The organism is Bartonella sp. WD12.1 (assembly GCF_002022415.1).
Lineage (GTDB): Bacteria > Pseudomonadota > Alphaproteobacteria > Rhizobiales > Rhizobiaceae > Bartonella.
In genome coordinates, this window is sequence record NZ_MUBG01000001.1 from 461,371 (window position 1) to 692,056 (window position 230,686).

Genomic DNA, 230,686 nt, shown 5'->3' on the forward strand with positions numbered 1-230,686 from the left:
AGGCTTCGCATTTAAATTGATAGGACGTAGCAATTCTGTAGATGGTTTTCTTAATGCACGTGCGTTTCAGCGTGTTTTATATAAGATGCAAATATTACCACGTAGATAATATTTTGTATTTAAAATGTGCATTGGAAGAATACAAAGATTAGTTTTTCATTTATAATAGTTTATATATTCGGGTTTTGCAAAGTACTGTTGATACATAAATCAGATGGGGATTTAAAAAATGTGGAGTTTTGTTTCTCAACATAATGACTCTCCGTTATTATCAAAACAACTTAAAGAACCATTGTTCAATGTTCCATTTATTATAATTGTTTTGATAGTATTTTGTTTTTTAGGTTATATTATTCCTCAATATTTCCTTTCTGATCAGTTATATATTAGAAGTCTTATTCTTTTTTCATTTATACCGGTTTTTTTTCAAACTGAACCTTTAATGTTTTGCTACACCATTGTTAGTTACTCATTTATGCATGGCAGTTTTGGACATATTGCTATGAATATGGTTTGGCTCTTAGTTTTTGGATCTCCTTTAGCAAAGCATTTTGGTAATTTACGTTTTTTATTTTTTTGGGCGTTAACAGCAGGTATTTCTGCGTTAACCTATTTTATTTTTCATCAAGATAATATGATACCGCTTGTTGGAGCGTCTGGCGCAATTTCTGGAATGATGGGAGCTATTGCGCGTTATGGTTTTTTTGCTGTTTTTAATTCCAATATGCACAATGAGAGATTTTTAGGTCCTGTCTGGCCTATCAAGAAAGCACTTCGTTCAAAGACTGTTCTTGTTTATATTGGTATGTGGCTTATAATTAATTGTCTCACAGGTATATTTCCATATCTATTTGGAGACAGTGATATTTTAATAGCATGGGAAGCTCATGTTGGTGGACTTATTTCAGGTTTTATATTGATTAGTTTTTTTAATAGCCCACGGAAAAAGTCAAAAATTAATATTTAAGATAATTATGAACCGCATAAAGTGCTATTGCTGCTGCATTCGAGACATTTAATGATTTAATATCTCCAGGTATATTAAGGCGTGCTAATGAATGAACAGTTTCGCGTGTTTTTTGGCGCAAACCTTTGCCTTCTGCACCTAGGATAAGAGCAATTTTTTTACCTGTTAATGCTGTTTCTAAAGGTAGTTCACCTTCTGAATCAAGTCCAAGGCTATTAAAACCGGCTTGATGAATCTCTTTAAGTGCTTCAGCAAGGTTTCGTACGGTGATGTAATCGATAAGCTCTAAAGCTCCAGAAGCTGCTTTGGCAAGCACACCGCTTTCTTGTGGTGAATGACGATAGGTGGTGATAATTGCTCCAGCTTTAAATGCAACTGCAGAACGCATAATAGCGCCAACATTATGTGGATCGGTAATTTGATCCATTACAATGATAAGGTTAGTATTTGTAAGTTCAGATAAATGTCGTGGTTTAAGAGCTTCAGTTTCTAAGACAACACCTTGATGAACTGCGTCTTTTCCAACAAGTGCGTCAAGTTTTTTAGGTGGGTATAGTTTTAAAGGGCAAGGTAAGTCTGATTCGGTTATATTTAATCGTTTTAAGGCATTGGGTGTAGCATAGAGATGATTGAAAACTCTCTTGGGATTTTTAAGTGCTTCTTTAACTGAATGAATACCATAAAGGTAAACTGCACCTCGTATTAATGGAGCAGATCGGTGTTTTAGATGTGTTGAAGGCACACGAGTGACGCTTTTTATATCGCGATATTGGCGACGAAGATGACGAGAATAAGAATTTTTAGAGATTTTTTCTTTCATATTTTTCTTATAGCGTGTTCAAAGTAAATGTAATAGAAAAACATAAAGTTTAAAAATTTAATAGGAAATTTGTACAGAACCATATTTATTTTGTTGACAGATACGCTAGTAATCGTCATAACCGCCCCGCGGCCAGTTTAAATTGAACAAAAGAAAATTGGTTGCTATAATGCCTTATCGCGCAACTTTACCGATGATGGAATGGAGGGGTGCCCGAGTGGTTAAAGGGGGCGGACTGTAAATCCGTTGCGTATGCTACGTTGGTTCGAATCCAACCCCCTCCACCATTCATTGCAGTAAAGTCGGTGCATGGGCGGGTATAGCTCAATGGTAGAGCAGCAGCCTTCCAAGCTGAATATGCGGGTTCGATTCCCGCTACCCGCTCCAAATAGTTGTTAGTGGTTAGGCGAATGACTATGATGGGAGTATGCTTTCATCATAATAAATGAGACGGATATTTTCGTCTTAGAGTTGTAGTAATCGACTTGATATATCAGGTCGATGGGATTCACTTCTAAAGGCCTGTTTTTCAGGTACGGAAAAGACAAGAGAACGACGGCGATGGCAAAGAGCAAATTTGAACGTACGAAGCCGCATGTTAATATAGGAACGATAGGTCACGTTGACCATGGGAAGACGTCATTGACAGCAGCGATTACGAAATATTTTGGTGAATTTAAAGCGTATGATCAAATTGATGCGGCGCCTGAGGAGCGTGCCCGTGGAATTACCATTTCAACAGCGCATGTTGAGTATGAAACAGAGCAACGTCACTATGCGCATGTTGATTGTCCGGGCCACGCAGATTATGTGAAGAACATGATCACAGGTGCAGCGCAAATGGACGGTGCGATTTTGGTTGTTTCAGCAGCTGATGGACCGATGCCTCAGACACGTGAGCATATTTTGCTAGCACGTCAGGTTGGTGTTCCTGCGATTGTAGTTTTTTTGAATAAGGTTGATCAGGTTGATGATGCTGAGCTTTTAGAGCTTGTTGAGCTTGAAGTTCGGGAGCTTCTTTCGAAATATGACTTCCCTGGTGATGATATACCGATAGTTAAGGGTTCTGCATTAGCAGCTCTTGAGGATTCAGATAAAAGTATAGGTGAAGAAGCGGTTCGTCGTTTGATGAGTGAGGTTGATAATTATATCCCAACGCCTGAGCGTCCGGTTGATCAGCCATTTTTGATGCCTATAGAGGATGTTTTTTCGATCTCTGGGCGTGGAACGGTTGTAACGGGTCGTGTTGAGCGTGGAATTATTAAAGTTGGTGAAGAAATCGAGATTATAGGTATTCGTCCGACTTCTAAGACGACGGTTACAGGTGTTGAAATGTTCCGTAAGCTTTTAGATCAAGGTCAGGCAGGTGATAATATTGGTGCATTGCTTCGTGGTATTGATCGTGAAGGGATTGAGCGTGGACAAGTTTTGGCAAAGCCTGGTTCTGTTACGCCGCATACCAAGTTTAAAGCAGAGGCTTATATTTTGACGAAAGATGAGGGGGGTCGTCATACCCCGTTTTTCACGAATTATCGTCCACAGTTTTATTTCCGCACCACGGATGTGACAGGAATTGTTACACTTCCAGAAGGTACGGAAATGGTTATGCCGGGTGATAATGTTGCAATGGATGTTTCTTTAATTGTTCCGATTGCAATGGAAGAAAAGCTTCGTTTCGCTATCCGTGAAGGAGGGCGTACTGTCGGAGCTGGTATCGTTTCTAAGATTATTGAATAATATCAATAAATTGTGAGAAGGCTTTGAAGAAAGGGGCTTCAAAGATTAGGGGTATAGCTCAGTTGGTAGAGCAGCGGTCTCCAAAACCGCAGGTCGCGGGTTCGAATCCTGCTGCCCCTGCCATGTAGTCTATAGTTTTTAATCATATTATTAGTGAAGGAGGTCTTTTTGAACTTCCTTCTTGCTTTTTTTTATACAGGACTTGTTTTTTTGTGTATGAATCGGTATTGAGTAAATAAAATGAGGATAACCGCGTAAAATTGATTATGGCTTTTTAGGTTTTTATTATATGTATTTTGTTGTGTGGTTTACGGTAAGTTTAGAAAGAATGTAGTGTAACTTATGGCATCTAGAACCAATCCCATTACTTTTTTAAAGCAGGTTTTTACGGAAACGGCTAAAGTAAAGTGGCCTACGCGGCGTGAAACAGTAGTCTCTACTGTTATGGTATTGGTGTTAGCGGCATTTGCTTCGATTTTCTTTTTTGTTGTGGATCAGGTTATAAATTTTGGTGTGTGGCAAGGTATTGATCTCCTAAAGTACCTTTTTGGTCGATAGTACAAGGAAGTGTGACTGTGGCTGCTCGTTGGTATATTGTTCAAGCGTATTCAAACTTTGAAAAAAAAGTAGCGGAAGCTATTGAAAAAGAAGCAAAACAAAAAGGGCTTGATCATTTTTTTGAAAAGATTTTTGTTCCAACTGAGCGTGTTGTTGAGGTTCGTCGGGGTCGTAGGGTCGATTCTGAGCGTAAATTTTTTCCGGGTTATGTTTTAGTCTGTGCTGAATTAACAGATGAGGTTTATCACCTCATTAAAAATACTCCTAAAGTAACAGGTTTTTTGGGTTCGGATGCACGGCCTGTTCCTATTTCTGATCGGGAGATTGAGCATATTCTTAAACAGGTGCAAGAAGGTGTTGAGTCTCCTAAGTCTTCCATTTTATTTGAGGTTGGTGAGCAGGTCCGGGTGGCTGATGGGCCTTTTGTTTCGTTTAATGGTATTGTTCAAGAGGTTGAAGAAGAGCGCTCTCGCCTTAAGGTTGAGGTGATAATTTTTGGGCGTCCTACGCCTGTTGATTTAGAATTTAGTCAGGTTGAAAAGCTCTGATTGAACTTAAAGTGATGTTTGGTCGCTTTAAAAATAATAGGTAGAAGGTGATTTTATGGTTTTTGCCGGCTTAATGATCCGAACTATCCAACTGCAGCGGGTATTCTGTGTGATAAATTGCCAGTTTACCAGTTTAAAATAAAGGCAGATTATTATGGCAAAAAAAAATGTAGGGCAGCTAAAATTGCAGGTTCCAGCGGGGGCGGCTAGTCCTTCTCCTCCAATTGGCCCCGCTCTTGGTCAGCGTGGTATCAATATTATGGAATTCTGTAAGGCATTTAATGCGGCTACGCAAGAAATGGAAAAGGGAGCTCCGATTCCAGTAATTATTACTTATTATCAAGATAAGTCTTTTACATTTTCTTTAAAAACTCCTCCTGTATCATTTTTCTTAAAGAAAGAGGCAAATTTGAAATCTGGTTCAAAAGAGCCTGGTAAGGTATCTGCAGGGACTATTTCTCGTGATAAAATTCACTTGATTGCAGAAGCAAAAATGAAAGATCTTAATGCAAATGACATTGAAGCGGCGATGCGTATGGTTGAAGGTTCTGCTCGCTCGATGGGTTTAGAAGTCGTAGGCTAATGTTATGGTAAAAGTAGCAAAGAGAATAAAAAAAATTCGTGAAGGTATTGATTTTGATAAACTCTATGCCTTAACAGACGCTGTTTCAATGGTTAAAGAGCGTGCGGTTGCTAAGTTCGATGAAACAATTGAGATTTCGATGAACTTAGGTGTTGATCCTCGTCATGCGGATCAAATGGTCAGAGGTGTTGCTCATTTACCTAATGGGACAGGAAGAAATATCCGTGTTGCTGTTTTTGCACGTGGTGATAAGGCTGAAGAAGCTAAGGCTGCTGGTGCTGATATTGTAGGCGCTGAAGATTTATTTGAGACTATTAATGCTGGGGTTATTAACTTTAATCGTTGTATTGCAACGCCGGATATGATGCCTCTTGTTGGTCGTCTTGGTAAAGTTCTTGGTCCGCGGAGTTTGATGCCAAATCCAAAGGTTGGTACTGTGACGCTTGATGTTGCTGCTGCTGTTAAAGCTTCTAAAGGCGGTGCTGTTGAGTTTCGTGTTGAAAAAGCTGGTATTGTGCATGCTGGTATTGGTAAGGCTTCTTTTGGGGTTGATCAAATCGTGGAAAATATTAAAGCTTTCGCTGATACAGTTACTAAAGCTAAGCCGCAAGGTGCAAAAGGTGAATATATTAAGCGAGTTGCAGTTTCTTCAACAATGGGGGTTGGAGTTAAGATTGATCCTGCAACAGTTTGTGCAGAGTAGGTTGAACAAACTTATGGTTTTACTGTAAGTAATTATTGCAGTTTTTGGTTGTCGGGTTCATTCGGCATCCAGTTATCTAAGCTTTTTTAAAGCTTAGGTCATACCGGAAGAAATTCCGGGATGTCCTGTCCGAGATTGTGGGTGATACTTTGGGTATCTTAATCGAAAGAAAGCCTGCATGAGACTAGGGTAAAAGCTTTAAGTTAGGAGACTTAAAGGGTTTGAGCCAAGGTTGCCTTTGATCGTTTATGCGTGAAAAGGGGGCAGGATCCTCATCGGTAGCATAGAAGAATGATTTTATGTTATCAAAGGTAACCAACAGGTTTGTTTTAAATAATAGGCCTGTTAAATGGAGAGAAACAGTGAATAGAGCGGAAAAACGCGAATTTGTCACGTGGCTTAACGAGGCTTTTCAAAAGTCTGGTTCTGTCATTGTTGCGCATTATTCTGGTTTAACGGTTTCGCAGATGAACGATCTTCGTTCAAAGATGAGCGAAGCAGGTGGTGCTGTTAAAGTTGCCAAAAACCGCCTTGCCAAAATTGCCCTTCAAGGCACGGATTCTGAATCAATGAGAGATTTGTTTATTGGGCAGACGCTTATTGCTTATTCAGAAGATCCGATTGCAGCACCGAAAGTTGCTGTTGATTTTGCAAAAACAAATGAGCAATTTGTCATCCTTGGTGGTTCAATGGGTGCAACAAGTTTGAGTGTTGATGCTGTGAAATCATTAGCTTCGTTGCCTTCATTGAACGAATTGCGGGCAAAGCTTGTAGGTATGATTTCCACTCCTGCAACTCGTGTTGCTCAGGTTGTCAATGCTCCTGCGAGTCAAGTTGCACGTGTTGTTGGTGCATATGCTCAGGAGGGCCAAGCGGCTTAGTACTGTTTTGTATTTCACAATTGCAGAAAGATTTTAATGCTTTTCTGTTTTTGGAGATAAATTTTAAACAATGATTCAAACCTTTTAATTGAAGGAATTTAAAAATGGCTGATCTAACAAAGATCGTAGAAGATCTTTCTAACCTTACTGTTTTAGAGGCTGCTGAGCTTTCAAAATTACTTGAGGAAAAATGGGGTGTATCCGCTGCTGCTCCTGTGGCGGTTGCTGCTGTTAGTGGTGCAGCTGCTCCAGCTGCTGAAGAAAAGACAGATTTTGATGTTATTCTTGTTGATGGTGGAGCTCAAAAAATTAATGTCATTAAAGAAGTTCGTGCTCTTACTGGTCTTGGTCTTAAGGAAGCAAAGGACTTGGTTGAAGGAGCGCCTAAGCCTATTAAAGAAGGTGTTTCGAAGGACGAGGCAGAAAAAATTAAAACTCAGCTCGAAGCAGCAGGTGCTAAGGTTGAGCTTAAGTAATTTTAATTATGTCGGTGGACGTTTATGTCCATCGACTTCCTCTTTTTAGGGAAAAGGCTTGATTGATATAGCTTTTTTCTGACAGTTTAGTAGCTGTAAGAAGGGTGGGTTTAATCTGTGAGAGCTTTGGTAACAGAACTAAATAAATATTTGGTTATGTATATGAAAGTAAGCGGTGCTCACAAGGTATCAAATAAACTGGTCTGTATATGCAGGCTAATGGTATGGAGCTTTCAAGGTTTAGTCTGCCTTGAATAGTAAAGATCGAGGAACGATGATGGCTCAGACCCTAGCGATGATGTCTCAATTCAATGGTCGTAAGCGCGTACGCAAGTTTTTTGGTAAGATTCCTGAAGTGGCAGAAATGCCGAATCTTATTGAGGTCCAAAAAGCATCATATGATCAATTTCTCATGATTGAGGAGCCAGAAGGTGGACGTCCAGATGAAGGCTTGCAAGCTGTTTTTAAATCAGTATTTCCTATTTCGGATTTTTCTGGTACAGCTATGCTTGAATTTGTTCGTTACGAATTTGATTTGCCAAAATTTGATGTTGAAGAGTGTCGTCAGCGTGATTTGACTTACGCAGCTCCATTAAAGGTAATATTGCGTTTAATTGTATTTGATATTGATGAAGATACAGGTTCGAAAGATATCAAAGATATTAAAGAGCAGGGCGTTTATATGGGCGATATGCCTTTAATGACGAGTAATGGTACTTTTGTCATTAACGGTACAGAGCGTGTTATTGTTTCACAAATGCATCGTTCTCCAGGGGTGTTTTTTGATCATGATAAGGGGAAATCGCATTCATCAGGAAAATTACTTTTTGCGGCTCGTGTAATTCCTTATCGTGGTTCTTGGCTTGATATTGAGTTTGACGCTAAAGATATTATTTATGCCCGTATTGATCGGCGGCGTAAGATTCCGGTTACGAGCCTTTTGATGGCGTTGGGTATGGATGCGTCAGATATTTTATCAACGTTTTATAATAAAATTACTTATGAGCGGGTTGAAAATGGTTGGCGTGTTCCTTATTCAATTGATCGCTTTAAGGGGATGAAGCTGGTTTCTGATCTTGTTGATGCAGATAGTGGTGAGGTGGTTGCTGAAGCGGGTAAAAAGCTTACAGTTCGTACTGCAAAACTTTTGGCAGAAAAAGGTCTGAAAGCGATTAGAGTCAGTGAAGATGATTTGTTAGGATCTTATCTAGCGGAAGATATTGTTAATTATCAAACAGGTGAGATTTATCTTGAAGCTGGTGATGAAATTGACGACAAAGCATTGAAGATTTTGTTTGATATTAATGCTGATCAAATTGATGTTCTTGATATTGATCACATGAATGTTGGTGCGTATATCCGCAATACTTTAAAGGTGGATAAAAATGAAAGTCGGCAAGACGCGCTGTTTGATATTTATCGGGTAATGCGTCCAGGTGAGCCTCCAACGATAGATACGGCAGAAGCTATGTTTCTTTCGTTGTTTTTTGATCCTGAGCGATATGATCTTTCAGCTGTTGGTCGTGTTAAAATGAATTTGCGTATGGGTCTTGATTGCCCTGATACAGTTCGTATCCTGCGTCAGGAGGATATTCTTGGCGTTGTTAAGATGTTAGTTGAATTACGCGATGGTCATGGTGAGATTGATGATATTGATAATCTCGGCAATCGTCGTGTTCGATCAGTTGGGGAGTTAATGGAAAATCAGTATCGGATTGGCTTGCTTCGTATGGAGCGCGCAATAAAAGAGCGTATGTCATCCGTGGAAATTGATACTGTTATGCCGCAGGATTTGATTAACGCAAAGCCAGCAGCAGCAGCGGTTCGTGAATTTTTTGGATCTTCGCAATTATCGCAGTTTATGGATCAAACTAACCCCTTGTCAGAGATTACCCATAAGCGTCGTCTTTCTGCTCTTGGGCCAGGTGGTTTAACACGTGAGCGTGCAGGTTTTGAGGTACGTGACGTGCATCCTACGCATTATGGTCGTATTTGTCCAATTGAAACACCAGAAGGTCCCAATATTGGTCTTATTAATTCTTTAGCAACATTTGCACGAGTTAATAAATATGGCTTTATTGAAAGTCCATATCGCAAAATTATTGACGGTAAAGTAACACCAGAGGTGATTTACCTTTCTGCAATGGAAGAATCAAAACATTATGTAGCTCAGGCTAATTCTTCATTAGATTCAGAAGGACGTTTTACGGAAGAGTTTGTAGTTTGCCGTCATGCAGGTGAAGTTTTGATGGCTCCACGTGATCATGTGGATTTGATGGATGTTTCACCAAAACAGTTAGTTTCAGTAGCTGCTGCTCTTATTCCATTTTTGGAAAATGATGACGCAAACCGTGCGTTGATGGGTTCAAATATGCAGCGTCAAGCGGTTCCGCTTATACGCGCTGAAGCACCATTTGTCGGTACAGGTATGGAATCGATAGTTGCTCGTGATTCTGGTGCTGCTATTGGCGCAAAACGTGGTGGTATTGTTGATCAGGTTGATGCAACGCGTATTGTTATTCGCGCAACAGAGGATTTGGATCCTTCAAAATCTGGTGTTGATATTTATCGTTTGCAAAAATTTCAGCGTTCCAATCAGTCGACTTGTATTAATCAACGTCCTCTCGTACATGTTGGTGATCGGGTAGAAAAAGGTGATATCATTGCTGATGGTCCATCAACTAATCTTGGTGATTTAGCTCTTGGACGAAATGTTCTTGTAGCATTTATGCCTTGGAATGGTTACAATTATGAAGATTCCATTCTGCTTTCTGAACGTATTGTTGCTGATGATGTATTCACGTCGATTCATATTGAAGAATTTGAAGTTGCTGCACGCGATACTAAACTGGGGCCAGAAGAAATTACCCGTGATATTCCTAATGTTGCAGAGGAGGCATTAAGGAATCTTGATGAGGCTGGTATTGTTTATATTGGTGCTGAGGTTCAGCCTGGTGATATTTTAGTTGGTAAAATTACACCAAAAGGTGAAAGTCCAATGACGCCGGAAGAAAAACTTTTGCGTGCGATTTTTGGTGAAAAAGCTTCAGATGTCCGTGATACCTCTATGCGGATGCCTCCGGGGACTTTTGGTACTGTTGTTGAAGTACGTGTTTTTAATCGTCATGGTGTGGAGAAAGATGAGCGTGCAATGGCGATTGAACGTGAGGAGATCGAGCGTTTAGCCAAAGATCGTGATGATGAGCAGTCGATTCTTGATCGAAATGTTTATGCGCGTCTTGCAGATATGTTGAAAGATAAAGTTGCAATAGAAGGTCCGAAAGGGTTTTCAAAAGGCAAGAAGCTTGATAGCGCAATAATGGATTCTTATCCACGATCGCAATGGTGGCAATTTGCTGTTGATGATGAAAAGATTCAAAATGAAATTGAAGCTTTACGTAAGCAGTATGATGAATCAAAAGAAACGTTGCAACGTTGCTTTATGGATAAGGTTGAAAAAGTTCAACGGGGCGACGAGATGCCTCCTGGTGTCATGAAAATGGTAAAGGTTTTTGTGGCTGTAAAGCGCAAAATCCAACCAGGAGATAAAATGGCAGGGCGCCATGGTAATAAAGGTGTTGTATCGCGCATTCTTCCTGTAGAGGATATGCCTTTTCTTGAAGATGGAACGCATGCTGATATCGTGTTAAACCCTCTGGGTGTGCCTAGTCGTATGAATGTTGGTCAAATTCTTGAAACACATCTTGGTTGGGCGTGTGCAGGGATGGGTAAAAAAATTGGTGATTTAGTTGAGCTTTATCAAGGGACGGGGGATATACTTCCTTTACGTCAGTGTATTGAGAATCTCATTCCTGATAATGACCGTAATGAGCCAGTGCGTCAGTATAATAATGAAAGTCTTTTTAAATTAGCGCTTCAGATGAAAGAAGGTGTTTCAATTGCAACGCCTGTTTTTGATGGTGCTCATGAAGCTGATATCAACATGATGTTGGAAGATGCAGGTTTGGATAGTTCAGGACAGGTGACGCTTTACGATGGTCGTACAGGGGAGCCTTTTGATCGTCCGGTGACGGTAGGTTATATTTACATGCTTAAATTGCATCATCTTGTTGATGATAAAATTCATGCACGTTCAATTGGGCCTTATTCGCTTGTTACTCAGCAACCATTAGGTGGTAAAGCACAATTTGGTGGTCAGCGTTTTGGAGAAATGGAAGTGTGGGCTCTTGAAGCTTATGGTGCTGCGTACACTTTACAAGAGATGTTGACAGTTAAATCAGATGATGTGGCTGGTCGAACAAAAGTTTATGAGGCGATTGTTCGTGGTGATGATACATTTGAGGCAGGTATACCTGAAAGCTTTAATGTGTTGGTAAAAGAAATGCGTTCACTTGGTCTTAATGTAGAACTTGATGATGCACGTGGACTTGTAGCGCATCAGGCGTTACCTGATGCAACAGAATGATAAATTGAGAGCGCACAAAAAACAGTGCGCTCTAATTGCCTTGAAAGACTGTAATAAAAAATTCTATTAAGGTAGCAAAAGCTGATTTTAAAAGTAGAAGTAGGTTTTAAATAAGACTGTGATAAAAGAAAAAGCCATCGCAGTGGATTCTAAAAATCTTTGAAGGAGAACAGCATGAGCCACGAGGTCATGAATCTTTTCAATCCTCAGGTACCAACGCAGACATTTGACTCTATTCGTATTTCAATTGCGAGTCCTGAGAAGATTCTGTCCTGGTCATATGGCGAGATCAAAAAGCCAGAGACTATTAATTATCGGACGTTTAAGCCAGAGCGTGATGGTCTTTTTTGTGCGCGTATATTTGGTCCTATTAAAGACTATGAATGTCTATGTGGCAAATATAAACGTATGAAATATAAAGGCATTATCTGTGAAAAGTGTGGTGTAGAAGTTACTCTTTCGCGTGTACGCCGTGAACGCATGGGGCATATTGAACTTGCAGCACCAGTCGCTCATATTTGGTTCCTTAAGTCATTACCAGGTCGTATTTCTACTCTTTTAGACTTAACTTTAAAGGATATCGAAAGAATTCTTTATTTTGAAAATTATATTGTTACCGAACCAGGTCTGACGTCGCTCAAAATGCACCAGCTTCTTTCCGAAGAAGAGTATATGTTGGCTATTGACGAATTTGGAGAGGACCAATTTACTGCTATGATTGGTGCAGAAGCTATTTATGAGCTTCTTGCTGTAATGGAGTTGGATAAAATAGCGAATGATTTACGCGTTGAATTGGCTGAAACAACTTCGGAATTAAAACAAAAAAAACTGATTAAACGGCTCAAGATTGTTGAAAGCTTCCTTGAATCCGGTAATAAACCGGAATGGATGATTATGAAAACGATTCCGGTGATTCCGCCAGATTTACGTCCATTGGTTCCGCTTGATGGTGGTCGTTTTGCAACATCGGATTTAAATGATCTTTATCGACGTGTTATAAATCGTAACAATCGTTTAAAACGACTGATTGAGTTGCGTGCTCCTGGAATTATTGTACGCAATGAAAAACGTATGGTACAAGAAGCGGTTGATGCATTATTTGATAATGGTCGCCGTGGACGCGTGATTACTGGGGCAAATAAACGTCCATTAAAGTCACTTTCAGATATGCTAAAAGGTAAGCAAGGACGTTTCCGTCAAAACTTACTTGGAAAGCGTGTTGATTATTCAGGTCGTTCGGTTATTGTGACAGGACCTGAATTAAAATTGCATCAATGTGGTCTTCCCAAAAAAATGGCTCTCGAATTGTTTAAGCCATTCATTTATGCACGCCTTGATGCAAAGGGCTATTCATCGACTGTAAAACAAGCAAAAAAGCTTGTTGAAAAAGAACATCCGGAAGTTTGGGATATTTTAGATGAAGTTATTCGTGAACATCCTGTTTTGTTAAATCGTGCGCCAACGCTTCATCGTCTAGGGATTCAAGCTTTTGAGCCTGTTTTGATTGAAGGGAAGGCGATACAACTTCATCCATTGGTGTGTACGGCTTTTAACGCGGATTTTGATGGCGATCAAATGGCAGTGCACGTTCCTCTTTCACTTGAAGCTCAGCTTGAAGCTCGTGTTTTAATGATGTCGACTAATAATATTCTACATCCAGCCAATGGTGCGCCAATTATTGTTCCATCACAAGATATGGTTCTTGGTCTTTATTATCTTTCAATTGTTTCTGACAAAGAACCAGGTGAAGGGATGGCATTTGCTGATATGGGTGAGCTGTATCATGCACTGGAAAACAAAGTTGTGACACTTCATACAAAGATTAAAGGCCGTTTTAAAAATATAGATGAAAATGGTAAAGAGGTTGCCAAGCTTTACGAGACAACGCCCGGTCGTTTGATTATTGGCGAGCTTTTACCTAAAAATCCAAATATCTCATTTGATATTGTTAATCAGGAAATGACTAAAAAGAACATTTCTAAAATAATTGATCAAGTTTATAGGTATTGTGGACAAAAAGAAACGGTTATTTTCTGTGATCGTATTATGCAACTTGGTTTTTCTCATGCTTGTCGTGCTGGTATTTCCTTTGGTAAAGATGATATGGTTATCCCTGATAGCAAGTCGCGTTTGGTTGCAGAAACGGAAGCTTTGGCCAAGGAATATGAGCAACAATATAATGATGGTTTGATTACACAGGGTGAAAAATATAACAAAGTTGTAGATGCTTGGGGTAAATGTACTGATCGTATTGCAGATGAAATGATGAAGCGTATTCAGGCTGTTGCATTTGATCCCAAAACAGGTTCTCAGCGGCAGATGAATTCAATCTACATGATGTCGCATTCGGGTGCGCGTGGTTCTGCTAATCAGATGAGGCAATTAGCTGGTATGCGCGGATTAATGGCAAAACCATCCGGTGAAATTATTGAAACACCTATTATTTCTAATTTTAAAGAGGGTTTAACTGTTAACGAGTACTTTAACTCGACCCATGGTGCTCGTAAAGGGCTTGCTGATACTGCATTAAAGACTGCTAACTCTGGTTATCTCACACGGCGTCTTGTTGATGTTGCGCAGGATGCTATTATTTCAGCAGTTGATTGTGGTACTATAAAAGGTCTTACTATGCAGCCAATCGTTGATGCAGGACAGATTGTTGCATCGCTTGGTCAGAGAATCCTTGGTCGTACAGCACTTTTTGATATTTTGCACCCAGTTTCTGGTGAAGTTATTCTTCAGGGAGGTGCGATGATTGAGGAGGCTGATGTTGCTAAAATTGAAGAAGCTGGAATTCAGTCTGTTCAGATTCGTTCTGCTTTGACTTGTGAAACGCGTCTTGGTGTTTGTGCTAAATGTTATGGTCGTGATTTGGCACGTGGAACACCAGTCAATCAAGGTGAAGCAGTTGGTGTGATTGCGGCTCAGTCAATTGGTGAACCAGGAACACAGCTTACCATGCGTACATTCCACTTAGGGGGAACGGCGCAGGTTGTTGATTCATCTTATTTTGAAGCGTCTTATGAAGGTACAGTAGAACTGCGTAATCGTAATGTAGTTCGCAATTCTGAAGGCCATTTGGTGGTTATGGGGCGCAATATGGCTGTTATTGTCAAGGATGAGACTGGTAAAGAGCGTGTTGTGCATCGTATTAGCTATGGTTCACGCATTTTTGTTGATGATGGTGATGTTGTTAAACGTGGACAACGTATAGCAGAGTGGGATCCTTATACACGCCCAATTCTTACTGAAGTTGATGGCTATATAGGTTTCGAAGATATGATTGATGGTTTATCAGTAACTGAAACAGCTGATGAATCTACGGGGATTACGAAGCGTTTGGTGATTGATTGGCGTGCTAATCCACGCAGTGCTGAGCTAAAACCAGCAATTATCATCCACGCAGATAAGAAGGGTGAGCATATTGCTAAATTGCACAAAGGGGGGGAAGCTCGTTACATGATGTCAGTGGATACTATCCTTTCTGTTGAGCTTGGTTCTTACGTTAAGGCGGGTGATGTTATTGCGCGTTTGCCAATGGAAAGTGCTAAGACCAAAGATATTACGGGTGGTTTGCCACGTGTGGCTGAACTTTTCGAAGCGCGGCGTCCGAAAGATCACGCTATCATCGCTGAAGTTAGTGGTACAGTTCGATTTGGTCGTGGTTATAAAAATAAACGCCGTATTATTATTGAACCAAATGATGCAAATCTTGAGCCCGTAGAATATTTAATTCCGAAGGGTAAGCTATTTCATTTACAAGAAGGTGATCAGATTGAAAAAGGTGATTATATTCTTGATGGCAACCCAGCGCCTCATGATATTTTAGCAATTAAGGGTGTTGAAGCTTTGGCGTCTTACCTTGTTAATGAGATTCAAGAAGTTTATCGTTTACAGGGTGTTTTGATTAATGATAAGCACATTGAAGTGATCGTTCGTCAGATGTTGCAAAAAGTTGAAATTACAGAATCTGGAGATTCTGGTTATATTCCAGGTGACAATGTTGATCGTATTGAGTTAGATGAAATCAATGATAATTTAATTGCGGAAGGTAAAAAGCCTGCATCTGGTAATCCTATACTTCTTGGGATTACGAAAGCATCTCTTCAAACACCATCCTTTATTTCAGCGGCGTCATTTCAGGAGACAACTCGGGTACTTACTGAAGCAGCAGTTTCTGGAAAGATTGATACTTTGCAAGGACTGAAGGAGAATGTTATTGTTGGCCGGCTTATTCCTGCAGGTACAGGTGGTACAATCGCTCAAATTCGTCATATTGCCACGATTCGTGATGATTTGATTGTAGATGAACAGCGTAAATCTAGTCATAGTGAAGAAAATAAAGCTATGTTGACGGATATGACGGCTAATGCTGCTGTTGAATAATTTTGATTAATATATACCAAGGAGTAATAGGGAAATGCCTGAATTTTATTCAGGCATTTTTTTGGTTTTGAAATATAGAAATGGCAGATTATTCCTAATAAATATAACTGTAAAATTATAAGCAATTATAGTTTTGTTTTATTTTTACATTTATTGATAATGATTGATATCAGCAATGCTTATTGTTTAGCTGTAAAGTTTTAATTATTGTGCAACCAAATGAAAATTCATATCGACTGATATTTTCTATAAAAAATTATAGAAGGGGTAAAGAGCGACAGATTGTTTCAAATGATCTAAAATGTTGATTTTAGTGGGGTGTTACGGAAGTAATTTGTTAGATCCAATTCTGTATTATCTTTTTCCAAAGAGGTGTTAGGGTTGTATTCTGATGGAAGGGTTAAAAGTTAAAGCCAGCAAAAAAATAAAATGTGCTATTACTGCATAAGAATTTATAGGTTTTTGCGAGTTGATATAGTGGAAAAATATGTGAAACATAACTTAAATCTTAGCTTAGGTAATATTATGCTAATTAAAGTCGTGACGTTTGAGAACTCAAATTTTTGGAAGCGAATGTGTTTTATTTAATTACATTGCATTGTTTTTTCTTATGCCATAGAAATTTTCTCTATTAAACAGCAATGGTATTTCAGTTTATTTTCTTGTAAGGGAAAAGTAAAAACAATGGCTAATTCTACTTTTGATATTTTTCAATCTATTTTATCACGGAAGTCAATTAGAGCTTTTACTAATCAACCTGTTGAGCAGGAAACAATCAAGGAAATTTTAAAGCTCGCAGCGCGAGCACCATCAGGAGCAAATCTTCAGCCTTGGCAAGTAATTGTTATAACAGGGGATATGTTGCAGAAAGTAGGGGAAGAACTTTCACAGCTTGTGCTATCAGGTGTAAAAGGAGAGCGTGAATATCATTATTACCCTCGTCAATGGCGAGAGCCTTATCTTTCACGGCGTCGAAAAGTTGGTTTAGATCTTTATAAAAGTCTTGGAATCCAGAAAGGTGAACAGGAAAAAATGCTTCGCCAACATGCGCGCAATTTTTCATTTTTTGGCGCACCTGTTGGACTCTTGTTTACAATGGATCAAGATATGGAAATTGGTAGTTGGCTTGATTTAGGTATGTTTATGCAGACAATTATGTTAACAGCGCGTGGATTTGGATTAGACACATGTCCTCAAGCGGCTTTTGCTGATTACCATAAGCAAATTTGTACACTTTTATCAGTGTCTTCTGAGCAACGTCTTATATGTGGTATGGCACTTGGTTATCGCGATGCAAATGCTCCAGAAAACAATTTTGAAACTGAACGCGAACCGATTGAAAATTTTGTACGTTTTGTTTAATTTATGCTAATAAAATATTCTTGTGTATTGGATGGTTAATTTTAAAATTTGAGGTATTATAAAGAATATCTCAATGCAATTTATAACCTCCATTTTATTTTAACATTGCATGTTAACATTTGTTTTACTAAACTCATTACGCTAAAATAGCGGTATTTTGGATAACCAATTAATTCCTCAAAGGTTGAAGATGGAAGATAGTATAGAAAAAAATTGTTGGGTGGTAGCAAGACGCGCGACATTGGTATTTATTGCTGTCATTTTTTTAGCTTATCTTACAATTTGATTTTAAATGAGACAAAAATAATAAAAAAACTTATACTCAGAATCTGCATTTTATTCTGGGGTAAGTGATGTTTCTATCTGTTTTTGAACTTTTTAAAATTGGTATTGGCCCTTCTAGTTCTCATACAATGGGGCCTATGACAGCTGCTAATATGTTTTTGCAAGAAATTATTGCAAAGGGTTTAGCTTGTTCATCTCATATGAGAGTTTCTCATATTCGTGTTTATCTTTACGGTTCGTTGGCTTTTACTGGTGTTGGTCACGCTACAGATAAAGCTATTATATTAGGGTTGTTGGGAGAAAAAGTGTCTACTGTTGATCCTAATAGTATGGAGATGCTTGTAGAAAAAGTTAAACATGAAAAAAAGGTGCAACCAATCGGCCACCCTGCTTATCATTTTGATTTGCAGAATGATCTTATTTTTGAGCAAAAAAAAGTTTTATCTGGGCATGCTAATGGTCTTGCATTTGAAGGGCTTGATTCTGATGAAAATATCCTCTTACGGCGGGTTTATTATTCTATCGGTGGCGGTTTTGTGGTAACCGAAGATGAATTAAATGATGCGAATTATAATACAAAATTAGAAACATTTCAGGTGCCGTATCCTTTTGACTCAGCGAGTGAAATGTTGCTAATGGCTGAAAATTCAGGCCTTTCAATTGCTGAAATGAAGCGCAGCAATGAAGAAACAAAAATGGAGCGTGCTGCTTTTGATGCTGCACTCGATAAGATTTGTTCAGCTATGTCAAATTGCATTGATAGAGGGCTTGCACAAGAAGGTGAGTTACCGGGTGGGTTGCGTATTCCAAGACGTGCTAAAAAACTGTATAAAGAGCTTTTGGAAGATCATAAAGAAAATCGTAACCATTCACTTTGGATTAATGATTGGCTTTCTGTATACGCTATAGCAGTAAATGAAGAAAATGCAGCAGGTGGCCGTATTGTCACCGCACCAACGAATGGTGCAGCTGGTGTTGTACCTTCTGTTTTACGTTGTTATCTGCAATTTAATAATAGTTCCAATCGGGAAGGGGTGCATAATTTTTTATTAACGGCAGCAGCTATTGGCGGTATCATTAAACATAATGCTTCTATCTCTGGTGCAGAAGTTGGTTGTCAGGGTGAAGTGGGGACAGCATCTTCAATGGCAGCTGCAGGATTAACAGCAGCATTGGGTGGTACGCCCGCTCAAATTGAAAACGCTGCTGAAATTGCTCTTGAACATCATTTGGGAATGACATGTGATCCAGTTGCGGGCCTTGTACAGGTTCCATGTATTGAACGCAACGCTATGGGTGCTGTTAAGGCTGTAACAGCTTCTTCTCTTGCTTTACATGGTAATGGAGCACATTTTGTTTCTCTTGATGCTTGTATTGAAACAATGCGTCAAACAGGCCATGATATGAGTGAGCGCTATAAAGAGACAAGTAAAGGCGGCCTTGCACGCAATGTTACATCATGTTAAGCTTAAATAAAGATACGTCATTTGATAAAATTATCAGGTTATTTACGCATCAAGAAACGCATTACTTTCTTAAGAGTGCTTTATGTAGTGTAAGAAGGTGGTTTTGATAAGGAAATGTTGTTTAAGTAAAATAAGCAAATGATCGGAAGAATTTCTTTTTAGTAAATCATTAGTATCAATATTCAGTGTTGCTATTATCGTTTCATAGAAATTGCCTTTTTGCTATAACAAAGGTGTAAGCAATATACCGTTTAATGTTAAATTGTGCATTAATATTAATAGTTTTGGCTTTTCGCATTTTTTAAGAACAGTGTTATTTAAACACCATAAATGTAAATAATAAAAATAGAAATTCATGCTGGAAGCTCTATGAATTTAAGATAAAAAACCTACGCTCTTAAACTTCTTTAAAATCTCACATAGTGAATAAATATTTTATTATCAATCAAGTATTTCTTATAAGAAATAACTGAAATTAAGTATTGGTTGCCCCTAAACGGAGTTTGACAGGTATATTTCCTGTGCGGCTTGCAACTCGTAAATGAATACGTACAGGAGGCGTAGCTAAACGACGATTCCGATTTGTTTGACAAATAAGAAGACTAACAAGAGAATGTGTGTTTGGCACCATTGGGGTATGCTTTAAATTGGCAAGTTTAGTTGCAGCATCGTGAAGAGAACGTAATGAGAGGAGAGACGATTGTTTTGACTGCTTTCCCTTTTCAAGAGATGGGGAAATAACATTATGTGTCATGGTACTGTCCTTAATACAGAATTCAAAAACTTTTAATAGATTACAGTATAGCAGTTAAAATTTGCTTTCTTTAATGTAGAACAAGCATCGTGCGCAGCTTTTTTTGATTGAAATCCACCAAATCGAGCACGATAATAACGGTGCCCGCTTTTTTCAAACAGTTGCATGTGTGCAGATGTATGTTTTAAAGCTGGATAAGCTGTATTTTTTGCTTTTGAAAGCAGAGTGTTTGCCTGTTCTTTACTGGGAAGAGAACCAATTTGAATGGCCCATCCACCAGTTGTAGATAAAGAAGCAGTAATGATTTTATCTATTTCCCCAGATGTAGTTTTGTGAGGATTAGGAGTTGGTATAATCACCTGATTTACAGCAGCTATAGCTGTATTTAATTCATTAGGTTGTGCTGCAAGTGCTGTTAGAAGTGCAGAGACATCATCATCTAAATCAGTTAGATTTGTTTTAGCGACAGGTATAGGGGTGGCTACTCCGGTAGGTAAATTATGAGACACTGCAGCTACTAAATATCCATTTGTTTTCTTACGACTTGCTCTTGGCAAATATAGGTTCAACAAATTAGTCATGTGAATATCACGCTCTGTAGATGATTTTCCTCCCATGACTACGGCAACAATAGAGCGTCCTTCAATATGCATTGATGTGGCTAAATTAGAACCTGACATTTGTGTATAGCCTGTTTTAATTCCGTCAACGCCTTTTATTGTTTTTACTAATTTATTATGGTTGTTAATTGTTTTGCCACGAAAAGAGAAACTTGTTGTTTTAAACAGTTTATACTGCTCGGGAAAATGTTTGCGCAAAGCTAATGCCAAAGTAGCCATATCTTTTGCTGTAGAATAATTACGTGCATCTGGAAGACCTGAAGCATTTGCAAAACGAGTATTTGTCATACCAAGTTTACGGGCTTTCACTGTCATCATTCGAGCAAATTTTGGTTCATTACCGCCAAGATATTCACCTACAGCAGTAGCAACATCATTTGCTGATTTAGTAATAAGAGCTTTAGCAGCTTCTTCTACAGAAATTGTTTGACCTGCTTTAAAGCCTATTTTCGTTGGTGGACGTGCAGCTGCGTAAGCTGAGATAGGGATGGGCGTGTTTGGTGTTACGCGACGTACTTCCATAGCTTCAAAGAGCATGTACAACGTCATCATTTTTGTTAAAGAGGCAGGATAACGTTTTAAAGTTGCATTGGCTTGAAATAAGGTCTTTCCTGTGTGTGCATCTATAACAATAGCCGCATATTTATCGGGGTAAGCTTCTTTAGGAGTAGCTTTTGCTGAAGAATAGGAAATAGCTAAAATAATAAAAGCAATTGCTATTCCTTTGTAGAAAGGTGCAATTTTTCGCCAGTTAATGTACACGTGTAATACCTTATTTATGCCAAATAATCGCATCAAGATCTTTCTTGTTACAGTTAGTTTGACACAATTTAGATGAATGGTGTTACTAATTTATTTATAAAATCATTTTGTACGTCTCTCTATTTGACTTAAATTTGATCATAAAAGAAAATTTATTCTTCATATACTCAAATTTTGTAATGGTTATGAGAGGATTTTAAATTAATAAAAAGCATACTACATGGAAAATGATAATGATATTAACTGAAAAAACCACACTTCATACTATGCAAAATGAAAAGTGCAAGGGCTGGAGTGAAGATAAATATGATACTATTATTATACCTCAGATTAAGTCAAAATTTCAAAAGCCTAAATTATACCGTGTTCTTTTGCTAAATGATGATTACACACCTATGGATTTTGTTGTTTTTATTTTGGAGAGTTTTTTTAAAAAAAGTTTTGAGGAAGCAACTCGTATTATGTTAAATGTTCATCAAAATGGGGTAGGTGAATGCGGTATTTATACCTATGAAGTGGCTGAAATGAAAGTTGTGCAAGTTATGGAGTGTGCACGTCAAAATGAACATCCATTACAATGTGTAATGGAATAGAAGAGAGAGGGTTATGCCGTCTTTTACGCCCAGTCTTGAAGAAGTTTTGCATCGTGCATTAACAATTGCTACTCAAGCGCAGCATGAATACGCAACATTAGAGCATCTTTTACTTGCTTTGTTAGATGATGCTGATGCAAGTTCAGTGATTCATGCTTGTCAGGTAGATTTGGAAGAGTTACGGGAGCGTTTGATTAATTATATCCAATCGGAATTGGATGTACAAATTAAAACCGATAAGGATACAAAACCAACAGCATTTTTTCAGCGTGTTATTCAACGTGCAGTAATTCATGCTCAATCAGCAGGAAAAGATGAAGTATCGGGGGCAAATGTTCTTGTTGCGATTTTTTCTGAACGTGAAAGTCATGCAGCATATTTTCTTCAAGAAATGGGAATGACGCGTTATGATGCTGTGCGTTTTATTTCACACGGTATTATGCGTGATAATGAGTTGTCCCTATTACTTGAAGATCTTGAAGAGCAGTTAGATCAACATGTTTTGGAAAACAATGACAAAGTGGCCAGTGCGCTTGCTACTTATTGTGTTAATTTAAATTGTAAAGCACGCAGTGGAAAAATTGATTTGTTAATTGGTCGTGACGTGGAAATTTCACGAATGATGCAAGTTTTATGTCGAAGGTCAAAAAATAATCCACTGTTGGTTGGCGAACCTGGTGTGGGAAAAACGGCTATAGTTGAGGGATTGGCTAAACGCATCGTTGATGAAAAGGTGCCCGAAGTTTTATTAAATGCAACAATATTTTCTCTTGATATGGGGGGGCTTGTTGCTGGAACACGCTATCGTGGTGATTTTGAAGAACGATTAAAGCAAGTTGTTAAAGAATTAGAACAATATCCTGGTGCTATTTTATTTATTGATGAAATTCATACACTGATTGGGGCAGGAGCTACATCTGGGGGGCATATGGATGCAGCAAATCTTTTAAAACCTGCATTATCTTCAGGTATGATTCGATGTATTGGTTCAACAACTTATAAGGAATATAGAAAAATTTTTGAACTTGATCGAGCTTTGACGCGTCGTTTTCAGAAAATTAATGTTAATGAGCCATCTGTCGCTGATGCAATTAAGATTTTGCAAGGATTGAAGCCTTATTTTGAAGAATTTCACCAAATTAAATATACCGATGCAGCAATGATAGCATCAGTAGAATTATCCTCACGTTATATGGCTGACCGCCGATTGCCGGATAAAGCAATTGATGTTATTGATGAAAGTGGTGCTGCGCAGATGCTTTTGCCAAAGAAGCAAAGAAGAAAGAGCGTTGGTGTTAAAGAAATTGAATCTACAATTGCAGCTATGGCAAGGATTCCACCAAAAACAGTTTCTAATAATGATCGCAAAATCCTTGAAAATCTTGAAAAAGAGCTCAAACATGTTGTTTATGGGCAAGATCAGGCGATTGGAATACTTGTATCGTCCATTAAGTTAGCACGAGCGGGATTACGTGAATCAGAAAAGCCGATAGGAAGTTATTTATTTTCAGGACCAACAGGTGTTGGAAAAACTGAAGTTGCAAAACAACTGGCATCTTCTTTGGGAATTGAGTTGTTGCGTTTTGATATGTCAGAATATATGGAACGGCATACAGTAGCACGTTTGATAGGAGCTCCTCCAGGTTATGTAGGGTTTGATCAGGGTGGTCTTCTCACAGATGCTGTTGATCAGAATCCTCATGCGGTTGTGTTGTTAGATGAGATTGAAAAGGCTCATCCAGAATTATTTAATATTTTATTGCAGGTGATGGATTATGGTAAATTAACAGACCATAATGGTAGAAAAATTGATTTCCGCAATATCATTTTAATTATGACAACCAATGCTGGTGCTTCGGATATGGCAAAGTTTGCTGTGGGATTTGGTAAAATACATCGTGATGATGATGATATAGAAGCTATCAATAAATTATTTACACCAGAATTTCGTAATCGGTTAGATGCTATCGTTCCATTTGCACCTTTATCTCGACTAGTAATCAATCAAATTGTGCAGAAGTTTATTTTTCAACTTGAAGCACAATTAATTGATAGAGGAATCGCTTTTGAACTCAGTGAATCTGCAATGGTATGGCTTGCTCATAAAGGGTATGATGCTCAAATGGGAGCACGTCCGTTGAGTCGCGTCATACAAGAACATATTAAAAAGCCATTAGCTGATGAAATTTTATTTGGGAAGTTACGCACTGGTGGCATAGTTCGCGTATTTACGCACAAGTTAAATAATGGTAGAGAAAAACTAGAATTAGAAATTTTATCTTCTGACCTTTCTGTTGGCTCAAATGATAGCAAAGCTCATAAGAGCTTATTGAATTCTGCAAAATATATAAGAAAAAAGAGCTCTACAACTTAAAACCAATTTTTAAAGAACTGATCGGATTTTTTGTGCATGTTCTTTGAGTATTTCTGTAGGCGTTATGACATTATTATGGGGTTTAAGTTCTACTCCTTCCATTCGTGGTATAATATGGAAATGAAGATGGAAAACGGTTTGTTGACTGGCTGCTTCATTAAATTGCATGACTGTTACACCATCCGCTTGAAAGGCTTTTTTAACGGCATTAGCAATTTTTTGAACAACTTTAATGACTGGAAACAATATTTCCATATCTGCATCTAATAAATTTCTACAGCTTTTTCGGGGAATAACCAGTGTGTGCCCTGGAGCTTGGGGCATGATGTCCATAAATGCAATAACATCATTATCTTCGTAGACACGAACGGAAGGAATTTCGTTACGAATCAATTTAGCAAAAATATTGTTATCGTCATATACTTGTTTCATAAAGCATTTTCTTTCAGTAGTATTTATCTAGAAATAGAATTAATTCACACTGTTTTTTAAAGACTAAAAATGTAAACTCTTTGAGAATATAAACTCAAGGCAATTTATAATATTCTATTTTGCGCAGATGTTGACATTTATGAAAGAGCTAGATTTCTATAATAGCTTCTACTTCTACAGGAACATTCATAGGCAGAGCGCAGACCCCGACAGCAGAACGGGCGTGTTTACCTGCGTCACCAAGAATATTAACAAGTAGATCAGAAGCTCCATTAGCAACAAGGGGTATATCGGTAAAATTAGGATCTGCTACAACAAAGACGGTAATTTTTATTACGCGTTTTATTTTACTTAAATCACCAAGCGCTAATTTTATTTGTGCAAGGATATTGAGAGCACATACTTCTGCAGACTTTTTTGCTTGTTCAGCACTGACAGTTGCGCCAACTTTTCCGATTGCTACTGGTTTTCCACAAGACAGTGGTAGCTGGCCAGAAATGAAAAGTTGATTACCAATTTGTGATGTTGTTATGTAATTTGCAATGGGTTGTATTGCTTCAGGAATAACAATACCAAATTTTTTTAAACGACTTTCAATTGAGTTGGTCATATTTTAACTTCCATATTTTCTATGATATAGCGATATAATGTGTCTCATAAACTATTTTCTAGTTTAAAGAAATGTATTGAAATGATTTAAGGGGAGGTTTTTTGTTTTTATATGATTGTGTGCAGAATAAAAAATTGGAAGTCAAAAATAATCAAGCCATTATTTATGATAGGTTTATACAATGTTCTCCTATGTTCCGCAGGAGCTGAAAAACCTATTTTTTTGGTGCCTCATCGAGCTATTTACGATTTTCAACTTGAAAGTATTTCTAATGAAATGTCGATCTTAGGAGTTTCTGGGCGGATGGTTTATGAGCTTACAGGCTCAGCATGTCATGGTTATACCACAAAGTCTCGCTTTGTGAACCGTATTTATATGAAAGATGCACCGATACGTTTAACGGATCAACAAATAACGAGTTATGAAACAGGTAATGGTCATGAATTTCATTTTAATGTTCAAAATAAGATTGGAGAAGACGTTTCAGATAATATCGAAGGGGTAGCTGAGCGCACTAAAGATGGAATTATAGTTAAATTAAAAAAACCAAAGGAGGATGTCTATAAACTTGCAACAGCTGAATTTCCAATTATGCAATTGAAAACTATTATTCAACAGGCAAAAGCAGCTCGTCATTTTTATCACACAGCTGTATTTGATGGAACAGACAATGCAAATGAAGTGATAAAAGAAAGTATAGTTATTGGAGACAAAAAGAAGCTAATATCTGATTCTGAAACAAAAAAATTGGGAAAATTAAGTGAGGAGAGCCATTGGCCTGTTACAATTTCTTATTTTGATGATACAAAAAATAAAGATGGTTTACCTCTTTATCGTACCAGCTTTCTTTTATATGAAAACGCTATTATGCGAGACTTGCTCATAGATTATGGGGATTTTTCGATACGCGCAAAATTGAAAAATTTTGAACTACTCGATCTTGAAAAGAATTCTGATACTTGCAATCATTAAATAAATGATATGCAGAAAATGACTTGAAAAAAAATCAAATATTAGTATGATATTTTTATCCCACACGCGAAATTCGGGTACTTATAGAAAAAGCTATCAAGTGTCCACCGGTAGTAAGTTTTTTTACTTTTTTCGCGGAGGTTAAACCGGAAAGGATAAAATTGTGACATTACCAGACTTTACTATGCGCCAGCTTTTAGAAGCAGGTGTACACTTTGGTCACCAGACACAGCGCTGGAATCCAAAAATGGCTCCCTATATTTACGGTCAGCGTAATAATATTCATATTATTGATCTCGCTCAGACTGTTCCTCTTTTGTATCAAGCGCTTAAACTTGTTTCGGATACGGTTGCGCAGGGGGGGCGTGTTTTATTTGTTGGTACTAAACGACAGGCGTCTGATATTATCGCTGATGCAGCTAGTCGATCGGCTCAATATTATGTTAACGCGCGTTGGCTTGGCGGTATGCTGACAAATTGGAAAACAATTTCTAATTCAATACATCGTTTGCGTAAACTTGATAAAATTCTAACTGCTGAAGCGCAGGGCTTTACTAAAAAGAACGGTTAAATCTTGAGCGTGATCGTGAGAAATTGAATCGTGCACTGGGCGGTATCAAGGATATGGGGTCTGTTCCAGATCTTATGTTTATTATTGATACAAATAAGGAAAATATTGCCATTCAAGAAGCAAAGCGTTTGAATGTTCCTGTAATTGCTATTGTTGATACAAATTGTGATCCTGATGGTATTGATTATCCAATTCCAGGTAATGATGATGCTTCGCGTGCGATTTTTCTTTACTGTGATCTTGTTGCACGTGCGGCTCTTGATGGTATTGCTCGTCAACAAGGTGCAATGAATATTGATGTAGGAGCTCAGGCTGATGTACCTGTGGAGCCTACTTTGGAAGATGCGGTTTCGGTTGTGGAATCATGATTTAAAAACGCCTGTTGAGGTATTTATTTTCTAAGGGAAAGGTTATGAGCGTGCAGAGGGGTTTCGTCTATGCGCGCTTTTGCCTTTATAGGATGAAGAGGCTAAAATGAGCATTACTGCTTTACAAGTAAAAGAACTTCGCGAATTATCAGGGGCTGGTATGATGGATTGCAAAACAGCTCTGGCGGAAACTAATGGTGATATGGAAGCTGCGGTTGATTGGCTTCGTAAAAAGGGGATAGCCAAAGCAGATAAAAAAGCTGGACGTACGGCGGCTGAAGGGTTGATTGGTGCAGTATCGAAAGGTTTAAGTGCTGTTTTGGTTGAAGTAAATTCTGAGACAGATTTTGTCGCGCGCAATGATGCTTTTCAGGAAATTGTGCGTAATGTAGCGGTTGCTGCTTTGGATACACAGGGTAGTGTTGAATCTGTATCTGCGTCTATTTATCCAGGCTCTGAAAAAACTATAGATGCAACAATTAAAGACGCAATCGGTACAATTGGTGAAAATATGACATTGCGTCGTTCGGCTAAATTGTCTGTTAAAGATGGTGTTGTTGCTACTTATATTCATAATAGTGTGGCTGATGGTCTTGGCAAACTTGGGGTTATCGTTGCTATTGAAACTTCTGGAGATAAAGATGCTGCTGTTGCTTTTGGTCGTCAGGTTGCAATGCATATTGCTGCAACCAATCCATTGGCGTTAACTGCAAAGGACGTTGATGCTAGTGCTGTTGAGCGTGAAAAAGCAATTTTTTCAGATCAAGCACGTCAATCTGGAAAGCCTGAAAATATTATCGAAAAAATGGTAGAAGGGCGTATGCGTAAATTTTACGAAGAGGTTGTTTTGCTTTCTCAAGCCTTTGTTATGAATCCTGATGTTACTGTTGAGGCTGCTTTAAAGGATGCTGAAAAATCAATTGGGGCACCAGCAACGATCACTGGTTTTATTCGTTTTGCATTAGGTGATGGTGTGGAAAAAGAAGAAACCGATTTTGCTGCGGAAGTTGCGGCTGCAGCAAAGAGCTAATTGTTTTTTTGTAAAATTGTTGGGCGGAAGCCTAAAATTTATACCATTAATATGAAAAAGTATAGCTAATTTAAAGGGCATCACGTGACAAGGTGGTGCCCTTAGTGTATCGAAAGTAGAAAATAAATGTGCTCTTTAGGAGATCATAGATGACGTTAGCTCTTCGATATAAACGTATTCTATTAAAAGTGTCTGGTGAAGCACTTATGGGGGGGCAAAGTTTTGGAATTGATGTTTCAGTTGCAGATCGTATTGCTTCCGATATTGCTGAAGTACGGGCAATGGATGTGGAAGTCGCTATTGTTATAGGTGGTGGCAATATTTTTCGTGGGGTTGCTGTTGCTTCACGGGGTGGGGATCGTGTAACTGGCGATCATATGGGAATGCTTGCCACAGCTATTAATTCTTTAGCGTTACGAACATCATTAACGAAATTGGGGGTTGAGACGGTTGTACTGTCTGCGGTTGCGATGCCGCAAATTTGTGAAAGTTTTTCGCAGCGTAAAGCAATAAGTTATATGAATCAGGGGAAAGTTGTTATTTTTGCTGGTGGTACAGGTAATCCATTTTTTACGACTGATTCTGCTGCTACTTTGCGTGCGGCAGAAATTGGAGCAGATGTCTTATTGAAAGGAACGCAAGTGGACGGCATTTATTCTGCTGATCCAAAGATAGACCCTACGGCTAAGCGTTTTGATCAATTAACACATGTTGAGATTTTACAATGGGGGTTATCTGTTATGGATACGACAGCGGTAACTTTAGCGCGTGAAAATAATGTACCGATTATTGTTTTTTCTATTCATGAAAAAGGTGGTTTGATTAAGGTATTGAATGGAACGGGTCGATTTACAATAGTATCGGAATAAAATAATTTTCAAGGCGTAATTAAAGGAGACAGAGATATGAATGTTACATCGATGATGGATGATCTGAAACGGCGAATGGATGGTGCAGTTTCAGCTTTTAAACACGAATTGAGTGGTTTGCGAACTGGGCGAGCTTCAGCCAGTTTATTAGAGCCATTAACAGTTGAAGCTTATGGTTCTACTGTACCTATACAACAGGTTGCTAATATTTCTGTTCCAGAGCCGCGTATGCTTTCAGTTTCTGTATGGGATAAAACGATGGTAGGGGCTGTGGAGCGCGCTATTCGCGATTCTGGTCTTGGTTTCAATCCCATTACAGATGGTATGAATTTGCGTATTCCTATACCTGAATTAAATGAAGAACGCCGTAAGGAATTAGTAAAAATTGCACATCAATATGCAGAGCAAGCTCGTGTTGCTACTCGTCATGTTCGTCGTGATGGTATGGATAATTTGAAAAAATTAGAAAAGGAAGGTGAGATTAGCCAAGATGAATCCCGTAATTTATCTGAAAAAGTTCAAAAACTTACAGATGAAACCATTACAGATATCGATAAGATTTTGGGTGTGAAAGAAGCAGATATTATGCAAGTTTAATTTATTTTGTTAAAAAATAATGTCATATCTGCATTATATTGTCATTGTTATGAATGGAAAAGAATTAATAGGCACGTATAACAATTAACTTTGATAACAAGACATCAAAAATAGACGTTCTTTATTTGTTGTATTGTATACTCTGCAAGAAGGGTAGGTTTGAAATGGTTGATAGTTTTTGTGTTTTTATCTGAAAATTAAATAGGATCATTTGTTACTAACTAAATTCTCAATGAGATTATTAAAGATTTTTATTAAGTGTGATCTTATTGATTTGCATAATAAGAAATATTCGTATTTATATTATGGGTAATCGATTAAGTTTTTTATAAGGTATTTTAGCAGTGCTTGTGAATACAGAGTATATAGCGCAATATTAAATGTCTAAATTTTATCGTTACTTTTAAACAGGGAGTACAATAAATAAGTTAAACACTCTGTTATCTCGTCCAGATTAGTTTCTGATGTTTTTTATCTCCTGAGCATATTACAGATGGTTTGGCAGAAAGAAAGATTTGGATACGAAACAGATGTTGGCTCCTGATCTAATTGTTTGCAAAAGTAGTAAATAACAATTTTCTAATTTTTCGTGTCAGGCAGTATGTTCTGAATTGTATTTTTGTTTAATTTTGATGAACAAACTTTTGAGGCGAGTGTAACCTAAGATTATTGGCTTAATGGGCACTATTAATATGCTGAAAGCATTTGTGATCAGTGTCGGTAAAACGTAAAAAATATGAATATATACATATCACATGGGCAGAAATTTTTCTCATGTTAATTTTTGTTTTATACCCTTTTTGGATTATTTGGAGATCGTTTTGTCTAATCTTGTTTCTCGTATTCTGACAGCTTTTGTTTTTGGCACTATTGCTTTGTGCTTGACATGGTTTGGAGGGGTTGTGTTTTTTTTATTTGTATGGGGAATTGGAGGCTTCATCCTTTATGAATGGGTTAATATTACTAAAGAAAAATGGAACACTTTACAAAAAATATTAGCCGGGATTTTTTATTTGGTTTTTGGTTTATTTTTAATTTTAAGTGCACCTGCTTTATTGATTTTTGGTGTTTTAATGGTTTTAGCAGCACTGTTAAGTATTGGATCTCTTAGGAATATTGGTTGGGTTTTTTGTGGTTTTTTGTATGCATCTGTTCCTGTAGTGGCTCTATCCTTTTTACGAGGTCATGAAGTATTGGGATTTTGGGTGGTTATTTTTTTATTTGTGGTCGTATGGGGAACAGATATTGTTGCGTATTTTGGAGGTCGTGCATTTCGTGGTCCAAAATTAGCATCGCGGTTTTCGCCTAATAAAACATGGTCAGGAGCGGTTAGTGGTACACTTGCCGGAATTTTAGGTGGTATATTAGTTGCTTTTTGGGCTTTTGATAAAAGCCCAGCAATTTTTTTTATGCCATTACTTGCTTTAATTTTGTCAATTATTTCACAAATAAGCGATTTAGGGCAATCATGGTTGAAAAGGCGATTTTCTGTTAAAGACTCTAGTTCTTTATTGCCTGGACATGGCGGATTTATGGATCGTATGGATGGTTTAATTGGTGCCGCTTTTCTTCTGTATATCATTGGTTCATTTATGTCTGGTATGAACACACCTTTTAATTTCTTTTGTATGATTTAAATTGGGGGAGGGTATTTTGGAATTTTTTCATCATATATTTAGTGTAGGTGATTTGTTTTTAAGGGGGCTAGGTATTGTTTTCGTTATTATGGTTATCATTTTTGTACATGAAATGGGACATTATCTTATTGGACGATGGTGCGGTATTAGGGTATCAGTTTTTTCACTTGGGTTTGGGCCACAAATATTTAGTTATACAGACAAACACGGCACACAGTGGCGTTTAGCACTTATTCTCTTAGGAGGATATGTGAAATTTGTAGGGGATAAAGATGGGACAAGTATGCTATCATCACAATCGTTTCCACAAGTGTGTGGTTCATTTGCGAGTGCTCATGCTTGGAAAAGAGCAGCAACTGTTTTTGCGGGTCCCTTATTTAATATTCTTTTTAGTATTGTTGTTTTAACATTTTTTTCTTTTCTTATGGACGCGTCGCCATTGAACCTGTTGTTGGCTCATTGGTGGAAAATGCTCCTGCTATTCAAGCAGGTTTGGTATTAGGTGATCGTTTTGTTGAAATGGATGGTCAGCGGGTTGAAAGTTTTGAAGATTTAATAACTTATGTGACTTTTCATAATGAAGATCCCATAGAATTTAAACTAGAACGTATGGGGCAAGTGTTTAAGACAGTTATTACACCAATAATGACTGAGAGAGATGATGGATTTGGCAATCGGGTTCGTGTGGGCATGATCGGTGTGGGAGCACCTGTTGATCCAGTTAATCCTATGCGTTTGGATCAAGCTTATGAGAAACATATTCACTATAATCTTTTAGGAGCAGTAGGAGAGGCATCAAAACGCGCAGCGTTTATCATTACTCAAACAGTTTTTTTTGTTAGTCGTTTAATGGAAGGACGAGGAGATCGTTGCCAGTTAAGTGGCCCTTCTAAAACTGTTAAGATTGCTTGGCAGATTAGTGAGTCAGGATTTATCTCTCTTTTAAATTTTACAGCTTTTCTTTCAATTGGCATTGGTCTTATTAACCTTTTTCCAATTCCTCCGCTTGATGGTGGGCATTTATTATTTTATGTCATTGAGGCTATTGCTGGAAGACAGGTACCAATTAAAATTCAGGAAATCACTTTCTACATAGGTTTCTTTGTTGTGTTCATGTTTATGATTTTTGCACTATTTAATGATTATTTTTGTTGGTTTGGTTATTAAATTATGGAAAATACTTTATAAATTAGATAATGGTGAAAAAAATGGAGATTAAAAGCTGTTTACCATATTCATAGATTTACTATATCTGCAAAATATTATGGCGTTATATGCTATAGTCAGTAAAAAAATAAGTGGATAGAACATGAGAGTCTCGTTGAATAAAAAGTTATTTTATACATATTTTTTGAGACGTCATATTTAAAGAAAAAGATTAAGGTAAAGAAACTAATGACTACGAATTCGAAACTTCTTAACGCAGCATCTATGTTGGTGTTAGCTATGGTTGTAGTTGCTCCAACGGTAGCCGTTACGTCAATTTCGATGGTTGAAAAAGCACAGGCGTCTGTCGTTCATTCTATTGAGGTGCATGGTAATAAATTTGTGGATGCTCAGATAATTCGGGATAACATACAAATTGTAATTGGAAGAAGTTTAGCGAGTGACGATATTGATGCTGCAGTGAAACGTCTTTTTGCATTAGGTTTATTTTATGACATTAAAATAAATCAAGTGGGTAACAAGCTGATTGTTGCAGTTAAAGAATATGAAGTAGTTAATCAGGTATTGTTTCAAGGTAATAAAACACTCAAAGATCCTGATCTTAAACGTTTTATTTCTTTGAAACCAAATGAAACTTTTAGTTCTGCTAAGCTTTCAGCTGATATAAGGGTAATTCGTGAGGCTTATAGTACTGTTGGTCGAAAGAATGTTGTAGTCACAGCTCAGACTGTTGATTTAGGGAAAGGGCGTGTGAATGTAGTTTTCAACGTTGTTGAAGGCCAGAAGACGAAAATTGCCGATATTACGTTTGAAGGAAATAATACATTTCCAACACGCCGCTTGCGCGATGTCATTTCAACAAGACCTTCAGGAATATTCTCATTATTGATGAGAGGTGATGTTTATAATGAAGAGCGTTTAGCCGCAGATGAAGAGGCATTGCGTCGTTTTTATTATAATCGTGGTTATGCAGATTTTCGGATTGTTTCATCTAAAGTAGTTTTTGATGAAAAGAGTAATAGTTACAAAATTAATTTCATTCTTGATGAAGGGGAGCGCTATAAAATTGGCGATGTTCAAGTTGAAAGTGATATTGAGGGGATTAATACCCAATTTATAAAAGAGGCACTTAAAACCCGTCCAGGTATTATTTATAACGCGGCGTATATTGAGAAATCTGTTGCAATTATTAATAATAAGGTTGCTGATTCTGGGTATGCTTTTGCTAAGGTTGATCCACGAGGAAATCGTGATTTTACAAATCGTACAATTTCGATTGTCTATAATATTGAACAAGGCCCTCGAGTTTATGTTCAGCGGATTGAAATACGTGGTAATGAAAAAACTCGAGATTATGTTATTCGTCGTGAAATTGATTTAAATGAGGGGGATGCTTATAATCAAACGTTAGTGCAACGAGCAAAACGTCGACTAGAAAATTTAGGTTTTTTCAAAGCAGTTAATATTTCGATGGTTCCAACTGATGACTCTGATCAGGTTGTATTGGTTGTAGATGTCGTAGAAGTTCCAACAGGAGACCTTTCTTTCTCAGGTGGTTATACAACAGGGGGTAATACTCCAGGTATGTCTCTTGAGGTTTCTGTTACCGAGCGCAATCTTGGTGGGCGTGGTCAATATGTTCGATTGAGTTTGGGTGCTGGACAAGAGAAGTCTCGTAATTATAATTTGTCGTTTGTTGAACCTCATTTTTTGGGTTATCGTTTGTCTGCTGGTGTTGATATTTTCCGTAGTACTTATCGTGCTGATAATGCATATGATGTGCGACAAACAGGGGGATCGCTCCGGTTTGGTGTATCAATTTTTGAGCAATTATCTGCCAATTTAGGTTATTCTTATGTGCAGGAAGAGTATGATTTTGGTAAAGGTTATGATTTAACTAATGATGATGTCATAGCAGAATTATATGGAAAATATTCTGGTGCGATTGTTCAAGCTGCAAAGCATAGCCCTTGGAAGCGTTCATCCATTATTTATGGTCTAACCTATAGTTCTATTGATGATATGAATAATCCGCATGATGGTTTATACATTCGCGCTATGCAGGAATATGCAGGGCTAGGTGGAAATGCTCAATTTTTAAAAACAACTGGTAAGGCAATGATGTACAAGACACTTTCTGATGAAATGGATCTTGTCAGTCTGCTTTCTGTTGGTAGTGGTTATATTCATCCAATAGGTAGAGATGGTGTCCGTATCTTTGATATGTTTAAAAGCGATACTGATATGATCAGGGGGTTCAAATATAACGGAATTGGTCCTCGTCAGGTTTCTAATAATGGTGAAGCATACTTCTTAGGTGGTAAAGCGTATATGAATGCAACTGCTGAATTACAGTTTCCTATACCTGTTGTGCCTGAAAGTTTAGGCTTCCGTGGTGCTATATTTGCAGATGCTGCAACGCTCTATGGCCATGACTATAAACCTGTTCTTGAAAATGAAATGCCGGTTACAGATACAGGAAGTGCATGGCGTACATCTGCGGGTGTTAGTTTGATGTGGGAATCCCCGTTTGGTCCTCTTCGTGTTAATTATGCTTGGCCAATAACTAAGCAAAAAGGTGATCAAGTGCAGAAATTTGAGTTTGGTATTTCTACTAAGTTCTAATTTGAATTTTCTCTGGGAGGAGGGGAAATTTCATTAAGAAATAAATAGGCTAGGAATAGAGTGTTTGTGATGGCGGGTGCATTTTTTTTACGCCCTCTCGGCGGTTGACAGTCGCTGATGTTGCAGAGCTGACAGGTGCAAAACTTCTTAATCCAGAGTTTTCTAATACAGTTATAAATACTCTTTCTTCTATTGAAAGTGCTGAGGAAGGTTCTCTTGTTTTTATAGAGAATCAAAAATTTTCTGATGCTTTATTAAGAAGTTCTGCAGTTGCTGTTTTTTGTACAAATGATATCGCTCTTAAAATTCCTAAATCTATTGCAATTTTGGTGACATCAACACCGCAACGTGATTTTGCTCAGATTGGGCGCATTTTATTTCCTGATTCTGTTAAGCCAATACCTTGGTTTGGTAAAAAAGAAATTTCACCACATGCACATATTCATCCAAGTGCTAAACTTGAAGATGATGTGTGTATTGAAGCTGGGGCTGTTATTGGTAAAAATGTTGAAATTGGTTCAGGTACACTTGTTTCATCAACTGCTATTATTGGAGAAAATTGCCGTATTGGACGTGAATGTTATATTGCTCCTAAAGTTACAGTTCAGTACTCTTTAATAGGTGATAGGGTTTATCTTTATCCTGGTGTTTGTGTTGGGCAGGATGGTTTTGGCTATGTTAATGGTGTTGCTGGAATTGAAAAAATTCCACATCTTGGTCGCGTGATCATTCAAGATGGTGTAGAAATTGGTGCAAATACAACGATTGATCGCGGAACGCTTGAAGATACAATTATTGGTGAGGGAAGCAAAATCGATAATCTAGTACAAATTGCTCATAATGTAAAAATTGGTCGTTATTGCCTTATTGCTGCTCAATGTGGGATTGCTGGAAGTACATCTATAGGTGATATGTCTCGGCTTGGTGGAAGTGTTGGAGTTGCAGATCATATCGCGATAGGTGAATGTGTTCAAATTGCTGCTGGCAGTGGCGTTATGAATGATATTCCAGATGGTGAAAAATGGGGTGGCATTCCAGCACGACCATTTAAACAGTGGTTTCGTGAAGTGGCGGCACTGCGTAGTATTGGTAAAGTCAAAAGGGAGAAACGTTGATATGATCAACACGGGAGAGATCAAAAGTCTAGAAACTGTAGATATTGATAAATTACTGTCAATATTACCGCATCGTTATCCGTTTTTATTGATTGATCGTATCATTGAAATTGATGGCGATCAAAAAGCTATTGGTATTAAAAATGTGACAATTAATGAACCCTATTTTATGGGGCATTTTCCTGAAAAACCAGTTATGCCTGGTGTTTTAATTTTAGAAGCTATGGCGCAAACAGCGGGAGCTATTTCACTTTTAAAATTAGATGATAAAAAAACAGGCTTAGTTTATCTTATGACTGTTGATAATGCAAAATTTCGTAAGCCAGTTGTACCTGGTGATCAATTAAAGCTTCATGTTCAACTGTTAAAAAAGCGATCCGGTGTTAGACGTTTTTCATGTGTTGCAGAAGTAGAGGGTATTCGCGTTTCTGAAGCAGAAGTTTCTGCAATGATTGTCGAATCAGAGCAAACAATGAAATAGGAATTTAAAAATGTCTGGTACAAAAATTCATCCGACTGCCTTTGTAGAGGAGGGGGCACAGCTTGGTGAGCATGTGTCGATTGGACCATTTTGTCATATTGGTCCCAAAGCTGTTATCGGTGATGGATGCAATTTGATGAGTCACGTTGTAGTAATGGGAAAAACAACGTTAGGGGCTAATAGTAAAGTGTTTCCACATGCAATTTTAGGTGCAGATCCACAAAATAATAAACATAAAGGTGGTGATACAACACTTTCTATTGGTAGAAATTGCACGATTCGTGAAGGTGTAACAATGCACAGGGGGTCCGATTCAAGTATAGGTACGACGGTTGTTGGTAATGATTGTCAATTTTTTGCTTATGCGCATGTTGCACATGATTGTCATGTAGGAAATTGTGTAACATTTGCAAATAATGCAATGATCGGTGGTCACGTTACAGTTGGCGATTATGTTATTATCGGTGGTGGTTCTGGTGTTCATCAGTTTGTTCGCATTGGGCATCATGCATTTGTTGGTGGTGTATCTGCATTGGTTGGTGATCTAATTCCCTATGGGATGGCTGTTGGCGTGCAGGCAAAATTTTCGGGATTAAATATTATCGGTATGAAACGCGCTGGTTTTAAACGTAAAGAAATTCACACATTACGTCATGCAGTTAATATGCTTTTTGATCATTATAAACCGCTTAAAGAACGCGTAAATGATGTTTTTTCTTCTTATTCTACATTTCAATCTGTAGTTGATATAGTTAATTTTATTCAAGAAGGAGGAAAACGTTTTTATTGTACACCTCGATTTGAAAGTGATATAATGAGCTCAAATAAGAGTTAAAAATGTCTTTTTCCGGTACCAAAAATTTTCTTTCCGGTAGAGTTGCCATTATAGCGGGGAGTGGTATTTTACCCGTTACTGTTTTTCGGGCACTTGAAGAAAGTGGACAAAAGCCTTTTCTTGTACTTTTGCGTGATGAAGCAGACGCTGCATTATATAACTATGAACATTGCGAACTATCGATTGGAGAGTTAGCGCGGTTGTTTAAGACTTTAAAAGAAGTTGCGATTTGCAATGTTATTTTGGCAGGTGGTGTAAAAAAGCGACCGACTCTTTTACAATTACGACCTGATTGGACAACTTTATTGGCTTTACCTAAGTTGTTAAAGGCATTGGGGAGTGGCGATGATTCATTATTGAAAGCCTGTATACGAGTTATTGAAGCGCATGGTTTTCAAGTTATTGGTGCTCATGAAGTGCTGCCAGATCTATTAGCTCCGATAGAATTTAATTTAACATCGCGGCGTGCTACTCAGAAGGAAAATGTGGATATTCAATTAGCGGCTAAGGCAACAAGGCTTTTAGGTCAATTAGATGTTGGACAAGCAGCTGTAGCTATTAATGGTCGAGTTGTTGCATTAGAGGGTGCAGAAGGAACCGATGGTATGTTACGGCGAGTCCATGAAATGCGAGAAAAAAAGCAAATTCCGTTGAAAGGTGGTGTTCTTGTCAAATCAGCAAAACCACAACAAGATCACCGGGTTGATTTGCCATCAATCGGGCCTACAACAGTAATTAATGTTGCAAAAAGTGGATTGGCTGGCATTGCAGTAGAGGCAAATAGAAGTTTGATATTGTCTTTAAAAGAAACAATAGAAGAAGCTAACAAACATTCGTTGTTTATAGAAACATTTGAAAAGTTTGATGATGAATGATCGTTCTTTTAAAATTGCTATTATTGCAGGCGAAGAATCTGGTGATTTACTCGGAGCAGATTTGATTTCTTCTTTATCTCATAAGATAGGGCGTAATATTCATTTGATTGGTGTGGGAGGGAGGCATTTAAAGGCACTAGGCTTAAAAAGCGTTTTTAATTCTGATGATCTTGCTTTAATAGGTTTGGGGGCAGTATTAAAAAAATTGCCAGTATTACTAATGCATATTCGCAATTTGTCCAAATTTATTGCACAAGAACAACCTGATTGTTTAATTATTATTGATAGCCCTGATTTTACTCATCGTGTTGCAAAAAAGGTGCGCATTTTAGCGCCTTCTATTCCTATTATTAAATATGTTGCACCAACTGTTTGGGCATGGCGACCAGAACGTGCAAAAGCTATACGCAAATTTGTTGATCATATTTTAGCTGTTTTTCCTTTTGAAAAAAAGATTATGAGGGATTTAGAAGGGCCACTTACTACCTATGTTGGGCATCGCCTTTTAACTTATCCACCGCTCTTGACTGTTCAATCAGAAAAGAAACGTTTGCCTTTTGTTGAACAGGCATCACTACCTACAATGATTGTTTTGCCGGGGTCACGCAGTTCGGAAATTCGTCATTTAATGCCTATTTTTGGTAGAACAGTGGAAATTATTAAACAACGTGTCCCTAATTTACGGATTGTTGTATTGACTTTACCACGTTTGATGGATGAAGTTCGTTTTTTAGCGCAAGCTTGGAAAAGCGAAGTTGAGATTGTTGTTGGTGAAGATGCAAAATGGCGTGCTTTTACAGATGCTAGTGTTGCGCTTGCAGCACTTGGGACGGTGTCCCTTGAATTAGCTTTAGCAAGAATTCCAATGGTACTTTGTTATAAACTTGACTATTTATCTAAATTATTCATTTTTCCAAAAATAACATTATGGAGTGCTGCTCTTCCAAATATTATTGCTGATAAACCTGTTGTTCCAGAATATTTCAATGAATTTTTACGACCTGGTATGTTAGCAAGACAGATAGAGCAACTTTTGTATAATCGTTTATTACGACAAGCGCAGTTAGATGCTTTTGATATGATAGAAGAGAAGATGAAAACCGAGTTGCCATCAGGAGTTATCGCGGCTCAAGTGATCACAAACTTTCTCAAGAAAAAATCGGGGCATTTAGAAGTGTAGATAAAATAATGCTAATAATTAATGTTTAATTTTAGCAAGAAATTCACGAGCACGTTGGCTTTTAGGATTAGTAAAAAATATATTAGATGCTGTATCTTCAATAATTTTCCCGTTTTCTAAAAAAAGTATTCTTTCTGAAACTTCACGAGCAAAATTCATTTCATGGGTAACACAGAGCATCGTTATCCTTGTATTTGCTAGTTGAGCCATAACTTCTAAAACTTCTCCAACACTTTCTGGGTCAAGAGCTGACGTTGGCTCATCGAAGAGCATCACTTTAGGTTCCATACAAAGTGCACGTGCAATAGCAACGCGTTGCTGTTGCCCGCCAGATAGTTGTAAAGGGTATTTGTCACAATGTTTTTCAATACCAACGTGCGTAAGGTAACGAATTGCTCGTTCTTTTGCTTGTTTTTTGGAGAGTCCTTGAACTGTCATAGGTGCTAAAATACAATTTTGTATGACAGTCATATGAGGAAACAAGTTAAAGTTCTGAAAGACCATTCCTATTGTACGTAGGACAGCTTTTTGTTGTTGTATGGGAGCAGTATGAATATCAACATTATGAATGCAAATTGAGCCTTCTTGTGCTTTTTCCAATTGATTAATACAGCGAATTAAAGTTGATTTTCCTGATCCAGAAGGGCCACAAATAACAATACGTTCACCGGTTTCTACATGTAAATTGATATCATGTAATACCTGAAAGGTTCCATACCATTTATTCAAATGCTGAATAGAAATAATTGGATTTTTAGCGGTATTTACAGGCTTATTATTTTTATTTTCCAGATTCATTTTGTTGTGTTCTCTTATTGATGAATTAATCAATTCATTTAGCATTTTAGTTGAGTGAAAATTTTGTACCATGTCTCATTAACGTAAATGTCGGGTTAGACGGCGTTCGATAAGAACGGTAAAACCGTGAATGAGCTCAACGATAAAAAGATAAATAATAGCAACCCAAACATAAACTTGAAAATCAAACGTGCGTGCATAAATTAGTTTGGCAATACCCATTAGATCATAAATAGTTACTAATGAAGCTATAGCGCTGGATTTAATTATTAGAATAAACTCATTTCCTAAGGGACGTAATGCTAGAATCATTGCTTGAGGAATGAGAATTCTGAAAAATGTTGTAGAACTACTCAGCCCTAAAGCTTTTGATGCTTCATGTTGTCCAGTTGCTACGGATTGAAAACTTCCTATAAAGATTTTAGCCTGATAGGCAGCTGAATTGAGCGCAAAAATGAAAAGACAGCAATACCATGCGCTTTGAAAAAACCACCATAAACCAATTTTTTGCCAAAAGTCGCTCATTGATCCAAGACCATAATAAAAAAGGAATAGCTGTGCCAATAAAGGAGAACCACGAAAAAAGTAGGTATAAGCACGTGATAAATATTGTAAGAGCTTATTGCTTGATAAATGTGCAAGCGTAATAAGTATCCCAAGAAAAAAGCCGATAAAGCAGGAAATAAAAGTTAGCTCAAGAGTAACAATAAGGCCATCAATAAATCTTGGGCCGTAATGACCTAGAAATTCAGTATTGAAAAGAAAATGGAGCCACCCAGAAATCATCAGATTAGACCTTTTGATAGGTTGTTTGAGTGTATGTTTCTAAATAACGCAGAATTGTAGAAGAAACTGCTGAAAATAATAAATAGAATAAACACGCCACAAGATAAAAAAACATGGGTTTATTGGTTGAAGCAACTGCTAAATTAGTTTGTCGCATTAGGTCGACCAGTGAAATGGTTGAAACAAGAGATGTATCTTTGAGCAAAGTGAGCCAAGTATTGGAAAGCCCTGGTAAAGCATTGCGAGTAAGCTGAGGAAAGACAATCCGAAAAAATGTAGTAGAACACGAAAAACCTAGAGCTTTAGCTGCTTCATATTGACCTTTATCAAAGATTTTGAATGCTCCAAGCCAAACTTCACAAGAAAAAGCTGCAAAAACCATACTAAGTGCAAGAACACCAGCGGTAAAAGCGTTGATGCTAAATGTTGTTTCGATATTAAAATAGCTAAATATAGCTTGGATCAGATTTTGCAATCCGTGGTAAACAAGAAATAAGGTTAAAAGTTCTGGTAATCCACGGAATACTGATGAAAATAGAGTAGCTATAACTTTAAATATCTTGATATTAGATTGAATCATCACTGCATTTAAAAGACCTAAAGGAAGTCCTAAAAGTACACTACATAAAGCTAATGACAGTGTTATTCCTGCACTAGAAAGTATAACCACACCCCACCCCCCATTGCTAAGTGATAGCAATGCCAAATTTTCAATCATTTCCGCACTCCTAATAAAGGTATGGATAATTATTTTCTGGAAGTGTAAATAGCAGATTCAATTTCCAGTTTTTAATAAATATCAACCTCGAAATATTTTTTCTAATTTTGTCATATGTTCCATCCATACGGATTTTCTTTATAGCTTCATTGAACTTATTTTTAAGGTCATCATTGTTCTGACGTATGCCAATAGCAATAGGCAGTTGTGTTCCTTCAATGCTTCCTAAAAGTCGGCAACATTCTTTTCCTTCATTTTCGAGCCAACTTAGTATTTGTAGTTTATCAAGAATAACAATATCAAGGCGATGACTTAAAAGGTCACGATTTACTTCTATTGCTGTAGGGTAGAGTTTAATATTCACTCCTTTAGAGGCATAATTATCTTCCGCATACATAGATTGTGTCGTATTTGATTGTACACCAAGATTTTTGCCTTTAAATGCTTCTGCTGAGATTTCTTTAATCTGTGAATCTTTAGGAACAATTACAGCCAATGCTGTTTTATAGTAAGCATCTGTGAAGTCAATTTTTTGTAATCGCTCTTGAGTAAGAGCTAGGGATGCAATGATAGCATCATATTTTTTTGCAAGAAGACCGGGGATGATTCCGTCAAAATCTTGAAGAATGATTGAGCATTCAACATTCATTTTTTCGCAAAGTGCATAAGATATATCAATATCAAACCCCTGAAGTTTATTGTTTGAATCAATATAACTAAAAGGGGGATAAGAACCTTCAGTTGCAATTTTTAGTGTTTTAGCATTCACCAATTGGGTAAATAGCGTTACACTTATCATAAGAATTATTGCTAATAATTTCATTATGTTCTCCTGTTGAATGCACAGTAAGATGTCAAATCATCAATATTTTTATAATCTGTAAACTCTATTGAGAGCAATGCAAAAATTATTAGTATTTGCTTTGCTATGAGTATAAAATATTTATCATGAAAGTTTTTAATTTTCTCTGTTAAAGATCAGTATGATAAAATACATATTACAATAAATCTACTGTGGTACAAATTGTTGAGCTGAAGTAATTAAACTCTGTTATTTTATGACGTAGAGTAGGTGTTATTTCAACAACGGTATTATACTTTTTCAAAAAGATTTTTAGTTAAAGTTTTTTAGATATTTTAATTTTAATGCTGTTTGAGCAATTATAAAATCTTTAAATATTCAAAAATAAAGCCTCAGTGAATTGAGGCTTTATTGATTAGTTTTTTATTTTTTAAGTTTATCGATCATTTAAAGAAACATATTTACGTGCAGCACGACCTGTATAAAGTTGACGCGGACGACCAATTTTTTGTGCTGGATCTTCGATCATTTCTTTCCATTGTGCAACCCAGCCGACACTACGTGCTAATGCAAAAAGAACAGTAAACATTTCAGTAGGAAAGCCTAAAGCTTTCAATGTAATTCCGGAATAGAAATCAACATTAGGATAAAGCTTTTTTTCAATAAAGTATTCATCGCTTAGAGCAATTTTTTCAAGCTCCATAGCAATATCAAGAAGTGGATCATCTTGAATATTTAATTCTTTTAAAACTTCATGGCAGGTTTTTTGCATAAGTTTAGCACGTGGATCATAATTTTTATAGACTCGGTGACCAAAGCCCATAAGACGGAAAGGATCATTTTTGTCTTTTGCACGTGCAATAAATTCAGGAATTTTTTCAATAGAACCTATTTCTTGTAACATTTTTAGGCATGCTTCATTAGCACCACCATGAGCTGGTCCCCAAAGGCATGCAACACCAGCTGCAATACAAGCAAACGGATTAGCTCCTGATGAACCAGCAAGACGTACAGTTGATGTGGAGGCGTTTTGTTCATGATCTGCATGCAGAGTAAAGATTCGGTCCATAGCTCGCGCAAGAACTGGATTAACTTTGTATTCTTCACAAGGAACAGAGAAGCACATGTGAAGGAAATTTGCAGCATAACCAAGATCGTTACGTGGATAAATGAAAGGTTGTCCAATGCTATATTTGTAAGCCATAGCAGCAAGAGTTGGAACTTTTGCAATAAGACGAATAGAAGCGATCATTCTTTGTTTTGCGTCTGTAATATCAATGGAGTCATGATAAAATGCGGACATAGCTCCAAGACAAGCAACCATAACTGCCATAGGATGAGAATCGCGACGAAATCCATGGAAAAAGCGTGAAAATTGTTCGTGCACCATTGTATGGTGCATAATTCGGCGGTCAAATTCAGTTTTTTCTTGTTTAGTTGGTAATTCACCGTAAAGCAAAAGGTAACATACTTCGAGGAAGTCTCCGTTTTCAGCTAATTGGTCGATAGAATAACCATGGTAAAGTAATACTCCTTCATCACCATCAATATAAGTGATTTTTGATTCACAAGAAGCGGTTGAGGTAAACCCAGGATCGTAGGTAAAACTATCAGTTTCTTTATAAAGAGAAGTAATTTCAATTACATCAGGCCCAATGGTTCCTTTATGCACTGGCAATTCTATTTTTTTATCATTTACGATAATATATGCTTTATTCTCAGACATTAAATATTCCTTTCAGATCCTTCATCTCTTAAAGTTGAGACGCCGCTTTGTCGGATAAGGAGGTATATAGTTAAAGATTTTCCTACTTATATTAAGAATAGATTTACTATAAAAGTTAGTTTATGCAATCTAAAAATATTTTTTATTTTCAGTTTTAATAAATATGTATTTCAATTTTTTAAGTTAAAAACTAAATTCATTTTGTATTAAGACATTTTTACTTTCGATCTTTATTGTGTTCATTATATTTGTATTCATATAATTAACATTCGGATAAAACAATTTGGTCATTAATGCGATTCAAAGATTCATCTCGCCCCAATAAAGCAAGAACATCGAAAACCCCAGGTGATGATGTATATCCTGTGAGAGCTGCTCGCAGTGGTTGGGCAATATCTCCAAATTTAAGCTGTTGTGTTTGTGCATAGTTTCGAAGAATTTCATCTAGTGTTTCTGGATTCCAATTGGAGCACGTTTTTAAGGCAAGATAGACTCCCTTTAAGATGGTTCGACCATTTCCATTTAGGAGTGTTTTAGCTTTTTCATCAAGAGGTAATGGTCGTTGTGTAAAGATAAAGGAGGCACCATTAATGAGCTCAAGCAGTGTTTTCGAACGTTGTTTCAAATTTGGTATTGCAGTTAGAAATTGGGCACATTTTTGTTCATCAAGTTTTTTCATGATGTCTAAACCGCCTTCAATTTCTGGCAAAATACTAAGAACTGCATCGAAAAGGCTTTGATCGTTACTCATACGAATGTAATGCCCATTAACGGCATCTAGTTTTTTGAAATCAAAACGAGCAGCACCTTTGTTAATATCATTAATATCAAACCAAGAAATCATGTCTTCTGTAGAGATAAGTTCATCATTGCCATGACTCCAGCCTAAACGAACAAGATAATTACGTAGAGCATCAGGAAGATATCCCATTGCTCGATAGGCATCGACACCTAATGCACCATGTCTCTTTGATAATTTTGCACCATTTTCACCATGAATAAGTGGGATATGCGCCATAATGGGGATATCCCATCCCATTGCATTGTAGATAATTGTTTGGCGAGCTGCATTCGTGAGATGGTCGTCCCCACGAATGATATGTGTTATTTCCATATCATGATCATCAACAACAACAGCATGCATGTAAGTTGGGGTACCGTCAGAACGTAAAATGATGAAGTCATCCAGATCTTTGTTAGGAAAACGAATTTCCCCTTGAACGCGATCTTGTAAAATTGTTTCACCATCTTGTGGTGCTTTAATGCGAATAACAGGCTTAATCCCTTTGGGAGCTTCAGATGCATCACGGTTACGCCAACGCCCATCATAACGTGGTGGTCGACCTTCTGCACGAGCCATTTCACGCATTTCAGCTAATTCTTCAGGTGAAGCATAACAATAATAAGCTTTGCCATCTTTGACTAATTGTTCAGCAATTTGACGATGGCGTTCTGTTCGTTCAAATTGTGAGATAGGAACTCCATCATAATTGAGTCCCATCCAGTGCAAGCCATCTATAATAGCTTTAACTGCTGCTTCTGTTGAACGTTCTCTATCTGTATCTTCAATACGTAGAAGCATTTTGCCACCGTTATGTTTTGCATAAAGCCAGTTAAACAGAGCAGTGCGGGCGCTACCAATATGAAGGAAACCTGTGGGTGAGGGGGCAAAACGGGTGATAACAGGCACGGATATATCCTTTAATTAAGATGTTATTTTGGGGACTTTATTAAAAGATTATGTTAGCATAGCCAATAGGGTGTGCAATAGCCACATTGCGAGTAAAGTGGGGATTTACGGATGTTAGGTCCAAATAAAGTTAATGATAGTCTATCAAGGAGAAGCTTATCGAAAGAGAAAGATTTGGATCTAATACACCAAGACAATTTTTCTATTCGTAATAGCGCAGATAATATCATTTGTACTAGGCAAAGCATTTATTTACTCACATTTTTAAAAGAAAATATAATTATTTTCTGGAGGTGGTTGACAGATTGCATACAAAAGGAAATTTCTTTTGGACTGCCTTTTTTATTAATTTTAATATTTTTTTCCACAGGTGTTATTTTTTATTTCAATTTGGATCAAGAACCAAGTTGGAAGCAGTTTATTATATTGATTAGTACATTTCTTGGAGTGTTGTATATTTTACGCTGTTATCGAGGAATGTGGCTCATAACTGTTTTTTTATTTTGTATTATATTGGGTGCTTTAGCAGCAAAGATAGAAACCTGGCGTATGTCTACAACAATGTTGGACAGCGATGTTTCCACCACATTAACAGGGAGAATTGTTTCTATAGAACCAATAGAAAAAGGAGGATTCCACTTAAATGTAGATGTCTTAAACACAGAAAAACCAATGTTACGTCATGCACCTAATCGTGTTCGTTTAATAGCAAAACATTTGCCAGATGGATTAGCTTCCGGTGATGGATTATATGGGAAAGTAAGGCTTCGTTCTTTATCTGGACCTGTACGTCCAGGAAGTTATGATTTTAGTTTCCATAATTATTTTAAAAGAATTGGTGCTCATGGAATTTATCTTGGAAAACCAATTAAGATATCAGTTACACAAGCCGATACAATATTAGATAGAGTTTTACAAAAAATTGAAAATTTACGGATGGTAATGACTCAACAAATCAATGCAGCAATTGGCGGAGAGGAAGGACAAATTGCTGCTGCTTTGATAACTGGGCAAAGGGGTGGTATTTCAAAGGATACTAATAAAGCATTGCGTGTAGCTGGGTTAGCTCATATTTTGTCAATATCAGGTTTGCATATGGCTCTGCTTAGCGGTATGGTTCTTATCGTTATTCGTAGTTTTTTAGCCCTTTTTCCTATTTTTTCATCTTATTATTCAGCTAAAAAATTTGCTGCTGTCGTTGCATTAATAATAACAGCTTTTTATTTGGTGTTATCTGGCATGAATATAGCGGCGCAAAGAAGCTTTGTGATGGTTTCTGCTCTATTGATTGCTGTGTTGTGTAATCGTTCTGCTGTGACAATGCGAAATTTTGCTATTGCTGGTTTGGTAACTGTAGCTATTATTCCACATGCAATATTAAGTCCCAGTTTTCAAATGTCATTTTCTGCAACTGCAGCTTTGATTGCTGCTTTTGGTTGGTGGAGTGAAAGACGATCTTCTTATACAGGAAGGACAACACCTTCTTATGTTGGAGGTGGAGTGCTTCGTTTTGTTTTCTCATCACTTGTTTCAATTTGCATATCTTCACTTGTGGCAGGTTCTGCTAGTGGAATTTACGCTGCTTATCACTTTGCACATGTAGCACCACTTGGCATGATCAGTAATATTTTAGCCTTACCTATTGTCTTCATTTTTGTTATGCCATTTGGGTTAATAGCGGCATTTGCAATGCTTGTGGGGCTTGAATGGTTGCCACTACAGATTATGGGTTTTGGCATCTCTCTTGTAGTAAAAATTGCTTATGCTGTAACAGCTATTTCTCCTGCTTTTCATCCTGGATTTATACCATTATCTGCATTGCTTTTATTAAGCTTAGGCTTAGTTGGTCTTACTTTTTTCAAAACACCTATCAGATTCTTTTTTAGTATTTTTATTTTTACAGGTATTTTTGTTTGTATGGTGTCTTCACCTGTGCAACTAGTTATAGCGAATAATATGAGCCTTGTAGGGGTCATTAATGAAAGAAAATTATATATTGATCGTCACTATGCCTCTAAGTTTACACTATCTATATGGGAAAATTCATTCCACGCACAAAATGCTATCAAACCAATAAAAAGTGGTCCATTACTCAACGGACAATTTATTTGTAATGATAATATTTGTATGGCTTTATTAGAAAACAGGTTAAAAGTTGCTGTTTTACATGGAAAAACAGATCAGTGTATAAATGCAGATATCGTAATTGAAACATCTACAATAAGCAACCAAACATGCGACAAGATTGCACCGATAACATTTACACTTCAACAATTACTATCACGAGGAAGTGTGATGATGACTAAAAGCGGAAATATTATTTGGTCTTCTAACGGGTTTCATAGACCTTGGAACATACATAGACAAAATTCTCAAAGACCATGGAGCGATCGTATCAAAAAAATATAACTCTATTTTAGAAACTCTAAAATAGAGTTATATAGAGTTATATTGCAAAAACGTTCTAACGTAACAGCTAGTTTTATGAAAAATACACTAAAGGCAAATTTTATTCTAATTCAGAAAAACTGACACTGAGTTGACTGTATCTTTCTTCTCCAATAGTGTTAAGGAGTTGAATTTGAGTTTCAAGAAAATCAATATGATTCTCTTCATCTTCAAGTAATTCATCAAATAACTTCTTTGAAACATGGTCAGAGAGCTTAGAACAAATCTCGCGCGACTTAAGATAGGATTCCCGAGCATCATACTCACTTTTAAGATCGCATTCTAAAACTTCTCTAAGGTTTTTTCCAACACGCAACGGCGCAGGGAATTCGAGGTTAGGATGCCCTTCAAGAAAAGTTATACGCTTAACAATTCTATCTACATGTTTCATTTCTTCTGTGGCTTCTTTACGTTCTATTTCAGCTAACTTTGTGTAACCCCAACTTTCTGTCAGGCAAGAATGTAACTGATATTGATTAACGGCACTAATCTCAAGAGCAAGGGCTTCATTGAGCTGCTTGATGATTTCTGGATGACCTTTCATGGTATTTAATTTCCCTATATTGATTTCTTTAATGGGTGGACACAACTAAAATAAGAGGGTGATGCATTATTCTGCTTAATTATGTTTACGAGAATAATTTTCTATTACCTTAATAATAATTTCTACAATATTAGAAAAATAACCTCAACATTTCTTACATTACTTCATTAAATTATATAATTTTTTATAAGCTGTAATCAATGACCAACATTCTTTTTTAAAAAGAAAAGGGATGATTTTTCATTATCTAACTGCTTAATTGTTGATAGTTTTGCAGGAATGTATGATCACTATAAATTTTAATCGTAAAGATTAATGCTAAAATTGTTTACTAAATGAAGAAAATATAAACAAACTTCAAAGGAGCTTTAGTTAATCATTGTATTCTATAGAGTGATATGTTTTGTTATAATAAACTGATATTTTAAAACAGAAAATAGCAAATAAGTCTGTGAGAATTGGGAAAACAGAGCACTTTTTTGTTATTAATTCGTAATGAATAAAGATAATCGGTAACAGGAAAAGTGATTCATGGATGCTCAAAAATTAAAAAAGATAGCGGCTACTAAAGCACTTGAGTTTGTTCAAGATGATATGCGCCTTGGTATAGGCGCTGGTTCTACAGTCAATGAATTTATTCGTCTACTTGGTGAACGTGTTGCAAATGGTCTGCGTGTGATTGGTGTTGCTGCCTCTCAGCATTCTGAACAATTATGTCTTAAATACGGAGTGCCTGTCACTACTTTAGAACAAATATCTGAACTTGACCTTGATATTGATGGGGCTGATGAAATTGGTCCTAATATGACCTTAATTAAAGGAGGGGGTGGAGCATTATTGCGTGAAAAAATTGTAGCAGCAGCATCTCGTACAATGCTTGTTATTGCAGATGAAACAAAAGTGGTAAAAACGCTTGGTTCTTTTGCTCTGCCGATTGAAGTTAATCAATTTGGTATAAGCGCTACACGCAAAGCAATTGAAAAAGCAGCTGATGATCTAGGACTTTCGGGGGAAGTTAGGTTACGGATGAATGGCAATATTCCTTTTAAGACAGATGAAGGCCATTTTATTCTTGATGCATTTTGGGGGCGCATTATGCAGCCCAAAATATTATCAGATGCGTTATTTGAAATTCCTGGTGTTGTTGAGCATGGCCTTTTTTTAGGGTTAGCTTCACGTTCAATTATAGCAATGGCAGATGGTACAATAAAAATTTTAGAACCATGTGACTTGTGAATGAGATAAGTTATATGCTGATGTATTGGTTATAATAAAAGGCTATTAAAATTTTAAATAGAAATAATATAATTATGGAGTAATAATTGAATGAGAACTATATTTTCTCTCCAACGCTTTGTGGTATTGCTTGGTATAGTTGCCGTTTTTATTATGAATATTGGGATAGTTTATGCACAAGATGTGAAAGCCCAGCATTTAGATTCAGCAAGAAAAATGATCAAAGCCATTCAAGCAACCGATCAATTTGATAATTTTTTGCCAAGTGCTGCATATAACCTTAAAAATGAGCTAATAAGTGGCGATCCAAATTTAGCAACAACTATTTCTGAAATTGTTGATAAGCAAGCACTTGCTTTGGCTAAACGACGTGCTGATTTGGAAGAAGAAATTGCTCATGTGTACATAAAACATTTTAGTCAGGAAGAACTAGATACAATTGCAGCATTTTATAATTCTGCTGCTGGTAAAAAGTTTTTAACAGAAGTTCCAAATGTTGCGCGTGACTCTTATTCTGTCTTTGATAAGTGGCGTTCTACTGTCATGCAAGATCTTGTACAAAATGTAGAAAAAGAAATGGTTGAGATACTTGGTTTGAATAAACCTATTACTTCAGGGTCTGATTCTTCAACGGATTCAAAATAGTTTTATTGGTAGTATATAGTTATCAATATTTTTACTTACTAAAAGCGGCGGTTTTACCATCGTTTTTAATGAAAATAAGTGCTTTTTAAGTATCGTATCTGTACAAAAATTTTATTAAAGACAAAAAAGACTTTCATTCAGTGATAAAGATTAATAACCTGTACGGTATAAGTGTATGGGAAGGAAGAATTTGTGGCATCTTTTGATTTTGATTTATTTGTTATTGGGAGTGGTTCTGGCGGTGTGCGTGCTGCTCGTCTCGCGGGGGGCTTGGTAAGCGTGTAGCTATAGCAGAAGAATATCGCATAGGGGGTACTTGCGTTATTCGTGGTTGTGTTCCCAAAAAGTTATTTGTTTATGCATCAAAGTACGCACAAGAATTTAGTGATAGCGTTGGTTTTGGTTGGCAATGCGCTGATCCAGTTTTTAACTGGGAAAAATTAGTTACAGCTAAAAACAAAGAAATATTAAGACTAGAAGAGCTTTATCGAAGACAATTAAAAAATAATAATGTTCATATTTATGAAAGCCGTGCTGTTTTTGTTGATGATCATACATTAGAGCTTTCTGCAACAGGTGAACGAGTGACGGCAGAAAAGATTTTAATCGCAACAGGAGCAAAAACTTTATCGAATACTGTAATAGGTAGCGATTTATGTCTTACTTCTAATGAGATTTTTGATCTTAAAGAGCTACCAAAATCAATAATAATCGTTGGTGGGGGATATATTGGTGTTGAATTTGCTAATATTTTTCATGGATTAGGTGTAAAGACAACATTGCTCCATCATGGTGACTTAATTCTTCGTAATTTTGATCATGATTTGCGGCAGTTATTAAGTGATACAATGGTTGAAAAGGGGATTTCTATTGTCTATGGGGCAACAGTCTCTCAAGTTAAAACCAACGGTAATGGCTATGATGCTATTTTGTCAAATGGGCAAACTATTAGTGCTGATCAGATTATGTTTGCTACGGGGCGTGTACCAAATACTGTAGGTTTAGGGCTTCAGCGGGCAGGGGTTAAGTTTAATGAAATTGGTGCAGTTATTGTTGATGAAAAGATGACCACAAATATACCCCATATTTGGGCTGTTGGTGATGTGACTGCCCGTTGTCAATTAACACCTGTGGCTATCCATGAGGCAATGCGTTTTATTAAAACCGCATTTAAGAATACTCCAACTATACCTGATTATGATTTAATTGCGACAGCTGTTTTTTCACAGCCAGAGATTGGGACAGTTGGTCTTTCGGAAGAGGATGCAATACACTATTATAAACGTGTTGAAATTTATCGTACATTGTTTCGTCCTATGCGCAATACTCTTTCCGGTAATCCAGAAAAGATGTTTATGAAACTTGTTGTTGATGGTGAAAGCCGTATCGTTGTTGGTGCTCATATTTTAGGTGAGGGCGCTGGTGAGATGGCACAGCTTATTGGAATTTCTCTCAAAGGAAAACTGACAAAAGATATATTTGATGAAACTATGGCAGTTCATCCAACGGCAGCAGAAGAACTGGTAACGATGTATGAACCAAATTATATATATGAAAATGGAAAGAAGTTAGAAGACTAAACGTTGGGTACTATGGTGAACTAACTTAAGGCTTTTGCACTATAATTTGCATGGAGGGGCTTTAGAGAGAGTTACGATGGTAAAAAAATGGACACCTGGATCTTGGAGAAAAAGGCCAATTAAGCAAGTTCCAACTTATCCAGATCAAGCTCTATTAACAAATATTGAAAATGAGCTGCGCAGATATTCTCCTTTAGTTTTTGCTGGTGAAATTCGTGATTTGAAAGATAAATTAGCAGCAGTTACTAAAGGTCAGGCTTTTTTGTTACAAGGTGGTGATTGTGCAGAGAGCTTTGCAGAATATGAGGCTAATAATATCCGTAATTTTTTTCGTGTGTTTTTGCAAATGGCGATTGTTTTAACTTTTGGCAATTCTAAGCCAGTTGTTAAAATTGGTCGTATTGCTGGTCAATTTGCAAAGCCACGCTCTTGCGATATGGAAAGCAAAGGTAAAGATAAGCTTCCTGCTTATCGGGGTGATATTATTAATAGCATTGAATTTGACAAAGATTCTCGTATTCCTGATCCACGACGAATGTTAATGGTCTATCGTCAATCGGCTGCAACACTTAATTTGTTACGTGTTTTTTCACAAGGTGGCTATGCTAACTTAGAAAATGTTCATAAATGGATGTTGAGTTTTATTTCCAATAGCCCGCAAGGTGAACGTTATGAATTGTTGGCAAAACGTATTTCTGAAATAATAGATTTTATGCGTTCAATAGGAATTACGGCCAAAGTAAATTCTTCATTATACACAACGTCTTTTTATACAAGCCACGAAGCACTTTTGCTTAACTATGAAGAACCTTTAACACGCATTGATTCAAATTCTGGAAATTGGTATGCTACATCTGGCCATATGTTATGGATAGGTGATCGTACACGCCAACTTGATCATGCACATGTTGAATATTGCCGTGGTATTAAAAATCCTATTGGATTAAAATGTGGTCCTTCTATTGATCCTGATGAGCTTTTGAAGTTAGTTGATATTCTTAATCCTAAGAATGAACCAGGTAGACTTACTCTTATTGTACGTTTTGGTTATGATAAGATTGAGAATTATCTTCCTAGGCTAATTCGTGTAGTTGAGCGTGAGAGACGCAATGTTTTATGGTCTTGTGATCCAATGCATGGTAATACAATTATGGCGAATGGTTATAAAACTCGCCCCTTTGATCATATTTTAAAAGAAGTCGAAAGTTTTTTTTCGATACATCAGAAGGAAGGCACTTATCCAGGTGGCATTCATATTGAAATGACTGGTCGTGATGTGACTGAATGTACAGGTGGTGCACATGCTATTTCAGTAGAAAATCTTTCTGATCGCTATCATACTCATTGTGATCCAAGATTGAACGCGAATCAGGCATTAGAATTAGCTTTTCTTGTCGCTGAACTTCTTAAAAAGAATCGTGATGCTAATTCATTAACTGTTGAGTCAAATACGTAAGGCAGAAAGTCACTTAGCATAATTTATAATTAATGCTTTTCTATTTGTGAAATTAAACGCTTTTTAAGAAAAGGAATGCTTTGGTGATTGAAACTGGGTTATAGTCACACTAAATTAATTTAATGACACAACAACTTATAGAAAATGATTTTCGGATTGCAGTTGCCCAATTAAATCCTGTTATTGGTGATGTTGAAGGAAATTTTGCTCTCGCAATAATGGCCCATCAGAAAGCTCAAGAGCAAGGTGCTGACCTTGTATTATTAACCGAGCTTTTTATAAGTGCTTATCCACCGGAAGATCTTGTGCTTAAACCTGCTTTTATAAAGGCATGTGAAAATGCTGTGCAGAAATTAGCCAAAGTGACAGAAAATGGACCAGGTATTGTTATTGGTGTTCCACTAAGACGTGATGATGCTATTTATAACGGTGTTATGCTCCTTAACAATGGGCAAATAGTTGCTGAACGCTTAAAGTTTGATTTGCCTAATTATGCTGAATTTGACGAAAAGCGCGTATTTTCTTCTGATTCGTGTCTTGAGCCTATTGTTTACCGTGGAGTAACACTCGGGATTGTGATCTGTGAAGATATTTGGAGTGATTCTTCTATTTGTGCACAGCTTAGCAATAAAGGAGCTGAGATTATTCTTGTTCCTAATGGATCTCCTTATAAGCGTCATAAAACACTCAAACGTTTAGATATTGTTCAAGCGCAAGCTATCCAATCGGGTGTGCCGATTATTTATGCTAATCAAGTTGGTGGTCAAGATGAGTTAGTTTTTGATGGAGGATCTTTTGCATTGAATGGACAAGGCAAAATGGCATTTCAGATGAAACATTTTGAGGACCATATTGCTTTAAGTCACTGGCAACGACAATCTATCGGATGGCAATGTATTTCTGGTCCTAATGAAGAACTTTTAAGTGGACTAGCTGCTGATTATCAAGCTTGCGTTTTAGGTTTAAGAGATTATGTTAACAAAAACTATTTTCAAGATGTTATTCTTGGTCTTTCAGGGGGTATTGATTCCGCACTTTGCGCAACAATGGCAGTAGATGCTCTTGGAGCAGAAAGAGTTCGCACTGTAATGATGCCTTATCATTATACTTCACAAGAATCGTTGAGAGATGCTGAAAATTGCGCGCGTTTTTTAGGGTGTCATTACGAGGTTATACCAATTATTCAACCTGTTGAGGGCTTTTTAAATGCACTAGCACCTGTTTTTTCACAGTTGAAGCCTGATCTTACAGAAGAAAATCTTCAAAGTCGTACGCGTGGAACTATTTTAATGGCTCTTTCGAATAAATTTGGTTCAATGGTGATTACAACAGGTAATAAGTCAGAAATGGCAGTTGGATATGCGACACTTTACGGTGATATGAACGGTGGTTTTAACCCTATTAAAGATATTTATAAAATGCAGGTCTATGCATTGGCAAAATGGCGTAATAAAAATCACTTGCAAAATTTATTAGGGGCAAAAGGAGCTGTTATCCCATCTAATATTATCATGAAAGCACCTTCCGCGGAGTTACGGGAAAATCAGAAAGATGAAGATTCTCTTCCTCCTTATCCTATTTTAGATGATATTTTACAATCTCTTGTGGAAGATGATATGAGTGTTGGTGAGATTGTTCAATGTGGGCATTTACGAGAAACGGTTGAGAAAGTTGAACACTTGCTTTATTTAGCTGAATATAAAAGGCGACAGTCCGCACCTGGTGTGAAAATCAGTTGTAAAAGCTTCGGACGTGACCGTCGTTATCCTATTATCAATCGTTTTCGCGATAAAAGTTGAGCATTGTTTAATGATAAAAGTTCGTTTTGCCCCATCTCCAACAGGTTATATTCATATTGGCAATGCCCGTATTGCTTTATTTAACTGGCTTTATGCGCAAGCATGTAATGGCACATTTGTTTTACGCTATGACGATACAGATGTTGAACGTTCTAAACAAGAATATATTGATGGTATTATGGTTGATCTTGAGTGGCTTAGTATTAGGCCAGATGAAATTCATTATCAATCTAAACGATTTAATCGATATGATGAGGTTACAGAAACTCTTAAACAACGTGGTCTTCTTTACCCCTGTTATGAAACGGCGGAAGAATTAAATCGGCGCCGAAAAATCCAACTTTCGCGCAAGCTGCCTCCTGTTTATAATCGTGATGCGTTAAAGTTGACCCCAGAAGATAAAAGAAACTTTGAATCTCAAGGTCGTAAACCCCATTGGCGTTTTCTTTTACCCAATTTTGAAAATGATCCATTTCAAACAAAGCGGACAGAAATTCATTGGGATGATCTTGTAAAGGGAAAACAGCTGATTGATTTAGCTTCTATCTCAGATCCCGTTTTAATTCGTGAGGATGGGAGCTATCTTTATACACTGCCTTCTGTAGTGGATGATGTAGATATGGCTATTACACATGTTATTCGTGGTGATGATCATATTACCAATACAGGTGCACAGATTGCTATTTTTAAAGCTCTCGGTGTAAAGCCACCGATTTTAGGGCATATTAATTTGTTGACTACGATTTCAGGAAAAGGGCTTTCAAAACGTAACAATGACCTTTCTGTTCGTTCTTTACGACAAGAAGGGTTTGAATCTATGGCTGTTCAATGCCTTTCTGTTTTGACTGGAACATCACAAAATGTGCAGATTTATCCTAATCAGGCTACTCTTTTAGAGCATTTTGATCTCCAAAACACATCAAAATCAGCCGCAAAATTTGATTCTGTTGATCTCCTTTCTCTAAATAGTCATCTTGTTCATGAGTTGACGTATGAGGATGTCAAAGAACGGCTTGAGAAGCTTTCTATTGATGGAGAAAAGGTAGAAGAGTTTTGGAATGCGATAAGAAACAATATTGATAAAGTGAATGATGCAGCTTTATGGTGGACAATTATTCATGGTGATATGCATGATGGTCAAAATTTCAAGGCGATTTCTTCTGAAGATCACGCATTTGTACGTCAATCCGTTGATTTGTTACCGAAAGGTGTATTAAATGATGCAAGCTGGGAAGTTTGGACAACAGCATTAAAAGAGAAAACAGGCCGTAAAGGGAAAGCTTTATTTATGCCATTGCGTCAGGCGCTTACTGGAATGGAACATGGTCCTGAAATGGGTAAACTTTTGCAGCTTTTAGGGCGTGAAAAAGTCGTAAATAGATTGACTGTTTAAAAAAATCATTCAGTAAAGAACAATTTAAAAATATTTTATCGATCTTATCGTTATTCTCAATAATCAGATTTGTGATTTAAGAGCGGGTTTTTATGAGCATAAATGCTGGGATATCGGTACCAAACCCAAGGGGAGTATGATTTTGATCTTTCTCTGAATGGGATAGCTTGGATGAATTTACTTTATTTTTTGTAGTTTCACTATGAAATGTTTTATCTTCTTTTGATGCTTTTTTAGTGTGATCAGTGTGTTTTTTAGGGGTGGATTTCTTTGAAAGTTTTGCAGATTTTGTTTTTACAATAGAGTCATTTGTCTGATCACTGATAGATAAAGTAGAAAGATCTCCATTGAGCCATTCAATTTTTTCTTTACTTATTTTTTCAATAGCACTGATGTATTTTTGGTCATCGTGTGTAACAATGGTAAAAGCTTTTCCACTACGCTTTGCACGTCCTGTACGGCCAATCCGATGAATATAATCTTCAGCATGTGTTGGTACATCATAGTTGAAAACATGACTGACATCTGGGATATCAAGCCCACGGGCGGCAACGTCAGAAGCAACAAGAAGTGTGAGTTTATTGTCTTTAAAATCAGCTAATGTATTCATGCGTGAGTGCTGATCCATATCACCATGAAGTGCACCTACACTAAAATTGTATTTGGTAAGTGATCTAAAAAGCTCAGAAATATCTTTTTTCCGATTGCAGAAAATAATAGCATTTTTAAGTTCATTACCTTCATTATGAATAAGTTCTCGCAAAACAGCTCTTTTATCCCATGCTTTGCTTCCAGATTTAACAAGACGTTGCGTAATTGTTGTAGCTGTTGATGATGCTTTTGTAACTTCAACACAGATGGGTGAATGTAAAAATTGCTCTGTCAATTTTGTAATTTCTGGTGCCATTGTTGCTGAGAAAAACAAAGTTTGACGGGTAAACGGAGTTAGTTTGCAAATGCGTTCAATATCAGGAATAAAACCCATATCTAACATACGATCGGCTTCATCAATGACAAGAATTTCAGTACCTATCAAAAGCAATTTACCACGTTCAAAATGATCAAGAAGACGTCCTGGTGTTGCTATAAGAACATCAGCACCCTGTTCAAGTTTGCGATTTTGATCTTCAAAAGAAACTCCACCAATTAAAAGAACGACATTTAAACGATGATTCACTCCATATTTATCGAAATTTTCTTGAACTTGAGCTGCAAGCTCTCGCGTTGGCTCTAATATAAGAGTACGGGGCATTCTTGCTCTTGCACGGCCTTTTTCCAGTAATGTAAGCATAGGGAGCACAAATGAGGCTGTTTTCCCAGTGCCTGTCTGAGCGATCCCAAGCACGTCTTTACGTTGAAGCACATAAGGAATTGTTTCACTTTGAATAGGTGTTGGAGTCGTATATCCTGCTGATCTTACAGCTTTAATAACTTTTTCGGAAAGGCCTAAATCGTCAAAACTGTTCAAAGGTAGTGTCATTTTTCTATCGATTGTTCTGCAATTTTAACCTAGTTAGTTAGGTTGGTTCGCATCCCATGTTATTGAAAAGGGGTAAGATGCATTTGCAAAAAAGTCAACTGTAACTACTCTATATGTATAAGAAAACAACGATAAAAATAATTAATAACGAAATTGTTCTGATAAAATACGTTCATCCCATGAATGGTCAGGGTCAAAAAGGATAGAGGCTGTTATTTCTGAAGCTGATGAAATAATAACTGAATGAACAGATTTGACTTCCACATTATCAGCAGCAGCATTTACAGGGCGTTTGTTTGCTTCGAGCATATCAAAACGTACTGTCACCGTATTGGGAAGTAATGCTCCATGCCAGCGCCGAGGGCGAAAAGGGCTAACAGGGGTGAGGGCCATAAGAGGGGCCATGAGAGGCAAAATGGGACCTTGTACTGACAAATTATATGCGGTAGATCCTGCTGGTGTGGCAACAAGGATACCATCACAATTTAATTGTTCCATGCGCACTTTATTATCAATACTGATACGAATCTTAGCAGCTTGATAAGATTGACGAAATAAGGATACTTCATTAATTGCAAGTGCTTCAATATGTTGTTGACATTCAGTATTTGCAATCATGCGTAGGGGATGAATTTCTTTTTTATGCGCAGTAGCAATGCGGATTGGCAATTTCTGCTCATGAAATTCATTCATAAGGAATCCTATTGAACCTCGATTCATGCCATAAATAGGTTTTCCAGTATTCATAACATCTCGTACCGCTCGTAACATTGTTCCATCACCGCCGAGTGCAACAACTACATCACTTTCTTCAAGAGAAGAATGGCCATAAATAGAAATTAATTTATTGGTAGCTTTGATGGTTTCTTCAGTTTCAGCAGAAATGAAATGAAAGCGGCTTGGTAATGACGGCATTGAGAATTGTCCTGATATTTGCGGTCTATTTTTAATGTATTTTTTAGAATTTGGAAGTTTTATATAAGAACCATTTTTGCAAAAAGAAGGAATTTTGTATGAAAAGTTAATCTATTGTGGGACAATATTTTTCTTTTTGCAATTTTTTTCAAAATGGCAATTCATCATTGAAGCTGAGAGCATGATCAGTTAAAAGGCCTCAATTGGTTTTAAAACAGTTTTTTGGCACCCGTAGCTCAGTTGGATAGAGCGCTGCCCTCCGAAGGCAGAGGTCACAGATTCGAATTCTGTCGGGTGCACCAAACTTTTTCAATACTATTTTGAATATCATTTAAATGATATACCGTTAGTTTATGTACTTAAATAAAAATTGAACAGCCGATGCTTAAAAATATAAAGAAATTTTTCTTTATTGTGTGCTTGTTATTTTATTAAAGGCTCAGCAGAGTTTTTATTTATAAAGTTTTGAAGCTTTTGTATCTGCAAAATATCTAAAATATGATACTTCACAGAACTATATTAATAGATAAATTATTCTAATAATATTTTTGTTAAAATTAATATTCATTAGCAAAATAGCAGATTAGTTTAGTGTATTAGAGCACCATTTTACAATTGATGACGCTATTTTATATATTTGCTATCATCAAATTAATTATAAAACTAGCTAAGATATTCTAATCTAATGCAACAGTTCTCGTTACTGTAGTTAGTTTCTAACTTCAAACAATTATCTTTATTTACGCAGCATTTTATAGGCATATTTTATTATTGAGACGTTTAAAAATAATGCTTATAAATTAAGTATATTCACTATAATATTTGATATTAAATTTTAATGACCTAGTATTATTTTTGCTGAAATAAATACAAACTGTATAAAGCTATGGTATTTTTCATAAGCGAGATGCTAATCTTACATTATACTAGATTAATAAGAAAGAAGATTATGACGATTATACTCAAGCCAGGAAAGGTAACACTTAGCGAACTTGAATCTGTTTATTAGGGTGGTAAAATAAGCAAACTTCATAAAGATATCCATCTAGCTATCAAGAAGGGAGCGGCACGCATTGCTGAAATTGCTGCGGGCAATAAACCAGTTTATGGCATTAATACCGGTTTTGGAAAGTTAGCTTCCGTTAAAATTGATGTAGATGATGTGGTCATTTTACAGAGAAATCTTATTTTATCGCATTGTTGTGGTGTAGGGGCTACTTTAGCTGAAAATATTGTACGTTTGATAATGACATTAAAGCTTATTTCGCTTGGGCGAGGGGTTTTTGTTGTTCGTCTGGAATTAGTGCATTTATTAGAAAATATGCTTAAAAAGAGAGTTATTCCCGTCATTCCTGAAAAGGGATCAGTTGGCGCATTGGGTGATCTTGCACTACCTGCTCATGTGGCAGCTGTTATGATAGGTGAGGGAGAAGCGTTCTTTCAGAATATTCGTATGAGTGGAGCAGCTGCTTTAGAAAAAGCAGGGTTATCGCCTATCGTTTTAGAAGCGAAAGAAGGTTTGGCTCTTATCAATGGCACTCAAACGTCAACAGCACTTGCACTTGCAGGTCTTTTTCACGCTTATCGAGCATTGTGTGGAGGGATTCTTTCTAACGCAATGTCTACAGATGCCATTATGGGGTCAACGGCTCCATTTCATCCCGATATCCATATTTACGTGGTCATCATGGGCAAATTGTTATATCGCAAGCATTAGAAAAACTTATAGAAGGCTCAGGAATTCGGGTAAAGCATTTGCATGATGATAAACGTGTCCAAGATCCTTATTGTATACGTTGTCAACCACAAGTTATGGGTGCTTGTTTTGATATTCTTACAGCGGCGGCAAAAACACTGATTATTGAAGCAAATGCAGTAACAGATAATCCATTGATTTTAAGTAACGGTGCGGTTGTATCGGGTGGGAATTTCCATGCTGAACCTGTTGCTTTTGCTGCCGATCAGATTGCGCTTGCTTTATGCGAAATAGGCTCAATTTCTCAAAGGCGCATTGCTCTTATGGTTGATCCTGCAGTTTCTTATGGGCTTCCTGCTTTTTTAGTACAAAATGCGGGTCTTAATTCAGGTTTCATGATCGCTGAAGTAACAGCAGCTGCTTTAATGTCTGAAAATAAACAAATGGCACACCCCGCTTCGGTTGATTCAACACCAACTTCAGCAAATCAAGAAGATCATGTTTCAATGGCTTGTCATGGATCCAGTCGATTATTAGCTATGAGCGAAAATCTTTTTACTATTATTGGTATTGAAACACTTGTTGCAGCGCAGGGAATTGAATGCCGCGCTCCTCTAAAAACAAGTCCTTTATTGCAGTCTGTTATGGAGTATTTACGTAAGAATATCATGACTCTTAAAGCGGACCGTTATATGGCTGTAGATCTTGAAAAGGTGCATATACTTGTAAGTGAGGGGCATTTATTATCTGTTTTACCGGAAACAGTTTTTCCGAAATTGGAGCTGGAATAATATTTATTTTGAGATTAAGCAAAGAAAAAACTCATTATTCTAAGGCTTCTCTTCATATAAGTTTGGTGTTAGATAATATATTTAACCAATTGAGTAAGCAGAGATGATTTATAAATTAAACGAGCATATTCGTTATTTCTGTGATTAGTTTATAATAATGTAATGGCAGTACATTGAAAATATCATAAAAAAGGCATTATTTATTATCAATACTTCCTAAAACTTAAGAAAGCAAAAAGAATACAGTTTTTATTATGAACGGTACAAATTGCATCATATATAGTAATTATGCATTTTAGTCGTCATGATATTATATTTTTTATGAGATGAAAAAATAGAAATTTCAAAATCTTTCAGATCCATTAAAGTTTTTTTTGCATTTCAGTAGGCTTGGGTGCTTGTTAGTCTGAAGACTGCACCTTTATAAAGATTATATAGCGTTTAAAAGAGGAACAAAATGTCCATAAACCAACTTAAACAAGGTATGAATAAACGTCAGGTTATATTTTTAGCTTTCGGATCTGCTATTGGAACAGGCCTTTTTTACGGGTCTGCACAAGCAATTAATCTTGCTGGTTCAAGTGTTCTTCTTGCATATTGTGTTGTGGGGTTAGCTGTTTTTATAGTGATGCGTGCTCTAGGTGAGATGATTATTCATAATCCTCTACCTGGTTCCTTTGCCCGTTATGCTGCAAATCACATATCACCTTTGGCTGGTTTTTTAACAGGGTGGACATATGTTTTTGAGATGATTCTTGCTGGTTTAGCTAATATCACAGTTTTTGCAACTTATATGGGTTTTTGGTATCCTAGTGTTTCTCCTTGGATCTGGACATTGAGCATTACACTTATCATTACTGGTATTAATTTAGCAGCAGTAAAAGTATATGGTGAGTTAGAATTTTGGCTGTCTTCTATCAAAGTAATTGCTATTATTGTTATGATTGTTTTAGGGGTAGCAATTATTGTATTTAATTGGAATATAGGCATGCAACCCACTGTTCATAATTTATGGCAAAATGGTGGTATATTTCCTAATGGGTGGTTTGGTTTTTTAGCTTGCTTTAGTGTCGTTGTTTTTTCTTTTGCTGGGGTAGAGATTGTCGGAGTAGCGGCTATGGAAACGCAAGATCCTAATAACACTATCTCAAAAATAATTAATTCTGTTCTGATTCAGATTTTACTATTTTACGTTATGACTTTAACGGTTTTAATGATACTGTATCCTTGGAATAAAATTGGTCTTATGAATAGTCCTTTTGTTTCAATTTTTGAAAACCTTGGTATTTCTTCAGCAGCTAATATTCTTAACATTGTTGTTGTTACAGCAGCTATTTCAGCTCTTAATAGCCAAATGTATGGTGCTAGTCGCATGATTCATGGGTTATCACAAGAGGGCTATGCATTTAAGAAATTTCAATGTCTGTCAAAAAATGGTGTACCAATTTTTGTTATTTTACTGATATTTATTGTATTTCTTTTTGGTGTTGTTCTTAACTATTTTTATCATGACCGACTTTTCTTTCTTATTGCGGCAATAGCAACATTTGCGATAGTTTTTGTTTGGGTAATGATTTTGCTTTCGCAAATTTTTATGCGGCTTAAAATGTCTAAGGAAGAGCAGCATAATCTAAAATTCCCAGTTCCATTTTGGCCAGTAGGACCAATTTTTTCTATTTTATTTATGATTTTTATTTTCGTTTTGTTATGTTTTTTTAGTGATACACGACCAGTTTTAATCATAGGAGTGGCTTGGATTATTGGGCTTGTAGTTTGCTTTTATATACTTAAATTTTTAAATAAGAAAAATAGAAAAACTATCTGTAAAGATTGAATTTTTACTCATTAATGACAAGGAACTTTTGCTATTTTGATAGATAATCATTGCAAACGCTGTAAATATTATAAGCATATTATCACTGATAAACTGAGTTTTAGTGATTAAGTGAGTAGAAAAATCTACTCTATGAAAATTCTATATTACTAATAGAAATTATCAAATATGGTATATATGAAAGCATTTTTATGTATTAATAATAATCATTTAAGTGAAATTTTTACAAAATATTTTAAATAGCTGAGGAGGGTATAATTATTATTTATAAATTATAACCCTCATATAAATATATCAGACTTCGCATCTTAATTATTTTTGATTTCAAACTAAGATAATTGGGTTAAATAAAAAGGAAAATCATTAATTACTACTTGAATTGTTATATTCAGCATACGTGCTTTCACAAGCTGTTGAAAATATTTTCACCAGTCAGTTCAAGGAAATGTCAAAGACATTCATGTTCACATGTGCAGAACTTGTTTCTTACTATCAGAAGATAAAAGGTGATATGCTTGAAAAGCTTTGGAAATAGTCCAGTTCAGAGGGCTTTTGCGGCAATTATGGTTTTAGCAGCTTGTGTTGGTATTGCGTTTATTGCTCAACGTTTTTGGGAGCAACGGCTGTGATTTGGTGGGGAAAAAAATATTTGTTGATGGCGGCGGCGGCTTTTGCCGCTTTTTTTGTAACTTTAGCTAAGGTTTTTCGGTTTGGAAAGAAAGTTGAGCAACGCAAACGAACTGAGAAAACTTTAAAAATAGCTATAACACGGTTTGAAGTAGAAGATGAAGTTAACAAGAAAAGTGATGTGGATATACGCTCTGATCTTTCTGAGTGGGTGCGTAAAGAATGACTATGTTTCTTGCCTAGGATGGATGCCAATTTATTTGGGTAGGCAAGACTACGATGGAATCAGTTCAAATTTAGCACGAGACATTTTAAAACATAATGAAAACGGAAAACGTTCTTGTGGGTGGAAGCCTATTAACACAAGTTCAAGGTGATTGATAAAGGTAAATTGGAAAATCCTATTCCCTAACCTGATTATTTTATCCCTAACCTTAAAAAATATCAATAAAATCAATGGGTTATAGGGGTAAAAAAGACATATGGTGAGCGTGACAGGGATTGAACCTGTGACCCCTACGATGTCAACGTAGTGCTCTCCCGCTGAGCTACACGCCCATTCAATAATGGTGTATACGCGCATACTGCATATAGAATTATAAACGTCAATGTCTGATTTAATTTTTTATTTGGTTAAATGCAGATAATTTACAGAAAATATTCTGTTAAGCAGCTATAAGTATTTTTTCAACTTCACTAACTAATTCACGCAAATGAAACGGTTTAGAAAGCACTTTAGCATCGGGAATGGTATCATTATTTGAATTTAAAGCAACTGCTGCAAAACCTGTAATGAACATAACCCGTAAATCAGGATCAATTTCAGTAGCACGTCGTGCTAATTCAATTCCATCCATCTCTGGCATCACAATATCAGTGAGTAGAAGAGAAAATGCCTCTTCTTGTAGACGTTTATATGCACTAGCACCATTATCAAAGTCGATGACTTCATAACCTGCACGTTCTAGTGCTTTTGCTAGAAAGCGGCGCATATCATTATCATCTTCCGCGAGCAAAATTCGTTTCATGATTATGTCCAATTGCTCCATTTGTCAGTTTTTCGCTATACTGATGTATACGATATAAAGTATTTATAAAAAAGCGGTAAAATGCTTTATAATTAGAATGAATAGCAAAATGGTTAACTCTTGCATATTTGTCAAGGATACATAATGTTGTTTTTAGTTGAATTCAATTTAAAATATGTATGACCTTAGAAAAGGATCGGGCATTTTTATATTTTGAGTGTTCTTAGTTGCGTGTTTTGTTTTAAAATTTTTCTCATTTTGGGTATATTTAGGTTTAAAGCTTTATAGATATATTGGTTTTAGACGTCGTTAATACAAATAAATCGAAGGGCTAGAGTATTAATTTTCTACTTTAAAATGTCATATATGAAAATAATATTTGGGCTGTTGATATTACCTGTTTTTAGTAATGTGAGTTGTAAGATATGTGAGTTTTATCCTAATATGTTTTTCTCACTGAATTTTGGTTATTCAAAGAGAAAAAGATAGGAGAAAATAGGTAAATTTTTATAAAATTTCTTACTGAGGTTCTTCAATCAATGCAAAAAGCTATATTTTTCTTATCACATAGTGTTAAAACCAAGAAAGCACTTAGTACTAACAAGAAAGAACTTAATACTAAATTGTGATGGTGAGGAAAAAATAAGAAACAGTTATCTTATTTTTGCTCTCTTTTACGAATTAAAATACAAAAGAGTTGAAATGGAAAAGATTGATTACCAAATAAATATCACAATTGCCATGATGGGATTGTTAGTTTGTAAGAAAGTCTGCCATTTGGAGACTTTGTAAATTAATTATAGTCGCTCTAAAGGAGGGCAATTATGCGTCAAGTAGATTTTTCACCATTTTATCGTTCAACTGTAGGTTTTGATCATCTTTTAAACTGGTTTGATTCCAGAACACAACCGGATGATGTTTCTTCTTATCCACCATATAATATTGAGCGTTTAAGTGAGGACTCTTATCGGATTTCTATGGCTGTTGCTGGTTTTTCTTTAAATGAAATCGATATTGAAACGCATTGTAACCAGCTAACCATTAAAGGTGAGAAAATACCTGAAAATGATAATGAAGGGCGAGAGTTTCTTTATCGAGGAATTGCTTCGCGTGCTTTTGAAAGGCGTTTTCATTTAGCTGATCATGTTAAGGTCATAGGAGCAGAATTAAGAGATGGTCTTCTTCATATTCAGCTTAAAAGAGAAATGCCGGCTGAATTAAAACCGAAGAAGATAGTTGTACAACAAGCATCATCATCTATTGCTAAAAGTAGCAATGGTCATAATATGCATAAAGCGAGTTTAGAGGTTGAAACAACGGAATAAATTATAATTTGAGATATTCACAACGCGAGGCGAAAGTCTCGCGTTTTTTTATTTTCTGCTGATGAAAAAGCTATTTAATTAAGAGTTTGTTGCGTAAATAATGATTGTGAATAATAGTATTATTTTCAATTATATAAGATAATAGAGATGGATTAAATGTAACTAAAGGCAGGATAATTTCTGTAGATCAATTAGTAACTGTGAGAAATATTATAACTTACTTCTTAATAGCTATTTATATGAGCAATGATTGATAGTTCAATAGAATGTTGATGAAGCCAGCGAGATATTAGCTTAGGAGTAAGCGTGTTTGTTGTATATACTAAGTAGGTATCAAAACGATTATTCTGATTTTTTAAAAATGTATATTTCTTACTTTTTGAAATAGAGCATAAAAAATGGTCGGAGCGGCGGGATTCGAACCCACGACCCCTTGACCCCCAGTCAAGTGCGCTACCAGGCTGCGCTACGCTCCGAATTGTCCAAAACGACTAAACGACTGTTTCTTTAAAGGCAAGAGAAAAAATAAACAGAATAAAATCTAATGAAACGCTTTTTTTCTGCTTTAAGAAAAAGCTTAAAAAAGTAAAAATGAGATTTGGTACTTCATTATTTTGGAGTGGATTTGAAATAAGCAATCAAAGCTCAAGTTTACAGAAAGAATTAGACATTCCAATTTATGTCTTATTATTTCGTTTTTAATATATCGAAAAATAAAATTATTATAGATAAAGTCGTTGAAAATACTTGTTTAGTAAGGGAAAAATGAACGATGAGTCGTTCGGTAATAAGTTTGACAGAAACCGCAATAGATCGCATTAAAGATATTATGAAAACAAAAAATGCGTGTGGTATTCTTATTGGTATCAAAAAAGGTGGCTGTGCGGGAATGGAATATACAATTACTCTCGCAAAAGAAGAAATACACGATGCTGATGTTGTTGAAATTAATGGTGCTCGCGTTTTTATTGCGCGCGATGCAATATTGTTTTTATTAGGAACACAGGTAGATTATGAAGTAACCACACTTCGTTCTGGTTTTATATTCAACAATCCTAATCAAATTTCAGCATGTGGGTGTGGTGAATCAGTAGAGATTCGTCCTGCTTCACAAAATAAATTGAATGAAATATATGAAACTCACTGAGTTTTGTTAGAGTGTATTTAGTAAAGTAGGGAAGTGTCATTAGTTTTTATTGTTTATTTTAGCTTCATTCCAAAGAGATTCCATTTCTTTTAAAGATACGTCAATCAATTTTTTTGACTGATTTGATAGACTTTCTTCAATATGGGTGAAGCGATTTCTAAATTTTATATTTGTTTTTTTAATGCCTTTTGGGGATCAATATTCAAATGGCGTGCAAGATTAAGTATAGCAAAATAAAGATCGCCAAATTCTTCTTCTATTTCTAAAGCTTTATCAGCCTTAATTGCTTCTTTAAGTTCATTGAGCTCTTCTTTTATTTTTTTAAAGACTTTATCTTTCTTACGCCAATCAAAGCCCACTTTAGCAGCCATGTTTTGTAAAGCAAGCGCTTCTCGATCTGCTGGTTGAGCCGACTTTACTTGTGCAAGATAGCCCGTTGGTGTATCGTCTGGTAAACCTGCCTCTTTGAGCCGTTGTTTCCGTTCAGCTTTTTCTATTTTTTTGATATGTTCCCATGTATCTTCTGGGAAATTTAAGTTTCTTTGTTTTTCATTTCCAAAAACATGAGGATGGCGACGAATTATTTTTGCGGTAATAGCATAAACAACATCATCAAAAGAAAAGCTACCTTCCTCCTTAGCAATTGCAGCATAATAGACTACCTGTAAGAGAAGGTCACCCAGTTCATCGCAAAGATCTATTCGGTTGCCTCGCTCAATGGCATCAATAACTTCATAAACTTCTTCGATCGTATAAGGTATGATGGATTCAAAAGTTTGTTTTATATCCCAAGCACAGCCACTATTACGATTTCGTAATATCGTAATAATTGTAATAAGGTCATTAATCTCTTTTGATGCTAACACTGCTGTCTCTTTTGTGAGGATGATATGGATACATTATTCACCCCAGCGTCTATGAAACCACATCCATTGTCCTGGATATTCACGCACCCAAGTTTCAACAATATCATTTAATTTTTGCACAGCGGCATTTATGTCAATTTCATTTTTGTCATCAAGTGGAAGTTCCATACGCTCATATAGCTCTAAACGATAACGCCCTCCAGCTAATCGGATACAACGTGCTGGATAAATATCACAATTATATTGCCGGGCAAGCTTTATGATTAAGGGGTTAGTTTTAAGCGGTCGATTAAAAAATGTACTAGGAATGCCTCGACGAAATTTTTGATCAACAAGCATACCAACATTTTCATTTTTTGCTAATTTTTCTGCTAATGCCCAAGTTACATACGCTGCAGATGGTATAAGATGTCCCATAAAGTTTTGTCGAGCTTTCAAAACTCGATCTGCAATATAAGGGTTATTGGGTGGTCTAAATAACACTGTAACATTAAGATCAAAGCTTTGTGCACATATAGGAAGAAGCTCAAAGTTTCCGGTATGGGCTGTGAAAAAAATATGAGGCTTTTTTTCATTTTTTAATTGTTGGAATATTTCAGCGCCACTGACTTCAATTAAACCAGGTTGGCTGGCATTGGGATCAAAATCGAAGATTTTATCGAGAAAAATATATTCGACAAGAAGTCGCCCCATGTTTTCCCACATTTCTAGCGCAATTGCATGTAATTCTTGTTCTGTTTTTTCTGGATATGCAGCTCTAAGATTTGCAAGTGCAATTTGATGACGAGATACAAGAGGACCAAATGTTTTTGCTAACCAGGAAATAAAAGAAAATCCAATGTTAATAGGGAGATGTCGTAGAATAGCTAGAAAAGCAATAAGCAAATGTGCCCACAACCAATTTACAGACTTTTTAATAATGATTTTAATGTTGTACATTGAATTTTTGATAAAATACTTTATCATGATTTAATCAATTTTGAGGATAATTTTACCAAAAACATCACGGCTTTCCATTCGTTTTAAAGCTGTATCGATTTTATCAAAGTCAACAATCGTATCAATGATAGGAGACACAATTCCTTGTGCCATTTTCTGCATAGCATTTGCCATATTTTCCATACGACAACCAAATGAACCAAATATTTTAAGTTGTTGCTGAAATAGTTGCATTAAATTCATAGGTGCTGAAACACCAGAAGTTGAACCACACGTTACTAAACGAGCTCCCCGTTTCATACACAATATAGAGCCTGTCCATGTATCGGCACCCACGTGTTCAAAAACAACATCAACGCCTTTTTTTTGAGTTATTTTGCGGACCACACCTTCAAAACGATCTTTACGGTAATTGATCACATAATCCGCTCCAAGGGATTGTGCTTTTGCAATTTTATTGTCTGAACCAACAGTAGTAATGACTGTGCACCCTATAGCTTTTGCAATCTGGATAGCTGCTGAACCAATACCAGAGCCACCAGCTTGTATTAAAATTGTTTCTCCAGCTTGTAGTTTTGCGTTATCAAAAAGCATATGCTCTACAGTACCAAAGGTAATAGGAGCAACAGCTGCTTTTATTGCATCACATTCTGGTGGAGCTGGCACTAATAGACGTGCTGGAAGATTAACAAGTTCACAAGCAAAGCCATCAAGATGAAAACCATACACACCTTTTACATCACTGCAAAGATTATCACGTCCTTCATGGCAGGGTTTGCACAAGCCACAGGTTTGTGCACCATAAATTGAAACAATTTGCCCAAGTTGTAGATTTTCAACGCCATTTCCCAGCTGAACAATCTCACCAGAAGCTTCTGCACCTATAATAAGCGGCATTTTTCTTTTAGCAAAGGCCATACCACGCCATCCCCATACATCAATATGATTAAGGGCAACAGCCTTTATACGGACTGTCACTTCACCAGAGTTTGGTGGAGGAGGAGGGGCAATATTAGTGATTTCAAGTTGACATTCATTGAGTAGTTGCAGTGCACGCATCATTATTCTCTATTATATTATTGCTTAAGATTGGGGTTTACAAAATTTAATCATTGAAGGGATTACCCTTTATATGCCGTAATAACAAGACTAGTATTTTGACCACCAAAGCCAAATGAATTAGATAAAACCGTGTTGACACAAGCTTTACGGCTATAATTAGGAACAACATCCAAAGGGATAGTAGGGTCTGGATCATCATAATTGATTGTAGGGGGAAGTATTCCCGATTGGATAGTTAAAAGTGAAAAGACAGCTTCTATGGTGCCAGCAGCAGTTAAAGTATGTCCAATCATTGATTTATTGGAAGAAACGGGAATATATTCTAAAATATCACCAAATACTGTTGATAATGCTAGGTATTCCATCTTTTCATTTTCAGGTGTGGAAGTTCCATGTGCATTGATATAATCAATTTCATTAATTGTTATTTGTGCATCAGCTAAAGCTTTACGGACTGCTTCAGTTGCTGGAGATGCATCGGGTTTTGAACGAGTACGGTGAAAATCATCTGCTGTTTCTCCACAACCTGCTAAAATCCCTAAAACTTTTGCTTTACGATTTAAAGCACTCTCAAGAGATTCAAGAATAAGAGCACCCGATCCTTCTGCCATAACGAAACCGTTTCGGTCACGGCTAAATGGTTTTGATGCTTTTTCTGCGGGCTCATTATGAGTTGAAAGAGCAGATAATAAGGAAAAACGAATAAGAGATTCCGCTGAAACTGAGCCGTCTGTAGCAATGATGAGTGCGCGATCTGTTTCTCCTCGTCGAATAGATTCAACACCGAGTTGAATTGCTGTTGCACCAGATGCACAAGCGGTTGAAAGTGTAACAGGAAGTCCTTTTGTCCCAAATGCTTTTTGAAGCTTTTCTGCAATTGCCCCAAATTGCGTTGTTTCAAAAAGTGCATGTTGGGGGTTACGACTACAGACTTCAAGAAGATGTGCATAAGAAGGTTCATCATTGGATGTCTCTTCTTGATCAAGGGCAAAACGAGCTTTCCACTCAAGTTCAACAGGGGGAGCTGCTAAGAATAATGGTCCATTAAAATTTGTTTTATCAAGATTGGCTTGCTCTAAAGCTTCTTCTGCTGCAAGATGTGCTAGTTTTTCAGAAAGAGCTGAAGCTCCAATTGTACTTTCTTCAAGAAAATCAACAGTTCCTGCAATAACTGTATTTAACCCTTCAACGGGAAAGCGCGTTATTTTATGAATACCACTAATGCCATTGATTAATTTTTGCCAGTTTTCTTGTTTGCCTTGCCCCAGTGATGTTACAACTCCTGCTCCAGTTATTGCTATAAGTGGACGTCCGAAATGATCGTTATATTCCGTCATAGAAATTCCTTTTAAACAGCAGCTAAGTGCACTATACCTTCAGCTCTTTTTATACCAACTGTAGTGGCTAATGCTTCACGTACTTCTCCAGAAAATGGTTTTTCATGAGCACTTAGTGTTGGAAAGCTAAGCTTTTTTTCAACAGCAATCGCAGCTAATGCGAGCGCTAAAGGAAACTGCGCTTCTCGTAAGTAGCCAAATAATGTTGTCATGCCACGGTAAGGTATATTAGCAAAGTCAAGCGCACTTTGTTCTGCTTTTGTTGCTTCATGAGAACCTGAAGCACCTGAAATTGTAAAAGCAGATTTAGCCTTTACTGTTTTTAACATTGTAGCAATTGTATCTTTGAGTGGAATTTTTGTCCTATTTGTTTGATCTGTGATGATTTGGCTGATTTCAGCATAAATACGGGCATTGCGTTTTTTTGCTTGTTCACCATTTTCAAGCACTAAAAAAACACCTGCAGAACCGGTTATTATTTCACTTCCAAGAGAGTTTTTACGCCCCCAAACTGGCGACCACCCATTGCGTGCTAAAAGGCCTCCAAGCCCATGAGCTAACAACATATCATAGCTTTGAGTATTATAGGAACTACCTACTAAAATATGTGTACTCTGTCCTGCTCGAATTCGGGCAACAGCTACTTGCACAGCAGAAAGCCCGCTACCTTCTTCCCCCATAAATGTGCGAGAAGAACCCGTTACTTTATGAACAATTGAAATATTGCCAGCTAAAAGATTGGATAGCTGCGCTAAAAACAAAGTTGGACGAAGTTCAGTTGAAAGGACAGAATTAAGCATAGAAGCGTGATCATCTGTTGTGCGGGCTTTAGCAAGAATTTGTGTATCAACAGCAATATCGCGTTCGCCTCCACTGGCTGCAACGATCATATCCATTGTTGATGTTAACTGTTCATTGTTTTTTATTCCCGCATCTTCAAGAGCAAGGCCAGCTGCATAGGTACCAAGACGCTGCCATGTTTCCATTTGTCGTTGGTCACTACGTTTTGGTATTTGTAAATTCCAATCGACTTCAGTTAATTTATGGACAGTGTAGGGTGAAAAACTCGTACAATCCAGATTTGGTGTGACTGTAGGATCGTTCAATTTTTCCCAATGGTAATCAACCCCTTCACCTAAGGAGCTGATCAGTCCTATACCGGTAATGAATACAGATTGATTCTGCATGATAAAAGAAATTAATTAGCTTGTTTTAAGGCAATGAGTTCATCAATTTTTGCACAAAGATTTTTAAGAACAAAATATTCTTCGGTTGCAACTGAACCTTCATTAATTTCTTGAGTCCACTGTTCTAATGGAATTTTAATTCCAAAAGCTTTATCAAGAGCAAAAACGATATCAAGAAAATCCAGACTGTCGATGCCTAAGTCATCAATTGTATGACTTTCGGGCGTGATCATGCTGCGATCGATTTCACTGATTTCCGCAATAACATCAGCAACTTTATCAAAAGTAGAGAGCAATTTGTAATTCCTTATTATAGGTTGATAGCTTCTAAAATACTTAAATATAACTCTATCTAGCTTTTTTTACCTAAAAAAAAAGACTTAATCCGAAATGCAACTGTCTTTTCAATATGAAAAGTGAATTTGCAGTGGATTAAGCCCTTCTTTTTGATTGTTTATAAAAAGAAACGCTAAATTTTATCATAAAACGAGGATTACTTATTTTTATTTGCCTTACTATGAGATTTTTTTCTATTTGCGGCAAGCACTGCCAGTGCGGTCATATTGACAACTCCTCGTGAAGTTACTGAAGGTGTGAGGATATGTGCAGGACGTGCTGCCCCAATTAAAATAGGGCCCACATGAAGTGAATCTGTTAGATTTTTGACAATATTAAGTGTGATATTGGCCGCATCAAGTGTTGGAAAAACAAGCAAATTAGCTTCACCTTTAAGACGTGAATCAGGAAAAACACGATCACGAAAAATTTGAGAAAGTGCTGAATCACCATGCATTTCCCCATCTGATTCCAAATCTGGGTATAACTCTGCCAAGATTTCAGCTGCACGGCGCATTTTACGCGCACTTTCTGTATTTTTAGATCCAAAATTTGAATGCGATAATAACGCTACTTTTGGTATTATACCAAAAGCTTCAACTTCTTTTGCTGCCAAAACAGTCATTTCCACTATTTCTTCAGCAGAGGGATTTTCATTAACGTAAGTATCCGTTAAGAAAAGAGTACTATGTGGAGAGATGAGTAAACTGACAGAAGAAAAACGACTGACATTAGAATCAAGTCCAATAATTTGCTCGATTAATTGAAGATTACGTTCAAAACGTCCTTCTAAACCGCAAATCATTGCATCAGCTTCTTCACGCATAACTGCAAGGGCAGCAATAGCTGTTGTTGATGTTCTTACAATTGTTTTTGCAACCTCAGGTGATACACCACATCTACCTGTATAACGAAGCAATAAATTAACATAATCACGAAAACGTGGATCATCCTCTGGATTTGTGAGTTCAAAATCTACGCCGGGACGAATTCTTAAGCCAAAGCGTTCTAATCTAGATTCCACTACATGTGGACGGCCAATGAGAAGAGGAGTTGCAGTTTGTTCTTCAAGGACAATTTGTGCTGCACGAAGTACACGCTCATCTTCACCATTGGCATAAATTACACGTTTGCGTTTTGCTGTTTTTACAGCAGCAAAAACAGGTTTCATTGTTAGACCAGAACGGTACACAAAGCGATTAAGGTTATCATGATAAGCAGCAATATCTTCAATTGGTCGAATTGCTACACCGGTTTCCATTGCTGCTTTAGCAACAGCAGGTGCAATACGCAGTATTAAGCGTGGATCAAAAGGGAAGGGGATAAGATAATCTGGACCAAAATTAGATGTTTCTTTTGAATAAGCACGTGCGGCAATATCTGAAGATTCTTCACGGGCAAGGGCAGCAATAGCATGAACTGCCGCTACTTTCATTTCTTCATTAATTGCAGTGGCACCGACATCTAATGCACCACGGAAAATATAAGGAAAACAAAGGACGTTATTGACTTGATTGGGATAATCAGAACGCCCTGTACAGATCATTGCGTCTGGTCGCACAGCACGTGCTTCTTCTGGCATGATTTCCGGTGTTGGATTAGCGAGTGCTAAAATTAAAGGTTTTGGGGCCATTTTTTTGAGATATTCAGGTTTTAAAACACCACCTGCTGAAACACCTAAAAAAATGTCTGCATTATCAATAATCTCGGATAAAGTTCGTGCATCAGTTTTTTGCGCATACTTTATTTTCCAACGATCCATAAGTGTTTTGCGGCCTTCATAAACAACACCGTCTAAGTCACTAAGCCAAATATTTTCAACTTTTGCTCCAAGATGTACTAAAAGATTAAGACAAGCTAAAGCTGCAGCACCTGCACCTGAGGTAACTATTTTTACGTCTTCAATTTTTTTACCAGCAAGATGTAATCCATTTAATACAGCAGCAGAAACAATAATGGCAGTTCCGTGTTGGTCATCATGGAAGACTGGGATATTCATTTTAGCACGAAGTTGCTCTTCAATTTCAAAGCATTCAGGAGCTTTGATATCTTCAAGATTGATACCACTAAATGTCGGCTCCAATGCAGACACGATTTCTACCATTTGAGTAATATCAGGTGCATCAAGTTCGATATCAAAAACATCAATATTTGCAAACTTTTTGAATAAAACAGCTTTTCCTTCCATGACAGGTTTAGAAGCAAGTGGGCCAATATTTCCTAATCCTAAAACAGCTGTTCCATTTGATATAACAGCCACTAAATTAGAACGAGAAGTATATTGAGCTGCTAGGTTTGGATCTTTATGAATTGCAAGACATGGCGCAGCAACACCTGGAGAATAAGCAAGCGCTAAATCACGTTGATTACCAAGCGGTTTTGTTGCTTGTATTTTTAGTTTTCCAGGCTTTGGATATTGGTGGTAAAAAAGCGCTGCACTATCAAGTTCAGTTTGATGTGAACTGACATTGTTATTTGATTTTGTAGACATTTTTGTGATATCCAAGTTAATATATATTTATAGGGACATTGTCATTTATAATAAGATTAATGCCCGCTAAAAGATTTTGATTTTTCTAAATATAAAAAGGCATAAATGTGCGCAAATTCTTCTGAATTTTCAAACTAATACACCAGATTAATTTATTTGCATTAATTAATAATTTCATTGACATTAACATTATTATTTTTGCCTCCTTAACAAATTTTACAGCAATTGATCAGTTTGAAAAGGTCCTGATAAGATAGCGTTAGTGGTTACATTACAAGTAATTATACTTTTGTAATACTTACAAGAAATGATGCAAGCCTAATGTACGTACTAGAAGAAAGATCTAAATTTATGATTGATGTATAAAGGGATGCGGAGATAATATAAATACGCTTAACTATTTGTAAGATAACATAATTTAACATTACTTTTATAATTCTTATGAGAACAATTGCATTTTGGATGAGGTTTGTCATAAGTTTTTCATATTTAAAATTTTCCAATTCGCAACATGCGGGATTGTCGTTATTAACTAACAAAGATTCAAAGTAAATGTGTTGGAGTGGATATACTTGGTTTGTCTTTTGTCCATATATTTGCAATAGTGTGCGTCATTTCTATATTAAATTAACAATAATTTATGTTGTTATTTTTTAGGTATGTTGTGGCGTTCATTTATAACCAATGTATCTTCTTATTCCAGTGCATGTATACATACTTTTTTTTCCTGCTTAAGCATAAGCGGTGGCTCGTGATTTCTTTAATTCTAATCCCGTGAGGTTGAAGTATATTTCTTTTATAAGCAAGCAACGAGATTTTGAATCAACATTTACACTTTTTACTTACTAAGTATGCTTAAAAAAGAGCATTGGCAAGTTGAATGATGAAAGAACTACTCGCTTATAATTGATGCAATGTAAAAGTTAGATACTTTTACGGTTAGAACTTATTAATATTACTCATAATATTGTAATAAATTCGTCATGATGATGATTAATTAATACAATTGAAAAAAAAGGAAAAAGTTACTCTTTTTCCCTTTTTTATTATTTTATTGAATTCGTCCGCTTGCATGGGCAAGTATAGTATAAACTTTTCCGGTATCTGAAATTAAATATTGTCGTGCTGTATGGGTATTTCCAGAACTACGGGATACATCACGTAATAGTTTTTCAAAATCTGCAATGTATTGATTGACTGAGTCTTTAAAATTAATATCGCTTATATATTTTTGCTTGATTATTTCAAATATCATTTTCCCATTCGAAGTATAAAGCTGCTCAGGTATGATATTTTTTTGTCCACGCCGATAATGATTCCATAACTCAACAATGGCGTTGTGATTAATAGCTTTTAAAATACTCGTTGCTAATGAATTAAGAGATCCATTCGCAGGATGAGATTTTGTTTGTACCGATGAAGAAGTTGGACTGTTATTGGTACTTTCAGGTTGTGTTTTTTCACACGAAGCTCCTGCCAACAGATCTGATACCCATCTGTTTTGATTTGGTTTGCTTTGTTCTTGCGACCAAATAGGCTTTGGTGGCACTATCTTCTTTGTAGTTTCAGCAGAAGTACTATTGACCCTATTTGATGTTAATGATGTAGCAGCAGCTGACATCAATTGCTCTTTTTCGCTATTTTTGTCATCGTTTTGTATAACATTTGCCAAGTCCTTTAACGCTGTAATTTGTTCATTCAGAGTGTAACGGACTGTTTGTATTGTTTCTTTTGTTTGCGCTGGTAGTTTTTGAATATTCTCATTAATATCATTATTAACTTTTAAAAGTTCTAAACGAATTTCATCAGCTGATTTACGTATATCTTCTGCAGCTCCTGAAAAACGTACTGAAACTTCATTAGTAAGTTGATTAAGTGTTTGTTCCAGTAATTGCGTAGAATTACGTGTATTTTCATCAGTGCGTTTAAATGCTAAATTGAGAGCATCTTCATAATGTCTGATAAGTTGATTAATCTCATTAGACTTTGAAACAAGAGTATTGCTCAACGTAGCTAGCGCATTTCGCTTTTCTTCGAGTGTCACACCCAGTGTGTTTTCTGATTGTTCAAGTATATGAATGGTGTCAGAAAGTGTTTGAGCGTGTTCACTGAAATTTGTTGTTATATGACTAATTTTATCAAATGTATTTTGCATAAATCCTTGCAGAGCTTCCATATTATTATGAAGTGTTTGACCTGAAGTTGATAAATGCTCTGCTACTTGGTTAGTGTTTTGGAAGAAGTTATTTGTTGTTTCATTAAACTGAGTATCAATATTTTGGACTGTTGATATCAAAATATTACTATTTTCGTGAATACTATAAATTGATTGATTTAATTGCTCAAGAATCGCCGAGACATTATTGATAAGCTCTTCCTTCATAGTAGCCATGGTTTGAATAGTTTCAGAATTTGTCTGTGCGAAACTATTCATCCATGCTTCATTTTGTGCATAAATTCTTTGTTCAGCATCTTGTGTTGAGAGAGCAAGTTGTTCACTGATGTGCTGCGTTAAATTACCAAATGATTCAGTTGTACTTTGTGCAGTTTGATTTAAATAATCTGTTAATTCTGTTAAGTGTTCAACATATCCTGAAACTTGAGAAGTTGTTTGACTATTTACTTCTTCTAAACGATTACTTACATCAGACAACCGATATCCTAAATTATTTTCAAGCTCTTGCATGGATTGATAAAGAACATTGGAACGTTCATTAAGCAATTGTTCAATGGCTGTTGTTGAAGAATGAATTGCTTCATTAAACAATGTTTGTGCATTATTGCCTGCTATTGTAAAGGCTTCTGCAGTATAAGCTGTCTGCTCTTCTAAAACAGAGAGAATTTTTTCACTGGTATTGTGAATTGTTTGTTCAACGTTTGAGACAATACGATTACCAGATTCAAAAATAATATTTTCCGCTTTTGTAGTAACGTCACTAACAGATGAAACCAATTGGTTACCGGCAGAAAGAATAGAGGTTTCTGATTTTTCTACTTGATCAGCCATTATTAATGCTGCTTGCTGAGAAGCGTTGACAAGCTTTTCTTGTGCTTTATTTGTTTCATTATCTAATGATGAAAACATTTGTTCACTGGTAGAGGCAAGGATATCAGACGCTTCCATAAGCTTGTTATGTAAACTACCTGTAACCGTATTAACGGAATTCTCTAATGTGCCGCGTATATTATCTACGCTTGTTTCCAGTGCGTGTTGGACTGCTTGGGCATGTTCATTATTGAGGGCAATAGATGTTTTTAAGGTGTCAGAGCGTTCCTCAAATACAGATGTTTGTTCCTTAATAGTTTCACATATTTGGCCCATTTTTTCAGATAATGTTTCTTCTAACGTAGTTACACGTTCAAAGATTTGACCTGCTCTATTTTCTAGATTTTCATCGAACGACTCTATACGATTTTCAAAGGTTTCAAATAATGTCTCATTAGATTGGGAGAGAGTATCCTTTAAAGTTTCAGTATGATTTTCAAGGTTTTTGATGTGGTTTTGGACAGCTTCGGTGATTGTTTTATTGTTATTATCAATGACATTTTCAACCAAGTCCATTTGCTGTTTTAAGGCTGTATCAATGTGTATATCACTTTTTGCAATGATATTATGGATTGTTTCCATACGTTGCTCGATCGTGCGGGTTTGATCTGCAAGAACTTCGTTAAGAGAAAAACTATTAGTGGCCAAAGAATCGCGCAAAGCTTCAGCACGTATATCAATATTTTTAGCTTGCATTTCTAAAGCATCTTGAGTTGTTTGACAGCTTTGCGTAATGGTTTCTTGCAGTTTTTCTGTGCAGTGAGCTATAGCGGACAAATGATTTTCTGCGTGCTGATCAATGATTTGAATATTATCAGTTAAAGTTTTTTCAACAGATGAAACATTTTGGGTTAACTCATTAATTTGATTTCTCAATGTATCAGCAATTTTATCCTTTTCGCTGGTGAGCATATTTTCCATTATATCTCTTTGATCAGCGATTTGTAATTTAAAGTCTTGTGAACGTTCCTTTATAATATCAACAATTGCATCATCAACATTTTGAATTTCTTCTCTCAAAAGTTTTTTGCTTTCATCTATTGCAGAAAGAACATTATCGTGACCGTTTGTAAATACATTGGCAATATCAGCAGTTCTTTCTTGAAGATTTGCATTAATTTGCAAGGTGTGAGCTTCTAAAAATCCACCAAGTTTTTCAACATTATCTTCTAAGGTTTGACTACGAGAAATAAAGGATTCAATAATAGAATCGCCATGCTCTTTAAGAGATAAATCCGCATTTGCTAAACGGTTTTCAAAAGCTTCAAGTGCTTGTGCGGTGATATTATCGAATGTAGAAGAGATTTTATAAGCCTGTTCGTCAAGCTGTATGATTTTTTCATCCAAATTCTGCAATGATTGATTATGGCGATCAACAATTACTGTATCGACAGTTTTAAATTTTTCATCAATACTGGAAAGGGTTTGATCTGTTGCAGCTTGTATGTTCTCCACAATTTTAGAGATATGCATTTCAGCTTTAACAGTCGTTTCGTTAAAGGTTTTTTCTAATTGCTTTTCATTATTATCAAAGCGTTCTGAAAAACCATCAAAGTTTTTTCCTAATTCATCGAAAAACTCTGTGTTCTTTTGCTGAATATGTACCGTTGTTTCGTTAAATTTTTCAACAAGCTGTTTTGTTATACCATCTCCTGCATAGGAAAGTTTTGTAACAAGATCTTCACCTTGTTTTTCTAAAGTTTGAGAAAGAGTTTGCGTAAGTTTATCAATATTGGTTGAAATTTTGGACGCAACCAAATCAAATTCATCACTCAGCTGTTCTTGTGTTCCTTTAATTGTTGACTGTACGCGATTGGCATGATTCAAAATTGCCATGCGTTCATTATTTAATTCTTCTATTAATTTGTGAATCCGCGATTCATTTTCTGCATAAGCCTGTTCAAGGTTATGAACTTCACTTTGTATAATAGCTTCAAGTTCAACAGCACGCCCAAGAGTACGCTCAATTCCTTCATTCATTGCAGCTACTTCTTTACGAATGGTCTCTCCTATAGCAATAACTTGCTTTTCAGATATGTGCTGCGGTTCGTTAAGTTGTTGTGCTGCATGTGTTATAAGAACAGCAATATTGCGTAATTCAGTTGAACGTTTTGTTAGCTGAGCAAAACCCCAAGACATGAGAATAGGAATCATAGTTCCTGCAGTTACAACGAGCCCAGTAGGTGATGTAATAAAGGCAGTAATGTTTGCTAAGGAATTTAATCCAGCGGGAGCTAATTTATGGGCAATAAAAGCACCCCCTGTTGCCCACAAAGCACTAAGTGCTGTTGTACTCCAATAAATCCGAGAGATAGAATTTTGCTTTAATGGCCCTAAATTTAAAGGCTCTATTATGTCGTCATTAGCGGGGAGAGGCTTTGTAGCTAATAACGTGTCACGCACAGTTCCACCGGAAAGCTCATCTATAGGTTTTTGTCCAAAAAGTTGTTCAGCAACAGATTCATCAATAACAACGTTATCATGAACATTAGAGGTAAGAGTAGAAGCACTGTTTTCAGAAAGAAGTTCTTCTTCTGCTGTTGCAATTTTTTGAGTCAAATCATCCACATTAGGATTTGAAGGATCATTTAATGATATTGCTTCAATTATCGAATCATCAAGGTTAAAGTCCATTGCTTTTTCGAGAGCTTCTTCAAATTCGACTTCAAATGCTTGTAATTTGGTTCTACGTGCCATACTTGCCTCATACTTTTACAGATGGAAAAGAAATACGCCCCTTTCCAGTTACTTCTAATATATTAGCTGTTAATTATTTAGAAAGGAATATGTATAAGGTAAAAGTTTTACAACTTATCAAGATAGGGTTAACGCGGATTTTGTTGCTTATTCAAAAATGCTGGAAAATTCATAAAAAACAATACAGTATAAAATTATGTCTGAGATAAAATTTGTTGATTGTTCATTTTGATAACCAGTATTATAAGCTTAATATGTTTGATGGAACAATTGAATAAGCATTTCAATTACATATGATGCTTTAAAATTTTTGCATAATATGCCAGTTCTTGTAGGCGTATAACCACTCATGCTTAAATTGACGCAAAATAATCATACTATAACAAAATTTAAACAAAATAATTAATTATATAATAAATAATTGGATATGTGTTTTTTTAGCACCATGCTAAAGTTATTTCATGAATGAGCAGGTAGTGGGCTACGTTGAACGATGAAAACATATATTTTATAATAGAAACAAATAAACAGCCTATAATAGCGATAAGTTAGCTGAATATATTTAAGAAACAGGTGAAAAATTAATGGGATAAATACTAGATCAAAACATTACATTTTTTAGCTGTTTTATCCATTTCAATATAGCATGTGCATAATCTATGTTGAGTTTGTCATGTTATTTGAGGGCATTTTTCCACGCCATTATAGATTTTGTTACTATAATTTTCAAAGTTTGCTAATAGTGACAAAAAGTGAATTTGATGATCTAATTCTCTACAAGAAGGCGCCTCTTTGTTATGCCTTTAAATTATAGTATATTAGTTGATATTCAGTATTTTATATTGAATGGATGTAAAGTCTAGTCAATAGATATATGACGAATACCATTATGTAGAAAATATTATGTATGTTGATGCCTTTTGTACAAAAAAATTGTTTTTAGACATAGTAATCAGTAAAAAACGGAAGTTTTAAAATTTTTATATTTGATTTCTTATCTTATTAAGAGTGCTGTTCATTACTTACACGTAATAGGTTATTTTTCCAATATTAAGCGGAATTTTTCCGGATTTTTGATGCTGATACATTGACAATTTATTATTTTTCAGTCGATATGAGACAGTGGATATTTTTACGATTCGCAGCAAAGGTGTAAAATATGGTAGAACGATCACAACACCTGCAAGATGTATTTTTGAATACAGTTCGTAAGCAAAAAATTTCTCTTACAATTTTTCTTGTGAATGGTGTTAAGTTGACAGGTGTTGTAACGTCATTTGATAATTTTTGTGTTCTTTTGCGGCGAGATGGGCATGCGCAATTGGTTTATAAACACGCTATTTCGACGATTATGCCGGGCCAATCTGTACAAATGTTTGAAGGTGAGGGGTCTGAATAGATAAGGCTGCTATCTTTAAATCTTTTGCTCTGTTTCTTCTATTACCTTGAATTGTTATGATGGATATAAATAAAAGATCTGGGAAATTGATTTCACAGGTTGCAGAGCAGGTACGCGCTGTTGTTTTTTTACCGTTTTTTCCTGTAAACAAGACTGAAAAAGTTTTAAGTGAGCACTCAATAGATTCTCGGATAAAAGAAGCATTAGGGTTAGCGCGCGCTATTGAGTTAGATATTGTCCATTATGAAACCATTAATATTAGCACACCACACCCTTCGACTTTATTTGGGGTAGGTAAAGTGAGTGCATTTGCTGATTATATAAGTGAGCATCATATTGTACTTGCAATTGTGGATCATGTTCTCACACCAGTGCAGCAACGTAATTTGGAAAAATTATGGAGTTGTAAGGTTATTGATAGAACGGCTTTGATTCTTGAAATTTTTGGTCGTTGTGCACGAACAAAAGAAGGAAAATTGCAAGTCGAATTGGCACATTTATCTTATCAAAAAAGCAGGCTTGTCCGAAGTTGGACACACTTGGAAAGACAACGCGGTGGTAGTGGTTTTTTGGGAGGGCCTGGTGAAACTCAAATTGAAGCAGATAGACGCCTTCTGCAAGATAAAATCACTCGTATTCGCCGTGAATTAGAGAATGTTGTTAAAACACGTGCTCTTCATCGAGCTAAAAGAAAAAAGACGTCTCATCCTGTTGTTGCTTTAGTGGGATATACTAATGCGGGCAAATCAACACTTTTTAACCGCTTAAGTGATGCAGGTGTATTAACAAAAGATATGTTGTTTGCAACGCTTGATCCAACTTTACGCAAAGTTATTCTTCCTCATGGGCAAACTATTTTTTTATCTGATACTGTAGGTTTTATTTCTAATTTACCAACGCATTTGATTGCGGCTTTTAGAGCGACTCTCGAGGAGGTAATTGAAGCTGATTTAATTATCCACGTAAAAGATATATCAAATCCTGATCATCGTGCTCAGGCTCAAGATGTATTAGAAATACTTTCAAGTTTAGGTGTTGATATTGGTAATATAGATCACATCGTGGAAGTTTGGAATAAAGCTGATACGTTGGATGAGCATACATTGAATGTTTTGCAAACAAGTGCAAGAACATTGTTAAATCCTGCATTAATGATATCAGCACTCACTGGAGAAGGATTAAATCAATTGTTAGTAACAATTGAAAGGCGGCTTTCTGGAGAAATGCAAAGCGTTAAATTGGTTTTAAAGCCTGATGAAATGCAACTTATTGATTGGTTTTATAAAAATTCTGGTAAGATAGAGCAAGAAAGTCATGATGATGGTTCTATTACTATCCGAGCACTCCTTACTTGTGAAGCAAAGAAACGATTAGATCATATTAAACAAAATATGTATAAACACTTCTTTTGAGCTGTGACTTTAGCAAAACTTCTTTTATCTTTACGTTTTTCTAATCTAAAAATAACATAGCTTTAAATAATATAGCTTTGAGTTAAGAGGATAGTTACTCCTTTCTCTTAAAATAGAGAACGTGAGATATTTATTGTGTTGGTTGAAATAAGATGAATTTTGAGCGTGATAATAGATTGTTAATGCGCATAATATCGCAAAACGCTTTAATTGTTTTTTTCTCAGCAATATTATGCGCATTTTTGATTTGGTTATATTATTTTGTTCAGCTACGCTCCTACCAAGCAACCTTAACATTTACGTTATCTGATTCTGTTGGAATCCCATTACCAAATGATGAGCAAGATAATATTGTTGCATTACTGTTTGCTCAACCTATCTTTTTAAATAATTCAAATACACAAAGATTTTTTCCTTATGATGTGCATAAGAAGAAACTTTATGAAAATATTCGGTTTTCTCGTGATGGTGATCTGATCAAACTTGCTTTTGAAGCAAAAACTGCTGAAGATGCTCAAAAAGGGTTGGAAAGTTGGTTTTCTGCTTTTTCAGATACAGTTATTAAACGAAATCAAAAATTATTGTCGGTAGGAAAGAAAGCTGATCGACAATATGATAATACTGCAATATTAAATATATTACAGACATTTCGCTCATCTACCAATTCTTCCATTCATCATGAAGCAAAACAAGCTGAGCTTAATAACCTTTATACGAAATTAACAGATGCGACTTTAAGGCGTATTCATTTAACAATTTTAAATTCGACCATTAAAATGATGCGTAAAAATGGTCAGTCTTTGTTGTCTTTGTCATTTGTTGCGAACAACTCAGCTGTTGTCGCATTAGAAGCTAAAATTAATCTTTTGGAAACACAAAAAGCTCATATGGCTGCCCAATTAGGTTGGGAACATCCACAAATTAAAGCAATGATTGCGGAATCGAAAGCACTTTCTACTCAGTTAGAGGATAAAATTTTGCAAATTACTAATCAAATTCATTCAGATGAGATTGTCGCAAAGAATTTTGAAATACAACTAAGAGAAAAAATTAGAATTTTTGTAAAGGATCAATCTCAGTCTTTCAATCAAATGTTAAATGAGCTGGAAGATAAAGTAAAAGTAGTGATAGATGGGCAAAATAAAGAAATGAACATTCGTACTCCTTTATTACAAAAGGCAAAGATTCGTATGATTGCTCCAATAACAGTAGCTCCTGTTTCTTTTATGGCTCTTTATGGCAAAAATGTTCTTGTGAGTATATTAGCAAGTTTGACAGCTCTTTTAGTAGGGTTATTATTATTTCAAAGATATTCTGGAACAGAGAAAACTCAATCGGAAGAGGATTTAGAAAGTAGCAGAAGTGCTTTGTTACCTAAGGTGATAGAAAATTCTGAAACTTTTATGACAATAGAAGGATTATCGGTTTTTTTAAAATTACGTTCTTCAATGGTTGTCTCAATAATTGGAGCACAGGCTGCTTGGATGGCGGCAAAATTATCTCTTCATTTGGTAGAAGAGAAAAAAACAGTTTTGCTTGTAGATATTTCTGGTCAACAGATAGAAAAAATAATTGGCCCACACCGAGGGTTGAGTGATGTGTTAACTGGCGATGCGCAGTTACAAGATGTTATTTATCGTGATTACGATACAGGAGTTGATATTCTTCCACAAGGGTTGGCGAGCACTGTTCGTGCTCAGGATTTTTCAAATGATATTCCCCGTCTATTAGAAGAATTTAAAAAAAATTACGATTTGATCATTTTAGAAATAACTAGCGAACCCAAATACGGGTCTGAACAAATTGCGCAATCGACAGATTATTATATTTGTAATGCTACTCTTGATAAACATAATTGGATAGTGCAGATGATATCAAGATTTCCAAAAACTGTTTGCTGCGTGAATTCGTATTGAATATTGGCAAAATAGAAATGGTAATCACTTATTGTAGCAAAAGCACTTTCTTTTTGCATAGCATTACTGAATCTTTATAAAAACAATTGAGAGTTAATTTTTAGATTTAAAAAATATTTGCAGTTGAAGACAAACTAAAGGAAATCCAAAATGGCAATAGAGAAATTGAATGATGTAGCTTTGACATCGCTGCAAAAACAAAATCGAAAACAGATTCAAGTGTGGCTTTATGCCATTTTATTGCTTTGTTTGGCAATTGTTTTAGTGGGAGGAGCTACCCGTTTGACGGGGTCGGGGTTATCAATCACTGAATGGAAGCCAATTCATGGTGTAATTCCACCAATTGGTATAGATGAGTGGCAGGAAGAATTTTTGAAATATCAGCAAATAGCGCAATATAAGTTGCTTAATCGCGATATGACATTAAGTGCATTTAAGGTTATTTTCTGGTGGGAGTGGGGGCACCGTGTTCTTGGTCGTCTTGTTGGTCTTATAGCTTTATTGGGTTTGATTTGGTTTTGGATTACCAAACGTATTGAAAAAGGTATTTTGCTTCAACTTATTATTGTGCCAATTCTTATTGCTATTCAAGGTGTTATTGGTTGGTGGATGGTGGCATCAGGGCTTGGTCAAAGCAATTTGACGAGTGTCAGTCAATATCGTTTGGCAATTCACCTCATGGCGGCGTGCTTTGTTATTATTTTTGTCACTTACTTATCTCAAGGTCTTACAGAATGTACAGAAAAACCAGCAACGCAGGCTGTTCAACGTTTTGCAGGTTGGCTTGTTTTTCTTGTTTTAATTGAGATTTATTTTGGTGCTTTAGTTGCAGGTCTTCATGCAGGTAAAGTCTATAATACATGGCCCTTGATGGATGGTCAGATTATTCCTGATGGCTTACTAAATTATGATCCAATTTGGCTTAATTTATTTGAAAATCCTTTGACAGTTCAATTTGTTCATCGTTGTTTTGCTTATTTTTTATTTATTGTAGCGGTTGTTCACGCTTTCTATGTACGAAAAAACATTCCACATTCAGCTCATGCTCGTCGTGCGTTTTTTTTATGTATTGCCATAGTTGTTCAAGCGCTTTTTGGCATTGTTACCTTATTAAATGAAGTACCCCTAGGTTGGGGGGTTCTTCATCAAGGTGTTGCGTTAGTTATATTGTATTTTTCAGTTGTACATTGGCGAGCAACAAAGGGAGCATCTCGCGTTATTGAATAAAGATCTGCAATCAGAAAAAGGTTAGTTATTTGCAAGCATTAAATCAAGATTTTGAATAGCAGCCGCGGATGCGCCTTTTCCAAGGTTATCTAATATGGCACATAAGTTGAAAATACCTTCACTATCGTTGCCAAAAACAAAAAGTTTCATACCGTCTTTATGTGCTAAACATTCTGGATTTAATTTAGTAAGTGTTTCAGTCTCTTCTTGTGATGCAACTGAGATAATATTTTGACCATTATAATGGGCATTGAGAATTTCACGCAGATTGGAACAGTTAGCTGATTTTGCAAATAGATGACGATGGAGTGGGAGATTTACAATCATTCCTTGAGGAAAACGGCCAACACTTGGTACAAAAATAGGTGTTTGGCTGATTTGCCCATGAAATTTAATCTCTGGTACATGTTTGTGTTTGAGATTAAGACCATAAGTAAAGTAATTTTCTCGCAGAGTATCTTCTCGGAAATGATTTCCCATCTGCGTAATTAATTGTTTACCTCCACCCGTGTAACCAGATATAGCATTAATTGATATTGGGTAATGAGCGTCTAGTAAACCTACTTCACGTAATGGTCGAATTAAACTAATTGCACCGGTTGGGTAACACCCGGGGTTAGCAACATAGCGTGCTTCTTGGATACGCTTTTTTTGTCCTGCTGTCATTTCAGGAAAACCATAGACCCAATCTGGTGCAATACGATGTGCTGTTGAACTATCAATAATTCTAATTTTTTTATTGTTTTTGAGAAGTTTTATTGTTTGGCGTGCAGCATCATCTGGAAGACATAAAATAGCAATGTCTGTTTGGTTAAGATATTCTTGGCGCACATCAATTTTATGCCTATCTGCATAAGGAATAGAGAGCAATTCTAAATCATAGCGCTCTGCTAATCGCTTTTGTATTTGTAATCCAGTTGTTCCATGCTCACCATCAATAAAGATTTTTGTTACCATTGCATTTACCTTGAACTGATGTTTTTTGTCATATTAAGCTTGTAATATCGTATTCAGCTTAAATAATTGAGTACTTTGAGACTATAGTCTGTCTTGCCTTGCATGGAAGATGTTGCAATAAAGGGAATTTTTAAAAAGCCCGATACTTATTTTGCATCATTTATTTTTGTGTGGCTAGAATTTTATTGCTTAAATGACAAAAGAATAAGATAGATATTATAGTGTTTGCAGTTTTTGAATTAAACTGGTTCAAAATATTTGGTCTGTGATACGTACTATGTTACTTTTTATTTTGTTTTAACGTTAGGGCATGCTTTATGACTAAGAAAGCAAGTGATCTACAAAAGTGCTTTTTTAACAATAATTTACAAATGGTTGATTCTACAGTCTTTGATGCAATCAGTGGTGAGCTTAAACGCCAACATCATGAGATTGAGCTGATTGCATCAGAAAATATTGTTTCAAGAGCGGTTCTTGAAGCTCAAGGATCAGTTTTAACCAATAAATATGCAGAAGGCTATCCAGGAAAGCGTTACTATGGTGGTTGTCATTTTGTAGATTTAATTGAAGAATTGGCAATTGAACGAGCGAAAAAGCTTTTTGGTGCTGCTTTTGCAAATGTTCAACCCAACTCTGGTAGCCAAATGAATCAAGCTGTGTTTTTAGCTTTGCTTCAGCCTGGTGACACATTTATGGGATTAGATTTAAATTCTGGTGGTCATCTTACGCATGGTTCTCCTGTTAATATGTCAGGAAGATGGTTTAATGTTGTTTCTTATGGTGTGCGTCAAGAAGATCAGCTTCTTGATATGGAAAATATTGAACGCCTTGCAAAAAAGCATAAACCAAAGCTTATTTTAGCAGGAGGAACGGCTTATTCACGCATATGGAATTGGAAACGGTTCCGTGAAATTGCCGATGAGATTGGGGCTTATTTAATGGTTGATATGGCTCATATTGCAGGTTTAATTGCTGGCGGTGTTCATCCTTCACCTGTACCATATGCTCATGTTGTTACCACTACGACACATAAATCACTGCGTGGCCCACGTGGTGGCATGATATTAACCAATAATGAGACCTTAGCTAAAAAAATTGATTCAGCCGTTTTTCCTGGTTTGCAAGGTGGTCCTTTAATGCATGTGATTGCTGCTAAGACGGTTGCACTGGGAGAGGCTTTACGACCTGCTTTTAAAAACTATGTTACTAATGTAGTTGCTAACGCTAAAAGTTTAGTAAAACGCTTACAGAATAATGGTTTTAATATTGTTTCCGGTGGTACAGACAATCATTTATTGTTGGTTGATTTGCGTTCTAAAAATTTAACAGGGAAATGTGCAGAATTGGCTTTAGCACGTGCTGGTATTATCTGTAATAAAAATAGTATTCCTTTTGATCCCCAAAAACCATTTGTAACCTCAGGTATTCGTTTGGGTACACCTGCAGCAACAACACGTGGTTTTTCAGAAAATGAATTTATCCAAATTGGTGACTTCATTTCAGAAGTTCTTGGTGGTCTTAAAACAGCAGAAAGTGCTGAAGATAACGCTTCTATTGAAAACGCTGTTAAGAAAAAGGTAAGAGATATGACAGATAATTTCCCTCTTTATTCTCACTTGAGCACTTGTTGAGGCACAAAAAGATGCGCTGCCCTTACTGTCAACATGAAGATACACAAGTTAAGGATTCACGTCCTGCAGAAGAGGGTGCAGTGATTCGTCGTCGACGTGTGTGTTCTGTTTGTGGTGGTCGTTTTACGACCTTTGAGCGTATTCAGTTACGTGAATTGTCAGTTTTCAAGAAAAGTGGTCGGCGTGAATCATTTGATCGTGATAAATTAATAAGATCAGTTAATGTGGCGGTGCGTAAGCGTAATATTGATCCTGATCACATTGAACAAGCAATTTCAGGTATTGTGCGCCAGCTTGAAAATTTAGGGGAACCCGAGATTGCTTCAGAAAAAATTGGGCATCTTGTAATGGAATGGTTGAAGAGCATTGATGATATTGCTTATATTCGTTTTGCTTCCGTGTATCGTGATTTTCGTAATGCAACTGATTTTCATGATATTATAAACGAACTTTCAAAAGATGTGGCGGATGTAAAATCTTATTTTGATGAGTAAAGAAGAACAAGATAACCGCTTTATGTCCGCGGCCATTCGTTTAGCAGAACGCCGCATTGGACTTACAGGACAAAACCCATCTGTTGGCGCACTAATTGTCCGAGATGATGATGGAAAGAAATCTATTGTCGGTTATGGTATAACAGCTATCCATGGAAGACCACACGCTGAAGTGCAAGCTTTATTAATGGCAGGCCCATTATCCTATGGCGCTACTGCTTACACTACTTTAGAACCTTGTTCACATTATGGTGAGACTTCACCTTGTGTAAATGCACTTATTGATTCAGGTATTTCTCGGGTTGTTATTGCACTTATTGATCCAGATGAACGGGTTTGTGGTCGTGGTATTGCTCTTTTACGTGCAGCTGGCATTGAAGTCGTTGAGGGAGTTCTGGCTAAGGAGGCTTTTGAAACGTTAAGTGCTTATTTATGCGTAAAAAAACTGCAGCGGTGTGAAGTAACTTTAAAGATGGCAATTTCTGCAGATAATGGTATAGGAAGAAAAAAGAAGGGGAGGGTAGAAATTAGTGGGGCACAAGCTCATACATATACTCATATTCTGCGCGCTCAAAATGATGCTATTATGGTTGGTATTGGCACTATATTAGCAGATAATCCACAATTAAGTTGTCGTTTGCCTGGGCTTGAAATACGCTCTCCTATACGTATTATTTTAGACGCAAATTTACGTATTCCATTTGATGCAAAGGTTATACAAACAGCGACAAAAATTCCTACATGGATTATTTGTAATGCAACTTTTGCAGAAAAAAGTAAAAAAATGGCACTGGAACAGTGTGGTGTATGTGTATTTTCAATAGAAATGAGCGATCATTTGATTCAGCCTTTTGCTATTTTACAGCTGCTTTATCAGCGTGGCATCAATAGTATTTTGCTTGAGGGAGGAGCTAAGACAGGAGAAAGTTTTTTAAATGCTGGTTGTGTGGATCAGTTAATATGTTTTCATGGACCAATTGTTTTAGGTAAAGATCGTATTGATGCTCCTCATTTTGCAACTTATCTTTCAGAATTTAATGAAATTGAGACGAAAATGTTAGGAAATGATCGTTTGTGCAAATGGAGGCACAAAACATTATGTTTACAGGGATTGTAACAGACATTGGTTGTGTTGAAGACATTCAGTCTTTAAAACAAGGAACACGTTTAAGTATTTCTACACATTATGATGTAGAGACTATAGAAATTGGTGCATCAATTGCGTGTTCAGGTATTTGTCTAACTGTTATTGAACGTGAACTAAAACAGGCGAATGTTAATTGCTTTGTTGTAGAAGCATGGAAAGAAACATTGTGTTTGACTAGTCTTTCTCAATGGACAAAAGGAACTCTTGTTAATTTGGAACGTTCATTGCGGCTTGGTGATGAGATAGGTGGGCATTTGGTTTCGGGTCACGTTGATGGTTTGGCTGAGATTGTTGATCAAAAAAATGAAGGTGATGCAATTCGTTTTTATTTAAAAGCTTCAATGCGGTTGGCGCCTTTTATTGCAGAAAAAGGCTCTATTGCGCTTAACGGTACATCTCTAACTGTTAATTGTATTGAAAATAATGTTTTTGATGTTCTTATTATTCGCCATACGCTTGAAATGACAACATGGGGGCAGGCTAAAGTGGGGGACCAAGTGAATTTAGAAATTGATCAGCTTGCTCGTTATGTTGCCAGGCTTTCTAATTTTAAAATGAAAGATAAGTAAACTGAAAAAATTTTTGTATTGTTTTTGAAATTTGATGGTTATGTAATCTTTGAGTCCTTTATTGATTTTAAATGGGGGTTTTGTTGTGACAAAAAAAATACATAAAAAGTTGCACTTATTAATTGTTGAAGCACGCTTTTATGATAAAATCTCAAATGAACTTCTTGTAGGTGCGGTGAATGTTTTACAAAAAGCTGAAGTAAGTTATGATGTTGTAACAGTTCCAGGGGCACTGGAAATACCTGGTGCAATAGCTTTTGCTGAAAAAAACAATAAGGTACCCTATGATGGTTATATAGCGCTTGGTTGTGTTATTCGAGGTGATACATACCATTTTGAAATTGTTGCTGATAATTCTTGTCGAGCATTAATGGATTTAACTCTTCATAGGCAGTTGGCTATTGGAAATGGTATTTTGACTGTTGAGGATGAAGAACAAGCATGGGCACGTGCTAAACAGAGTGAAAAGAATAAAGGTGGTTTTGCTGCTGAAGCTGCTTTATGTATGATTGCTCTAAAAAAAAATTTGGAGATAATCATTAAATATGGCTGATATAAAAAGCAAACATTCTTCGCATTTGGCTAATAAACGCGGAGTAGCAAGGCTTGCTGCAGTGCAGGCGCTATATCAAATGGATATAGTTGGCATTGGTGTTACGGAAATAGCAGCTGAATATAAAGCTTATCGTTTAGGAAAGGATATTGATGGTGATCAATATCTTGATGCTGATTTTCAGTGGTTTCGAGCTGTTATAGCTGGCGTTGTACAAGATCAAAAGAAACTTGATCCTATGCTTCAGCAAAAACTTTCTGAAGAATGGTCACTTTCACGTCTTGATTCGATTTTACGTGCAATTTTGCGTGCAGGTTTATGGGAGCTAATGAATCACAAGGACATACCCACTGCCGTTATTGTAAGTGAATATGTTGATGTAGCAAAAGCATTTTTTGAAGGTGATGAACCAAGGCTTGTCAATGCAATTCTTGATAGAATAGCAAAAGAAATTCGCCTATAAGTATAATAAAATAAAATCCTAGTATTATTAGAGTTTTATAAACGTCAGCTCAGTTAAGACTACAAGTAGGTAATTGATTAACGTGAACTATTGGCAGGACCTTTAACGACTTGGATTAAAAAAGACTGATCACTACCACCTGTTGGTGTTGTTTGAGTGATAAAATCAAATATTTGACCATCTTGTAGACCATAATTAGCTATCCTTGCAACCTGACCATTTCTGTTGAAATAAATAGCCAAGACTTTACGATCAATAATTTTGGTTTTCATAAACCGCATTTTACGATACCGAGTCTGTGAAATATAGTAAAAAACCTCGTTATCATATTTTGTTTTCAGTGAGGGAGTTCCTAGAGCTAAAAGAACTTGCTCCTGACTGGATCCAATAGAAACAGAATCGAGAGCGTTTTGATCAAGAACATAACCTTCCTTATAGGTTTGGCTTGAAGTTAAAGAATGCATTGAACTGCATCCAGCAAACGCTGCCATACTTGCTATAAATAGGCTAATCAATAATTTATGTTTGATTAAATTTATCAAGTGAGGCATCTGAAACAATGACATCTCCATTTACACGTAAGCATAGGTGAAAAAGTGACCCGCGATTTTTCAGCTTTTAGCTTAATTTGGTATAATCTGCAATAGCTTACAGCGAGTTTCCTCTGTTATAAAATCAGTAATTTTATAGAAAACTGCTTAAAAAGTTATAAAATATGTTGATTAAACGAAGTTACAATATACTACACTTTTTTATTTTGGAGTTATCAATGAGTGTTAAAAATGTTTCTCAAATGATGTTTGCTCTGACTTATCCAGTGTCAGTACGCTCATTGTCTGCTAGGGGTATAAAAGTTCGTGTTTGCGCAGATCAACAAGAATGTGCACATTTGGCTAAGAATCATGATTTACTTGAAGTGAAATCTTGCGAGGGAGAATTCCATATTTTACCGTGGAAAAAGCGTGGGGTATATGTAAAAGGTTTACTGCAAGCGCATATAATACAATTATGCGTCATTACACTGGAGCCATTGGAAAATATTCTTCACGAAAATATTGAAATTACGTTTGTTCCTGAAGATTCAAATTTGGTTAAACCAAAAGTGTCAAAGGATACAAGAGAATTGCTTTTAGATGCAGATGGACCAGATATACCAGAGGTTTTTTATGGCGATAAGATTGATATAGGTGCAGTTATGGAAGAATTTTTTGAACTATCAATTAATCATTATCCACGCAAGGAAGATGAAAATATAAGTTTAATTAAAGATTCAGAAGAAATTGAACAAAAAACATCACCATTTTCTATTTTAAAAGAATGGAAGTGATTATAAATATGTAAAAAATACCTGCTATATGGTTAAAGGGACAATATTTCTGTAAACCTATTATAGTGATATTTTTGTGATTTGTTAAATAACAAAAAATTCAGTGTGAATTTAAATATAGGATGTGCAAGTGTGATTAGAATTTCTGTAGATGTCATGGGTGGCGATTATGGCCCAGAAGTTACTATTGAGGGGGCAGCAGTTGCGCAAAAACATTTGCCAGATATTCATTTTTTGTTTTATGGGATAGAAGAGATTGTTAAGCCAATTTTTAAAAAATATCCTCATTTGGTTGCAGCATCGCAATTTTATAACACAGAAAGTTATACACGTATGGATGAGAAGCCAAGCCAAGCGCTTCGCATTGGGCGTGGTAAATCATCAATGTGGCATGCAATTGAAGCTGTAAAAAATGGCGAGGCTGATGCTTGTGTTTCTGCTGGCAATACTGGTGCACTTATGGCAATGTCTCATTTTTGTTTAAAAATGATGGCAGAATCTAACCGTCCTGGAATTGCTGGTATTTGGCCAACTCTTCGTGGAGAGAGTATTGTGCTGGATATTGGTGCAACAATTGGTGCATCTGCTGATCAATTGGTTGATTTAGCGGTTATGGGTGCTGGTATGTTTCGTACTTTATATAATGTTGAAAAACCAAGCGTTGGACTTTTGAATGTAGGTGTTGAAGAGGTAAAAGGCTTGGATGAAATCAAAAAAGCTGGAATAATATTGCGTGAAGTGCAATTAGAAGGGCTAGAGTATAAGGGATTTATTGAAGGTAATGACATTGGAAAAGGGGTAGTCGATGTGGTTGTCACTGAGGGGTTTTCCGGTAATATTGCTTTAAAAGTTGCAGAAGGAACTGCAAGACAAATAGCTGGGCTTTTAAATATTGTTATGCGCCGTTCTATTTTTTCACGCCTTGGATACGTTTTGTCTCGAGGTGCTTTTCGTCAGCTGAAACAGAAAATAGATCCTGATCGGATTAATGGTGGTGTGCTTTTAGGTTTAAATGGTATTGTTATAAAAAGTCATGGTGGTGTTAATGCTGATGGTTTTGCTTCTGCTATCCGCATTGGTTATGAAATGGTAAATAATGGACTTTTGAAAAAAATAGTTGAAGATTTACGATACTTTCATGAAAATAAAATGACACTTTGAAAATGATAAAGGTAGAGCTATCAAATAATACGCAAACAATATGATCGGTATTCGTAGTAGAGATAAAAAATTTTAAGAGAGGGTGAGGACTGTATGATTCGATCAGTTATATGTGGTGTAGGAAGTGCTTTACCAAAAAAAAGTTTATCGAATGATGAGATTACAAAGTTTGTTGAAACATCTGATTCGTGGATTGTTCAACGTACGGGAATTCGCCAACGTTACATTGCTGATACAAGTGAAACGACTGTTTCTTTAGGGGTAGCGGCTGCACAAGCTGCACTTAAAAATTCAGGCATGACAATAGAAGATATTGATTGTATTATTTTAGCGACTTCAACGCCTAACCATACTTTTCCTGCTTCCGCTGTTGAAATTCAACACGCTTTGGGAATGAAGCATGGTTTTGCTTTTGATGTTCAAGCTGTTTGTTCTGGTTTTATTTTTGCATTGACAACAGGAGATGTATATTTACGCTGTGGAGCGGCAAAAAGAATCTTAGTAATTGGATCTGATACATTTTCTCGGATTTTAGATTGGCAAGATCGTACAACATGTGTTTTATTTGGTGATGGTGCAGGCGCAGCTATTTTGGAAGCACAAGAAGTTGAAGGTAATGTTATTGTTGATAGTGGTATATTGTCTGCAAAATTGCGCTCTAATGGTGCGTATGTAGATAAATTGTATGTTGATGGAGGCCCTTCAACAACGCAAACAACAGGTCATCTACGTATGAAAGGACGAGAAGTTTTTAAACATGCAGTTGGTATGATAACAGATGTGATTGATGATTGTTTTTCAGCTGTTAATATGAATTCTTCTGAGTTAGATTGGTTTGTGCCTCATCAGGCTAATAAACGCATTATCGAAACGTCGGCTAAAAAGCTAGGGATCACATTAGATAAAGTTGTGATGACCGTTGATCAACATGGTAACACGTCTGCAGCATCAGTACCATTAGCTTTGACAACTGCTGTTCAAGATGGGAGAATTAAAAAAGGAGATCTCATTATGTTAGAAGCCATGGGGGGTGGGTTTACCTGGGGGGCGGTTCTTGTTCGTTGGTAGATTATAGCGACTTGACCATATTTGAATAAAACGTATAAATCGCTTTGTAACTTTAAATTTTAATAGGTGGTTATGATGACAGGTAAGACAGTAACACGTGCAGATTTGGCTAGTGCGGTTTGTAGGAAAGTAGGCTTGTCATATACTGAATCATCAGCTTTGGTTGAGTTGATTTTGGATGAAATTTGCAATTCACTTGTAAAGGATGAAGTGGTTAAATTGTCTTCTTTTGCGACTTTTCAGGTCCGTAGTAAAAGTGAACGGGTTGGACGCAATCCCAAAACAGGTATTGAAGCACCTATTCCACCACGGCGTGTGGTAACATTTAAAGCTGCGAATATACTTAAAAAAAGAATTTTAGATGCGCATCGTGCAAGGCAGAAGTAAATTCGTGTAAATTAAGTGATATTTTAAATGTCTGAGGTTTGACCAGGAAATTTAATGGGTAATTTTTTTCTATTTAAGTAACAGATTTTGTATTAAAATATAATTGAGGATAAGCCTTATTTTTGATCAATCTTAGCAAGAAATTTGAACTAATTTAGTTATTATAAAATCATTGGTACAATGTTTAAATAAGGTATTACAAAATGGACAAGAGCCCTGATGCTTTTCGGACAATTAGCGAAGTAGCAGAGTTACTGGGGCTACCACAGCATGTGTTAAGATTTTGGGAAACACGTTTTGTTCAGATTAAGCCATTAAAGCGTGGGGGTGGAAGGCGTTACTATCGTCCTGTTGACATTGATTTGCTCAACGGTATTAAACAACTACTTTATGGCAAAGGTTATACTATAAAAGGTGTGCAACGCCTTTTAAAAGAAAATGGCTCTTCTTTTGTTATTGCGCTTGGCAATAGCGATCTTGATGACATGAATGTTATAATAGAAAAAGCATGTGCAGAACAAACATCTGAATCTACCAAAATTAATGAATCCACTAAGACTAAGTCAAAAAAGGCAACGTTTGGACTTTTAGGGTTTATGAAGGGCGAAGAAGAATCTATTGGTGCCGTTAAAAGCCATCAAGACAAGACTGATAAAGCATTATTAGAGGAAACACTCTTCGAATTAATTGAATGTAAACGCATGCTTGATAGAGCACGATAAGCAGTCAACAATTCTAAATTTAGCACAATTGCTTTTCATTATTGAATGTTTATTAAACGGCGTAAATCTGGGGGGGTTGCTTCATTTGAGAGTTGTTTCATCACTTCTTCTACAGATAAAACAGTCTGATCTGTGCTTCCTAAACGGCGCATACTCACACTATTTGTTTCAAATTCACGTTTACCGCATACAAGGATTACAGGGACTTTTTGTAAAGAATGTTCACGTATTTTATAATTAATTTTTTCATTACGAAGATCTGCTATAGTTGAAAGACCAATAGCTTTGAGCTTTCTTGTTATTTTTTCTGCATATTCATTTGCTTCAGATGTGATTGGTGCGACAACAACCTGTTGAGGGGCAAGCCAAAGCGGCATATGTCCAGAAAAATTTTCAATTAATATGCCAAGAAAACGCTCCATTGATCCCAAAATAGCTCTATGGATCATAACAGGTTGACGTTTTTCTGAATCCTTATCAATATAGAATGCCCCAAAACGCTCAGGTAGATTGAAGTCTACTTGTGTTGTTCCACATTGCCATTCACGACCAATAGCATCTTTTAATGTATATTCAAATTTTGGTCCATAAAATGCGCCTTCACCTCGAAGAATGCTGGTTTTAATACGTCCTTCTGATTTTTTCTCAATAGTTTTAAGGACAGATGACATTATGTTTTCACAATGATCCCATAATTCGTCAGAACCGACACGTTTTTCTGGACGTGTTGAAAATTTAAGGCTAATTTCTTCAAAACCAAAATCTGCATAAGTTGATAAAATTAAATCATTAATATTAAGACATTCACCAGCTAATTGTTCATCTGTGCAAAAAATATGCGCATCATCTTGTGTAAAGCTACGAACGCGCATAAGACCATGTAGAGAACCTGAAGGTTCATAACGATGGATAATACCAAACTCAGCAAGTCTAATAGGCAAATCTCTGTAAGACTTTAAACCATGTTTAAAAATTTGCACATGACCAGGGCAATTCATGGGTTTGAGAGCGTAAATACATTGATCATCCCAATCATCAGCGGCTGGGGTTGTTTGAAACATATTTTCCTTATACCATTCCCAATGACCCGATATTTCCCAAAGTGATTTATCAAGAACTTGTGGTGCATTAACTTCATCATATTTATGATCATCAAGGCGGCGGCGCATATAGCTAATTAAATTTTGGAACATTTTCCAACCTTTTGGATGCCAGAAAATCATTCCTGGACTTTCTTCTTGAAAATGAAATAAATCCATTTCACGCCCTAAGCGACGATGATCGCGTTTTTCTGCTTCTTCTAGCGTATGGAGATAGGCTTTTAGGTCATTTTCGTTAGCAAATGCTGTACCATAAATTCTCGTTAACATAGGATTATTGGCATCCCCACGCCAATAGGCTCCTGCAACTTTCATTAGTTTGAAAGCATTGCCAATTTGGCCAGTAGATTGCATATGTGGACCACGACAAAGATCAAACCAATCTCCTTGATAATAAACTTTTACGTCTTGATTTTCAGGGATAGCATCAATAATCTCAACTTTATACAATTCGTTTTTTTCAGAAAAAATTTTCTTAGCTTTTTCATGAGACCAAATTTCTTTTCTGAAAGGTTTGTTTCGTTGGATAATTTCACGCATTTTTTTTTCAATAATAGTGAGATCATCTAATGTGAAAGGTTGTTTACGCGCGAAATCATAATAAAAACCATTTTCAATGACGGGGCCAATTGTAACTTGTGTTTCAGGAAACAGTTCCTGCACTGCTTCAGCTAAAACATGAGCGCAATCATGGCGTATCAATTCAAGTGCACGCGGATCGTCGCGAGTGATAATTTCCACTTGTCCAGATTGTTCTAATGGATCTGAAAGGTCTCGGATGATTCTGTTAAGGCTATAGGCAACTGCTTTTTTTGCGAGTGATTTAGAAATAGACTCAGCCAATTCTAAACCTGTCATTTCAGAGGGGTAATCACGTTTTGAACCATCAGGAAAAGAAAGAGAAATAAGGTCAGACATAAAACACCCCTTTAGTCCAATTCCGCCAACGATTGCGGATGGTTTCGTGAAAATTTAAAATAGTCAGATAGAGCTAGTAGATTGATTTTCTATCAATATGCATTGAAAAAGAAAAGTAATTATTTATCATTTTTATCAGAAATTTTCCAATAGTGCCAAGGTTTATAAGAGTAATTAAGAGAAGTTGGTACTGGATCAAAGCCATATGTTCCAAATGGGCCACAACGTACAATACGAAAAAAACCCATCCATGCACCAGCCCACAGGCCGTAGCGTGCAATCGCTTCATAGGTATATTCTGAACAGGTTGGGATATGACGACATTGATTTCCAATCAAACTGGAAAGTGTTATTTGATAAAGACGTATCAACGTAGTGCCAAGTAATCGTCCAGGCGTTTTCCGCCAAGGACCTGTATAATTGCGAATTTGTATTTTTTTTTGTTTGGGCTGTAATTTAACCATTTGTTTTTTCTTCAATTTGTTCAATACAGTCTACGACTGCATCAAAGGTAAGCATTGTTGAGGCATGGCGTTCTTTATAATCTTTAATGGGTTGCAAACAGGAAAATGCTTCAAATGGAGCAGGGGGAGGAAGGCCATTTTCTGTCAACATGTAAAAGATAGTTTTGCGTAATGCTTTAAGATCTTGCATTTTTTTGCCAATAATATGACGCGCTAAAATAGAAGATGAAGCTTGTCCAAGTGCACATGCATATACCTCATGAGCAAAATCTATAATGATATCGTTGTCTACTTTTAAATCTACAAGAACCGTTGATCCGCAAAGGCGTGCATGCTTTTTTGATGTTGCATCAGGATTATTAAGACGCCCAATTCTACTTATATGAGCAGCATATTCAAGAATTTTATTGCTATAAATGTTGTCCATCACGAGCTGTTGCTTGGAATTTTAAGAGTTTTCAATATTCAAGCTTTTAATTCACTTGCGTAAAGATTATTATAAAATAAATTAATGTATATAAATATTTTATACATAATAAGCTGGAGTTTTTTAAATGCATAGTCCTATGAAAGGAATAGCTAAAGATCTTTCTCTATCTGAGAAAAAGCGTCCTAGTTTTGAAGAAGTGGAAGCAGCGGTTCGTACATTGTTGTTATGGGTAGGGGAAAATCCAGATCGAGAAGGGCTTTTAAATACTCCTAAACGTGTTGCTAAAGTGTATAGTGAACTTTTTTCTGGTTATGATGAATCAGTTGAGGAGATTTTAGGAACAGTTTTTGAAGAGGTTTCAGGTTATAATGAGCCGATAATTATGAAGGATATTGGTTTTTATTCACATTGCGAGCATCATGTCCTTCCAATTGTTGGTAAAGCTCATATCGCCTACCTTCCCGATACAAAAATTGTTGGTCTTTCAAAAATTGCACGTGTCATAGATATTTTTTCTCGTCGTTTGCAAACGCAAGAAGCCATGACAGCTCAAGTAGCTAATGCTTTGGAAACACATTTAAAGCCCCGCGGCGTTGCAGTGGTAATTGAAGCTGAACATATGTGTATGGCTATGAGAGGGATACGAAAGCACGGAGCTACAACAATTACAACAAGTTTTCATGGCTCTTATAAAAAAGATCAAGTTGCGCAAGCCAATTTGATGATGGTACTTCGCCAGCTATGATAAAGTGCAGAGTTTGGCGACTTGTATCTAAAGTATACTGTGGTGGTTAAGATAAAATAAGTTATAAAAACATGAAAATGGGCTTGTGTCACGCTTTATGATTTGTTAAATCCCCCAAAGTTAATGTATTTGGCCTCTACCATGTGCGGTCGTGGCGGAATTGGTAGACGCGCAGCGTTGAGGTCGCTGTGGGGCAACCCGTGGAAGTTCGAGTCTTCTCGACCGCACCATATTTTGTATGCTTTATTATTATCATTTGTATTTTCTGTTATTATTGTGAAGTGTGGATGAACACAAAAATTCCTTCTTTATCTATTTTTATTATAATACATTTCTAATAGTAATTCTATTTCAGTTCGTTAAAAGTCATTTTTTTACTATAAACTTAAAGTATGAACTCTCTTTTTGATAAGATTGGGTGGTGTTATAATGAAAATATTTTTAAGATGTGTAATATTTTTTATTTGCACCATTTTACTTATAGCGTGTACCAACCAACGTGCTGTGCTTTGGCATGGGATAAATGCAACACCATCTATGATTGCTACACAACGAGAAGTTGAAGGCGGATTAATTTCTCCGAAAGCTATCGTTCCAGTGTATGTTGCAACAAGTCGCAGGGCCCAAGACAATTATTCTCAACCTTATGGGGCAGAGCGATCAAATAGAGTGTATTATAATCGCGTTGATGTAGGAATTCCTCAAAAGCATATGAAAGGTATCGTTGAAAAAAACGCGTATAAACCCAGTCTTGATAAATATTTTACAGCAGTGGCTTTGCAACAATATGACAATAAAGAACGGTTTAAACAGCAATTAAATCTTGCGTTAGCCGAAAAACCAAAAGGAAAAAAAGAAATTTTTCTTTTTATTCATGGTTATAATAATAATTTTGCAGATGGCACATTCCGCACAGCTCAATTTTCTTATGATTATTCTTTAGATGTAGTTGCTGTACATTATTCGTGGCCTTCTGCTGGATCCATGCCTTTTTATATTTATGATCGTGATAGTGCTAATTTTGCACGTGACGGGTTAATAGAGCTTTTAACAGTTATCAGTGAAACATCAGCTGATCAAATTTCGGTTATTGCGCATTCTATGGGCAATTTCGTTATCATGGAAGCATTTAGAACTTTAGCTTTGCAGAAAAAGTATAAACCAATTTACCGTATTACAAGTTTCTTAATGGCGGCACCAGATATTGATCTTGATGTATTTGAACGCCAACTTCATGATATTAAAAAATTACCTCATCCAACAGCTATTTTAGTATCTCGTAAGGATAAGGCTCTCGCTTTGTCAAGACGTCTTACAGGTGGACATGCTCGTGTAGGGGATGGCTCAAGTATTGAAATATTGCGCAAGAATAAAATAGCAGTTTTAGATTTTTCTAATGTTGATGGTGGGGCACATAGTGTATTTGCATCTTCTCCGACATTAATGGCTCTTTCTAGGGAAGGTTCTTTAGCTTCAGCGATTATGCAGGGTACGGAATTATCACCTGGTCAAGAGATTTTTGCTGATAGTGGTCATATTTTGAAAAAAACAACAGACTTTATTCTTTCTGCACCTATGCATCTTTTGTCTCCTTTAACTCAGTATTAAATGAGCAGTTTAGAAAGTATAACGTCGAGTATTAATAAATTAAGAGCAATATTTTAGGCAGTATTTTAGCACTTTTTTTAGAATAGTCTTGTAAAGTAAAAAGTGAATAGTGGGATAATTTTGTAAAACCAGTCATTAGGTGGATTTGTGATGGTTACAGAAAAGCACTATGTTAACACATCTACATTAGTTGATTATTTATCCTATTCTGCGGTTAAGCTACTAGATGTTTATGCTATGCTTTTGAAGGTAAAAAAAGATAGCAAGGGAAAAAGCCCGGATTTATTGCGTCAAATTGATGTCACTAAAAAGCAGCTAGATGAGATGAGTTACGCTCTTATTTTGGAATATCGCAAGCGTCAGGAACATGAGCGCTTTTTAAAACAAGTTTTAGTATCAATTTCTGATCAACTATTTTCATTGAATAATAATTTTAAAGAAACAAGTCGTTTTTTATTTCAGGAAATTAGAACACTTCAATCTCAGATGCAGTGTTTTTGTGAAGGTAGAGAAAAACAATCTCTATTAAATAATCAAGAATCTTCCCGTTCTACGTCAAAGGTTGATGAAGTCATTAAGCGATTACAAAAAGCACGAGAAAAGCTTTCTTTTGAAAATCCGCATCTCTTTGAAGAGTAAGATTGCATAAAATTAGAACTAAAATGTTTTCTAAATTAGGATTTCTACGTTGTAATGAAGTTTTAAATTTTCTTTCTAAAGATGGCAAATAATGATCACCAGTCAAACTATTCTTTTTATTTAAAAATCTTTGGTTATTTTAGATAGTTAATTATAATTTTAGAATTTATAGTATGATTTTAATTTAAAGTCAAAATATTAAAGTATATAATGATAAAAATATAAATTATTTTTTTATATAATAATTGAAACATAATTTTGTTAAATATAACAAATACACTAATGAATATTTTATTTGTGGATAAAAAATAAATACAATTTAAATAATTATAAAAGTATTATACTCACAAATAAAATTACTCTTTTATCAAATATTTTATCTTGTAAAGCATGTTTTTGATGAATTATAAACCTACATTGCTATTTATTGTAATTATTATATGTTTGTCAGTAGGTGGTTTAATTTCTACGGATATCTTTTTGCCTGCACTTGGAAATATGCGTTATCATTATCAAGTTACAGAATCTCAAATCCAGAGTACAATAGCGATTTTTTTATTGGCATTAGCTTCTGGACAACTCATCTATGGACCTCTTAGCGATAATTTTGGGCGTAAAAAGACACTTTTATTTGGTTTGTTTTTATGGCTGTTTACAACGTTTGGTATAATTTATACAGATACTCTTCAAGTTTTGCTCGTATTGCGTTTTTTGCAAGGTCTTGGAGCTTGTGCAGGAATTGTTTTAAGCCGCGCTATTATCAATGATTTGTTGGATAAAAAAGAGGCCGGAAAACTTTATTTGGTTATTTTTCCTTTTGTAGGATCGTCGCCGGCGTTTGCACCGTTCATTGGGGGAATATTATTGCAAACTTTTCATTGGCAAGCGACTTTTATTTTTTTAAGTCTTTTTATACTCTTAACTATTGTGTTATGTTGCTCTGTATTGACAGAAACTTTACCGCCTATAAAACGTCAATCTTTTACTGTTATAGGAGTCATTAAGGGCAGTTTTAAAGTTCTTCAAAATAAGCAGTTTCTCTTTTATGCGCTTATTCCATGTTTTGCTTATGCAATCTATTTTGCTTATATCGTAGAATCGCCTTTTTTACTGACAGCTTTAGGTTTGTCATCCGTCTACATTGGTTACAGCTACATTGGTGTTTCTTTTACTTATATCTTGGGTAATTTAGTGGCGAGAAAGTTTCTCAAGCGAGAGGCTATGGAACAGACTATACGGCGTGGATATATTATTTTTGCTATAGGGGGGCTACTATTTGCTTTACAAATGTTTGTAAGCCCATGGCCACTTGTGACAAGTTTAATAGCTATTTCTATTATTACTTTTGGTAATGGTTTTTTATTGCCGTTGGGAACTGCATTGGCTATTTCGTCGCATTCGCATGCTGCTGGGGCGGCATCTGGCGTTATGGGAGCTTTGCAGTTGGGCAGTGCTGCATTAAGCGCTGCAGTTATTGGAAAAATATCCGGACATATTCCATGGGTTGTAGCGATTTTATTGGCTATATATTGCTTAGTAGGTTTTATCATTTATATTCGAAGAGCGAATTATTTTATGACCTTGGAGATAAAATCGTAAACAAAATTAGTTAATGTTAATGGGAGGATTTATGTTAAAGCACCTTGATGTCACTTTACGTGATGGGGGATATCGGAATCAATTTTCTTTTCCGCTGGAATATATAATTGAGCATATTAAAAATCTAACAAAAGCTCGGGTTGAATATATTGAGATTGGTTATCGTAAAGGTTCGTTTAAACCTATGGCTAACATAGGTTTAACAGGTTTATGTTCTAATGATTATGTTAAATCGCTACGCAATGCTGTGCCTGACGCTAAGCTTGTCATTATTGCACATCCACACAATATCACTCAAACAGACATTCGTGAACTCAAGGCTTTGGGGATTAGTCTCTTAAGGTTGTGTCTAAATAAAAATGATGTTGAATCTACATTTGCACTTTGCCGTTATGCTAGTTCTTTGGGGCTATGTGTTAGTATTAATATTACGAGAGTAAGTCAAATAGATGTAAATTATTTGCGTCGCATAGCAATGAAAGCGGTTAATTGTGGAGTTGATATTTTTATTTAGCTGATTCTAATGGAAGTCTTTTACCAGATACTGTAACGCAATTAGTACAAGAAGTAAAAAATATTTCGCCTTTAGAAATTGGTTTTCATGCACATGATAATTTAGGTATGGCTATGGCAAATAGCCTAGCGGCAGTACAAGTAGGTGCAAGCTTTATCGATGGTTCATTAATAGGGATGGGTAAAGGAACAGGAAACCTTGTGTTGGAAATATGGTTGGCGCTTTTAAATTTACATAAAGAGGAAACCTATTATGACATAGGTAAACTTTTGCAACAAGGAGAAAATTTGCAGAGTCATTCTTTTTTTTCATCGGTACACCGAAGCTCTATTGATGTTCTTTTGGCTTTAAATAACTTAAGTGTTGAGTATCAGGCTTTGCTAGAGTCTAAAATACCTTTAGGTGTGGAGGAAGTACTTACCACTATTCAAGCTTTAAAGCAAGATTTACAGGGTGCAGGGGTATGAACTTACAGATCGTTATTCTTGCACCTGTGATGCAGGTTTGGGATGAAGGAGTCTTTTGTTTACCACTTAAAGAGTTGTGCTTAGAAAAAGGATTCCAGGTTACTGTGTTAGACACATTATCTCTTTTTTCTAGTCATTCTGCAGTGGAGGTTGTTTCTTTTCTGACAAAAAAACTCACAGACCGTTTTCAGGGACCTTTAATGCTCGTGGGATTTGCTATGGCTGGAACTTTGGTACAGATGCTAGCAGCGCGGCTTATAGATGTACAAGCTGTGCTCGCTATAAGTGCACCAGGCTATCCGGACACGCCTTTGCAGCAAAAACTTGGATATCTTCTCACTTTATTAGAAGATGGTGATTTATCGGGGGCTCTGGAAGCGTTAGATTATTTTGTACAACCTGTTGGAGCAATTAAGAAAAGAGCGTTAATAAAAATTTCCGATGATCAAAAAAATATAGCAATTGAACGTATGCAAAGGGGATTTCGATTACTTTTAGATATGGATGCGAGGAGTGAAATTATCAAATATGGTGGAAAGTTTTTATCTTTAGTTGGAGAAAAATCACAGCTTGCAACTATAGATAATCAAACACAAAGTCACAACTTGAATCATGAATATAAGATCATCCCTGGTACTGGTATACGTCCGTGGGAAAATAATTTTGCTATGACACATGCAATTGTTAATGAATGGATTGATGGACTATGAAGAAGAAAGTTCTTGTATTGCCTGGTGACGGAATCGGGTCAGAGGTTTGTGATGCTGCGCTGATGGTTTTAGAACAGCTTAAATTGCCGATCGAATTAACTTATGGCAATATTGGCTGGGAATGTTGGAAACAAGAAGGAGATCCTGTCCCTAAAGCTACTTGGAAAAAAATTGCTAAAAGTGATGCTATTTTGCTTGGGGCTGTTACCAGTAAAGGAAAGGATGCTGCTTTTAAAGAGCTTGCTCCGCATTTAAGGGAAAAAAATCCCATATATGTTTCACCTGTTATTCAACTTCGTCAAAAATTAGGTTTGTTTGCGAATGTGCGACCTGTAAAATATATCATTGGTTCGAAAAAGCCCTTTAATTTTTGTGTTATCAGAGAAAATACAGAAGGTTTATATGCAGGGTTAGATTTTCGTGGCATAACTGCTGAAATAGCAACGTGGTTAAAACATCCCAATTTAGAAAAACATGGTCTTGATGAAGCAGCATGGACAGTACGTTTACAAACACGCTTTGGTTTAGAGCGGTTATTTAAATATGCTTTTTCTTATGCACGGATACACGGTTTTACACGCGTCACCTTTGCTGATAAGCCAAATGTTATGCGAGAAAGTGGCCAATTTGCTCAAGAAATTTTTGAACAAGTTGCTCAAAATTATCCAGAAATCAAAGCAGATATTCACAATGTTGATGCAGTTGCATTGTGGCTTGTAACAAAGCCAGAGCATTTTGGTGTTATTGTTGCTGAAAATATGTTTGGTGATATTCTGTCTGATCTTGCTGCTGGGGTTATGGGTGGGCTAGGATTGGCTCCTAGTGCAAATGTGGGAAGCCAAATTGCTTATTTTGAGCCTGTCCATGGAAGTGCACCGCGTATTGCTGGACAGAATAAAGCTAATCCATCTGCTATGCTTTATACCATTGCTTTACTCTTAGATCATTTAGGTTTTAAGGATGCTGCGCAACAACTATCTCATAGTGTTGATCAAGTTATTCGTGCTGGGAAGAGCGTAACTTATGATCTAGGTGGTTTAGCATCTACACGTCAAATGGCTAACGCTATTGTCAGCTCTATTATGAATCCTACACCCGTTTGTCGTGCAGCAATTATAACAGTTGGTGATGAACTTCTTTCAGGGCAATATTTAAACACAAATTTACAAGATTTAAGTCAGAGCTTAGAAAAAAGAAATATTCAAGTTACTCGCCATTTCGTTTGTGCAGATCAATTACAACAAATCAGTGAAACAGTAACTACTTGTCTTGGGCAGGAAGAACTAATCATTCTCAGTGGAGGATTAGGGCCAACATTTGACGACAAAACGCGTGATGCGATTGCTCAAGTTGTACAACAACCATTGATTCATCATGAAACAGTTTGGCAAACGATAAAAGGTCAATTGCAACAGTTAGGTATCGTGCCGGATATAAGTAATGCATGTCAAGCATTGTTTCCTGAAACAGCAAAAGTTCTTGACAATCCTACCGGTACAGCACCTGGGTTTTATCTCTCCTATAAGGGGAGTTCTCTTGTGGCTTTGCCTGGACCTCCCACACAAGCTCTATCGCTTTTAGAACATTATTTAGAACAAAATGATCAAAGCCATTCTACTGTGTCATATGCTAAACATGTTTGGACTTTAATCGGGATTGACGAAAGCACAATTGCAAGTTGGGTTGATTATCATCTTGCAGGTGAACCATTTGAACGGCATTTTTTATGGAAAAGTCCTTATGTTATTGTGCAACTGATTGGTCAGTCATCTACGCCTTTGGCAAAATATTTAATTGAACAATTTGAAAATCAGTTTCATCAATATTTAGTTGGGGCAGGGATCACTACTGCTCGCGAACAATTAGCAACATATGCAGAGGTTTATTGGTTAGCGCATGATCCAGACCTTTTAAAATATTTTGAACCAACAGAAAAAAATATAAAAGCTATTCCAAAGCTTAAAGCTGAAATTAGCTTATCTCCTTCTTTGGAGATATTAGAAAATCAGAAAGAAGATCTCGGCCGTGCTACAATGACTATCCAAGTTCAAGGTTATAGTGATGATCTTATTACTTTTCCTTATACACGCCCGCTTTTAAGTACAGTTTTACAGGAATATGCAGCTTGGTCAGTTTTGAAAAAAGTATGTGCAAATGGAGAATTGTAAATGACATCTTATAAAAACATAGAAATACTCAAAAAGCGATTGCTAGCCTTAGATACAGCAGCAGTTTCTGATGCTCTAGATAGCTTGTATCTACAGGCAGCTTTACCTAATATTAAACCGCGATTAAATAATATCAAAATAGCTGGGCCTGTATTTACGGTGCAATATGAAGCTTTTACCCCGGAAAATCAGACATTTACGAATGCTGGCAATTATATTGATGATGTCCCTGCAGGATCTGTTGTGGTGATTGATAATAATGGTCGATTAGATTGCACCAGCTGGGGGAATATTTTAACTCATAAGGCTCTACAACAAAAAATTATAGGAACTGTTGTCCATGGTTCTGCTCGAGATATTGCTGAGATTAGGGCTCTACATTATCCTCTTTTTACGACAAATATTTATATGGTTTCTGGTAAAAATCGCGCACGCATACGAGCTACGCAAGTGCCTTTATTAATTGATGGAATAAAAATTACTCCTGGAGATTGGGTCTTTGCTGATGATAATGGTGTATTGATTCTTCCTAAAGCAGAGTTATCTGAGATCGTTTATCGTGCTGAAAATGTTGATAAAACGGAAGCTCGTATTTTATCTGCACTTCAAAAAGGAGAACGGCTTGAAAAAATACGGATACAAGAGGGGTATGAAGCTCCTTGGAAGGAAAAATCGTGAGTGAATGTTTCATTCAGTTTTGGCGTAAGCGGTTAAAATTTTTAGATATTCATTACCATGCGCGTCCAGATTTATTTGATAGGGCGTATTCAGCCTATGAAGTTGCACAAATTTATGCTCAACATAGAGGCGGTGTTGTTTTAAAAAATCACTTAGGCAGTACAGCTGCGCTTGCTACGGTTTTACAAGATCAAGGTTTACCAGTTTTTGGTTCTATTGTTCTTAATAATGCATCAGGTGGTTTAAGCTTACTTGCAGTTAGAAATGCTTTAGCACACTACCAGTTTGATTTAAAACCCAAATTACTTGTGCATTTACCAACTATTGTGCCGACTCATCATCAGAGTCGGCTTAAACGGAATTTTTCTAATGATTATGCTGCGTTTTTTGCACAGCAACCAACAGCTATTACTTGTGAGAGGGGGCGTCTACGGACAGAGGTATACGAACTTATAACTTTTGCTGCTGATAATGAGATTGTTCTCTCTTCTGGGCACGCTTCTAAAGACGCGACCTTACGTTTATTAGATGCTGTAGCACAAAAAGGGAATTGTACACTTCTATTAAATCAACCTGCTAATCCGATGACAGGTTTTTCTGCAGCACAATTACAAGCGTTGGGAAAACATGATTGGCTTTATATAGAACAATGTGCTTTAACTTTTTATTTAGGGTATCAAACAAAGGAAGATATGCTGTCTGTACTATCGAAAGTTAATAATGTAATTTATAGTTCAGATCTTGGGCAGTTGGGGGGCATTGATATCTCAACGTGGCTGATAGATAGCGCAAATTGGTTTCAGGAAGCAAAACTTTCTCCTATTGATATACAAGCAGTAACACTTGATAATCCTTTAAAGATGTTGTCACCAGTGAGTTAATCATAAAATTTGTATCCTTAATATTAAGGCAGAAATTATAAAAATAAAAAAGATACTTTTTCTTTGATTAAAAGAGAGCTTACTTTTTTATTATTAGATATGCATTTTAGAAGTCATCAAAATAAATTTCTCTGGCAAAATGTTTTTGTTATATTAGGCAAAAGCTACAGCAGAAAATTTAAAGACGAGAATAATTTAAATTTGGAACTATCTTATCCTTAGACTTTTAAAACTGTAAAAATACTAATTTTCGGTCTGTATTATTTTTATAGAGATGTTTATAAAAATATTTTAATAATGGTCATTAATTAAAGGTAGTTGAACAGATTGTATGCGATAAAAACAGAAGATATGTCAAAACATTCATATCATTTATTCCGAAGATCATTGCTTATTGTAAAAATCTGAAATTCTCTTTTTGTAAAAAAGTATATTTTACTCAATAAACTATTACTAAGACACATCAAAAAGCTATAGATGAGAATCTTATCTTACTTATGAGCTTTGAGAAGACTAGAAGAAACAGTTTAAAAAGGGGGGGCTATTTTATTTTAAAAAAGCAGAATGCTATTTAGCTTGCAATGAGATAAAGCGTAAGCGATCTCTAGAACTTTGCCTTGATGGTATGGGTTATTGGCATCCATAACTGTAACAAAAAATATGATGAGAAAGGTAATAGATCGACTAACGCAATATAATTTAAATATATTAACAGTCTAATACATTAAAAAATTGAGCAACAAAAGATAAATTTGCAAGTATAATAATGTATCAATTATATTTGATCTATTAAAATAAATTGGTGCCCCCAGAGATCGCCTTATAATACAATAAAATCAGTATGTTATGTAAAAAATAAGGGAATCTAAGACTCTTGATTTTATTGAGTTTTTTTGTGCTCTATCCCTTATTTTTTTGGAGCTTTTCGATTGATTCGAGAGCCAATCTTTTGCGATCAGCAGTCTTTGTGTAGAGAGATGCCATTTGATCATCAGTCCATCCAAAAATTGCTTTAAGTTGTGCGACCGTAGCACCTGCATTGGCAGCTCTTGTTGCAGCTAATTTTCTTAAACCATGAGCTGATTTTTTTATTCCCGCTGCATTGCAAGCATCTCTAAACAGGTTCCCAAAGGTTTCTTTGGTTAGTTTTTTCCCCCCTTTCCCACAAATAAATGTTTCATCACCAATAGGACCCATTTCAAGAGTTTTTGCTAATTCGGGTAGAATGGGAAGAAACACATCTGTTTGAAATTTGCTTTTTTCTGTCTTTAAATGAATGACATTATCCGTGACATCCTTCCATCCGATGCGTACAACATCTCCCCGTCGTAAGCCTGTGTAAAGAAGAACATCAATCCATACCCGTTCATGCGTTCCGAGAGGCCATTGTTGATAATATTTGTCGATGTCCTCTTCTATCCAAGCAGGGAATCCATCCTTGTTTTTGAGAAATGGTGTTTTAACCCCTAAAGCAGGATTATTTTCTAAAAGTCCTTGTTCAACTGCCCATTTAAAAAGGCCATTAACTGCTTTGAGAAAATTCCGAGCATTTGCAGGTGTTTCTTTGCGTCGTTCAACGCCGGCTATGATATGCGACTTTTTAATTGCTTTGTATGGAATATCTCCTATGGCATCTGACACTTTCATTAGAATAAGTTCTTTTTGCCTTTTCGTAGCATGAGCTAGGTTATGCCAAGTGACGCTGTCAAAATATTGTTTCAGGAGCCATATAAAACTACCTTCAACGAGTTTACCAGGTTTAGATTTAGGAAGCTTGTATCCTTGTAACTCAGAAAGAGCATCTTTATAGTCGTCAACAAATTCTTGTGTACCATAGGTTCCACGCACTCTACGCCTTTGACCATGGCCAATACGCACGTACCATACGATTTTACCATAGCGCGTAATTTCTTTGACAAGGTGGGGAGGCCGTGGTTTAGGCATAGCGTGACCTTACATACCAATATCAAAGTCATAATCACCCTTTGAGAGATCTAATAATCTGTCTGGATGAGTAGCAGTATTTGGTATGGCGATATCAGCTTTGAGATAAATTAAGAGTTCACCAGTTGGTTTGATTTCCATTAACTCACAACCTTGCTTTTTAGCTTCTCTTAAAGCTCTTGCAATAGCGGACTGTGTTACGGCAGCGTGGCGACGAGCCATGTTGAATTTCCTTAATTTTGATTGCACTTCACCTGTGGTGAAAAGTGCGCATGTGTGAGAGAGTGATTGAAAATGGGTGGGGGCGCTTAGGGGAGGGAGAACAGCGCCCCCTATGGGTTTAAGCAGCTTGCGTCAAGAATTGCATATCTTGTTCTATTTCTGCTAAAAATGCTTCAACAGCTTTATTGATGAGCTCAATCTGTTCATCATCACGTGGGATGCGTAAAGTTTTGATACACAAATGAGGTGATTTATCTATAAACCAAGGATGATAGCTAACAAAATCACACCATTTTCGTTCTGTGCAAGCCATTTGGAATTGCATTTGTAAAATATATTCAGGTTTGATTTTACCGTCTCGCAAAAAACGGACATGGGTTGTTTCTTGAGGGCATTTGACTTCTATGAGGCCCCCATCTCCAATGAGACCATCAGGACTAGCGCCTGCCATTTCAATTGTCGGATGGGGAATAAACCCACATCGTGTGACAGGAGTATCGTAAAGAAAGCTATATTCTTCAATTGCACTGTCTTCATATTCATTGCCCCATCGCATGGCAGGTGTTTCATAAGATGATATTGTTTTACCAGTTAAACGTTCTGTAATGAGCTTGATTTTGTACTCTTCATATTTACTTGTGGGTAAGCCTTTAGCTGTTTTATCGACGATGCTGTTAATGTTTGAAGCTGTGACTTTACCTAAACGCGCTTGAAACCATTCTGCTGTTCTTTGTTCCATATCACACCCCCGTTGAAGCTTGTTGAATTGGTGTGTGTGGTTGTTTTGGTAAAGGTAAAGCTTGTTGTGCTTCTTCCATTTGTAAGTGTTGTTTTGCTTCCAAACGCCTTAAAACAATTTGCCCTGTCTCATGAGACATTTCTGCGAGATTTGTGACCTTTGCATAAGAGAGTACTTTTGCTTCTTCTGTTTTTGTTTGTTCCATTAAATCTTTGATTTGCTCAAGTAAATCATGAGATATTCTCTCGTTTTGGGGGAGATAGTTAGCCTCATTAATACGATCAGCTTCATCTTCATCATAGATACCAGATAAACCGAATGCATAACGAGCACACTGTATCAGTGCCTTATGACGTAACATGCGAGCAGGACATTGATTCCAAGGTTCTGTATTTCGCTTACATTCTTTGAGATATTCTGTGATTTTTATGGGATATTTCTTATCTTTTAAATGTATAGTGCACGTAACAGAAAACAGATTGCCTTCATTATCAAAGTTTTCTTCAAGTTCTACCCCATCGAGACTAGGGTGTGAATTTATGACCTTAAGCCACCCATCAACAGAGACAGTTGCGATAATGCCGCCCCCTCTTTTAGGGATGGCATATATTTCTTTGTTTAGAGGGTCTAATCCATATTTTTTGGCAAGATAAACAAAGACCAAAAACTCAGCATTAGAAATATTACCGCTAATACATGTTTTGAAAATTGCTTCACGAAATTCTTGTTCTGATAAATCATATTGTTGCGCCATTTTTGCAACGAGAGGAGTTGTCATTATCGTTATCCTTAACTTTGGGTACACCCCACCTGTGGCGTGAAGCACGCGTGTTTTGAAAAAGGTGTGTTTGAATTAATTTTTAGATGTATTGAGAAGAAAACGTTGTTGCTGTTCTTTTAAAATCAGCAACTTTGGCATTAGCAAAGCCGTTAATTTCTTCTTGAGTGTGGATTTGTTTGCAGAGTATCATACTCAGGCGTTTTAATCCTTTAGATGTAATTTTTGCGCTAGGAACGGTTCTTTCTCGTCCACTGATTGTTTGAATGGTTTCGGGTATATAAGCCATCAATCCTTCATTGATTTTACTATAATAAGGCACCAAACTTTTATCAGTACGACAATAAATCCAACGACGATTAATCAAATAGTTCGCTAAATCTTCAGGACACATGTCTAACATTTTTGCTACATCATTTATACTAAGCAAATCATCAGAGCGTTCTAAAGGTTTAAGTGCTTCTGTCTTTGGAGTTAATTCAGCAATGATATAATCTTTACATTCGCTTTCATTTTTTAAGTGCGTAAAAACACCTAAGATGATTTGGGGATTAGAATAGTCAATTTGAGAAGGGTTCATTTGTTTTGCTTTTCGTTCGCACTCAATGAAATATTGACGAGCTTGTTTCCCTTTCTCATTACGTTCAATCATAGCAAGTTCTTTTGCCATGTCTAAGGTGAGGTAGTATTCTGTACTTGGACGAGCGTTTTGTTTGGATTTTACTAAGATTTTAGTAAAACTCACAAAGTCTTTATTTTCTAGGAAACCATACTCTTTAATACGATTAGCTATCCAATTTCTAAAATTGGAATTCACTTCCAAGAACGTATACAACTCACGTGCATTGACTGTTTGTACAGTTTCTTGATTAATTGTATGGTTCCAAATAGCGATAAATGCTTCCATTGCAGACCTCATAGTGTTTGGATTAGTTTTTCAGATGTGTTGAGAAGAAAGGGTTATTGCCGATAAGTACTGTAGAATGGATTTTGATATTCCCGTTCTTCTATCTTGTCTAAGACATCACTGTATGCCCAGCTGTGAGCTATAAAAGGATATGGGGTATCCTCTACAAAGTAATAATGCTCATAATCGTCTAAGTATTTTTGAACATAAAGTTCAGCAACTTCTTCAGAAATATCATCATAGCGGTTTGACATAAGATCAATACGAAGAATGCTTACAACGGTTTCCATCTGGCCCACAATGTCCATGATTTCAGTTTCATCAATTGGTCCAGGTTTAGCGTAGTAATCATCATCGTAAGTGGACACAATCAACAAGATCTCATCAGCACCTACAAAAAGCTGTTTATTCATTTTCCATCCCCTCTCATTCACGTTGGCAAATGTTTTTTTCTAAGTTATGGGGATAGATGTAACACGCTTTAGCGTTTATGTCAATTAAAAAAATCGCTATAGCGTTATTTTAATTAATAATGTAGGAACACAAAATGAAGAGTTCTAAAAATTTAGAAGTAATTTTACCTAATATTGTTGTAAGATGGGAGGCTTTATCTACGACACAAAAACAAGAAATATTAAAGATAGTAGAAGATATTACTCATGCTGTTCCGTCAACAAAACATTCAAAGCTTCGAGTTTCTTCTTATCTCCGGATGAAGCCCAAGTTATAAATTTTATATCTTCCTCGGAAATGTTGAATCCAGTTATTACATATATAGCGCTTGCATTTCCGAGTGCATTAAGAATAGCCATCAATTTATCCACAGAAGGCCTTTTCCCTCCATTCACCATCTGTTGTATATAGTTTTGCCCACAGCCCGCGGCTTTACTTATTTCAATCATTGTTCGTCCGTCATTTTTTATTAGTTCAATTAAACGTTGAAACCAATCTTTTTCAATCTTTGTCATTTTAAAGCCTTTACACTTTTACGCTATAGCGTTATATTAGCGTTATAAGATTAGATTATGTGATGAAGGAGTGTAAAAAAACACGATGCGCCATGCTTCCCTTGTAAAGGATATAGAGTTGTTTTTAACTAATAACAAAATGTCTCCGTACACTTTTGGCTTCAAATCAATAAAAAATGGTCGTTTAGTTTCACGGTTACGACAAGGTGGACGCATATGGCCGGAAACGGAAATGCGCATTCGTACATTTATGAAATACTACCCAAATAATATACGCCCCGGCGTTACAAATCAAGATCTCCCCCATCGTGTGAGTTTGTTGATGGTTGTGCAGTAAGCAGGGCAGGATATGAGCAAACCGATGCGCAACAGTCATTAGGTGGGTAGAGATGAGTATATCAAAGAAATACGAGTTTGTAGAAGAAGGTACGTTGTTTAAGCCTTTCAGTTTTAATAAGGCATATATCTGTACTCTTTACCGAATTAGAGCCTTAAGAGATTTTGGTAATGTTAGCGCCGGTGAGCTTGGTGGTCTTATAGAGAAAGAAGATAATCTTTCTCATGATGGTGATTGTTGGGTTGGGTATGGTGCACTAGTTTACGAAAATGCTCGCGTTCACGGTGATGCAGAAGTTAGCATTAATGCACGGGTTTGCGGTAGTGCACAGGTTTATGATGATGCTCATATTTGTGGTAATGCATATGTTTCCGGTAAAGCAGAAGTTTACGGTGGTGCTTGGGTTTATGATCATGCTCGTGTTTACGACAATGCTCGTGTTTACGGTCGCGCACAAGTTTACCGTGATTCACGAGTGTATGATAATGCAGAAATTTCCGGTGATGCACAAGTTTATGATGATGCACGCGTTTATGATGATGCTTTTGTTTACGGTAATGCTCACGTTTATAGGGATGCACGGGTATATGAAAATGCGCATGTTTATGGGGATGTAAAAACTGGCTATAATACACACATTTGTGGCGATACACGAGTTTATGAAAATGCAAAGATTAAAGACGAAATATGCTTTGCAAGTGGTATTTTTAATTGTTGGCAGTCTTCCCCGGCTTTAAACCAGTTTAGATAAACATTTTAACAAAACGTCAGATGACTGACACGCTTTTCTGTCTTGTTTAGGCACGAAGACAGGCTGGGCAATTTTATACTTAAAGAAAGAAGGAGATATGTGATGGCCACGAAATCATCCTGGGTAAAATTTTATCCTGGTCAATTTTTAATTGAGCTTATGCTTTTGAAGCCAAAAGAAACAGCTATTTATACAACACTGGTCTTGCTCATGCTTCATGAGCGCGCACCTATTTTTAATGATGCTTCTCATTTATCAAGTTTGTGCAGCTGTTCAGTGTGGACGTTTCGAAACATATTAGAATCTTTAATGAGCCGTGGTTATATCATTCGTTTAGAGAGTGGCCGTTTGTGGTACACATCATCAGCAGTTGATCTTGATATCAGTAGTACATCTTCAGAAAAAAAGGGGGAAAGCTATGTCAACTAAATTACTGTGGGTTAAAAGTTTTTCGTCTGATTGTCTTGCTGACACGAGTGGAATGAAAGCATTTCAGATAGCAACATACGTAATATTGCAATGGCACATGCGTAGAAGTGGTGAACCTATTTTTTGTGATCCAAGTAAATTAGCACACAGTGCTGGTTGCTCGGTTAATGCTTTTAATAAGGCATTAGATTTTTTGTTACGTGATCAGAAAATCGTTCGTTTAGAAGATGGCCGTTTGTGGAGTTTGCAAGTCGAGGAAGAACTTAAAAACTTTATTGATAAACAAGAGCATATATCGCAAGTGCGTAGTGAAGCTGGGAGAAAAGGTGCACAAGCAAAAATGCTTAAAAAACAATCTGTTAATGATTATGTTGAAGCAAATGGTAAGCAAAATAATAATTTTGTTGAAGCAAACGATAAGCAAAATCAAGCTATAAAGAATAAGAATAAGAATATATATAAAAAACTAACACTATCGTGTTATCAAAAAAAGAAAATGCTTCAGAAGATTTAGCAACTGAAGTTTCGGTTCAAGACGAAACAACCGATGATGCTGTTGAGCAGCATTTGGATCACGATACACCCTCATCAGAAAACCAATCACCCGTTTCACAGCAAAAAAGCACTGAAAAGAAAACCAAGCGGTCTGGAGATAGACGAGGTTGTCGCATTCCTGAGGATTTCGAACCTAACTTGAAATACGCAATCGACAAGGGCTTAACGCATGAAGAGGCGTTATCAGAGTTTGAGAGATTTAAAAACTACTGGCTAGCAAGACCAAGAAAATGTGCAGAAATCAAGGATTGGCAGCGGACATGGTACAACTGGGTTACTTCCGATTATGGACTTTTAGCTAAGAAAAAAGCGAAACTGGAAAAGGAAAAACAAAATGGTAGGTATGAAAATTATTCTCAGCGACAAAAAAGTTTCAGCGAACGTCTTGCAGAAAGTTTCGAAAGTTCCAGAGATGATTTCTCATCTGGAAATGCTTATGAAGAGGATCAACCGAGGGTATCCATCGACCTTCAAGAGTGGGAGCGAATTGACGAAGCAGGAGGAGGAAAAAGTTTTGGATGCTTGCAATCGTCTACAGAGATTGCTCAGTGTGAAAGCTTCAGATGAGCAGATTAAGAAAGCTGCTTTCTTGCTTTCAAGTTTGAGAGTTCCTGCTAACACAGATCCCAATGTAGTTTCCTCATCCTACAAGCTAACACTCAAACAAGTTTCAGCGTACGCTCTTGCACAAGCCGTTGAAAATATTCTCACCGGTCAGGTTGAAGGGATGTCAAAGGTATTCATGCCCACATGTGCAGAACTTGTTTCCTATTGTCAGAAGCTAGAAAGCGAGGTGCTTAGCAGAGCTTGGTATGTGCATAGAGCGATTGAAAATACACGGGCAAAAGCACTGAAAGAACAGGAGAAGCGAGAGAACGTCATTCCATTCACAAAAACGGCGTGATGAGTTTTAGAACAGCAAAATAGAGAGAAGTGCTGATCATTTTTGGATTGGATATGCATTTAAATCGACAGAAAGGCACCTTAGAGAGAGATTTAGAAGTTTTTTGATGAAATTCCACATTGGGAACATAAAATGCTCTGTACGGGGTTAATTTAAGGAAATTAAAACAGATGCTAAAATCGGGATGATAATTATGAAATTTATAAAACGTTTTTTCTGTAAAAAACCTCAACAACCAATAAAAAAACATTTCGTGAGCACTGTTCATGGTTATGAGGCATGGTTTCATCATGATGAATCATGGGAGTTGGTATGGAGTGAATGTTTTTACAACCTCTATGAGGATGAAGATGGAAGACGAACATTTGAAAGATTTAAAGGGCGTTATTATCGTTGTGAACCAAACGCAGTGGACTTTAGTGTGAGGGCACAAATAGATGCTTGGATTCACGGGGGTGATCTTCCTAAAACTGGAAATACTGGGAAGGATTTGACCAACTAAATTACAATGGAATGATGAGTTTTTTGTTTGACAGTGAGAGATAGTTTTGCTATACAGATACCCAAGTGCTCAAAACACTTAACGATAAGCGGATAGGTTACGAAACAATCTCTCCAATGTCTTTTTAAACTGACTATCTTTTTACGTATTTCAACGTATAGTGATTTTGTCGGGTGTGGTTACACCATACAATACCCTTTATGGGGAAAGTGTAACGACGGACTTATCGCCGTGTTTTGAGCACCCGGCGCCCTTTTGGGGCGTCAATCAAAACTTTATTACGATAAGGAAAACTCCAAATGCAAAAATATGAATTTACAAGCGAAACAATCGAAACAGCTGATGGGCACACTCTTCATCGTATTCGTGCCTTAAGAGATTTTGGTAATGTTAAAGCTGGTGACCTTGGTGGCTATATAGAGCTAGAGGACAATCTTTCTCATGATGGTGATTGTTGGGTTGGGGGTAATGCTTATGTTTATAGAGACGTTGCCCGTGTTTATGAGAATGCTATCGTGTGTGGTGATGCTGTTGTTTGTGGACAGGTTTATGGGAATGCTTATATGTCTGGATATACCCGTGCTTATATTGATGCACATGTTTATGGGAATGCTCGTATTTTAAAGGAAGCATGGGTTTATAGTGATGGCCATGTTTATGGGAATTCTGAGGTCGCCGGTTCAGCTCGTATTGCATCAGGGGCAAAAGTTTATGGGAATGCAAAAATTGCTGCTCATGCAAAAATTATTGGTGAAGTTTATGAGAATGCTACGATTGGTGGCCGTGTTAGGATTTACGGTTCCGTTTATGGTAATGCAAAAATTGCTGGTAGTGGATGGGTTTGGGGAAAAGCATATGGTAATGCAAAAATCACAGGAAAAAACGAGTGGTCTATTCCAATAAATTGTGAGGTTTATGAAGGCGATAATATCGTCGAGATTGCTACAGCAGCGTAAATAACAGGCGCGGGGGGCGCCTGCTTTTAAACAAAAAAAGCCGCGTCATTTATGTGATGCGGCTTTTAAAGAGGCTTCTTATTCACGACTTTAGAATAAAAAATCTTACGGTATTTTTCATCTCCTTTATAGAGAGAAAATACAGAGCCATTTACTTGTACTATTAAGTAAAAATCATCAAAACTACTAAACTCCCAACACCTCTTGATGTAACAAGAATCAAAATCGTTCTTAAACAAACAATCAGACAGATAATAATTGATGCTTGCAATACGCTGGTCAACCACATCGTCATCATAAAAAATATCGATAACGTCTTTCTGAAAACTAATATTAGGATTTTTTCTTTTATTTTTTCTTTGGTAATTGTTGTAGACACAGATGAGAAGATCATCAAAAATTTTCTGCCATTGAATATTTGTTTTTGATGTTAAAAGTGCATCCTGTTCTAAGGTTGCATCTCCATTATGGTGCGTCTTTAAAAATCTAATTCTCTCAGGTATATGAAACATAGTCTTCCCTTCTGTAACCTCTGTGCGTTTTTCAGTTTTTCTTGTTAACACGAGCGTTTTCTGTATCATGATGCTTTAAAGAAGATTATATTTTTCCAAAATATCCTGCACAGCTTCAACCAATTGACTTTCTTTAATGGTTATTTAGGTTAGATATGTGGAACAGATCGTTCAAGGGGTTGTACAGCTAACCGAAGCCCCATAGTTCGTAGTAAGGCAGTCAAACTGCGAAGCTCAGGGTTTCCTTTCTGTGAAAGTGTACGATAAAGCTGTGTTGGATTTAGTTCAGCTGCTTTAGCTACAGTTTGAACACCACCATAGGCTTTTGCCATTTGACGAAGCGTTACAAGTAGCTCACCTTGATCGCCATCAGCTAAAATTGCATCAAGGGTAGCTGCTGCCGTTTCAGGATCATTACAGAACAGTTCAGCCATTGCATCATCATGGTTACGGTCTTTCATCTCTACACTCCTTTAATCTTCACGGTTTTGCCAATCATGCCAATAAGCGCACGCGCGGGTAATATCAGTGTTTTGCGTCCTTTTGGTGCCACCACACAATAACAGCAACACGGTTTTTCCTAATTGGGTATAATAAATTCGGTAACCAGGCCCGATATGAATTCGCAATTCATAAATGCCATCACGAAGTGGTCTAAAATCACCAAAATTTCCTTGCTCCAAACGGTTAAGGCGGCGAATAATTGCGGTTTTAGCTTGCACATCACGAAGTTTGTATAACCAGTCGGTTATCAAATTTTTTCCATCAGCAGTAAGGTAGTGGCGTATCTTAAACATAAACAGATTATCGTTTATAAACGAATATTTGTCAAGGATTGATATAGTTTTCTTGAAAAGATTTTGCCTTTATATGAAAGCTTTTTAAAATATGCATTCATAGAAGAAATTTATGAATATTATCAATGAGTTCTATGAATGAGCTGAGAACAGCATTTGGATGTTGGTAAAATGCTATAAAATGTTTGTTTTCAGTATATTATTTTGTTTATCTGTATTAACTAGTTTAATATATTATGATATAATATTGTAAATATATATAAAAATTAGTTTTTTATTCCTATATTTTGTTTCATTAAGACACACATAATTTTTCTTAGAAAAGATATCCAACATGATCAATAAAGTAATTTTAGTAGGCAATCTTGGTGCCGATCCTGAGAGCAGGACAATGGCATCTGGTGCAGAGGTGGTGAACTTTCGTATAGCCACGTCACAGAGCTATACAGATAAAGCAACAGGTGAAAAGGTAGATAAAACAGAATGGCATTCTGTCGTTGTTTTTAATCCACATCTTGCAAAGGTTGCGCTTCAGTATCTGAGTAAAGGTTCCAAGGTTTATGTTGAAGGTCAATTACAGACACGTAAATGGCAAGATAAAAGCGGGCAAACACGTTACACAACAGAAATTGTCTTGCCGCAATATAGGGGTGAATTGAGGATCCTTAATAGCATTCAAAAAGATGGTATTGATATGGCTTTGGAAGCGATGGAGCAAGAGGATAAGCGGTATTTAAAAACAACTTTGAATGATAGAATCCCGTTTTAATCAGAGGTTTTCTTATGAAGAAACGAAAGAAACGGGGAAGACCTAGAATAGAAGGTCAAATAAGAGAACCCAATGGACGTATTTCGCGTGCAAAAACGACTGACAAGTCTTTGTACCAACAGACACTTAAAATGCGTGCCAAGCGTTATGGGGCGAGTATTCAAGATGCGAAAAACCCGCTTATGGGCACTTATGTAGGGCGGTTATATTTGTTGGAAAAAAAGATTAATCAAGATCAGTATGATGCGTCACAGCAGTATATTCAGGTGAAAAACGATTATCGGTGTGCAAAAGGGTTTCAGAGTGCAGTTTATAGTGAGATGCCAACATGTTATGATGACAGAGGAAGGGAAAAATGGATTGAAATAGCAACTGATCGCTATGAAGCTGTGCAAGAGGTTATTAGAGAAACACAAGGTTTATATCGTCAGTATAATCTTCATGCTGCTTTGCAGTATATTGTTATAGAAGACCAACAACTGCCGCATCTTGTCAGTTCTCTATACATTGCTCTGAATGCTCTTCATAAATACTTCTCGCAAGAGAAAAAAACTTTGTAAACTTTAAGCAGCGTCTTGAATATCAATAAGTGATGAACTCTTGAAAGTCTTTAATAATAACAATAAGGATATCATTATCATCTTTAATGAATTTAATGGCATATTTCATTTGGAACAAGATTGTACGTTAAGTTGCAAATTAAGAGCTGTTAATACTGCAACTAAGGTTGAAAGTTTAGGATCACCATTTTCACTTAAAGAGCGATACAAACCACTTCGTGCGAGATCCGCTTCTTTTGCTAAAGCACTCATATTTTGAGCTCGAGCAACAATACCAAGAGCATCAGCAATATGAGCTGCGTCACCTGTTTTAAAAGCTTCATTTAAGAATATTTGCTGTTCTTCAGAAGTTTTCAGATATTCTTCAGGTTTAAATGGTGTTACCTTCATCAGTATACTCCTTTTTTAGTTTCAACGCTTTTTCAATATCTTTTTGCTGTGTTGATTTATCTCCACCACATAACAAAAGGATAAATTCAGAACCGCTTTTGAAGAAATAAACCCGGTAACCGGCTCCATAGTGGATACGTAATTCACCGATACCATTAAAAAATTTTACATCACCTAATAACCCTCGGTTTAAACGTGTGATACGTTCAAGAATAATAGCTTTAACACTTTTGTCTTTGAGCTTCTTAAGCCAAATGTCGAATTCTTCAGTTTTATGAATGCGTATCATGTGTCTACTATAGTGTACATATGATATTTTGTCAAGTGAAATCCTTTATTTTAAATGTGTGATTTTACACTTCCAAATACCATATTTAGATTAATTGAGATAAAAAGATACCAGATTATGATTTTTTAGTTGACATGGGGGAGAAAATAGTATTTAATGACACCGCTGTAGGAGGTTTTATTGCGTCCAAAATTACAGTTGTAATACAATTTTTATTTCTTGCTATGCTACGGAAAGCCCTGCGTTTGCAGGGTTTTTTGTTAAAGCAATCCAGTTTATTCATTTTTATTTATTGACATTAATTGACCTCCTCTTGTCCCCCGAGAGTGAGGTCTTTTTTGTTTAAATCACTTCCAAAGGAATCCCCGATGGCATCTGGATCAGATAAGTCTGTGAAAGGGACACCGCCTAATGCAGGAGCAGGGCGTGTGAAAGGTGTTCCCAATAAGACAACGCGTATACTTAAAGAGGCTGTGATTAAGGCTGCAGAGCAGGCTGGCAACAAATATGGCAATGAAGGGCTGATCTCTTATCTTGAACGCCAGGCTGTAAAATGCCCCGCTGCTTATTTAGCGTTGTTGGGAAAGATCTTGCCTTTGCAGGTTACCGGTGAAAATGATGAAGCCATCAAGATGATTACACGTGTTGAGATTGTAGCACCTGTTATCAAGGACAAAGATGCTGTTTAAGGGTAATTGAGATGGCTACAGCTCAAGTTGTGATCATCGAGAAATTAATCCCCTTGTTTCAAGGAGCTGCTGATGTGCGTGCTGCGTGGGGAGGGCGAGGATCAGGAAAGACAAGGTCCTTTGCCTTAATGGCGGCCTTAAAGGGCTATGAATATGGTATGGGTGGGATATCAGGGATTATCCTTTGTGCTCGCCAGTTTCAAAATTCGCTTGCTGAGAGTTCATTGCAAGAGATTAAACGAGCGATTGAGACTTATGATTTTTTAAAGGATTATTACAACGTTGGAGAGTCGTCCATTAAGTCGAAAGATGGACGTATATCTTTTCAGTTTTCGGGGCTAGATCGCAATATTGCGAGCATTAAGTCGATGGGACGTATTTTGCTTTGTTGGGTTGATGAAGCTGAACCTGTGACAGAAACGGCTTGGCAAACACTGATACCGACATTGCGGGAAGAAGGAGAGGGCTGGCGTGCAGAGCTTTGGGTGACGTGGAATCCGTTGCGTGAGAATGCACCTGTTGAAAGACGCTTTCGTTTTACAAAGGACGAAAACATTAAAGGAGTAGAAGTTAACTGGTCTGATAATCCTTTGTTTCCCCAAAAGCTGCAAAGAGTACGTCTTGATGATCTTCAAAACCGTCCTGAGAGCTATAAGCATATTTGGGAGGGTGATTATCTTAAAGCTGTGCAAGGGGCTTATTTTCAAAAGGAGATGTTAGCAGCAGAGCAAGAGGGGCGCATAGGGCATGTTGCACGTGATCCTTTAATGCCCATTCGTGCTTTTTGGGATATTGGGGGCACTGGAGCTAAAGCTGACGCAACGGCTATATGGATTGCACAGTTTGTGGGAAGAGAGATCAGGGTGCTTGATTATTATGAAGCACAAGGTCAACCCTTATCGGAGCATATAGGATGGTTGCGTCATAATGGTTATGACAAGGCAGTGATGGTGCTTCCTCATGATGGGGCGACAAGAGACCGTGTTTATAATGTGAGCTTTGAGAGTGCTTTAAATGAGGCTGGTTTTGACACACAGGTTGTGCCCAATCAAGGAGCAGGGGCTGTTAAGATGCGCATTGAAGCGGTGCGTCGTATTTTACCTTGTGTTTGGTTTCATGAAGAAACAACGGTTGCTGGCCGTAAGGCGTTAAATTGGTATCACGAAAAATGGGATGAAAAGCGCGCCATTGGTTTGGGTGCTGAACATGACTGGGCAAGTCATGGAGCCGATGCCTTTGGTTTGATGTGCACTGTTTATGAAGCACCACGTACTCCATCAAAACCAGAGCGTTATAGCGCGACAGAAAGAGAAACGGCATCATGGATGGCATTTTAGAAAACGATGTACAAAAGACGACAAGTCTTGATGATGATGCGCTTTATAGACGTCTTAAGTCTTGGTATGCAGAAGATATAGAGCATGCCAATGAATGGCGTGAGCAAGCGCGTGAAGACTTTGACTTTTATAATGGACGTCAATGGGCAGAAGAAGATTTAGCTGTTTTAAAGGCACAGCGGCGCCCTGTGATGACGTTTAACCGTATTGCTCCTTTGGTGAATGCCATTGTTGGAGCAGAGCGTAACAATAAACGGGAAGTGCAGTTTCAACCAAGACAAGTTGGTGCAGCGATATCCAATGAATTACTCACCGGAGCAGCAGAATGGTTTCGTGATGAAGCTGAAGCTGAATATGCCGATTCCGATGCCTTTCAAGATATGGTCATTTGCGGTATGGGGTGGACAGATACACGGCTTGATTATGAAGAAAACCCTGAAGGTAAACCCACAGTAAGACGCTTAGATCCACTCAAGATGGTGTGGGATGTGAATGCTGTAAGGCCTAATCTGGTTGATGCACAGCGTATGTGGTATGTTGATCGCAAGCCCATTGAGGATGCAAAAAGCTTGTTTCCCAATGTGGCCAGTGAAGATCTGAATGCTGATTGGGCTGTCGATAACACAACCGATCTTGAAGATTATCATGTTTCCCTTGATGCTTATAGTGATGACAATAATAGGATAGATGCCGTTTCAAGGAAACGCTATGTCACGCTTGTTGAGTGTCGTTGGTTTGAACATGAGACCTATTACAAAGCACCTGATCTTCAAACAGGACAGATGCGTGATTATAGTGCCCAAGAGTTTGAACAACTGCAAATGCTTGTGCCGCAAATCCAAGGAGCGAGCTTTCATAAAAAGGTGGTTAAGCGTGCTTTTTTAGGGCGTCGTCTTTTAGGCAAGCCTGACAGACCATTAGCGCCTGATGGGCAACTTGGATGGGAGTGCATTACAGGCACGTTGGATAAGCTTAAAAACCAGTTTTATGGCATTGTGAGGCCGGCGAAAGACCCACAAAAATGGTCGAATAAATATTTTAGTCAGGTGATGTATATCCTCAATAGCCAGGCTAAAGGTGGGATTATGGCTGAACGAGGTGCTTTTGATGATGAGCGCCAGGCCGTGGAGAGCTGGGCAAAGGCTGATACAATCACATGGCTTAAAAGTGGTGCTTTAACTCGTGGAATGATACAGTCTAAACCACGTGCAGAGTTTCCTAATGGTTTCTTTCAGCTGTTTAATGAGGCCTGTGAGGCGCTTACACATGTGACAGGTTTATCTGCTGAGTTTATAGGAACAAGGGAGGTTAATCAGGCGAATGTGTTGGAGAATACACGTCGCCAGTCAACACTCAATTTGCTTGCAGGTTTATTTGATAATTTAAAGCTGTATCGGTGCCGACAAGGAAAGATCATTCTTTATCTGATTCAAACCTATCTTTCCGATGGTCGTTTGGTGCGCATTTCTGGACCAGAGAAGGCTGAGTATGTACCCTTAACGCGTGAGGCTGTCACCACCCTTGAGTATGACATTATCGTTGATGATTCACCAACCAGTCCGAATGAGAAAGAAAGAACCTTTGCAGCGGTTACTCAGATGTTGCCGTTGCTCGGGAATTTCTTAACGCCTGATATGATCCCCGATCTTTTGAAACTCTCGCCATTGCCAGCAACTCTTGTAGCCAGTTTAACGGCTAAAGCCCAGCAAGCGCAAATGCAACAGCAACAACAGCAGATGATGATGCAAAACCAAGGGCCACAATTAAGCCCCGAGCAACAAGCAAAAGTTGCAGCCATTCAACAAGAAACTCAGGCGAAAGGCGTGCTCAATCAACTGGATGCCCAAAGCAAACAAATGGCACTGCAGCAAAAGAATATTGAGCTTTTCTTAAAGCAAGAACAAGCGCGTATGCAGCTTGAACAGCAAAGAGCAAGAAATGAGATAACCCAGCGAGAGATGCAGATCAGAGCATTACAAATAGAGCTTGAAGGTTATCGAGCAGCAACCATCAGAGGCAAAACTTAAACGAAAAGGAACGAAACAATGGAAGAAAAATTAACCCCTGAAGAACAAGCCCTTTATGATGAACAATTTGCAAGCAATTCTCCTGTTGGCGATTATTCTATTGAAAGCGTGCAAGTGGATGAACCTGAGCAAGATGTTAAAACAGATGGAGCAAATGACACAGGTGGGCTAGATGAGGCATCTGAGCAGCCAGGAGAAGAGGTTTCTCAAGAGCCGTTAAATGATGATGCTGGTGAGCAAGAGTCTGAAAAGCCTGATTACGGTGTTGTAGAGCAAGAGCGCCAAGCGCGTCAAAAAGCGGAGCAAGATGCTGCTGAGGCTCGTGAGCTTGCACTGGAGATGGCACAAAAATATGCCACCATGCAGCAAGAAATTACGCGCCGTTCTGATGAAAATGTTCCTTCTTTGGAAAAGGATCCCAAGGCGCATATGGCATGGCTTAGTCAGAAGGTGCAAGAACAGCAAAGATTGCTTCATGAGTTTTCATCGATAAGAGAGCAACAAGAGCGCGTCAATCAAGAGCACTATGAGCGTCAGCAATTAGGGGATTATTTTGAAGCAGCCAAGGCACAGGTTCAAGATAAATACCCTGACTTAGATAGCATGATGGATTATCTTTATGAGTATGCAGACAATGATTTGAAAGAAAATGCCAATCTGTATCCGCAACTTAATGACCCTGCGGTAAGGCAAGAACAACTTGGCACTCAATTGCGTGATATATGTAAGCAGTGTCAAAGGGCAGGTATTAACCCTGTGGAGTTTCTTGTGCAAAAAGCAAAGAAGTCTGGATACTCTGGCCCACAGATGAGAGATGATGTGAGTGCTCTTCAAGAACGCACAACAGCAGCACGTACATTGACAGCCCGTGGGGGGCAAGCTCCAACAGGGGGTGTTGATGTAAAAACACTTTCTTCCATGCCGGAAGCTGAGTTTGCAGCATGGGTTGAGAAAAATCCTGGGAAATTTGAACAAATTATGAGCGGGATGTGAAGGACATGCATCTTAGCTCATCAGAGATAACCAAGTGATGGTGCTTGGTTATGCCGTACTTTTTGCGGCAATTTTTTAAACAATACGAAGAAAGGCATTTTAAAAAATGGCGACAACACAAATAACGATCAATGACCCATTAGCGGTTAGCGCTTGGGCTAAGATGCTCAATACAGAGACCTCAAAAGCGTTGTCTATTGCACCGCTTATGGGGACAAACAAAAATAGTGTCATCCAAGTTCAGGATGAATCAGGAAAATCAGCGGGTGATTCAATCACCATGGGATTGCGTGTTCAGCTTATGGGTGATGGTGTTAGCGAGGGCCAAACGCTGGAAGGCAATGAGGAAGCACTTCAGTTTATGAGTGATAAGATACGCATTAATGAGCTTTCTCATGCTGTACGTGTTAAAAATGAAGGATCGATTGATCAGCAACGTGTTTTGTTTAACTTGCGTAATGAAGCAAAGGATGGACTTGTTGATTGGTATGCAGACCGTTTAAGCATGATGTTCTTTATTCAGGCTGCAGGCTATACAGCACCATGGATGAAGTTTGAAGGGCATACCGTAACGCTTAAGCCTGTGCATTATGGTTTTAATGAACCTTTAGAGCCAAGCAGTAAGCGTGTTATTCGCCCAGGTCAGAAAAAAACGGATGAGACGCTTGCGAAAGAGGATGTGTTTAATCTCAAATTGATTGATCAAGCTGTGCAGCGTGCAAAACTGGCTAATCCTAAGATTAGACCGGTGCGTATCAATGGAGACAGTGTCTATGTGATGTATCTTCACCCAATACAGGTGACCCAATTGCGCACCAATACAGATCCTGGTCAGTGGCTTGACATTACCAAGGCAGTTTTTAATGGAAGCCGCTCTAAAAACCCCATTTTTGATGGATCATTAGGGATGTATAATGGTGTTGTTTTGCGTGAATCTGAACATGTGCCCAATGGTGTTGATTCAAAGACCAAAGAGCCTGTTTTGTCTGTTCGGCGTGCTGTTTTGCTTGGTGCACAAAGTATCATCATGGCTTATGGGCGTTTTAATGGTGGAGCGAAAGGCAATGGAGCAACACGCTATAAATTAGTGGAAGAGATGTTTGATTATGAACGTGAGTTTGGTGTGGCTGCTAAGACTCTTATTGGCATGAAAAAGCCACGCTACGCTTTACCCTATTCTAATCAGGGAGCACAAGACTTTGGCACCATTGTCATTCCATCTTTTGCTGAAGATAACGTATAAACATCAATGAAATGAGTAGGATTTAATTATGACAAAACAACGTCTTATGACACAGACATTTGTTGATTTTACACAAACAACGGATGAGGGCATGCCACCTGTTTTGCAGGGGCGTGATATTCATACACAACAAGTGAGCTTTTTTCGCTCACGTATACAAGCAAGTGACACAGGGCTTACCACATCGGTTGGTGTTTTACCACGGGGTGCTTTGATTAAAAGCATTACTGTTTATACACTGACAGATTTTGAAGGGGCCACTGCAACGATTGGCAAAAAACCAGGGGACAGTGATTATGGGACACAAGTGCTTGAAGCGGAAGGTGTTAAAGAGGTTGAATTGCCTTTAAAAGCACGCAGCGTTCCCCTTCAGTTTGAAAATACGATTTATGTTACACGAGACAAGAAAAGCTCCAAAGGGGATGCTGAGATCATTGTTGAGTTTTACACAAATCGTTAAAAGAAGGGGGCGTTTGTTCCTTACGCTCCCTCCTTTTTAAATGTTGGGAATATTATTGATGGCTATTACGATTCATACAGGCGGTCCCCTTGAGATAAAAGGAGAGATAGTTCCTCATGATCAAAATTTCATTCAGATGGTCGATGATATTCAAGATGAGATTGATGATCAAACCAATGAATATGTTGACCAAGTACAAAAGGTGATATTTTCAGCTATTCGTTTTTGTGAACGGTTTCCCTTTTATTTTAATGAAAGCCGTGAGGTTGTTTTAACCACATTGCAAGGCAAAAGCCGATATGGAGATGAGGCTCACCCTTCAATCAGTGGAGCTATTCAGATTATTGATGCTTATATTGATGGGAATAATCATAGCAAGTCAAAGCTTTTGCGGGTAGATCCGATGGAGATTGAAGGGTTTGATGAGGCTCATCGTGGTTTGCCCACACGCTATGCTTATTTTGCACAAAGGCTTGTTTTCTATCCAACACCCGATAATGTTTATTCTATCAGGCTTATTCTTGATCCTATACGGGTTAAAACTATTGAGAATGCGAGGCAAGCATCTGTATGGTTTTTGGAAGCTTATGAGCTTATCAAAACCCGCGCAAAATATGAGTTATATGCCAATATACTCAAAGAACCACAGATGGCAGCAACAGCCCTTGCGATGTTTCAAGAGCAGTTAAACGCGCTTCAAATTGAGACCTCACGGCGTAAAAACTTTGCACAGATTCAACACACGGATTTCTGATGACTTTTATCCCTATTGCTGAATTTAGACCAGACACTGCATTTATAAACAGTGGCTATTCGAATGAGATTGTGAATGTTTTGCCTGCCCCTCAGGCTTATATTCCCTTTCCAACGGTTGCACCTATTTCAGAACCATTTCCCGATGAGATCTTAGGCGTGTATGCTGTACGCTCATCAGGTGGTGTGCGTATCATTGTGGGTTCACCAACCAAGCTTTACGCGTTTGATAATAGTACGCGTGGATGGAAAGATATCAGCAAGCCTGATACGCTCTATCATGCCAATGAGACAGCACCTTGGTCATTTGCTTCTTTTGGGGATTATATCATTGCTGTTAATAGTAATGATGCACCACAGGTGCTTTCTTTAAAAAAGGATGAGAGGTTTGATGATTTGGGAGGGGAGCCTCCACGGGCTGGTATTGTGCGTGTTTGGGGTGATTTTGTTTGTTTGATGAAGCTTACAGATTATCCAAACCGTGTGCATTGGTCAGGGTTAAATGATGCGCAGTTTTGGACTGTTGGGGAAAACAGCTGTGATTATCAAAATTTTCCAGATGGTGAATATGTTCAAGGTTCAACACAAGCAACCAACCCATTTATTTTTATGCGATCTTCTATTTACCATGCGACATTTGTACCAGGCTCGAAGATTATATTTAGTTTTACGAAAGTAAAGGATAAAATAGGAGCCAAAAGCAGCACAGCCATTGCAAGCCGTGGGGAACATACTTTCTTTGTCGCTGATGATGGGTTTTACCAGATCAATAATGAAGGAGAGATGCTGCCTATTGGTTTTGGTAAAGTCGATAAAACGGTTTTTACACTTTATCATAACTTTTCTATTGATGACATGCACGCGTGCATTGATCCAGTTTATTCACGGGTATACTTTTCGATCAATGACGATATCGCTGGAATGCATATTTATGTGTATGATTGGATCTTGCAAACATGGAGTGTCATCAAGGGGCATGATCTTTTCTTATTTCCCTTATTTGCAGTGGGGTATACCTTAGAAGGTCTCGATGAAGTCTCTAACCGTTTGATAGATTTGCCCGCTTCTCTTGATAGTAAGATATGGCAAAATGGTGCCCCTGTCTTAGGAGCGTTTAATCAAGACAATAGATTTGGGCTTTTTGCTGGCCCGCCGATGGAAGCGGTGATTACCTCACAGACGATGGGTAATACGACAAGACAGATCAACCTGATGAGTGAGGCTTTTGTTCAAGCCGATACAACAGAGGGTTTGTTAAGTGTTGGGGCTGCTTTTATTCTGGATGATGACAATCGGTTTCATTGGGCAGACGAACGTTATGCGGGCTATAATCACGGGATGTATAATATTCGCTCACGAGCGCGTTATCATGGGTTGCGTCTGAGAATACCAGAAGGCACACCATGGACGCATATGACAGGTTTTGAAGTAACGCTCAAACCTGCAGGTATCAGATGAATTTGAAAGTTTATAACACACAGCAATGGAGTGCTGAACAAATAGCACCTTATTGGCGTAATATCTTAAAATCGATTGCTTATTTTATTGATAAGTTTCCCGATGATTATGATCTTGAGACACTTTTGAGCGATATTTTAAAAGGGGAAAAGCTTCTTTGGATTATCGTTGATGAGCACGAAAATTTTATGGCTCATATCACTACACAATTGGATCATCTTATTACAGGGGTAAAGCGTGCGGTTATTGTGACGCTTGGTGGAACAGGTGGGCAGCATTTAAGTCAGATTATTCCACATATTGAGGACTATTACAAAGAACAAGGGGCAGACGAGCTTATCATCATAGGCCGGCGTGGATGGGAGAGATCTCTTAAAGCGCATGGCTACTGCGTTAATCTTTTAGAATATAGAAAGCAGCTTTAACATGGGAAAAAATAAAAAACCAAAGGTGACACAAAACACGACACAGACAAATGCACCTCCTGCGTGGGCACAAGGTATTTTTGAGCTTGGTGCCAATGATGCGATGAATCTTTACAATAGTGGCAGTGGGAAGGAGGTTTATCAGGGGGATCGTGTTACCAATTTGAGTGATCAGACATTGGGTGCGATTACAGGGCTTAACAACACGGCTCAAAGCTATAATAACAGCTATTTAAATGGGCTTGCCACGGGACCAAATGCAGCAAGTCAAAATTTAAGCAACATGGCTTCTGGGGCGCAAATAGGCGCTAACCCTTATTTTAATGAAGCCCTTCAAAACACCTTAAACAATACGGCGAACTCTATTAACAGTTCAATGTCAGGGGCAGGGCGTTATGGTTCAGGGGCACATACGGGTGTTCTTGCCAATGAATTGGGGGGTATTGCAACCCAAGCGATGGCACAGCAATATAACCAAGATGTCAACAATATGATGGCTGCCAATAGTTTGATTGACCAGGCTAACCAAAACCAGCTTGCAGGGGCATCGAATTTCTTCCAAGGTCAAGGTCAGGCGAATATAAATGCGCTTGCGGGAGGCAGTTTGATTGATGCCAATAATCAGCAGAAACTTGATGCAGAGCGGGAAAAATGGGAGCAGCAGAATAATCTTGAATGGGATCAGTTAAGTAAGTTACTGGCCGCAGGAGGGGCTGTTTCTGGCAATTACGGTACACAAACAGGGCAATCGACAACACTTGTTCCAAACAATCCATGGGCAACTATTGGAGGTATTGGGGGTATTTTTGGTGGAATGCCGGGGTTAAGTGATCGAAGAGCAAAAGAGAACATTGTTGAAGTTGGGTATAGAGATGGACACAAGCTCTATGACTATAATTACAAAGGGTGCTCTAAACGCTATCGAGGGGTAATGGCGCAAGATATTCTTGCAACAAATCCTGAGGCTGTTTTCTTAAATACTGTCACCGGCCTTTTGCATGTTGATTATAGCAAGCTTGGTTTTAATATGGAAAGGGTTGCTTAATGTCTAGATTTGATGAGTTAGATCCACCTTTGGGTCAAGAAAATGGCCGCAATAATAAAGGGTTTATGCATTTTTTTGCTCGTTCTGACCCGTTCCTTAAGCATATCAATAAACAAGACAGGCGTTATAATCGACAAAAGGCCACTCTTCAGGATCTTATTCGAGGCGTTTATGATGAACCTGAAGAAACGGGTAAAAAAGGGCTTAAAGATTTAATTGTATCTGTTACAGATTTAAAAAGTCAGATGCCTCCTTTATCAGATTACTCAATCAAAACAAACAATACACCCCAACTCTATCAAGGCAATTCTTTAGAGAATGCTGTGTCGTTGGCGCCCCAATCTGAATTTGTTTCTCCTATTGATATGCCTTCACAAGATGAAGCAGAGCAACAGCAAAAGGATGCAATGAATTATATTGCTGAGCTCAACAGAGGAGGACCTGCCCCAGAGCAATTGCAGGGTGATGCGCCTTTGAATGAAGAGGAGGCTTTGAGTGAGGAAGGGGCTTTACAAGCAAATGATAAGCCAGAGCAAGCTGTAAATGGTGAAGCAGAAGATTTTTTCCAAAGGTTAGTGGGGGGCAATGGAGATACACAGGCGCATGATAAATACAGTGCGAGCGGTTTATGGGATCGTTTTAAGAACTCGGAATTTTCAGAGCGTTTAATGGATTCTTTTGCTGGTCTTGCTTCGGGGCAAACACCTCAAGAGAGCTTTTCAAATGCAGCACTTAAATTGCGCCAGGGCAATAGTGAGCGGGCTCAACGTCAGCAAATTTTAAAAGTTTTACAATCCAAAGGATATAGTGATCAAGAGGCGCAAGCAATTGCACAAAACCCTGATCTTGCTACGAAAATCATGAGCGATACGTTAAGCCCTACTGGCCTTCAGGAGGGGTATAGAATACTCACACCCGAAGAAAAGGAAGCGCACGGCTTGCCCGGTGATATGGCTTACCAAATATCAACACAGACGGGCAAGATTGAACCTCTCAAGGGAACACAAAGAACAGATGATCCTAACAATATGCTTTCAAGGCCTGAGCTTGGACATATGTATGTTAAAGATGAAAATGGCAACATACGTTCTGTACTTATTCCAGGAAGTGATGCAGAGCGTAAAAGAATAGATGAAGAGAACAAGAAAAAAGTAGAATTTGCAAACAAATCTTTTAAAGCAGAACAGTTCATTGGAATGGTAGAAAAATTACAGGAAAAATTGGATAAAAATCATAGCATTGTTGGTTTTTTGGGTTATTGGGAATCGCTCATACCAGGAACACCTGCTTCTCAATTTAAGTCTATGCTTAATGTTATTAAAGCAAACATTGCAATTGATAGATTGATGCAAATGAAAGATCTTGCGCCAAATGGAGCATCAGGCTTTGGGAACTTATCTAACGTTGAATTTATGGCACTGCAGAACTCTATAGCTGCTTTAGAACAAGACCTTTCACCTGAGCAGATGAAAGAATCTTTCCAAACGATTATTGATACTTACAAGAAAGCCAATAAAGCAACGCGGATACTTCTTTTTAGTGAAGGAGAAGTATCACCTGAACTTGTTCAAGAAGCATACGGAATTGAAGCTTATAAAAATCAAGATAAGGCGCAACAGACGCAAGATGAGCAGCCACGTGTGACGGAATATACGCAATTTGATACGTTACCAGAAGGTTATGCATTCCTTGATAGTGACAATCGCGTTAGAAGGAAACAAAGCAATGGCTGAGTTAAGACAACCCATGACAAACGAAAAGCCTTTTGATAAGCGATTAGTTGATAAGCGATTGCTTGATACAAACTATAATAATGCTGAAGTTCTTGGTCATATAAGTGACTTTACTCCAGAACAACTCCGAGAGATTTTCTCAAAAAATAAGGAGTTGCTTGAGAAAGCAAAAAAAAATAAAATTTCATCTCCCCCTCCTTTTGATAAGCGATTAGTTGATAAACGATTGCTTGACACAGACTATAATAATTCTCCTGTTCTTGGTCATATAAGTGACTTTACCCCAGAACAGCTCCGAGAGATTTTCTCAAGGAATAAAGAATTACTTGCTAAAGCAAGACAAAATGGTTCTATCACAAACAATAATAAACCAACGACACAAGAAGATAGTCCTAAAACGAGTACTATGGAGGCTTTGGGATGGGGGACAGTTCACGGAGCGACTTTGGGCTATGATGATGAAATAGGAGCACTTTTTGGAAAAGAAACATATGACGACGGAGTGAAGAGACGGCGTGACTATCAAAAGTTGTTGGCTAAAGAGCATCCTTATGCTTATTTCGCCGGTAATTTAGCTGGTGGTGTGGCAGCCCTAGTTCCTGCAATAGTTGCAGGCCCTGTTGCAGCAGGTGGTGCTGCTGTTGCACGTGGTGCGCTTGCTGCTGGACGTGCTGCTCCTGCTATTGGACGAGGTATAGCTGGTGCTATACGTGGTGCTCCTGCTGCTATGCGCGCTATGCCTTCAGCTGTACGCGCTGTTCCCGCTGCTATGCGTGCTGCTCCTGCTGCTGTTGGACGTGGTGCACTTGCTACTGGACGTGCTATTCCCGGTGCTATACGTGCTACTCCTACAGCAGCAAAAGCTGTAGGTAAAGCTGTAATGAGTCCTGTAAATAAGGCAGCCACAAGAACTTCAGGTGCAGCTGCAGATTATGTAAGTAGAGCAGAGGCAAAAGCATTTCATTCTGCATTAGCGCAAGGAGCCACACGGGCAGAAGCAAAACTTGCAGGGGAAGCAGCTGCAAAGAAAGCCGTAGCAAAGTTTAATACAATACGCGCAGCAAAAATCGGTGGAATCTATGGAGCTATAGCAGGAAGTGGTGAAGGGGAAGGTTGGGGGAATACTATAGTAACTACTGGATTTGGTGGGGCATTTGGTGGTCTTACACCCTTTGCTCTATCAGCAGCAGCGCCTCTTGTCACAAAACCAGCTAGTGCAACGACTTCTTTTGTTAAAAAAACGCTTCCAAAATGGGTTCGTGGAAGTCAACCAGGTGAAGTTCAAATAAGCAACAAAGCGCTTAAAGAGATAAGTCGTGCTTTAGACAATGCAGGTATTCATGATCTTGACAAGGCTTTAAAGTGGAAAGGCTCTGATTCAATGATCATTGATTTAAGTGATCAGCTTGCTGCACGGGCTTTAAGAGAGGCAAAAAAAGACTATCCTACACATTCAATAATGAGCAATCGTTTAGGAGCTAGGCAAGCTGAAAGTACTCAACGTGTAAGGGAAAGACTAAATGAAACACTCGGTAAGAAAGTTAATACACTTGATTTAAAGCAAGACATTATTAACACCGCAAAAAGAGAGGCTGAACCGCTCTATGAAAAGGCATTTACTGCACCCATTGCAGAGTCTGTTATGAAAGATTTACAGCTTTTAGAAGAAAGTCCTGCATTTAATGACGCACGTAAAAAAGCAATTGCGGGCTTGTTAAACGTGGGAGATGAAACAGTTATAGCAAATCGTAAAAATCCAGAAATGAGTATGCAGATTTTGCACAGAATAAAGGGGGACATAGATAATCAGATTAAATTAGCTCTCAGAGAAGATAATCAAACACATGCTGCAGATTTGATGAATGTGAAGGAACGTCTTCTTCGTGTTTTAGATACGTCATCTCCACATTATACCCAAGCAAGAAAGTTTTACCATGATGAGCGCACTCTTGGCAGCGCCTTATCTCAAGGTGAAAAAGCGTTTGATAAGAATGTTACGCTTGATATGATCAAAAATCAGCTTTCAGGCTTGGAATCTAAAGAACTGGATGCGTTTAGAAAAGGTGCACGTTCACAGATAGAACATGCAGCAGCCAATGTACAAAGCCCTGAGAATAGTCTTTCCAATTTGTTTAATACGCAAAGTGGACAAGAGAAATTACGGCTCATTTATGGTAAGGATAAAGCAAACCAAATGGTGAAAGCTTTACGGCCAGAGGTTGAGAGATCAGAGTTATTTGCTCGCCTTCCAAGGAACGAGGGTGAGCTCGGATCAAAGGCAGGAGAAGCACTTGATAATGTAAGTAAGTCTAGCCTTCGTACTACAATAATGAATTTTTTTACAGGGTCAGTCAAGCGTGGAGTGTCGTCAATCGATAGAAATGTCGAGAGAGATATTGCAGAACTCATAACAGCCCATGAACGTGGGGATGTTAGGTTATCGAGACAAAAATCTGTTGAGTTAATTAACAAGTTTCGTAAAGCAGAACAGAAGCGTTTAATCACACAAGAAGAATTTGTAAAGTTCATCAATTTGCTTAATGTTCTATCGACGGGCAGCTATATTAGAGGGCTTAAAAATTAATGATTAATTTTCATCCTGATGTTCACAGTGCCATCTCCCAGGCGGCACAAAGGTATGATTTACCCGAAAGCTTTCTTAAACGCGTGGCGATGATAGAAAGTGGTGGTGATCCCAATGCAAGAAATAAGAACAGTAGTGCAGGTGGGCTTTATCAATTTTTAGATTCAACAGCACGCCAATATAAGTTGGATAACAAGTTTGATCCACTTCAATCGATTGATGCGATGGCACGGTTTACCAAAGACAATATCCGTTATTTGCAAACAGCTTTGGGAAGAGCACCTTCAGAAGCTGAACTTTATTTAGCACATCAACAAGGGCCAGCGGGGGCTGCAAGGCTTATTAAAAACCCAAATGCACCAGCAAGCCAGCTGTTAACCCCCCAGGCAATAGCCCTTAATGGTGGCCGCCCTGGTGCAACAGCAGGTGATTTTATGAATCATGTTTATCAGCTGTACAATAAAACAGCACAGCCTGAGCAAGGTTATAGGCAAGCGGTTCCACCACGTGGCATGCAAAGGCTTCAAAATGTAATGCAGGGTGATCAATTGGTTGCACAGAATATGGCAATGTATCCTCAAATGGTGCCTCCTGAAAATGTTGCACGTACTGATTTTCTAAAAAAAGGCGTGGATGGTTTAACGCAGTTAATCAAAGAGAATGCGCAAAATTATGATCAACAGATACAGATGGCACAAAATCACATGATGCAGCAGCCTGTGTTTTCACAAGCAGGGGCACGCCCTGCAGATCTAACGCCTTTGATTGACCCGTCACGACGTCAACCTGTTTCTTCTTTAAATGGTCGACAAAGAGGAGATCAATTGCGCAAAGAGTTCTTAACAAGGGCAGGAGTTTATAATGTCTGATATTTATGATTGGTCACTGACAGCGGATACAAACGCACACTCAGATGATATTATTAATTGGGCACAAGGTCAGCCGCCCAGTTCTGTTAATAATAGTGCACGTGCTATGATGCAGCGTATACGAGAATATCTTGCAGATAATGGCGGGAGTATTGAAGCAAAGTTTGTCGTCAACAGTCAAGAAAAGACGACATCAATTACACTCAATACAGTTTCTCCTATCACGGAATATAAGAATGATATCTTTATACGTTTTAAGGCAAGCGACACAAATGTTGGTGCGACAACAATAACCGTCAATCGTTTGAGTGAGAAGCCTGTTTATAAGATGACCGATGCAGGTGTTATGCCTTTAGAAGGTGGTGAACTGCAAAAAGATGGCATTTATGAACTGGTCTATAATAACAACACACTAACAAGAAGTCTTGATGGTTGGTATTTATTAAACCCAACCCCAAAAACACCTCCTAAGATAGAAATTTTTCCAGCTGGGTTTATTGCGACATTTGCAATGAAAGAAGTGCCAGGTGGTTGGCTTTTGTGTGATGGTGCAAGCTATGAGCGCAAGAAATATCCTCGGTTGTTCAAGGCAATAGATATATATTGGGGAGCAGATAGCGATACTACTTTTAGAGTACCCGATTTTAGGGGGATGTTTTTACGTGGTTTTGATAATGGGCGTGGTGTAGATCAGGGTAGAAAATTTGCTGAAAAGCAGCAAGATAGCTTGAAAACGCATACACATGGCTGCACCATTGAAATGTCAGGGGCGCATGTACACCAGTATCAGTATGAGGCGTTAAGAAGACCTGGCAGTCCTATTGGTGGAAGAAACCCTGCCTTTTATAGCCAAAATATAAGAGCAAATACAGCCTCAGCAGGTGCACATACGCATAGTGCAACGATTTATTCAACAGGTGGAGCAGAAACACGCCCTATTAATACAACGGTTGTTTACGCCATAAAATCATAAAGGTTTTTTAAAGATGATCAATAATCCCTCGGCAATTGATGAGATTGCCGACACAGGGCAGATTCGTGTTCTTTTTTATGCAAGTCATAAATTAGTTCATGCGCCATTAAATAAGGTTCTTGATAAGGTCAAAGACGATATTCAGCATGATCTTTTGAATGTTTTTACAGCTTACCAAAAAGAGACAGAGCAACGCATTGAGACTTTGCAAGAAGCCGTTGATGAATTGCGTTTGCAACTTGTCAATCTAACACATCCCGAAGATACAAATTAAGGAATTCAAAGCGATGCCTATTCCCTATCACACACACAAGTTTGAAATTGAGCCAGCGACAAATAAGGAAGTCAAAGAAGGTATTTTAGACAATAAAGTTGTTGCACCCTCTTCATTGGGGAGTGCAGCGGCTTATTCTATGGGTTATTTTGCGACTGCTGCTCAAGGAAAGAAAGCTGATGAGGCCGTTGCAAAAAGAGATGTTGGGGCACTTGCTTATAAAGATACGGTTACAGTTAATGATATAAGCACAAGTGGGGATCCTAGTGAGAATACAGTTCTATCGGGTACTGGCTGGATAAAGCTATCGCCTTTGGGAATTGGCGATATGAGTGCTGCTATTTATGATCCTTCTAATGTGATGTCAGATGCCTTTTCTATGGAGAATATGGTTGAAGGTGATACAAAGAAGATTTTGACTGCAGAAGAAAGAGTAAAGCTACAATGGATAAGTTCTGAGTGCCCTACAATAGAAAAATGGAAGAAGGCAGATGAGGATATCAATTATCCTATATCTCCTGCTGATCTTAAAGATACTATCACTCATTTTACATTATCAAAATCTCTTGCGATGTCAAAATCAGTTTATGATCCAGATAAAATAGCAAAGGATGTTTTTGCTATGGATCATATGAAAGAGGGGGAGAAACACCTTATCTTAACGCCTCAAGAACGTATCCAGATTACGAAGATTAATCAAATTGAAGAGGTTGCACAGCAAGCACAAACGACAGCTCAATGTGGGGTCAATGCAGCAGGTGAGGCTAAAGAGACTGCAGATAAAGCACAAGTGGCCGCAGAGAGTGCAAAAGAAACGGCGGCGGTTGCAAAAGAGGCGGCAGTAGCTGCACAAACGACAGCTAATAGTGCAAAGAAAGCCGCTGATACTGCACAAAGCACTGCCAATAAAGCACAAGAAACTGTAGATAAGGTGCAAAGCACTGCAGAGAGTGCAAAGGAAACGGCAGCAGATGCTTTAAGCACAGCAAAGGATGCGCAAAGCACTGCTGATAAAGCACAAGTGGCTGTAGAGAGTGCAAAAGAAGCAGCGACAAGTGCAAAAACAGTAGCTGATAAGGCGCAAGAAACTGCCGTGGATGCAAAAGAGACTGCAGACAAAGCACAAAAAGCAGTTGATCTCATTCACCCTCTTGAAAAGCAAGATTGGATTGATGGCATCAAAGCAGAAAATGCACTGATATCACCGGCTCATCTTGTTGCTTCTATCAAAGCAAATAGTGGCGGCAGTAGTGGGGGCAGCAGCAATAGTGTGGGTGTAGGTGTTAGCAAACCTGTTGAGATTTTCATGACGGAAAGTGGGGAAATTGCATGGCCAGAAGGGACAACTGGAGACACCGAGCTTGAAATATGGGCTTGGGGTGGTGGTAATGCTGGTGATGATAGTGGTCGTCATGGTGGTAATGGTGGGTGTTGTACTTATGTGAGAACAAGGAAAAAGTTTCTTGGCAACAGTAAAGTAACTATCGGCAAGGGTGGAAAAACAGCTGAGAATAGCGGTTTCGCTGGGGAAAAAACAAAAGTTGGTCAGTTTATTACAGCTTCTGGTGGTTCTATCGGATACGATCCTAGTGGTATTCATGGTGCCAGGGGCGATGATGGAGCTGATGCAGAGGATCAAAGTGGTATTGGGGGTGATGGCAAGAATGGTGAAGTTGGTAGGATAGGTGGATTTGGTGGTAATGGGGGAAAGGGGGCAAAAGCGGTAAAAATAGTACTGGAGGGCGTGGGGGCAGTGGTGGCAGAGGGGGCGATAATTTTTTAAAAAGTGCCGGTAATGGAGGTAAAGGCGGTGATGGTGGGCGTGGCGAGAATGGTGGTAAAGGCGGCGGAGGTGGCGATGGTGGAAACAATATATATAACGGTGGCGGTGTTGGAGGTTGGGGTGGTAAAGGAGGAGATGTAGGTGCTGGTTTAGGTGGTGAAGGCGGTTGGGGTGGTAAAGGAGGCAATAGTATGTGGGGTGGTGGTGGCGGAGGTGGTATTGGAGGAGACGGTGGTGATAGTAACCAAGGAATTGGTGGTAAAGGCGGTTTAGGCGGACGTGGTGGAGACAGTATTTATGGCGGTGCAGGTGGAGGGGCAGGGGGTGGCAAAGGTGGAAAAGGCGAGAAAAACGGTAATAATGGTACTAGTGGACTTGGGGGTCATAGCATGTGGGGTGGTCGTGGTGGACAGGGAAGTATTGGTTACTATGGTGGTGGCGGTGGATATTTTCCCGGAAAAGATGCGACATCTTCATCAAGCGGTGCTGGGGGAGATGGTGCTGTATTAATTAAAGTGTATTTATAGAAATGGAATGAAACAATGGCACGAAGGATTAGTAAAGACTGTTTGAATTGTTTAAAAAAATGGGAAGGCTTGCGATTAAACGCTTATCAAGATGCATCTGGTGTTTGGACCATTGGATATGGTCATACCGGAAAAGCTGGTAAGCCATTTGTTGTTGAAGGTATGACGATTACCAAGCAAAAAGCTGAAACTATACTTTTAACTGATTTGCAAAAATATGAAGCAGCAGTAGAAAAAGAGGTTTGCGTTGATTTAAATGATGAACAGTTTGGGGCTCTGGTTTCATTTTGTTATAATGTTGGTGTAAGTGCTTTTCAACGCTCTACCTTGCTTAAAAAGCTTAATAAAGGGGATTATGAAGCTGTACCGGCTGAATTACAAAAATGGACAATGGCAGATGGCAAACGTTTGAAAGGTTTAGTTCACCGGCGTGCTGCTGAAGCGGGGTTATGGGCAACGAGTGCTTATGTTTCTTCTAATTATCAAGCTGTAGAAGCAAAAGAATCAACAAGTGCTTTTAAAGTAGAAATGTTAGCGCCTGTCATTGGGTCTTTCTCGGGGCTTGGAGGATTACTTGCTGGCAATGGTCCAGTTCAGTGGGCTTTTGCGGCAATTATGGTTTTAGCAGCTTGTGTTGGTATTACGTTTGTTGCTCAACGTTTTTGGGAGCAACGGCTGTGATTTGGTGGGGAAAGAAATATTTACTGATGGTGGCGGCGACTTTAGCCGCTTTTTTTGTAACTTTAGCTAAGGTTTTTCGGTTTGGAAAGAAAGTTGAGCAACGCAAACGGACTGAGAAAACTTTAAAAATAGCTATAACACGGTTTGAAGTAGAAGATGAAGTTAACAAGAAAAGTGATGTGGATATACGCTCTGATCTGTCTGAGTGGGTGCGTAAAGAATGACTATGTTTCTTGCCTAGGATGGATGCCAATTTATTTGGATAGGCAAGACTACGATGGAATCAGTTCAAACTTAGCACGAGACATTTTAAAGCATAATGAGAACGGAAAACGTTCTTGTGGATGGAAGCCTATTAACACAAGTTAAAGGTGATTTATAAGGGTAAGTTGCAAAATCCTATTCCCTAACCTGATTATTTTATCCCTAACCTTAAATAAATATCAATAAAATCAATGGGTTATAGGGGTAAAAAAGGCATATGGTGCCCCCAGAGGGCGAATCAGTCCTTAGCAAGTAGAATCCAATCACATAAAAATGTGCAAAGACGTGTTGCTGTATATAGCTTTTTATGATTCAGTAAGAAAATTAATGATTAAATAAAAAATCTGATATCAAAAATTAAAGGTGGTCAAAAAGGTGGTCGAAAAGGAGGGGTAAATGAGGGCGATTCATAGGTTAACAGCATCGTTTGTAAAGACATCTCCTCAGGGTAAGTATTGTGATGGAGCAGGCTTATGGTTAAATGTTCGAAAAGACAATACACGCGGTTGGTTTTTTCGTTATACATACCGCAATAAACGCCGTGAAATGGGGCTTGGTCCTGTTACAAAAACTTCTTTAAAGGAAGCACGCGAGTTTGCTAAACATTATAGTGATATTCTTAAGGGTGGCAACGATCCTATTGTATTTCGAGAACAAAGCATTTTAAAACAGCAAAGCAATGTTTTTCAAGAAATTGCTCAAGCGGCTTTTGAAAGTAAAAAAGCTGAGTTAAAAAATGAAGGAAAAAATGGTCGTTGGTTTTCTCCACTAGAGTTACACGTTATTCCACATATAGGTAACCTTCCTGTAGAAAAATTAACAGCGAATATTATTCGTAATGTTCTTGCTCCACTTTGGCATAAAAAAGGAGATACAGCGCGAAAAGTACTTAACCGTATCAATATTTGCTTAAAATATGCCGCCGCTCTTGGCTTGGATGTTGATTTACAAGCTTGTATGAAAGCACGCGCTCTTTTAGGAAAGTCACGCGCTATATCAACAAATATTCCTGCTATGCCATGGCGGGAAGTTCCGGCTTTTTATCAAAACTTAAATGATGACCTCCTTTCAAATTTAGCGCTAAAATTGCTAATTTTGACTGGAGTACGGTCATATCCCTTGCGATATTTGCGTCTTGAGCAAATTGATAAAAATGTATGGACGATACCAAAAGAAAATATGAAGGGTATTGTAGGCAAAGTTTCAGACTTTCGCGTACCGCTAAGTAATGAAGCTTTGAGAGTCATTGAAAAAGCTCTTTCTTTTGAAAAAAATGGTTTCTTATTTTCTGGTCTTAAAGGCACCCCAATTTCTGATGCAAGCATGGCAAAACATATGAAATTTTGTGGTTTAAAGTATCGTCCTCACGGTTTTCGCTCAAGCTTACGAGATTGGATAGCAGAAACAACATCAACACCATTTGAGATTGCCGAAACTGTCCTTGCTCATTCAGTTGGTAGTTCAGTGACAAAAGCTTACATGCGAACAGATTTTTTAGAACAACGACATGCTCTCTTAGAACAGTGGGCTACATTTATAACAGGGACGACTTGACAAAATCACGGAAGCATTTATATACGCAAATCAGGTGCTTGAAAAACACCTTAAGCAAACAGCGGATAGATTGTCGACACAATCTTTTTTCTGCACATTAAAGGCTTTGACTCGTTGTATACGTGTGGCGTATAGTGATCCTGTCGGGTGTGGTTATGCGATACAATACCCTTTATGGGGAAAGCATAACGACGGACTGTTTGCCGTGTTTTTCAGCGCCCGGCGCTCTTTTTTTTGAGTGTCAATGAAAAACGTTTGTTACAAACAGGAGTTCGTTATGAACAATCTTATAGAGATTAAAAAACAAGTGATTGATCAGGAAACTGTTCAGACAGTCAACGCACGTGAGTTGTGTGCTTTTTTAGAGGTAGGAAAAGATTTTTCTACTTGGATTACAAACCGCATTAATCAGTATGAATTTGTTGAAAATCAAGACTTTGTTTGCTCCCCTATTTTGGGGAGCAAAGGCAGAGGTGGTCACAATCGCAAAGAATACCATCTCACCTTAGACATGGCGAAAGAGTTATCCATGGTTGAACGTAATGATAAAGGACGTCAAGCCCGTCGATATTTTATTGAATGTGAAAAAAAATTAAACAGTCAATTACAATTTGATCGTGAACTGTTTTCTCGTGATTTATTAAAATCACCTTCAGGTATTGGTGAAATTTTAGAAATAATTATGACACGTTTATTAGATGCAAATGGTTTTGAAAAAGAGCTTGAACATTACAAATCAGTTACAACAGAAGCCAAGCGTGTTTTAGAAAGCCCTGTTGCAAAGGCTGCTTAATTACAAAGAATATAACCATACCTTTCCCCTGTAAAATGGGGAGAGGTTAAGTTTTATATTTGTATGTTTAGCAATTTACTTACATTGCTGAATAGAGAAACATCCGTATTTGTAGGGCACAAACTCATAACTTTGTTTTTCTTCCCATTGCGTAAATAAAAATAAGTACTTTTGAAAATCTATACTTGAAAGGCGTCCTCCGAATTCTTGAAGGAAAGCTAACAATAGTTTTTGCCGTTTGAATAGAATCCTACTTTTTACTGTTTTCATAGTATTATTTCTGTATCTGATTGATATTTTGCTTAGAACCAACCCAATGAAATTATATCACAAAAAAGTATTTATGCACTGATAAAATCAACAATAATTGTTTATTTTCAATAATTTATGCTGTTTTTTCTTTGGAAAAATGGACTGTGTTGTGCTATAGTAAAAGCAGCTTTTCATATCCGTATTTCATTTCAATTATTTTCCTTAGAAAAGATATCAAACATGCTTAATAAAGTAATTTTAATCGGCTATCTGGGTGCCGATCCCGACAGCAGAATAATGCCATCTGGAGTAGAAGTAGCAAATTTTCGTATGGGCACTTCTCAAAGTTATACAGATAAAACAACCTCTCAAAGAATAAATAAAACAGAATGGCATTCTATTGTGATTTTTAATCCGCATCTTGCAAAGATTGCGCTTCAGTATCTCAACAAAGGTTCCAAAGTTTACATTGAAGGTCAATTACAAACACGTAAATGGCAAGATAAAGATGGGCAAACACGCTACACAACAGAAATTGTCTTACCGCAATATAAAGGTGAGTTAAAAATCCTTGATAGTGCTCAAAAGTCTGATCCTGACATGGCTACTCAAGAGCAAACAATGGCATGGGAGAGTGGTGGTCGAGAGTCTTTAGAAACGACTTTGAATGACAGAATCCCATTTTAATCAGGAAAGTTAATTTATGAAGAAACGCAAAAAAAGGGGAAGACCTAGAATAGAAGGTCAAATAAGAAAACCCAATGGACGTATCTCGTGTGCAAAAACGCCTGATAAGTCTTCATATCAACAGACACTTGAAATGCGTGCCAAGCGTTATGGAGCGAGTATTCAAGATGCGAAAAACCCACTTATGGGCACTTATGTAGGGCGGTTATATTTATTGGAAAAAAAGATTAATCAAGATCAGTACGATGCATCACAGCAGTATATTCAAGTGCGAAACAATTATCGGTGTGCGAAAGGATTACCAGGGGCTATTTATGATGAAATGCCAACATCTTCTGATGATAGCGAAAGGAACAAGTGGGTTGAAGTAACAACTGATCGCTATAAAGCGATGCAAGAGGTTATCAGAGAAACACAGAGACTGCATCGTCGGTATAATCTTCATGATGCATTAGAGCATCTGGTTATTGAAGACCAACAACTGCCACATCTTGTCAACTCTCTACGCATGGCTCTGAATGCTCTTCACAAATATTTTGATCCTTAATAAAAGGATTGACATCAGATTTAAAATTAATAAAATGTGTATATATTTACACATTATGAGTATATAAAATGGAACAAGATAGCCGAAAAATCATTGCAAAATTAAAGTGTGACGGCTTTGAACTTGTTAAAGTAAAAGGTTCTCATCATAAATTTAAAAAAAATGGTCAAGTAATTATCGTTCCCCATCCTAAAAAAGACTTGCCAATTGGTACAGCGCGTTCCATTGCACAACAAGCGGGCTGGTTAAAAAAAGGAAAAGAAGAATGAAAAGATTTTTTGCTCTTGTTCACAAGGATGAAAATTCTGCTTTTGGTGTTCAGTTTCCTGATTTTAAAGGACTATTTTCTGCTGCCGATCAGGAAGAAAATCTTATTGCTAATGCAACAGAAGCTCTTCAACTATATTGCGAAGAAATGGATAAATTGCCAACTCCTTTAAAATTTGAAGAAGTGATACAGAAAGAAACTGTCAAAATAGCTTTGTCGGAAGGAGCTTTTTTAATACAAGTTCCATTTGTTGAAAATGATTCAGAAGTGGTGCGTATGAATATATCAATTGAACGAGGGCTCTTGCGTGCAATTGATGATTGTGCACAAGAAAGAGGCTTAACACGATCTGCCTTTTTAGCAACGGCAGCACGTCATGAGCTTAATATTTGAGTCATCAGATGTAATGAGAAAATTTACAACTTTTCTTCTACGACCATTTACACTTAACAAATACCATATTTAGTTTGATTGAAATAAAAAATACCAGATTGTGATTTTTTAGTTGACATGGGGATATAAATAGTATTTAATAGCGCTACTGCACGTGTTTTTGTGCGCCCAAAATTACAGAATCATGTAATTTTTTCTTGTTGGTGTTGTTTTAAAAGCCCTGCAAATGCAGGGTTTTTTGATTTAAAAAATCAAATTCAGTCACTCCTATTTTTTTATGATTTACTGGCCTCACTCCTCCCCTCCTGAGAGTGAGGTTTTTTTATATCTCAGTTTCTCCAAAGGAATAACCCATGGAAAAAGTACAAGTAGTCATCACAAGACCTATGTGTGTTCTTGGTGACAATAAAGGAATCGTTCGTTTTGAGCCTTCCACAAAAAGTAATCCATTTGTTGAGGTTTCTTATCAAGTTTACTGTCGTCTTAAACGCGCTGGTGCTGCTAAGCTTTATCAACAATGGCTATCACAAACCGTCAATGAAAAACCAGAGCTTAATGAACAAGAAGTCTCTGTAGATGTAAACACTCAAGAGGTTACACAGGTCGTTGAAGAAGTTGAACAAACTGTCGATGAAAAACTAGAGCTTGGTAAGCAAAAAGTTTCTATACAAGAGTCTCATGAGCAAGAGGTCTCTGTAGATGTAGATACGCAAGATACTGAACAGACTACTGAAGAAGTTGAACAAACACCTATAAAATCTGACAAACAGTCTCCAAAAGCAAAAACTTCTAAATCTTCGACGCGTGCGACAAAGAAAGCTTAAACTGTGAAGTCAAATACCCATGCAAAGCAAGTTGAACGCTTTGCTGAGACTGCTCAAAATTATATCACGCGCTTAACAAACATTTTAGCAGAGCCAGATACTGAAGTACGGCAAGCCTTTGACAGTTTCTTAGCAAAATTGCGTAATGATTTAAATAACACGACCACAGAAGGCGATGCGATTGAAATGCTTGCACAGCATATTATCATGCTTCCTGTGTTTAAAGTGTTGTTTGAAGAATACCAATTTATTCGTGAAAATCCTGTGTCACGTGCTATACAACGTGTGCTTGATGCGCTTAAGAAAGCTAACTTTGAGCAAGAATCTAAAGATCTTGAAAAATTTTACGATAGTGTAAAATTACGGGCCTGTGGACTTACCGATCCACAAGAAAAGCAAAAATTGATTTTAGAGATTTATGAAAAGTTTTTCCGTTATGCATTTCCACTCACTGCTCAAAAACTAGGTATTGTCTACACTCCCATTGAAGTTGTCGATTTTATTATTCATTCAGTCAATGAGGTCTTACAAACTGAATTCGGCAAAACGCTTGGTTCACCCGGTGTTAAGATTATGGACTCGTTTACGGGAACGGGAACTTTTATCACACGGCTTTTACAATCTGGACTGATTAAAAAAGAGGAGATGGAATATAAATTCCGTCATGAGATTTATGCCAATGAAATAGTACCGTTAGCATACTATATCGCGGGCATTAATATTGAAGCCACATACCATAGCATTATGAGTGGAGATTATGTGCCATTTGAGGATATTTATTTAACCGATACATTCCAGCTTTATGAGCAGGGAAAAGATCAGATGAGTGATTTGCATGAAGCAAAACAGTAAATGTCAGGAAAAACGAGATATTCGTGTCATTATTGGCAACCCACCCTATTCTGTTGGGCAAAAAAGTGAAAACGACAATGCGAAAAATCTCAGTTATCCAAAATTAGATAATTATATCCATGAGACTTATGTAGCTCGATCTAAAAGCGTTAATTTACGATCACTTTATGACAGTTATATTCGTGCAATTCGTTGGGCGAGTGATCACATAAAAGATTGTGGCGTTATTGGTTTTGTCACCAATGCAGGTTTTATTAATGCACGTTCCACGGATGGCTTACGAAAATGTTTGAGTGAAGAATTCTCGAGTATTTATATACTTAATTTACGGGGGGATATTCGTAAAAATATGTTAAGTAAAGGGCGTGCTCAAGAAGGTCAGAATATTTTTGGTAGTGGAAGCATGACAGGTATTGCCATAACAATTCTTATCAAAAATCCAGATATTACTGAACCTTGCAAAATCTACTACTATGACATCGGTAATAATCTAACGAGAAAAGAGAAACTGTCTGAACTTCAGCGTTTTGGCAGTATTGGTGGCATCAAGCGTGAACATGGTTGGCAAGTGATTACACCAGATGAGCACGTCGATTGGATTAATCAACGCAACAGTGATTTTGAAAAATTACTCGCTTTAGGAGATAGGAAAGGCGGTGATTTAAAATTATTCGAAACTTTTTCCGGTGGTGTTCAAACTAACCGAGATGCTTGGGCATACAATTCAAGTCGTGAAGCTTTAGCAAAAAATATGAGCAATATGATTACCTTCTATAACAATGAAGTAGAGCGTTTTAATGCTACATTCTCCCTCTAATCGTAAAGCACGTGAAAATGCTGTAGATGATTTCGTCAGCCCAGATGCTAGAAAAATCAGTTGGAGCCGTTATCTCAAACAACAGTTAACTAAAGGAAATACTTTCGAATTTGAGAATGACAGTCTTACCCAAAGCCTTTATAGACCTTTTACACGCCAGTGGCTTTATTATAATCATGCTCTTAACGAAAAAGTATACCAAATATCACGCATATTTCCTATAAAAGAGGTCGTTGAAAACAAGGTAATCCAAGTCACAGGAGCCGGAGAAAGAGTAGACTTTTCTGTTTTGATGACTAAGGATTTACCTGATCATGGTGCAATGGATGTTGCCCAATGTTTTCCACGGTATATTTATGAAAATACTGCATCTTATGCAAAGGAAACCAAAGCAGCTTGCTTACAACGACGTGATGCTATAACTGATGAAGGATTAGCATATTTTAAAGAAGCCTATCCTGGCCAAACAATTACAAAGGATGATCTCTTCTTTTACGTTTATGGAGTGTTACATTCTGAAGGTTATCGTACTCGCTACGCTCATAATCTTTCCAAACAATTGCCTCGTATTCCAACGGTTAAAAAAGTAGAGGACTTTTGGGCTTTTGTTAAAGCTGGTCGAAAGCTTGGTGATTTGCATACAAATTATGAAGAGATTGAACCATATCCTGTTACATATAAACAAGGTGATCCAAGCACTTGGATTATTGATGACAAAGTCAGTTTCTACCGTGTTGAGAAAATGAAGTTTGCTGGCAAGCGTGGAGCTATTGATAAAAGCACTGTAATTTATAATGCGCAAATTACTATGCAAAATATCCCATTGGAAGCTTATGATTATATAGTAAGTGGCAGACCTGCTCTTGAATGGGTTATGGATAGGCAAATTGTAAAAACCGATAAAGCAAGTGGCATTGTTAATGATGCTAATCGCTATGCTGTGGAGACTGTTGACAATCCTGCTTACCCCTTAGAATTGTTTCAACGGGTGATTACTGTAAGTTTAGAAACAATGAAAATTATTCGTCATCTTCCAAAATTAGAAATGAGAGAAGTCGAAGATACTCAAAAAACTCTACACTAAAAAGGATTAGGTTTTGGGGTTAAAGATCCATGCCAAGTGGTATCTGCAACAGGCAGACAATACTTTTACGAGTCTTCAAGCCCCACGTCTTCATTGGGCATTGCGTAATGCTATTAATACCACGGCCAAGCAAGTTGAACGTTTTGCTGAAAAGAAAGTTGCAGAGGATGCTTCAATTCCACCAAAGCGCGTTAAGAAAGGTGTCTACATTAGCGGCAAAGCCACAGCTAAATTTCTTGAAGCGGATATCATTGGTTCAGCTTCTCTACTCCCTCTTAAGATTTTTAAGGCAAGGGAAACGAAACGTGGCGTGATTTATAAAATCTTCGGCAAAAGAGAAGTCATGCCCCATGGTTTTATTCGAGGGGGAAAGTTTCCAGAGCGTGTCAATCTAAAAATGGGAGGACATGTCTTTATGAGAACCTCTGGAGATAAGTTCCCCATTGCAAAACAAGACGGCACCTCGATTGCTTATGTCATGTCTAAACCAAAGGTCTCAAGTTCTATTGAACATCATGCACGTGAGAGACTAACCAAAAATATACAGAGCCAAATTGCTCGGCAAGAATATATGGTCAATCAAAAGGCCCCACGCTCTTAAACTATACTAATTATAAAAAGCATATGATGATGATTTTAATGTTTCAAACCAAATTATCGAGAGAAAAGTTTTTAAAAGGTACTTTCCAGTGGGGTGAGTGTGTTGCGGGGCAATCAAGCGCGACATATCGCTAGCGACAGAATTTTTAAATAACTGTACATTGTACACATAACCTATTGATAAATAACAATTATCATACACTACCATTCCTTCAATGATGAGGTAGTTTCTAAACCATAATATTCAATCACGGTAAAATATGAATAAAAAGAATAGAGAAGGATTGTCAGCTCGAGCGTTTGCAAAGAAGATGGGCGTTTATCCTAATGCGGTTATTGCCCGTTTTAAGACGGGGAAGTTTGATGAAGCGCTTTATGATGACGGTTCTATCAATGAAAAATTAGCAACAGCTTTATGGAATGAGAATCCCACCAAGCAAGCCTATATTGTAGGCGATGATGGAAAGCCTCGCACAAAGACAAAGCAGGATTCTATAGAAGGGGCTAATGAACACAAGATAAAACTCCAGAGAATGCAAATTGCACTTGAAAGTGAAACGATTGATCTTGAGCAGAAAAAAGAAACAACACTTGACCGTGAAGAAGTAAGGAGAGGAGCACGTAATTTTGGAAGAGCTTATCGTGATATCATGCTGCATTTTCCTCATCGTTACGGTGCGCGTATTGCAGCAAAGGTTGAGTGTAATGCCGCAAGTCTGATTGGTGCCATTGATCACTATATCCGAGAAGCTTTACAGGAAATCATAAAAGTTCCCGTTCCTTTCCATGATCAAGACCCTCCCGATCATAAGGAAGAGAAGAATGACTGATACAGGAGAAGGTTTTTTTTATTTTCATGCCAGTCAAGCATGCCAACCAGATCCTCCCTACACAGTTTCACAATGGGCAGATAAAAACCGTTATTTAAGTACAGTAGCCAGTGCTGAACCTGGATTATGGAGGACCAAACGTACCCCTTATTTACGGGAAATCATGGACAATCTTTCCTCTTACGTCCCAATTGAAAAAACAGTGGTGATGAAAGGTGCACAGATTGGTATGTCAGAGGCTGGCTTGAACTTTTGTGGTTATGCTATTCACCATAGTCCTGGTCCTGTTCTTTATGTGATGCCTACAGTTGAGATGGCAAAGAAAGTATCTAAGACCCGTCTTGACCCTATGATTAAGGCCAGCCCTGCATTAAGCGAACGTATCTCTCCTGCCCGCGCTAGGGATAGTGGGAATACAATGTTTTCGAAAGAATTTGATGGTGGGGTATTAATGCTTACAGGAGCCAATAGTGCTGCTGGCTTGCGATCAATGCCTATTCGTTATTTGGTTCTTGATGAAATTGATGGCTATCCATTGAATGTTGATGGAGAAGGAGATCCTGTCAATCTTGCTGAAGCACGTACCGCAACTTTTATTCAACGAAAGATTTTTAAATTATCAACACCAACTCATCGTGACACAAGTCGTATAGCTAAAGATTTTGTCCTAGGAGATCAGAGATATTACAATATTCCTTGTGATGGATGTGGTACACTTCAACCCATTGTCTGGTCACAAATTAAATGGCCCAAAGGGGCTCCTGAACAGGCTGTATTTGTTTGTGCACATTGTGGTCATGAGCATGCTGAGCACCGTAAGGAAGATTTATTATCTGAAGAAAGGGGTGCTTGTTGGATACCAACAAAAGAGCCAATTAGACCTCGTTTGCGCTCTTACCATATCTCAGCACTCTATTCACCTTGGATGACATGGGGAGAGTGTGCTCTCAAATTTTTAGAAGCTAAAAATGATCCTGCACTTTTACAGACTTTTGTTAACATCATTCTAGGTGAACCATGGGAAGATAAATCAGGAGAAGTCATTGATCCAGATAGCTTGTATGCCCAACGTGAAGATTATCCTCTTGCCCCTGCCAAAGCAGTCCTCCTCACAGCAGGCGTTGACGTACAAAATGATCGCTTAGAACTTGAAGTTGTAGGTTGGGGACGTGGTGAAGAAAGTTGGAACATTGATTATCAAGTCTTCCCTGGTGATCCCTCTTCTCTAGACGTTTGGGATCAATTGGATGAGTATCTTCAAAAACGATGGCCCCATCCTGGTTTCAAAGACGGAATAGAAATAGCAGCTGCTTGTATTGATACAGGGGGTAACCATACACAAGCCGTTTACAATTATGTGCGTCCTCGTGAAGGTAGACGTATCTGGGGCATTAAAGGACATGCAGGATCGCGCCCTGTATGGCCACGTCGCCCCAGTAAAAACAACAAAGGACAGATTAATTTATATATCGTTGGTGTTGATTCAGCAAAAGATACCATCACAAGGCGCTTTAAAAAATCAGGTCCTGAAGCATCAGGAGCTGGTGCAACGCACTTTCATAAAAACCTTGATAGAGAATATTTTGAGCAACTCACTGCTGAAAAAAAGGTCATCAAATATTTCAAAGGTCATCAGCGGATAGAATGGCATAAAAGTGAAACAGCAAGAAATGAAGCTCTCGATTGTAGGGTTTATGCTTATGCTGCCTTACAGGGTCTGATTTTAGCAGGTCTCAATCTTAATAAAGAAGTCGACATCTTAGAAGAGCGTTTGAAAAACATTGAAACTTCTTCAACCACAGTACCAAAAAGACTGAGACCAGAACCTGAAAAAAAACAAACCGTAATAAAAAGAAACCCTTATATGCAACGAGGTTGGGGATGGTAATCCATGTATGAGAAATCAAAGCAAATAAACTGGAAATATGAAAGACTTGCACAGCTTAAAAAACGACGAGAACAACTGGAAAATGCACTTTATTCAGGTGCGCAATCTGTGCGCCACGGCGATAAGCAAGTCAATCATCGTTCGACTGAAGATATACGCAAAGCCCTTACAATGTTGACTGAGGAAATAGCCCTTCTTGAAGGATACAAGCCTTCATATGTTTATTATCTTAACGCATCACGAGGCTATTAATGGCAAATTCTCTTATGCATCAAGTCAATCATAACCCGCATTTTGAAGCAGCAAGCCGTAGCCGTCGATTGAGTGGATTTGATCCTGTCAAAAAACATATCAATAAAGCCGTTGAAGAATGTGGTGATACAATCGTCGCTCGTTCAAGATGGCTCTATGACAATGAATGCCTTTACGGATCTGCAGCGGATGAATGGGTTTCAGCAGCAGTGAGTGATGGGATTAAGCCTTATCCTAAAATTGAAGGGTTTCAAGAAGAAAAGAAAAAGCTTCTTGATCTTTGGTGGCAATGGGTCGATGAGGCTGATTATGATGAAGATGCTAGCTTTTATGGCCTCCAAGAAATGATTGCTCGTGAGGTTTTTTTAACCGGTGAGTGTTTTGTAAGACTACATTATATCGATTTTTATGAGCGCTCACGTGTCCCGCTTCAATTGCAGATTTACCCCACAGAAATGCTGGACTTGACTTATAACGGACCAGCAGACATTAAAGGCAACACCATTCGTATGGGAATTGAATTTAATGCAAAGGGCAAACGTGTTGCTTATCATTTTTGGAAGCGTCACCCTTACGATGATCATCAGGTAACTCAGGTATTTACAGATCAAGAGCGTGTTAGAATCCCTGCTGAAATGGTTATTCATATCAAAGAACCTCGCATTGCAAAACAACTGCGTGGGTGCCCTAAAGCCACGCGTTGTATGACGAAACTCTTTCAGCTTGAATGCTATGACGATGCAGAAATTGAAAGAAAAAGAACTGCTGCTCTTTTTGCTGTCTTTATCACAGGATCAAATCCTGGTGATATGGCAGCACCAGGCAATCATGATGAAAACAAATCCGCAACATCCTCACAGGCACCACCAGATCTTCCTATAACAGAACCTGGTGCAACACTTTATATGGGAGAGAATAGAGATATTAAATTCTCCAACCCTGTGGAAGTTGGAGGCTCTTATGAAGCCTTTCAATATCGCAATACTTTAAAAATTGCATCAGCTTTAGGCATACCTTATTCTGTTCTTACAGGTGATGTCACACGAGGGAACTTTTCTAATGTGCGCACATCTATTATTCAATTTAGACGTCAGGTTAAAAAATGGCGTGAACACATCATCGCCTTTCAGTTCAATCGCGTTGTCTGGGAACGCTTTGTTCAATTGGCTGTGCTTGCTGGGTGTGTTGAATTACCAGGATGGGAAGAAAATCCCTTAGCATGGACCCAATGTGAAAGCTTTGCAGCCCCTCTTGAGATGATTGATCCCAATAGAGATATTGCAGCTGAGAAAGAAGAAATCCGAGCAGGTTTAAAAACACGACGCATGGCACTTGCTGAGCGTGGTTTTGATATTGATACCATTAATGCAGAATTGGCAGAAGAGCAAAAATGCGCGCAGGCACTTGGATTATCATTCGACACAGATGGTGACAATCCTTCTACTGGTTTGAGTGACGCTGACGAACCTGATGAAAGTGATCTCAACAAAGAGGCGCATGAAGATGAAGAATAATATTGATATGCCTTTTTTGGTTTCACGACTTTTTAATGTACCGCATATGCTTGTCCCTACAAAGTTTGATGTCATTCTCAACGCTATGACACCACGTCTTTTTGAGGGAGATAAATTTTCTCCTGGAGCATTTTCTCAAGAGGATTCCCTCTTGCAAACTCCCCCAGAGACTTATGTGGTTAAAAATCATGTGGCTATTCTTCCGGTTCATGGCACGCTTGTACGTCGTGGTGCATGGCTTAGTGCTGCGTCAGGATTAACCTCTTACAATGGTTTGCAGGCCTCTTTTCAAGAAGCCATTGAGCAACCTGATGTTCGTGCAATTCTATTGGATATTGATAGTGGTGGTGGTGAAGCAGGTGGTGTTTTTGATTTGGTTGATGCGTTTCGTGCGCTTTCACAACAATACAATAAACCCATCTGGGCACATGCCAATGAAATGGCCTGTTCAGCAGCTTATGCCATTGCTTGTGCAGCTTCTCAAATCTGGGTTGCACGCACGGGAATTGTTGGGTCAATTGGGGTTGTATGTGCTCACCTTGATCAGTCTCGTGCTGATGAAATGGACGGATATAAATGGACTTTTGTCTATGAAGGGGATCACAAAGTTCACGGAAATCCTCATGAGCCATTGGCTGATAAAGCCCTTGAAAAGATGCAAGCAGATTGTGCGCTTCTCTACGACATGTTTGTCGATTTAGTTGCACAAAATAGACCTACGAGTGCTCAAGCGATCCGAGACACGAAAGCAGAGACATTTATAGGCACTCAGGCTGTAGAGCTTGGGTTAGCAGATGCGCAAGGCACATTTGCACAAGCTTTGGAAGCTCTAACAGCTTCCATTCAATAACCCCTGAATATGAAATCAATAAAGGAATTAAATATATGGTGAATCTATTACGTACAAGATATCGCGCCAAAGATGATGGTGAGCTTTCCGCACAATTGCCTGCAGGAGAGAAAAGCGAAAAAATTGAAGTTTCTACAGAAGTAAACGCTGTCGACATTGGTGTTAACGCTGAGGTCTTTAATGAAGACAAGGATGCAGGTATTCAAGCGGCACTTGAACAAGAAAGAAAGCGTGCTCAGAGCTTTATGACTTTGGAAAAGCAAGCTCAGCGTTTAGGTGTTTCTTTTAATGCCGCACAAGCTATTCAAGATGGTATGAGCTTAGAGGAAGCAAAGAGCATCATTCTAGCTAATGCTACATCACAAAGCGAATCCTTAGTTGTATCGCCTTATGCACCCCATCCGGAAGGAAACACTCAAGCAAATATTTATGCAAAATGGGATAAAGTTTGGAGTACAATACAATGAGTAAAGTTTTTTATGAAGGCCCTCGTGATAGTGCTTATCTTGGGCGTTACAACCCTGACATGTCAAACGAGGAAGTGATCTTTGCAAAAGGATCTGAAGTCGCAGCGGGAACCGTTATGGGGCTCGTGACCACAACGGGCAAATATGTGCCGTTTAATCCCGATGCGTCAGATGGCAGTGAAATTCCAGCAGGTATTTCTTATGCCAATGTTGATGTCTCACAAAGCGATCAACGAGCAACGATTACAGTGCGTTTATGCACGGTAAAAGCATCTGAACTGATATGGCCTGAAAAAATTGATGAAGAGAAAAAGCAAACAGCCATTCAGATCTTAGAAAAAAATAACATTCTATTGCGATAGGAGACATACAAATATGGATATAAGTTTTTTTAATCACAACGCATTCTCAATGGCAACAATGATGAAAGCGATTGAGAATTACGCGTTTAAACCTGATCTGATTGGTTCACTTAACCTTTTTGAGGAAGTTGAGACAAACAAGACAACAGTTGGCATTGAGAGACGTGACAACAAATTATCACTCATTCCAACAAGTGAACGTGGTGCGCCTTTAATAGAAGCAGGTAGAGATAGTCGCAACGTTCGGTTTTTTCCAACAACACGTATTGCTAAAAGCGACACAATAAAGGCGGAAGAAATTCAAGACCGCCGAGAGTTTGGTACAGAAGACCAGCTTGAAACAGCGATGAAATTTATCGCTAAAAGGCAAAAGAATCTGATTGGGGAAATTGAACTGACCTGGGAAAATATGCAGCTTGGAGCTATTCAAGGTATTGTTCTCGATGCTGATGGATCAGTGCTTTATGATTGGTATAAGGAATGGGGGATCACACCACCAGAGCCTATTGATTTTAAACTAAATGAGGACACAACCGATGTTTCTTATATGGTTAATCAAATTCGCATCAAGATGGTTAAAGCTTCAGGCAATACATTTTCCACTCGTTCACGAATTATTGGGTTTTGTGGAGATGAATTCTTTTTCAAGTTAAAAAATCACAAAACAATTCGTGAAACTTATCTCAACACATCTTTAGCACAAACATTAAATAGTACAGCAGGTATCGCAACGCCTGGAGCTATTGAATTAGGAAGCTTTGGAAGTTTTGATTTTGCTGGTGCGACGTTTGTTAATTACTGCAACATTCATGATTATAATATGAATACTAAATCCAAGACAAAACGAAGCATAGGTATTAAGCCTGATGAATGTCAATTTGTTCCTGTTAATGTGCCTGGTGTATTCCAAAAAACATTTGCTCCGGGTGAAAGTTGGAAGGTTGTTAATACAGTCGGTAAACCTCTTTATCCTACACTTGTTATAGATCGCGATAATGACGCGTGGGTGAGAGCTGAAGTATACAGTTATCCACTCTTCATTTGCGCGCGTCCTGAAATGCTCTTCAAAGCAGTTGTGAAAGCACAATAAAATGCAATGGCATGGGCTGCTCAGTCAAATGATTGAAGATGTACGTAACACTTTTGGGCAGCCCGTGATCTATACACGAAAAAAAACAGGGCAATCTTTTCATATCACAGCGATTTACAGCATTAAGCATGCTGAACAAGAAGCGGGGGGAAGAGTCAAAACAACAATCCCAAGGAAAGAACTTGATATCTGCATCAACGATATTGGTGGAGTACAACCTGAACTCGGAGATCATATTGTTTTGCTTGCTTCCCAGGAGAATTTTTCTGTCGCAAATGTGCAAGCGTCGGAATCCAATATGTACAAGCTTATCCTACGCGAAGAATCTGTCGTAAACAGGAGCTAAGATGCATCCACGAGATACATTAAGAGAGACGTTTGTTGAGTTGATCAAATCTGGCAAGACATCGGCTGGTGATGAAGTTTACAATATGCGAGACTTTAATTTTTTTAATGAAGAGCATCCGTTTGTTAATGTATCGACCCCAAACGAAACGATAGAAGATGGGCATGATTATGGAGCAAGACGACGTATTTTAACGGTTGATGTTGAATGCTATGACACGAGAGACAATGGAGCACGCTTTGTTGATCAATTAGCCTGGGAAATAGAAACGATTTTCCATAGCAATCCCAGTCTCAACAACACAGTTGAAAACTGTCGCTTACAAAACATAGCCATGGCTTTTGGTGATAACGGCTCCTTAGCATTGCATGGTTCCATTTTAACCTTTGAAGTCACTTATGTAACCAATATCCCTCCTGAAGAAGAAGGCGCTGTCTTTTTTGAACCTTGTGTAGGCTTTGATCCCGATACAGGGCCTAACAATGAGGATAAATATCAAACCACTGGAAATTCCCCATGTTAGAGCGGCGTGATAGCGAAATCACAGATTTAAAAAGGCGTGTGGCCAATATGGTTATGGTGGGCAAGATTAGCCACGTTGATCATAAAAACGCACGCTATCGTGTTCAAAGCGGTCATATTGTAAGTGATTGGATTCCAGATACACAGGCCCGTGCAGGAAAAACTCGTTCCTATGAAGGACGTGATGTGGGTGAGCAAGTTATTGTCCTTTCCACATCAGGTGATTTATCACAAGGGATGATTATTGGCTCTATTCATACAGATGCCAATCAAGCAGCTGATAAGGGCAATATCCATACAACCATATACCCTGATGGCACAACGGTTGAATATGACGATGAGACAAGCACTTACTCATTGACGATTAAGTCAGAAGGCAAATTCATTTTAACGATATCCGACGGCGTTTCCATGAAAGGTGAAGGAGGTGAATTAGAAATCACCGCTCCAGAGGGCATAAAGATTATTTCAGAAAGTGATATGACTTTAAAAGCAGATGGAAACATGACACTGGAGGCAGAGGGAGATGTTTCTATCAAATCAAGTGATGGGGTTTCTCTTGAGTCAGGCAGTCATATGTCCCTTAAATCAAGTAGTGGCACCTCTCTCAAAGCGGGTGGTGAGGTGTCTGTTAAATCAAGTGGGTTAAAGCATAATAGTGTTAACGTCGGAAGTGGCCATAAACACCCTGGTGTTACATCTGGTAATGCTATGACGGGAGGCCCCATTTGAGTGTAGGAATGAATTGTCAGACAGGCAAATCCATGGTCGGAGTTGATCACTTGCGTCAGTCCATCATAGATATTTTAACGACACGGATAGGAACACGGGTTATGCGTCGTGATTATGGATCACGTGTTCTTGATCTGATTGATGATCCAGTCAATGAAACCTTTAAGGTTGCCATTTATGCAGCTGTTGCAGAGGCTTTAGATAGATGGGAGCCTCGTTTAAAGCTTCAACAAGTGAATTTAACTTCTGTTGAACCGGGAAAAGTTTCCATGTTTTTTGAAGGAATTTACATCCCTTCAGGAAAGCCAATCACTATGGAAGGATTGCAGATAGGATGAATGAGGATTTCATAAAACCAGAAATCATTCCAGAGCTTTCTATTGAAGAAATACGTGCTGCTTGTCTTGAGAGTTTAAAACAGCTTTTACCCAATTACACACCTTTGGAAAGTGATCCAGCGGTTAAAATCATTGAGGTTGCAAGTTACAGAGAGTTTTTATTAAGGCAGCGTATTAATGAGGCTGCACGCAACACTGTTCTTGATTTTGCAAAGGGGGAAGCTCTTGATGCTTTGGGTGAGTGGCATGGTGTTGAACGCTTAGAAGGTGAAAGCGATGACAACTATCGTGAACGCATTAAGCTTCGTGTACGGGCTGGTAAAGGGGGTGGAACAGAGCCTTATTATAGGTATTTCGCCTTATCAGCAGATAATCGTGTGAAGGATGCGGTCATTTATCGAAAAGGAAGAAATCCTACCATTCACGTGGCTATTTTTGGCAAGAATGAGCAAGGAACAGCGAGTGAGGAATTATTACAAAGAGTCAAAGAAGTGCTGACGGATAAAAGTGTGATTATGACCAATGATACCATTGAAGTTCACGCTGCAGTGACAAAGGTTTTAGATTTAGAAGCAGATGTTTGGCTCTTACCTGAAATCTCTTTAGAGATCTTAACCCAAATGGAAGCAAATTTACGGGCAGCTTGGAAGAAAGAGCAAGCCCTTGGTCGTGAGTTGAGTTCATCATGGTGGATTTCAAAACTGATGATCCCTGGTGTGCAAAAAGTCATTGCTGTTAACCCAACAAATGATATTGCCGTCTCCAGTGAAGAGGTTTTAGCCATTGGTAAAGTAACACTCAATTTCAAAGGGCGTCTATAGTAATGCTTGGGTGCTTACTTCCAACAAATACAACACAATTTGAAAAGCGCCTTGCCGATGCTTGTGACTTTCATAAAGACATTGAAGATTCAATCAATTTTATCTCTCGTGCAAAGCTTGATATCATAGACCCAAGCTTCTTGCCATGGTTGGTTGAAGAATATGGGCTTGGAGAACTAACATCTTATGTTCCGGATTTCTCTGTTTTGCTTGAAACGGGACCGGAATGGCAGCGGGTACGTGGATCTTTAGCGGCTATTGATAAAGGGCTTGAATGGTTAGATCTGAATGCACATTTCGTAGGAGCATGGCCAGAGCGAAAATGGTGGAATTCATTCCAGCTTTATTTTGATCAATTGCCTGATACAGACAAACTTAAAGCTATTGAAGGGATCGTTAAGCTTTCTGAATGTTTGCGCTCTGATCTTTGGCGTGGTATTCATGGTTATGACGCTCCCATTGTAGAAGGGAATATATCTCGCTTAGATGACAGCATGTTTGACTCTCAAAGTGGTGTGTGCGTGACAGAAAGCGGCACAGTATTTTCCTTTGGGCGTTCTAAAGAAATAAGCCTCACTTTAACTGAAGAAGACGGAAAGTTCATTGGCAATTGGATTGATGATCAAGAAGAGCTCGTTTGGGAAGGTTTAGATTATCCATGGGATAGAGCAAATTTCCCTTGGGAGTCAGCGCAAATAAGTGAGCATGATGTATTGATAGCATCTCAGTTTAAGGATCGTTCCCTTTATAATGAAAATGATGAACTTATTGACAATTGGATTGATGATGAGAATGAGGAGTTCAGTTGGAAAAGTTTAGATTATCCATGGGATGAAGCAAATGTTCCTTGGGTATCAGATCAAAAAAATGGGCGCGATATATTGATGGCGAATTGGTTTAAAGATCGCACCCTTTATCTGGCTTTAAGAGATAACAATAATAAGCTGATTGGTTATCGAAGATGTAACATTGTCCAGCAAGTGACAAGAGTTTCAGATGGAGTTTACAGTTATTCAGGTCATCGCTTTACACCCTTTATAAAGGGTACAAAAGTTTTGCTTGCAGCACGAACACAGTTTGATGATATCAACGATAAACAAGCAGCGTTTGTTTCCGTTTTCGTGCATGCGGCTCCTGCAAAACATATCTCGCCTGGCAAACTATGGTTAGAGCCTGATGAGCTTATTGATGGCGTGGAGATTCTCAAAACCCCTGTCTCTCTATCTTTACGTAAAGACGTTCGTGAACAATTCAAAATTTTATTGAGGTTTTAATATGGAGCATGAAAGCGGTTTGCCGTTTGCAATTGACCGATCTGTAGGCAAAGACGAACAACAAAGCGTCGTATTCTATGGAGAACGCCCCTTTATTCAAAGCGCAGAACTCAATGAAGTTCAAACCATTATTCGTGGCCGTCATGATCGTTTAGGAAGACTTGTGGCCAAAGAAGGTGACCGTATTGAGCGTGCCGATGCTTTCGTTGATCAAAGCACTCAAAAAGTCACTTTGACAGAAGGGAAAATCTTTATCGCAGGGGATATTTTCCCTGTAGCAGAAACCGTTTTAAACAATGTCCCCATGCTTGGACGTGTAGAGATCGGTGTGAAACTCCAAAAACAATGGATAACCCATGAAGATGATCCACAGTTATTAGGTCAAATTCCAGGCACATTGGCAGAAGGTGAACCAGGAGCAGCAAGGGAAACAGCAAAGCTTGTATGGGCTTTACAAAATGACAAACAAGAAGGTGTTTTCTTCCCCGTCTATATCTTACAAGATGGCACTTTGATTGATCAGAAGCCCCCTTCATTGTTAGAGCCTGCCTTGCAAGCTATTGCAACTTATGACCGTGCTCATGGGCATTATATTGTCAATGGTTGTCGGGTGACAGCCTTAGGACAAAATGATGGCAAACAAATATTTAGTATAGAAGAAGGCGAAGCCAATATTAATGGCTTTAAGCATAAACGCCTTGCTGCTTTAAGGCATGAAGAGCCAGAAGACTACTGTGAAGGTATAGTGCCAAGTGAAACACATCTCTTTACATCCAAGAAAGCCAAGGCAACTAAATCGGAGAAGACAAGCTTTACGTTTGAAACTTATTATTTTCCCATCGCAACTGTTCACTCTATTTTACTCACAAAAGAAAAGACCACTAATGTCACCCGCGGTGGCGTAGCCTCAGGGCGTGATGGAGTTCCCGATAAAAGTGTTGTCAGTTTTGTGAAAGTCGTTCAAGGGGATAAGGAATTTAAAGAAGGTGTAGACTTTAAAAAGACTGGTGATACGATTGACTGGTCTTTATCTGGTGATGAGCCTAAACCAGGTAGCACTTATGAGGTCACCTATCATTATCGTGCAAAGGTGGATGCTGATAAGGTCACAGCGCGGGAAATTACTGTTTCAGATGGTGCTGAAGGTGGAGATATTATTGTCAGTTACACCTACAAACTCCCTCGTATTGACCGCATAGGCTTAAATGCTCAAGGTGGAGTGGTTTACATTCAGGGGATTTCAGCAGACAATCCCATAGCACCTAGTGTTCCTGATGATATCTTATCGCTTGCAACGATCACAAATAATTGGCTTGATTATCCACGTGTCGATAATAATGGCACACGTGTTGCCCCTTATGCTGAAATGTGGCGCTATTTTAACCGTGTTCTTGACCTTGATCGGTTGTTACAGCTTGAAAAGATTAAGAGCAATGTTGATTCAAAAGAACCTGTCTCTAAAAAAGGGATGATTGCCGATCCTTTTCTTGATGACAGTCTTCGTGATGAAGGAATCGAGCAAACAGGTGCCATAGGTCATGGCTTGTTACGCCTTGCCATTGAGCCTACATTTTACTACGCTTCCTTAAATGAGCCTGTTACCCTTGATTGGGAGAATGAAGTCATCATTGCGCAAGAATTGATGACTGCTTGCGAGAAAATCAATCCTTATCAAAACTTTGACCCATTGCCAGGCACACTCGCTCTCACCCCTGCAACGGACTTCTGGCGTGTTCAGCGTACAGATTGGCTTTCAGGTGTGACCAATGAATTGTCGATGGGCAGCCGTCCTGGGGGTGGTCGTACTACAGAAACGAAGGATGAACTGGTCAGCACACATCAAGAGCAAATTGATTTCTTAAGACAAATTGATCTCAACTTTAAGATTGAAGGCTTTGGTAAAGGAGAGATTTTAGAAAGTCTGACATTTGATGGCGTTAATGTTTTACCAAAAGAGACACTTACTGCCAATCCTCAAGGCATTATTGAAGGGAAATTTAAAATTCCCAAAGACATCACAGCAGGAACAAAGAACGTCATTGCTGTTGGTACAGGAAAAACAACGGCTACAGGCCTTTTCACAGGGCAAGGTGTGATTGATGTGCAGGTTATGCGGCGTGTCACAACAGTGCGTGTATGGAAAAAATCTGATCCACAAGCACAAGTCTTTACACCCGATGAAACGCGGCAAATAACAGGTATTGATTTCCATATTTGCAAGATTGGTAATCGTGCTCATGATTTGATGATTGATCTTGTTACAACAGACAATGGCTATCCTACATCTGACATTCAAGCACAAGCTCTTTATTCAATGAAAGAGGCTGAAACGGGATGGGCTGCAGCACGTTATAGTGTTCCATTAACTGTGCTTAATGATCGTTTAACCGCCTTTGTCATTAAAACAGATGATGGCGATCATTCTGTTTCATTAGCAAAACTTGGAGATTTTGACGAAGAAAACCAAAGATATGTTTCTAGCCATCCTTATATCACAGGTCCTCGTTTTTCTTCTGTGAATGCGCAAACATGGACAGCTCATCAAGATGAAGCCTTAGCATTTCGTGTACTTGCTGCTCGTTATACACAAACAGAAAAAACTGTCGATTTAGGTGAGTTTGATCTTAAAGAATGTTCTGATTTGCAGGTGCGTGCAGCGATTGAATTGCCTTCCAGTGAATGTTCTGTCATCTTTGAAATTGAACGCAACAACGGTACAATTTATCAACTCTTACCGTTCCAATTGCTGAGTTTAACGGAATATATCAGTGAAAAAGTCCAGTTACGTGCCATTTTAAAAGGGACCGGGAAGCTATCGCCAGTGTTGTTTGCTCCCATTGAATTGATCGCGGGCAAGATTAGAAAAGAAGCAACCTATGTCACACGTGCTTTTTCCTTTGGAGAAAAGTCGAGACTAACCAGTTATATTAAAACTTTTTTACCAGGCGGTTCGACTTTCAAAATGGAGCTGCAACTGGATGATGGTGATTTCACTTCCCTAAAATTAGAAGAAACAGAACAACTCGCACAGCCACTTTGGACGGAACGTAAATTTGTCAGTGAAGATAAGACAGCTGGGCAAGCGCGTTTGAGACTGACATTAACTGGCGGTCCTGCTGCACGTTCTATGGCAAGTGATTTTGGTGCGGGAATTATGTGACAGGAGTAATATCATGGCGAAAACAGAGAAGTTAGGAATGGAATTACCTCAAGAAGGTCGTTTTATCAGCGCTGAATTTCCTCTTTTACGTAAAAACCTGATTATCATTGACCAAGCCGTTTCTGATCTGGATGAAAAAGTGGATGAGAAGGCTCCTTCACAGCATACTCATGAGATGAGTGAAGTCAGTGGACTTGAAGATGCACTCAGTGGAAAGATGGAGGTAGATAAGACCTTTGCCTTGGTTGATTTAACTGATATCCAAGGTGCCAACGATGCAGCTGAAAATCATGTTTTGTATAAATCAGGTGAGGATGCTTTGCCTTTGGCACTGCTCTCTCGCTCTTAGGCGAACACCAGCATACCATTGAAGATATCACAGGTCTTGAAGAGTATGTAGAAAGCGTCAATGTAGATTTGAAAGATTATGGGTGTTTGTCTGGTGAAAATGCGTGGGAAGATACCAATGTTTTCAAAGGTAAAGTCAGTGTTGAAAAGGACATTGAATTAACTGAAACCTCTTCTTTAACTTTGAAACAAAGTGATAAAGTGGTGACACAGTTAAATGCAACTGGAAGTTTGCTTAAAGGGCCTCTTAAGGTTGATGGCAAACCCGTTTACACCAAACCGCAAGCGGATAAAGCTATATCGGAAGAAATAGAAAAACTAAAACAGTCTTTGACTGATGAGAACTCGAGTTGCTCTGTTGTCATCAATAAGCTCGTTCATTGGCCTAAGCGTGCTGATGCCGAGTTACTTTACACACAAAGTGGGAAGATTAAGTGGCCAGATTGGATAACCGATGAAGCCGTGGTTGAAATCCAAGCGTGGGGCGGCGGCGGTTCTGGTGGGGGAGCTGGTCAGATACATTTGGGCGGCGGTGGCGGTGGAGGAGGATGCTCAGTATGGTATGGCCATAAATCAAGTTTGAATGAGCATGAAGACTTCATCATTGGTAAAGGTGGAGCTTCTGTAAAAGATAAAAATACGTCAGGCAATCCTGGTGGAAAAACAACTGTTGGAAAGAATCTTATCGTAGCCACAGGCGGCGGTGGGGGGTGGGGAGCTTCTGACACTAGTTCAGGACAAGGTGGTGTTGGAGGAGAAGGAAAAACCGTTACTGAATTAATGGACGGTCGTCCAGATCTTGCCAAAAGTGGCAATGGTAGCTCGGGAACGAAAGGCAATGCTAGATTTAAAAGTGGCTTTGGTGGTGATGCTGGAGGGGATACATCAAGAGGCGGCTGTGGAGGGACTGGCAGGGGGCACTTTATTTCAGGTAAACCAGGTCGTGGATTTGGTGGTGGCGGTGCTGGATCGCATTATCAAAATAATCCCAGTGGCAATGGAGCTAATGGTGCTGTTCTTATAAGAATATGGAAGAAACCATATGAAAAGATCAGTGATCTAAATTATAAAGCTTTCAGTACTTTAATGCGACAGGAATAATATGATGGCGAAAACAAATAAGTTGGCAATGGAATTACCCTTAGAAGGTCGTTTTATTAGTGTTGAATTTCCTATTACACGTGAAGATTTGATAATAATTGATCAGGCGGTTTCTGATCTTGACGAAAAAACAGATGGTAAGGTGCCTTTACAGCACACTCATGAGATGAGTGAAGTCAGTGAGCTTGAAGAAGCATTAAGTGGCAAGATGGCAACAGATAAAACATTTGCTTTGGTTGATTTGACTGATGTCGAAGGTGCCAACGATGCACCTGAAAATCATGTTTTATATAAATCAAGTGAGGATTGCTTTGTCTTTGGTGATCCGACATCACTCTTCCACCCGCACCAACATGAAGCTGAAGATATTACAGATCTTGAGAAATATATAGCAACTGTCAATGTAGATCTGAAAGATTATGGATGTTTATCGGGTAAAAACGAATGGGAAAATACCAATGTTTTTAAAGGTAAGATCAACATTGAAGAAGGTGTTGAATTAGCTGAAACCTCTTTTTTAACTGTAAAGCAGAAAGATAAAGTGGTGACAAATTTAAGCACAACTGGAAGCTTGCTTAAAGGACCTCTCAAGATTGATGATGAACCCATTTATACTAAATCGCAATTGGATGAAGCTATGTCAAAAGAAATCGAAAAACTGAAACAATCTTTGACTGATGAAAATACAAGTTGCTCTAAGCTTGCTGATGCGGAATTACTTATTACACAAAGTGAGAAAATTAAATGGCCAGATTGGGCAACTGATGAAACCAAAGTTGAGATCCAAGCATGGGGCGGCGGCGGCGGTAGTGCAAAGAACAATGATTATCCGGGTGGCGGTGGCGGTGGTAGTGGCTGCGTAGTGTGGTATGGCTATAAGTCAAGTTTAAATGGACATCACGATATCATCATTGGTAGTGGGGGACATGATGGTGGTGGATCAGGCTATGGTGGTAATTCTGGAGGACACACAATTATAGGCAATAATTTTATTGCCGTCGCAGGTGGTGGCGGTGGTGGGCCCGGTGTTGAACAGAAGGTAGGAAACAGTGGCTACGGGAGTAGAGGAGATAACTTTGGTTTGGTAACTGATGAACATCCCGGTCTTGTCAGAGCTTGTAATGGTTATGCCGGAGGGCATGGAGAATATAAACAAAGAAGTGGCTTTGGTGGCAATGCAGGCAATGCGATAAAAGGGGTTACTGGAGCACAGGGAGGTGGTTTAGGTAACCTTATCTCAGGAGTTGGAGGTGCAGGTTATGGTGGTGGTGGTAGTGGTGCTCGTGGAGCTCAAGATGCTGGCGGTAAGGGAGCTAATGGTGCTGTCCTTATAAGACTATGGAAGAATTAACGTCCTAAAGATTTTTACAAAGGAGTTTTTATGCAATATGCAGTTGTTGAAAATGGTATGGTAACTAATATTATTGTTGCACCAGAGGATTATGTTTATCCGTTTGAAGGGAAAGCTATTGCCTCAAACGAAGCACAAATCGGTTGGACTTATAAAGACGGGCAATTTTATCCTCCTGTTGATGAGGAAAAAGACGACTTATCTTTCACTGAAACAACACAACCAGAGACATCTGAAGACCCCATAGAGGTGTAAAGAAGGACACTTCAGTTAAGTTTCATCAAAACCTTTCTTAAGAAAGCAGTGCAAGGCCAAATAGATTTATTTGGCCTTTATTTTTTCATCAGCCAATCATTTAAAGGAGCACCAAGAATGGCATCAGGATTTTTACACGGTGTTGAAGTCATCGAGAATGACGATGGCACACGCCCTATTGCGCCAATTCAGTCGGCAGTTATAGGCATTGTAGGTACAGCACCCAATGCAGATGAAGAGGTCTTTCCTCTTAATACACCGGTTTTAATATCAGGATCTCTTTCCAAGGCAGCTAAACTCGACAAATACAACACAGGAGAAGGTACACTGCCCAATGCTGTTGATCTGATTTTCAAACAAGCAGGTGCCATTGTTGTTGTGGTGCGCGTAGAAGAAAGCAGAGATGAAAACAAAACATTGACGAATGTTTTAGGTGGTGTCAATGCCAATGGTTCTTACGAAGGTGTCCATGCTTTCATAGGAGCACAATCCATCGTTGGGCAAACACCACGCATTCTGATTGCTCCTGGTTTTACTCACAAACGCGATGCTGGTGTGTCTGCTATAAGTGTCTCAAACGGAGGCAGTGGTTACACATACGCTACTGTTAAAATAGAAGGCAATGCCAAGGCGACAGCTATTGTTTCTGATGGAGAAGTGCGAAGCATTGTAGTTGATGAGAGTGGAAGTGGTTATGAAGAAGCCCCTCGTGTAACCATTGAAGGTGATGGAGAAGGTGCCACAGCCGAAGCGACAATCAAAAAAATGTCTAATCCCGTAGCAGCAGAGCTAATTGGTATTGCTGAACGTTTACGCGCTATTGTGGTGATTGATGGACCCAACACAACGGATGAAGAAGCAATCTCAACGAGAGGAGATTTTGATTCCAAACGTGCCATCATAGCTGACCCATTTGTAAGTGTTTTGCGTAATGGAAGAATTTCACAAGAACCAGCAAGTTCAGTAGTTGCCGGTATTATTGCTAAAACAGATTTCACGCACGGTTTTTGGCATTCTCCTTCAAACAAAGGGATCAATGGCATTAGTGGTACAGCACGACCCATTGATTTTGCCATTGGTGACAGTTCCAGTCGTGCTAATTTGCTTAATGAAAAGAATATAACAACAATCATTCGTGAGAATGGTTATCGCTTATGGGGTAATCGTACACTTTCATCAGATCCAAAGTTTGCTTTTATATCCGTGGTGAGAACTGCAGATATGATTAACGATGCCATTTTACGTGGGCATATGTGGGCAGTCGATCGAAACATCACAAAAACTTATCTGAGCGATGTGAGTGAAAGCGTCAATGCTTATTTACGTGACTTGAAAGCACAAGGCGCCATTATTGGAGGGCGTTGTTATCCTGACCTCGAACTTAATACACCAAGTGCCATTGAAAGTGGACAAGTCTATTTCAATGTCGAATTCCAACCAACCACGCCAGCAGAACGCATCACGTTCCGTTCGCGTATTGTCAATGATTACATAGAGGAGATCCTTTAATGATTGCACCTAGATTACCAAGAGCTTTGAAACATTTTAACATTTATGTTGATGGGATTCCCTATAGAGAAAAATGTGACAGTGTTACTTTACCAAGTTTAAATTTCGTCGTTGAAAGTTTTCGTGCAGGTGGCATGGATGTTCCTGTTGGAATCGAGATGGGAATGGAAGAGCTCACGCTTTCTATGACTGTTGCAGATTGCTCTGACGAACTTCTAGGTCTTTTGGGTAAACCCAATATTGATATTTCTTTGCGTGGTGCAATTCAAGCACAGGGTGCAGCAGAAGAAGGAGTTGTAATCTCCATGCGTGGATTTTGCAAGGGCTATGAACCTGGCCAATGGCAGCCTGGTGCTAAGTCTACCACAACGATCAATTATACCCTGAATTATTTCAAATATGTTCAAAATGACAAGGAAATCGTTGAGATTGATGCTTACAACATGGTGAGAAAATTCAATGGCGTTGATCAATTAGCAAAACATAGAGAACTTTTAGGAATGTAAAATGACTATTAAACAAAATATTACCCATAAATTGCTCTTCCCCATTAACGTTGAAGGAAAAGAACGCACCGAAATCACTTTACGCCGTCCAAAGGTAAAAGACGCCGAAGCTACTGATAAAACAGAAGGTGTTGAGCAAACGATAATTATGATTTCACGTCTTTCTGGGTGGCCTGAAGAGGCTGTTGGTGAACTTGATGTCGATGATATGGAAAATATCGGGAAAAAATTGGCGGCTTTTATAAAGCGGCGGGCTACCTAACCTGGGAAACCGCCGCTGAACTCATGGCCGATATTGCTATCGTGTTTCATTGGCCCCTTTCAGAGATGATGGAAATGGAACCTCAAGAGCTCTGGTTTTGGCGCCATAAAGCTGCAGAAAGGTATAAGAAAAAATGAGTAAAACAGTTGCAGATGCTAAGGTGCGATTGACCCTTGAAGACAAGATAACTGCACCCATTAAACGTATTCAAAAACGTTTAACGGACTTATCAAATAAATTATCAAATAAGTTTAAAATCCCTCGCCTTATGGCTGCGACACGCAAAATGACAGCAAGCTTAAAAGGGGTCAACAATGCTCTTGGTACAGTAACCAACCGTGTTTCTATGTTATCAGGAGCATTAGGCCTTGCTGGTGGCGGTCTTGCTGCAAGCTTGACTGCAGTGACTATGAAAACCATGCATATGGGGGATAGTCTTCACCACGCATCGCGTCATTTAGGTATGAGCGTTAAAGATCTTCAGTTATGGGGTGATGCAGCGGATAATTCAGGTTATTCTGCTGAGAAATTCCAACAATCCCTGGCTGTTTTAAACAGGCGTTCAGCACAAGCTTTAGCTGGACAAAAAAGGGGAATTATGGGGTTTCAGGCGCTTGGTATTTCTGTAAAAGATGCCTCTGGAAAGCTTAAATCAAACTCAGACTTGTTAGAAGAAATTACCGACAAGATGAGTAAGATAGACAACCAAGCACAAAGACAACATATTGCTGCCTTGCTTTTTGGTGGTGACGGTAAAGAAATGGCTGCCATGCTCTCGCAAGGTATGGAGCCTATCAAGGAGTTGTTTGAAAAGGCAAAAAAGAGCGGATGGCTTATGGGGGCTGATGTTGCTCACTATGCTGCAGATTTAAATGATAAGCTTGGAGCTTTTAAGAAAAAACTGGGCGGTGTTGCCACTTTTATTGGGGCACGGTTCATGCCGGTAATCAATGATTTGATTGATGCCTTTTCAAAGTTGATTGATGAAAACCGTGATCTCATTCAAACAACTGTCGCAAATTGGGCGAGGGTTTTAAGAAAAGCTATACAGGATTTATGTGATCCTACTTCTGAATTAAGGCAAAATATCACAAATGTTACAGAAAGTATTAAAGGCTGGTTTCGATGGTTAGAGCCACTAATTGGTGAGATAACTCTCTTTAAAATAGGTCTTACAGCTCTTGTGGCCTTCATTGTGGGGCCACTGGTTTCAGCACTTGCTGTGGTTGGTGCAGCGTTTGTTACATTTGGTACAACTATTGTTACCCTTATTATGGGGCCACTTATAACAGCGATTTACACACTTACTACAGCTTTTTTACATTTGGTGCGGCCATTATGACCACACCTGTTGGGTGGATTGCAGCAGCTATTATAGGGCTTATTGCAGCAGGGGTCGCACTTTATGTCTATTGGGATAAAGTCAAGAAAGTGCTTACTATAGCACTCAATAAGATTTGCGATGCCTTTGTTAAGCTGGGTGACTTCATTATGAAGTATACGCTTATCGGTTATGTAATTAATGGCATTAAGAAGCTTGTTGCAACAGCTGTTTGGCTTTACGAAAATTGGGATGAGGTCATGGCCTCCTGCGGGCGGTTATGGAGCTCTCTTGGGGAGACAATTAATCAATTTTTTGATTGGTTTTCTAATCTCAGTTTATTTGAGGCAGGTGCTAGCCTGATTACAGGTCTGTGGGATGGTCTCAAAAGCGTATGGGATACTATGACACAATGGCTTTCTGGTGCGGTGCAAAAATTAATGGGGTGGATGCCTGATTTTGTTAAAGACAAGCTAGGATTTAACGTTACAGTTAGCAAAAACACTACCGAGAGTTTAAAGAATCTCACACAAGAGACAAAAACATACGCACAAAAGATTATTCATTCAACTGTTGTTTCTAACATCTCTCCTGAGCAACGTTATTACACAGATGAGAGATATGTTAATGGTGAAGGTAGGCGACCTTATGGGGAGGCATTTAAAACGCCTGAACCGATTATGGCACATAAGGAAAATAAGACGACTAATGTTGATGCATCTATTACGATTAGCGGTTTAAACATCAGTGGGGGCAGCGGTTCACCGCAGGATATTAGTGCTGCTATTAAAAAAGCTCTTGCAGATCAAGCTAGACAGCAACGTTTAGCAATTAACTCAAGTTTATCGGATTAAGCGTCATGATGTTAGCATTGGGGGATTTTATTTTTTCCGTTAACACAGCTGCCTATCAAGAACTTGAGATGACTTATGATGTTCCATGGGTAGAGCAAGGACGTCTGGGAAGTAAAGCAGCGTTTCAGTTGCCGGCCATTGCTAATGCCGAATATTCTTTATCAGGCGTGATTTATCCGAATTTTAAGGGTAGTTACGGTCAATTGGATAGATTGCGGAGCATGGCGCATGTAGGGCCACATTTGTTGGTAAGTGGAAAAGGCAAAATTTTCGGTAAATTTGTTATTCTTTCCCTAGATGAAAAACAGAGCTTTTTTCATAAAAACGGTGATCCACGCAAGCAAGAATTCACATTGCAACTAAGAGAATATGGTGGAGATGGGGGCATGTGGTGAGTGATATTTACGTTACCAAAGATGGCGATATGGTTGATGCCATTTGCTGGAGACACTATCCAAAGGGTCAGCAAGCACTGGCTGTTGAGCGTGTTTATGCAACCAACCACAGACTAGCAGATCTTGGACCCATTTTAAAAGCGGGGATCACAATTATTTTACCTTCCCTTCCTCATCCTCAAGCAACACCCGTCATTAGGCTCTGGGGCAGCAAACAATGAAACCTTTCTGCAGGGTGATGTCTAATGGTGAGGATGTCACAAAAGCTTTAATGGATTATGTTCTATCCATTGAAATAACCGATGAAGCAGAAGACAAAAGTGATCGGATCACCATAGAGCTCGATGATCGTGCGCGCATCAGTGATAATGGTTTTTTAGAGATCCCTTTAATTGGAACAGTTATTTCTATAACGCTTGGTTATGAAAATGGTAAAGCACGTGACATGGGATCCTATCTGATTGATGAAATATCTGTCAGCAGTCCACCACAAAGTTTAAGTGTGACAGGACGTGCGGCTTCTATGAACACGTCTTACCGAACCCCCAAAAGTCAGTCTTATCATCAGATAACACTGGGCAAGATTATTCAAGAGATAGCAACACGCAATGGCTATATTCCCGAGGTTGATCCTTCTCTTGCAAAGATTGTCGTGCGTCACATTGATCAAACGGGTGAAAGCGACATGGCTTTTGCAACACGTCTTGCTGCAGAATATGACGCTGTCGTAAAGCCTATGGATAACAGACTTGTTCTAGCTAAACGTGGTGAAGGAAAAGCCATTACTGGAGAGATGCTGTCTGTGGTCACTATTCATGAAAGGATGTGTAGCTCTTGGGATTTTAAATATAATGCACGCGATGAAGCAGGGGAAGCCCAGGGCTTAACATCGGGTGAAGGGGATGATCAAAAAGCTGCATCAGCAGCACAAAACCCAGAGACAATTGAAGAGTATGATGAAGAAACATCCATTCATATGGATGAATCTCCTTTGCGTTCATTAGCTCGTTCAGAAAACACACTTAAAAAGCAAGAGAAAGTTGAAAAGCAAGAGGAAGAAAAGAAAGGAGGTGTGATAGCAACCTATCATGATTTACGCAGTGGTGAAAAGAAAGAGGTCAAAACCGGTCAAGCGCCTTTTCATGAATTAAAATATACCTACCACAATCAATCAGAAGCCGTTGCTGCTATTGCCGCTTATCGTAATAAATCATCACGGGGTAAAGCCACATTTTCGTGTGATATGGGTGGAGATCCATTCATTCAAACTGAAATGAAGCTTATCCAAGTCCCTCCTTTCCGTCCTTACATTCCAGAACAATGGCGCATTAAAAGTGTCAAACATCGGTTGGATACAGCGGGCGGTTATACAACAAGCATAGAGTGTGAACTGTTTAATGAAGCACAAGAGAATACAGCGCAAAACGTCATAAACACCACACCCGATAAAGACGACACAATAGATGATAACGCCCCGCCTCATGCTTACGATGAAGGTGAAGGTGTTATTCATATGGAAGGGGAAGATACATGACAGAGATTGTAGAAAAATTACTCAATGGTGAATGCAAAGCACGTACACAAGGTCTGGTGAAATCCTTAGCACAAGAGATTGGTTGTGAAGAAGCTGTCGTTGCTGCGATTATTTCTGTGGAGTCAGATGGTAAAGGTTTTGATGATGAACAGCGTGTAAAAGTCCTTTTTGAAAAACATCAGTTTTATAAGAATTTACCCCCTCATAAGCGTAAACAAGCTGTCAAAGAAGATCTTGCGAGAGAGAAGTGGATTAGCCCCAAAGATGGAGGATATAAAGAGCAAAAAACAAACACTCAAGCTTTACAATTACTTATTGCAGCTATGACCATTGATGAAGACGCTGCTTTAAAATCTGCTTCTTATGGTGCTGGTCAAATTATGGGAAATAACTATGGTATCCTTGGTTGGAATAGTGTTCAAGATTTTGTCACCAGCATGTGTTCGTGTGAAGACGAGCAAATAAGAGCAATGTTTTCCTTTTTCAAAGTTCGTGGTCTTGCCTCAAGTTTACGAGACAAAGATTTTAATGCCATTGCACGCGTTTACAATGGCAGTGGTATGGTTAAAGAATATGGCCGACGCATGCGTAATGCTTATTGTGCTCTCTCAAAAAAATCAGCAGAGGTTAGTAATTCTGTTCGTGCCAATGGTTTACGACTAGGGTGTAAAGGCTACCGTGTTGAAGGATTACAAAAACGTCTTAATGATCTTGGTTATCCTGTTGCCATTGATAGCGATTATGGACCAGATACACGCAGTGCAATCTTTTCATTTCAAGCTGATCATAATTTAGAGGTTGATGGTGTTGTTGGTGCAAAAACCCAAGAAGCACTTGATATAGCCACGCCAATGATTAGTCCTCGCCGTTCTGGTGTCAGTATGGCGGATTTGAGAAAAAAGGGTACGAACATTATTAAAGATGCGGATAAAACCCAAATGGTGGGGGGTGCTGTTGCTGCCAGTTCAACTCTCATAGGAGCAGAACAGATGGGGCTATTTGATAGTCTTAAACTCTCGATAGGAAAAATGAGTTCTATTGTAGAGCCGCTTGTTCATATTGGTAAAGCAATCTCGGATCATTGGTGGATGGCTGCTATTTTTGTAGGATTGATTATTGTTCTCGTCTCAGATCGTGTCAAAAGAACTTATCTAAAAGCTTACAAGAAAGGCAGAGCTATTTAGGAAGCTATTTTAAGAAAAAAGGAGAGCAGCGGATGAAAAGATATTTGGTGATTGTAATAACAGCGTCCATCGCTTTCTTTATAACTTTAGCAAAGGCATTTCGTCTTGGAAAGAAAGTTGAACAGCACAAACAAACAGAAGAATCTTTAAAAGTAGCAACAACAAGGTTGGAAATAGAAAATGAGATTAACAAGAAACGTGATGATGATGTACGTGCTGCTCTCTCTAACTGGGTGCGCGACAAATAAATACGCTTCCTCTTGTCTTGGATGGTTGCCTATTTATTTAGACAGAAAAGATCTCAATGCAATCAGTCCAAACTTAGCACGAGACATTTTAAAGCATAATGAACACGGTAAACAGTTGTGTGGATGGATGCATGTTGACAAAACCTGAATAACTTGCCCTGCATACAAATATAAAACTTAACCTCTCCCCATTTTACAGGGGAAAGGTATGGTTATATTCTTTGTAATTAAGCAGCCTTTGCAACAGGGCTTTCTAAAACACGCTTGGCTTCTGTTGTAACTGATTTGTAATGTTCAAGCTCTTTTTCAAAACCATTTGCATCTAATAAACGTGTCATAATTATTTCTAAAATTTCACCAATACCTGAAGGTGATTTTAATAAATCACGAGAAAATAATTCATAATTGGGTTGTAATTGACCTTCGAGTTCCATCCAACGATCAATAATCTTAGCACGTAACACTGTGCTATAACCTGAGATTAAAATAAGGCACTCACGTTTGGGAAGGTTAAAGCAAGGAAGTATACGACCTGTTGAATCTTTGTATGAACTTGCAAAATCACTCAATCCAAATTTGGATTGAGTACTTTGAGGATATAATTCTCCAAGAATTTTCCGGATATCACGCATTATATGAGCATGTTGCTTACCACACAAATCTGCAATTTCACGACTGGATATTGTCAGTGTAGTTTGTGGGTTTTTTACTAAATTATTCATAATGAACTCCTAGGTAATAGATGGTTTGTTAATGACACCCAAAAGGGCGCCGGGTGCTAACAAACACGGTACCTAGTCCGTCGTTATGCTTTCCCCATAAAGGGTATTGTATAACATAACTACACCCGACGAGGTCATTATATGCAACATACATACAATGAGTCAAAGTCTTTAATATGTGCGGAAGACTGATTATTTCGGCAACCAATCCGCTAGGTATTTTAAGGTGTTTGTTAGGCACCTGATTCGCATATATAAATGCTTCCGTGATTTTGTCAAACAAAAAATTCACCGCACTTAGTTAAGTAAAGGGGTTTCGCTCAAAAATGAGCAAAAGTTACATCCTTCCTAAATTCATAATCTTGAATACGTTCAGTAATCCAATCTGCAAATTCACTCAGCCCAAATTTGGGCTCAGTGAATATTTGTCTAAATAAGTGCCCCCAAATTTGGGTTCAGTACTTTCAGAGTATAATTCTTCAAAGCCATTTACTCTAAAGGAGAGTAGACAGCATTTAAGTTAAACAAATGTACAAGACTGTTTATAAAACCACGCATTTGAAGGCAAATAGTGCACACAAAAATTAGAAAAAAGTACCATAACAAAACATCCCAATAAAAATAAAATTCCCATTTTGAATCAAAAGGTAAAACAATGTCTTGTCTGAGATTAGTTGGGAAAAGTAACAACAAAAGTGCTATAAAGACTATATTCAAAAAACTATACAAATATTTGCGCAAATAAACTGTTACAGTATTCAAATCTGTTGTTTTTTCATATTGATGTTTAGGGTTGTGATACAATTCTGAAGCAAGTTTGGAATTAAAGAAAGCTGTCATAAAAATCATTGTTATCACAATGGCAAGAGATGAAAATATTAAAACAGCTTGAATAAATTCAATGCTTTTTTCTATTTGCAAAAATTGCAACACTGTAAATCCTATGATGTATATCGCTACAGTTCCAATTATTTTAAACATATTCAGCTTTCTAGATTCTTCCCAGTATTTTCAATTTTAGGAAGATCACCCCCGTTAATCCAAGCTCTTATTTGCGCTATCATACTAAAGTCCGCATTATCTGGAGTTTTATCATAGTCATAAACACGCCCTGGAAACCTTTCAAATGTTCGTCTTCCATCTTCGTACTCATAAAGGTTGTAAAAACACTCAACCGATTGCGTCGTCCATGAATCATGATAAACCAATGGCTCATAACGCTCATAACCATGAACAGTGTCCAAAAAATGTTTTTTCATTGGTTTCGGAGGGGTTTCACAGAAAAGATATTTTAGAAATTTCATAGTTATTATCCTGATTTTAGTACAACCTTGAAAGTTTAAATTTTGCTTATGAAAACAGTTAAGCCGCATTGCAAAGTGATGTTGTATTCTGTTCTAGTGATTGTGGAATTTTGATTTTAGGTGAAAAAATCATCAGCTCTTGAGCTTTTCTCTTATTTTGTAGAGAATACCGTATATTAAATTCTACTTTAGGATATTGATTGTACAAGAGTTTAACTTCTTCTACATTGTCATAAGTAATTAACCAAAGAGTATTCACATGTTTAGAAATGGTATTTTCTAAATAATGATGATCTTTAGTTTTATAAAATGCAGTATACAATCCTTTTCCCTTTTTAAAATATGGGGGATCTATATAAAGGCAAATGTTTTCATCTTTATCTTTTCTTCCATGACGTAGTAAAAACTCCTGTGCATCTAACTGTGTTAAGTATATCCTATCTTTTTTTGCGCTTATATTTCTAATTCGGCCAATTAAATTTTCTTTATTGAATCTACAGTCTATTTTGTAATTCCCAGTTTGCTCTTTTCCTCCAATGGGACCAGCATTTTTAATAATTCCTGATCTGTTTGTTCGATTCAAAAAAAGGGCAGCAAACCCTACAGAAAGTACATCTGCTTTTTCAGGAGAAATTTCTTTTTGTTTGTACCATTCTTCTAAGTTAATAGTCGTCGTGTTAATCTTTTCTATTAATTCTTCTGTCTTGTACAAAACACAATGCCAAAAACTCCAAATAAACGGGTCAATATCGTTAATGTAAATATCTTTCACATCACCATTTAAAAGAAGTTTTAAAGCCAATCCGCCACCACCAGCAAAAGGTTCACGATAAGAACATCCGTTTAATCCATTTGTCTCAAAGATTTCTTTGATTTTTTCATAGAGTGCAGTCTTGCCGCCCGGATACCTTAATGGAGAATAACTACAAACCATCTCTTTCAACCCCTCAATATTAGAAAAAAACGTGATGAAAATATTCTCATGATCCCTCACGACTTTTTTCTCAAATTAGCTTCATACAGAGCGTTTTATGTTCCCAATGTGGAATTATCAAAAAACTTTCAAATCTCTCTCTAAGATGCGTTTCTGTTGATTTAAACGCATATCTAATCCAAAAGTGATCACCATTTCTCTCTACTTTGCTGTTCTAAAACTCATGAAGCCGTTCTTGTGAGGGGAATGACATTTCCTCCTCTCTCCTGTCCTTTCAGTGCCTTCTTGCGAGTATTTTCAATCGCTCTATGCACATACCAAGCTTTGCAAAGCACCTCGCTTTCTATCTCCTGACAGTAGGAAGAAAGTTCTGCACATGTGGGCATGAATACCTTTGACATCCCTTCAACCTGACCGGTGAGAATATTTTCAACGGCTTGTGCAAGAGCGTATGCTGAAACATCCTTGAGTGTGAGCTTGTAGGATGAGGAAACTACATTGGGATCTGTGTTAGCTGGAACTCTCAAACTCGAAAGCAAGAAAGCTGCTTTCTTAATCTGCTCATCCGAAGCTTTCATACTGAGCAATCTCTGCAGACTGTTGTAAACTTCTAATGCTGTCATCTCCTCCTGTTTCGTCAATTCGCTCCCACTCTTGAAGATCAATGGATACCCCGAACTGATCCTCTTCATAAGCATTTCCAGATGAGAAATCATCTCTGGAACTTTCGAAACTTTCTGCAAGACGTTCGCTGAAACTTTTTTGTCGCTGAGAATAATTTTCATACCTACCATTTTGTTTTTCCTTTTCCAGTTTTGCTTTTTTCTTAGCTAAAAGTCCATAATCGGAAGTAACCCAGTTGTACCATGTCCGCTGCCAATCCTTGATTTCTGCACATTTTCTTGGTCTTGCTAGCCAGTAGTTTTTAAATCTCTCAAACTCTGACAACGCCTCTTCATGCGTTAAGCCCTTGTCGATTGCGTATTTCAAGTTAGGTTTGAAATCCTCAGGAATGCTACTCTCTCGTCTATCCCTAGATCGCTTGGTTTTCTTTTCAGTGCTTTTTTGCTCTGAAACGGGTGATTGGTTTTCTGATGAGGGGGTATCGTGATCCAAATGCTTCTCAACCATCTCATCGGTTGTTTCATCTTGAACCGAAACTTCAGTTGCTAAATTTTCTGAAGCAATTTCTTTTTTTGATAACACGATAGTGTTAGTTTTTTTATATATCTGATTCTGATTCTTTATAGCTTGATTTTGCTTATCGTTTGCTTGAAGCAAAAAATCGTTTTGCTTAAATTTTGCTTGAAGCAAATTATTATTTTGCTTATCGTTTGCTTCAACAAAATCATTAGCAAATTGTTTTTTAAGCATTTTTGCTTGTGCACCTTTTTTCCCAGCTTCACTGCGCACTTGCGATATATGCTCTTGTCTATCAGTAAAATCTTTAAGCTCTTCTTCTACACGAAGATTCCATAATCCTTCATCTGTTTGGATTAACTTGTCATTTTTTATTAAATAATCGACAACAGTTGTGAACTTTTTTTCAGTGCAATTGCATACACGTGCAAGCGTTTTGAAATCTTCTTTCACAGGTGACTTTTTGTCATACATGCGAATAAGAAGCGTAACATAAATTCCTCTTTGTTCTGGTGTCATTCCATCTGTACCGTTGTTCCAGTCATACAAATAGAATCTTATCCAGGGCAATTTAGCTGACATAGCTTTCCCCCTCTCTTTTCTCATTCTGTCTTACAGTGTTTGAAGTTTCACTGTTGGTATCAAGATCAAATGCTGATGAGGTATGCCATAAACGTCCATCTTCTAAACGAATGATACGACCACAACGGATTAAAGCTTCTAATATCTTTCGAAACGTTTGCACTGAACAGCCGCACAAATTTGTTAATTGAGAAGCATTGTTAAAAATAGGAGCGCCTTTATCAATCATGAGCAACACCAATGTTGTGTAAACAGCGGTTTCTGCTGGTTTGAAACCCTCAAGCTCTTTTAAAAATTGACTAGGATAAAATTTTACCCAGGGTGATTTAGTTGCCATCACTGTTTTCCCTCTCTTTCATTAAATATAAAATTGCCAAAGCATCTGCTTCATTATCATCTTCAGGCTCATGTCCTTTTGCACGCACAGCCTTAATCATTTCTGTTTTGGGGGCATTGCCTCTGCCTGTCATTGCTTTCTTAATCGTAGCAATAGGGATGCCGTCATAAGGAATCTGATAGCGTTCACACCAAGCGGTTAAAATTGCTAACAAGCCCCCATAAACGTGAGCAGCATCTGTACCAATGTGACAGCGCACTTCTTCAAAATACACCGCATCAATGTGTCCTAGTATCGCTTTGGTTTCTGTAAGCCATCGCTTAAATCTCAAATACCTCATCCCACCGCCTTCAAATCGACGTGTAGGAAAATGCACTGTTCCACTGGCTATCGTGCCGTCTTCAGAAGAAATTGCCCAACCTGTTTTCGTACCTAGATCAAGACAAAGAATGGTTTGTGAATGAAAGCTCATGACATTTATTGCCCTATCTGTTGGGCATCACGTTGAGTGGAAGCACTCGCATCAACCTCTGTGTTATCGCCAAAATGCTTACCGGAACGGATCTTTTGATCGCCAGCAATATGAGCATTGCCAGCAACTTCTGCATTAAAACAAACTTCTGCACCACCGTGAACCTGAGCATTACCATGAACATTGGCATCGTCATAAACAAAAGCATTGCCATGAATCAAAGCATTGCCGTGAACCTGTGCTCTACCGTGAACATTTGCATCGCCAAAAACCCGAGCATTGCCATGAATCAAAGCACTGCCGTTAACACGCGCATTACCATATACCTGGGCATCATTCCAAACTGAAGCACGACCATAAACCTTGGCATCCTGATAAACCTGGGCATCTTCATAAACCCAGCAATGGCCATAGTGAGAAAGATTGTCTTCTTTTTCTATAAAACCACCAAGTTCACCAGCTTCAATAAAACCAAAGTATCTTAAAGCTCTAATTCGATAAAGAGTATGGCTGCACTTCCTTCCAAATCTTAATATATGAACTTGCTTACTTTCTTCCGTTAGCTCGTATTTTATCTTCATAATTGTCTCATCAGTTTAGGCAATATACGGCCATGCACGCTATGACAGAGCGTCTAGCGAGTAACTCGATTGAAAAAATGTTTTTGAAAAGTAGCCTTCTTAAAACTCTGAACGCTAAACTAATGAGATGGCCACGTTTAAATGGAGTACAAGGTTAAGCTTGAAGACACTCCTTTTGTTCAAAAGGAATAACTTTTTGGGACGATGAAAACTCTACCGATTTAGTTAACTGTTTTACATTGGCTTCAGCGTTGTTTTGACCATTGAGTATATCAAACAACTTTATCTTTAAAGCCAGTTTTTTCTTTTGCTTCTGTAACGCCTTATTTTTTTGCTCAATTAGATTAGACAGATTTTCAAGTGTAGTTTGCTCTTCCTGAATCAATTGACCTTCTTCTTCAAGGGTTTCTTCATAGCGTTTCAGACAACTTTCAACTTTTGACTTATGCAACATCTCTTTTAATGAAGGGACATTTTCTTTGAGTAAGCGAACACTTTCTTGAATAGAATATTGTTTCTCAAGCTCATCATCTGTACTATTCTCAGGCGGTATTATCCCTGTGTATTCTTCTATTAATATACTTGCATTCTCAATTCTCTTATTACGATTTATTAATCTGTAAAATCGTGTATAAATTTCTTTTAACATTTCCTTTGCTTTCATAATCTTTCTTCTGTTTGATAGGACGAATTATTCTGTTGATGCTCATTATCTGTGGAACTTTCCAAAAACGTAGATGTTGGAGATGTTTCTTTTTTCTGCATTAAGTTTTGCAAACGTTCAGGATAAAAGAAATCCTCAGGACGTAAGTCTATGTTGTTGTGTTTGGCGTAACTAAGCAATTGTGCTTGGTAAGTTGCAGGAAACAATCCATTAGCACCACCTTTTTTCTTAGAGTAGGTTATACGATAAACAGCCCCCTTACATTTATGTAAAATGCGGGCGATATTAGCAGTTCCCCCTAAATACTTTATAATGGTATATGCAGGTTCTTGTTTCATAACAGTATAGTTTCATAAATTCTGAATTTTATCAAGAAAAAAATTCAGAATTTATGATATTGATTTTTCATTCAATCTGAAAGAGTTTTATTTCATGGAACGTGAACAATTAAGATTATGGCTTAATGAGCAGTTAGCTAAAAAAGGACACGGCAGCAAAAAAATGCTGGCTGAGCATCTAGGCATATTGCCATCCACTCTAACCAGCATATTGAATAGTTCGGGTGCAAACCGCTCAATAAAAGCAGATGAGTTAATAAAAATTATTAACTTTGTTGGTGAGATACCTCCCTTTTTAATTAAAGGGTCTGGGCAATTCGTCAGTCTTTTTTATCAAGCAAATCCTGAAGTTCAGCAAGCTGTTTTAACGATTCTTCAGAATTTTTGCTCTTTAGACAAAAAATAATAGCAGCTACCACTTTTTTATCTGCACAATCCCAAAGTTTTTTTAACATTTTTTCTTTCATTATTTTTCTCCCGCATAAATATTTTATATTTTATGAATTTTATAATTGACATTTTTCATTAAAAATGAAATATGTCTACCCCATATTTAGAAATAAAACATTTGCCAACACGAATGAGAGGGGATGGAAGATGAATAAACAGGTTTCTGTAGCTGATCATGAAATTCTGTTGGTTGTATGTGATGATGATTATCCCTATGCTGAGTTTGGACCATTTGAAGAAACTGAAATCCTAGATATTGTTAATGGTTTAGACGATGTTGAAATCATTCTTCGCATTAACCTTACGTCAAACTGCTGTTTTGATATTTCAGAAGAAGTTGCTGAAATCTACGTAAAGAATAGCGACTCCTCTCTTTTAGAGTGCAAAACACATCCCTTTATAAAGGACAGTCGTGCGTATCATCTTCTTTCAGAAAATGTCTCAAAAGAGATATATGCTGATGAAGTCTACGGTACTTATGAAGAGCAGCACCGTTTGCGTCCTTGTGATGTTTTAAACATGAATTATCGGAGGATCTAATAATGGAAGCGCTTATCGCTATTCATAACAATACAATTAATCAAGAAACTGTTCAAACAGTCAATGCACGTGAATTGCATGTGTTTTTGGAAGTTGGTAAGAAGTTTGCAGATTGGATTACTGAACGTATTAATCAATATGAATTCGTTGAAAATCAAGACTTTGTTTGCTTCCCAATTTTGGGAAGCAAAGGCAGAGGCGGTCACAATCGCAAAGAATACCATCTTACTTTAGACATGGCGAAAGAACTTGCTATGGTTGAACGTAATGAAAAGGGTAAACAAGCCCGTCAATATTTCATTGAGTGTGAACGGAAAGCAAAACAGCCTTTAGACCTCGTCAGTGCTTTGCAGAATCCTCTCTCAATTAGGCAATTGCTTTTAGAGAGCATTACACAATTGGAAGATTTGAGAACTGAGGTTAAAACACTTAAACCAAAAGCAGAAGCACTTGAAAGTTTAAAACGCTCTGATGGTTTGTTTGCTTTATATGAAGCTGCAAAGATGTTAGATGTACGTCCCACAGATTTTACTAAGCACTTACAGTTCCATAAGTGGGCTTATCGTAATTTTCCGGGTGGGCCTTTGTTACCTTGTCAGGATAAAATCAATAGAGGATTGATGGATTGTGTAATCCACACCATTCAAAAATCAGACGGAACAAAAATGAGCGTTTCCAGTGCAAAAATCACAGTCAAAGGATTGGCACGCCTAAGAGAACAGTTCCAAAAACAGACTCTGCATTAAGGATAAAGATAATGACAACTTCCCTTATAGCAACAGTGGCACAGAAATACAGTTTCTCTGAACAAGAATTCCGCAAAAATGTTATAAATAATTGTATCAATTTCAATATTTCTGAGGAAGATTTTGTTTTCTTTATCTATCTTGCCAATGAATATGGATTAAACCCTCTTAAAAAAGAAATATACGCAATTAAAAAATATGGTGGCGGTATTATCCCAATTGTCGGTATCGATGGTTGGATAAAGATCATTCATTCACACGATAATTTCGATGGAATGACCTTTCAAGACCAACTCGATAACGATGGCAAACTAATTGCTACTACATGTACTGTATATTTGAAGGATAAGAAGCATCCAGTAGAAGTTGCTGAATATCTTAAAGAATGCAAACAAAATACAAAACCTTGGAATGAATATCCCTTTCGCATGCTACGTCATAAAGCAGTTGCACAATGTGCACGTTATGCATTCGGTTTATCTGGTATCTATGATGAAGACGAAGCTGCTCGTATCAATGAAGCTAACCATAATCCCCAAAATGAGAGGGTATCTGATGAATCACTCGCACAGATTAAAGAGCTAATACAACAAACAAAAACAGAAGAAGCAAAAGTACTCTCTTTTGCAAAGGTCTTAAGCCTCACAGAGATGTCTCATGAGAAAGGGCAAATTATTTTAGAACATTTGAAGGATAGACAACGTTCACAAGTGGATGAAGAGCAACAAGCTTTACCTTCACCAAAACAACCAAACACACCAACTCAACAAAATCTACCAGGGGTGTGACATGGAACAAAGGACACCAGAGTGGTTTCGAGCTCGTTTAGGTAAAGTCACAGCCTCAAACATTGACAGCATTGTTGATAAAACAAGTAAAGGCTCACCAACAAGCAAATATGAAAACTATAAAATCAAACTCATTGCAGAACGTTTAACAGACAAAGCAATATTATCTTATGAAACGCCTGCCATGCGTTGGGGAAATGAACACGAAGACAGTGCAATTGAAGAATATAGCTTCATTTACGATACCAACGTCACCCGATGTGGATTTATTCCCCATCCGACAATTGAAATGGCAGGCGCTAGTCCTGATGGTCTCATTGGAGATGAGGGCCTCATAGAAGTCAAATGCCCTCAAGAAACAACACACACACGTTTTTTGCTAAGTGGTGAAATCAAACCTGAATATATCTTACAAATGCAATTCCAAATGGCTTGCACAGGACGAAAATGGTGTGACTTTGTCAGTTTCAATCCCTTGTTTACTCATCAAGTAACTCATTTGCGAGTAAAGGCGCTACGTATCCCACGCGATGATGAACAGATTGAGCTCATCAATAAAGCTGTCGAAACATTTTTAGCAGAAATAGAACAGGATATGCAAATCTTGACAAAAGCTGTTTAAACCCCATAGGGGGCGCTCTTTTACTTACATCCCTCCCAACCAGCGCCCCCACCAATTTATTTAATATAAAAAAGAAAGGTAATGAGATGATATTTGATGATGGCGATAGATATGTCACGACACGTGAATGTGCTCAGCTTTTTAGCGTATCGACAACAACGATTCGCAATTGGGTGACACGAGGATTATTTCCCAAACCATATAAGCTGGGTAAATCAGTAAGATGGAGAAAAAAAGAAATCTTGGCATTTATTCCAAAGGAAATAAGCTGCAAATAACAACAATTTATATAAAATTATATAAACTTTAAAGGGTGGCTTAAAGGGTGGTCGAAAAATTAGAAAATTAAGTAAAAATCTATATATTTCAACATGCTATAGATAAAATATGGTGCCCCCAGAGAGACTCGAACTCCCGACCCCCTGATTACAAATCAGGTGCTCTACCAACTGAGCTATAAGGGCATTACTGTATCGGAAGTAACACAAACTTATAAAAAGGCAAATAGAAAATTATAGATTTCAATACATATTTTTAAAAAAGCATATTTTTAAGTATGAAACAGTTGAATTTTGACTATGTTTTTATCTTTTACGGTTTTTTATGTTTATTATAAGAGATAAATAAAGCGCTATTTAAACTTAATCATTCTTTTTATTGTTTACAAATTTGATCAAGCTGATTTATCAGCAAGATATTTTTCTAACCAGTGGATGTTATAGTTGCCATCAATAATATCTTGGTTACCAATAAGATCACGAAATAAAGGTAACGTAGTTTTAATTCCATCAACCACAAACTCATCTAAAGCACGTCGTAAACGCATCATACACTCTAAGCGTGTACGCCCATGAACAATTAATTTTCCAATTAAGCTGTCATAATAAGGTGGAATATAATAACCTGAATAAGCACCTGAATCGACACGCACCCCTAAACCTCCAGGTGTGTGAAAATGTGTTATAAGTCCTGGTGATGGCGTAAAGTTAATTGGATTTTCAGCATTAATACGGCATTCAATAGCATGGCCAGAAAAACGAATATCATCTTGTGTAACTGAGAGCCCTTGGCCAGATGCAATATGAATTTGTTCGTGGACCAAATCTATACCTGTAATTGCCTCAGTTACAGGATGTTCAACCTGTAAACGAGTATTCATTTCAATAAAATAGAATTCTCCATTTTCATAAAGAAATTCAATAGTTCCTGCTCCACGATAACCGAGTTTTGCGCAAGCATTTGCAACAATGGAACCAATTTTTCTTCGTTCAAGTTCATTCAGGGCAGGTGAGTAGGCTTCTTCCCATACTTTTTGATGGCGCCGTTGAAGTGAACAATCACGTTCTCCTAAATGAATGGCATTACCAGCTCCATCACCTATAACTTGAATTTCAATGTGGCGTGGTTTTTCTAAATATTTTTCAATATAAACTGCATCATCATTGAATGCAGTACGAGCTTCTGAACGTGCTGTATTGAAAGCAGTGGAAAGTTCTTTTTCAGAACGAACGACTTTCATACCGCGTCCACCACCACCTGCAGAAGCTTTAATAATAACAGGGTAACCGATTTCATTAATAATACGCAGAGCTTCCTTTTCATCGGTTACAGCTCCATCTGAACCTGGTACAATAGGAATTCCAAGATTTTTAGCAGTTTTTTTTGCTTCAATTTTATCACCCATGATGCGAATATGCGCAGATGTTGGGCCAATAAATGTAATTTCATGGGCTTCTAAAATGTCTGCAAATTTTGCATTTTCAGAAAGAAAACCGTATCCTGGATGAATAGCATCAGCTCCTGTAATCTCGCATGCAGAAATAATTTGGTGAATATTCAAATAAGAATCACGAGATGGAGGAGGGCCAATACAAACACTTTCGTCAGAAAGACGGACATGCATAGCGTCAGCATCAGCAGTTGAATGAATAGCTACAGTCTTGATTCCAAGCTCTTTACAAGCCCGTAGGATGCGAAGAGCAATTTCTCCTCGGTTAGCAATGAGGATTTTCTGAATCATATTTACCTCTCGCTTTATTCAACAATAATAAGTGGTTCATCAAACTCAACTGGTTGAGCATCTTTGACAAGAACAGCGGTCACAGTACCTGAGCGTGGTGATGGAATATGATTCATTGTTTTCATTGCTTCAATGATAAGCAATGTTTGACCCTCAGAAACATTTTGTCCTATTTCTACAAAAGGTTGCGCACCAGGTGCGGGTGCAAGATATGCAGTACCAACCATTGGAGATGTTATTGCGTTATTTGACTGCTCTTCTTTTGTTGGGATTGTAGCCGTTAAGTTTGAAGAAGAAGTTACAGTAGGAGCGGGAATAGATGCATAAATTGTCTGTTCAGGAGCAACTGGAGTGTTTTGGCGTGATACACAAATACGAAGTCCACCTTGTTCAAGCTCAATATTAGTTAAATTCGTATCATTCAAAATTTTAGCAAGGTCGCGGATAAGTTCCATATTAATTTCAGTATGTTTAGTCGCGTCCATTTTTTTTATTGCCATTTTATTTATAACTCCTTGATCGATAAAGATCATCGCGGCTTATATTTTTATGCTCAAATGTCTCTAGGCAATTCATTGCCTTTTGTTTGGCATTTTCATTACACTTTGCAGTTTTAGTTTATTCTGCTCAACAAAATCACATTTATAAGCCTGTTAACAAAAAAGAGGAAGTTAGAAAATGTATTTTCCATCTCTCAATAGGTTTAGTGGGGTAAAAAAGGGTTTCATTGTATGCTCTCTATTGCTTCTTTTAAAATATCTTCACTTACAGCTCCAATGAATACTTTATCGCCAATGATATGAGAGGGAGTACCATTAATATTTAATGTAGAAGCAATTTGAATATTTCTTTTAAAGGACTTCTTTATGTTAGGGTTTTGTATTGCTTTATGCAAATCTTTTTCATTTGCCCCTAATGAAACCGCTATTTTTATAGCTTTGGCTTTGTTTGCACGGTTCTGACCAGTTAAAAGTTCTTTATAAAATTGGAAATATTTCTCTGGAAATTGTTTTCGGAAGGCATAAGCAATTGTATGCGCTTCTATCGAATCAGGACCTAAAATGGGTAAATCTTTGATAATTATTCGCAAGTCTGGGTATTTTTTATTAAATTTACCATACTAGAATAGAAACGTTTACAAAAATTGCAGTTATAATCAAAAAATTCAACGAGTATTATTTTACCATTTGGGTTTCCAAAAACAGCATCGTGAGGAGATTGAAAAATTTCCTTTTCTAGTGATTTAATAACAAAAGCTTGTTGTTCCTCTATCCCCCCCAACTTTTCTTGAAGGATAAGCTGCATTTCGATCATAATTTCTGGGTTTTTAAGAAGGTAGTCTTTTACAATCTCTCGGATGTAATCATCATTTGTACGTGGTGTTATTTTTTCACTAAGTTTGGATAAAAAAGTAGAATCTTCCAGAAGCTGTATTTTAAGGCTTTCTGTGATTGAATTATTTAATGTTGTCTCTTTTGCTTTTAAATTTGATAAAGGTAAGCAAATTAAAATACTTAACATGATTATCATTGAAAATTTTGCAATGAATGTTGTTGTTAAGTGTTGAAGCTGATGTATCATCTATATATCTTTGTATTTTAATAGAGTATCTATAAACTATATGGAAACTATTATGTATACGCAACAAAACATTGAATCATAGCATAAACTTAGTGGGTAATAGAAATAACATCAATTGCTTTTTTACTGCTGTGAAAAATTATTCTATAACGTATAATTTGCAGTAGTTATATTTTTTATTCAGGTTAGTTTTTTTGTGTAAAAATTAGAATATTTTGTTTATCAAAATCAAAATAATATTATTTCTTATGTTGAAAAGCCTACAATAAACGCAAAAAATAGAATATTCTCTAGTCTTAATACCCACAGTGCACTTTAATTCAAAAACTGTTTTTAAATACTATATGTATATTATATAATGCTTTTTATATTATAGTTATTTTAAAATATGGCAAAAACAATGCAGATTTTGCAAAAATTTTTGAAGAAATATAAATATTTCTGCGATGCTTTACATAAAATATTGACCATTAAAATGTTTGTTAGATAGTTTATTTTCTTGCTCTAATATATCTATGCTCTTTAAGTTATATTTTTTAGTTTTTACAATAGCTTGACGGTGATGTTTTCTTTGTTTGTTTAATGTCATTTTAATTTATTCTGGTATCGATAAGGGTTATATTAAATAATAAATCATATTTGGTTTAAAATAAGTCCATATTGATTTTAATTATTTTTTCTATTGAGCACAGTGAAGCAAAATAAATTTTATGTGAAAGTGAAATTATGAAAGCCACAACGCATTATGATTTGTTTATTATTGGGGGTGGGATAAATGGATGTGGAGTGGCAAGAGATGCAGCAGGTCGTGGTTTTAGTGTTGGATTAGCCGAAATGAATGATCTTGCATCGGGTGCATCAAGTGCATCAACAAAGCTTATTCATGGTGGTCTTCGTTATCTTGAACACTATGAATTTAGACTTGTTCGTGAAGCGTTAAAGGAACGAGAAATTATTTGGAATATGGCTCCACATATTGTGCGTCCTTTGCGTTTTATTCTTCCTTATCATAAAGGAATGCGTCCTGCTTGGGTGTTACGTTTTGGGCTTTTCCTTTATGACTATCTTGGTGGTTGGAATCAAAAACTATGGCGTAGCAAAAAGATTGATTTTTCAAGAGAATTTAGCACTCCACTTCAAGAAATTTATAGTAAAGGTTTTGAATATTCTGATGCAACAGTAGATGATGCTCGTTTAGTTATTGCCAATGCACGTGATGCAAAAAAGAGGGGTGCTGACATAAAAGTACGCACAGAAGTTGTATCCTTAAAAATGGAGGGAGAAAAATGGCTAATAACACTTCATGATAAGTTGAATAATCAAGAATATTGCGTTTCTGCCTCTTATATTGCAAATATGGCAGGACCTTGGATCAATCATATTTTAATCAATGTTTTAGATTATAAAGAGCATTCACTAGTGCGGCTTGTCAAAGGTTCTCATATTGTAGTTCCAAGCCTTTATACTCATGATCGTGCTTATATTTTTCAAAATAGTGATGGCCGTATTATTTTTGCTATTCCGTATCAGGAAGAATTTACATTGATTGGGACAACAGATTGTGACTATCAAGGTGATCTTACTGATATCCGTATTAGTAATGCTGAGATTGACTATATTTGTGCAGCAGCAAATGAATATTTTGCTCAACCAATATTACGTGAAAATATTGTGTGGAGCTATTCTGGTATTCGCCCGCTTTATGATGATGGTGCTACAAAAGCACAAGAAACTACACGTGATTATGTTTTGAAAGAAATGGGTGTAGGAAATGCTCCACGAATTCTCAATCTTTACGGTGGTAAAATCACAACTTATCGTAAATTAGCTGAAGATGTAATGAAGTTTGTTGAAAAGGCGCTTGGTTCTAAGGGGATAGCGTGGACAATAAATTCAGTACTACCTGGTGGTGATTTTCCGTGTGATCAATTGGATATGATTGAAAAAAAGATTGCTCTTTTACTTCCAGATTTAGATGCATTTACATGGCGCAGGCTTGCTCGCTCCTATGGTACAGAAGCACTCATAATATTTGCTAACGGTAAGGCAGATAGAGGAAAAGATTTTGGGCATGGACTTTATGAAGTAGAAGTCAAATGGCTAATGGAAAAGGAATGGGCTAAGACGTGTGAAGATATATTATGGCGTCGTTCAAAACTTGGACTTTTATTGAATAAACAAGAAACTGATGTTCTTGCTGCTTATATAGAGAATAAAAAAAGATTGATTAAAATTATAGATCTTAGTTGATTAACTAAAATTGCGGTATTTTTAGTATATTTATACCGAGATAATTTTTAAGATACTATAATAGTATTGCTTTTATTTTTTGAGGATCAAAAGATCTTTAGATATTAAAAGTAGTGAAAATGTGTTGTGAAAAAATAGAGAAGGTGCGTTTTAGGTAGCGGTTACTTCATGGGTTAATATGGAATAGTAAAGCGAATTTAGCTGTATGTAATGAAGAAGAACAATGCTTTTTATTTTTAACAAAATTTAGGTAATTTAAAAAAGGTAATAAGTATTAGGTATAAAGGCTAAAGCATGTTTTTATATCCTCAGTCGATAAAAAACGATAGAACTATTATAAAGAGGAAAAAAGACATTGCTCGTATACATGAATAAAATGCTATAAAAATGTATGAGTAATGCTTTTATGACGTTGTATAGCTCTCCATCATTAGTAAAATTTGCAGTGGCACCAATGCTAGATTGGACGGATCGGCATTGTCGTTTTTTTTATCGTCTTTTGACCAAAAAAGCGCTACTTTATACTGAAATGGTTGTAGCAGATGCTGCAATCCATGGCATTCGTGAACGACTATTGGCTTTTAGTGATGAAGAACACCCAATTGCATTGCAATTAGGTGGATCGGATTCGCAAAAATTGGCAGAAGCAGCGCGAATTGCAGAAGACTTTGGATATGATGAAATAAACCTCAATGTTGGTTGTCCATCAAATCGTGTTCAAGCAGGTATGTTTGGTGCTTGTTTGATGCTCCATCCTGATATTGTGGCAAGGGCTGTAGAAGCAATGAAGCAGGCTGTGACCATATCTGTGACTGTTAAATGTCGTATTGGTGTAGACAAACAAGATGAAGAATTAGCTTTAGATATTTTAGCTAATCAAGTGTGGAATGCAGGCTGTGATGCACTCTGGGTGCATGCACGCAAAGCGTGGTTAAAAGGGCTAAGTCCGAAAGAAAATCGTGGTATTCCAGAACTTAATTATGAAAGAGTTTATAGATTAAAACGTAAATATCCCCATAAATTTATTGGGATAAACGGTGGAATCCAATCAATTGATGAAGTCAAAGAACATTTAAAATTATGTGATGCCACCATGGTGGGACGGCAAGTTTATCATGATCCAGCTTTACTTATGTCCATTGATTCTAAAATATATGGTGAACCGCAAAACAATTTTAGTGATTGTGATCTCATTGATGCTATGTGTGATTATGCTGCTAAACATATAGCATCAGGTGGACGTCTTTCTCATGTGACACGCCATATGACTAATTTATTTCATGGTAGAAATGGTGCACGTCGGTGGCGGCAAATATTATCAAATGATGCGACAAGAAGAGATGCAGGTGTGTCCGTTTTAAAGGAAGCTTTTGCTGCTTGTATTTAGGATAAGCTTCGTTGCAACTCTAAAATTCTATTTTAATATTATACATTAATTAATTCATTTTATAAATTGTAATTTATATATAATTTGTGATTATTTTAAATAATTGGAAGAGGAGAAAACTAAATACTATCCATTTATGATAATGAAACTTTGTTAAAATTTGGACGAGAAGATGTGAAGACTTTTTTATAAATGCAGATGTAATAAATGCTAAAATATTACGATTTTTGGAATATTTTCACGATAAGAAATCCATAAGCTCGGTGAGCTTATCTTTTTTGAAATAAGCTAGTTATAGATGTTATGAGTAGTGTACAGATAATAAAAATAAATCGCATCATTAGTAATATTATCAACATTTAGGAATAAATAATTTTTAAATAAAGATAAGTCATTACTTTAATAACAACGTAATATATTTATACTGTAAAAAAACAACGAATTATTTATACTCTGTTTATAAGATAAAATTTTATTGATACGCTATAGATTTAAAAAGATACTTTTATGAACAGCAGTCCATTTGATGATTTTCGCGCATTATTAACAAACTTACCGAGTGCTGATGAGTTTTCTATGATTTTAGCTAGAAAACGGCAGGAGAAGTTAATAAAGCCGCAGGGAGCCCTAGGAAAGTTGGGAGATATCGCGGTTTGGTATGCAGGGTGGAGAGGTGAAGAAAAGCCGATTATAGCGCAACCTTTAGTGGCTATTTTTTCTGGTAATCATGGTGTTGTCGAGGAAAATGTTACACCATTTCCGCAATCTATGACACAGGAGGTAGTAAGAAGGATTACTGCTGGTGGTGCGGCCATCAATCAGATCTGTGTGGCTTATAATCTTAGACTAAAGATATTCGATTTAGCTCTAGAGTGCCCAACAATGAATATTACTAAAGATGCTGCAATGGGTGAACGTAACACAGCTGCAACAATGGCATTTGGTATGGAATCAATTGCTGGAGGAACAGATCTTTTGTGTGTAGGTGAAATGGGAATTGGTAACTCAACAATAGCATCAGCCTTATGTCTAGCTTTATTTGGTGGGGAAGTTGAAGAATGGGCTGAGTCTGGTAGGGGATCTGTAGGGGAATTTTATGAACGCAAGGTGAGAGCAATAAAAACAGCGATTTCTTTGCATGAGGGTTATTTAAATGATCCTTTTGAAATTATGCGTCGTTTAGGAGGGCGTGAAATTGCAGCGATGGTGGGTGCTATCTTAGCAGCAAGAATGGAAAAAATTCCGGTTATCTTGGATGGTTTTGTAGCAACAGCAGCAGCGGCAATATTATATAAAATGAATCCAAGGATACTTGATCACATTATTATTGGTCATATTTCTTCTGAACCAGCTCATTGTAAACTTTTGGAAAAAATTGGAAAAGAACCGCTTTTAGATTTAAGAATGTGTCTTGGGGAAGGAACAGGTGCAGCTATGGCTGCTGGTGTGGTCAAGGCTGCTCTTTTAACCCACGCACAAATGACTACTTGTGAACAAGAAAATTAGAAAAAATAATAATATGATCGATAAATATCGAGAAGAGCTTTAAGAATTTCACTCATTTATCTTTTCTACTGTTTTATATAATCAAGAAATTTGCCTATCCGGTTAATTCTATTTATGAAAGAGGAGGGAAGTTGCAGAACGTCAATTTAACAATTAAAATCTTTTGTAAAAGCCATTACAGTTTTAATATTGGAATCGTAAAACGCAATAAGTAGTGAGTATTGCATACTTATTTGATAAAATTTAAGCATTCCACAAAATTTTTTACACAATTTTTGAAAGATATTAGTTTTAAAAGATATTAGGGTTGTTCACGATTTTGTTGTGTCAAGTAGGCAAAACTGCGATGTATACGCTTGTTTTAAAAAAGAAAAAGTAGCAACACAACATTAAATAATACTGTTTTTAGAATTGTTAAATTAAAATTGTTAAATTTTGTGCTAGAAAAGAGTTATAAAAATCATTTTTTAAGGTAACATTGAAGACAGACAATAGTGATATTTTCTTGCGAAAAATAAATTTAGATCAAGGTAATTTATACTTTTTTCTTCAATACTAAATTATAAAAACTTACGCACCAAATGACGAAGATATATGATCAGCTCATCATTAAACCATGGGTGTTGTTGTAGCCAAAAAGTATTTCGCCATGATGGATGGGGTAAGGGCATGACATTATATCCTCGAGGTTGACGGATAGAAAGAATGTTTTTCCAATCATTAACGGTTTCTGAGACGGTTTTATGTTTAAGTCCTGCAATGTGCCATTTTTGTGCATAATTTCCAATAGCAAGGACAAGCTTTATTTGTGGCATAGCTTGAAATACTTTTTCATGCCATATCTCTTGACATTCGCGTCTTGGCGGTAAATCAGATTTATTTTTATCATAGCCAGGAAAACAAAATCCCATGGGAACAATAGCAAATAAAGATCTATCATAAAATTCATCGCTTGTTACACCTAACCAATTACGTAATCTATCTCCAGAACGATCATTGAAAGGAATAGAAGTTTCATGAACACGTAACCCCGGGGCTTGACCCGCGATTGCAATAGAAGCTGTGTTGGATAAATAGACAACAGGCCTTGGTTCATGAGGAAGAGGGGGAAAATAATGTGGGCGTTCAACACAAACACGACAAGAACGAATTTGCTCTCCCAATTTAACAATTTGCTCACATTTTTGTTGCGTCATGGTAGATAAAAATTAATGACAGCATTACAAAAAAGCAATAATTTTATCTTTTTATATAAGGATGAACTTTTCGCCACTCTTGCGGTTGTTGGAAATATGATTGCCATATACCCTTTTTTTGTGCTTTGGCTTTTTGCTCTTCTTTCTGGTAAGTATAACCATAGTAACTTATAGCCCACCCATCACGTACCATTTTTGCATTAATATTTTTGACTTTTTCTGTTCTACATGTACCAAGCACACGCTGATATTTGTCTTTTTTATCCCAATGACATGTAACAAATTGGTTTGCTATAAGTTTTTGTAAATGCTCTTTGGCCTTAATGCCGCATGGGTAACGCTCTGTCTCCATACCACAAAATTGACGCAGTTCAGGAGCATCAATTCCTACAAGTCGGATCATAACATCACCAATTCTGATTGAATCACCATCAATAACAATCGCATTTCCCGTAACGGATTCTGTTAAAGCAGAAGCCACTTCTTGAGGTCGCGACCAAGCACACCCCACGTTAGTCGCTACATTGATGAAAACACTGACAACTGTAAGAGTACTTAAAACTGTAACTTTCCGATAAAAGTCACTTAGATTAAAATAAAAAGCATTATTTCTCATAGAAGAATTAATATCATAATGTGTTCGATTAAGTCAAGATATACTTTATATTGTGGAATTATCTTATTTTTTAATGCTGATTGTATCATTATGATAATAAATATCTCGGGAGCAATACCCATTAGTATTAATGTTATGCGACTAAAAATTCCTTTGAGTATTTAAATTTGTAATGTTGTTCGTTAACTAACAGAGTTTATTTTCTTATAACTTTACGTATACAATGAAAAAATTCCATTTGTCTGAGCTATTTAAATAGCTTTAGTTGAACAACCTTGGTTGCCACCTTCAATATAAAAAGTCTTTTGCCATAATAAATAGCAAAATATCTAATAATTATATGGAATTTTGGCAAGATAAACCGCTATCACTTAGAGCAAAATACAAACTAATTATTTAACCAATTTTACTTTAAATAGTAGCTGTGAGATAAAGCTTTTTAAAAACGCTAAACACTTATTAGTGTTTTTTAAGTGTGTTTGTATAATTAGCAGAAATAAACAGCACTACAATTTAAATGGATGAAATCAATTATTTGATTTTTGTTTCTTTAAACTCAACGTGTTTTCTAGCAATTGGGTCATATTTACGTTTGCTCATTTTGTCTGTCATTGTGCGACTATTTTTCTTTGTTACATAGAAAAAACCAGTATCTGCAGTTGACAAAAGCTTGATTTTAATAGTTGCTGCTTTAGCCATAATATAAGGATCCTATTAAACTGAAAATGATACTATTTTGCTCTCAGAACTCATTTTTGATGCAATTATATTTCATTGCCAACACTACGGATGTTATAAAAAAAGTCAAGACTTGATTAGTTTTCTTATCAGGTAAGTGTAGATTATTATATCAGTCAAGGAAGTAAATCATCGTAGAGGAAAAATCAAAATTTTTAAATATTATGTTACTTGAGCAATAAAAGTTGCTTCAATAGATATGCTAATTCTGGATCGAAAATGGTCTACGGTAATTATTGTGATTTCATTATAATTAATGATGTTATTTTAAAAAAAATCTGTCTAGTCATTAGCAGTAAAGCAAATTGTGTTTCTACTTTTAATGTTAACACTTAATCTAAGCAGGGCAGAATCTAAGTAGGGCAGGGTTTCCAGAAATTAATCTTATTGTTTCAATATCGTCTTTGTTTATAGGAATTACGTTCCCGTTTTTTTGCTGTAAATTTGTTTTTACGATAGGAAGTGGATGAAAAAGTAAACGAATGAGGTTGTGTTAATATTTCAAAACATAAAGCACCAGCAAGAGGCTGTACTTCTATAAGTTTTACCTCTACTTCGTCGCCAAGTTGATAACCTTTGCAACTCCATTTTCCTATAAGGGTATGTTGTGTTTCATCAAAATGATAGTAATCACGTTTAAGTGTGGAAATGGGCACAAAGCCGTCTGCATTTAGTTTGTCCAGTGAAATAAAAAGACCTGCTTTTGTAACTCCAGAAATGCGACCTTTAAATGAATGGCCTATTTTATTAACCAAATAATGTGCAACAAGCCGATCAACAGTTTCTCTTTCGGCCATCATTGCGCGACGTTCATATGCAGAAATTTGCATAGCGATTGCTGTTAAATTTTGTTCTTGTGCATTTGTTAGTTTGTCATCGCCTAATTGTAGGGCTTTAATAAGCGCTCGATGAACAATCAAATCAGCATAACGGCGGATTGGTGATGTAAAATGTGCATAGTTATGCAGATTTAAGCCAAAGTGACCTATATTTTCAGGATTATATTCAGCCTGAGATTGTGAGCGTAAAATAACCTGATTAACCAATTCCTGTTGTTGTGTATTAATGGCTTGTGCAAGAATGTTATTGAATCGTTCTGATGTAAGTTCTTCTTTTCGAGAAAATGATATCCCTAAACTTTGAAGAAAATTCTGTAATATTTCTTGTTTTGCGAGAGATGGCTTGTCATGAACGCGATAAATAAAGGGCTGATGATGTTCTTTTAATGTTTCCGCGGCTGCAACATTAGCTTGTATCATAAATTCTTCAATTAAGCGATGTGTTTCTAGATGAGGTGGAACCACAACATTTTTAATATGCCCATTTTGATCAAGAATGATCTTTTTTTCTGGTACCTCTAATTCAAGTGGTTTTCGACGATTGCGTGCAATTTTGAGTTTGATATAAGCACTCCACAATGGTTGCAAGATATTCTCAAGAAGAGGGGCCGTTTTTTCATTTGTATTGCCTTCAATTGCACACTGTACTTCTTGATAAGATAGTTTAGCTACCGTACGCATAATAATACGATGAAAACTATGTTTACGTTTGTTGCCATTTGCATCAAAAATCATACGAACAGCTAAAGCAGGTCTGTCTTTTCCTTCAAGAAGAGAGCATAAATTATTAGAGATGTATTCAGGAAGCATTGGCACAACGCAATCAGGAAAATAAACAGAATTGCCTCGTTTCAATGCTTCTTGGTCTAAAGCACTTCCTGTTTTTACATAATAAGAGACATCTGCGATTGCTACAGTGATAATCCAACCATCGTTATTTGCAGGATCTTCATCTTTTACAGCATAAACGGCATCGTCATGGTCTTTTGCATCTGGTGGATCAATTGTAACAAACGGTAACTGTCGCCAATCTTCATGATTTGTTGTGTTGACAATAGGTTTTGCACTTTTGGCTTGCTTCAAGACCTCTTCAGGAAAAACATAAGGAATTCCTTTTGAAATAAGTGCGATCATTGAAAGTGCTTTTTCACTATTGATAGATCCCAAAATATTTTTTATTTTTGCACTTTTTGATCTGTGAGTCGTATTTTTTCTAATTTCAGCTTCAACGAGATCACCCGATTTTATGTCAACATCTAAGGGGGTTTCAATAATTAGATCATTAGTTTTACGGTCTATAGAACAAAGCTGCCATTGATTATTTTCTAATTTTTTTACTATGCCGAGCATAGTTCTTTCTTGCTTATCAATTTTACGGATAATACGCCCTGTATAGGAAAAACTTTGAGGAGTTTTATTTCGAAAAATTTTTACAAGACAGTGATCTCCAAGACTAATACTGATTCTTTTTATATAGCGAGGAGATATTTCAATATTTGGTTTTAAATCACCCTTCCATTCAAGAGGTTGCGCAATAAAACCTCCATCATTATCTAATGCACTTATTTTAACTAAAGTAATAGGCGGCAATCTTTCTTGAGTCGTTATTTTCTTATGTTTTTTTGATATAGAACTAGGATCCTTCAACTGATCGAGCATATTTTTCAACCAACGACGAGAATCGCCTTTTAAATTAAAAGCCTTAGCGATTTCGCGTCTATTTAATAGGCAAGGATTGTCAGTAATAAAGGACAAAATTTCTGCTTTATTAGGCAGTCGTTCAGTGTAAGAAGACTGAAGATATTTTGTTTTTTTCTGACCTTTAATCAAAATTTATGCCTCTTTTATCTTAGAAAAAGTTTTTTCAATGCTATCTTTTTCTGCGTAACTATTTTTTCCTATTCACTCTTCGCCCTTTTTTAGGGGCAGATGCTTTGGCTAAGAGAAGATCTAATGCTTCTAAAAGCGTTACATCAGCGGGATCTTTATCTTTTGGTAATGTTGCATTGATTTTTCCCCAATTTACATACAAACCATAACGTCCATCGCGCACAGTGACAGTTCCACCCTCTGGATGCTCACCTAATGTGATGAGTGCTTCAGGTACTGTCCGGCCCCGTTTTGTTTTATTTTCTTGTTTTTCAGCTAGCAGTGTAACAGCATGATTGATGCCAATCTCAAAGACTTCATTGATATCAGAAAGATTTGCAGACTTTCCGTCATGAGCAAGATAAGGGCCATATCGCCCAATTGTGGCTGTGATTATTTTTCCCGTTTCAGGATGAATCCCAATTTCACGGGGAAGAGATAGCAAAGATAGGGCTTGATTAAGATCAATATTTTTTTTTGCCCACTCTTTTGGTAGCCCTACACGTTTGGCTCCTTTATCCTGACCAAGTTGAATATATGAACCAAAGCGACCAGTACAAAGAAAGATATCTTTTCTCGTTTCAGGATCAACGCCAAGTACAAGAGGCTCGTCACTGCGCACAACTTCATTTTCTTCTCTTGTATCTATACCAAGTTGGCGTGTATATTTACATTCGGGATAATTGGAACAGCCAACAAATGCACCATAACGCCCTAGTTTTAGCGATAACTGGCCATTTGTACAAAGAGGGCAAGATCGGGAATCACTTCCATCTTCACGTGTGGGAAAAGCAAGAGGCGCTAATATTACGTTTAAGACATCAAGGACATGTGTTATACGCAATTTCTGGATATCAGTAACGGATGCATTAAATTCATTCCAAAAGTCATGTAAAACGTCTTTCCAGGCTAGTTTTCCATCCGATATAAGATCGAGTTTTTCTTCAAGATTTGCTGTAAAGCCGTACTCTACATAACGATTAAAGAAACTTTCAAGAAAAGCTGTGACAATACGTCCTTTAGCATCAGGAACAAGCTTTCGTTTATCAGTTACAGTATAGCCACGTTCAGAAAGTATCGCTAATATAGAGGCATAAGTTGAAGGGCGGCCAATACCCAATTCTTCAAGTTTTTTGATTAATGAAGCTTCAGAATAACGGGGAGGGGGCTCTGTGGTATGTTGAGTTACCTCAACTTTTTCTTTTGTTAGTGCTTCATTAGCGTTGATGTGGGGTAGGCGCGCTGATTCATCATCTTCACCATTTTCTTCATCTCGTTGATCGGTATAGGCAGAAATAAAACCATCAAAGCGAATAACAGACCCTGTTGCACGCAAATTGGCATTATTTTTTCCTTGAATCGCTTGAATTTCGACTGTTGTACGTTCAATTTCAGCAGAACACATTTGGCTTGCAATAGCGCGTTTCCATATCAATTCATATAATTTTGCTTGATCATTATCAAGAAAATTGCGTATTTGATTGGGGTTGCGTTGAAAATCTGTTGGGCGAATAGCTTCATGCGCTTCTTGTGCATTTTTTGCTTTTGTTGAATAAAAACGTGGTTTTTCAGGAACATAGTCATTACCAAAGGACTCTTTAATCACTTTTCGTGCTGAATCAATGGCTTCTGTTGCCATTTGTACACCATCTGTACGCATGTAAGTGATAAGACCTGACGTTTCACCATTAATTTCAACACCTTCATAAAGTTTTTGGGCAATTCGCATAGTACGAGAAGGAGAGAAACCTAATTTTGAAGAAGCAGCTTGCTGTAACGTGGATGTTGTAAATGGTGGGGAAGGATTTCTTTTGATAGGTTTTGCTTCAATATTTAAAGTGCGATATTCTGCCTCCTCCAGCATGGAGCGGATTTTTTCTGCTTGTTCTAAGGATTTAATATCAAGTTTTCCAAGCTTTTCTTGGTTAAATGCTACCAGTCGCGCGTAAAAATTATCATCTCGAATCGTTTTTAATGATGTTGTGATCGACCAATAATCTTCTTTAATGAAATGTTCTATTTCTGATTCGCGATCACAAATAATACGTAAAGCAACCGATTGAACGCGACCAGCTGAACGTGAACCTGGTAGTTTACGCCATAAAACAGGTGAAAGTGTAAAACCAACGAGATAATCAAGAGCACGGCGCGCAAGATAAGCATCGACGAGCGATATATCAATATCACGCGGATTATTCATAGCATCAAGTACAGATTTTTTTGTGATTGCATTGAAAACAACCCGTTTAACAGGTTTATCCTTTAAAACTTTTTTTTGATTAAGAACATCAAGGATGTGCCATGAAATGGCTTCTCCTTCACGGTCGGGGTCGGTTGCCAAAATAAGGCTATCAGCTTCTTTAACGGCTTTTGCTATTTCGTTTAAACGTTTTGCAGAAGTGGTATCAATATCCCATTTCATGGCAAAATCTTGATCAGGTAGAACAGAGCCATCTTTTGCAGACAAGTCACGCACATGCCCGAATGAGGCTACTACTTTATATTGAGGTCCAAGATATTTATTAATTGTCTTTGCTTTAGCTGGAGATTCGACGATAACGATATCCATGATTTTATCCGAATGTTAAAATAAAAAATTCTCTGTATAAACTCCTTTCAAATGAATAGCTAATGGCAATTAGTCAAGAACACATAAAAAAAACTATATTATACAACTTTTGATTGTTATTATTTAAAATACTCTTTATAAGAGATCGCATAACTTATTTTCCGTGGCTAATATAAAAAAGTACGCGGTAAAATATTAAGATAACATCTATTGAGAGATGGGGAGAATGCTCAAGGATAAAAAAAATATGCGTATAAATCGTTTAAAAGTTATCCATTATATCACGGATATGTCAAAACAAATGAGTCAAATGGCGCGTCAAGCTCATAGTCCACTTTTAGCATTACTCTTGGATATGGTAGCCAAAGAGGGGCAAAGTGTTATTAATAGCTCTGAGGGGCTTGGGGAAGATTCAACGTCGACAATGACACACAACCGTCAGAGTGTCGAATAAGCTTCCCAGCAAGTTCAAGTTCAACCAATAACAGGTAAAGGTTTTGTAAAGGAATATCTGAATGACTACTTAATGTATCTAGATCAATTGGAGTTGTTGAAAGAGCTGAAAGAACAGCTAAGCGTTCTGAATCATTTCTAATAGAAGTAGATTTATCAGTTTCTGTATTAGGTGAACTAAAACCTTCCTGTTGAAATTGAATTGAATATTCTTTTTCAAGAAGATTGAGCTGAGAACTTACAGTATTTGAGACTAATGGTGTAAGTGTTTCTATAATATCAGAAGGGTGTGTAACCAATAAAGCACCTTCTTTAATAAGATTATTTGTACCAACTGATCTTGGATCAAGTGGAGAACCGGGAATGGCAAAAATTAATCGTCCTATTTCAACAGCTTGACGAGCTGTAATTAAGGATCCTGACCGCATAGCCGCTTCTGTTACTAAGAGGCCAAGCGATAAACCTGCAATAATACGATTTCTTCTTGGAAAATCGATAGCACGTGGTTTCCAACCAACAGGCATTTCACTAATAATTGCTCCACCATTCGTGATAATATCATCATAAAGTTTTTTATTTTCAGGAGGGTAAATATGATCAATTCCGCCAGCCATAACTGCAACGGTACCTGTTTTTAAACTTGTTTGGTGAGCAATACTATCAATTCCACGTGCAAGCCCAGAAATGGTTATAAAGCCAGCGTTACCAAGAAAATGAGAAAATTGAGCAGTTAGCTTCTTACCTGCTGCCGAAGCGTTTCGAGAGCCAATAATCCCAACGGAGAATTTATGAAAAACTGAAACATTGCCTTTTATAGTAATGAGTGGTGGGGATGCTTCTGTTACCTTAAGATATGCTGGGTAATCTGGTTCTCCTACGCCGACAAAACGAATACCCAATTTTTCAGCTTTTTGCATCTCTTTTTCAGCATCTTCTAACGTTGCTATTCGAATAGGTGCACAACGACCACCTTTTCTACTAAGCTCAGGAAGTACCGCCAAAGCATTTTCTGCTGTTTTATAATGATCAATTAAATTACGAAAGGTAACAGGCCCAACATTCTCACTACGTAATAACCGCAACCAGTTTAAACGTTGGTGATCAGTAAGTGGAATCCCTTTATTTATTTCTGTTTTTAGTGCCAATCTTACTTTCTTTCCCAACGAATAATCTACCAATATTCATATGATGTTTTATAATCACAAGTATGCTCATTATTACCATTATGCAATGAGCATAGAAGTAAGGAGAAAAAAAATAAATAAAAATTGGAACAATAATAACAGCAATAAGCCCGGATAATGAAGAATAATGCGTAAATAGAAAAATTCCTATCCAGATGACGATAAAAACAACTGCTGATGGCCAGTAAAATCCTAAAGATATACCTAGATAAATAGCAACACCTTTGCCACCTTTAAATTTGAGCCATATGGGAAAAAGATGCCCCAAGAAGGCAAAAAAACCAGCTAGAATAATAATGTTGTGCACTGCTAGAATAGTGTCTTCTATTCGATAAATTAGAATTTTTGCAATTAGAATAACAAAAGTTCCCTTTAGAATATCGCAAAGAAAAGTAAGAGCTGCAATTGTTTTATTTCCTGTACGTAAAACATTTGTCGCTCCAATATTTCCAGAACCAATTGTCCTTATATCGCCAAGTTTAGCAAAGCGTGTGAAAAGCAATCCAAATGGGATAGAACCGATAAGGTAAGATATCAGAAAAATAAATCCTGTATGAACTTGAAAAAGCGCTTCTATTTCACTCATCAAAAGTCTCATTTAGTTTGTTGATCAAGCTTAAACACTGACTGGCCTTTAACAAGTGTTTGGATAACACGTCCTTGAAAGTGTGTATTCTCAAATGGTGTGTTTTTTGAACGTGAATGAAGCATATCTGAAGATAGTATCCATGGTTCATCAAGGTCAACTAAAATAAGATCTGCATTAGCACCTTTTATGAGTGTTCCTGCATCGAGACCGAAGAGTTTTGCAGGTGCTGTTGATAAGAGTTCAGTCAGTCTTAAAAGAGATATCATTTCATTGTGGTAGAGGAGTAAAGCTACACTTAAGAGAGTTTCCATGCCAATAGCACCTGCTTGAGCGTCTTGGAATGGTAAGCGTTTTGTATCAACATCTTGAGGATCATGGGAAGAAACAATAATATCGACTGTTCCATCTTTTATTGCTTCAATCATTGCTATACGATCTTCTTCTGCACGCAGTGGAGGCATTAAACGGAAAAAGGTACGGTATTCGCCGATATCATTTTCATTAAGGGATAAATGATTAATAGATACGCCGGCTGAAATTTTTGTATTATTCTGTTTTGCTAAACGAATAGCATCGGCAGACATAGCTGTTGATATTTGTGCAGCGTGATAGCGTGCTTGTGTTAGTGCAGCCAGTCGTAAATCTCTTTCCAATGGAATGATTTCTGCTTCACGCGGAATTCCACAAAGACCAAGCCAACTTGCTAATAGACCTTCGTTCATAACACCTTGACCTATAAGGTCTTTGTCTTGTGTTTCATGAATCAAAGTAACATCAAAATCACGGGCATAAGTCATTGCACGCCGCATAACAGATGAATTTTGAAGAGTTTTTTTTCCCTCACTAAAAGCAACAGCACCTGCGTTTTTTAATAAACCGAATTCAGCAATTTCTTGTCCACTTAAACCTTGGGTAATAGCAGCAACAGGATAAATATTGACCAATGACGTTTCATGCGCTGTGCGCGTAATAAATTCAACAAGTGCCACATTATCAATAACTGGTTGTGTATCTGGCATCATGAGGAAGGAAGTAATACCTCCTGCTGCCGCAGATTGGCTAGCTGAAGCAATTGTTTCACGGTGCTCAGCTCCTGGTTCACCAACAAAAACTCGTGCATCAACAAGTCCAGGTAGAATCGCTTTATTTTGCGCATCAATAATTTCTGCACCTTCGGGTGTTCCTTGATTTAGAGCTTCTTTTCCAGCAGCTATAATCAGTCCATTTTCAATAATAACTGTACCAATTTCGTCAATTGCACGCGAAGGATCAACAATACGAGCGTTTTGAAAAACCATAGGTTTTGTCATTTCTTTTCTCCACTCCAATTATGACGCGAATCGAGCAAGGCTTCCATAACAGCCATGCGCACAGCGATTCCCATTTTTACTTGTGTGTGGATCACACTTTGTGCTCCATCTGCTATCTCAGAAGCAATTTCTACACCACGATTTATTGGGCCAGGATGCATAACGATGCAATCACTTTTTGCATAAGCTAAGTTTTCTTTATGTAAACCAAAATGATGAAAATATTCACGAACGGAAGGAATAAAGGCACCTACCATACGTTCGCGTTGTAAGCGTAACATCATGATAACATCAGCACCTTTAAGACCTTCTTTCATTGTGTTAAAAACTTCAACGCTCATATCTGCTATTCTAGTTGGCAGAAGTGTTGAAGGAGCAATAACACGAACACGTGCTCCTAGAGCGTTAAGGCTAATAATGTTGGAACGTGCGACACGTGAATGCAAGATATCTCCACAAATTGCAACAGTTAATCCTTCAATACGTCCTTTTATTCTTCGAATAGTCAGGGCATCTAATAAAGCTTGTGTTGGGTGTTCATGTGCACCATCGCCTGCATTAATGACACAACAATCAACTTTTTGTGCTAAAAGAGCAGCTGCTCCAGCGCAGTTATGGCGAATGATGAGTATATCCGGATTCATTGCATTGAGAGTTATTGCTGTATCAATCAATGTTTCTCCTTTTTTGACGGATGAATTACTAATAGCCATATTCATCACGTTGGCTCCTAATCGCTTACCAGCTAGTTCGAATGAGGATTGTGTTCGCGTGGAGGCTTCAAAGAAAAGATTAATTTGAGTACGTCCATATAGTGTGGATTTTTTTTTATCAATTGTCTTAGAAAAAGTAATATTTGCATCTGCACGATCAAGCAGTGTGGTAAGGTCTTGTACATTTAAACCTTTAATACCTAAAAGATGACGGTAGGGAAAAATCGGAAAAAGAGTATTTTGAGTCATAGCATTCTTTTCTAGAGATCTCTAAAGAATTTAAACAAGTATTTGTTTGAATGTAATAAATGTAAAAAGATAAATAGTCTATGATATCAATGATTCGAATAAGGAATATACTATGAGTTCTCTGTTTATGCAGAATGGCCAGCGAAAAAATGCGTTTCTTAGTGATACACTTATGTTTCGTATTGCATCTAATTTACCTGTATCTTTATTAGCAAGTTTTGAAGAAATAGGAGCATTTGTAGCTAGCCATGAAGCACGAGATCTCTCCCGTTTAGCAAATCACCACCGACCAATATTACGCTATAATACCGAATGGAGCCAATTAACAGAACAGTTAGAAATCCACCCTGCCTATGATACTCTTCAAAGATATTCTAGACAAGTGGGGTTAAGTACTTCACTATGGGAAAATATAGCTTCGGAAAGTGGAATACGTTATCAGGTACGTGCTATTCGTTTAGCTTTATCTGCTGGTCTGGAAACCGGTCATTTGAATGAGGTTATTATAACAAGTGCAGCTATTGCGGTATTAATTGGGGACGTTAAGTTATTTAAAAGATGGCGAAACGTACTTTTGTCACGTCAATATGATTCATCCCTCAAGCCTATTAATGATAAAAAAGGTGCTTCTCTTACTTGTGCTTTTGATAATGTCGCAAAAAGTGAAAAATACCCTTCTAATTTTCCAATTGCTCAGAAAGTTTCTTTTGATGAAAAGATGGGGCGTGATCTGTATCATTTAAATAGTATAAAAACCAATGTTATTAATCCGATCGCTGATGGATATATTGTTAGTGCGGAAATAGATGGTCATTTAAGCTGCTTTTTAGTCCCACGCGTGCAAGAAAATGGTGCAATAAATAATATCTCAATTCATTATTTATTGCAGCGTTCTGGAGAATATTCAGTACCAGAGGGGATTGTCCATTTCCAAGGCAGTTATGGTTGGCTTTTGGGAAATATTGGGGAGGGGGCTAAAATAATTAAAGATATCGATACTATGACGCGCTTCGATCAGTCTGTGATATCAACAGGTGTTTTGCGCGCAGCACTTCAATTTGGCATAGACTTTTTTCGGCAAAAAATGCCAAATCAGCCTTTACCACCACTAACAGAGCGTATTTTTGCTGATATTGCACTTGATATTGCTGCTTCACAAGCATTGGTTTTACGTTTAGCACGGGCATTTGATAATGCTACAAATAGTCACGCTGAAGCAGCTTTTGCACGTATTATGACACCTATTATTGCTTGTCATGTAAATCAATTAGTTGTTCCTATTGTTAGTGAAATTATTGCACAGCTTGGTTTAGAAAGTTTTGTGGAAGGCAATCCATTATCGCAAATGTTACATGATGGATCTGCGCGGATAGTTAGAAATAATGATTCTAATCAACTAGTGAGGGACGCAATTCTTATAGCTAATAAAGCACCTGGATTATTTCAGCAACTGTTAGAAAAAATTGCAACTGGTATTGGGCCAGCAGGTCCGCGAGCAGTTGAAATTATCAAATCTGCTATCCATATGGCTTCAACAAATGAAGGAGCAGGCCGTTTTTTTGTTGAGCAAGTGGCATATGCTGCTGCAACTGCATCATTACGTTATAAGGAAATGGAATATATTGTAAATGCTTATATGGAAAGCCGCCTTGGAGGACAATGGAGATTATCCTATGGCATGATGATTGCACGATATAATCCTGGACAATTATTGGAGATTCTTTATCCTTCTGTGTGATTTAGGTTCTTAATTCTATCAAGAACGCCTTGTAATATAAAAGCAGCAGCTGCAGAATCAATGCGGGCTGCTCTTTTGGCGCGTGATACATCCATTTCTAAAAGGGAGCGTTGTGCAGCAATTGTTGACAATCGTTCATCCCAAAAAATAAATGGAATTTTTGTATATGCTCTCATATTGCTAACAAAAGTTCGGGTTGCTTGAACACGAGGGCCGTTACTTCCATTCATGTTAACAGGCAAGCCAATAACAGCAGCCCCTACATTTTCATTATTAAAAATTTGAACAAGTGTAAGGGCATCTGACGTAAATTTTTTCCGCTGAATGACAGGACGTGGATTTGAAAAGGTTAAACTGATATCAGAAATAGCAATTCCGATAGTTTTTGTGCCCAAATCCAAACCTGCTATCGTTTGTTTGGGTAAAAGATGTGTAGTAATTTCATGTAGGTTAATGACAGCCATGTGTTTATACCTAGAGTTTCTTAATATTTTAAGTTAATATTTATAGTGAAGCTTTGATACAGATATCAATATTCTTGCGCTTATAGAAGTGAGCTTGTATAGCCAAAACATGAAGAGAGTAATGTCGCAATCAAATTTGAGCAGAAAGGCATAATATGTCTGTTGATAATAAAACAGTCAAAAGGGTAGCACATTTAGCGCGTATTGCTATTCATGATGATGAAACAGAACGCATGACAAAGGAATTCAATGCCATTTTAGAGTTTGTAGAACAACTTAATGAAGTTGATATCAATGGAGTTGAACCATTAACATCGGTAATGCCTATGGCTTTGCGAATGCGTGAAGATAATATTACAGATGGTAATAAAGCTGCAGAAATTGTAGCAAATGCACCTATAACAGAAGAAAATTTCTTTCTTGTTTCAAAGGTCGTCGAGTAATTTTTAATATTTTAAAATTCGAGAATCAATATGACTGATTTAACAACCCTAACGATTGCACAAGCTCGTGCTGCTTTAACAAAGAGAGATCTAAAAGCAACTGAATTAACAGAAGCTTATTTAAAAGCAATTGAGTTAGCTAATCCAACTTTAAATGTTTATGTGGCGCTAACAGCAGAACAAGCAACAAAAATGGCTGCTGAATCAGATAAGCGTTTTGCAAAAGGGCAAGCTGGTATTTTAGAGGGGATTCCACTAGGAGTTAAGGATCTTTTTGCAACACAAGATGCCCATACTCAAGCTTGTTCATATATTCTTGATGGTTTTAAACCGAAATACGAATCAACAGTAACGGCTAATTTGTGGAAAGATGGGGCGGTTATGTTAGGCAAACTTAATATGGATGAGTTTGCGATGGGATCGTCTAATGAAACATCACATTATGGGCCAGTTATTAATCCATGGCGGAAAAAAGGATCAGATGAAAAACTTGTCCCAGGTGGTTCTTCAGGTGGTTCTGCAGCTGCTGTTGCAGCACGACTTTGTGCAGGCGCAACAGCAACTGACACTGGTGGATCAATACGTCAACCAGCAGCCTTTACTGGTACTGTGGGGATAAAGCCAACTTATGGGCGGTGTTCACGGTGGGGGACTATAGCTTATGCTTCATCACTCGATCAAGCTGGGCCTATCGGACGAGATGTACGTGATTGCGCGATTATGCTTAAATCAATGGCTTCCTTTGATGATAAAGATTCAACTTCGGTTAATGTACCAGTACCCGATTATGAAAATTATATAGGTCGATCAATCAAGGGAATGAAAATTGGTATTCCAAAAGAATACTATATTGAAGGAATGTCTACTGAAATTGTTGAACTTTGGCAAAAAGGAATGGATTGGCTAAAGGAAGCAGGAGCTCAGATTATTGATATTTCATTACCTCATACAAAATATGCTTTACCTGCTTATTATGTTGTAGCTCCTGCAGAGGCGTCTTCTAATTTAGCACGCTATGATGGTGTCCGTTTTGGGCTTCGTATGCCAGGGAAAGATATCATTGAAATGTACGAAAATACGCGCTCGTCTGGCTTTGGTGATGAAGTCAAACGGCGTATTTTGATTGGTACCTATGTTCTTTCTGCAGGTTATTATGATGCTTATTATCTTAGAGCTCAAAAGGTGCGAACATTAATTAAACGTGATTTCGATCAATGTTTTGCAACTGGTGTTGATGCTATTTTAACACCTACAACACCGGCATCAGCTTTTGGTATTGCTGATGAGAAAATGAAGAATGACACAATAGCAATGTATTTAAACGATGTCTGTACTGTGTCAGTTAATATGGCGGGATTACCAGGTATTTCTGTTCCTGCAGGTTTATCATTAAATGGTTTACCACTAGGATTGCAATTGATTGGTAAACCTTTTGCTGAGGAAACAATTTTTCAGATAGCCTACATTATAGAGCAAGCGGCGGGAACATTAAATGCTGAAAAATGGTGGCCATAAAAAATCACAAGCTTACATTTTTTATGAAGAAATAAAAATATTCTCTCCTTAAGAGATAGAAAAAGATCTTTTGGGGTGGACTGTAATTTCGTACTATAATTTTTAGCTGCCAAGATATGCTTCTTTTATACGTGGATCAGAAAGCATAGTTTGGCTTTTACCATGAAATAAAATTTTCCCTACTTCCAAAATATAAGCATAATCGGCAACAGAAAGAGCTGCAAAAGCGTTTTGTTCAATAAGAAGAACAGTTTTTCCCATTTCATTAATTTTGCGGATAATCGAAAAAATTTCTTGTACAAGAAGTGGTGCTAAACCAAGAGACGGTTCATCCAATATCACCATGTCAGGATTGCTTATAAGTGCACGTCCTACAGCTAACATTTGTTGTTCACCACCTGACATTGTACCGCCCAGTTGCTTGGATCTTTCACGTAACCGTGGAAATAAGTCAAATATCCATTCAATATCATGAGCAATACCGACTTTGTCATTACGAATATAAGCGCCTAGCTGAAGATTTTCTAAAACAGTCAAATGAGGCATAATACGCCGCCCCTCAGGACTTAATGCAATGCCTAATTGTAAAATTTCTTCTGGCTGTTTTTCTGTAATAGATTTACCTTTATATATAATATCTCCATAAACAGGCCGATTAAGCCCTGCAATAGAACGTACAGTACTGCTTTTTCCTGCTCCATTAGCACCAATTAAAGTTACTATACTCCCTTTTTTTATGGACATAGAAATATCTTGAACAGCTTTAATAGCACCGTAATGAACGTGAAGATTTTTTATTTCAAGAATGTTCATACATATCTCCCCCAAGATAAGCTTTAATAACTTTAGGATTATGGCGAATTTCATCTGGTGTTCCATTGGCAATGCAACGGCCATATTCTAATACCCAAATATCTTGGCAAAGCCCCATGACAACTTTCATATCATGTTCAATAAGTAGAATTGTAAGGTCGAATTCTTTCCTTACTTTTTCTATGAATTTTCTAAGTTCTTCACTTTCTTGAGGATTCATTCCGGCAGCAGGTTCGTCAAGAAGAAGTAATTTAGGTTTTGTTGCTAAAGCCCGAGCAATTTCTAAACGCCGTTGTGCACCATAAGCCAAAGTGGTTGCTGGTTGGTTGGCGAGATGAGCAAGCTGAAGTCGTTCAAGAATTTCCATCGACTCTTTGTAAAGCTTATTTTTTTCTTTAATTGCACTTGGTAATAAAAGAGCGGAAGCAAACCATGGGTATTTTTGCCGAACATGGGCACCAACCATGACATTTTGCAACACTGTTAATCCTGAAAAAAGGCGAATATTTTGAAATGTTCGTGCAATGTGGCGTTTACAGATAATATGAGGTGAAAGACCACAAATATTTTCTTCCTCTAGAAAGATTTTTCCATTTGTGGGTGTATAAAAACCAGAAATTATATTAAAAGCAGTGGTTTTTCCGGCACCATTGGGACCAATTAATCCAGTAATTGTTCCCCGTTTGATAGCCATATTGATATTGTTGACAGCGATTAATCCACCAAAACGCATCGTAACATCATTAAGTGAAAGGATCATGTCGCTCATGATTTTTTCTCATTACTAGAAAGTGTTCTCCTTGTTAAAAGGGAGTAAATCCAATTCCATGAACATTCACGTTGGCCTAGCAATCCTTGTCTCCAGAATAAGATGATTACTAATAATAAAAGTGAAAAAACAACCATACGTAGTCCTGGTATTCCTGGAATATATATAAAACTTAAATTTAATGGAGATTCAATAATACGAAGTGATTCAAGCATCACTGTAATAATAATACTGCTAATAATACTCCCTGTAATAGAACCAAGACCACCGGCAACAACAATCATCAAAATATTAAAGGTTAAAAGGAAGTTGAACATTTTAGGATCGATGGTTGAAATAAGAGCGGCTGTTAATGCACCTCCAATACCTGCAAAAAATGCACCAACAGTGAAAGAAAAGCTACGATAAAAATAAGTGTTAATGCCCATTGTTTTTGAGGCGATTTCATCGTCACGAATAGCGCGCAATACGTTACCAATATTACTTTGTAATAAAAGAGTTATAAAAATAATTGTAAATGCTAACCAACCATAATTCCACCACAATGTAGCATTTTGAGGTATTCCTTTAATTCCCAATGAACCGTTTGTTAAAGATGTAGCATTGGTGATAATAACGCGAATAATTTCTGCAAAACCTAATGTCGCAATTCCAAGATAGTCACCACCAAGACGTAATATAGGCAAAGCGATCAATAAGCCTACAGCTGCAGCACATAAACCACTTATAATAACAGCAATGAAAAAAGGTAATTGCAAATTTTGTAATGGTTCAGCTATCGGTTCTAGAATCCACATCATTTCTTTTTGTTCAGGAGAGAGAAGTAAAATTGCACATATATAAGCACCAATAGCCATAAAACCAGCATGTCCAAGAGAGAACATACCCGTAAATCCGTAAATCAAATTAAGCGAGATTGCCAATATGGCGTTTATAGCAATAAGATTGATAATACGCAGTGTATAGTCATTAAAATGAGTATCGGCATAAAATAAAAAACCGATAAGAGCCACAATACTGATAAATGATAGAAAAAGCGTAGTTGATTTTGCCATTAGATTTTCTCTTGACTTTTTTTGCCCATGAAACCAGTTGGCATTACCAGCAGGATAACAATTAATAAAATAAAAGCGAAAGCATCTCGATATCCAGATAAAGCTGGAAAAAAAGCGATAATCATAATTTCAAGAAAACCTAATAATAATCCTCCGAGCATTGCTCCTAGAATTGATCCAATACCTCCAATAACAGTAGCGATAAATGCTTTTAGTCCAGGAAGTATACCCATATAAGGTTGGATTTGAGGATAACGTAGAGCCCACATGATTCCTGCTACAGCGCCTAATGCCGAACCTATAGAAAATGTGAATGCAATAATCTTGTTAACAGAAACACCCATTAAACGAGCAGTTTCAATATCATGCGAAATTGCACGCATAGCAAGACCAGGTTTTGTTCTATAAATAATCCATAACAAGAGAATAACGAGAACAAAAGAAACAACAGGAACAATAAAGGACATAGGGCTAATTCGAATAATTGCATCTGATCCTTGTCCGAAATGCCATTGGATTGGTGTGACAAGAAAATCTGGCTGTTTCACACCCTTGGGAATTCCACTAAAAAGCACAGTTGCGAGATTTTCAATGAAAAAGGAAATACCAATTGCACTAATAAGTACCGAAATTCGTGGAGCATTACGCAAAGGCTTATAAGCACATTGATCAACAGCAATGCCTAGTGCACTTGTGATAAAAATTGAAAAACAAATGGCTAAAATCCAAATCGGTGTAAAATTTTGTGGAGCAATTTTTGAATAATAAATAAGCCCTAAAATAAGGATAAAAGAATTGTGATCCAATAAAATTCAGGGCGTTTTTTAAACCCTATAAATACTGAATAATAAATGAGGAGAGCTAACAATATAAGCAGGACAGCAACCCACGCAGGCATAAAGCTAATTGTAGAAAAGAAAACAAAATATGCACCTAACATAAAGATGTCGCCGTGAGCAAAATTAATTAATCTTAAAATACCATAAACCATGGTATAACCAATCGCGATAAGCCCATAAAGCGATCCCAATGCTAGTGCGTTAAAAAAATGCTGAATGAACATTTCAGTATTCATCTTTTGTCCTTCTGCATTTGTTAGTTCATATAGGGTAGAATATAAGATTTTTGAATAATTTAATTGAAAGAATAATTTTCAATCAGATCTTATATTTTGATTTAATAAATCAATGTTCTAAAATATTAGATGGCAGGCTTGATTTCATTTAGATAGATACGTTTGCCACCTTTTATTTCAATAACACCTATAGGGATTTGAGGATTGTGATTTTCATCCATAGACACACTACCAAAAGGTGTTTGTAAATCTTGCAACTTACTCAATTCTATAGTGATTGCTTCGCGATCAGCACTTGCAGCATTTTCAATAGCTTTCATAAACATTATGTAAGCTGTGTATCCTAAAACTGAATTGATATTTGGCTCTTTATGAGGGTAAGTTGTTTTCCATTCATTTGTAAATTCTTGTGCAGCTTTTGACATATTTGGCATATTTTTATCGTAGGGGAGTGTTGTGTGTAAAAAATTTTCTGCAGCTTGTCCTGCAATTGCAATAGTTTCTGGGTTGTCCATAGCATCACCCCCCATGATGCGGAATTGTGCACCCAATTCACGTGCTTGTTTCATGATAATGGAACCTTCAGAAAAATAAGATGGGATAAATAAAACATCAGGTTTTTGTGCTATAATTTGAGTGAGAGCAGCTGAAAAATCTTGATCTCCAGAATTATAGTTTAAATTTAAGATAACTTCACCACCTAATTTTTTGAATGAGCGATTAAAATAATTTGCAAGCCCAATTGCGTAATCGCTTGATATATCTTTTAATATAGCTGCTTTTTTTGCATGTAAGTTTTGAATTGCATAAGTTGCAGCACCTGCACCTTGATAAGGATCAATGAAACATGTGCGAAAAGAGTATTTTTTGCCATGCGTAATAAGCGGATTTGTTGCTGAAGTCACTATAACAGGAGTTTTTGCCTTTTCAGACACTTCTCCACCAGCTAATGCTAATGAAGAGCCATAAGTTCCAATAATACCGTTAACATTGTCATTTGCAGTTAAACGCATAACGGCATTAGCTGCTTCTACCTTATCGGACTTATTGTCAATAATAATAAGTTCAACTTTACGTCCCAGTATTTCAGGTATTTTTTTATGTGCCAACTGTATACCTTCTAGTTCAAGTTGACCTCCAAATGCATTTTGGCCTGTTAATGGAAGGTAAACACCAATTTTAATAGGAGCATTAGCATAAGCATTTGCTATGAGCATCATTATTGTAGCGATTATAGTAAGGAATTTCTTCAATTGCATTATACGCTCCCCTTATTTATAATTATAACCTTATATTTTATCTTGAACTTTATTATCATGCAAGTTACACATTAATAAAAATTAATCATTGCGTGTGAAGGCTCTTTATTAACCGTGTGAAGTATACGATTAAACGTTTCAGAGAAGTATTTATATTGTGAATTAATTTACCAAATTTTAGGTGTTACTACAATGTAGGGGAAATCTTATCTTGGGGCTTGCTTGTTGATACAATAGCAATGTTTACTAACCGTGATAAGAATCAATTTGTAGAATTTAACCCTACAGGAATCATGTTTGATTATGACGAGTAAGGATACCTTAAAAAATTATTCCCTGTCTGAAGATAATTTCGATATTTGTGGTGAAATTACTGAAATTAGTGGTGTCATTAAATGGTTTGATGGCAGTAAGGGGTATGGGTTTATAGTCCCTGATTTATGTGGGCTTCCTGATATATTGTTACATGTTACTGTGATGCGACGAGATGGATTTCAAACAGCTTTAGAAGGTGCTAAAATTATTTGCACTGTAAAGAAAACTGGACGGGGATTAAAATGTGTCCAGGTTAAATCTATTGATTTATCATCTGCTGTTCATCCATCAGAAATTCCGGTACGTACGCATATTGTAGTTACTCCTGAAAGTGGTTTAGAGCGTGCAATTGTTAAGTGGTTTGATCGTGATAAAGGTTTTGGTTTTCTTAGCCGAGGGCAGGGAACAGAAGATATCTTTATTCATATGGAAACATTGCGTCGTTTTGGTTTAGCGGAGCTTCGTTCTGGTCAAATTGTTATTGTGCGTTTTGGTAAAGGAGAAAAAGGCCTGATGACAGCAGAAATTTACCCTGATATAGCACTTCCATTTGCTACGCATTAAATTTCAATATTATAGTTTATTTTATTTTTTTGTTTAAGATTTTAATGTTCTTTATCTTCTGATAAAGATAAAATTAAGCCTTAATAAGGAGTGAGATATTTGAAGTTTTCTAAAAGAAAACAAATCATTCAATTGATCTTTTTTTGTATAGGGGTATTTTTTTGTGTAGGTATAAAAGTGATTATGGCAAAAAAGCCTATACAAATTCCAATTGATCCAACTCCCTTAGTAATTAATACAAAACAAGGTGAATTTTCTTATAATGTTGAAATTGCTTTTTCACAAGCTCAATCAAGCGCCGGCTTGATGTACCGTACTCATTTTCCTCAAAATCACGCAATGTTATTTAAAAATTCAATAAATAACACATCTGAAAATACACAGAAAATGTTTATGTGGATGGCAAATACTCCTTTACCCTTGGATATGATTTTTTTAAACTCTGAGGGAATTATTGTTTCAATTGTTGAAAATACCCGTATATTTTCGGAAGATATTATTTCATCAAAGGTGCCGGCGGCTTTCGTTATTGAGCTCAATGCTGGTGAAGTTGCTGATAAAAACATACAAAAAGGGCAGCGTGTTATTCATCCTGCTATTTGTGGGAAATGTAAAGGTAATAGAGAATGACAGCAAAAGATGTTTATTTTTTTGAACACGATGGTTTACGATTTGCTTATCGTGAGGAAGGTCAAGGTGTTCCTATTTTGTTGATTCATGGCTTTGGATCTTCTGCACGAATTAATTGGTATGCAACAGGGTGGTTTCGTAGCCTTGTTGAGGTAGGTTATCGAGTTATAGCTCTTGATAATCGTGGACATGGTGATTCAGTTAAAAGTTATGATCCTTTATTTTATATTCCTCAAGCTATGGCTGGCGATGCAGTTAAATTGCTTCAACACCTAGGATTATCTAAAGTTCATGTTATGGGATATTCCATGGGTGCTCGGATCAGTGCATTTATGGCGCTTTTGTATCCAGCATATGTGCATAGTGTTATTTTTGGAGGTTTAGGGATTGGTATGGTAACAGGGGGAGGTGACTGGAAACCTGTTGCAGAAGCTCTTTTAGCAGAGGATGTTTCAACTATTACTAATGCGCGTGGTCTGATGTTCCGTAAATTTGTAGATCAAACTAAAAGTGACAGACGCGCTCTTGCTACTTGTATCATGACATCAGCACAAAGATTAACAGAGTCTGATGTTCATAAAATCAAGCAACCTGCACTTGTTGCTGTTGGTTCGTTAGATGATATCAGTGGTGAGGCAGAACCATTAGTCGCTTTGTTGCCACATGGTGAAGTGTTAGAAATTCCAGGACGAGATCATATGCTTGCTGTGGGAGATCAGGTCTATAAAAAAGGTGTTATCGATTTTCTTTCTCGTTATCCGATTGCATGAAATTCATTTATATTTATAAAAAGCTGAAATAAAATTTAACAGTTTGTTATTTTAGAAATATAAACAGCTTATTTGGAATTTCTGTTTTATTGTACAGCTTATGTTTAAAAACAAAAAAATATTGGTAAAAGCTTATATTAAGCGATTATATTATAATTTAATTTTTATATGTAAAAATATTGAAATAAATAATATAATTCAATAGAATATTTCAGTTTTTATAATTTATAAAATAAATGGAATGATTTTTATATCATAGATTTTATAGACAAATCGTAACGGCTACAAATTTAAAACAGCTTATGCTAGAGTGAAAATCTTCTTTATGATAGATTAATTGAACTTATTCTCTTTTTGAGCTCAAAGTTATCGTTTATAGAAATAAAAACAAAGAGTAAATTTGTTTTTCAAAGATATTTTCTTTTGGTATTTATTTACTTAGTAAATAATTATTGGAAAAAGATTACTGTAGATCATGCAAAAAGTTTCATGGTAAGTAAAACATTGTTTGTAGGAAATAATGTTTTTATTTATAATGACTTTGTTTGAAGTGAAATAACTAAGCATTGTGGTGGTTGATATTTAAGATATGTCTCGAATATCTTTATAGAAGAGAGTGCTAAATAAAAAAATAAAACAGAGATTGTTGTGTATTTTTTTATTTTAAAATTTAATAATAATTATAGGCTTTTTATTGAAAGTTATTCAATACAGTTTGTGAGAATGATCTTGTTTTAAACATAAATAACAGGATTAAAGATTGGAAATAAAAATTTTTATCATCTTTGCAGAATCATAGAAGTATTTTATCTGCAAAAAAGAAATTAATTGATAATCTTAAAATGTAGGAGAGTGCGGTGAATGCTGATGAAATAAGAAAACTTGATAGTTATTTTAAAAAGACGTTCCAAAATTCAGCATTGCAGGTAAAAGCACGGCCGAAAAAAGATGATTCTTGTGAAGTTTATATCGGGGATGAATTTTTGGGTATTATTTACCGGGACGAGGATGAAAATGAGTTATCTTATAACTTCTCAATGGCTATATTAGATATTGATCTGGGAAAATGATGTAATTAATTGTAATTGGAATACGATTTTTTTCTGCATTCTATTGGTTTTATATAAGTTTTAGTGCTTTAAAGCTTGTGTGATCGTTACGCGCGATAATGAGATGGTCATGAAGAATAATTCCGAGTGCATTGGCAATATCTTTTAATCTGTACGTCATTGATATATCTGTATCAGAAGGTGTAGCATCGCCTGAAGGGTGGTTGTGAACTAAGATAAGCCCTGATGCAGATAATTCTAAAGCTCGAGAGACAACTTCACGAGGGTAGACAGGAGTATGATCGATAGTGCCAGTTTGTTGCACTTCATCAGAAAGTAAGCCATTTTTCTTATCAAGAAATAGAACACGAAATTGTTCCCGTGTTTCATGCGCCATAACAGCTTTGCAATAAGCTAATACCTTATCCCACGTGGAAAAAATATCACGTTTAGATAGTTGTGCACGAGCAAGGCGTCCTGCGACACCTGAAATAATTTTCAGGTCTATTGCAGTAGCTGGACCACATCCAGGAACTTCTTGAAGAAGGTTAATATCAGCATTCAACACATCAGTTAACGAGCCGAAACGTTCTATTAAATTTTTGGCTATTATTTTTGTGTTTACTCGAGGGAGAGTACGAAAAAGCAATAGTTCAAGATATTCATAATCCTCAATTGCATTGCCCTTCGTCTTTAAGTAGCGTTTACGCAGACGTTCACGATGTCCTTCATAATGTTTAGTTATTTTTGAATTTGTTTTAAGTTTTTCATTTTTTGTTTGTGGTATCGGACTAAGCGAAGCACTTGATATTAGCTCAAAGGAATTGCTTTGCATGACTCCATTTTTATTTGATTTTTTTGCCATAATATTACTACATTTATTTAAGCGTATGAACTTGGAACATAAAAAATATCTTTAGGAGATTCAGTAAATATTTCGCATCCTTGACTTGTTACGCCAATTGTATGTTCATACTGTGCAGTAAGTGAACGATCACGTGTCACAGCAGTCCAGCCATCAGATAAAATCTTAACTTGTGGTTTGCCAAGGTTAATCATGGGTTCAATTGTAAATATCATGCCTTGTTTTAATTCTTCACCTTGCCCTGGGTTTCCATAATGTAAAATATTTGGTGCATCATGAAAAAGTTGACCAATTCCATGACCACAAAAATCTCTTACAACTGAACACCGTTCAGATTCTGCGTAACGCTGAATGGCTGCACCAATATCACCTGTAGTTGCACCAGGTTTAACTGCTGCAATTCCCCTCATAAGGCTTTCATGGGTTATTTTTAGCAAACGTTCTGCAGCACGCTTGATTTTTCCAACAGGATACATGCGACTTGAGTCTCCATGCCAACCATTGAGAATGAATGTTACATCAATATTAACAATATCACCTTCTTGCAAAGGCCTTTTATTGGGTATGCCATGGCAAACAACGTGATTGATAGATGTACAGCATGAATGGCTGTATCCATGATAATTTAAGTCAGCAGGTAAAGCACCGCGTTCAACTCCATAAATAAAGACAAAATCATCAATTTCTTGTGTAGTAATACCAGGTTTAATGATGTCTGTGAGTGCATCAAGGCATTCTGCCGCAATGCGACCAACTTTGCGCATTTCAGAAAAAGCATAGTCGTCAAAAATACGAATTTGTCCATTAAATTTTAAGGGTACTTTATTATATTCAATATAACTGGTCATTTTTCTTGCTATTTTCTATTTTTACTTGGTGAATCGGAAAAATACCTTTTATACTTACGTGACATTTTATAGCATAAAATTCTACCCCTGATTTTAAAGCTAAATCAAATTTACATCCATAAGTGGGATCAAGATCACGACAAACTGTAAAAGCTGAGCAATCTTCTCGTTGAATGATGTAAAGCATAGCTGCTCGCTTTCCTTGTTGCACAATTTTTATGAGCTCATCAAGATGGCGTGCACCACGTTTTGTTACAGTATCGGGAAATTCTGCTAATCCCTTTTGACGTATGAAATGAACGTTTTTTACTTCTAGATAACATTCTGGAAGAGTGTCATCATGTAGAAGAAAATCAATACGTGAGTGTGTACCGTAGCGTTGTTCACTTAAGATCGTTTTATATCCGCTTAATTCGGGCAATAAACCATTTTGAATTGCTTCTAATGCAAGTTTGTTAGGCAAAGTTGTATTAATGCCAACCAAAGTATTGTCTGCTTCGACAATTTCTAATCGATATGGATATTTTCGCTTGGGATCATTACTGTATGAAAGCCAAACATTAGAGTCGGGAGTTGTTAATCCGAGCATCGAGCCTGTGTTAGGAACTGAAACGGTAAAGATATGCTGATCATTCTTTCTAACATCAGCAAGAAAGCGTTTATAACGGCGGACAAGTTTTGCAGGATAGAGTTCAGGAACAAAAAACATATTCCCTTATTAAAGGGCATAATCTTATAATTCAACTCAAGAATTATATTCAGATGAGTTGAAGCACATCAGATATAGTTACATTGGCATAAAAAATAATAGTTGTAACAATCAATAACATTGTTATGAGTGCAAGAGTCATTTTTCTTTCGGAATTCATACTTAATCCTTTTCTAGATAAATCAATGATTTTCTATTGAGGAGATAAAATTGACTACAATTTGTCACTAAAAAGGTTATTTCATGGAGTATTGATTTGAAAGGTTGAGTTGCAGAAAAAATTAGCTATAGAGATATGATTTATGAAGATCGGTGAGATGAAATGGCTGGGACAAATAGGAGTTGTCAAAATATAATGAATGGTCCAATTATTGTCTTAGTTGAGCCGCAATTGCCAGAAAATATTGGTATGGTGGCAAGAGCGATGGCAAATTTTGGACTATCTGATCTTCGGCTGGTTAAACCACGAGAAATATTTCCAAATGAGAAAGCTAGAGCTGCAGCCAGTAAAGCTGATCATATTATTGATAATGCATTAGTTTTTAATACATTATATGACGCAATCGCAGATTTAAATTATGTTTTGGGTACAACAGCACGTAAAAGATGTGGTTTTAAGACTGTTAGAAGTGCTGTAGAAGCAGCAGGTATTTTACGTTATCATGAAAGTGTTGGGCATAAAATAGGTATTTTATTTGGTAGAGAAAGGTGGGGGCTTAAAAATGACGAAATTAGCTTTGCTGACGAAATTGTTACTTTTCCAGTTAATCCTGCTTTTGCTTCATTGAATATTGCACAAGCAGTTCTGTTGATGTCTTATGAATGGATGAAATCCGGTTTAGATGATTTAAACGATACGGCTTTTCGTGTAGCAGAAATGAAATCAGCAGATAAAGCCACGCTGCACGGTTTTTTATCGCAATTAGAAAATGCTTTGGATTCTCGTGGATATTTTAGACCGCAAGAACGCAAAGAGGTGATGGTTCTCAATATACGCTCTGTTTTTACACGTGCTAATTTGAGTGAATCTGAAATTCGACTGCTACGGGGAGTTATATCTTCACTCGATCATTTTTCACCTCAATTTCCACGGGGTAGCGGTGCACCTATAGGGCGTAATCGCAAAAAGAAAATCACAACAGGTGTAAACACTAATGAGTGAGCGGCCACTTCTTTTTTTTGATAGCGGTATTGGTGGGTTAACAGTGGTAAAGGAAGTACGCGCTCTTATTTCTGAATTCCAATTTATTTATGTTGCTGATGATGCAGGATTTCCTTATGGTGTTTGGAGTGAAGATGCTTTAAAACAGCGCATTTTAAAGATTTTTACAAATCTATTAAAATTTTATAATCCTGTTTTATGTGTTATTGCATGCAATACGGCTTCTACATTGTTGATAACAGATTTACGACAAAAATTTCCTAATATTCTTTTTGTTGGAACTGTACCTGCAATTAAATTAGCAGCTAAAAAAACAAAGTCAGGTCTTATTTCAGTGTTAGCAACTCCTGGGACGATTCAACGTGCGTATACACATAAATTAATAGATTCTTTTGCCAATCAGTACCATGTTCAGCTTGTGGGCAGTACAAAACTTGCAGGATTTGCTGAAAATTATTTGCGTGGGAATCCTATCGATGACAAAGAATTGCGTCGTGAAATCTTACCGTGTTTTGTTGAGAAAAATGGCAAATATACAGATGTTATTGTCTTGGCTTGCACACATTATCCTTTTTTAATTAATTTATTTCACAAGCAGGCTTTATGGCCGGTAAATTGGATTGATCCAGCAAAGGCTATAGCCAGACGCACCAGATCGTTATTATTAGAGGAAATACGAAATAAAGACATAAAGACACATGAAGACTGCGCTTTATTTACATCGCAAAATATAGGAGTTGCAACTGAGCATTTATTACAAAAGTTTGGTTTTAATATAGTAAAGGGAGTTGACTTTAAAGTATAATTGAATAAAGTTATTTTAACTTTTTCTTTTAAGAAAATAATATTAATTGACGTGTCCCGTGGATAGCTTTCAAATTTGTGTGTAAGATATCCTGTCAGTCTTCACTTTAGAAGGCAGAGGAGGGTGCGTTTCCTTGAGGTTTATATTTTGACCTTGTTTTTTATGTAAAGGAAATGCGATGAGTAAGCGCGAATCAACAAAGTATAAAATTGACCGCCGTATGGGGGAAAATATTTGGGGGCGCCCCAAGTCTCCTGTAAATCGCCGTGAATATGGTCCTGGTCAACACGGGCAGCGCCGTAAAGGTAAACTTTCTGATTATGGTATCCAATTGCGTGCTAAGCAGAAATTAAAAGGATTTTATGGTGATATTTCAGAAAAGCAATTTCGTAAAATTTATGAAGAAGCTGTTCGTCGTCGCGGTGATACAAGTGAAAATCTTATCGGTCTTTTAGAGTCACGTTTAGATGCTATCGTTTATCGCGCAAAATTTGTACCTACTATTTTTGCTTCTCGTCAATTTATCAATCATGGTCACGTCAATGTAAATGGTCGACGTACCAACATTCAGTCATACCGTTGTAAACCAGGCGATGTTATTGAAGTTCGTGAGAAATCAAAGCAGCTTGTTTTGGTCTTAGAATCTATACAATTAGCTGAGCGTGATGTACCTGAATATATTGAGGCAGATCACAGCAAAATGAAAGCAACTTTTACTTGTATTCCTGCTTTTTCAGATGTTCCTTATGCTGTCCACATGGAACCTAATTTAGTTGTTGAATTTTATTCACGCTAAATTTTTTATGTAGAATTTATTTTCTCTAATTTGATTGCGTATTTAAAAATCGCTATGTTGTTTTGCAATCGCTGGAACTGATAACATCATTAATCCATCAGAGGTTATCAGTTTTTCTGCGATAGCGTATGTACATTTTTATCTTTTTGATTATGAATATCCAATTTATAAACAGGATTTAGCATAAATTTAAATCCTGTTATATTTATTGTTGTTTGTATTATGATTGAAAGTGAGCCATTGTATTATTATACAGGGTATAGTATTATGAATTAAACTTTCTAAGTAATATCGAACAATAGAAAAATGTAGGTATAGGTGGTCTTTTGGAGGAGAGTGTTGATGATTGCCATCCAATGTTTCGAGTTGCTCCTTCAACTGTAGAGTTTAATAAATTACGTAAACGACTTTTACATCATATACGGCAAGCGTTCGATGATTTTTCTATGTTATCTTCAGGAAAAAAATGGCTTGTTGCTTTGTCTGGTGGAAAAGATTCTTATGGTTTATTGGCTCTTCTCTTAAATTTAAAATGGCGTGGTCTTTTACAAATTGAAATTTTAGCTTGTAATCTTGATCAAGGTCAACCAGGTTTTCCAAAGTATGTTCTTCCTGATTATTTGAATAATTATCAAATTCCTTATCGCATTGAATATCAGGATACTTATTCAGTTGTTACAGATAAGTTGACACCAATACAAACATATTGTTCGCTTTGTTCCAGGTTGCGGCGTGGACATTTGTATCGTATCGCACGTGAGGAGGGGTGTTCTGCATTAGTACTCGGACATCATCGTGATGATGTTTTAGAAACGTTTTTTATGAATTTATTTCATGGTGGTCGTTTAGCAGCTATGCCTGGAAAGCTTATAAATGATGAGGGAGATCTTTTTGTTTTGCGTCCTCTTGTTTATGCAGCTGAAGAGGATATGAAAAAATTTTCTCAAGCAATGCAATTTCCTATTATTCCTTGTAATCTTTGTGGTAGCCAAAGTGGTTTGCAACGCAATGTAATAAAAGAAATGCTGAATGATATCGAAAAAAGAATGCCAGGGCGTAAAGATACTATGATTCGTGCTTTGACAAATGTGCGCCCAAGTCATTTGCTTGATAAAAAGCTTTTCGCTTTTAATGCTTTACTATAATTTAAACAGCAATACCATAAAGATCATAGGCATCGGATTGTTCGATTTTAACAGTAACAAATTCACCGCTGCGAAGTGGTCGCCGTGATGATATATGAACAACGCCATCTATCTCTGGAGCATCATACTTACTGCGACCTTTAGCTACTTTACCTTGACTTTCATCAATGAGGATTTGAAGCCTTTGTCCAATCTTTTTCTTTAAAAGACGGACAGAAATTTGTTGTTGTTTTGCCATAAAGCGATGCCAACGACTTTCTTTCACTTCTTCCGCAATGCTTTCTAATTCAAGATCGTTTGCAGCAGCACCTTTTACTGCCTCATATTTAAAGCAACCAGCACGCTCAATTTTTGTTTCTTCTAACCATTCAAGAAGCGTCTCAAAATCTTCATTGGTTTCTCCTGGAAAACCAACAATGAATGTTGATCGCAAAGTGAGATCTGGACAAATTTTTCGCCACTCTTCAATTCTACGATTCGTTTTTTCCATATGAGCAGGGCGTTTCATATTGCGTAAAACAGTTGGTGATGCATGCTGAAAAGGGATATCTAAATAAGGGAGGATTTTTCCTGCGGCCATCAGTTCAATAACTGCATCAACATGAGGATAAGGATAAACATAGTGCATACGCACCCAAACACCCATATCTCCTAATTCGCGACAAAGATCTAAAAATTTAGTTTTTATTGTGCGCTCTTTCCAAGAGCTTTCAGCATATTTAATATCAATACCATAAGCACTAGTGTCTTGTGAAATAATCAAAAGTTCTTTTACGCCTGCTTGTACAAGCTTTTCTGCTTCGCGGAGAATATCGCCTATAGGGCGAGAGACCAAATTACCGCGCAGAGCAGGGATAATACAAAAACTGCATCGATTAGAACATCCTTCAGAAATTTTTAAATAAGCATAATGGCGGGGTGTAAGACGGATGCCTTGTGGAGGAACTAAATCAACGAAAGGATCATGGACTGGAGGAACGACTGTATGAACTGCTTGTATGACGTTTTCATATGCTTGTGGTCCAGTAATAGCTAATACACTAGGATGTGCTTGACGGATAACATCAGGTTCAGCACCAAGGCATCCAGTTACAATAACTTTTCCGTTTTCTTTGATAGCTTTTTCAATATTAGCTAGTGATTCAGCTCGTGCAGAATCAAGAAAACCACAGGTATTAACGATAACGAGATCCGCTCCTTGGTGCTTATGTGAGATTTCGTAACCTTCAGAACGAAGACTTGTAATAATACGCTCAGAATCTACAAGTGCTTTTGGACAACCGAGAGAAACAAAACTAATGCGAGGTGCTGCCATAATTAATCCTTGTAATTCTTTAATGAAAATCTAGCTTATCCATTATCCCTACTTTTTAGGAAAAATGTCTGCATACTCTTTAACCTTTAGACGCATTTGATACATTTTGCTACAAAGTTATGTAAATTTATTTATAATCACGAGCATACAGAATACAAAAGACAAAAACGCTAATAAATGGCGTTATCTATAATCATCACGGTGACGACTTTGTATATATAAACATTTCTAAAACCTACACAGCTGTTTATTTATATTTTCAATTATTTTGCCTTTTAATAATGGCGAATAAGTCCAACAAGTTTGCCTTGTATATGAACACGTTCAGGCTTATATACGCGCGTTTCATAATGAGGATTTGCAGCCTCTAATGCAATTGAAACCCCTTTACGTCGGTAACGTTTTAAAGTTGCTTCTTGTTTATCAATTAATGCAAT

General features: G+C 37.4%; 213 protein-coding genes, 8 tRNA genes and 17 pseudogenes (2 of these 238 running past the window's edge). 160 read left to right on the plus strand and 78 right to left on the minus strand.

Annotation, left to right across the window (positions count from 1 at the left end; genetic code table 11):
- Positions 1–109: the final stretch of a hypothetical protein gene (locus BWD121_RS01770; RefSeq protein WP_078663136.1), read on the plus strand. The gene continues 395 nt to the left of window position 1, outside the view; 109 of the gene's 504 nt are visible here — the last part of the coding sequence; its start codon lies beyond the left edge, outside the window; the stop codon is at positions 107–109.
- 120 nt (positions 110–229) lie between these two features.
- Positions 230–967: a rhomboid family intramembrane serine protease gene (locus tag BWD121_RS01775; RefSeq protein WP_078663137.1), complete on the plus strand. Its 738-nt coding sequence runs from the start codon at positions 230–232 to the stop codon at positions 965–967.
- Here the strand turns inward: BWD121_RS01775 and BWD121_RS01780 are convergent.
- Positions 957–1,787, minus strand: a complete 831-nt coding sequence (locus BWD121_RS01780; RefSeq protein WP_078663138.1) for an RNA methyltransferase — start codon at positions 1,785–1,787, stop codon at positions 957–959. The two genes, BWD121_RS01775 and BWD121_RS01780, sit on opposite strands and share 11 nt — an antisense overlap.
- A gap of 203 nt (positions 1,788–1,990) precedes the next feature.
- Between BWD121_RS01780 and BWD121_RS01785 the strand changes: the two genes are divergently transcribed.
- From BWD121_RS01785 to BWD121_RS01850, 14 genes are all read left to right on the plus strand, one after another.
- A tRNA-Tyr gene (locus BWD121_RS01785) sits at positions 1,991–2,074 on the plus strand.
- A gap of 26 nt (positions 2,075–2,100) precedes the next feature.
- Positions 2,101–2,174 (plus strand) — tRNA-Gly (locus tag BWD121_RS01790).
- 174 nt (positions 2,175–2,348) lie between these two features.
- A complete protein-coding gene (gene tuf, locus BWD121_RS01795) occupies positions 2,349–3,524 on the plus strand; it encodes an elongation factor Tu (RefSeq protein ID WP_078663139.1) in 1,176 nt (391 codons plus the stop codon).
- A gap of 47 nt (positions 3,525–3,571) precedes the next feature.
- Positions 3,572–3,647, plus strand: a tRNA-Trp gene (locus BWD121_RS01800).
- Between the two features lie 219 nt (positions 3,648–3,866).
- A complete protein-coding gene (gene secE, locus BWD121_RS01805) occupies positions 3,867–4,082 on the plus strand; it encodes a preprotein translocase subunit SecE (RefSeq protein ID WP_078663140.1) in 216 nt (71 codons plus the stop codon).
- 17 nt (positions 4,083–4,099) lie between these two features.
- Positions 4,100–4,630, plus strand: a complete 531-nt coding sequence (gene nusG, locus BWD121_RS01810) for a transcription termination/antitermination protein NusG (RefSeq protein ID WP_078663141.1) — start codon at positions 4,100–4,102, stop codon at positions 4,628–4,630.
- 154 nt (positions 4,631–4,784) lie between these two features.
- A complete protein-coding gene (rplK, locus tag BWD121_RS01815) occupies positions 4,785–5,213 on the plus strand; it encodes a 50S ribosomal protein L11 (protein ID WP_007477594.1) in 429 nt (142 codons plus the stop codon).
- A gap of 4 nt (positions 5,214–5,217) precedes the next feature.
- Positions 5,218–5,916: a 50S ribosomal protein L1 gene (gene rplA / locus BWD121_RS01820; protein WP_078663142.1), complete on the plus strand. Its 699-nt coding sequence runs from the start codon at positions 5,218–5,220 to the stop codon at positions 5,914–5,916.
- A 362-nt stretch (positions 5,917–6,278) separates the two neighbouring features.
- Positions 6,279–6,797, plus strand: coding sequence for a 50S ribosomal protein L10 (gene rplJ / locus BWD121_RS01825; RefSeq protein ID WP_078663143.1), 519 nt, complete (start codon positions 6,279–6,281; stop codon positions 6,795–6,797).
- 104 nt (positions 6,798–6,901) lie between these two features.
- Entirely contained in the window at positions 6,902–7,273 is a 372-nt protein-coding gene (gene rplL / locus BWD121_RS01830; RefSeq protein WP_078663144.1) for a 50S ribosomal protein L7/L12, read from the plus strand.
- Positions 7,274–7,550: 277 nt separating this feature from the next.
- Positions 7,551–11,699 carry a DNA-directed RNA polymerase subunit beta gene (rpoB, locus tag BWD121_RS01835; RefSeq protein ID WP_078663145.1) on the plus strand — a complete coding sequence of 1,383 codons (4,149 nt, stop codon included), beginning with the start codon at positions 7,551–7,553 and terminating at the stop codon, positions 11,697–11,699.
- A gap of 174 nt (positions 11,700–11,873) precedes the next feature.
- Positions 11,874–16,085, plus strand: coding sequence for a DNA-directed RNA polymerase subunit beta' (gene rpoC / locus BWD121_RS01840; protein WP_078663146.1), 4,212 nt, complete (start codon positions 11,874–11,876; stop codon positions 16,083–16,085).
- A 684-nt stretch (positions 16,086–16,769) separates the two neighbouring features.
- Positions 16,770–17,447, plus strand: coding sequence for a nitroreductase (locus tag BWD121_RS01845; RefSeq protein ID WP_078663147.1), 678 nt, complete (start codon positions 16,770–16,772; stop codon positions 17,445–17,447).
- 353 nt (positions 17,448–17,800) lie between these two features.
- The gene (locus BWD121_RS01850; RefSeq protein ID WP_078663148.1) at positions 17,801–19,198 is read left to right on the plus strand and encodes an L-serine ammonia-lyase; all 1,398 of its coding nucleotides are present in this window, start codon (positions 17,801–17,803) and stop codon (positions 19,196–19,198) included.
- A 475-nt stretch (positions 19,199–19,673) separates the two neighbouring features.
- Here the strand turns inward: BWD121_RS01850 and BWD121_RS01855 are convergent, their stop codons facing one another.
- Positions 19,674–19,952, minus strand: a complete 279-nt coding sequence (locus BWD121_RS01855) for a hypothetical protein (protein WP_007477604.1) — start codon at positions 19,950–19,952, stop codon at positions 19,674–19,676.
- A gap of 32 nt (positions 19,953–19,984) precedes the next feature.
- On the minus strand, positions 19,985–21,334 hold the full coding sequence (locus tag BWD121_RS01860; RefSeq protein WP_078663149.1) for a D-alanyl-D-alanine carboxypeptidase: 1,350 nt from the start codon (positions 21,332–21,334) through the stop codon (positions 19,985–19,987).
- Between the two features lie 233 nt (positions 21,335–21,567).
- Between BWD121_RS01860 and clpS the strand changes: the two genes are divergently transcribed.
- Positions 21,568–21,927 (plus strand): ATP-dependent Clp protease adapter ClpS, encoded by a 360-nt coding sequence (gene clpS, locus BWD121_RS01865; RefSeq protein ID WP_143245242.1) that lies wholly within the window; start codon positions 21,568–21,570, stop codon positions 21,925–21,927.
- Between the two features lie 13 nt (positions 21,928–21,940).
- A complete protein-coding gene (gene clpA, locus BWD121_RS01870; protein ID WP_078663151.1) occupies positions 21,941–24,301 on the plus strand; it encodes an ATP-dependent Clp protease ATP-binding subunit ClpA in 2,361 nt (786 codons plus the stop codon).
- A 9-nt stretch (positions 24,302–24,310) separates the two neighbouring features.
- Here clpA and BWD121_RS01875 read toward each other — a convergent pair whose 3' ends face one another.
- Positions 24,311–24,733: an HIT family protein gene (locus tag BWD121_RS01875; protein WP_078663152.1), complete on the minus strand. Its 423-nt coding sequence runs from the start codon at positions 24,731–24,733 to the stop codon at positions 24,311–24,313.
- Between the two features lie 148 nt (positions 24,734–24,881).
- Positions 24,882–25,343: a RidA family protein gene (locus BWD121_RS01880; RefSeq protein ID WP_078663153.1), complete on the minus strand. Its 462-nt coding sequence runs from the start codon at positions 25,341–25,343 to the stop codon at positions 24,882–24,884.
- 147 nt (positions 25,344–25,490) lie between these two features.
- Between BWD121_RS01880 and BWD121_RS01885 the strand changes: the two genes are divergently transcribed.
- The 13 genes and pseudogenes from BWD121_RS01885 to lpxB all read left to right on the plus strand — a co-directional run bounded on the left by BWD121_RS01885 (position 25,491) and on the right by lpxB (position 39,665).
- Positions 25,491–26,315 (plus strand): cell envelope integrity EipB family protein, encoded by an 825-nt coding sequence (locus BWD121_RS01885; RefSeq protein WP_078664045.1) that lies wholly within the window; start codon positions 25,491–25,493, stop codon positions 26,313–26,315.
- A 163-nt stretch (positions 26,316–26,478) separates the two neighbouring features.
- Positions 26,479–27,254 (plus strand): annotated as a pseudogene (gene rpsB, locus BWD121_RS01890) (30S ribosomal protein S2).
- A gap of 106 nt (positions 27,255–27,360) precedes the next feature.
- Positions 27,361–28,284 carry a translation elongation factor Ts gene (tsf, locus tag BWD121_RS01895; protein WP_010703640.1) on the plus strand — a complete coding sequence of 308 codons (924 nt, stop codon included), beginning with the start codon at positions 27,361–27,363 and terminating at the stop codon, positions 28,282–28,284.
- Between the two features lie 149 nt (positions 28,285–28,433).
- Complete coding sequence (pyrH, locus tag BWD121_RS01900; RefSeq protein ID WP_078663154.1) at positions 28,434–29,153, plus strand: UMP kinase; 720 nt, start codon at positions 28,434–28,436, stop codon at positions 29,151–29,153.
- Between the two features lie 36 nt (positions 29,154–29,189).
- Positions 29,190–29,750, plus strand: a complete 561-nt coding sequence (frr, locus tag BWD121_RS01905) for a ribosome recycling factor (protein ID WP_078663155.1) — start codon at positions 29,190–29,192, stop codon at positions 29,748–29,750.
- 821 nt (positions 29,751–30,571) lie between these two features.
- Positions 30,572–31,387: a phosphatidate cytidylyltransferase gene (locus tag BWD121_RS01910; RefSeq protein ID WP_078663156.1), complete on the plus strand. Its 816-nt coding sequence runs from the start codon at positions 30,572–30,574 to the stop codon at positions 31,385–31,387.
- Positions 31,388–31,403: 16 nt separating this feature from the next.
- Positions 31,404–32,554 (plus strand): annotated as a pseudogene (gene rseP / locus BWD121_RS01915) (RIP metalloprotease RseP).
- Positions 32,555–32,782: 228 nt separating this feature from the next.
- On the plus strand, positions 32,783–35,179 hold the full coding sequence (bamA, locus tag BWD121_RS01920) for an outer membrane protein assembly factor BamA (RefSeq protein WP_078663157.1): 2,397 nt from the start codon (positions 32,783–32,785) through the stop codon (positions 35,177–35,179).
- A gap of 104 nt (positions 35,180–35,283) precedes the next feature.
- Complete coding sequence (lpxD, locus tag BWD121_RS01925; RefSeq protein ID WP_240536677.1) at positions 35,284–36,294, plus strand: UDP-3-O-(3-hydroxymyristoyl)glucosamine N-acyltransferase; 1,011 nt, start codon at positions 35,284–35,286, stop codon at positions 36,292–36,294.
- Position 36,295: 1 nt separating this feature from the next.
- On the plus strand, positions 36,296–36,775 hold the full coding sequence (fabZ, locus tag BWD121_RS01930; protein WP_078663159.1) for a 3-hydroxyacyl-ACP dehydratase FabZ: 480 nt from the start codon (positions 36,296–36,298) through the stop codon (positions 36,773–36,775).
- A 10-nt stretch (positions 36,776–36,785) separates the two neighbouring features.
- Positions 36,786–37,610 carry an acyl-ACP--UDP-N-acetylglucosamine O-acyltransferase gene (gene lpxA, locus BWD121_RS01935; RefSeq protein ID WP_078663160.1) on the plus strand — a complete coding sequence of 275 codons (825 nt, stop codon included), beginning with the start codon at positions 36,786–36,788 and terminating at the stop codon, positions 37,608–37,610.
- A 2-nt stretch (positions 37,611–37,612) separates the two neighbouring features.
- Positions 37,613–38,485, plus strand: a complete 873-nt coding sequence (gene lpxI, locus BWD121_RS01940; protein ID WP_078663161.1) for a UDP-2,3-diacylglucosamine diphosphatase LpxI — start codon at positions 37,613–37,615, stop codon at positions 38,483–38,485.
- Positions 38,478–39,665, plus strand: coding sequence for a lipid-A-disaccharide synthase (lpxB, locus tag BWD121_RS01945; RefSeq protein ID WP_078664046.1), 1,188 nt, complete (start codon positions 38,478–38,480; stop codon positions 39,663–39,665). Before lpxI ends, lpxB begins: the two co-directional genes overlap by 8 nt.
- An 18-nt stretch (positions 39,666–39,683) precedes the next feature.
- Here lpxB and BWD121_RS01950 read toward each other — a convergent pair whose 3' ends face one another.
- The 6 genes and pseudogenes from BWD121_RS01950 to gltX (BWD121_RS01975) all read right to left on the minus strand — a co-directional run bounded on the left by BWD121_RS01950 (position 39,684) and on the right by gltX (BWD121_RS01975) (position 46,185).
- Positions 39,684–40,463 (minus strand): amino acid ABC transporter ATP-binding protein, encoded by a 780-nt coding sequence (locus tag BWD121_RS01950; protein WP_078663162.1) that lies wholly within the window; start codon positions 40,461–40,463, stop codon positions 39,684–39,686.
- A 78-nt stretch (positions 40,464–40,541) separates the two neighbouring features.
- Positions 40,542–41,249, minus strand: a complete 708-nt coding sequence (locus tag BWD121_RS01955; RefSeq protein WP_078663163.1) for an ABC transporter permease subunit — start codon at positions 41,247–41,249, stop codon at positions 40,542–40,544.
- A gap of 4 nt (positions 41,250–41,253) precedes the next feature.
- Complete coding sequence (locus BWD121_RS01960) at positions 41,254–41,967, minus strand: ABC transporter permease subunit (RefSeq protein WP_078663164.1); 714 nt, start codon at positions 41,965–41,967, stop codon at positions 41,254–41,256.
- A 71-nt stretch (positions 41,968–42,038) separates the two neighbouring features.
- Positions 42,039–42,790: pseudogene (locus tag BWD121_RS01965) on the minus strand (transporter substrate-binding domain-containing protein).
- Between the two features lie 415 nt (positions 42,791–43,205).
- On the minus strand, positions 43,206–44,495 hold the full coding sequence (gene gltA / locus BWD121_RS01970) for a citrate synthase (RefSeq protein WP_078663165.1): 1,290 nt from the start codon (positions 44,493–44,495) through the stop codon (positions 43,206–43,208).
- A gap of 262 nt (positions 44,496–44,757) precedes the next feature.
- Entirely contained in the window at positions 44,758–46,185 is a 1,428-nt protein-coding gene (gltX, locus tag BWD121_RS01975) for a glutamate--tRNA ligase (RefSeq protein ID WP_078663166.1), read from the minus strand.
- Between the two features lie 111 nt (positions 46,186–46,296).
- Here gltX (BWD121_RS01975) and BWD121_RS01980 point away from each other — a divergent pair, with 111 nt between their 5' ends.
- A complete protein-coding gene (locus BWD121_RS01980) occupies positions 46,297–48,594 on the plus strand; it encodes a ComEC/Rec2 family competence protein (protein ID WP_078663167.1) in 2,298 nt (765 codons plus the stop codon).
- A gap of 100 nt (positions 48,595–48,694) precedes the next feature.
- Here BWD121_RS01980 and bfr read toward each other — a convergent pair whose 3' ends face one another.
- A complete protein-coding gene (gene bfr, locus BWD121_RS01985; RefSeq protein ID WP_078663168.1) occupies positions 48,695–49,177 on the minus strand; it encodes a bacterioferritin in 483 nt (160 codons plus the stop codon).
- 531 nt (positions 49,178–49,708) lie between these two features.
- Here bfr and rpiA point away from each other — a divergent pair.
- From rpiA to gltX (BWD121_RS02015), 6 genes and pseudogenes are all read left to right on the plus strand, one after another.
- Positions 49,709–50,413 (plus strand): ribose-5-phosphate isomerase RpiA, encoded by a 705-nt coding sequence (gene rpiA / locus BWD121_RS01990; protein ID WP_078663169.1) that lies wholly within the window; start codon positions 49,709–49,711, stop codon positions 50,411–50,413.
- A gap of 90 nt (positions 50,414–50,503) precedes the next feature.
- Positions 50,504–51,058, plus strand: a complete 555-nt coding sequence (locus BWD121_RS01995; protein WP_078663170.1) for a DUF2059 domain-containing protein — start codon at positions 50,504–50,506, stop codon at positions 51,056–51,058.
- Positions 51,059–51,250: 192 nt separating this feature from the next.
- Positions 51,251–52,638 (plus strand): annotated as a pseudogene (gene gor / locus BWD121_RS02000) (glutathione-disulfide reductase).
- Positions 52,639–52,714: 76 nt separating this feature from the next.
- Positions 52,715–54,094, plus strand: a complete 1,380-nt coding sequence (locus BWD121_RS02005) for a 3-deoxy-7-phosphoheptulonate synthase class II (protein ID WP_078663171.1) — start codon at positions 52,715–52,717, stop codon at positions 54,092–54,094.
- Positions 54,095–54,216: 122 nt separating this feature from the next.
- Positions 54,217–55,893: an NAD+ synthase gene (locus BWD121_RS02010; protein ID WP_078663172.1), complete on the plus strand. Its 1,677-nt coding sequence runs from the start codon at positions 54,217–54,219 to the stop codon at positions 55,891–55,893.
- A 10-nt stretch (positions 55,894–55,903) separates the two neighbouring features.
- The gene (gene gltX, locus BWD121_RS02015; RefSeq protein ID WP_078663173.1) at positions 55,904–57,286 is read left to right on the plus strand and encodes a glutamate--tRNA ligase; all 1,383 of its coding nucleotides are present in this window, start codon (positions 55,904–55,906) and stop codon (positions 57,284–57,286) included.
- Between the two features lie 76 nt (positions 57,287–57,362).
- Here gltX (BWD121_RS02015) and BWD121_RS02020 read toward each other — a convergent pair whose 3' ends face one another.
- Together BWD121_RS02020 and BWD121_RS02025 are read right to left on the minus strand one after the other, a co-directional pair.
- Entirely contained in the window at positions 57,363–58,766 is a 1,404-nt protein-coding gene (locus tag BWD121_RS02020; RefSeq protein WP_078663174.1) for a DEAD/DEAH box helicase, read from the minus strand.
- Positions 58,767–58,907: 141 nt separating this feature from the next.
- Complete coding sequence (locus tag BWD121_RS02025) at positions 58,908–59,681, minus strand: NAD kinase (protein ID WP_078663175.1); 774 nt, start codon at positions 59,679–59,681, stop codon at positions 58,908–58,910.
- 225 nt (positions 59,682–59,906) lie between these two features.
- On the opposite strand from BWD121_RS02025, the gene BWD121_RS02030 reads away from it, so the two are divergent.
- The 5 genes and pseudogenes from BWD121_RS02030 (at position 59,907) to BWD121_RS02045 (ending at position 64,855) form a co-directional block, all read left to right on the plus strand.
- Positions 59,907–59,983, plus strand: a tRNA-Arg gene (locus tag BWD121_RS02030).
- A 779-nt stretch (positions 59,984–60,762) separates the two neighbouring features.
- Positions 60,763–62,168, plus strand: a pseudogene (hutH, locus tag BWD121_RS02035) (histidine ammonia-lyase).
- Positions 62,169–62,625: 457 nt separating this feature from the next.
- A complete protein-coding gene (locus BWD121_RS02040) occupies positions 62,626–64,002 on the plus strand; it encodes an amino acid permease (RefSeq protein WP_078663176.1) in 1,377 nt (458 codons plus the stop codon).
- 527 nt (positions 64,003–64,529) lie between these two features.
- Positions 64,530–64,631: pseudogene (locus BWD121_RS08205) on the plus strand (lysozyme); the annotation flags it as partial.
- On the plus strand, positions 64,628–64,855 hold the full coding sequence (locus BWD121_RS02045) for a hypothetical protein (protein WP_078663177.1): 228 nt from the start codon (positions 64,628–64,630) through the stop codon (positions 64,853–64,855). The pseudogene BWD121_RS08205 and the gene BWD121_RS02045, both read left to right, overlap by 4 nt.
- Before the next feature lie 257 nt (positions 64,856–65,112).
- On the opposite strand, the gene BWD121_RS02055 is transcribed toward BWD121_RS02045, so the two are convergent.
- Positions 65,113–65,187 (minus strand) — tRNA-Val (locus tag BWD121_RS02055).
- 107 nt (positions 65,188–65,294) lie between these two features.
- Positions 65,295–65,657, minus strand: a complete 363-nt coding sequence (locus tag BWD121_RS02060; protein ID WP_078663179.1) for a response regulator — start codon at positions 65,655–65,657, stop codon at positions 65,295–65,297.
- An 824-nt stretch (positions 65,658–66,481) separates the two neighbouring features.
- Here BWD121_RS02060 and BWD121_RS02065 point away from each other — a divergent pair.
- Positions 66,482–66,982 carry an Hsp20 family protein gene (locus BWD121_RS02065; protein ID WP_078663180.1) on the plus strand — a complete coding sequence of 167 codons (501 nt, stop codon included), beginning with the start codon at positions 66,482–66,484 and terminating at the stop codon, positions 66,980–66,982.
- Between the two features lie 399 nt (positions 66,983–67,381).
- Here the strand turns inward: BWD121_RS02065 and BWD121_RS02070 are convergent.
- Positions 67,382–67,458, minus strand: a tRNA-Pro gene (locus tag BWD121_RS02070).
- 296 nt (positions 67,459–67,754) lie between these two features.
- Between BWD121_RS02070 and BWD121_RS02075 the strand changes: the two genes are divergently transcribed.
- Entirely contained in the window at positions 67,755–68,129 is a 375-nt protein-coding gene (locus tag BWD121_RS02075) for an iron-sulfur cluster assembly accessory protein (RefSeq protein ID WP_078663181.1), read from the plus strand.
- 39 nt (positions 68,130–68,168) lie between these two features.
- On the opposite strand, the pseudogene mazG reads toward BWD121_RS02075, so the two are convergent.
- The 8 genes and pseudogenes from mazG to BWD121_RS02115 all read right to left on the minus strand — a co-directional run bounded on the left by mazG (position 68,169) and on the right by BWD121_RS02115 (position 82,090).
- Positions 68,169–68,995, minus strand: a pseudogene (gene mazG, locus BWD121_RS02080) (nucleoside triphosphate pyrophosphohydrolase).
- A 33-nt stretch (positions 68,996–69,028) separates the two neighbouring features.
- Positions 69,029–69,934, minus strand: a complete 906-nt coding sequence (locus tag BWD121_RS02085; RefSeq protein ID WP_197684853.1) for a lipid A biosynthesis lauroyl acyltransferase — start codon at positions 69,932–69,934, stop codon at positions 69,029–69,031.
- Positions 69,935–69,964: 30 nt separating this feature from the next.
- Positions 69,965–70,993 carry a zinc-binding dehydrogenase gene (locus BWD121_RS02090; protein WP_078663182.1) on the minus strand — a complete coding sequence of 343 codons (1,029 nt, stop codon included), beginning with the start codon at positions 70,991–70,993 and terminating at the stop codon, positions 69,965–69,967.
- Positions 70,994–71,055: 62 nt separating this feature from the next.
- On the minus strand, positions 71,056–72,333 hold the full coding sequence (locus BWD121_RS02095; RefSeq protein ID WP_078663183.1) for a beta-ketoacyl-ACP synthase: 1,278 nt from the start codon (positions 72,331–72,333) through the stop codon (positions 71,056–71,058).
- 11 nt (positions 72,334–72,344) lie between these two features.
- On the minus strand, positions 72,345–73,520 hold the full coding sequence (locus BWD121_RS02100; protein ID WP_078663184.1) for a beta-ketoacyl-ACP synthase: 1,176 nt from the start codon (positions 73,518–73,520) through the stop codon (positions 72,345–72,347).
- 11 nt (positions 73,521–73,531) lie between these two features.
- Positions 73,532–73,816, minus strand: a complete 285-nt coding sequence (locus BWD121_RS02105; protein WP_078663185.1) for an acyl carrier protein — start codon at positions 73,814–73,816, stop codon at positions 73,532–73,534.
- A gap of 197 nt (positions 73,817–74,013) precedes the next feature.
- Entirely contained in the window at positions 74,014–76,347 is a 2,334-nt protein-coding gene (locus BWD121_RS02110) for an NADP-dependent malic enzyme (RefSeq protein ID WP_078663186.1), read from the minus strand.
- Between the two features lie 1,051 nt (positions 76,348–77,398).
- Positions 77,399–82,090, minus strand: a complete 4,692-nt coding sequence (locus BWD121_RS02115) for a hypothetical protein (RefSeq protein ID WP_078663187.1) — start codon at positions 82,088–82,090, stop codon at positions 77,399–77,401.
- 1,159 nt (positions 82,091–83,249) lie between these two features.
- Here BWD121_RS02115 and hfq point away from each other — a divergent pair.
- The 4 genes from hfq to BWD121_RS02135 all read left to right on the plus strand — a co-directional run bounded on the left by hfq (position 83,250) and on the right by BWD121_RS02135 (position 88,044).
- Positions 83,250–83,489: an RNA chaperone Hfq gene (gene hfq, locus BWD121_RS02120; RefSeq protein ID WP_007477688.1), complete on the plus strand. Its 240-nt coding sequence runs from the start codon at positions 83,250–83,252 to the stop codon at positions 83,487–83,489.
- Positions 83,490–83,545: 56 nt separating this feature from the next.
- Positions 83,546–84,901: a GTPase HflX gene (hflX, locus tag BWD121_RS02125; protein WP_078663188.1), complete on the plus strand. Its 1,356-nt coding sequence runs from the start codon at positions 83,546–83,548 to the stop codon at positions 84,899–84,901.
- Positions 84,902–85,083: 182 nt separating this feature from the next.
- The gene (locus tag BWD121_RS02130; protein WP_240536678.1) at positions 85,084–86,817 is read left to right on the plus strand and encodes a hypothetical protein; all 1,734 of its coding nucleotides are present in this window, start codon (positions 85,084–85,086) and stop codon (positions 86,815–86,817) included.
- Positions 86,818–86,967: 150 nt separating this feature from the next.
- Positions 86,968–88,044 (plus strand): COX15/CtaA family protein, encoded by a 1,077-nt coding sequence (locus BWD121_RS02135; RefSeq protein WP_078663190.1) that lies wholly within the window; start codon positions 86,968–86,970, stop codon positions 88,042–88,044.
- A gap of 21 nt (positions 88,045–88,065) precedes the next feature.
- Here BWD121_RS02135 and argC read toward each other — a convergent pair whose 3' ends face one another.
- Positions 88,066–89,001, minus strand: coding sequence for an N-acetyl-gamma-glutamyl-phosphate reductase (argC, locus tag BWD121_RS02140; protein ID WP_078663191.1), 936 nt, complete (start codon positions 88,999–89,001; stop codon positions 88,066–88,068).
- Positions 89,002–89,318: 317 nt separating this feature from the next.
- Between argC and glyA the strand changes: the two genes are divergently transcribed.
- From glyA to nusB, 6 genes and pseudogenes are all read left to right on the plus strand, one after another.
- Positions 89,319–90,632 (plus strand): serine hydroxymethyltransferase, encoded by a 1,314-nt coding sequence (gene glyA, locus BWD121_RS02145; protein ID WP_078663192.1) that lies wholly within the window; start codon positions 89,319–89,321, stop codon positions 90,630–90,632.
- A gap of 11 nt (positions 90,633–90,643) precedes the next feature.
- On the plus strand, positions 90,644–91,126 hold the full coding sequence (gene nrdR / locus BWD121_RS02150) for a transcriptional regulator NrdR (RefSeq protein WP_078663193.1): 483 nt from the start codon (positions 90,644–90,646) through the stop codon (positions 91,124–91,126).
- Complete coding sequence (gene ribD, locus BWD121_RS02155) at positions 91,119–92,243, plus strand: bifunctional diaminohydroxyphosphoribosylaminopyrimidine deaminase/5-amino-6-(5-phosphoribosylamino)uracil reductase RibD (RefSeq protein WP_078663194.1); 1,125 nt, start codon at positions 91,119–91,121, stop codon at positions 92,241–92,243. The genes nrdR and ribD overlap by 8 nt, the downstream gene beginning before the upstream one ends.
- Entirely contained in the window at positions 92,225–92,842 is a 618-nt protein-coding gene (locus tag BWD121_RS02160; RefSeq protein ID WP_078663195.1) for a riboflavin synthase, read from the plus strand. Before ribD ends, BWD121_RS02160 begins: the two co-directional genes overlap by 19 nt.
- 85 nt (positions 92,843–92,927) lie before the next feature.
- Positions 92,928–93,385 (plus strand): annotated as a pseudogene (locus BWD121_RS02165) (6,7-dimethyl-8-ribityllumazine synthase).
- Positions 93,386–93,387: 2 nt separating this feature from the next.
- On the plus strand, positions 93,388–93,858 hold the full coding sequence (nusB, locus tag BWD121_RS02170; protein ID WP_078663196.1) for a transcription antitermination factor NusB: 471 nt from the start codon (positions 93,388–93,390) through the stop codon (positions 93,856–93,858).
- Positions 93,859–93,935: 77 nt separating this feature from the next.
- On the opposite strand, the gene BWD121_RS02175 is transcribed toward nusB, so the two are convergent.
- Positions 93,936–94,409, minus strand: a complete 474-nt coding sequence (locus BWD121_RS02175; RefSeq protein ID WP_078663197.1) for an outer membrane protein assembly factor BamE — start codon at positions 94,407–94,409, stop codon at positions 93,936–93,938.
- A gap of 218 nt (positions 94,410–94,627) precedes the next feature.
- Here BWD121_RS02175 and BWD121_RS02180 point away from each other — a divergent pair, with 218 nt between their 5' ends.
- The 5 genes from BWD121_RS02180 (at position 94,628) to BWD121_RS02200 (ending at position 98,523) form a co-directional block, all read left to right on the plus strand.
- Positions 94,628–95,185: a hypothetical protein gene (locus tag BWD121_RS02180; RefSeq protein ID WP_078663198.1), complete on the plus strand. Its 558-nt coding sequence runs from the start codon at positions 94,628–94,630 to the stop codon at positions 95,183–95,185.
- A gap of 132 nt (positions 95,186–95,317) precedes the next feature.
- A complete protein-coding gene (gene plsX / locus BWD121_RS02185; RefSeq protein ID WP_078663199.1) occupies positions 95,318–96,346 on the plus strand; it encodes a phosphate acyltransferase PlsX in 1,029 nt (342 codons plus the stop codon).
- Positions 96,347–96,439: 93 nt separating this feature from the next.
- The gene (locus BWD121_RS02190; RefSeq protein ID WP_078663200.1) at positions 96,440–97,414 is read left to right on the plus strand and encodes a beta-ketoacyl-ACP synthase III; all 975 of its coding nucleotides are present in this window, start codon (positions 96,440–96,442) and stop codon (positions 97,412–97,414) included.
- Positions 97,415–97,489: 75 nt separating this feature from the next.
- Positions 97,490–97,801, plus strand: coding sequence for an integration host factor subunit alpha (locus BWD121_RS02195; RefSeq protein WP_078663201.1), 312 nt, complete (start codon positions 97,490–97,492; stop codon positions 97,799–97,801).
- 203 nt (positions 97,802–98,004) lie between these two features.
- The gene (locus BWD121_RS02200) at positions 98,005–98,523 is read left to right on the plus strand and encodes a MerR family transcriptional regulator (protein WP_078663202.1); all 519 of its coding nucleotides are present in this window, start codon (positions 98,005–98,007) and stop codon (positions 98,521–98,523) included.
- Between the two features lie 38 nt (positions 98,524–98,561).
- Here BWD121_RS02200 and thrS read toward each other — a convergent pair whose 3' ends face one another.
- From thrS to BWD121_RS02215, 3 genes are all read right to left on the minus strand, one after another.
- Positions 98,562–100,541 carry a threonine--tRNA ligase gene (gene thrS / locus BWD121_RS02205; RefSeq protein ID WP_078663203.1) on the minus strand — a complete coding sequence of 660 codons (1,980 nt, stop codon included), beginning with the start codon at positions 100,539–100,541 and terminating at the stop codon, positions 98,562–98,564.
- A 119-nt stretch (positions 100,542–100,660) separates the two neighbouring features.
- Positions 100,661–101,005, minus strand: a complete 345-nt coding sequence (gene yidD, locus BWD121_RS02210) for a membrane protein insertion efficiency factor YidD (protein WP_078663204.1) — start codon at positions 101,003–101,005, stop codon at positions 100,661–100,663.
- Complete coding sequence (locus tag BWD121_RS02215; RefSeq protein WP_078663205.1) at positions 100,998–101,435, minus strand: iron-sulfur cluster assembly scaffold protein; 438 nt, start codon at positions 101,433–101,435, stop codon at positions 100,998–101,000. Before BWD121_RS02215 ends, yidD begins: the two co-directional genes overlap by 8 nt.
- 124 nt (positions 101,436–101,559) lie before the next feature.
- Between BWD121_RS02215 and folE the strand changes: the two genes are divergently transcribed.
- The 11 genes and pseudogenes from folE (at position 101,560) to BWD121_RS02270 (ending at position 111,444) form a co-directional block, all read left to right on the plus strand.
- Positions 101,560–102,180, plus strand: a complete 621-nt coding sequence (folE, locus tag BWD121_RS02220; protein WP_078663206.1) for a GTP cyclohydrolase I FolE — start codon at positions 101,560–101,562, stop codon at positions 102,178–102,180.
- A 145-nt stretch (positions 102,181–102,325) separates the two neighbouring features.
- Positions 102,326–102,410, plus strand: a tRNA-Leu gene (locus tag BWD121_RS02225).
- A gap of 199 nt (positions 102,411–102,609) precedes the next feature.
- Positions 102,610–103,788, plus strand: a complete 1,179-nt coding sequence (locus BWD121_RS02230) for an alpha/beta hydrolase (protein ID WP_078663207.1) — start codon at positions 102,610–102,612, stop codon at positions 103,786–103,788.
- Positions 103,789–103,938: 150 nt separating this feature from the next.
- Positions 103,939–104,427: a hypothetical protein gene (locus BWD121_RS02235; protein ID WP_078663208.1), complete on the plus strand. Its 489-nt coding sequence runs from the start codon at positions 103,939–103,941 to the stop codon at positions 104,425–104,427.
- Between the two features lie 399 nt (positions 104,428–104,826).
- Complete coding sequence (locus tag BWD121_RS02240) at positions 104,827–106,026, plus strand: multidrug effflux MFS transporter (RefSeq protein WP_078663209.1); 1,200 nt, start codon at positions 104,827–104,829, stop codon at positions 106,024–106,026.
- 31 nt (positions 106,027–106,057) lie between these two features.
- Positions 106,058–106,540, plus strand: a complete 483-nt coding sequence (locus BWD121_RS08405) for a hypothetical protein (RefSeq protein ID WP_240536679.1) — start codon at positions 106,058–106,060, stop codon at positions 106,538–106,540.
- A gap of 50 nt (positions 106,541–106,590) precedes the next feature.
- Positions 106,591–107,007 (plus strand): annotated as a pseudogene (locus tag BWD121_RS02250) (hypothetical protein); the annotation flags it as partial.
- A complete protein-coding gene (locus tag BWD121_RS02255) occupies positions 107,004–107,717 on the plus strand; it encodes an alpha/beta hydrolase (RefSeq protein WP_078663211.1) in 714 nt (237 codons plus the stop codon). The pseudogene BWD121_RS02250 and the gene BWD121_RS02255, both read left to right, overlap by 4 nt.
- Complete coding sequence (locus tag BWD121_RS02260; protein ID WP_078663212.1) at positions 107,714–109,885, plus strand: isocitrate/isopropylmalate dehydrogenase family protein; 2,172 nt, start codon at positions 107,714–107,716, stop codon at positions 109,883–109,885. The genes BWD121_RS02255 and BWD121_RS02260 overlap by 4 nt, the downstream gene beginning before the upstream one ends.
- Positions 109,886–110,563, plus strand: coding sequence for an RraA family protein (locus tag BWD121_RS02265; RefSeq protein ID WP_078663213.1), 678 nt, complete (start codon positions 109,886–109,888; stop codon positions 110,561–110,563).
- Entirely contained in the window at positions 110,560–111,444 is an 885-nt protein-coding gene (locus tag BWD121_RS02270; RefSeq protein ID WP_078663214.1) for a DUF6282 family protein, read from the plus strand. Before BWD121_RS02265 ends, BWD121_RS02270 begins: the two co-directional genes overlap by 4 nt.
- 900 nt (positions 111,445–112,344) lie before the next feature.
- Here BWD121_RS02270 and BWD121_RS02275 read toward each other — a convergent pair.
- The 7 genes from BWD121_RS02275 to BWD121_RS02310 form a co-directional block, all read right to left on the minus strand.
- Complete coding sequence (locus tag BWD121_RS02275) at positions 112,345–113,388, minus strand: tyrosine-type recombinase/integrase (protein WP_078663215.1); 1,044 nt, start codon at positions 113,386–113,388, stop codon at positions 112,345–112,347.
- 9 nt (positions 113,389–113,397) lie between these two features.
- The gene (locus BWD121_RS02280) at positions 113,398–113,610 is read right to left on the minus strand and encodes a hypothetical protein (protein ID WP_078663216.1); all 213 of its coding nucleotides are present in this window, start codon (positions 113,608–113,610) and stop codon (positions 113,398–113,400) included.
- Positions 113,611–113,728: 118 nt separating this feature from the next.
- Positions 113,729–114,349, minus strand: a complete 621-nt coding sequence (locus BWD121_RS02285; RefSeq protein ID WP_078663217.1) for a lambda exonuclease family protein — start codon at positions 114,347–114,349, stop codon at positions 113,729–113,731.
- 1 nt (position 114,350) lies between these two features.
- Complete coding sequence (locus BWD121_RS02290; RefSeq protein WP_078663218.1) at positions 114,351–115,127, minus strand: recombinase RecT; 777 nt, start codon at positions 115,125–115,127, stop codon at positions 114,351–114,353.
- Positions 115,128–115,209: 82 nt separating this feature from the next.
- On the minus strand, positions 115,210–116,034 hold the full coding sequence (locus BWD121_RS02295) for an antA/AntB antirepressor family protein (protein ID WP_078663219.1): 825 nt from the start codon (positions 116,032–116,034) through the stop codon (positions 115,210–115,212).
- 53 nt (positions 116,035–116,087) lie between these two features.
- Positions 116,088–116,468, minus strand: a complete 381-nt coding sequence (locus tag BWD121_RS02300) for a hypothetical protein (RefSeq protein WP_240536680.1) — start codon at positions 116,466–116,468, stop codon at positions 116,088–116,090.
- A 219-nt stretch (positions 116,469–116,687) separates the two neighbouring features.
- A complete protein-coding gene (locus BWD121_RS02310; RefSeq protein ID WP_078663222.1) occupies positions 116,688–117,002 on the minus strand; it encodes a helix-turn-helix transcriptional regulator in 315 nt (104 codons plus the stop codon).
- Between the two features lie 85 nt (positions 117,003–117,087).
- On the opposite strand from BWD121_RS02310, the gene BWD121_RS02315 reads away from it, so the two are divergent.
- The 8 genes from BWD121_RS02315 (at position 117,088) to BWD121_RS02345 (ending at position 121,436) form a co-directional block, all read left to right on the plus strand.
- Positions 117,088–117,339, plus strand: a complete 252-nt coding sequence (locus BWD121_RS02315) for a hypothetical protein (protein ID WP_078663223.1) — start codon at positions 117,088–117,090, stop codon at positions 117,337–117,339.
- Positions 117,340–117,391: 52 nt separating this feature from the next.
- Entirely contained in the window at positions 117,392–118,090 is a 699-nt protein-coding gene (locus BWD121_RS02320) for a hypothetical protein (RefSeq protein ID WP_240536681.1), read from the plus strand.
- A gap of 102 nt (positions 118,091–118,192) precedes the next feature.
- Positions 118,193–118,519, plus strand: a complete 327-nt coding sequence (locus tag BWD121_RS02325) for a DUF1376 domain-containing protein (protein ID WP_078663224.1) — start codon at positions 118,193–118,195, stop codon at positions 118,517–118,519.
- Positions 118,509–119,033, plus strand: coding sequence for a DUF1376 domain-containing protein (locus BWD121_RS02330; protein WP_078663225.1), 525 nt, complete (start codon positions 118,509–118,511; stop codon positions 119,031–119,033). Before BWD121_RS02325 ends, BWD121_RS02330 begins: the two co-directional genes overlap by 11 nt.
- The gene (locus tag BWD121_RS08345) at positions 118,997–119,641 is read left to right on the plus strand and encodes a hypothetical protein (protein WP_197684854.1); all 645 of its coding nucleotides are present in this window, start codon (positions 118,997–118,999) and stop codon (positions 119,639–119,641) included. The genes BWD121_RS02330 and BWD121_RS08345 overlap by 37 nt, the downstream gene beginning before the upstream one ends.
- Positions 119,625–119,978: a hypothetical protein gene (locus BWD121_RS02335; protein ID WP_197684855.1), complete on the plus strand. Its 354-nt coding sequence runs from the start codon at positions 119,625–119,627 to the stop codon at positions 119,976–119,978. Before BWD121_RS08345 ends, BWD121_RS02335 begins: the two co-directional genes overlap by 17 nt.
- A gap of 193 nt (positions 119,979–120,171) precedes the next feature.
- Positions 120,172–120,480, plus strand: a complete 309-nt coding sequence (locus tag BWD121_RS02340) for a hypothetical protein (protein WP_143245245.1) — start codon at positions 120,172–120,174, stop codon at positions 120,478–120,480.
- Between the two features lie 299 nt (positions 120,481–120,779).
- Entirely contained in the window at positions 120,780–121,436 is a 657-nt protein-coding gene (locus BWD121_RS02345) for a polymer-forming cytoskeletal protein (RefSeq protein ID WP_078663227.1), read from the plus strand.
- 65 nt (positions 121,437–121,501) lie between these two features.
- Here BWD121_RS02345 and BWD121_RS02350 read toward each other — a convergent pair whose 3' ends face one another.
- The 3 genes from BWD121_RS02350 to BWD121_RS02360 form a co-directional block, all read right to left on the minus strand.
- Complete coding sequence (locus tag BWD121_RS02350) at positions 121,502–121,948, minus strand: hypothetical protein (protein ID WP_078664049.1); 447 nt, start codon at positions 121,946–121,948, stop codon at positions 121,502–121,504.
- A gap of 149 nt (positions 121,949–122,097) precedes the next feature.
- Positions 122,098–122,409: an addiction module antidote protein gene (locus BWD121_RS02355; RefSeq protein ID WP_078663228.1), complete on the minus strand. Its 312-nt coding sequence runs from the start codon at positions 122,407–122,409 to the stop codon at positions 122,098–122,100.
- 12 nt (positions 122,410–122,421) lie between these two features.
- The gene (locus BWD121_RS02360; protein WP_078663229.1) at positions 122,422–122,745 is read right to left on the minus strand and encodes a type II toxin-antitoxin system RelE/ParE family toxin; all 324 of its coding nucleotides are present in this window, start codon (positions 122,743–122,745) and stop codon (positions 122,422–122,424) included.
- A 334-nt stretch (positions 122,746–123,079) separates the two neighbouring features.
- Between BWD121_RS02360 and ssb (BWD121_RS02365) the strand changes: the two genes are divergently transcribed.
- A complete protein-coding gene (ssb, locus tag BWD121_RS02365; protein ID WP_078663230.1) occupies positions 123,080–123,514 on the plus strand; it encodes a single-stranded DNA-binding protein in 435 nt (144 codons plus the stop codon).
- A 14-nt stretch (positions 123,515–123,528) separates the two neighbouring features.
- A complete protein-coding gene (locus tag BWD121_RS02370) occupies positions 123,529–124,074 on the plus strand; it encodes a hypothetical protein (RefSeq protein WP_078663231.1) in 546 nt (181 codons plus the stop codon).
- Between the two features lie 28 nt (positions 124,075–124,102).
- Here the strand turns inward: BWD121_RS02370 and BWD121_RS08650 are convergent.
- The 3 genes and pseudogenes from BWD121_RS08650 to BWD121_RS02380 form a co-directional block, all read right to left on the minus strand.
- Positions 124,103–124,183 (minus strand): annotated as a pseudogene (locus tag BWD121_RS08650) (type II toxin-antitoxin system HicB family antitoxin); the annotation flags it as partial.
- Positions 124,180–124,464, minus strand: coding sequence for an addiction module antidote protein (locus BWD121_RS02375; RefSeq protein WP_078663232.1), 285 nt, complete (start codon positions 124,462–124,464; stop codon positions 124,180–124,182). The gene BWD121_RS02375 and the pseudogene BWD121_RS08650, both read right to left, overlap by 4 nt.
- The gene (locus BWD121_RS02380; RefSeq protein WP_078663233.1) at positions 124,445–124,753 is read right to left on the minus strand and encodes a type II toxin-antitoxin system RelE/ParE family toxin; all 309 of its coding nucleotides are present in this window, start codon (positions 124,751–124,753) and stop codon (positions 124,445–124,447) included. The genes BWD121_RS02375 and BWD121_RS02380 overlap by 20 nt, the downstream gene beginning before the upstream one ends.
- 368 nt (positions 124,754–125,121) lie before the next feature.
- Between BWD121_RS02380 and BWD121_RS02385 the strand changes: the two genes are divergently transcribed.
- From BWD121_RS02385 to BWD121_RS02680, 58 genes and pseudogenes are all read left to right on the plus strand, one after another.
- Positions 125,122–125,442 carry a hypothetical protein gene (locus BWD121_RS02385; RefSeq protein WP_078663234.1) on the plus strand — a complete coding sequence of 107 codons (321 nt, stop codon included), beginning with the start codon at positions 125,122–125,124 and terminating at the stop codon, positions 125,440–125,442.
- A gap of 11 nt (positions 125,443–125,453) precedes the next feature.
- Complete coding sequence (locus BWD121_RS02390; RefSeq protein WP_078663235.1) at positions 125,454–126,779, plus strand: phage terminase large subunit; 1,326 nt, start codon at positions 125,454–125,456, stop codon at positions 126,777–126,779.
- The gene (locus tag BWD121_RS02395; RefSeq protein WP_078663236.1) at positions 126,764–128,806 is read left to right on the plus strand and encodes a portal protein; all 2,043 of its coding nucleotides are present in this window, start codon (positions 126,764–126,766) and stop codon (positions 128,804–128,806) included. Before BWD121_RS02390 ends, BWD121_RS02395 begins: the two co-directional genes overlap by 16 nt.
- An 18-nt stretch (positions 128,807–128,824) precedes the next feature.
- Entirely contained in the window at positions 128,825–129,799 is a 975-nt protein-coding gene (locus tag BWD121_RS02400) for a hypothetical protein (protein WP_078663237.1), read from the plus strand.
- Between the two features lie 106 nt (positions 129,800–129,905).
- Entirely contained in the window at positions 129,906–131,042 is a 1,137-nt protein-coding gene (locus BWD121_RS02405) for a N4-gp56 family major capsid protein (protein ID WP_078663238.1), read from the plus strand.
- Positions 131,043–131,070: 28 nt separating this feature from the next.
- Positions 131,071–131,502, plus strand: a complete 432-nt coding sequence (locus BWD121_RS02410; protein WP_078663239.1) for a hypothetical protein — start codon at positions 131,071–131,073, stop codon at positions 131,500–131,502.
- A gap of 58 nt (positions 131,503–131,560) precedes the next feature.
- Positions 131,561–132,256: a hypothetical protein gene (locus BWD121_RS02415; protein ID WP_078664050.1), complete on the plus strand. Its 696-nt coding sequence runs from the start codon at positions 131,561–131,563 to the stop codon at positions 132,254–132,256.
- Complete coding sequence (locus tag BWD121_RS02420) at positions 132,256–133,713, plus strand: hypothetical protein (protein ID WP_078663240.1); 1,458 nt, start codon at positions 132,256–132,258, stop codon at positions 133,711–133,713. The genes BWD121_RS02415 and BWD121_RS02420 overlap by 1 nt, the downstream gene beginning before the upstream one ends.
- Positions 133,710–134,138, plus strand: coding sequence for a hypothetical protein (locus tag BWD121_RS02425; protein WP_240536682.1), 429 nt, complete (start codon positions 133,710–133,712; stop codon positions 134,136–134,138). The genes BWD121_RS02420 and BWD121_RS02425 overlap by 4 nt, the downstream gene beginning before the upstream one ends.
- A 1-nt stretch (position 134,139) precedes the next feature.
- Positions 134,140–135,183, plus strand: coding sequence for a tail fiber domain-containing protein (locus tag BWD121_RS02430; protein WP_078663241.1), 1,044 nt, complete (start codon positions 134,140–134,142; stop codon positions 135,181–135,183).
- A complete protein-coding gene (locus tag BWD121_RS02435) occupies positions 135,183–136,916 on the plus strand; it encodes a hypothetical protein (protein WP_078663242.1) in 1,734 nt (577 codons plus the stop codon). Before BWD121_RS02430 ends, BWD121_RS02435 begins: the two co-directional genes overlap by 1 nt.
- Positions 136,864–139,500: a hypothetical protein gene (locus BWD121_RS02440; RefSeq protein ID WP_143245246.1), complete on the plus strand. Its 2,637-nt coding sequence runs from the start codon at positions 136,864–136,866 to the stop codon at positions 139,498–139,500. Before BWD121_RS02435 ends, BWD121_RS02440 begins: the two co-directional genes overlap by 53 nt.
- Complete coding sequence (locus tag BWD121_RS02445; protein ID WP_078663244.1) at positions 139,500–140,369, plus strand: transglycosylase SLT domain-containing protein; 870 nt, start codon at positions 139,500–139,502, stop codon at positions 140,367–140,369. Before BWD121_RS02440 ends, BWD121_RS02445 begins: the two co-directional genes overlap by 1 nt.
- The gene (locus tag BWD121_RS02450; protein ID WP_078663245.1) at positions 140,362–141,342 is read left to right on the plus strand and encodes a phage tail protein; all 981 of its coding nucleotides are present in this window, start codon (positions 140,362–140,364) and stop codon (positions 141,340–141,342) included. Before BWD121_RS02445 ends, BWD121_RS02450 begins: the two co-directional genes overlap by 8 nt.
- A 13-nt stretch (positions 141,343–141,355) precedes the next feature.
- Positions 141,356–141,616, plus strand: a complete 261-nt coding sequence (locus BWD121_RS02455) for a hypothetical protein (protein WP_078663246.1) — start codon at positions 141,356–141,358, stop codon at positions 141,614–141,616.
- Between the two features lie 13 nt (positions 141,617–141,629).
- Positions 141,630–143,399 (plus strand): alanine-zipper protein, encoded by a 1,770-nt coding sequence (locus BWD121_RS02460; protein WP_143245247.1) that lies wholly within the window; start codon positions 141,630–141,632, stop codon positions 143,397–143,399.
- Between the two features lie 12 nt (positions 143,400–143,411).
- The gene (locus BWD121_RS08600) at positions 143,412–143,540 is read left to right on the plus strand and encodes a hypothetical protein (protein ID WP_276290404.1); all 129 of its coding nucleotides are present in this window, start codon (positions 143,412–143,414) and stop codon (positions 143,538–143,540) included.
- Positions 143,541–143,590: 50 nt separating this feature from the next.
- Positions 143,591–143,926, plus strand: coding sequence for a hypothetical protein (locus BWD121_RS08415; protein WP_240536683.1), 336 nt, complete (start codon positions 143,591–143,593; stop codon positions 143,924–143,926).
- A 15-nt stretch (positions 143,927–143,941) separates the two neighbouring features.
- Positions 143,942–144,607, plus strand: coding sequence for a lysozyme (locus BWD121_RS02470; RefSeq protein WP_078663247.1), 666 nt, complete (start codon positions 143,942–143,944; stop codon positions 144,605–144,607).
- Positions 144,604–144,831: a hypothetical protein gene (locus tag BWD121_RS02475; protein WP_078663248.1), complete on the plus strand. Its 228-nt coding sequence runs from the start codon at positions 144,604–144,606 to the stop codon at positions 144,829–144,831. Before BWD121_RS02470 ends, BWD121_RS02475 begins: the two co-directional genes overlap by 4 nt.
- 436 nt (positions 144,832–145,267) lie before the next feature.
- Entirely contained in the window at positions 145,268–146,425 is a 1,158-nt protein-coding gene (locus BWD121_RS02485; RefSeq protein WP_078663250.1) for an integrase arm-type DNA-binding domain-containing protein, read from the plus strand.
- A gap of 277 nt (positions 146,426–146,702) precedes the next feature.
- Complete coding sequence (locus tag BWD121_RS02495) at positions 146,703–147,218, plus strand: antA/AntB antirepressor family protein (protein ID WP_078663251.1); 516 nt, start codon at positions 146,703–146,705, stop codon at positions 147,216–147,218.
- Between the two features lie 492 nt (positions 147,219–147,710).
- Complete coding sequence (gene ssb / locus BWD121_RS02505; RefSeq protein WP_078663253.1) at positions 147,711–148,157, plus strand: single-stranded DNA-binding protein; 447 nt, start codon at positions 147,711–147,713, stop codon at positions 148,155–148,157.
- Positions 148,158–148,173: 16 nt separating this feature from the next.
- Positions 148,174–148,704: a hypothetical protein gene (locus BWD121_RS02510; protein WP_078663254.1), complete on the plus strand. Its 531-nt coding sequence runs from the start codon at positions 148,174–148,176 to the stop codon at positions 148,702–148,704.
- A gap of 68 nt (positions 148,705–148,772) precedes the next feature.
- Positions 148,773–148,973: a type II toxin-antitoxin system HicA family toxin gene (locus BWD121_RS02515; protein ID WP_010703152.1), complete on the plus strand. Its 201-nt coding sequence runs from the start codon at positions 148,773–148,775 to the stop codon at positions 148,971–148,973.
- On the plus strand, positions 148,970–149,365 hold the full coding sequence (locus BWD121_RS02520; RefSeq protein WP_078663255.1) for a type II toxin-antitoxin system HicB family antitoxin: 396 nt from the start codon (positions 148,970–148,972) through the stop codon (positions 149,363–149,365). Before BWD121_RS02515 ends, BWD121_RS02520 begins: the two co-directional genes overlap by 4 nt.
- A 353-nt stretch (positions 149,366–149,718) precedes the next feature.
- Positions 149,719–150,189, plus strand: coding sequence for a hypothetical protein (locus tag BWD121_RS02525; protein WP_078663256.1), 471 nt, complete (start codon positions 149,719–149,721; stop codon positions 150,187–150,189).
- A 42-nt stretch (positions 150,190–150,231) separates the two neighbouring features.
- Positions 150,232–152,942, plus strand: a pseudogene (locus BWD121_RS02530) (type ISP restriction/modification enzyme); the annotation flags it as partial.
- Between the two features lie 13 nt (positions 152,943–152,955).
- Positions 152,956–153,543 carry a hypothetical protein gene (locus BWD121_RS02535; protein ID WP_078663257.1) on the plus strand — a complete coding sequence of 196 codons (588 nt, stop codon included), beginning with the start codon at positions 152,956–152,958 and terminating at the stop codon, positions 153,541–153,543.
- A 259-nt stretch (positions 153,544–153,802) separates the two neighbouring features.
- The gene (locus tag BWD121_RS02540) at positions 153,803–154,372 is read left to right on the plus strand and encodes a hypothetical protein (protein WP_078663258.1); all 570 of its coding nucleotides are present in this window, start codon (positions 153,803–153,805) and stop codon (positions 154,370–154,372) included.
- Entirely contained in the window at positions 154,365–156,260 is a 1,896-nt protein-coding gene (locus BWD121_RS02545; RefSeq protein ID WP_078663259.1) for a phage terminase large subunit family protein, read from the plus strand. Before BWD121_RS02540 ends, BWD121_RS02545 begins: the two co-directional genes overlap by 8 nt.
- A gap of 3 nt (positions 156,261–156,263) precedes the next feature.
- Positions 156,264–156,512 carry a hypothetical protein gene (locus BWD121_RS02550; RefSeq protein ID WP_078663260.1) on the plus strand — a complete coding sequence of 83 codons (249 nt, stop codon included), beginning with the start codon at positions 156,264–156,266 and terminating at the stop codon, positions 156,510–156,512.
- Positions 156,512–158,026: a phage portal protein gene (locus BWD121_RS02555; RefSeq protein ID WP_078663261.1), complete on the plus strand. Its 1,515-nt coding sequence runs from the start codon at positions 156,512–156,514 to the stop codon at positions 158,024–158,026. Before BWD121_RS02550 ends, BWD121_RS02555 begins: the two co-directional genes overlap by 1 nt.
- Positions 158,016–158,870, plus strand: a pseudogene (locus BWD121_RS02560) (S49 family peptidase); the annotation flags it as partial. The gene BWD121_RS02555 and the pseudogene BWD121_RS02560, both read left to right, overlap by 11 nt.
- 41 nt (positions 158,871–158,911) lie before the next feature.
- Positions 158,912–159,343 (plus strand): hypothetical protein, encoded by a 432-nt coding sequence (locus BWD121_RS08425; protein ID WP_240536684.1) that lies wholly within the window; start codon positions 158,912–158,914, stop codon positions 159,341–159,343.
- Positions 159,340–159,705, plus strand: coding sequence for a head decoration protein (locus BWD121_RS02570; RefSeq protein WP_078663262.1), 366 nt, complete (start codon positions 159,340–159,342; stop codon positions 159,703–159,705). The genes BWD121_RS08425 and BWD121_RS02570 overlap by 4 nt, the downstream gene beginning before the upstream one ends.
- A gap of 13 nt (positions 159,706–159,718) precedes the next feature.
- Positions 159,719–160,795, plus strand: coding sequence for a major capsid protein (locus BWD121_RS02575; protein ID WP_078663263.1), 1,077 nt, complete (start codon positions 159,719–159,721; stop codon positions 160,793–160,795).
- A 1-nt stretch (position 160,796) separates the two neighbouring features.
- Positions 160,797–161,141: a hypothetical protein gene (locus BWD121_RS02580; protein WP_078663264.1), complete on the plus strand. Its 345-nt coding sequence runs from the start codon at positions 160,797–160,799 to the stop codon at positions 161,139–161,141.
- A gap of 1 nt (position 161,142) precedes the next feature.
- Positions 161,143–161,674: pseudogene (locus BWD121_RS02585) on the plus strand (hypothetical protein).
- On the plus strand, positions 161,658–162,395 hold the full coding sequence (locus BWD121_RS02590; protein ID WP_078663265.1) for a phage baseplate assembly protein V: 738 nt from the start codon (positions 161,658–161,660) through the stop codon (positions 162,393–162,395). The pseudogene BWD121_RS02585 and the gene BWD121_RS02590 overlap by 17 nt, the downstream one beginning before the upstream one ends.
- A gap of 8 nt (positions 162,396–162,403) precedes the next feature.
- A complete protein-coding gene (locus tag BWD121_RS02595) occupies positions 162,404–162,733 on the plus strand; it encodes a GPW/gp25 family protein (protein ID WP_240536685.1) in 330 nt (109 codons plus the stop codon).
- The gene (locus BWD121_RS02600) at positions 162,730–163,554 is read left to right on the plus strand and encodes a baseplate J/gp47 family protein (protein WP_078663267.1); all 825 of its coding nucleotides are present in this window, start codon (positions 162,730–162,732) and stop codon (positions 163,552–163,554) included. The genes BWD121_RS02595 and BWD121_RS02600 overlap by 4 nt, the downstream gene beginning before the upstream one ends.
- Positions 163,555–163,556: 2 nt before the next feature.
- Complete coding sequence (locus BWD121_RS02605; RefSeq protein WP_078663268.1) at positions 163,557–164,828, plus strand: phage tail protein; 1,272 nt, start codon at positions 163,557–163,559, stop codon at positions 164,826–164,828.
- Position 164,829: 1 nt separating this feature from the next.
- Positions 164,830–167,988, plus strand: coding sequence for a DUF4815 domain-containing protein (locus tag BWD121_RS02610; RefSeq protein ID WP_078663269.1), 3,159 nt, complete (start codon positions 164,830–164,832; stop codon positions 167,986–167,988).
- A 13-nt stretch (positions 167,989–168,001) separates the two neighbouring features.
- Positions 168,002–168,337, plus strand: coding sequence for a Bgr_08870 family protein (locus BWD121_RS08655; RefSeq protein ID WP_346418116.1), 336 nt, complete (start codon positions 168,002–168,004; stop codon positions 168,335–168,337).
- A gap of 68 nt (positions 168,338–168,405) precedes the next feature.
- The gene (locus tag BWD121_RS02615; RefSeq protein ID WP_346418117.1) at positions 168,406–169,437 is read left to right on the plus strand and encodes a hypothetical protein; all 1,032 of its coding nucleotides are present in this window, start codon (positions 168,406–168,408) and stop codon (positions 169,435–169,437) included.
- 1 nt (position 169,438) lies between these two features.
- On the plus strand, positions 169,439–170,788 hold the full coding sequence (locus BWD121_RS02620) for a Bgr_08870 family protein (protein WP_240536686.1): 1,350 nt from the start codon (positions 169,439–169,441) through the stop codon (positions 170,786–170,788).
- A 30-nt stretch (positions 170,789–170,818) separates the two neighbouring features.
- Complete coding sequence (locus BWD121_RS02625) at positions 170,819–171,043, plus strand: hypothetical protein (protein ID WP_078663270.1); 225 nt, start codon at positions 170,819–170,821, stop codon at positions 171,041–171,043.
- 117 nt (positions 171,044–171,160) lie between these two features.
- A complete protein-coding gene (locus tag BWD121_RS02630) occupies positions 171,161–172,552 on the plus strand; it encodes a phage tail sheath C-terminal domain-containing protein (protein ID WP_078663271.1) in 1,392 nt (463 codons plus the stop codon).
- Positions 172,552–173,058 (plus strand): phage major tail tube protein, encoded by a 507-nt coding sequence (locus BWD121_RS02635; protein ID WP_078663272.1) that lies wholly within the window; start codon positions 172,552–172,554, stop codon positions 173,056–173,058. Before BWD121_RS02630 ends, BWD121_RS02635 begins: the two co-directional genes overlap by 1 nt.
- A gap of 1 nt (position 173,059) precedes the next feature.
- Positions 173,060–173,320 (plus strand): phage tail assembly protein, encoded by a 261-nt coding sequence (locus BWD121_RS02640; RefSeq protein ID WP_078663273.1) that lies wholly within the window; start codon positions 173,060–173,062, stop codon positions 173,318–173,320.
- 23 nt (positions 173,321–173,343) lie between these two features.
- Positions 173,344–173,457 (plus strand): GpE family phage tail protein, encoded by a 114-nt coding sequence (locus tag BWD121_RS02645; RefSeq protein WP_078663274.1) that lies wholly within the window; start codon positions 173,344–173,346, stop codon positions 173,455–173,457.
- Positions 173,454–175,495: pseudogene (locus BWD121_RS08430) on the plus strand (phage tail tape measure protein). The gene BWD121_RS02645 and the pseudogene BWD121_RS08430 overlap by 4 nt, the downstream one beginning before the upstream one ends.
- A gap of 5 nt (positions 175,496–175,500) precedes the next feature.
- Positions 175,501–175,890: a phage tail protein gene (locus tag BWD121_RS02660; protein ID WP_078663277.1), complete on the plus strand. Its 390-nt coding sequence runs from the start codon at positions 175,501–175,503 to the stop codon at positions 175,888–175,890.
- On the plus strand, positions 175,887–176,111 hold the full coding sequence (locus tag BWD121_RS02665; protein ID WP_078663278.1) for a tail protein X: 225 nt from the start codon (positions 175,887–175,889) through the stop codon (positions 176,109–176,111). The genes BWD121_RS02660 and BWD121_RS02665 overlap by 4 nt, the downstream gene beginning before the upstream one ends.
- Entirely contained in the window at positions 176,108–177,424 is a 1,317-nt protein-coding gene (locus tag BWD121_RS02670) for a contractile injection system protein, VgrG/Pvc8 family (protein ID WP_078663279.1), read from the plus strand. The genes BWD121_RS02665 and BWD121_RS02670 overlap by 4 nt, the downstream gene beginning before the upstream one ends.
- Entirely contained in the window at positions 177,421–178,608 is a 1,188-nt protein-coding gene (locus BWD121_RS02675; protein ID WP_078663280.1) for an N-acetylmuramidase domain-containing protein, read from the plus strand. The genes BWD121_RS02670 and BWD121_RS02675 overlap by 4 nt, the downstream gene beginning before the upstream one ends.
- 32 nt (positions 178,609–178,640) lie before the next feature.
- On the plus strand, positions 178,641–178,856 hold the full coding sequence (locus tag BWD121_RS02680; protein ID WP_078663281.1) for a hypothetical protein: 216 nt from the start codon (positions 178,641–178,643) through the stop codon (positions 178,854–178,856).
- Positions 178,857–179,272: 416 nt separating this feature from the next.
- Here BWD121_RS02680 and BWD121_RS02690 read toward each other — a convergent pair.
- The 11 genes and pseudogenes from BWD121_RS02690 to BWD121_RS02745 form a co-directional block, all read right to left on the minus strand.
- Positions 179,273–179,578 (minus strand): annotated as a pseudogene (locus BWD121_RS02690) (Rha family transcriptional regulator); the annotation flags it as partial.
- Between the two features lie 489 nt (positions 179,579–180,067).
- Positions 180,068–180,559, minus strand: a complete 492-nt coding sequence (locus BWD121_RS02700; protein ID WP_078663283.1) for a hypothetical protein — start codon at positions 180,557–180,559, stop codon at positions 180,068–180,070.
- A gap of 2 nt (positions 180,560–180,561) precedes the next feature.
- Complete coding sequence (locus tag BWD121_RS02705; protein WP_078663284.1) at positions 180,562–180,882, minus strand: hypothetical protein; 321 nt, start codon at positions 180,880–180,882, stop codon at positions 180,562–180,564.
- Positions 180,883–180,940: 58 nt separating this feature from the next.
- The gene (locus BWD121_RS02710; RefSeq protein ID WP_078663285.1) at positions 180,941–181,816 is read right to left on the minus strand and encodes a DNA adenine methylase; all 876 of its coding nucleotides are present in this window, start codon (positions 181,814–181,816) and stop codon (positions 180,941–180,943) included.
- Positions 181,817–182,037: 221 nt separating this feature from the next.
- On the minus strand, positions 182,038–182,394 hold the full coding sequence (locus BWD121_RS02715) for a hypothetical protein (RefSeq protein WP_078663286.1): 357 nt from the start codon (positions 182,392–182,394) through the stop codon (positions 182,038–182,040).
- A complete protein-coding gene (locus BWD121_RS02720; protein ID WP_078663287.1) occupies positions 182,378–183,538 on the minus strand; it encodes a DUF1376 domain-containing protein in 1,161 nt (386 codons plus the stop codon). Before BWD121_RS02720 ends, BWD121_RS02715 begins: the two co-directional genes overlap by 17 nt.
- Positions 183,528–183,875 (minus strand): DUF1376 domain-containing protein, encoded by a 348-nt coding sequence (locus BWD121_RS02725; protein ID WP_078663288.1) that lies wholly within the window; start codon positions 183,873–183,875, stop codon positions 183,528–183,530. The genes BWD121_RS02720 and BWD121_RS02725 overlap by 11 nt, the downstream gene beginning before the upstream one ends.
- Positions 183,865–184,347, minus strand: a complete 483-nt coding sequence (locus BWD121_RS02730) for a hypothetical protein (RefSeq protein ID WP_078663289.1) — start codon at positions 184,345–184,347, stop codon at positions 183,865–183,867. Before BWD121_RS02730 ends, BWD121_RS02725 begins: the two co-directional genes overlap by 11 nt.
- A gap of 5 nt (positions 184,348–184,352) precedes the next feature.
- Positions 184,353–184,928 carry a hypothetical protein gene (locus BWD121_RS02735; RefSeq protein ID WP_078663290.1) on the minus strand — a complete coding sequence of 192 codons (576 nt, stop codon included), beginning with the start codon at positions 184,926–184,928 and terminating at the stop codon, positions 184,353–184,355.
- A 154-nt stretch (positions 184,929–185,082) separates the two neighbouring features.
- Positions 185,083–185,592 carry a hypothetical protein gene (locus tag BWD121_RS02740; protein ID WP_078663291.1) on the minus strand — a complete coding sequence of 170 codons (510 nt, stop codon included), beginning with the start codon at positions 185,590–185,592 and terminating at the stop codon, positions 185,083–185,085.
- On the minus strand, positions 185,589–185,930 hold the full coding sequence (locus tag BWD121_RS02745; RefSeq protein ID WP_078663292.1) for a hypothetical protein: 342 nt from the start codon (positions 185,928–185,930) through the stop codon (positions 185,589–185,591). Before BWD121_RS02745 ends, BWD121_RS02740 begins: the two co-directional genes overlap by 4 nt.
- A 94-nt stretch (positions 185,931–186,024) precedes the next feature.
- Here BWD121_RS02745 and BWD121_RS02750 point away from each other — a divergent pair, with 94 nt between their 5' ends.
- The 6 genes from BWD121_RS02750 to BWD121_RS02775 all read left to right on the plus strand — a co-directional run bounded on the left by BWD121_RS02750 (position 186,025) and on the right by BWD121_RS02775 (position 189,354).
- Complete coding sequence (locus BWD121_RS02750) at positions 186,025–186,336, plus strand: transcriptional regulator (RefSeq protein ID WP_078663293.1); 312 nt, start codon at positions 186,025–186,027, stop codon at positions 186,334–186,336.
- Positions 186,337–186,527: 191 nt separating this feature from the next.
- A complete protein-coding gene (locus tag BWD121_RS02755; protein ID WP_078663294.1) occupies positions 186,528–186,920 on the plus strand; it encodes a hypothetical protein in 393 nt (130 codons plus the stop codon).
- A gap of 2 nt (positions 186,921–186,922) precedes the next feature.
- Positions 186,923–187,666 (plus strand): antA/AntB antirepressor family protein, encoded by a 744-nt coding sequence (locus BWD121_RS02760; protein ID WP_078663295.1) that lies wholly within the window; start codon positions 186,923–186,925, stop codon positions 187,664–187,666.
- Between the two features lie 11 nt (positions 187,667–187,677).
- Positions 187,678–188,454, plus strand: a complete 777-nt coding sequence (gene bet, locus BWD121_RS02765) for a phage recombination protein Bet (RefSeq protein WP_078663296.1) — start codon at positions 187,678–187,680, stop codon at positions 188,452–188,454.
- 1 nt (position 188,455) lies between these two features.
- A complete protein-coding gene (locus tag BWD121_RS02770) occupies positions 188,456–189,076 on the plus strand; it encodes a lambda exonuclease family protein (RefSeq protein WP_078663297.1) in 621 nt (206 codons plus the stop codon).
- Between the two features lie 86 nt (positions 189,077–189,162).
- Positions 189,163–189,354, plus strand: coding sequence for a helix-turn-helix domain-containing protein (locus BWD121_RS02775; RefSeq protein ID WP_078663298.1), 192 nt, complete (start codon positions 189,163–189,165; stop codon positions 189,352–189,354).
- Positions 189,355–189,464: 110 nt separating this feature from the next.
- On the opposite strand, the gene BWD121_RS02780 is transcribed toward BWD121_RS02775, so the two are convergent.
- The 4 genes and pseudogenes from BWD121_RS02780 to BWD121_RS02795 all read right to left on the minus strand — a co-directional run bounded on the left by BWD121_RS02780 (position 189,465) and on the right by BWD121_RS02795 (position 192,677).
- Positions 189,465–189,540 (minus strand) — tRNA-Thr (locus tag BWD121_RS02780).
- Between the two features lie 209 nt (positions 189,541–189,749).
- Positions 189,750–191,096, minus strand: coding sequence for an acetyl-CoA carboxylase biotin carboxylase subunit (gene accC / locus BWD121_RS02785; protein WP_078663299.1), 1,347 nt, complete (start codon positions 191,094–191,096; stop codon positions 189,750–189,752).
- A 14-nt stretch (positions 191,097–191,110) separates the two neighbouring features.
- Complete coding sequence (gene accB / locus BWD121_RS02790; protein ID WP_078663300.1) at positions 191,111–191,596, minus strand: acetyl-CoA carboxylase biotin carboxyl carrier protein; 486 nt, start codon at positions 191,594–191,596, stop codon at positions 191,111–191,113.
- A 224-nt stretch (positions 191,597–191,820) separates the two neighbouring features.
- Positions 191,821–192,677: pseudogene (locus tag BWD121_RS02795) on the minus strand (DsbA family protein).
- A 726-nt stretch (positions 192,678–193,403) separates the two neighbouring features.
- Here BWD121_RS02795 and glpD point away from each other — a divergent pair.
- From glpD to cobT, 3 genes are all read left to right on the plus strand, one after another.
- Positions 193,404–194,927, plus strand: coding sequence for a glycerol-3-phosphate dehydrogenase (glpD, locus tag BWD121_RS02800; protein ID WP_078663301.1), 1,524 nt, complete (start codon positions 193,404–193,406; stop codon positions 194,925–194,927).
- A gap of 406 nt (positions 194,928–195,333) precedes the next feature.
- Positions 195,334–196,314: a tRNA dihydrouridine(20/20a) synthase DusA gene (dusA, locus tag BWD121_RS02805; RefSeq protein WP_078663302.1), complete on the plus strand. Its 981-nt coding sequence runs from the start codon at positions 195,334–195,336 to the stop codon at positions 196,312–196,314.
- 507 nt (positions 196,315–196,821) lie between these two features.
- Positions 196,822–197,820, plus strand: a complete 999-nt coding sequence (gene cobT / locus BWD121_RS02810) for a nicotinate-nucleotide--dimethylbenzimidazole phosphoribosyltransferase (RefSeq protein ID WP_078663303.1) — start codon at positions 196,822–196,824, stop codon at positions 197,818–197,820.
- Between the two features lie 560 nt (positions 197,821–198,380).
- Here the strand turns inward: cobT and BWD121_RS02815 are convergent.
- From BWD121_RS02815 to topA, 5 genes are all read right to left on the minus strand, one after another.
- On the minus strand, positions 198,381–199,016 hold the full coding sequence (locus BWD121_RS02815; protein ID WP_078663304.1) for a uracil-DNA glycosylase family protein: 636 nt from the start codon (positions 199,014–199,016) through the stop codon (positions 198,381–198,383).
- Positions 199,017–199,059: 43 nt separating this feature from the next.
- Positions 199,060–199,632, minus strand: coding sequence for a thermonuclease family protein (locus BWD121_RS02820; protein WP_078663305.1), 573 nt, complete (start codon positions 199,630–199,632; stop codon positions 199,060–199,062).
- A gap of 531 nt (positions 199,633–200,163) precedes the next feature.
- A complete protein-coding gene (gene rpmG, locus BWD121_RS02825; RefSeq protein ID WP_007477349.1) occupies positions 200,164–200,331 on the minus strand; it encodes a 50S ribosomal protein L33 in 168 nt (55 codons plus the stop codon).
- 431 nt (positions 200,332–200,762) lie between these two features.
- A complete protein-coding gene (gene rnr / locus BWD121_RS02830) occupies positions 200,763–203,039 on the minus strand; it encodes a ribonuclease R (RefSeq protein ID WP_078663306.1) in 2,277 nt (758 codons plus the stop codon).
- Between the two features lie 58 nt (positions 203,040–203,097).
- Positions 203,098–205,647, minus strand: coding sequence for a type I DNA topoisomerase (gene topA, locus BWD121_RS02835; RefSeq protein WP_078663307.1), 2,550 nt, complete (start codon positions 205,645–205,647; stop codon positions 203,098–203,100).
- Positions 205,648–205,894: 247 nt separating this feature from the next.
- Between topA and BWD121_RS02840 the strand changes: the two genes are divergently transcribed.
- A complete protein-coding gene (locus tag BWD121_RS02840; protein WP_078664053.1) occupies positions 205,895–206,101 on the plus strand; it encodes a hypothetical protein in 207 nt (68 codons plus the stop codon).
- Here BWD121_RS02840 and dprA read toward each other — a convergent pair.
- Genes dprA through BWD121_RS02860 form a run of 4 tightly spaced genes read right to left on the minus strand, consistent with a single transcriptional unit; the run spans position 206,031 to position 210,145 of the window.
- Complete coding sequence (dprA, locus tag BWD121_RS02845; RefSeq protein WP_078663308.1) at positions 206,031–207,263, minus strand: DNA-processing protein DprA; 1,233 nt, start codon at positions 207,261–207,263, stop codon at positions 206,031–206,033. The genes BWD121_RS02840 and dprA overlap by 71 nt on opposite strands.
- Positions 207,220–207,870, minus strand: a complete 651-nt coding sequence (gene plsY, locus BWD121_RS02850; protein WP_078663309.1) for a glycerol-3-phosphate 1-O-acyltransferase PlsY — start codon at positions 207,868–207,870, stop codon at positions 207,220–207,222. The genes dprA and plsY overlap by 44 nt, the downstream gene beginning before the upstream one ends.
- Before the next feature lie 8 nt (positions 207,871–207,878).
- Entirely contained in the window at positions 207,879–209,183 is a 1,305-nt protein-coding gene (locus BWD121_RS02855; protein ID WP_078663310.1) for a dihydroorotase, read from the minus strand.
- Complete coding sequence (locus BWD121_RS02860; RefSeq protein WP_078663311.1) at positions 209,180–210,145, minus strand: aspartate carbamoyltransferase catalytic subunit; 966 nt, start codon at positions 210,143–210,145, stop codon at positions 209,180–209,182. Before BWD121_RS02860 ends, BWD121_RS02855 begins: the two co-directional genes overlap by 4 nt.
- A 112-nt stretch (positions 210,146–210,257) precedes the next feature.
- Here BWD121_RS02860 and BWD121_RS02865 point away from each other — a divergent pair, with 112 nt between their 5' ends.
- Positions 210,258–211,883 (plus strand): acyl-CoA dehydrogenase family protein, encoded by a 1,626-nt coding sequence (locus BWD121_RS02865; protein ID WP_078663312.1) that lies wholly within the window; start codon positions 210,258–210,260, stop codon positions 211,881–211,883.
- Here the strand turns inward: BWD121_RS02865 and ruvX are convergent.
- On the minus strand, positions 211,868–212,347 hold the full coding sequence (gene ruvX, locus BWD121_RS02870) for a Holliday junction resolvase RuvX (RefSeq protein ID WP_078663313.1): 480 nt from the start codon (positions 212,345–212,347) through the stop codon (positions 211,868–211,870). The two genes, BWD121_RS02865 and ruvX, sit on opposite strands and share 16 nt — an antisense overlap.
- A 155-nt stretch (positions 212,348–212,502) precedes the next feature.
- Between ruvX and gatC the strand changes: the two genes are divergently transcribed.
- Positions 212,503–212,790 carry an Asp-tRNA(Asn)/Glu-tRNA(Gln) amidotransferase subunit GatC gene (gene gatC / locus BWD121_RS02875; protein WP_078663314.1) on the plus strand — a complete coding sequence of 96 codons (288 nt, stop codon included), beginning with the start codon at positions 212,503–212,505 and terminating at the stop codon, positions 212,788–212,790.
- Between the two features lie 30 nt (positions 212,791–212,820).
- The gene (gene gatA, locus BWD121_RS02880; protein ID WP_078663315.1) at positions 212,821–214,305 is read left to right on the plus strand and encodes an Asp-tRNA(Asn)/Glu-tRNA(Gln) amidotransferase subunit GatA; all 1,485 of its coding nucleotides are present in this window, start codon (positions 212,821–212,823) and stop codon (positions 214,303–214,305) included.
- A 102-nt stretch (positions 214,306–214,407) separates the two neighbouring features.
- On the opposite strand, the gene BWD121_RS02885 is transcribed toward gatA, so the two are convergent.
- The 5 genes and pseudogenes from BWD121_RS02885 to BWD121_RS02905 all read right to left on the minus strand — a co-directional run bounded on the left by BWD121_RS02885 (position 214,408) and on the right by BWD121_RS02905 (position 219,276).
- Entirely contained in the window at positions 214,408–215,118 is a 711-nt protein-coding gene (locus BWD121_RS02885; protein WP_078663316.1) for an ABC transporter ATP-binding protein, read from the minus strand.
- Complete coding sequence (locus tag BWD121_RS02890) at positions 215,105–215,887, minus strand: ABC transporter ATP-binding protein (RefSeq protein WP_078663317.1); 783 nt, start codon at positions 215,885–215,887, stop codon at positions 215,105–215,107. Before BWD121_RS02890 ends, BWD121_RS02885 begins: the two co-directional genes overlap by 14 nt.
- A complete protein-coding gene (locus tag BWD121_RS02895; protein ID WP_078663318.1) occupies positions 215,884–216,942 on the minus strand; it encodes a branched-chain amino acid ABC transporter permease in 1,059 nt (352 codons plus the stop codon). The genes BWD121_RS02890 and BWD121_RS02895 overlap by 4 nt, the downstream gene beginning before the upstream one ends.
- Positions 216,942–218,017, minus strand: a pseudogene (locus BWD121_RS02900) (branched-chain amino acid ABC transporter permease). Before BWD121_RS02900 ends, BWD121_RS02895 begins: the two are co-directional and overlap by 1 nt.
- Before the next feature lie 125 nt (positions 218,018–218,142).
- Entirely contained in the window at positions 218,143–219,276 is a 1,134-nt protein-coding gene (locus tag BWD121_RS02905; protein WP_078663319.1) for an ABC transporter substrate-binding protein, read from the minus strand.
- Positions 219,277–219,579: 303 nt separating this feature from the next.
- Here BWD121_RS02905 and BWD121_RS02910 point away from each other — a divergent pair, with 303 nt between their 5' ends.
- From BWD121_RS02910 to BWD121_RS02925, 4 genes are all read left to right on the plus strand, one after another.
- Positions 219,580–220,155: a cold-shock protein gene (locus tag BWD121_RS02910; RefSeq protein WP_078663320.1), complete on the plus strand. Its 576-nt coding sequence runs from the start codon at positions 219,580–219,582 to the stop codon at positions 220,153–220,155.
- Between the two features lie 183 nt (positions 220,156–220,338).
- On the plus strand, positions 220,339–220,785 hold the full coding sequence (locus tag BWD121_RS02915; protein WP_197684858.1) for a DUF192 domain-containing protein: 447 nt from the start codon (positions 220,339–220,341) through the stop codon (positions 220,783–220,785).
- Positions 220,782–221,555 carry an alpha/beta hydrolase gene (locus BWD121_RS02920; RefSeq protein WP_078663321.1) on the plus strand — a complete coding sequence of 258 codons (774 nt, stop codon included), beginning with the start codon at positions 220,782–220,784 and terminating at the stop codon, positions 221,553–221,555. Before BWD121_RS02915 ends, BWD121_RS02920 begins: the two co-directional genes overlap by 4 nt.
- An 857-nt stretch (positions 221,556–222,412) precedes the next feature.
- Complete coding sequence (locus tag BWD121_RS02925; RefSeq protein WP_078663322.1) at positions 222,413–222,625, plus strand: DUF3126 family protein; 213 nt, start codon at positions 222,413–222,415, stop codon at positions 222,623–222,625.
- Between the two features lie 49 nt (positions 222,626–222,674).
- Here the strand turns inward: BWD121_RS02925 and radC are convergent, their stop codons facing one another.
- Genes radC through sfsA form a run of 3 tightly spaced genes read right to left on the minus strand, consistent with a single transcriptional unit; the run spans position 222,675 to position 225,026 of the window.
- Complete coding sequence (gene radC / locus BWD121_RS02930) at positions 222,675–223,469, minus strand: DNA repair protein RadC (protein WP_078663323.1); 795 nt, start codon at positions 223,467–223,469, stop codon at positions 222,675–222,677.
- A 17-nt stretch (positions 223,470–223,486) separates the two neighbouring features.
- Positions 223,487–224,317, minus strand: a complete 831-nt coding sequence (gene map, locus BWD121_RS02935; RefSeq protein WP_078663324.1) for a type I methionyl aminopeptidase — start codon at positions 224,315–224,317, stop codon at positions 223,487–223,489.
- Entirely contained in the window at positions 224,301–225,026 is a 726-nt protein-coding gene (sfsA, locus tag BWD121_RS02940; protein WP_078663325.1) for a DNA/RNA nuclease SfsA, read from the minus strand. Before sfsA ends, map begins: the two co-directional genes overlap by 17 nt.
- A 322-nt stretch (positions 225,027–225,348) precedes the next feature.
- On the opposite strand from sfsA, the gene BWD121_RS02945 reads away from it, so the two are divergent.
- From BWD121_RS02945 to ttcA, 4 genes are all read left to right on the plus strand, one after another.
- On the plus strand, positions 225,349–226,188 hold the full coding sequence (locus BWD121_RS02945) for an RNA methyltransferase (RefSeq protein WP_078663326.1): 840 nt from the start codon (positions 225,349–225,351) through the stop codon (positions 226,186–226,188).
- Positions 226,181–226,993: a glutamate racemase gene (murI, locus tag BWD121_RS02950; protein WP_078663327.1), complete on the plus strand. Its 813-nt coding sequence runs from the start codon at positions 226,181–226,183 to the stop codon at positions 226,991–226,993. Before BWD121_RS02945 ends, murI begins: the two co-directional genes overlap by 8 nt.
- A gap of 178 nt (positions 226,994–227,171) precedes the next feature.
- Complete coding sequence (gene rpsD, locus BWD121_RS02955) at positions 227,172–227,789, plus strand: 30S ribosomal protein S4 (RefSeq protein WP_078663328.1); 618 nt, start codon at positions 227,172–227,174, stop codon at positions 227,787–227,789.
- A 356-nt stretch (positions 227,790–228,145) separates the two neighbouring features.
- Entirely contained in the window at positions 228,146–228,934 is a 789-nt protein-coding gene (ttcA, locus tag BWD121_RS02960; protein ID WP_078663329.1) for a tRNA 2-thiocytidine(32) synthetase TtcA, read from the plus strand.
- 1 nt (position 228,935) lies between these two features.
- Here the strand turns inward: ttcA and rimO are convergent, their stop codons facing one another.
- Both rimO and lexA read right to left on the minus strand, forming a co-directional pair.
- The gene (rimO, locus tag BWD121_RS02965) at positions 228,936–230,249 is read right to left on the minus strand and encodes a 30S ribosomal protein S12 methylthiotransferase RimO (protein ID WP_078663330.1); all 1,314 of its coding nucleotides are present in this window, start codon (positions 230,247–230,249) and stop codon (positions 228,936–228,938) included.
- A gap of 275 nt (positions 230,250–230,524) precedes the next feature.
- Positions 230,525–230,686, minus strand: partial view of a transcriptional repressor LexA gene (gene lexA, locus BWD121_RS02970; protein ID WP_078663331.1) — the 3' portion only. The gene runs 552 nt beyond the window's last position; the window shows 162 of its 714 coding nt (coding positions 553–714); the start codon falls outside the window, past its right edge — the gene reads right to left on this strand; its stop codon occupies positions 230,525–230,527.

What these genes read in the sequence shown, in the direction of transcription:
- BWD121_RS01775 (WP_078663137.1), top strand. Translation starts at nt 230, where the DNA reads ATGTGGAGTTTTGTTTCTCAACATAATGACTCTCCGTTATTATCAAAA.
- BWD121_RS01780 (WP_078663138.1), bottom strand. Translation starts at nt 1,787, where the DNA reads ATGAAAGAAAAAATCTCTAAAAATTCTTATTCTCGTCATCTTCGTCGC.
- tuf (WP_078663139.1), top strand. Translation starts at nt 2,349, where the DNA reads ATGGCAAAGAGCAAATTTGAACGTACGAAGCCGCATGTTAATATAGGA.
- secE (WP_078663140.1), top strand. Translation starts at nt 3,867, where the DNA reads ATGGCATCTAGAACCAATCCCATTACTTTTTTAAAGCAGGTTTTTACG.
- rplK (WP_007477594.1), top strand. Translation starts at nt 4,785, where the DNA reads ATGGCAAAAAAAAATGTAGGGCAGCTAAAATTGCAGGTTCCAGCGGGG.
- rplA (WP_078663142.1), top strand. Translation starts at nt 5,218, where the DNA reads ATGGTAAAAGTAGCAAAGAGAATAAAAAAAATTCGTGAAGGTATTGAT.
- rplL (WP_078663144.1), top strand. Translation starts at nt 6,902, where the DNA reads ATGGCTGATCTAACAAAGATCGTAGAAGATCTTTCTAACCTTACTGTT.
- rpoB (WP_078663145.1), top strand. Translation starts at nt 7,551, where the DNA reads ATGGCTCAGACCCTAGCGATGATGTCTCAATTCAATGGTCGTAAGCGC.
- rpoC (WP_078663146.1), top strand. Translation starts at nt 11,874, where the DNA reads ATGAGCCACGAGGTCATGAATCTTTTCAATCCTCAGGTACCAACGCAG.
- BWD121_RS01845 (WP_078663147.1), top strand. Translation starts at nt 16,770, where the DNA reads ATGGCTAATTCTACTTTTGATATTTTTCAATCTATTTTATCACGGAAG.
- BWD121_RS01850 (WP_078663148.1), top strand. Translation starts at nt 17,801, where the DNA reads ATGTTTCTATCTGTTTTTGAACTTTTTAAAATTGGTATTGGCCCTTCT.
- BWD121_RS01855 (WP_007477604.1), bottom strand. Translation starts at nt 19,952, where the DNA reads ATGACACATAATGTTATTTCCCCATCTCTTGAAAAGGGAAAGCAGTCA.
- clpS (WP_143245242.1), top strand. Translation starts at nt 21,568, where the DNA reads ATGATATTAACTGAAAAAACCACACTTCATACTATGCAAAATGAAAAG.
- clpA (WP_078663151.1), top strand. Translation starts at nt 21,941, where the DNA reads ATGCCGTCTTTTACGCCCAGTCTTGAAGAAGTTTTGCATCGTGCATTA.
- BWD121_RS01875 (WP_078663152.1), bottom strand. Translation starts at nt 24,733, where the DNA reads ATGAAACAAGTATATGACGATAACAATATTTTTGCTAAATTGATTCGT.
- BWD121_RS01880 (WP_078663153.1), bottom strand. Translation starts at nt 25,343, where the DNA reads ATGACCAACTCAATTGAAAGTCGTTTAAAAAAATTTGGTATTGTTATT.
- tsf (WP_010703640.1), top strand. Translation starts at nt 27,361, where the DNA reads ATGAGCATTACTGCTTTACAAGTAAAAGAACTTCGCGAATTATCAGGG.
- pyrH (WP_078663154.1), top strand. Translation starts at nt 28,434, where the DNA reads ATGACGTTAGCTCTTCGATATAAACGTATTCTATTAAAAGTGTCTGGT.
- frr (WP_078663155.1), top strand. Translation starts at nt 29,190, where the DNA reads ATGAATGTTACATCGATGATGGATGATCTGAAACGGCGAATGGATGGT.
- bamA (WP_078663157.1), top strand. Translation starts at nt 32,783, where the DNA reads ATGACTACGAATTCGAAACTTCTTAACGCAGCATCTATGTTGGTGTTA.
- fabZ (WP_078663159.1), top strand. Translation starts at nt 36,296, where the DNA reads ATGATCAACACGGGAGAGATCAAAAGTCTAGAAACTGTAGATATTGAT.
- lpxA (WP_078663160.1), top strand. Translation starts at nt 36,786, where the DNA reads ATGTCTGGTACAAAAATTCATCCGACTGCCTTTGTAGAGGAGGGGGCA.
- lpxI (WP_078663161.1), top strand. Translation starts at nt 37,613, where the DNA reads ATGTCTTTTTCCGGTACCAAAAATTTTCTTTCCGGTAGAGTTGCCATT.
- lpxB (WP_078664046.1), top strand. Translation starts at nt 38,478, where the DNA reads ATGAATGATCGTTCTTTTAAAATTGCTATTATTGCAGGCGAAGAATCT.
- BWD121_RS01950 (WP_078663162.1), bottom strand. Translation starts at nt 40,463, where the DNA reads ATGAATCTGGAAAATAAAAATAATAAGCCTGTAAATACCGCTAAAAAT.
- BWD121_RS01955 (WP_078663163.1), bottom strand. Translation starts at nt 41,249, where the DNA reads ATGATTTCTGGGTGGCTCCATTTTCTTTTCAATACTGAATTTCTAGGT.
- BWD121_RS01960 (WP_078663164.1), bottom strand. Translation starts at nt 41,967, where the DNA reads ATGATTGAAAATTTGGCATTGCTATCACTTAGCAATGGGGGGTGGGGT.
- gltA (WP_078663165.1), bottom strand. Translation starts at nt 44,495, where the DNA reads ATGTCTGAGAATAAAGCATATATTATCGTAAATGATAAAAAAATAGAA.
- BWD121_RS01980 (WP_078663167.1), top strand. Translation starts at nt 46,297, where the DNA reads ATGTTAGGTCCAAATAAAGTTAATGATAGTCTATCAAGGAGAAGCTTA.
- bfr (WP_078663168.1), bottom strand. Translation starts at nt 49,177, where the DNA reads ATGAAAGGTCATCCAGAAATCATCAAGCAGCTCAATGAAGCCCTTGCT.
- rpiA (WP_078663169.1), top strand. Translation starts at nt 49,709, where the DNA reads ATGGATGCTCAAAAATTAAAAAAGATAGCGGCTACTAAAGCACTTGAG.
- BWD121_RS01995 (WP_078663170.1), top strand. Translation starts at nt 50,504, where the DNA reads ATGAGAACTATATTTTCTCTCCAACGCTTTGTGGTATTGCTTGGTATA.
- BWD121_RS02005 (WP_078663171.1), top strand. Translation starts at nt 52,715, where the DNA reads ATGGTAAAAAAATGGACACCTGGATCTTGGAGAAAAAGGCCAATTAAG.
- BWD121_RS02010 (WP_078663172.1), top strand. Translation starts at nt 54,217, where the DNA reads ATGACACAACAACTTATAGAAAATGATTTTCGGATTGCAGTTGCCCAA.
- gltX (WP_078663173.1), top strand. Translation starts at nt 55,904, where the DNA reads ATGATAAAAGTTCGTTTTGCCCCATCTCCAACAGGTTATATTCATATT.
- BWD121_RS02020 (WP_078663174.1), bottom strand. Translation starts at nt 58,766, where the DNA reads ATGACACTACCTTTGAACAGTTTTGACGATTTAGGCCTTTCCGAAAAA.
- BWD121_RS02025 (WP_078663175.1), bottom strand. Translation starts at nt 59,681, where the DNA reads ATGCCGTCATTACCAAGCCGCTTTCATTTCATTTCTGCTGAAACTGAA.
- BWD121_RS02040 (WP_078663176.1), top strand. Translation starts at nt 62,626, where the DNA reads ATGTCCATAAACCAACTTAAACAAGGTATGAATAAACGTCAGGTTATA.
- BWD121_RS02060 (WP_078663179.1), bottom strand. Translation starts at nt 65,657, where the DNA reads ATGAAACGAATTTTGCTCGCGGAAGATGATAATGATATGCGCCGCTTT.
- BWD121_RS02065 (WP_078663180.1), top strand. Translation starts at nt 66,482, where the DNA reads ATGCGTCAAGTAGATTTTTCACCATTTTATCGTTCAACTGTAGGTTTT.
- BWD121_RS02075 (WP_078663181.1), top strand. Translation starts at nt 67,755, where the DNA reads ATGAGTCGTTCGGTAATAAGTTTGACAGAAACCGCAATAGATCGCATT.
- BWD121_RS02085 (WP_197684853.1), bottom strand. Translation starts at nt 69,934, where the DNA reads ATGTACAACATTAAAATCATTATTAAAAAGTCTGTAAATTGGTTGTGG.
- BWD121_RS02090 (WP_078663182.1), bottom strand. Translation starts at nt 70,993, where the DNA reads ATGCGTGCACTGCAACTACTCAATGAATGTCAACTTGAAATCACTAAT.
- BWD121_RS02095 (WP_078663183.1), bottom strand. Translation starts at nt 72,333, where the DNA reads ATGACGGAATATAACGATCATTTCGGACGTCCACTTATAGCAATAACT.
- BWD121_RS02100 (WP_078663184.1), bottom strand. Translation starts at nt 73,520, where the DNA reads ATGCAGAATCAATCTGTATTCATTACCGGTATAGGACTGATCAGCTCC.
- BWD121_RS02110 (WP_078663186.1), bottom strand. Translation starts at nt 76,347, where the DNA reads ATGTCTACAAAATCAAATAACAATGTCAGTTCACATCAAACTGAACTT.
- BWD121_RS02115 (WP_078663187.1), bottom strand. Translation starts at nt 82,090, where the DNA reads ATGGCACGTAGAACCAAATTACAAGCATTTGAAGTCGAATTTGAAGAA.
- hfq (WP_007477688.1), top strand. Translation starts at nt 83,250, where the DNA reads ATGGTAGAACGATCACAACACCTGCAAGATGTATTTTTGAATACAGTT.
- hflX (WP_078663188.1), top strand. Translation starts at nt 83,546, where the DNA reads ATGATGGATATAAATAAAAGATCTGGGAAATTGATTTCACAGGTTGCA.
- BWD121_RS02130 (WP_240536678.1), top strand. Translation starts at nt 85,084, where the DNA reads ATGCGCATAATATCGCAAAACGCTTTAATTGTTTTTTTCTCAGCAATA.
- BWD121_RS02135 (WP_078663190.1), top strand. Translation starts at nt 86,968, where the DNA reads ATGGCAATAGAGAAATTGAATGATGTAGCTTTGACATCGCTGCAAAAA.
- argC (WP_078663191.1), bottom strand. Translation starts at nt 89,001, where the DNA reads ATGGTAACAAAAATCTTTATTGATGGTGAGCATGGAACAACTGGATTA.
- glyA (WP_078663192.1), top strand. Translation starts at nt 89,319, where the DNA reads ATGACTAAGAAAGCAAGTGATCTACAAAAGTGCTTTTTTAACAATAAT.
- nrdR (WP_078663193.1), top strand. Translation starts at nt 90,644, where the DNA reads ATGCGCTGCCCTTACTGTCAACATGAAGATACACAAGTTAAGGATTCA.
- ribD (WP_078663194.1), top strand. Translation starts at nt 91,119, where the DNA reads ATGAGTAAAGAAGAACAAGATAACCGCTTTATGTCCGCGGCCATTCGT.
- BWD121_RS02160 (WP_078663195.1), top strand. Translation starts at nt 92,225, where the DNA reads ATGTTTACAGGGATTGTAACAGACATTGGTTGTGTTGAAGACATTCAG.
- nusB (WP_078663196.1), top strand. Translation starts at nt 93,388, where the DNA reads ATGGCTGATATAAAAAGCAAACATTCTTCGCATTTGGCTAATAAACGC.
- BWD121_RS02175 (WP_078663197.1), bottom strand. Translation starts at nt 94,409, where the DNA reads ATGCCTCACTTGATAAATTTAATCAAACATAAATTATTGATTAGCCTA.
- BWD121_RS02180 (WP_078663198.1), top strand. Translation starts at nt 94,628, where the DNA reads ATGAGTGTTAAAAATGTTTCTCAAATGATGTTTGCTCTGACTTATCCA.
- BWD121_RS02190 (WP_078663200.1), top strand. Translation starts at nt 96,440, where the DNA reads ATGATTCGATCAGTTATATGTGGTGTAGGAAGTGCTTTACCAAAAAAA.
- BWD121_RS02195 (WP_078663201.1), top strand. Translation starts at nt 97,490, where the DNA reads ATGACAGGTAAGACAGTAACACGTGCAGATTTGGCTAGTGCGGTTTGT.
- BWD121_RS02200 (WP_078663202.1), top strand. Translation starts at nt 98,005, where the DNA reads ATGGACAAGAGCCCTGATGCTTTTCGGACAATTAGCGAAGTAGCAGAG.
- thrS (WP_078663203.1), bottom strand. Translation starts at nt 100,541, where the DNA reads ATGTCTGACCTTATTTCTCTTTCTTTTCCTGATGGTTCAAAACGTGAT.
- yidD (WP_078663204.1), bottom strand. Translation starts at nt 101,005, where the DNA reads ATGGTTAAATTACAGCCCAAACAAAAAAAAATACAAATTCGCAATTAT.
- folE (WP_078663206.1), top strand. Translation starts at nt 101,560, where the DNA reads ATGCATAGTCCTATGAAAGGAATAGCTAAAGATCTTTCTCTATCTGAG.
- BWD121_RS02230 (WP_078663207.1), top strand. Translation starts at nt 102,610, where the DNA reads ATGAAAATATTTTTAAGATGTGTAATATTTTTTATTTGCACCATTTTA.
- BWD121_RS02235 (WP_078663208.1), top strand. Translation starts at nt 103,939, where the DNA reads ATGGTTACAGAAAAGCACTATGTTAACACATCTACATTAGTTGATTAT.
- BWD121_RS02240 (WP_078663209.1), top strand. Translation starts at nt 104,827, where the DNA reads ATGAATTATAAACCTACATTGCTATTTATTGTAATTATTATATGTTTG.
- BWD121_RS08405 (WP_240536679.1), top strand. Translation starts at nt 106,058, where the DNA reads ATGTTAAAGCACCTTGATGTCACTTTACGTGATGGGGGATATCGGAAT.
- BWD121_RS02255 (WP_078663211.1), top strand. Translation starts at nt 107,004, where the DNA reads ATGAACTTACAGATCGTTATTCTTGCACCTGTGATGCAGGTTTGGGAT.
- BWD121_RS02260 (WP_078663212.1), top strand. Translation starts at nt 107,714, where the DNA reads ATGAAGAAGAAAGTTCTTGTATTGCCTGGTGACGGAATCGGGTCAGAG.
- BWD121_RS02265 (WP_078663213.1), top strand. Translation starts at nt 109,886, where the DNA reads ATGACATCTTATAAAAACATAGAAATACTCAAAAAGCGATTGCTAGCC.
- BWD121_RS02275 (WP_078663215.1), bottom strand. Translation starts at nt 113,388, where the DNA reads ATGCCTAAACCACGGCCTCCCCACCTTGTCAAAGAAATTACGCGCTAT.
- BWD121_RS02280 (WP_078663216.1), bottom strand. Translation starts at nt 113,610, where the DNA reads ATGGCTCGTCGCCACGCTGCCGTAACACAGTCCGCTATTGCAAGAGCT.
- BWD121_RS02285 (WP_078663217.1), bottom strand. Translation starts at nt 114,349, where the DNA reads ATGGAACAAAGAACAGCAGAATGGTTTCAAGCGCGTTTAGGTAAAGTC.
- BWD121_RS02290 (WP_078663218.1), bottom strand. Translation starts at nt 115,127, where the DNA reads ATGACAACTCCTCTCGTTGCAAAAATGGCGCAACAATATGATTTATCA.
- BWD121_RS02295 (WP_078663219.1), bottom strand. Translation starts at nt 116,034, where the DNA reads ATGGAAGCATTTATCGCTATTTGGAACCATACAATTAATCAAGAAACT.
- BWD121_RS02310 (WP_078663222.1), bottom strand. Translation starts at nt 117,002, where the DNA reads ATGACAAAGATTGAAAAAGATTGGTTTCAACGTTTAATTGAACTAATA.
- BWD121_RS02315 (WP_078663223.1), top strand. Translation starts at nt 117,088, where the DNA reads ATGCGCCATGCTTCCCTTGTAAAGGATATAGAGTTGTTTTTAACTAAT.
- BWD121_RS02320 (WP_240536681.1), top strand. Translation starts at nt 117,392, where the DNA reads ATGAGTATATCAAAGAAATACGAGTTTGTAGAAGAAGGTACGTTGTTT.
- BWD121_RS02325 (WP_078663224.1), top strand. Translation starts at nt 118,193, where the DNA reads ATGGCCACGAAATCATCCTGGGTAAAATTTTATCCTGGTCAATTTTTA.
- BWD121_RS02330 (WP_078663225.1), top strand. Translation starts at nt 118,509, where the DNA reads ATGTCAACTAAATTACTGTGGGTTAAAAGTTTTTCGTCTGATTGTCTT.
- BWD121_RS02340 (WP_143245245.1), top strand. Translation starts at nt 120,172, where the DNA reads ATGAAATTTATAAAACGTTTTTTCTGTAAAAAACCTCAACAACCAATA.
- BWD121_RS02345 (WP_078663227.1), top strand. Translation starts at nt 120,780, where the DNA reads ATGCAAAAATATGAATTTACAAGCGAAACAATCGAAACAGCTGATGGG.
- BWD121_RS02350 (WP_078664049.1), bottom strand. Translation starts at nt 121,948, where the DNA reads ATGTTTCATATACCTGAGAGAATTAGATTTTTAAAGACGCACCATAAT.
- BWD121_RS02355 (WP_078663228.1), bottom strand. Translation starts at nt 122,409, where the DNA reads ATGAAAGACCGTAACCATGATGATGCAATGGCTGAACTGTTCTGTAAT.
- BWD121_RS02360 (WP_078663229.1), bottom strand. Translation starts at nt 122,745, where the DNA reads ATGTTTAAGATACGCCACTACCTTACTGCTGATGGAAAAAATTTGATA.
- ssb (WP_078663230.1), top strand. Translation starts at nt 123,080, where the DNA reads ATGATCAATAAAGTAATTTTAGTAGGCAATCTTGGTGCCGATCCTGAG.
- BWD121_RS02370 (WP_078663231.1), top strand. Translation starts at nt 123,529, where the DNA reads ATGAAGAAACGAAAGAAACGGGGAAGACCTAGAATAGAAGGTCAAATA.
- BWD121_RS02375 (WP_078663232.1), bottom strand. Translation starts at nt 124,464, where the DNA reads ATGAAGGTAACACCATTTAAACCTGAAGAATATCTGAAAACTTCTGAA.
- BWD121_RS02380 (WP_078663233.1), bottom strand. Translation starts at nt 124,753, where the DNA reads ATGATACGCATTCATAAAACTGAAGAATTCGACATTTGGCTTAAGAAG.
- BWD121_RS02385 (WP_078663234.1), top strand. Translation starts at nt 125,122, where the DNA reads ATGGCATCTGGATCAGATAAGTCTGTGAAAGGGACACCGCCTAATGCA.
- BWD121_RS02390 (WP_078663235.1), top strand. Translation starts at nt 125,454, where the DNA reads ATGGCTACAGCTCAAGTTGTGATCATCGAGAAATTAATCCCCTTGTTT.
- BWD121_RS02395 (WP_078663236.1), top strand. Translation starts at nt 126,764, where the DNA reads ATGGATGGCATTTTAGAAAACGATGTACAAAAGACGACAAGTCTTGAT.
- BWD121_RS02400 (WP_078663237.1), top strand. Translation starts at nt 128,825, where the DNA reads ATGGAAGAAAAATTAACCCCTGAAGAACAAGCCCTTTATGATGAACAA.
- BWD121_RS02405 (WP_078663238.1), top strand. Translation starts at nt 129,906, where the DNA reads ATGGCGACAACACAAATAACGATCAATGACCCATTAGCGGTTAGCGCT.
- BWD121_RS02410 (WP_078663239.1), top strand. Translation starts at nt 131,071, where the DNA reads ATGACAAAACAACGTCTTATGACACAGACATTTGTTGATTTTACACAA.
- BWD121_RS02415 (WP_078664050.1), top strand. Translation starts at nt 131,561, where the DNA reads ATGGCTATTACGATTCATACAGGCGGTCCCCTTGAGATAAAAGGAGAG.
- BWD121_RS02420 (WP_078663240.1), top strand. Translation starts at nt 132,256, where the DNA reads ATGACTTTTATCCCTATTGCTGAATTTAGACCAGACACTGCATTTATA.
- BWD121_RS02425 (WP_240536682.1), top strand. Translation starts at nt 133,710, where the DNA reads ATGAATTTGAAAGTTTATAACACACAGCAATGGAGTGCTGAACAAATA.
- BWD121_RS02430 (WP_078663241.1), top strand. Translation starts at nt 134,140, where the DNA reads ATGGGAAAAAATAAAAAACCAAAGGTGACACAAAACACGACACAGACA.
- BWD121_RS02435 (WP_078663242.1), top strand. Translation starts at nt 135,183, where the DNA reads ATGTCTAGATTTGATGAGTTAGATCCACCTTTGGGTCAAGAAAATGGC.
- BWD121_RS02440 (WP_143245246.1), top strand. Translation starts at nt 136,864, where the DNA reads ATGCATTCCTTGATAGTGACAATCGCGTTAGAAGGAAACAAAGCAATG.
- BWD121_RS02445 (WP_078663244.1), top strand. Translation starts at nt 139,500, where the DNA reads ATGATTAATTTTCATCCTGATGTTCACAGTGCCATCTCCCAGGCGGCA.
- BWD121_RS02450 (WP_078663245.1), top strand. Translation starts at nt 140,362, where the DNA reads ATGTCTGATATTTATGATTGGTCACTGACAGCGGATACAAACGCACAC.
- BWD121_RS02455 (WP_078663246.1), top strand. Translation starts at nt 141,356, where the DNA reads ATGATCAATAATCCCTCGGCAATTGATGAGATTGCCGACACAGGGCAG.
- BWD121_RS02460 (WP_143245247.1), top strand. Translation starts at nt 141,630, where the DNA reads ATGCCTATTCCCTATCACACACACAAGTTTGAAATTGAGCCAGCGACA.
- BWD121_RS08600 (WP_276290404.1), top strand. Translation starts at nt 143,412, where the DNA reads ATGGAGGTAAAGGCGGTGATGGTGGGCGTGGCGAGAATGGTGGTAAAG.
- BWD121_RS08415 (WP_240536683.1), top strand. Translation starts at nt 143,591, where the DNA reads ATGTGGGGTGGTGGTGGCGGAGGTGGTATTGGAGGAGACGGTGGTGAT.
- BWD121_RS02470 (WP_078663247.1), top strand. Translation starts at nt 143,942, where the DNA reads ATGGCACGAAGGATTAGTAAAGACTGTTTGAATTGTTTAAAAAAATGG.
- BWD121_RS02485 (WP_078663250.1), top strand. Translation starts at nt 145,268, where the DNA reads ATGAGGGCGATTCATAGGTTAACAGCATCGTTTGTAAAGACATCTCCT.
- BWD121_RS02495 (WP_078663251.1), top strand. Translation starts at nt 146,703, where the DNA reads ATGAACAATCTTATAGAGATTAAAAAACAAGTGATTGATCAGGAAACT.
- ssb (WP_078663253.1), top strand. Translation starts at nt 147,711, where the DNA reads ATGCTTAATAAAGTAATTTTAATCGGCTATCTGGGTGCCGATCCCGAC.
- BWD121_RS02510 (WP_078663254.1), top strand. Translation starts at nt 148,174, where the DNA reads ATGAAGAAACGCAAAAAAAGGGGAAGACCTAGAATAGAAGGTCAAATA.
- BWD121_RS02515 (WP_010703152.1), top strand. Translation starts at nt 148,773, where the DNA reads ATGGAACAAGATAGCCGAAAAATCATTGCAAAATTAAAGTGTGACGGC.
- BWD121_RS02520 (WP_078663255.1), top strand. Translation starts at nt 148,970, where the DNA reads ATGAAAAGATTTTTTGCTCTTGTTCACAAGGATGAAAATTCTGCTTTT.
- BWD121_RS02525 (WP_078663256.1), top strand. Translation starts at nt 149,719, where the DNA reads ATGGAAAAAGTACAAGTAGTCATCACAAGACCTATGTGTGTTCTTGGT.
- BWD121_RS02540 (WP_078663258.1), top strand. Translation starts at nt 153,803, where the DNA reads ATGAATAAAAAGAATAGAGAAGGATTGTCAGCTCGAGCGTTTGCAAAG.
- BWD121_RS02545 (WP_078663259.1), top strand. Translation starts at nt 154,365, where the DNA reads ATGACTGATACAGGAGAAGGTTTTTTTTATTTTCATGCCAGTCAAGCA.
- BWD121_RS02550 (WP_078663260.1), top strand. Translation starts at nt 156,264, where the DNA reads ATGTATGAGAAATCAAAGCAAATAAACTGGAAATATGAAAGACTTGCA.
- BWD121_RS02555 (WP_078663261.1), top strand. Translation starts at nt 156,512, where the DNA reads ATGGCAAATTCTCTTATGCATCAAGTCAATCATAACCCGCATTTTGAA.
- BWD121_RS08425 (WP_240536684.1), top strand. Translation starts at nt 158,912, where the DNA reads ATGGTGAATCTATTACGTACAAGATATCGCGCCAAAGATGATGGTGAG.
- BWD121_RS02570 (WP_078663262.1), top strand. Translation starts at nt 159,340, where the DNA reads ATGAGTAAAGTTTTTTATGAAGGCCCTCGTGATAGTGCTTATCTTGGG.
- BWD121_RS02575 (WP_078663263.1), top strand. Translation starts at nt 159,719, where the DNA reads ATGGATATAAGTTTTTTTAATCACAACGCATTCTCAATGGCAACAATG.
- BWD121_RS02580 (WP_078663264.1), top strand. Translation starts at nt 160,797, where the DNA reads ATGCAATGGCATGGGCTGCTCAGTCAAATGATTGAAGATGTACGTAAC.
- BWD121_RS02590 (WP_078663265.1), top strand. Translation starts at nt 161,658, where the DNA reads ATGTTAGAGCGGCGTGATAGCGAAATCACAGATTTAAAAAGGCGTGTG.
- BWD121_RS02595 (WP_240536685.1), top strand. Translation starts at nt 162,404, where the DNA reads ATGAATTGTCAGACAGGCAAATCCATGGTCGGAGTTGATCACTTGCGT.
- BWD121_RS02600 (WP_078663267.1), top strand. Translation starts at nt 162,730, where the DNA reads ATGAATGAGGATTTCATAAAACCAGAAATCATTCCAGAGCTTTCTATT.
- BWD121_RS02605 (WP_078663268.1), top strand. Translation starts at nt 163,557, where the DNA reads ATGCTTGGGTGCTTACTTCCAACAAATACAACACAATTTGAAAAGCGC.
- BWD121_RS02610 (WP_078663269.1), top strand. Translation starts at nt 164,830, where the DNA reads ATGGAGCATGAAAGCGGTTTGCCGTTTGCAATTGACCGATCTGTAGGC.
- BWD121_RS08655 (WP_346418116.1), top strand. Translation starts at nt 168,002, where the DNA reads ATGGCGAAAACAGAGAAGTTAGGAATGGAATTACCTCAAGAAGGTCGT.
- BWD121_RS02620 (WP_240536686.1), top strand. Translation starts at nt 169,439, where the DNA reads ATGATGGCGAAAACAAATAAGTTGGCAATGGAATTACCCTTAGAAGGT.
- BWD121_RS02625 (WP_078663270.1), top strand. Translation starts at nt 170,819, where the DNA reads ATGCAATATGCAGTTGTTGAAAATGGTATGGTAACTAATATTATTGTT.
- BWD121_RS02630 (WP_078663271.1), top strand. Translation starts at nt 171,161, where the DNA reads ATGGCATCAGGATTTTTACACGGTGTTGAAGTCATCGAGAATGACGAT.
- BWD121_RS02635 (WP_078663272.1), top strand. Translation starts at nt 172,552, where the DNA reads ATGATTGCACCTAGATTACCAAGAGCTTTGAAACATTTTAACATTTAT.
- BWD121_RS02640 (WP_078663273.1), top strand. Translation starts at nt 173,060, where the DNA reads ATGACTATTAAACAAAATATTACCCATAAATTGCTCTTCCCCATTAAC.
- BWD121_RS02645 (WP_078663274.1), top strand. Translation starts at nt 173,344, where the DNA reads ATGGCCGATATTGCTATCGTGTTTCATTGGCCCCTTTCAGAGATGATG.
- BWD121_RS02660 (WP_078663277.1), top strand. Translation starts at nt 175,501, where the DNA reads ATGATGTTAGCATTGGGGGATTTTATTTTTTCCGTTAACACAGCTGCC.
- BWD121_RS02670 (WP_078663279.1), top strand. Translation starts at nt 176,108, where the DNA reads ATGAAACCTTTCTGCAGGGTGATGTCTAATGGTGAGGATGTCACAAAA.
- BWD121_RS02675 (WP_078663280.1), top strand. Translation starts at nt 177,421, where the DNA reads ATGACAGAGATTGTAGAAAAATTACTCAATGGTGAATGCAAAGCACGT.
- BWD121_RS02680 (WP_078663281.1), top strand. Translation starts at nt 178,641, where the DNA reads ATGAAAAGATATTTGGTGATTGTAATAACAGCGTCCATCGCTTTCTTT.
- BWD121_RS02700 (WP_078663283.1), bottom strand. Translation starts at nt 180,559, where the DNA reads ATGTTTAAAATAATTGGAACTGTAGCGATATACATCATAGGATTTACA.
- BWD121_RS02705 (WP_078663284.1), bottom strand. Translation starts at nt 180,882, where the DNA reads ATGAAATTTCTAAAATATCTTTTCTGTGAAACCCCTCCGAAACCAATG.
- BWD121_RS02710 (WP_078663285.1), bottom strand. Translation starts at nt 181,816, where the DNA reads ATGGTTTGTAGTTATTCTCCATTAAGGTATCCGGGCGGCAAGACTGCA.
- BWD121_RS02715 (WP_078663286.1), bottom strand. Translation starts at nt 182,394, where the DNA reads ATGAAAGCTTCGGATGAGCAGATTAAGAAAGCAGCTTTCTTGCTTTCG.
- BWD121_RS02720 (WP_078663287.1), bottom strand. Translation starts at nt 183,538, where the DNA reads ATGTCAGCTAAATTGCCCTGGATAAGATTCTATTTGTATGACTGGAAC.
- BWD121_RS02725 (WP_078663288.1), bottom strand. Translation starts at nt 183,875, where the DNA reads ATGGCAACTAAATCACCCTGGGTAAAATTTTATCCTAGTCAATTTTTA.
- BWD121_RS02730 (WP_078663289.1), bottom strand. Translation starts at nt 184,347, where the DNA reads ATGAGCTTTCATTCACAAACCATTCTTTGTCTTGATCTAGGTACGAAA.
- BWD121_RS02735 (WP_078663290.1), bottom strand. Translation starts at nt 184,928, where the DNA reads ATGAAGATAAAATACGAGCTAACGGAAGAAAGTAAGCAAGTTCATATA.
- BWD121_RS02740 (WP_078663291.1), bottom strand. Translation starts at nt 185,592, where the DNA reads ATGAAAGCAAAGGAAATGTTAAAAGAAATTTATACACGATTTTACAGA.
- BWD121_RS02745 (WP_078663292.1), bottom strand. Translation starts at nt 185,930, where the DNA reads ATGAAACAAGAACCTGCATATACCATTATAAAGTATTTAGGGGGAACT.
- BWD121_RS02750 (WP_078663293.1), top strand. Translation starts at nt 186,025, where the DNA reads ATGGAACGTGAACAATTAAGATTATGGCTTAATGAGCAGTTAGCTAAA.
- BWD121_RS02755 (WP_078663294.1), top strand. Translation starts at nt 186,528, where the DNA reads ATGAATAAACAGGTTTCTGTAGCTGATCATGAAATTCTGTTGGTTGTA.
- BWD121_RS02760 (WP_078663295.1), top strand. Translation starts at nt 186,923, where the DNA reads ATGGAAGCGCTTATCGCTATTCATAACAATACAATTAATCAAGAAACT.
- bet (WP_078663296.1), top strand. Translation starts at nt 187,678, where the DNA reads ATGACAACTTCCCTTATAGCAACAGTGGCACAGAAATACAGTTTCTCT.
- BWD121_RS02770 (WP_078663297.1), top strand. Translation starts at nt 188,456, where the DNA reads ATGGAACAAAGGACACCAGAGTGGTTTCGAGCTCGTTTAGGTAAAGTC.
- BWD121_RS02775 (WP_078663298.1), top strand. Translation starts at nt 189,163, where the DNA reads ATGATATTTGATGATGGCGATAGATATGTCACGACACGTGAATGTGCT.
- accC (WP_078663299.1), bottom strand. Translation starts at nt 191,096, where the DNA reads ATGATTCAGAAAATCCTCATTGCTAACCGAGGAGAAATTGCTCTTCGC.
- accB (WP_078663300.1), bottom strand. Translation starts at nt 191,596, where the DNA reads ATGGCAATAAAAAAAATGGACGCGACTAAACATACTGAAATTAATATG.
- glpD (WP_078663301.1), top strand. Translation starts at nt 193,404, where the DNA reads ATGAAAGCCACAACGCATTATGATTTGTTTATTATTGGGGGTGGGATA.
- dusA (WP_078663302.1), top strand. Translation starts at nt 195,334, where the DNA reads ATGACGTTGTATAGCTCTCCATCATTAGTAAAATTTGCAGTGGCACCA.
- cobT (WP_078663303.1), top strand. Translation starts at nt 196,822, where the DNA reads ATGAACAGCAGTCCATTTGATGATTTTCGCGCATTATTAACAAACTTA.
- BWD121_RS02815 (WP_078663304.1), bottom strand. Translation starts at nt 199,016, where the DNA reads ATGACGCAACAAAAATGTGAGCAAATTGTTAAATTGGGAGAGCAAATT.
- BWD121_RS02820 (WP_078663305.1), bottom strand. Translation starts at nt 199,632, where the DNA reads ATGAGAAATAATGCTTTTTATTTTAATCTAAGTGACTTTTATCGGAAA.
- rpmG (WP_007477349.1), bottom strand. Translation starts at nt 200,331, where the DNA reads ATGGCTAAAGCAGCAACTATTAAAATCAAGCTTTTGTCAACTGCAGAT.
- topA (WP_078663307.1), bottom strand. Translation starts at nt 205,647, where the DNA reads ATGGATATCGTTATCGTCGAATCTCCAGCTAAAGCAAAGACAATTAAT.
- BWD121_RS02840 (WP_078664053.1), top strand. Translation starts at nt 205,895, where the DNA reads ATGCGTATAAATCGTTTAAAAGTTATCCATTATATCACGGATATGTCA.
- plsY (WP_078663309.1), bottom strand. Translation starts at nt 207,870, where the DNA reads ATGAGTGAAATAGAAGCGCTTTTTCAAGTTCATACAGGATTTATTTTT.
- BWD121_RS02855 (WP_078663310.1), bottom strand. Translation starts at nt 209,183, where the DNA reads ATGACAAAACCTATGGTTTTTCAAAACGCTCGTATTGTTGATCCTTCG.
- BWD121_RS02860 (WP_078663311.1), bottom strand. Translation starts at nt 210,145, where the DNA reads ATGACTCAAAATACTCTTTTTCCGATTTTTCCCTACCGTCATCTTTTA.
- BWD121_RS02865 (WP_078663312.1), top strand. Translation starts at nt 210,258, where the DNA reads ATGAGTTCTCTGTTTATGCAGAATGGCCAGCGAAAAAATGCGTTTCTT.
- ruvX (WP_078663313.1), bottom strand. Translation starts at nt 212,347, where the DNA reads ATGGCTGTCATTAACCTACATGAAATTACTACACATCTTTTACCCAAA.
- gatC (WP_078663314.1), top strand. Translation starts at nt 212,503, where the DNA reads ATGTCTGTTGATAATAAAACAGTCAAAAGGGTAGCACATTTAGCGCGT.
- gatA (WP_078663315.1), top strand. Translation starts at nt 212,821, where the DNA reads ATGACTGATTTAACAACCCTAACGATTGCACAAGCTCGTGCTGCTTTA.
- BWD121_RS02885 (WP_078663316.1), bottom strand. Translation starts at nt 215,118, where the DNA reads ATGAACATTCTTGAAATAAAAAATCTTCACGTTCATTACGGTGCTATT.
- BWD121_RS02890 (WP_078663317.1), bottom strand. Translation starts at nt 215,887, where the DNA reads ATGAGCGACATGATCCTTTCACTTAATGATGTTACGATGCGTTTTGGT.
- BWD121_RS02895 (WP_078663318.1), bottom strand. Translation starts at nt 216,942, where the DNA reads ATGGCAAAATCAACTACGCTTTTTCTATCATTTATCAGTATTGTGGCT.
- BWD121_RS02905 (WP_078663319.1), bottom strand. Translation starts at nt 219,276, where the DNA reads ATGCAATTGAAGAAATTCCTTACTATAATCGCTACAATAATGATGCTC.
- BWD121_RS02910 (WP_078663320.1), top strand. Translation starts at nt 219,580, where the DNA reads ATGACGAGTAAGGATACCTTAAAAAATTATTCCCTGTCTGAAGATAAT.
- BWD121_RS02915 (WP_197684858.1), top strand. Translation starts at nt 220,339, where the DNA reads ATGGCAAAAAAGCCTATACAAATTCCAATTGATCCAACTCCCTTAGTA.
- BWD121_RS02920 (WP_078663321.1), top strand. Translation starts at nt 220,782, where the DNA reads ATGACAGCAAAAGATGTTTATTTTTTTGAACACGATGGTTTACGATTT.
- radC (WP_078663323.1), bottom strand. Translation starts at nt 223,469, where the DNA reads ATGGCAAAAAAATCAAATAAAAATGGAGTCATGCAAAGCAATTCCTTT.
- map (WP_078663324.1), bottom strand. Translation starts at nt 224,317, where the DNA reads ATGACCAGTTATATTGAATATAATAAAGTACCCTTAAAATTTAATGGA.
- sfsA (WP_078663325.1), bottom strand. Translation starts at nt 225,026, where the DNA reads ATGTTTTTTGTTCCTGAACTCTATCCTGCAAAACTTGTCCGCCGTTAT.
- BWD121_RS02945 (WP_078663326.1), top strand. Translation starts at nt 225,349, where the DNA reads ATGGCTGGGACAAATAGGAGTTGTCAAAATATAATGAATGGTCCAATT.
- murI (WP_078663327.1), top strand. Translation starts at nt 226,181, where the DNA reads ATGAGTGAGCGGCCACTTCTTTTTTTTGATAGCGGTATTGGTGGGTTA.
- rpsD (WP_078663328.1), top strand. Translation starts at nt 227,172, where the DNA reads ATGAGTAAGCGCGAATCAACAAAGTATAAAATTGACCGCCGTATGGGG.
- ttcA (WP_078663329.1), top strand. Translation starts at nt 228,146, where the DNA reads ATGTTTCGAGTTGCTCCTTCAACTGTAGAGTTTAATAAATTACGTAAA.
- rimO (WP_078663330.1), bottom strand. Translation starts at nt 230,249, where the DNA reads ATGGCAGCACCTCGCATTAGTTTTGTTTCTCTCGGTTGTCCAAAAGCA.